Here is a 228849-nt window from a genome sequence, read left to right as displayed (position 1 = left end):
AGATCCCCTTCAGATCGGTGCCGGCATAATAGAGGCGGCTGGCGGCCAGATCTGTGGTAACCCGCGGCGCCTGCTGATTGCCGGTCAGCCGCACCTGCCCCTTGATGTCCCCCTTGAGCCCGGGGTAGAGCCCGGCCAGGTTGGGGGCATCGAGATCCGCATCCAGCTTCCATGTCTGCTGGCTCAGGCTGCCCTTGGCCTGCAGCTGATTGGGGCCGCTTTGCAGCGCCAGCGCCGGGATGGTCCACTCCATCTTGTCGTTGCCGCTCGCACTGCCCTTGATGGCCAGCGGATACTGGTTGAGCTTGCCGTCCACCTTCAGCTCGAGCAGTTGCAGCTGCCAGTGGCCCGCCTCATCGAGCTCGAAGCGGCTGGCAATCTTGCCCGCCAGCGCCCCCTTGAGCTCGGGCACCAGCTCGGCCGGGTTGATCCCCTTGAACTCCGTGGTGCCCTGCCAGCGTACCCCCTTGTCCCAGGCGAGCTTGCCGTCCAGCTTGAGCTCCCCCTTGAGGGCGTTGAGCAGCAGGTTTATCTGGTTCAGCTGCGTCAGGTCCCCCTTGCCGGTCAGCGCCAGCTTGAAGGGGGGCACGTCCGTGCCCTTGCCTGCGGTATTCAAGGCAAACTGGTAGCCGGAGAGCTTGCCCTTGGCGCTCAGCGTGCCCTTCTCCAGCCGGTAGCTGGGCTCATCTTTGGCAGGCTTGTGCAGCGGCCAGCCCAGGCTCTTCCACTCCAGCCCCGCATCAAACGGCAAGTCGGGGTCGAGGGGCGCCAGAGAGCCCTTGAGGCTGGCGGCCACCGGCCCCTTGGCTTGCAACGCCAGCGCCAGCTTGCCCACCGAGCCGCCGAGGGTCAGGCTGGCCTGCTGCCCCTGCAGCTCACCATCCAGCAGCCCCTTGCGGGCCTTGGCATCCAGGGTCAGGGCGAGCGGATAATCCTCTTTGAGCTGGATCTTGCCCTTGAGCGCCAGATCCGCCATGGCGTGGCGCAAGGAGAGCTCGCGCAGCACGATGTCGCTCCCCTCGGCGCTGGCCGACAGCAGCAGCTTGTCGAGCCCTTCAATCAATTCACCTTGCTGATAGCGAAACGCCGTGACCTGCAATCCTTCCAGCTGGATGGGGAACGGCAGCCGGATGGCGGGCAGCGCGATGGGGGCTGCCTTGGTTGCCTGCTGCGCCTTGCTCTCATCCGCCGGCTTCCCCTTGGCGGTGACAGGCGACTTGGCCGCAGACTTGTCTTGGGTGGTTGCCTTGGTGGCGGCCGGTTTGGCAGCCTCGGCCGCGGGCGTCTCGGCCAGGGTCACCTTGAGGCCGTCCAGCACCGGCCCCTGCACGATCAGCCCCTTGCGGCTGAGGGTGGCGCCGATGTCGAGGGACTTGAGGCTCACTCCCACCCCAGGCACTGTCACATCGAGATCCGCCACCGTCAGACTGTCGACCTGGATTTTCAGCGGCAGCGGGTGCCAGACGAAGGGTTCCGACGGCTCTTCCGGGGCCGGCTCCGAGTCGGCCACCTTGACCACCGGGTGGGTAACGTTAAGGGATTTGATCCAGAGCTTGCCCTGCAGCAGCTTGCCCAGATCCCAGTCCAGCACAGCGCGATCCACAGTGACGTCCACCAGCTCGTCCTGCCAGCCGACCCCTTCCAGGGTCCAGCCGTAGCCGAGCTGGCCCGCCACCAGCTCCCCCTTGAGGGAGGGAAGAGCAGCCCTAGCCTGCTGCCACAGCCACTTGTTGCCCTGATGGGTGAAGCCCAGCAGGCTGACGCCGATGAGCAGCAGGAAGATGAGCCCCATCAGCCAGAGATAAATACGTTTTACCCAGATCACAATGCAGACCCCCGCGAAAGATGCAGCCGCAGCGGCCAGAGAAAAATACGTTTTACCCAGATCACAGTGCAGACCCCCGCGAAAGATACAGCCGCAGCGGCCGGTCAGAAGAGCAGAAGAGAAGAGAGGTGGAGCGCGGCCGGATCATAGTTCAGGCCCCAGCGCGAAGTGGAGCCGCAGCGGCTTCTCATCTTCGGAAATGCCCACCGCCAGATCGAGCCTGACCTGACCGATGGGGGTCACCCAGCGCACACCGACCCCGGTGCCTATCTTCCAGGCCTCGCTGTAGTCGACCGTGGCGGTACCGCTGTCGACGAACAGGGCCCCCAGCCACTTGTCGCTGAAACGGTAGTTGTATTCGGCGCTGGCGACGCTCACGTAGCGGCCCCCCAGCAGTTTGCCGTCGCTGCCCCGCGGCGAGATGGTCTCGTAGCCGTAGCCCCGCACCGTCTGATCACCACCGGTAAAGAAGCGCAGCGAGGGCGGCACCAGCGAAAAGCTGTCCCCTATGATGGCCCCCTGTTCGGCCCGCAGCAGGAAGCGGTGATCCTCCCCCAGGGTGCGCAGCCACTTGCTGCGCCCCCACACCCGCACGAAGCTGATGTCGGAGCCCCAGTAGGGGTCGGAGAACTCCAGGGTGAGCTGCTGGCGATCGCCCCAGTCGGGCACCAGACCGCCGCGCACCCGCAGCCGCGACCAGGAGACGCCGGGGATCAACAGCAAGCTGTTGCCCTCGTCGGCGCCCTGGGTATAGACCTCGTTTTCCAGGCGGATGAACACGTCCCGGTCCCAGCTCTCCGGCCGCCGCTTCCAGCGGTGCACGCTGAAGGTAGTCAGATCGGAGCGGGTATCGTTGTTGTCCTTGTACTGATAGCCGGCCTGCAACGAGTAGTAGTCCCGCAGCGGGTTGCCCACCGGGATCTGGTAGTCGAAGCTGAGCTCGGCCTCGGGCTGGGAGACCTTGGCGGTGGCGTTGAGCCGGTGGCCGTAGCGGTTGACCCAGGGCTTCTCCCAGGTGGCACTCATGCGCGGCCCCACGTCGGTGGCATAGCCGATACCCGTTTCAATCTCGTGATCGACCCGGTTGGAGAGGGTCACCTGCACCGGCACCCGGTTATGCTCGGCCTGGCTGATGAGGGGCTTGATGTCCACCTGCTTGAACAGCTTGGTGGAGGAGACATCCTGCGACATCTCCGCCAGCCGGATCGCCAGATAGGGGTCACCGCTCTTGATGTTGATGAGGGGACGGATGAGACGCAGCGCCTCCGGGGTGGCGTCGTAGCGGATCTCGCCGAAGTGGTAACGCGGGCCGGAGCGAAACAGGATGTAGATCTCGGCGGTACCCTGATCCGGGAACACCTTGACCTGGCTCTTGCTGATCTTGGCATCGAAGTAGCCGCGGGCCAGCCCCAAGCTGCCCAGATCCGCCTTGATGGATTCGTACTTGCCGTGGTTGAGAGGATCCCCCTCTTTCAGGGGCAGCTTGTCCAACAGCTCGCTGTAGAGCTCGTCGCTGCCGGCATCCCCTTCCAGCAGGATATCGAGGCGGGAGATGATCACCGGCTTGCCGGGATCCACCTCGATGATCACCTTAGAGGGGGTTTTCTTGTCCCGGCTCAGGGTGATCTTGGGCTGGTAGTAGCCATAGACCTGCAGCGCCTTTTGCACGCTCTCGGTGATCTTGGGGCGGGCCGGGCGGTACTGGCGCTCCTGATAGACCGGCAGGGCATTGAGGTAGGCTTCGACGTTGTCCTTGTTCTCCCCTTTCAACCCCTTGATTTGATAGGTGAGTTTGGCCGCCATGGCGGGCGTGACGAACAGCAGCAGACAGAGGCTCAGTCCCAGCGCGCGAAGCCCACGACGAAAAGCCCGTGCGGGCGGTGAGATCCCTGCAGGCAGGGGCGGATTGCATCCTGTCAAACGTCAATTTCCCCGAAGAACATGATTAAAATAATGCGATATTCAGAACGAATATGAGGCTCACTCGATCGCAAGCGCGCCTCATCCTAGCATATCCCCGGCTCGACATCAGAGCGGGTTGACCGCGAATTTCGCCATATTATTGAAGCCTTTGCCCGCGCGGGCCGTCCATTTTTCAGGCATTCCCCCGCAGACTTATGCCACTATGGGCCCAAAAGGGCAATCCATGACCCTCAGGGCCTGGCCAGATGGCCCCTGCCGGCCACTCCGGCCCGACGGCGCAACCTCCCCGATTTCCCGATGGGCGCGACACCAACTGTCGGCAACGGGTCAAGATCGCAGCAATGCCCCCTCCCCAAGCGGCCAGCCCGGATCCTGGCAGGCACTGGGCCATCTCACTCGCGCCTCCGCGGGACTGCAGATTTTATCTTGCCGGATCAAACAGTTGCCGTCACTCAATCAAAGCCTCGTTCAACCCAATCGATTTATCCCGCTGCCCCCCTGCTCACTTCTCGCCCACACTGGAGCCATTGGATCAGACCCCTGCCCCACCAGAGGAGACACAGCATGCACGCACGCAGCGAACAGATGGCGGACTACATCGCCGACCGGCTCGAATTCATCACCTTTCTCGCCTGTTGCAGCGCTCTGCTGGCCCTGCTGACCGGCATGAATGGCCAGCAGGCGCTGGCCTTCACCGCGCTGAACCTGCCGTTCGGGCTCGCCATCCTGCTGGGCATGGCCATGCTGGCACCGCTGCCGACCCACTGGCGCCTGCCGGGCATCACCCTGTTGCTGGCGGGCAGCGCCCTGGCGACCCTGCAGCTAGGGGGCAACTGGCTCAATCCGCTGGCCATCTGGAGCCTCTATGCCCTGCTCGGGCTGGAGATCCTCTGGCAGGCGCGGCCCAGAACCCGGCTCGGGGCCCGCGCCCGCGGCTGATATGCCGATGACGGCTGACGCGCGGCAGGAATTGGGGTACTCTTTGCGCCCCCGATTTGCCCACCGCCGAGGAGCGTCCCGATGAGAAAAGCCTGTGCCCAGCACATCCTGGTCAAGACCGAGAAAGAGTGTCTGGAGATCAAGGAGAAGATTGCCAAGGGAGCCGACTTCGGCCAGATGGCCAAGCGCTTCTCCACCTGCGCCTCCAGCAAGCGCTTCGGCGATCTGGGGGAGTTTTCGAAGGGCGACATGGTCAAGGCGTTTGACGATGCCGTGTTCAAGGGCGAGCTGCTGACCGTGCTCGGCCCGGTGCGCACCAAGTTCGGCTTCCACCTTATCAAGGTGCTCTACCGCAACTGAGTTCAGGGCCCGGTTCAGGGTTCTGGGGTCAGCTCCACCGGCCAGCCGCCGCAGCGGCGGGCATAGAAGCCGAAACGCCAGGGGTGGCTCGCCGCCCAGTCCTCCATCTCCGGCGCTGGCGTGAACCGGCTCTGCGGCCAGAGTGCAACCCGGCTCGGCCGCCCGTGCAGGGCCTGCCAGCGTGTCAGGCTCACCTGGGCCAAACGCCACTGGTAGTCATCCTTCGGCAGCAGGGCCGGCGCAAATGCCAGACCCCGGTTGCAATACTGGCCGTCGCCATCGTTCCCATCCACCAGCTGCCAGAAGACGTTGAGCAGATCGCCATACCCCACCTTGACCGGGTCATAATCGATGCGCACCGCCTGGCGCCGCGGTGGCACTTCCCGCCAGCTCGCCCCCGTCGCCACCCGCTGACTGACATAGCCCGGCTCCACCCGGCTGACCCCGGGCAGGGTCTCGTAGATGGCCTCGGCGCGCCACATGTCTCCCGCCGCCAGCACGGCGCTGTCCGCCCACAGCGGAACGCTTGGGAAAAGCAGCAGGATTGAGATAAATTTACTAACGTTATCAGTCAATTAAGTTTATCCTTCTGGGCACTTGTTCATCATAACCAGGGGATCCCCGTTATGCCCAGTTATTTGTGGTGGCCACTGCTGGCCTGGTTGCTGCCGCTCGCCGGCGCCCTCGGCAGCCGTGTTCACCTCTGGCCCTGGTGGCTGGGATTCACCCTCTGCCTGCTCGGGGCGCTCGTCTCCCTCGCCTTGCTGGTTCGCCTGCCCTGGTGTCGCAACCGCTGCGCCAACGGTTGGGGCGCCGTCCCCCTGCTGTTGCCCCTGGCCTTCGTGGTGCAGGCGCTGCGCACGCCGCTGGTCAACGACGTGAGCACGGATCCCAACAACCCGCCCCAGTTGCGCTGGGCAGCCGAACTCAGAACGGCGCAGGATCTGCCCATTAATCCGGCCCCCTTGAAAGCATTTGAGGGGAAACCCGGTCCTCTCTTTACCGGCGCCCCCCCGGCCGAGGTGATCACCGAGGCCCACGCCCTGATGGAGCAGCTCGGCTGGCGGGTGCGACCAAGCCCACAAGGGCTCGAGGCGATAGTCACCACCGGCTGGTTCGGTTTTCAGGATGACGTGGCGCTGCGGGTCTTTGCCGGGCCCAGCGAAACCCGCATCGACATGCGCTCCGCCTCCCGCCAGGGACGCAGCGACTTGGGCACCAACCGGGCCCGTATAGAGGAGTTTCTGATCCGCCTCAACGAGCGGCTGGGTCAGGCCTACAAACCCAATTTGAAGCAATAAGAAGGTCATCCATGCGCGTCGAGGTCAAGCCCGATCGGGAATATGCCTGGTTCATCCGCCCCTTTTTCTGGTTGCAAAAGCGCAACTACGGCCAGGTGCTCATTCCGGGCAAGTGCTGGGGCCGCTCGCCACGCCTGTTTGCCGCCGTCGCCACCCTCTATGGCGTCATCAACCGCAAGCGCTCCCCCATCGACCCCGTGCTGCGCTCCCTGGTGACGGTGCGGGTATCCCAGCTCAACTGGTGCCGCTTTTGCGTCGACATCAACGCCATGACCCTGATAAAGAGAGCCGGCTCCAGCGAGAAGGTGGAGGCGCTCGCCAACTGGCGCGAAAGCCCGCTGTTCGATGAGCGGGAGCGGGCCGTGCTCGACTACACAGAGGCGATGACGGGGCTTGATGGGGTCAGCGACGAGCAGGCTGCCCGCCTCAAGCCCTGGTTTGACGATGACGCCATGGTGGAGCTGACCGGCCTCATCGCCTTCCAGAACATGTCGGCCAAGTTCAACGCCGCCCTCGATATCGCCCCACAGGGCTTCTGCCAACTGCCGGTGCAGCCGGTGCGTCCGGCCCAGCCGAACAGCAAGGACGCCTGATGAGAGGCTCCCGCCTGCTGCTGGTGCTGGTGATGGGCTGTCTCATCGGCGCCTTCTTCGCCTTCGACCTTGGTCACTACCTGAGCCTGCCCCAGCTGCAGGCCCGTCAGGCCGAGCTGGCCGCCCTGGTCGAGCGTCATTTCGGCGCCGCCGCCCTGCTGTTCGTCGCCGTCTATGTGGTGAGCACCGCCCTCTCCCTGCCTGGCGCCAGCCTGCTCACCCTGGCTGGCAGCGCCGTGTTTGGCGTTGCCTGGGGGCTCTTGCTGGTCTCCTTTGCCAGCAGCATTGGCGCGACCCTGGCCTTTCTCAGCGCCCGCTTTTTGCTGCGCGACTGGGTCGAGCGGCGCTTTGGCGACAAGCTGGCCAGCTTGCAGGCCGGCATGAAGAAGGAAGGGGCGCTTTATCTGCTGAGCCTGCGCCTCATCCCCATCTTCCCCTTCTTTTTGGTCAACCTGCTGATGGGGCTCACCCCCATCAGAGTCAGCACCTACTACTGGGTGAGCCAGCTTGGCATGCTGCCCGGCACCTTCGTCTACGTGCTGGCGGGCAGCGAGCTCGCCAACCTCACCAGCACCGGCAATATCCTCTCCCCAGGCCTGATGGTAGCGCTGACCCTGCTCGGGCTGATGCCGATGCTGCTCAAGGGTCTGCAGCGGCGCCTCGCCCTGCATCGGCTGCACGCCCCCTACCGCAAGCCGACGCACTATGACTACAACCTGCTGGTGATTGGCGCCGGGGCCGGCGGTCTGGTCACCAGCTATATCGCCGCGGCGGTGAAGGCCAAAGTGGCCCTTATCGAGAAGCACAAGATGGGGGGCGATTGCCTCAACAGCGGTTGCGTCCCCTCCAAGGCGCTGATCCGAAGCGCCCGCTTTGCCGCCGAGCAGCGCCGGGCCGGTGAGCTGGGCTTTGGCCCAAGCCAGACCAGCGCCGATTTCGCCGCCGTGATGGAGCGGGTCGCCCGCATCATCAAGGAGGTCGAACCCCACGACTCCATCGAGCGCTATCAGGGGCTGGGGGTGGAGTGCATCCAGGGGGAGGCAAGGCTGGTCTCTCCCTGGGAGGTGGAGGTGAACGGCCAGCGCCTTGCCAGCCGTCATATCGTGCTCGCCACCGGCGCCCGGCCGCTGGTGCCCGAGCTGCCGGGGCTTGAGCAGGTGCCTTGGCTCACCTCCGACACCCTCTGGCAACTGCGCAGCGCGCCACGCCAGCTGCTGGTGCTGGGCGGCGGCCCCATCGGCTGCGAGCTGGCCCAGAGTTTTGCCCTGCTTGGGGTACCCGTTACTCTGGTGGAGCTCTCGGAGCAGCTGCTGCCCCGCGAAGAGCGGGAGGTGGCCGAGCTGCTTGCGGATCAGCTGGCCCGCGATGGCGTACGGGTGCTCACCGGCTGGCGCGCCGAGCGAGCCGACTATCTGCCAGCGGCCTCGGATCTCCCCATCCGGCTGCAACTGCGGCGGGGCGACGAGACGCAAATAATTGAAGGCGATCAGCTGCTGCTGGCGCTGGGCCGGGTGGCCAACGTCAGCGGTTTCGGGCTCGAAGCGCTGGGGGTGGAGCTGACCCCGCGCGGCACTGTGGCGGTCGATGGCTTCCTCGCCACCAACTACCCCAGCATTCTGGCGGTGGGGGACGTCGCGGGCCCTTACCAGCTCACCCATGCCGCCGCCCATCAGGGCTGGTATGCCGCAGTCAACGCCCTGTTCAGCCCGTTCAAGCGCTTTCGGGCCGACTATCGGGTCATGCCGGTCGCCATCTACACCACCCCCGAAATCGCCCGGGTCGGCCTCAACCAGAAAGAGGCCAGGGCGCAGGGCATCCCCTTCGAGCTGACCCGCTTCGAGCTGGCCGAGCTGGACAGAGCCATCGCCGACGGCGAGCGCCAGGGCTTTATCGAGGTGCTCACCGTGCCCGGCAAGGATCAGATCCTGGGTGCCAGCATAGTGGGCACTCACGCCGGCGAGCGGATCGCCGAGTTCGTGCTCGCCATGCGCCACCGCCTCGGCCTTGTCAAGATCCTCGCCACCATCCACGCCTACCCCACCCTGATGGAGGGTAACAAGTACCTGGCGGGCGAGTGGCGACGGGCCCGTCAGCCCGCCACCCTGCTGGCGCTGCTGACCCGTTATCACCGCTGGCGCCGCGGCGCCAGACCAACCAGGTAACCCAGATGCGACACTCATTGCCCTCGTTCAAACAGCTGCTATGCACCCTGCCCCTGCTGGCAGGCAGCCTCCTCTTCACCCAGGCCAACGCCGCCGACAACCCGCAGTGGCAGCAGACCCTTGAGGAGGCCAAGGGGCAGACCGTCTACTTCAACGCCTGGGGCGGCAGCCCGGAGATCAACGCCTATCTGGTGTGGGCCGGCCAGGAGCTGGCACGCGAATACCAGGTCAAGCTGGTGCAGGTGAAGGTGGATGACATCGCCCAGAGCGTGAGCCAGCTGCTGGCCAACAAGCAGGCTGGCAAGCGCAGTGGCGGCCCCATCGACCTGCTCTGGGTCAACGGCGAGAACTTCAAGGCGCTCAAGGAGCAGGGGCTGCTCGGCGCCCCCTTTACCCGGGAGCTGCCCAACATGGCGCTGGTCGACGGTACCCTGCCGGTGAGCGAGGACTTCACCGTGCCGGTGGAGGGGCTGGAAGCCCCCTGGGGCATAGGCCAGCTCAACCTGATGGTCAACGGCGAAGAGGTCAGCCCGCTGCCCACCTCGGCGGCGGCCCTGCTCACCTGGAGCAAGGCCCACCCCGGCCGCTTCACCTATCCCAAGCCGCCCCAGTTTCACGGCTCCAGCTTCCTCAAGCAGATCTTGCTGGAGCTGATCCCGGATCCCGCCCCCCTCTATCGGGAGGCGACCGAGAGCGATTTTGCCAAGATCACCGCCCCGCTCTGGGCCTGGCTGGATGAGCTGCACCCGGCGCTCTGGCGCAAGGGCAAGCTGTTCCCCACCAGCGCCGCCGAGACCCGCCAGCTGCTCGATGACGGCGAGCTGGCGATGGCCATCAGCTTCAACCCGCAGGAGGCGCAGAGCGCTGTGCAAAATGGCACCCTTCCCCCCAACGTGGTGGCGGTGGCCATGGCGAAAGGGGCGCTGACCAACAGCCACTTCCTCGCCATCCCCTTCAACGCCAACGCCCGTGCCGGTGCCAAGGTGGTGGCCAACTTCCTGCTGAGCCCCGCCGCCCAGGAGCGCAAGGCCGAGCCCGCCTTCTGGGGCGATCCCAGCGTGCTGCGCGCCGATGCCCTGCCCGCCACCCAACAGCAGGCGCCGGCACTGCGCTTCAAATCGGTGGCAGAGCCCCATCCCAGCTGGCAGCTCAGGCTCGAAGCGGCCTGGGCCGAGCGTTACGGCCACTGATGAGCCGGTTTGGCAGCGCTGCATCCGCTTGGCGCCCCCTGTTCACGGCGGGGTGCGCCCTGGTTTTTGGCCTCCCGCTGCTGGCGGGGGGCTGGCAACTGCTGGCCGAGGGGCTCAGTCTGGCCCACCTGCAGCGGCTGCTGGCCCAGCCGGGCCTCTGGCACTCGGCGCTGCTGAGCCTGTGGATTGGCGCCGCCTCGACCCTGGCCAGCCTGCTGCTGACCGCCCTGCTGCTGGCCCACAGCGACAGCCGGGCCGTCGGCTGGCTGCGCCGGCTGCTTTCGCCCTTGCTGGCGCTGCCCCACGTCGCCTTTGCCATCGGCTTTGCCTTTCTGCTCGCCCCCTCCGGCTGGCTGCTACGCCTGCTCTCGCCGACCCTCACCGGGTTCGAGCTGCCCCCCGACTGGCAGACCCTGCGCGATCCCGCTGGGCTCGGGCTCATCCTCGCCTTGACCCTCAAGGAGACCCCCTTCCTGCTGCTGATGGCGCTCGGTGCGCAAGACCCCGCCAGGGTGGCGCGTCAGCAGTGGCTGGGGGCGAGCCTAGGCTTCAGCGCCCCCCAGATCTGGTGGCGCCTGCTGCTGCCGGCGCTGTGGCCCGCCCTGCGTCTGCCCCTCTATGCGGTGGCCGCCTACGGGGTAGCCGTAGTGGATCTGGCTCAGCTGCTCGGGGCCGATGCCCCCGCCCCGCTGGCCGTTCGCCTGTGGCTCTGGTATCAGGACCCGGATCTGGCCTGGCGCGGCGCCACCGCCAGCGGCGCCCTGCTGCTGCTCGCCATCACGGCGCTGCTGCTGGCCCTGTTGCGGCTGCTTGAGCTGGCCCATCGAGCCCTTGGCAAACCCGGCTGGCTCGATGGCAGACGAGCCAGCCCAAGCGCTCTTGGCCGCACCCTTGCCACCGGCAGCGTGGTGACCCTGATCGCCATCAATCTGGCGGTGCTGGGGGCGCTGCTGCTCTGGTCGCTGACCCGGCGCTGGCCCTTTCCCGCCCTCTGGCCGAGCCAGTGGAGCGGCCGCCATTGGCTCGAACTGCTGCCTACCCTCTCGCCGCTGCTGACCACCAGCATGCTGCTGGCATTGGCGAGCGGGGCGATAGCGCTGGTGATGGCGGTACTGAGCCTGGAAGCGCAGGCGGGCCGTCGCCCCTGGCCGCTCTGGCTCATCTGCCTGCCGCTGCTGCTGCCGCAGGCCAGCCTGCTGTTCGGCATTCGGCTCGGGGTGGACTGGTTCAGCCTCGGGTGGGGGGGCGATGGCATCGGCTGGGGCTGGGTGCTCTGGAGCCAGCTGCTGTTCGTCTTTCCCTATGTTTACTTGTGTCTGCAGGGCCCTTATCGCCAGTTCGACCCACGGATCACCCAGAGCGCCCTGCTGTTGGGGGCAACCCCGTGGCGAGCCTGGTGGCAGGTGAAAGGGCCGCTGCTTGCCCGTCCGCTGCTGTTCGCCTTCGGCGTCGGAGCGGCGGTAAGTCTGTCCCAATACCTGCCGACCCTGCTGTTTGGGGCAGGCCGGGTGGTCACCATCACCACCGAGGCGGTGGCCATCGGCAGCGGCCTCAACCGGCGGCTGGCGGGCCTCTACGGCCTGTTGCAACTCTTGTTGCCGCTCGTTATCTATCTGCTGGCGCTCTGGCTGCCGGCCCGACTCAACCCAGCGCTCAAGGGGAACGGCTCACGATGAACTCTCATGATGGAAATCACCATATGCTGAGCACCACGCCCCTTCGCCTCTATCTGGAGGAAAACCTGCTGCTCTCGCTGCCCGCCCTGCAGGTGGCGCCGGGCGAGGTGTTGACCCTGATGGGCCCCAGCGGCTGTGGCAAGAGCTCGCTGCTGGCGGCGCTGGCGGGGGTACTGCCCGCAAGCGGCCCGATCCGGCTGGAGGGGGATGTGACCCTGGGCGCGCGCCGGCTCACCCAGCTGCCGCCCCAGGCGCGGCGCATCGGCATGCTGTTTCAGGATGATCTGCTGTTCGACCACCTGACGGTGGCGGAGAACCTGATGTTCGGCATGCCGGCCAGCCTGAAGGGGCACGGGGCGCGGTGGGAAAAGGCGGTGGCCGCGCTGGCACAGGTGGATCTGACAAATCAGGCGGACAAGCTGCCGGGGGCGCTCTCCGGCGGCCAGAAGGCCCGCGTCAGCCTGCTGCGGGCGCTGCTGGCCGAGCCCGAGGCATTGTTGTTGGACGAGCCCTTCTCCCGCCTCGACAAGCCGCTGCGGGCCGCCTTTCGCGAACTGGTGTTCGCGCAGATCAAGGCACTGGCCATCCCCGCCATGCTGGTGACCCACGACGCAGACGACGCGCCGGGCACCATACTCCAGCTCACCGAATCCCGTTTTTGACCGAGGAGTTCACCTTGTTTGACCGCCACCTGATCCCCGTTATCCGCAGCCCCCTCGCCCGGCTCGCCAGACCGCTCTGTCGCGCCGGGATCAGCGCCAACCAGGTCAGCCTCACCGGCTTTGCCATCGGCATGCTGGCGCTGCCGCTGCTGGCCTTTGATTGCTATCAGTGGGCGCTGGCGGCCATCCTGCTCAACCGGCTGCTGGACGGGCTCGACGGCGCCGTGGCGCGGGAGACCGGCATCACCGACTGCGGCGGCTTTCTCGACATCACGCTCGACTTCATCTTTTACGCCGCCGTGGTGCTGGGCTTTGCCCTCGCCGTCCCCGCCAATGCGCTGCCCGCCGCCACCCTGCTGTTTGCCTTCATGGGCACCGGCTCGAGCTTTCTGGCATTTGCCATCATGGCGGGCAAGCGGGGCATCGACAATCCGGTCTACCACCACAAGTCCCTCTACTATCTGGGTGGCCTCACCGAGGGGAGCGAGACCATAACCCTGTTCGTGCTGATGTGCCTGTGGCCCGCCGCCTTCGCCCCGCTCGCCTACGGCTTTGCCCTGCTCTGCGCCATCACCACCCTGACCCGGCTCTGGAGCGGCTACCACACCCTGCGTTGAGGCAGGACGGCGGGAGGAGCCCGCTACGGAACACTTGCGCATGGACGACAATGTTTTACCATGGCGACACTCTTTTTCAGGCTCATGAGAACCTTATGCGTCGCCTTGTCTCCGTGCTCACCCTCTCCCTGTTTCCCATGCTCTATGGCTGCAGCAGCACGCCGGCTGCCAAGCCCGTGGTCAAGCCCCAGCCCAACAGCGCCTTCATCAACCAGACGCCGCCGAGCAAACCCTTCTACGGGCAGGTGAGCCAGCCGGGAGTTAGCAAGGGGGACTTCGCCAATCGCGCCAATGTGAACAACTTCGTGCAGCGGATGGTGCAAAAGCACGGGTTCGATGGCGCCGAGCTGCACCGGGTGCTGGCCCAGGCCGAGCGCTATGACTGGATCATCCGCCTGATGGATGCCCAGGCCCCCACCACCACGCCGCCCACCGGCCCGACTGGCGCCTGGAATCGCTACCGCGCCAAGTTCATCACTCCGGACAACGTACAGAACGGCGTCAGCTTCTGGCGTGAGTACGAGAACGAGCTCAACCGCGCCCAGCAGATCTATGGGGTGCCGCCGGAGATCATCGTCGGCATCATAGGCGTGGAGACCCGCTGGGGCCGGGTGATGGGCAAGACCCGCATCCTGGACGCGTTGGCGACCCTGGCGTTCGACTACCCGCGCCGGGCCGAGTTCTTCACCAGCGAGCTGGAATCCTTCCTGGTGATGACCCGCGACGAGGGGATGGATCCCACCGAACCCAAGGGCTCCTACGCCGGCGCCATGGGCTACGGCCAGTTCATGCCCTCCAGCTTCCAGCGCTACGCGGTGGACTTCAACGGCAACGGCCACACCAACCTGTGGGATCCGGTGGATGCCATCGGCAGCGTGGCCAACTACTTCAAGGCCCACGGCTGGGAGAAGGGACAACCGGTGGCGGTGCGCGGTCAGGGCCAGCTGCCCGGCTACGAGCACGGCTTCCAGACCCGCTACCCGGTTGCCTCCCTGCGCCGCGCCGGGCTGACCCCCACCAGCACCCTCGGCAACCACAACGAGGCGAGCCTGCTGCGTCTGGACGTGGGCACCGGCTATCAGTACTGGTACGGCTTGCCCAACTTCTACACCATCACCCGCTACAACCACAGCACCCACTACGCCATGGCGGTGTGGCAGCTGGGGCTGGCGGTCAAGGATGCCCGCGGCGGTTTCTGATCCGGCCGGATAAAAAAGGCAGCCCTCGGGGCCGCCTCGCCAACCATCCACACTGCGCCTCCGGGCGCAGTGTGCGTTTACAGCGCCCCAGCCTTCGCCAGACGATCCAGCTCGGCAAGCAGGGCGGCCGGCTCGACCCGACGGGTGTAATCGGCGTTGATGAAGTGGTAGAGCACGGTGCGGTCCTGGCCGATGATGTAGCTGGCCGGCACCGGCAGGGTAAAGCTCTCGTCGCCGTTGCTCGCCGGGATGTCGATGCCAAAGCCGGCATAGATGGGCCTGAGCGCCTCCGGCAGTTCGAACACCAGCCCCAGCGCTGCCGAGACCCGGTTGCCCTCGTCACTCAGCACGGTGATCGCCAGCCCGTTGGCGGTGAGGGTATCCTGCGCCGAACTGGGGGTTTCCGGCGTCATGCCAATGAGGTTCACGCCGCGCTCGAGCAGCGCCGGCAACACGGCGTTGAGCGACTGCATCTCCATGTTGCAGTAGGGACACCAGCCACCGCGATAGACGTTGAGCAGCACAGGCCCCTCCGCCAGATAGTGGGAGAGCGGGCGCACCACCCCGTGCTGATCCGGCAGGGAGAAGTCGGGCATCCGCTCTCCACGTCCTAGGGCGGCCTGCTCCAGCCCGCTTTCCTGCAGGCTGCGAGTCGCCTCCTCCATCAGAGCCAGCACCGGGGCCGGAACCTGACGCTGCTTCTGCTCATCGTACGCTTTGATTTTTTGCTCGAGTGTGTGCATCATGACCATCCTTTTTGTAGTGGTCGCTACAATATCAAGCGGACCAAGCTCCATGGTCAAGTTGTTTTTTAGCGATCACTCCAAAATAACGTTTCACAAGGCAGGAATCGAGATGGCAAGACCCGCATCATTTGACAGAGAACAGGTACTGGAAATCGCCCTCAACGCCTTCTGGGATACCGGCTTCAGCAACACCGGCATTGCCGCGCTGGTCGAACGGATGGGACTCAAGCCCAGCAGCCTGTACGGCGCCTTCAGCTCAAAGGAGGGGTTGTTCATGGAGGTGCTGCAGCGTTATTCGGCGCAGAGCCTGGCGCAGATCGAGCAGATCCTGGGTTCGGCAGCCTCCCCCCTGGCGGGCGTGCAGGCCCTGCTCGATGTAGTGGCCCGGGATGCCATCGCCAGCGAGGCGCACCGTGGCTGCCTGCTGGTCAACACCTTGCTGGAGATCGGCCGCCACCACCCGCTCATTCAGGAGACCGCCAGCAGCCACCTCGCCGAGGTCGAGCTGCGGGTCAGTGCAGCCCTGCGCCAGGCGCAGGCGGCAGGGGAGCTGGCCGCCGGGCGCGACGTCGACGCCACCGCCGCCTTGCTGATGACCATGGTGTGGGGATTGCGCGTGCTGGGCCGCACCCATCCGCCCGCCGCCAAGGTGAACGCCGTGCTGGCCCAGATGCAGGCCATCTTGTCTGCGGACGCGTGACGACCGCTCACCAGGCTCTGGGGGTCACTCGTTTTCCAGCAGCCAGCGCTTGAGCAGGGCGGCCAGCTGCTCCTGCTCGGCCAGGGTCAATGGCGCCAGCAGACGCCGCTCGTTGGCCACGTGCCGCTCCACCGCCCGGTCAACCAACTCCCGACCCGCCTCGGTCAGGCAGACCAGCAGGCTGCGCCGATCGCTCGGGGCGGCCTGACGCTCGACCAAGCCTCGCTCTGCCAGTTTGTCGAGCCGGGCGGTCATGGCCCCCGAGCTCAACATGGCGGATTGATAGAGCACGGTCGGGGTGAGCGGTTCGCCGGCCCGGCGCAGGGTCGCCAGAATGTCGAAGTCGCTGCCGAGCAGGCCGCACTCCTTGAGCTCCTCGCTCACCTCCCGTCCGGCGATCGCCGCCATTCGCGCCACCCGTCCCAGCACGCCCATGGGAGAGCAGTCGAGATCCGGTCGCTGCCGGGCCCACTGGGCCAGCAGCAGGTCAACATGATCTGATTCCATCTTCGGTCACTTATCTTTTTATCGAGATACTTGATGGTAAACCAATTAGAGGCTAATTTATCTTTACTTAAAGATACTTCATAAAGAGACAAATACATGCCCATGCTGATCGCCCTGCTGGCCCCCCTGCTCTGGGGCAGCACCTATGCCGTCGTCAGCCTCTACCTGACCGACTACTCCCCCTACTGGGTGGCGGTATGGCGGGCGTTGCCAGCCGGCCTGCTACTGCTGTTGCTGCACCCGCGCCTGCCCCCCCTGTCCTGGGGCAAACAGAGCCTGCTGGCGTTTTGCAACATCGCCGCCTTCTTCGCCCTGCTGTTCGTGGCCGCCTTCCGGCTGCCCGGGGCCGTGGCGGGCACCCTGGGTGCCACCCTGCCGCTGGTCTTGATGTTGCTGGCCTGGTTGCAGGATGGCGTCAGGCCGTCCCTGAAATGGCTGTTGCTGGGCCTGATGGGACTGGGCGGGGTCTTGCTGCTGCTCAACCCTTCCGCCAATCTGGATCCTGTCGGCGTGACCTGCGCCCTGCTGGCCACCCTGCTCATCGGCCAGTCCAGCCGCTGGATGCGCCACTGGCCGGTCAGCGATCTGCTGGCGCTGACCGCCTGGCAGCTGCTGCTGGGTGGCCTGATGCTGATCCCGCTCGCCTGGTGGCTGGCCGGCCCCATGCCGCTGCCGCAGCCGGCAAGCGCCCCCGGCCTGCTCTGGCTGATCCTGCTCAACACGGCGCTGGCCTACTGGGCCTGGCTGTGGGGGCTCAAGCGCCACGGCCCGGAGGTGATGGGCATGCTGGCCCTCACCAACCCCATGGTGGCGGTCTCTTGTGGCGTGCTGATGGTGGGCGAGACGCTGGATGTTCGCCAATGGCTCGGTATCGGGGTGATCCTGGCCTCACTATTTCTGATGAAGCTGCCGGCCCGCCCCTTCTTCAAGCGCTGGCAGGCGTGCACCGGCCAGTGCGGCAAGCCGTAAGCCGGCTCAAGGACAATACAAAAAGCACAATAAAAAAGAGGAGCCATCAAGGCTCCTCTTTCACATTCCGCGGGGGATGAGTCGAACTCAGACACCGGCCTTGGCCAGAGCGGCGGAGACGATCTGCTGGGCTTCCTGCTGGATGAGGTCCAGGTGCGCCTCGCCCTTGAAGCTCTCCATGTAGATCTTGTAGATGGACTCGGTACCGGAGGGGCGCGCCGCGAACCAGCCGTTCTCGGTCACCACCTTGAGGCCGCCGATGGCGGCATCGTTGCCCGGCGCCTTGGTCAGCTTGGCGACGATGGGCTCGCCGGCCAGGGTGGAGGCTTCCACCAGCGCCGGATCCAGCTTGGAGAGCACCGCCTTCTGGGCGCTGTTGGCCGGGGCGTCGATGCGGCGATAGCTGGAGCGACCGAACTTGGCTTCCAGCGCATCGTAGTGAGCCTGCGGATCCTTGCCGGTCACCGCCAGAATTTCCGCGGCCAGCAGCGCCAGGATGAAGCCATCCTTGTCAGTGGTCCAGACGGTGCCGTCTTTGCGCAGGAAAGAGGCGCCCGCGCTCTCCTCGCCACCAAAACCGAACTCGCCGCTGTAGAGGCCATCCACGAACCACTTGAAGCCGACCGGCACCTCTTTGAGGGTGCGGCCGATCTCGCCGGCCACCCGGTCGATCATGGAAGAGGAGACCAGCGTCTTGCCGACCGCAGACTCTTTGGACCAGCCGGTACGATGGGTAAACAGATACTGGATCGCTACCGCCAGATAGTGGTTCGGGTTCATAAGGCCCGACTTGGTGACGATACCGTGACGGTCGTAGTCAGGGTCATTGCCAAGGGCGATGTCGAACTTGTCCTTGAGGGCAATCAGGCTGGCCATGGCAAACGGGCTGGAGCAGTCCATCCGGATCTTGCCGTCTTTATCCAGGGTCATGAAGGAGAAGGTCGGGTCGACCTTGTAGTTCACCACCTCGATGTTCAGACCATAGGTCTTGGCGATGACGTCCCAGTAGGCGACGCCGGAGCCACCCAGCGGATCGACACCGATCTTGATGCCGGCCTGCTTGATGGCATCCATGTCCAGCACGTTCTTCAGGTCATCCACATAGGGAGTGACATAGTCGTGCTCCACCACGAACGGGCTCTTGAGGGCCTCGGCGAACGGCATCCGCTTCACGCCGGCCAGACCCGCTTCCAGAATCGCGTTGGCACGATCCTCCACCCACTTGGTGATCTCCCCTTCGGCGGGGCCGCCGTGGGGCGGGTTGTACTTGAAGCCACCGTCTTCCGGCGGGTTGTGGGACGGGGTGATCACCACGCCGTCGGCGCGCGCGGCAGGCTTGCCTGCATTGTGGCGCAGAATGGCATGAGAGATGACTGGGGTCGGGGTGAAGCCGAGGCCGGCCTGAATGCGGGTCTCGACGCCGTTGGCCGCCAGCACTTCCACCGCACTGGCAAAGGCGGATTCAGACAGGGCGTGGGTGTCCATGCCGACAAACAGCGGGCCCGTGATGCCGGCCTGCTGGCGATACTCCACCAGCGCCTGGGTCACCGCCAGGATGTGGGATTCGGTGAAGGCATTGTGCAAGGCGCTGCCGCGGTGGCCAGAGGTGCCGAAGGCAACCCGCTGCTCGGGGCGGCTCATGTCCGGCTTGTTGAGGTAGTAGGCGCTGACCAGACGGGGAATGTTGGTCAGGTCGCTCAAACGGGCCGGCTGACCGGCGTGGGAATGCTGTGCCATGGCGTTGTCCTTGCTTGATGGCGGCCTTGCCCAGCAAGGCCTGAGTCTGATGAACCGTTAGATTGCGCCGCACACCCGGGCAATCACCTCGTCGCCATACCCCATGCTGGCCATCAGCTGGGCCACCATGTTCTGTTTGCGACTGGTGTTGGTGTTGGTGATCACCCAGAACGGGGTTTGTGGCACCTGCTTGGGCTTGGTGGTGCTGCCGCTGGCGCGCAGGGCATCGGGATCCCGCGAGAAATAGACGCGCTTGCGCCCCTTGATTTCGGTGGCCTGGGTAAACCCGACCGGATCATCCCGGTAGAGGGTACTGAGCACCTGCATGAAGCGGTTGATGGACTTCTCTTCTTTTTGCAGCTCGCCGGAATCGAGCAGCGTTTCCAGCCCCATGGCGTCGGCCACGGTGGGCGACGGAGCCGCCGTCACCTCTGCTGCGACCGGCGAGGCCTGGCGGGCGGGCTGTTCCAGCAGGCGGCGCAGGATATCGGAGGCACTCTCACCGATGTGCCGGGTCTGGCTGGCGATATAGAAGTAGAGATCGTCATCAAGCTCGATGGTTTTCATAGGGATGCGCTGGACTCGTCGAAATTCGGATGCGGCGATTATACATAGGCAAACCCGGCAGCCCAAGCAAGGGGCGGACAGATGTGCATGAATCTCATCGAGAATACGGCATAATAGCGGGCCAAGTGTGTGATCCGTCGCACTGATAGCCGATCTGGCTGGCTTTTTTTAGGAAAAAAACCACACTTTTTTGCTCCGTGATGAGTGAAATCCTTTTCTTTCCAGTGCGTTAAATCATGGCGAGCAACGTACTCACGACCGACAAGGTGTCATTTTGCAACAAAACCCATTATTGAACTTCAAGGAGCAGGGCCAGGGCCAACCCGTCGTGCTGATCCACGGGCTGTTCGGCAGCCTGGACAACCTGGGCCTGCTGGCACGCCCGCTGAGCGAACAATACCGGGTCATCAGCGTCGATCTGCGCAACCACGGCGCCTCCTTTCACTCCGACGAGATGAGCTACCCGGCCCAGGCCGCCGATCTGCTCGCCCTGCTGGATCGGCTCGGGCTTGAACAGGTGGCGCTCGTGGGCCACTCCATGGGGGGCAAGGTAGCCATGCAGGTTGCTAAGCAGGCGCCAACCCGCGTCGCCAGGCTGGTAGTGGCCGATATCGCGCCGGTCGCCTACCCTCACGCCCGCCACCAGAACGTGTTTGCCGGCCTCAATGCCACGCTCGAACAGGCTCCGCAAAGCCGCGGCGAGGCGGAAGCCATCCTGGCCGAGCATGTCGAGATCGCCGGCGTACGCCAGTTCCTGCTCAAGTCCTTCGCCAAGGGGGAGTCAGGTTGGGGCTGGCGTTTCAACGTGCCGGCCCTTGAGCGCAACTACGCCAACATCATGGGCTGGCCCGATCCACAGAGCCGTTTCGAGGGGCCTGCGCTTTTCATCAAGGGGGGCGATTCCGACTACATGCTGCCCGCGCATACCGAGACGGTGATGGCCCAATTTCCCGCTGCCAAGGCCCGGGTCATCGCCGGCACCGGTCACTGGCTGCACGCGGAAAAGCCGGTTTTGTTCAACAAACTGGTTGTGGATTTCCTGTCGACAGGCGGTTAACAGTTTCAAATCCTTTGTGATATAGTGCGCCCGTCATAAGGAGTGTGCGCAATCCATGCTAAGTGAACATATCGACCTGATCGAGAGTCTGGGCCTGAAGTTATTCTTTGTGGCCATTTTCGTATTGATTGGCCTGGCCATTCAGGACGTGCTCAAACGCGGCAATGTGCCCCGTTTCGGCCGATTCATCGTCTGGTTGGTACTCTTCCTGGGTTGTGCAGGTTTTGTCGCCAAGGGGCTGATCGAACTGGGCTGGGAAGGCTCAGGCATCGGCTAACTTATTTCCATCTGTGATGTATGGCCAAACAGCAAACTGATCGAACAACACTGGATCTGTTCGCAAACGAGAAGCGCCCCGGCAGGCCAAAGACCAACCCACTCCCCCGCGAGACCCAGCTCAAGATCAACAAGCGCAACCAGCTCAAGCGCGATCGAGAGAACGGCCTGAAGCGGGTAGAGTTAAAGGTGGAGGCCGAATTGCTGGAGCGCCTGAACCAACTTGCGTTACAACAGAACGTCAGCCGAGCCGAGCTGATCCAATCTATCCTGAAGCAACAGATTGAGTCTGCACATGCAGCAGGCATCGCAATCTGACCGTTAAGCATTAACACCAGATACGGGTAACTAAACACTATGGCTAGTGTAGGTCTGTTTTTCGGCAGCGATACCGGTAATACCGAAGCTGTCGCCAAGATGATCCAGAAAGAACTGGGCAAACAACTGATTGAAGTCCGTGACATTGCCAAGAGCAGCAAGGCCGACATCGACAGCTTCGATCTGCTGATGTTCGGTATCCCGACTTGGTACTATGGCGAAGCCCAGGCCGACTGGGACGACTTCTTCCCCGAGCTGGAAGAGATCGACTTCACCAACAAGCTGGTCGCCATCTTCGGATGCGGCGATCAGGAAGATTATGCCGAGTACTTCCTCGACGCCATGGGCACCCTGCGTGACATCGTCGAAGCCAAAGGCGCCATCGTCATCGGCCACTGGCCGACCGCCGGTTACGAGTTCGAAGCCTCCAAGGCGCTGGTGGACGACAAGCATTTCGTGGGTCTGGGCATCGACGAAGATCGCCAACCCGAGATGACTGCCGAGCGCGTCAAGGGCTGGTGCAAACAGCTGCATGAAGAGATGTGCCTGGCCGAGCTGGAGTGATCCACGCTTGCCAGCACCTCTGACAACAAGGGCCCCGCGGGGCCCTTGTTGTTTTCTGGTCATACGCTCTCGCCGCCCCTGTGCTCGGGCTTGGCCCGCACATAGAGGGTGCGCTTGACCTGGGCCACCAGCTCGCCCTGGCCATCCTGTACCGTCACCTCGAACTCGGGAAAGTGCTTGTCTCCCCCTTCGGTCGCCGCGACTATGGCGGCCAGCTTGCCGTCAGTCAGGTTGAATTCGGCCACCAGCTTGCCCTTGCCCGGCTTGATGTAGTTGATGCTGCCCGCCTTGTCCCAGACGTAATAGCGGTTCCTGAAATAGCCCATCAGCATCAGCGGATAGATGGGATCCGTCATGGCGAACATGCTGCCGCCGAACTGGGTGCGGTTGGCGTTCTTGTTCCACCAGCGGGACTTGAGGGTGACCCGGCAGAAGCGAAAATCATCGCTCAATGTCTCTATCTTGATGCCCGCGCCCCAGAAAGGGGGCCAGGCGTTGAGGGCGCGGCGCACCCAGGCCGCGTTGTCAAAAAGCCAATCCATGGATCTCATCCGACCAGAGTGAAGAAGGTTACATTTTATCAACATTCGGCGGGTGAGCAAGCCGCCGTCACAATCCGCACAATTCGTGGATAGGCGGTCGATCGCGCTAAAGCCCTTGAATTACTGGGTTTATTTTTAGGTGAGCTACGACCTATAATGACAGGCCAAGCGAGTTCGTGGTTGCCATTACAGCGGCAGTCAATCAGAATAACCACACCTTCGAGAATGCGAATAAATAGAAATGGCAGACAACAACCAAGCGTTAAAAAAGGCCGGGCTCAAGATCACCTTGCCCCGCGTCAAGATCCTGGAAATCCTGCAACAGCCGGACTGCCAGCACACCAGTGCGGAAGATCTGTACAAACGACTGATCGACCAGGGTGAAGAGATTGGTCTCGCTACCGTCTACCGCGTTCTCAACCAGTTTGATGATGCCGGTATCGTCACCCGTCACCACTTCGAAGGGGGCAAGTCGGTGTTCGAGCTGGCTACCCAGGAACACCACGACCACCTGGTCTGCCTCGACTGCGGCAAGGTGATCGAGTTCTCTGACGAGGTGATCGAGCAGCGCCAGACCGAGATCGCCAAGAAGCACAACATCCGTCTGACCAATCACAGCCTCTATCTCTATGGCCACTGCGCCGCCGGCGACTGCAAGCACGACGATTGATTGGCAGAACCCGCGCAATAAAAAAGCCAGCATGATGCTGGCTTTTTTGTGCCCGAATTCCGGACAAGAAAGGGCAGGGTCTCCCCTGCCCTCCTTCATCAGGCCTCGGCCTTGCCCCACACGTCGCGCAGGGCCACGGTGCGGTTGAACACCAGGTGTTCCGGGCTGGAGAGCTTGTTGTCGGCGCAGAAATACCCTTCACGCTCGAACTGGTAAGCCTGCTCCGGCTTGGCATCCTTGAGGGAAGCTTCCACGCGGGCACCCTCGATGATCACCAGGGATTCCGGATTCAGGGCCGCTTCGAAGTCCTCTTCGGCACCCGGGTTCGGCACCTTGAACAGACGATCGTAGAGGCGCACTTCGGCCGGCAGGGAGTGAGTGGCGCTGACCCAGTGGATCACCCCTTTCACCTTGCGGCCATCGGCCGGGTCCTTGCCCAGGGTCTCGGGATCGTAAGAGCAATAGATGCAGGTGACCTTGCCATCGGCATCCTTCTCGACCCGCTCGGCCTTGATGACATAGGCATTGCGCAGGCGCACTTCCTTGCCCAGCACCAGTCGCTTGAACTGCTTGTTGGCTTCTTCTTTGAAGTCCGCTTCATCGATGAGGATCTCGCGGGTGAAGTTCAACTCGCGGGTACCCATCTCGGCATTGCTCGGGTGCGCCGGTGCAGTCAGCACTTCATCGGCGGCCAGGTTCTCGATGACCACCTTCACCGGATGCAGCACGGCCATGGCACGCGGGGCATTCTCGTTGAGATCTTCGCGGATGCAGGCTTCCAGCATGCTCATCTCGACGATGTTGTCCTGCTTGGTGACACCGATGCGCTTGCAGAACTCGCGGATGGAGGCCGGGGTGTAGCCGCGGCGGCGCAGACCGGAGACGGTCAGCATGCGCGGATCGTCCCAACCGTCCACGTGCTTCTCGGTCACCAGCAGGTTCAGCTTGCGCTTGGACATGACGGTGTATTCGAGGTTCAGACGAGAGAACTCGTACTGACGCGGGTGGCAATCGATGGTGATGTTGTCCAGCACCCAGTCGTACAGGCGACGGTTGTCCTGGAACTCCAGCGTACAAATGGAGTGGGTGATCCCTTCCAGGGCGTCCGAGATGCAGTGAGTGAAGTCATACATGGGGTAGATGCACCACTTGTCACCGGTCTGGTGATGGTGGGCAAACTTGATGCGATAGATGACGGGGTCACGCATCACCATGAAAGGGGAAGCCATGTCGATCTTGGCGCGCAGGCAGGCGGTGCCTTCGGCAAACTCGCCGTTCTTCATCTTCTCGAACAGGGCCAGGTTCTCTTCCACGCTGCGATCGCGGAACGGGCTGTTCTTACCCGGCGCGGTCAGGGTACCGCGGTATTCACGCATCAGCTCGGCAGAGAGCTCGTCCACGTAGGCCAGCCCCTTTTCGATGAGCTCGATGGCATAGCCGTGCAGCTTGTCGAAATAGTCGGAGGAGTAGCAGATCTCGCCATTCCACTGGAAGCCGAGCCACTGCACGTCCTGCTTGATGGACTCAACGTACTCGATATCTTCCTTCACCGGGTTGGTGTCGTCGAAGCGCAGGTTGCACTGGCCCTGGTAGTCGCGGGCGATGCCGAAGTTCAGGCAGATGGACTTGGCGTGACCGATATGGAGATAACCATTCGGCTCGGGCGGAAAACGGGTATGCACGCTCTTGTGCTTACCGCTGGCCAGATCTTCATCAATGATCTGACGAATAAAGTTAGTTGGGCTGTTCGCCTGACTCATGGCTCACCTCAAAAATGCGTCACTGGCGGAAGTTGTGCCGGCTGGCACCCTCAACCCCCCGCCGTCAAGCCGGATATGATCCCTCATTACGCGCCCTGTCTCAACCTGAATTTGCCCGTTTCGGGGTACTGGCGCCGCAAAACGCCCCGCACTGGTGGCCGGTTTGACTGACTGGCGAAAAAAAGACCCCGCACGCGGCGGGGTTCAAGGTGATGAAAAACAAAAACAGACAATACACACACAACAAAGGCTCACACGCACAGTCAACCTTTCCCAAGCCCGATGACCATCGTCCTTGGGAAAGGCGGGTCTTGCGACCCACCTTGCGTTATGGACTGAGGGCTATCAGTTCAGCTCGGTGACGCGGCTGGTGCGCTTGCCATCGAAGCTGGTGGTACGCAGGTAGACCTTGCCGTTGACGCTCGGCTTGGCGGCAGCGTCGTAGGCGCTCCAGCTCTTGCCATCCAGGCTGTACTGGATGGGCAGGCCCGGCAGATCCACGTTCGCTTCAAGCACGCCGTTCACCACCTTGGCGCCCGGTACGGAGAGGCGGTATTCCACCCCGGCCTGATCCAGTTTCGGCAGCACGCGCTGACCCAGCACGTTGGCGAACTGGTTCCACTCCTTGTTCAGGGTGGCCTTGTTGACGAACTTGGTGGTGCCGGAGAACTCGCGGTTCTTCACGTAGTCGAGCTCGAAGCCGCCCTTGTGCCAGGCGCGCTCGGCCATGGAGAAGATGCGCGGGTAGACCATGTACTCGTATTGCGCGTCGGTACGCACGGTTTCACTCCACTGCTGACCGGAGATCCCCTTGAACTTGACCGGATCCTGGTCACCCTTGGCCACGAAGGCGTTGCCGTCGCGATCAACCGAGGTCTCGGCGTTCTGCGGCAGGTTTTCCGGGGCGAAGGCGAACACCTTGCGGGTGTCGTTGAAGCGGGTGGCCCAGTAGTAACCGCGCTCGGCCGGGTGTACCTCGTTCGGGAAGTCGAAGTAGAGGTAATCCGGGTTGGAGAGCACCACCTCATAGCCCTTGTGCGCCCACTTCATCGCTTCGTTGAAGCCACCCCAGTAGAGGGTTTCCCAGAAGTTGACCCGGGTCTTGTCGGTGGCAAACACGCTGGCATCCGTGGCGTACTTCAGACCATCTTCCCACGCCTGCAGGGTGGAGAAGCCGTGGCCCTTGACCATCTCGCTCACTTCCTTGGCGAAGTAGACCGGCAGCTCGGCCACGTCCTTGATCTTGCCCTCATCCACCATCTTCTGGCACATGGGGGACTTGCCGAACGGCTTGTCCTGCTTGCTGGAGTCGACGTTGCCCTTCCAGGCCACCAGATCTTCTTTCTTGGTGACGGCCGGGTCCTGGTAACCGCCGCCCTGCATGATGTTCTTCGCCTCGTCACCACCGTAGTGCCAGGCAGTCAGCGGCTGGCCAGCGGCCTGGTGCATCTGGGCCACTTCGTCCATCACCTTGGCCACGAAGGTGGCGGCGCCCGGCTGGCAGGGGTTGATGAAGGACATCTTGTCGTAGAACTGCACCGAGGTGACGTTGGAAGTATCGGCCGGGTCGGTCAGACGGAACTGGTTGGCCTCGGCCTCTTTACCTTCAGCCATCAGACGCTTGTAACGCGCCTCCATGGAGACCACGGCGGCACGGGCGTGGGCCGGCATGTTGATCTCGGGGATCACGGCCACGCCGCGTGCCTTGGCATAGCGCACCAGATCGATGTAGTCGGCCTTGCTGTAGAAACCAGAACCCTGGTTGTCGCTGGTCGGGCCGGAGCCCAGCTGCGGCATCAGGCACTTGGTTTCGGACTCGTCGTGGCAACGCTGGCTGCCGACGTCGGTCAGCTCCGGCAGACCCGGGATCTCCAGACGCCAGCCTTCATCGTTGGTCAGCCCCAGGTGCAGCACGTTGAGCTTCATGGCGGACATCTGATCCACCAGCTTCTTCAGGGTCTCGGGGCTTCTGAAGTGACGGGCCACGTCGGTCTGCATGCCGCGGTATTCAAAGCGCGGGGCATCCTCGACGGTCATCTGGCTCACCAGCTTGTCGTTGACTCCCAAGAGGGAGATCAGGGACTGGGCACCCCAGAAGGCACCTTCGATGTCGTGCCCCTGAATGACGGTACCCTTCTTGCCGATGGTCATGTCGTAGCCTTCAGCCTGCTTGAGCTTGCTGCCGAGCTTGATGGTCACTGGGTAGCCGGTGTCGGAGAGGGTAACACCCAGCTTGGTCAGTTGAGCCTTCAGGGCTTCGGCGCGATCGCTCGGCAGGTCCAGGGCATTGAGCTTGATGGTGGAGAAGTCGACCTGCGGGCCGGCCTTGACCACCTGCTTCATCGGGGTCGGCAGGATCTGGTTGTCGACCTTGCCAGCCGGCAGCAAGGTGCTGGTCTGGTTGGCGGCGAAACGGGTTTCGCTGTTCATCAGGATGTTGTTGTCATCCTTGGTGCGCTTCCAGCCGTCGGCCGGCATCGGCTTCTCGTAGGTGGTGGCATCGTCGATGTTGCTCATACTGGCCAGCACTTTCGGCTCGGCCCCTTCGCTGGCGACATACCAGTTCGGCATGATGTCAGATTCGAACAGTACCCAGTACTCCACCACCAGCGGCACTTCGACCGTGGCATCCTTGGCAAAGCCCTGGAACTTCTCGGTCGGCGTCAAACGATAAAGGTCGCCGGTCAGGTGGGTGATGGTGAACTGGTCGTTGTCCACCCGCTGGATACGACGGATGGAGGAGACATAGATGCTCCAGTCCTTGGAGGTGACGTCAGCACCGGTATTGGTCAGGTGCAGCTTGGCAACGCCGCAGCTCGCCCACTCGGAGCCCAGGGCCTGGCAGTCGAGGCCGGCGCCGGCACCGTCGTTGGTGACAACTTCGTACTTGACGACCAGGTTGCTGGCGAGGGCGTCGACCACGGCTTGCTTGGCGGCATCGGCTGCAAGTGCCGGACCGGCGAAAACGGTAGACATGGCAATGGCTAACAGAGAATGTTTCAAGTTCATAACTGCTGCTCTCATTTGAAGTAAAGGTTGGATTTTCTTGGCTTTTTTTATATGGGGCCCCGAGGCGGGGCCCTTAGTTATGTCAACAATGGACTTAGACTTGAGGCGAGCTTGGCGCCCGATTAACGCAGGGCCTTCATCTCACCGGCGATGATTTCGGCCAATGGGCCCAGAATCACCTGCAGGTTCTGCTCACCGAGCTTGACCACACCGGCCGCGCCCAGGGCTTTGAGCTTGCGCTCGTCAACGATGCTGCGGTCTTTCAGGGTCAGACGCAGACGGGTGATGCAGGCATCGATGGTCACCAGGTTCTCCTGGCCGCCCAGCACTTCCAGGTATTGCTTGGCCAGCTCGGTGCGGTCGGTGGTTTGAGCCTGTACCGGTACCGCTTCGTCATCTTCACGACCCGGGGTTTTCAGACCCAGTTTGGCAATGACGGCGCGGAAGACCACGTAGTAGAGGCCGAAGAACACCAGACCCTGCGGGATCAGCATGTACCAGTTGGTCGCCAGCGGGTTGCGGCTGGAGAGCACCATATCCACCAGGCCGGCACTGAAGCCGAAACCAGCCATCCAGTGCATGGAGGCGGCGATGAACACGGAGATACCGGTCAGGAACGCGTGGATGACGTACAGTACCGGCGCCACGAACATGAAGGAGAACTCGAGCGGCTCGGTCACCCCGGTGAAGAAGGAGGCAAAGGCGGCGGCGATCATGATGGACGCAACCTTGTCCTTGTTCTCTTTCTTGGCAGAGTGGTAGATGGCCAGTGCGGCACCCGGCAGACCGAACATCATGATGGGGAAGAAGCCGGCCTGATACATGCCGGTCACACCCACGACAGCCTTGCCGGCGTCGATGGAGGATTGACCGCCCAGGAAGTTCGGGATGTCGTTGATGCCGGCCACGTCGAACCAGAACACGGAGTTCAGGGCGTGGTGCAGACCAATCGGGATCAGCAGACGGTTGAAGAAGGCGTAGATGCCGGCACCGGTGGAACCCAGGTTGACGATGGATTCACCAAAGCTCACCAGACCACCGTAAATGACCGGCCAGACGGCCATCAGGACGAAGGCGACCACGATCATCACCACGGAGGTCACGATCGGCACCAGACGACGGCCGGAGAAGAAGGCCAGCGCCTTGTGCAGTTCCACACTGCTGAAGCGGTTATAGAGCTCGGCCGCGATCACACCGGTCAAGATACCGATGAACTGGTTCTCAATCTTGCCAAACGCAGCAGGCACCTGGTCCAGCGGGATCTGCTGGATTTGTGATACCGCGCCCGGGCTCAGCAAGGTGGTTACCACCAGATAACCGACCAGACCGGCCAGCGCGGCAGAACCGTCTTTGTCTTTGGACATGCCATAGGCAACACCCACGGCGAACAGGATGGCCATCTTGTCGATGATGGCGGAACCCGCCTTGATCAGGAAGGCGGCCAGCGCGCTGTCACCACCCCAACCATTCGGGTCAATCCAGTAGCCAACCCCCATCAGGATCGCGGCGGCAGGCAATACCGCTACCGGCACCATCAGGGCCCGGCCGATCTTTTGCAAATAACCGAGAATGTTCACGGTTCCTCTCCTTAGTTAATGTTTTTCTAGAAATTAAGTGCTTATCACGTTTGACGCATAAGCCATCAAGGCTTGATTGGCAGTCTAGGGCTTTTATTTCGCTGCGCAAATTAATAAACCTGTAATCGTGATCATTATCACCCAAACGAGATAAAGGTGGCGGATAGATGTGGCTTAGTTCGCAATCTTTATTTACGCTATAAAACAACTTAAATCCGTCCCGCTCTTCTTGCCGCCGACATCCCGGCCGCAACCCGTACAGAGGTATCTACAATGCGCCTGATCCCGTTGAAATCTGCCAGCCAAGTGGGGCTGTGGTCCGCCCGTTACATCGTTGACCGTATCAATGCGTTCAAACCCACTGCCGATCGCCCCTTCGTACTGGGCCTGCCCACTGGCGGCACTCCGCTCAACACCTACAAGCGCCTGATTGAACTGCATAAAGCCGGTGAGGTGAGCTTCCAGAACGTGGTCACCTTCAACATGGACGAGTACGTCGGCCTGCCGGAAGATCACCCGGAGAGCTACCACAGCTTCATGCACAACAACTTCTTCAGCCACATCGACATTCGCCCCGAGAACATCAACATCCTCAACGGCAACGCGCCGGATCTGGTGGCCGAGTGCAAGCGCTACGAAGACAAAATCAAGTCCTACGGCAAGATCCACCTGTTCATGGGCGGCGTCGGCAATGACGGTCACATCGCATTCAACGAGCCGGCCTCTTCCCTGGCCTCCCGCACCCGGGTCAAGACCCTGACCGAAGACACCCGCATCGCCAACTCCCGCTTCTTCGGTGGCGACATGGAGCAGGTGCCCAAGCTGGCGCTGACCGTGGGCGTCGGCACCCTGATGGATGCGGAAGAGATCATGATCCTGGTGACCGGTCACGGCAAGGCGCAGGCCCTGCAGGCCGCGGTGGAAGGCAGCGTCAACCACATGTGGACCATCTCCACCCTGCAGCTGCATCCGAAGGGAATGATGGTGTGTGACGAGCCCTCCACCATGGAGCTCAAGGTCAAGACGGTGCGCTACTTCCAGCAGCTCGAAGCCGCCAACATCGGCCGTCTGTAAGGAGTCACCATGTACGCATTGACCAACTGCACCCTCTACACCGGCAGCTGCGTGCTGACCGGTTACGGGGTGGTGATCGAGGGCGACCAGATTGTCGCCATCTCCCACCAGGCCGAACTGCCGGCCGGCATCGAACAGATTGACCTCAAAGGGGCCAACCTCTGCCCCGGCTTCATCGACGTGCAGCTCAACGGCTGTGGCGGCGTCATGTTCAACGGCCACATCACCACCGAGACCCTGGCGACCATGCAGGCCGCCAATCTGAAATCCGGTACCACCAGCTTCCTGCCGACCCTGATCACCAGCCCGGATGCGGACATGAAGCAGGCCGTCGCCGTCACCCGCGACTACATGGCGGCGCACCCCAACGAAGTCCTTGGCGTGCACCTGGAAGGCCCCTACACCAACCTCAAGCGCAAGGGGATCCACCCGGCCGAGCAGATCCGCCAGCCCGCCGACGAGATGATCGACTTCTTCTGCGCCAACGCGGATACCATCGCCAAGATCACCCTGGCGCCGGAGCGCAACAAGCCGGAACACATCCGCCGTCTGGTGGAGGCTGGCATTCTGGTCTCCGCCGGCCATACCGCCGCCAATTACGATCAGGCCATGGCGGGCTTTGACAGCGGCATTCGCTTCGCCACCCACCTCTACAACGCCATGACCCCGACCCTGAACGGCCGCGAGCCGGGCGTGGTGGGTGCCATCTATGATCGCAAGGATGTCTACGCCGGCGTCATCGTCGACGGCCATCACGTGCATTGGGCCAACGTGCGTCTCGCGCACAAGATGCTGGGGGAGCGACTGGTGCTGGTCACCGACGCGACCGCGCCGGCAGGGGCACCGGAAGGCTTTGAGAAGTTTGATTTTTGTGGCGCAACCGTCTATTTCCGCGATGGTCAGTGCGTCGACGAGAATGGTACACTCGGCGGCTCTGCCCTCACCATGATCGAGGGGGTGGAAAATCTGGTCAAACAGGTCGGATTACCGCTCGATGAAGCACTGAGAATGGCCACCCTTTACCCTGCACGCGCCATTGGATGGGACTCACGTCTCGGTAGTATCCAGGTCGGAAAAATAGCCAACCTGACTGTCTTTGATCAGGCCTTCACGGTCTGCGGGACCGTGGTTAACGGACACTACACAACACAGTGACACTATGACTGGCGGACAAATAGCAAACGTAGATCTTATCAAGCAGGTCAACAGTGCAGCCGTGTATCGGCTCATCGACCTGCAGGGGCCCATCTCGCGGGTCAAAATTGCCGAGTTGAGTCAGCTGGCCCCGGCCAGCGTGACCAAGATCACCCGGCAACTGATCGAGCATGGCCTGATCAAGGAGACCTCGCCGCAAGCCTCCACCGGTGGACGGCGCGCCATCTCCCTGACCACCATCAAGCATCGCTTCCAGTTTGTGTCCGCCAAGCTGGGTCGCGGCTACCTGCAGCTGAGTCTCTATGATCTCGACGGCAAGGAGCTCGACCAGCATGTCACCCAGGTGACCGAGATCGAGCAACAACCGGTGGTCGACATGCTGCTGCGGGAGATCGGTGCCTTCATCGACTCCCAGCAGGATCGCAGCCGCAACCTCATCAGCATCGCGCTGACCATGCCGGGCCTGGTCAATCCGGAATCGGGCATGGTCATCTACACCCCCAAGTACCAGATCCGCAATCTGGCGCTGGCCAAGCTGTTGGAAAACCACTTCAACCTGCCCTGCTACGTGGGCAACGACACCCGCTCGCTGGCGCTGGCCGAACACTTCTTCGGCGAGTCTCGCGACTGCATGGACTCCATTCTGGTGAGCGTCCACCAGGGGGCAGGTTCTGGCATCATCACCAAGGGCAAGGTGTTCCTCGGTCAGAACCGCAACGTCGGCGAGATCGGCCACATCCAGGTCGAGCCGCTCGGCAAGCGCTGCCACTGCGGCAACTTCGGCTGCCTGGAGACCATCGCCTCCAACGAGGCCATCGTCGACAAGGTGAAGGAGCTCATCAGCCGCGGCCACCTGAGCTCGCTGCAGGAGAAGCACATCACCATCCAGGAGGTGTGCAAGGCGGCCATGGCCGGTGACGAGCTGGCCCGCAGCGTGATCGAGAACGTGGGTGAGCATCTGGGACGGGCGGTGGCCATCACGGTCAACCTGTTCAACCCGCAGAAAGTGCTGATCGCCGGCGAAATCACCGCCGCCGAAGAGATCCTGTTCCCGGCCATCCGCCGCTGCGTGGAGCACCAGTCCCTGCCAAGCTTCCACCGTGGCCTGCCCATCGTGAAGGCACGCTTCCAGAACCAGCCCACCGTCGGCGGTTTCGCGCTGGTGAAGCGGGCCCTGCTGGAGGGAGACCTGCTGCAGATCATCATGGAGCAGAAGTAAGGCCCCGGCCTTGCGAAACAACAACGGCAGCCAGTGGCTGCCGTTTTTATTGATAGATTCTTCGAGAGTAGGTTCGATTAGCCGCATAGCGGCGTAATCGGACGCGGTGACTCACCCCGCCCGGCACGGCTTGAACAGATCCAGCGCGCCGTTGTAGACCTGAGTCTGCACATCCATGATCCCCAACATGGAGTGGAACAAATTGTCGTGGGAGAAGCGCTTGCTGGCCGCCTCCTGCTGCAGACAGGTCATATCCAGCTGACGATCGGCTTGCAACTGGGGGGAGAACCAGGTCATCAGCGGCACCCTGGTCTGATCGTCCGGCGCGAACTTGTAGGGGGTGCCGTGCAGGTAGAGCCCCATGGCCCCGAGGGATTCGCCATGATCCGACAGATAGACCAGCCCCACGTTGTAATCCTTCTCCAGCGTCTTGAGCTTGTCGATGAGACGGGCCACCACCTTGTCGGTGTAGCGGATGGTGTTGTCGTAGGTGTTGACCAGCTCTTCATTGGTGCAGTTTTCGATGTCGCTGCGCGGGCAGTCCGGCACGAAGGTCCGTTCACTGGCGGGATAGCGGCGATAGTAGGTCGGGCCGTGGCTGCCCATCAGGTGGAAGGCCACCAGCTTGTTGCCCTTCATCTGTGCGATCTGCCGATCCAGCCCCTCCAGCATCACCTCGTCGTAGCAGGATCCCTTCTGGCAGTACTGGGGAAAATCCTTGGCCTCGATCTCGATGGTGGGCACGTTCTTGCACACCCCCTTGCAGCCGCCGTCGTTCTCCTTCCACAGCACGGAGACGCCGGCGTGCTGCAGCACATCCAGTATGCCGTCGCGGGACTGGGCCAGGGTGTCGTCATAGCCGCGTCGCGTCAGGTTGGAGAACATGCAGGGCACCGAGACCGCGGTGGCGGTGCCGCAGGAGCGCACGTTGCGAAACGAGACCATGCCCGCTTCTCTCGCGGTGAAGCTGTTGGTGGCCTTGTCGTAACCGTTGAGGGAGTAGTTCTGGCTGCGCGCCGTCTCCCCCACCACCAGGAACATCAGGGTCGGCTTACTGCCCTGCCCCACCACCCTGGCGTCCGTGCCCAGCTGCTGATACGGGATCGGGGTGGCGAACAGGATGTCGGTGGCGTAACGATAGAGGCCGTGCACATAGTTGGCGGGCACTATCTCCTTGCCGAGGGACTTGTTGTTGCGCCCGACCGAGGCGTAATCCTGGTAATAGAGGGCGGCCACCCCCACCAGAAGCAGCAAGGACAGGGCGATGGAGCCGAGCCGCAGGCCCAGCCCCTTGTACCAGGGACGGGGATAGTCAATCTTCACCCACAGCAGGGCCAAGGCCGGCAGCAGGCCGGTCAGCGCGAACCAGAGCAACACGGAACCATTGAGGTAGGAGGCAGCCTCCCCGCTGTTGGTCTCGACGATGTTCTGCACCATGCTCACGTCGAAGATGACCCCGTATTTCAGCATGGCGTAGCTGACCACGGATCCCATCAGGATCAGCAGCACGAAGAAGGGCTTGAGCAGATAGCGAAAGGTAAAGGGCAGGAACACCGCATTGAGCGCGGCCAGCAGCACGAAGGGGATCGAGACGACGAAGCCCGCCTTGACGTGTTCCAGCTTGGTAAGAATGGTGTAGAAGTGGAGGAAAATGGGCCAGTTGAAGAGCAGTGCAAACAGCAGCACCAACAACAGATTCACCTTCATCACACCCAAGGTGATACGCATAACGATACTCCGACAAACCAGACAAGACAGGGGGCTTGGCAACAGCCCCTCTTTGGATCTTCCGCGCCGGCGCCCTCTTCCCGAGGTGCAGACCGGCCGTGGGCGCGAGGGCCCCGGGACGCAGGCAGGGTAGAAAACCAAACTTAAGGGAGAATTAAGGCGGGGCCTGTTCTGGCCGAAGGGCGGGTCGATGCGGGTTATACGGATGAAAAAAAACGGCAGCCGAGGCTGCCGTTTCGAGGAATATTGCCGACCTGATTACAGGGTGGCGGCAACTTCGTCGGAGATGGAACCGTTGTGGTACACCTCCTGCACGTCGTCCAGATCTTCCAGCATGTCGATGAGGCGCATCAGCTTGGGCGCGGTCTCGGCATCCAGCTCCGCTTCGGTGGAGGGGATCATGGTCACTTCGGCGCTCTCGGGCTTGAAGCCGGCGGCTTCCAGACCATCCAGCACGGTGCCGAAGTCGTTCGGGGTGGTGTACACCTCGATGGTGCCATCTTCTTCGGTCACCACGTCGTCGGCACCGGCTTCCAGAGCGGCGTCCATCAGGGCATCTTCATCGGCGCCCACGAAGGTCAGTACACCCTTCTTGGTGAACAGGTAGGCCACGGAGCCATCGGTACCCAGGTTGCCGCCGCACTTGCTGAAGGCGTGACGCACTTCGGCCACGGTGCGGTTGCGGTTGTCGGTCAGGCACTCCACCATGACGGCGGAGCCGGCCGGGCCGTAACCTTCGTAGACGATGGTTTCGAGCTGCTCGCCGTCACCACCGCCGGCCCCACGGGCGATGGCACGGTTGATGGTGTCACGGGTCATGTTGCTGGTCAGGGCCGCCGCCACCGCCGCACGCAGGCGCGGGTTGTTGGCCGGGTCGGCATCACCGAGACGCGCGGAGGTGGTGATTTCGCGGATCAGCTTGGTGAAGATCTTGCCGCGCTTGGCGTCTTGCGCCGCCTTGCGGTGTTTGATGTTGGCCCATTTACTGTGACCTGCCATAGGGACTCTCCGTTATAGTTTGAAATTTCAGTAACACAGGTTGCGACTACCCGGGGAAACGGGAAAGGCCGCATTGCTGCGGCCCTGGTTGCCGTTAAAGGCTTATTCGTCACCCTTGACGGTGGTCGCAATCGCCAGCTCGCCCAGCTGGGTCGGGTTGGCAAAACTGGGGGCGTCGGTCATCAGACAGGCGGCCGCCGTGGTTTTCGGGAAGGCAATCACGTCCCGAATGTTCTCGGTACCGGTCAGCAGCATGCTGAGACGGTCCAGGCCGAAGGCCAGGCCGGCGTGCGGCGGGGTACCGTATTTGAGGGCATCCAGCAGGAAGCCGAACTTCAGGCGCTGCTCGGCCGGGGTGATCCCCAGGATGTCGAACACGGTGGACTGCATCTCGCTGTTGTGGATACGCACTGAACCGCCACCCACTTCGTAGCCGTTGATCACCATGTCGTAGGCGTTGGCGTAAGCGCCTACCGGGTTGGCTTTCAGCTGCTCCGGGCTCAGGCCGCTCGGCGCGGTGAACGGGTGGTGCATGGCAGCCAGACCGCCTTCGCCATCTTCCTCGAACATCGGGAAGTCGATGACCCACAGCGGCTTCCAGACGTTCTCCAGCAGGCCCAGATCGCGGCCCACTTTCAGACGCAGGGCGCCCATGGCATCGCACACCACCTTCTTGGAGTCGGCGCCGAAGAAGATGATGTCGCCATCCATCGCACCGGTGCGGGTCAGGATCTCGCGCACGATGGCGTCGGAGAGGAACTTGGCCACCGGGGACTGCACGCCCTCGATGCCGTTGGCGGCCTCGTTGACCTTCATCCAGGCCAGGCCCTTGGCACCGTAGATGCCGACAAACTTGGTGTACTCGTCGATCTGCTTGCGAGAGAGCTCGGCGCCGCCCGGCACTTTCAGGGCAGCCACGCGGCCTTTCGGATCGTTGGCGGGGCCGGCGAACACGGCGAATTCGACCGCGGTCAGCAGATCAGCCACATCCACCAGCTCCATCGGCAGACGCAGGTCCGGCTTGTCGGAGCCGTAGCGACGCATGGCTTCGTCGAAGGTCATGATCGGGAAGTCGCCCAGATCCACGTTCAGGATGTGCAGCCACAGTTTGCGGATCATCTCTTCCATGATTTCACGCACCTGCGGTGCGGTCATGAAGGAGGTCTCCACGTCGATCTGGGTGAATTCCGGCTGGCGGTCGGCACGCAGGTCTTCGTCACGGAAGCACTTGACGATCTGGTAGTAACGGTCGAAGCCGGACATCATCAGCAGCTGCTTGAACAGCTGGGGGGACTGCGGCAGAGCGTAGAACTTGCCCTTGTGCACGCGGCTCGGCACCAGATAGTCACGGGCCCCTTCCGGGGTGGCTTTGGTCAACATCGGGGTCTCGATGTCGAGGAAGCCGTGCTCGTCCATGAAGCGGCGCACGAAGGCACTGGCCTTGGCGCGGGTCTTCAGGTACTTGGCCATCTCGGGGCGACGCAGGTCCAGGTAGCGATACTTGAGGCTCACCTCTTCGCTGTTGACCTGGTTGAAGTCCAGCGGCAGCGGCTCGGCACGGTTGATGATGGTGAGCTCGTGGGCAAACACCTCGATGGCGCCGGTGGCCATGTCGCTGTTGCGCTGGGAGTCTGGACGGGTGCGCACCACACCGGAGACCTGAATGCAGAACTCGCCGCGCAGTTCGGAGGCCAGGGCGAAGGCGTCCGGTTTGTCCGGATCGAAGAACACCTGGACGATGCCCTCGCGGTCACGCATGTCGATAAAGATGAGGCCGCCCAGATCGCGACGACGATGGACCCAACCGCACAATGTAATGGTCTGCCCTGCATGGGCCTCATTGACCTGTCCGCAATAGATAGAGCGCATGGACTTCTTCCTTCGAAATTGTAGAGAGACGGTTAACCTGGGTCGCCGGGCACGACTGGCAAGCACCGTCTGTCTCACAGCTGGCCAGATCCTGCTTCTTGCCCGGTTTGAAATCTGTCTCGTACCGTCCGACCGCCGGGATCGGACACCTGCCGCCGATATCGGCTCGACCAGAGGCGGCTGACAAGCGGCCGGGTTGTCGGGCGGAGGGCATCGGCAAGCGATTGTTGTTTGGCCGCATCATGGCCGCTGCCGTCGTCACAATATGCGTACAGCGGCGTGAGTCACAACAAATTGGCAAACAAAAGGGCTGGCATTATAGAGGAAAACCCCCATTTGGGTAAAATGGCCAGCAGCCTCCTTTGCCCTGTTTTTTACATCCCGGGGCAAAAAAAGGGGAAAATCGAGACAAACCCACAGACAGGATCCCTCATGAGCCTCTTTTTGGGCCTGCCACAATGGTCGCACCCGGCCTGGCCCGGTCACTTGCTGGGGGTGGGTGCCAAGCCCGCCGAGCACCTCACCCACTATGCCCGGGTCTTCAACACGGTGGAAGGCAATACCACCTTCTACGCCTCGCCGACCCCCGACACGGTCCGGCGCTGGGCCGATGCGGTGCCAGCTAGCTTTCGTTTCAGCTTCAAGTTTCCGCAAACCATCAGTCACCAGAGCGATCTGGTGAGCGCCGACAAGCAAGTGAGCGACTTTATCCGCCTGCTGGCCCCTCTGCATGACAAGCTGGGACTGCTCAAGCTGCAGCTGCCCGCCCGCTTCGGCCCACAGGGACTGCCCCGCCTGGCGGCCTTCTTCGAACGGCTGCCGACACAATTTAACTATGCCCTTGAGGTGCGCCACCCCGATTTCTTCGCCAAGGGCGAGGCGGAGCGGCAGTTGAACCGGCTGCTGATGGAGAGAGGTATCAACCGCATCATGCTCGACAGCCGGCCGCTCTTCTCGGTGCCCGCCACCTCGGCGGCCATGATCGATGCCCAGGGCAAGAAGCCGAGGCTGCCGGTGCACCTGCTGGCCACCGCCGATGCCCCCGTGGTGCGGCTTATCGGCCTGCCACATCCCGAGGACAACCACCCCTTCCTGCCAGGCTGGCTCCCTCACTGGCGTCAGTGGTTGGCGGAGGGAAAAGATCTCTACCTCTTTATACATACTGCCGACAACGCCCAGGCCCCCGAACTGGCCCGTCAGGTGGCCCGCCTGCTGGGGCAGGAGATGGCCCCCTGGCCGGGGGAAAACGATCGCGCGCGCCAGGGCGTGCTGCCCTTTTGAGCGGCGCTTTCGCCGCCCCCGCTTCGGCGCGAAAAAAAGCCGTTTTTTTCTGATCTGACGGGGCTTGGCGTCAAGACAAACGGCCGCCTTTCCTCTACACTAGCGCCCCATGCAAGGACCCGGTCTGCCCGCCCATCGCACTTGATTGCAGGCGAGCATCCGGCTCCGGTAACAGGGCCCCGACGCCCCTTGACGACAACCGCTTGTCGCCCAGGGCGCAGCCCATCAAAAGGACCAGGATGATGGTCCATTGCGAACGGAAGCGGCCCGATGGATCTCAAGGCCCGCCACCCCGTTCGTGAACCGGTGACGACACGACCCAGACGGGTGTCACCCAACGATTCAATTGAACAAAACAGTCGGTTCGCGCACCGGCTGTCAGGTTGCGCCAGCATGCACGATCAGATTTTTGCCGCCCCCATCGCCCGATTGGGGGATTTTTGCTTTGACGAACAGGTCGTCGATGTCTTTCCCGACATGATCCAGCGCTCGGTGCCGGGTTACAGCAACATCATCTCCGCCATCGGCATGATGGCCGCCCGCTACGCCCAGCCCGAGAGCCGACTCTACGATCTCGGCTGCTCCCTGGGTGCCGCCACCCAGGCGATGCGTCGCCATGTTGCCCAGCCCGGCTGCCGCATCACGGCGGTGGATCTCTCCCACCCCATGATAGAGCGGGCCCGCGCCCACCTTTCAGGCTTCAAGTCCGAGGTGCCGGTGGAGCTCATCGAGGCGGACATCTGCGACATCGAGATTGAGAACGCCTCCGTGGTGGTGCTCAACTTCACCCTGCAGTTCGTCGCCCCCGAGAAACGGGCCGCCCTGATCCAGCGCATCTTTGACGGCCTGCGCCCGGGCGGGATCCTGATCCTGAGCGAGAAGTTCCGCTTCGAGGACGAGCAGGTCAACGAGCTGCTCATCGACTTGCACCTCGACTTCAAGCGCGCCAACGGTTACAGCGAGCTGGAGATCAGCCAGAAACGCACCGCCCTTGAGAACGTGATGCGCACCGACAGCCTGCCGGTGCATCAGGCCCGCCTGCGGGAGGCCGGCTTCGCCCATCAGGATCTCTGGTTCCAGTGCTTCAACTTCGGCTCCATGATCGCCATCAAATCGAGCGAGCCTGCCCAGCCATGATCGACTTTGCCAATTTCTATCAGCTGATCGCCAAGAACCGGCTGAGCCACTGGCTGCACACCCTGCCCGCCCAGCTGCACGCCTGGCAACACGACAACCAGCACGGCGATCTGCCGCGCTGGAACCGTGCCCTCAACAAGCTGCCGCAGGTGGCTCCCGGCCACGTCGAGCTGAACAGTCGGGTCGAAATCGGCTCGACCGAGAGCCTCGGCGAAGGGGAGCGCAAGAAGGTGGAGAGCCTGCTGCGCCACTTCATGCCCTGGCGCAAGGGCCCGTTCACGGTGCACGGCATCCACATCGACACCGAGTGGCGCTCCGACTGGAAGTGGGACCGGGTGCAGCCCCACATCAGCCCGCTCAAAGGCCGTTACGTGCTGGACGTGGGCTGCGGCAGCGGCTATCACCTCTGGCGCATGGTGGGCGAAGGGGCCAAGCTGGCGGTCGGCATCGATCCGAGTCCGCTGTTCTTGTGCCAGTTCGAGGCCATTCGCCACTTCGCGGGCAACGACCAGCGCGCCCACCTGCTGCCGCTCGGCATACAGGAGCTGCCGGAGCTGCGGGCGTTCGACACCGTCTTCTCCATGGGGGTGCTCTATCACCGCAAGTCCCCCATCGAGCACATCGAGCAGCTGCGCAACCAGCTCAAGGACGACGGCGAGCTGGTGCTGGAGACCCTGGTGATCGACGGCGGCGTCAACGACGTGCTGATGCCCACCGATCGCTACGGCAAGATGCGCAACGTCTGGTTCATCCCCTCCAGCGCGGCGCTCAAGCTGTGGGTCGAGCGCTGCGGGTTCACCGATGTACGGATAGTCGACGAGAATATGACCAGCACGGACGAACAACGTCGTACCGACTGGATGATTAATGAATCCCTGAGTGATTATCTGGATCCAGCCAATCCGGCACTCACGGTAGAAGGACACCCGGCACCCAAACGTGCCGTACTGATTGCCAGAAAGGCCAAAGACTAGCCGATGGCCGCGGTGGAAGTTACACTGACCCAATTCCAGGAAGCACAGTTAAATGAATGACATGAAAAGCAAATTAAAAGGAATGACCCTGCTCTCCCTGCTCAGTCTCGGCGGGTGTGTCACGATGGAAAAAGCGCCCCCGGTACCTACCCTGACGCTGGCCGAGCTTCGCAACGAGATCAATCTGAGCGAGCAGCGCCTGCAAACATCCATGGAACAGCAACAGAAGCAGTATGTGCAGCAACAGCACCTGCTGGTTCAGCTCAACACTGATGTCAACAACATGAAAGAGTCCGTGAACAAAGTCGGCAGCAAGCTGGAACACCTGCCGCCCGAGCCGCCCAAGCCCATGGCGATCCCGACCGAGAAGTGCCAGGCCCCGAGCCAGGGTCACACCGTTGACGGCAAGCTGCTGGTCGGCGAGGCGGAGTGGATCTGGGTTGACGCGGCCAACGACGCCTTCCAGGCGCGGGTCGATACCGGTGCCACCACCTCCTCCATCAGCGCCCAGGACATCACCATCTTCGAGCGCAACGGCAAGAACTGGGTGCGCTTCTTCCTGAGCCATCAGGAGATGGACGACAAGATCCAGATTGAAGCGCCGCTGGTGCGCCACGTGCGGGTGCGTCAGGCCTCCGCCGACGATCTCGACCGCCGCCCTGTGGTACGCCTGGCGGTACGTATCGGCGACATGACCGAGAAGGCCGAATTTACCCTGAAAGATCGCAGCGACATGGCCTTCCCCGTGCTGCTGGGTCGTGAATTCCTGAAAGACATCGCCGTGGTTGATGTGGCCCGCGAATATATCCAACCAAAACCCAAGCTCAAGGATGTGAAATAATCCATGGTTTCCCGTAAGCCGTTCTATTTGCTGGTTGCCCTGCTGTACATTGTCGGCCTGGGAATGACGTTCTATCACCATATCGCGTTGGACGTACCGCTCACGCCGGGTGAAAAACGCCAGATCTGGTCCATCGAAGCCAAGCTGGAGTTCGAGGCCACCGGCGAGCCGGTGATCGCCTCCCTGGCCATTCCGGGCACCCAGCCCGGTTTCACCCTGATGAACGAGAACGCCGCGAGCCCGGGTTACGGCCTCTCCTTCGTCGAGAAGGATGGCGATGCCCGCGCCGAGTGGTCCATCCGTACCGCCTCCGGCCGCCAAGAGCTCTACTACCGCGTCGACATGATGGCCGATGCCCACGCCAAGCCGGCTGCCAACCCGCAGCCGCCGGCCATCGAGAAGCAGATCGAGAGCGAGCCCTACGCCACCGCCATGCAGCAGATCCTGGAGCGTGCCCAGGAGCGTTCCGCCGACGGCTACACCCTGACGCGCGAGATCATCAAGGAGATCGAGAAGCAGGAGCAGAACGCCGAGCTGCTGAAAAAGCACAAGAGCCGCGCCAACCTGATCGCCGAGCTGCTCAACAACGCCGACGTACCGGCCCGTGTCGTCCATGCCCTGAGCCTGGAAGACGGTCGCCGTCGTCAGGAGCTGGTGGATTACCTGCAGGTGTTCAACAGCCCCACCGACTACAAGCTGTTCAACCCGCAAACCGGTGAACAGGGTCGCCCGGCCAACCTGCTGCTGTGGGAGTACAACTCCGGTGCCCTGCTGGACGTGACCGGTGGCCACAACTCCAAGGTGAGCTTCTCGATGATCGCGCAGGAGCAACCGGTGAGTGTGGCGCTGGCCCAGAAGTTCGAAAAATCGGAGATGATGAACTTCTCCATCCACAGCCTGCCGCTGGAAGAGCAGACCCTGTTCAAGGGCTTGCTGCTGATCCCCATCGGCGTGCTGATGGTGGTGTTCCTGCGGGTCATCGTCGGCATCAAGACCTCGGGTACCTTCATGCCGGTGCTGATCGCGGTCGCCTTCATCCAGACCCAGCTGATCACCGGTCTGGTGGGCTTCCTGCTCATCGTCGGCACGGGTCTGGTGATCCGTTCCTACCTGTCGCGGCTCAACCTGCTGCTGGTGGCGCGGATATCGGCCATCATCATCATGGTGATCTCGATGATCGGCATCTTCTCGGCGTTCGCCTTCAAGCTGGGGCTGACCGACGGCATGAAGATCACCTTCTTCCCGATGATCATCCTCTCCTGGACCATCGAGCGGATGTCCATCCTGTGGGAAGAAGAGGGTCCGAAAGAGGTGTTCCGCCAGGGCGGCGGCTCCCTGCTGGTGGCCATCATCGCCTACCTGGCCATGGACAACGAACTGATCCGCCACCTCACCTTCAACTTCCTCGGTCTGCAGCTGGTGCTGATGGCGACCGTACTGTTGATGGGTAACTACACCGGCTACAAGCTGAGCGAGCTCAAGCGCTTCAAGCCGCTGGTGGACGAGATGCGCTCCGGTGCCACCCCGGGTAAGGACAAGTAACAGATGTGGTTCTGGGAAAAGTACACCACCCCGTGGAGCCTGTCTCAGTCAGGCATCCTCGGCATGAACAAGCGCAACCACTCCTACATCAGCCGCTACAATCCGCGCAGCCTCTATCCGCTGGTGGATGACAAGCTGCAGACCAAGCGCATCGCGCTGGATGCGGGGGTGACGGTGCCGGAACTGATCGGCACCATCCGTGCCCAGCACGACGTGAGCCGCATCACCGAGCTGGTGAAGGATTGGCCGGGCTTCTGCATCAAGCCGGCACGCGGCTCCGGCGGCAAGGGGATCCTGGTGATCCTGCGCCAGGAGGATGGCCTCTTCTACAAGCCGAACGGCAGCGCCAGCAACGGCCAGGATCTGGAGCGTCATGTCTCCAACATCCTGGCAGGGCTCTACTCATTGGGTGGCAAGCCTGACGTGGCGCTGGTGGAAGGGCTCATCAACTTCGATGACGTGTTCGACGGCTACTCGTTTGAAGGGGTCCCCGATGCCCGGGTGATCATCTTCAAGGGCTTCCCGGTGATGGCCATGATGCGCCTCTCCACCGCCGCCTCCGACGGCAAGGCGAACCTGCACCAGGGCGCCGTGGGGGTGGGTCTGTGCCTGCGCACCGGCCGCGCGCTGCGAGCAGTGCAGTTTGGCAATCCGCTGCGTCACCATCCGGATACCGGCCTCGATCTGTACGATCTCAAGGTGCCCCACTGGGACACCCTGCTGACCCTGGCGGCCTCCTGCTACGAGATGTCGGGCCTCGGCTACATCGGGACCGACATGGTGCTGGACAAGTTCCGCGGCCCCATGCTGCTGGAACTCAACGCCCGTCCGGGCCTCGCCATCCAGATCGCCAACGGCCGCGGCCTGGTGCCCAACCTCAAGACCATCGAGAAGCTGGGTCAGGTGAAGATGAACGTGGAGCAACGGGTCAACTTCGCCAAGGATCACTTCGGTATCTTTGACGAGTAGTCCGGAGCTGGATGACAAAAGCGCGCCAAAGGGCGCGCTTTTTTATGCCTGCCGTTTATCGGCACGTAGCCGGCAACGGCAATCCTGCTGAGCAAGCGTTGCTGGACAAGGGTTGCTGGCCAACATTGTGAAACGAGAGTGCCGAATTACGGCCATAAAAAAACCGATGCCTGGGCATCGGTTTTTCATTATCCGGTGTACCGACCCGATTACAGGGAAGCGGCATTCTCGGACAGGTACTTGGCAACGCCGTCCGGAGAGGCGGTCATGCCCTTTTTGCCTTTTTCCCACTGAGCCGGGCACACTTCGCCGTGCTCTTCGTGGAACTGCAGGGCATCGACCATGCGCAGCATCTCGTCGATGTTGCGGCCCAGCGGCAGATCGTTGACAACCTGGTGACGAACGACACCGTTCTTGTCGATCAGGAAGGAGCCACGGAATGCCACGCCGGCTTCCGGGTGTTCGACGTCATAGGCTTTGCAGATTTCGTGCTTGATGTCGGCAACCAGCGGGTACTTGACCGGGCCGATGCCGCCGTCTTCGATCTTGGTGTTGCGCCAGGCGTTGTGGGAGAACTCGGAATCGATGGAAACACCGATCACTTCCACGCCACGCTTGTTGAACTCTTCCAGACGGTGATCGAAGGCAATCAGCTCGGACGGGCAGACGAAGGTGAAATCGAGCGGATAGAAGAACAGGACGGCTGCCTTGCCCTTGATGTGGGATGCCAGGTTGAAGGAGTCAACGATCTGGCCATTGCCCAGAACGGCAGCAGCGGTGAAATCGGGTGCGGGACGGCCTACCAATACCATATTCAATTCCTCTTTATGTGAAGTGAACAATCCTGTCAGGATTGGGCTACCTAGAGCCAAGTCCGTCTAATTAAAGCGACAAACTATAACCCCGATGGTAGATTAGTTAAATCAAATTAAATAGATAGCATTAATCGGGTTTTCCTATGCAACGTTGGCCCAGCCTGAAACAGCTGCAATATCTGGTCGCTCTCGACGAGCACAAGAACTTCAACCGCGCCGCCAAGGCCTGTCATGTCAGCCAGTCGACCCTGAGTACCGGGATCCAGACCCTGGAGGACATGATGAACCTGCAACTGGTGGAGCGGGACCACAAGAGCTTCATTATGACCCCGGTCGGCATGGAAATCGTCGAGCGGGCTCGCAATTTGCTCTCCGATGCGCGGGATCTGATGGAACTCGGCCAGCATCAGGGGGGCGTCATGCACGGCACGGTGCGCCTTGGCTGCATTCCCACCATAGCCCCCTTCCTGCTCAGCAAGCTGCTGCAAGAGTGCGGCAAGACCTATCCTGAGCTGGAATTGTTGCTGCGTGAAGACACCACCACCAACCTGCTCAAACAGCTGGAGCAGGGTCAGCTCGACCTGCTGATCCTGGCGCTGCCGGTGGAGATCGGCGGTTTTCACTGCAAGACGGTCGGCCAGGATCCCTTCCACATGGTGATGCCTGCCAGCATGGCGGCCAGCCTGCACACCCCGTTCGACTACAAGGAGTTGCCCAACCAGAGCATCTTCCTGCTGGAGCGGGAACACTGCCTCACCGAACACGCGGTGAGCGCCTGCAGGCTGCGGGACAAGAGCAAGATCAACCCGTTTGCCGCCACCAGCCTGCACACCCTGGTGCAGATGGTTGGCGCCGGGCTCGGCACCACCTTCCTGCCGCAGATGGCCATCGATGCGGGCATCCTCGACAACACGGATCTGGTGGCCATCCCGCTGCCGGGAGAACATCCCTATCGCGAGATCGGGCTGGTGTGGCGCCCCAGCACCACCCGAGTGCAGACCTTCTACAAGCTGGCGGAGCTGCTCGCCCCGCTCATCGACAACAAGGGCTGAAGCTCACCCCCATAAAAAAACGCCGGCACGTGCCGGCGTTGTTGTCTTGGGCGCAAAGCCCTGCTCTGTCAGTGGCTGGCCGGTGGCCCGAAGATGCGGGTGTAGGAGGTCAGGGTCCGTACGCTCACATTCTGCGGATTGCCGTTCTCGTCGTAGAGCCCCAGCGCTCCGCTCTGCTTGTCGTGACCCAGCAGCTGATGGGCACTCAGGTTGCTGAGCGCATCGCTGTCCGCTTTCCACTCCCAGCGCTGGCCCAGGCTCAGGCTGCAGCTCTGCAACTGGCCGAGGTTGTTGCCGTCCAGGCAGCGGCGGGTATCCTGCGCACTGACATAACGGCCGTACTGGTCATAGATGAAGGACTGGGCCGCCGAGGTCTCGTCACAGGTCACCGCGCTCAGACCGTGGTTCGCATCCGCGCTCAGGCAGCGGTTGTCAAAGCCCCCTAGCTGCAGGTTGACCGGGCGACCGCCGGTAAACACCGGGTGGTTCCAGTCCACCTTGAAGCTGGTGGAGGCCGTCACCCGTCTGCGCTTGTCGGTATCTTCGAAGCCCTGGAAGGAGACATGGGCCCCCACCACGTAGTAGTGCTTGTAGATGCCGGTGTAGATGGGGCGGATGTTGACCGAGGAGTCGATCTTGAACTCGGTGCTGCCCGTCTCGTCCGGCGCTGCCTTGTAGATGACGTCCAGATTCGGCACGAATCCCTTGTAGCTGAGCGGCTGGATACGGTTGTGATCCACGTCGTAGCCCATGCCCCAGACGGTGGCCGTCTTGGAGGAGAGCAGGGACTCCGCGGTCGCGTATTGATCGCGCACCCAGCTGAAACTCACCTTCTGGGCGCTCGGCGCCGAGCGTTCGACCCGGTAATCCTGGGTGTTGTAGGCGAGCTGGCGCTGCTGGCTGAACTTGGCCGAGGCCTCCAGCTTGGCCTTGGGCCCATCCTTGTTCACCTCGACCCCGCCGGTGACCCCCACCTCGAAGCCCGAGATCTCGCGATGCTCATACTTGCTGTTGAGGTTGGTCGGCAGGCTCTTGAGCACCGCCGCCTTGGTGTTGGACGCCTCGATGCTGAAGCGATAATCCTGAGCGATGGCATCGGTGGCATAGTCGCGGGCCCAGCCGTCCAGCAGCAGGTAGTCCGCGATGTTCTCGCTCCAGCTGAGATCCTCGTTGAGCTGGATGCCGGCACCGGCCGACTCTTCGTCCAGCGAGATCCGCACTATCTTGGCATCCGGCGTGGCGGAACCGGTGTTGCCAAATTGCAGGGAGCGCTCCAGGTTGACCCGGTAGACCAGCGAGATGTTCGGCGAATCGCAGAACAGCCGATCACCCCGGCTCCAGGTGCGCGAGCGCGGGAAGGTGCACTCGGCATCGCTGATCTTGCGGTTGACGTTGAGGTAGAAGGCCACGTGGGGCAGACCGGCCTCGGCGGCAGGCGGCAGGGTCAGCGAGCGCTTGTGGCGCTTGCCCTGCCCTTCCAGGCTGTCGACCCGCTCCATCACCTGATAGAAGGCCGGGTCATCGACGCCCCCCAGCGGGGTGAACAGCAACTCCCCCTTGTAGCCGGACACCAGTACCCAGTCGGCATCAAAAGAGATGCCAGCCAGCTGCTCCATGGCCTTTCTGGCCTGCTGCCGCTCGGCCTTGTCGGTGACGGCGCTAAAATCGATGAACAGGCGCTCGCCCCGTTCCAGCACCCGCTCGCGCAGCTGATCCCGGGTCATCAGCGACGTCGCCCCCTGCCCCTTCAGCCAGACGTCGGCATTGAGGTAAATCAGCCCCTGTTCGGATTGCAGGCTGGCCAGCATGGCGGTGCCCTGGTCGGTACGCTCGCCAATATCTTCGGCCTGCACGCTGCCAGCCAACAAGGCCAGCGCGAGCAGACTGAGAGCGGGAGCTTGCGTGATGAATTTGCGTGGTTTTTTGTTTTTCATTGTTATCTCCTTGTCGAATCACGCCAAGCTATTTAAACAGCGAACAAATATGGCATAACCATATTATTCACGGTTATATTTCGGGGCGTTATTCTGCTTGCCTGTCATGACATTCATTATTTTCGCCGTGAATTAACAGCGGGTTGGCGAAGGTATTTATGGTTGACAGAACAAGGATCGCGAGGCGATCTAAGGTGGACGATTCGGCATGCGCCGATGCTATTACACGGGAGTCGCGATCTGATGGCGATCTTCCCTCAAGGCCGCCGACTGCGCCTTGAACCTCGCATGGTACCCATTGGCTTTAACGTCGCGCTCATCGGCCTGAACGATGGCACAACAGCCAGATGCCGCAGGCATCCTGGTGCGAGGGAACACTCACTGCTATGGACCGGATATCATGGGGCGGCCCTCCTCTGTCTGGTGATATTGTCAGCCAACGCCAGTCATTGACTGAATATTATTATGTGAACCAGTTGCGGGAATATACCCAGAGATATCTTGTTTTTTGCCGTCATATTGGCGGTGAAAATGGCGGGGTCCCTTGCCATTTATTTCATGGCGTCATCATAACGAATTAGCCCTGAGACAGAACGTGACACAGATCACGGGGTGACGTCAACAAGGTTAATTATCATTTCATTGTCAGGCTGATTGGAATAACTACTTTAATATTGAAATACTCATTCAAGATAATCAGAAAATATTATTCAAATGAATACAAACAATATTATAAGCCTCTCCATTTGCGCCTCTTTTGAGGTAGCAACAGGTGGTTTCTTGCAAGCAAGGCTATGTTCGAGCCCCAAACCCCGTTTATGATGGAGAGGTTGTCGTCTCGAAGGAGCCCCCATGGATTGCAAGTTGCTGCTGCCCCTGCTGGCCCTGTTGATGGCTGCCTGTTCCAGCACGCCCGAGCCTGCCCCACCGCGCCAGCAGAGCAGCGCCTTTGAAGGCTTTTATCAGCAGTGGCGCGGCGTCCCCTATCGCATGGGCGGCTCGGATCGGGCCGGTCTCGACTGCTCCGCCTTCACCCAGCTCGCCTACCAGCAGGTGATGGGTTTCAATCTGCCGAGGACCACCGAATCCCAGGCCAACCTGGGCCGACCGGTCGATCGCTACCGGCTGCAGCACGGCGATCTGGTTTTCTTCAAGACCGGCTGGCAGCAATACCACGTCGGCGTCTACACCGGCGGCGGGGAGTTCATACACGCCTCCACCAGCAAGGGGGTGATCCGCTCGCGCCTCGACAACGTCTACTGGAACAGCCGCTACTGGCAGGCGCGCCGCCTCACCCAGTGACAGCAACAACAGAACAGGGCCCACGACGGGCCCTGTTCTGTTGTTGATTCAACGGATGGCTCAGTGCTTGCGGTGCCAGCGCGGCGAGGTAGCCCGCTCCCCCCAGGGGGTGACGCAAGGCAGCAGCGCCCCTTCTATCACCTTGTCGCTGCCGGCCAACGCTTCCGCAATCTTCTCGTGCAGCACCCGCAGCAGACGCCCCTCCTGTTCGGCCAAGGAGTGACCCGCGGCAAAAAATTCGCGCTGATGCTGCAGCGCCAGCTTCTGGGCAAACTCATAGGTGTTGAAGCAATCCGGCATCCGCTCGACCACATCCTCGAGGCGGGCCAACAAGCTGTTCAGTTCCCTGGTCATCGTGCTCTCTCCTTGTCGATTGATAGCCAAAACTACCCCTTATTGGATAATTCACCAACCCTGGATCCACGAAAATGTGGTAGCCAGCACAGTCGCCGGGTGAGTCACCCGTGCACCATGCCAAACCAGCGCACCGAACTTTACATTTGATTAACATGCAGCTAGATTTAGACCGACCAATCAGTCGGTCCATTTATCAGCGGGGTATGCCATGGAAGCGATGCAGTTGCAGGAGGCCGCCGACAAGTTGTCGCTCCCGGCCAGACTGGCCAAACTCAGAGACGCCTGTCAGCAAAATCCCATGCCGAGCCTGAGCGAGCGCAGAGCCCATCTCAGCCAGCTCAAGCGCACCCTGATCGCCCACAAGCAACCGCTGTGCGACGCCCTGGCCAAAGACTATGGCCAGCGCAGCGACTACGACAGCATGATTGCCGACATCCTCCCCTGCGTCATGCAGATCAACTACACCCAGAAACGGATCAAGCGCTGGATGCGCCCACACCGCCGCCACACCGGCCTGCTGCTGGCACCGGCCCGGGTGGAGGTGTTCTATCAGCCGCTCGGGGTGGTCGGCATCATAGTGCCCTGGAACTTCCCGGTGATGCTGAGCCTCGGCCCCCTCATCAGCGCCATCGCCGCCGGCAACCGCGCCATGCTGAAGCTCTCCGAATTCACCCCCCACACCAACCGGGTGCTGCGCGAGCTGCTGGACGGCGTCTTCGATGAGCGCGAGGTAATGGTGATTGAAGGCGATGCCCAGGTGGCAGCCGCCTTCAGCGCCCTCCCCTTCGATCACCTGCTGTTTACCGGCTCCACCGCCGTGGGCAGGCTGGTGATGGCCGCGGCGGCCCCCCAGCTCACCCCTATCACGCTGGAGCTCGGCGGCAAGAGCCCCTGCCTCATCGCCCCCGACATGCCGCTGGCACTGGCGGTGGAGCGGATGATCTTCGGCAAGAGCCTCAACGCTGGCCAGATCTGCGTCGCCCCCGACTATGTGCTGCTGCCGCGCGGCCAGGAGCAGGCCTTTGTCGAAGCCTATCGCGATCACTTCGCCCGTCTCTATCCCCAGGGGCTGGCCAGTGCGGATTACGGCTCCATCATCAACGCTCGACAATATGAGCGGCTCACCGGCTGGCTGGCCGAGGCGGAGCGAGCTGGCGCCCAGATCCACCCCTGTGGCAGCCCGGCCCGCGACGATGGCGCCCATCGCCTGCTGCCTCATCTGCTGACCGAGGTACCGAACCACTGCCAGCTGATGCAACAGGAGATCTTCGGCCCGCTGCTGCCGATCGTGCCCTATGACTCGCTGGACGAGGCGCTCGCCTACATAGCCGCGCGGCCGCGCCCGCTCGCCTTCTACCTGATGAGCCTGGATCCCGCCCTGCAGCACAAGGTGATCCGGGAGACCCACTCCGGCGGCATGGCCATCAACGACAGCCTGTTCCAGGTGGCGGCCGACGACGTGCCCTTCGGCGGCATCGGCGCCTCCGGCATGGGCCACTACCACGGCCACGAGGGGTTTCTCACCTTCTCCAAGGCCAAGACCGTGCTGAGCCGGGGGCGCTTCAGCACCGGCACCATGGTGCACCCTCCCTATCGGCGCTGGCACCAGCGGCTGATGATGGCCCTGTTCTTACGTTGACGAGATGAATATGAATACGCCCGTGACCGACAAGCGTCGCCAGATCCTGGATGCTGCCCTTGCCCTATGCGCCGAAGATGGTTTGCAGGGGGCCGCTACCGCCCGCATCGCCAAGGCGGCGGGGGTAGCCAACGGTACCCTGTTTCACCACTTTCCCAGCAAGGAGGTGCTGATCCAGAGCCTCTATCAGGACATCAAGCTGCGCCTCGGCGCCGCCATTACTGAGGCTGACGCCACCTTGCCCCTCAAGGAGCAGGCGCACCACTACTGGAGCCAGGCGATGGCCTGGATGCAGGCCCACCCCCACGAGCTCAAGTTCGTGCTGGGTTTCTTCCACTCCCCCCTGCTGGCTCGCCCGCTGCGCAGCCAGATCCTGAGCGACACCCTGCGCTTTTTACCCCGCCTGCTGGCCCAGGGCCAGGCCAGCGGCGACTTGATGCAAGCCCCACCGGCTCTGATGCTGGAGGTGTGCCAGGGCCAGTTCCTGGCCTGCGCCTCCCTGTTTGTCGACCAACCTGAACTGGGACGGGACGCTCACTGGCAAGCCAGTGCCTTCGCCCTGTTCTGGTCCGCCATCTCGGGAGCTCACGCGTATGCACAACCGACACCTTGATACCCTGGCGGCGCTGGGCCGCCGGCTCTGGATAACCAGCCTGCTCTGGATCATCGGCCGCACCCTGTGCCGCGCCTCCCGGGTCGACGAGGCGGTGCGCCGGGAGCTGGCCCCTCTGCCGGACGGGCTCACCATCCGGCTAGAGGTGGGCGGCATGGCCCAGGGCTTGACCATTCACAAGGCTGACGGCCGCTGGCAGAGCGGTCCTGCCCCCGATACCGACGCTCTGCACCCGCTGCGGGTACGTTTCAAGCATCCCGCCATCGCCTTTCGCGCCCTCAGCTTTCGGCTCGGGGTCAATCAGGCGTTCAGCGAGAACCGCCTGCTGGTGGAGGGAGATCTCACCGTCGCCATGCACCTGGTGCGCGCGCTGGAGCAGCTGCAGGCGCTGATCCTGCCCGCCTTCATCGCCCGCCCCTTGCTGCGCCACTATCCGGACCCGAGCCACAAGCTGAGCCGGGCCTGCCATATCTACCTGGGTCTGTTGACCGGCTGAACGAGAGGATGAGCCTATGAGTCGCTATTACGATTTTTTCTGTCCGGTCAAACTGATCGCAGGGGAGCAGGCGCTGGAGCAACTGGCTGGCGAGCTGGCGGGATTGGGGGCGCACCGGCCGCTGCTGCTCACCGACAAAGGGGTCAGCGGCACCGGGCTGGCTACCTTGCTGGCCGGGGTGCTGGCCGAGGGAGAGCTGCCGGTGGCCGCCATCTGGGACGAGATCCCGGCCGACTCCTCCACCGCCGTGGTGGAGCGGATCGCGGCCCGTCACCGGGAGCTTGGCTGTGACAGCCTGGTGGCACTGGGGGGCGGCTCCGTCATCGACACCGCCAAGGCGGTCAACATCCTCGCCTCCATGGGGGGGGATCGGCTGCTCGATTACGCCGGCGCCGGCTGCCTGACCCGGCCACTGCAGCCGCTGGCGGTGGTGCCCACCACGGCGGGCACCGGCTCGGAGGTGACCCTGGTGGCGGTGATCAAGGACGAGGCAAGCGGGCGCAAGGTGCCCTTTACCTCCCCCTTCCTGCTGCCCCAGCTGGCGGTGCTGGATCCGCGCCTCACCCAGGGGCTGCCGCTCAACATCACCGCCGCCACCGCCATGGATGCCATGACCCACGCCATCGAGGCCTTCATCGGCACGGCCAAGAACCCGGTCAGCGACGCCCTGGCCCTGATGGCGGTGGAGAAGATCGCCAACGCCCTGCCCCAGGTGCTGAGCAACCCGCAGGACAAGCAGCTGCGGCTGCAGCTAGCAGAGGGATCCACCCTGGCGGGCATGGCCTTCTCCAACTCCATGGTGGGACTGGTGCACGCCCTCGGTCACAGCCTGGGAGCCCGCTGCCACCTACCCCACGGCCTGTGCATGAACCTCTTCCTGCCCACCGTGCTCGACTACAACCGGCCGGGCATAGACCCCGAGCTGGCCCGCCTGCTGCTGCCGCTGGTAGGGGCCGAACGCTTTGCCGCGACCCCGGCCGCCGTGCGGCCCCAGGCCGCCATCGAGGCGTTGCAGGCGCTGCGCAATACCTTGTGGGAGACGGTGAAGCTGCCGCGCACCCTGCGGGAGGCGGGTCTCACCGACAAGGGCCTGCTGCCCGAGATCCGCGATCTCGCCATCAACGACGGCGCCCTGCTCTACAACCGCAAGGATGCCGACCGGGCTCAGCTGCTGGCCCTGCTGGAGCAGGCCTGGGAGTGATCAGGCAGGCGGCCCCGTCTCGCGGGGCCGCCTGTTACCAGCGGATGGTGGCGCCGGCGCCGTAGTTGCCACCATCTTCGGACGCCTTCTCGCGCCAGATGGACTCCTTGTTGCGGCGCACTGCCTCTTCCCGCTCCTGCTTGCGCTCCCAGACGGGTTTCACCTCGTCCAGCGGCCGATCCTGTTTCTGCCCCTTGTGATCGGTCACCGAGCACTGCTTGTCGCCACACTGATAGGCATAGGGTTCGACGGTGCAGCCTGCCGTGGCCAGACAGAGGCCAAGCAGAGAAACACGAAGAGAGGAAGACAAGATCATGGGACGCTCCTGTTTGCAGCGGTCAACAAAAGAGGCCGAGTGTCAAACAGGAGGCAAATGGAATCAAGCCTGCCGGCAGGATTGATTGTTACAAGCGGTACACAGTGCAATGTATCAGCAAGCTGTTGATACATATCATGTTAATCAGCACGCCGACCTAGGCTCTCACCCCTGATCGTCGCTGAACACCCCGGTGGAGAGGTAGCGATCCCCCCGATCGCAGATGATGGCCACCACCACCCCCTGTCTGATCTCTGCCGCCACCCGCAGGGCGCCAGCCACGGCGCCGCCCGAGCTGACTCCACAGCAGATCCCCTCCTCCCGCGCCAGCCGGCGCATCATGGCGAGGGACTCGTCGAGCGTGACGTCCAGCACCCGGTCGACCCGGGCGGGCTCGAAAATGGCGGGCAGGTAGGCCGCCGGCCAGCGCCGGATGCCGGGGATCTGGCTCCCCTCGGCCGGTTGCAGACCGATCACCTGCACTGCCGGGTTCTGCTCCTTGAGGTAGCGGGAGACCCCCATGATGGTGCCCGTGGTGCCCATGGCCGAGACGAAGTGAGTGACCGCCCCCTCGCTCTGGCGCCAGATCTCGGGGCCGGTGGAGAGGTAATGGGCATCCGGGTTGGCCGGGTTGTTGAACTGATCGAGCACCAGCCCCTCGCCCCGTGCCTGCATCGCCAGGGCGAGGTCGCGTGCGGCCTCCATGCCTCCCTCCACCAGCACCAGCTCGGCGCCGTAGGCCTGCATGGCATCGCGCCGCTCCTGGCTCATGGTATTTGGCATGATGAGCCGCATCCGGTAACCCCGCGCCGCCGCCACCATGGCCAGCGCGATGCCGGTGTTGCCGGAGGTGGCCTCGATGAGGCGGGCCCCAGGCGCTAAGTGACCGCTCGCCTCCGCACACTTGATGAGGTTCAGCGCCGGCCTGTCCTTGACCGAGCCGGCCGGGTTGTTGCCCTCCAGCTTGACCAGCAGGGTGACACCGGGGTGGGGATTGATGCGACGCAGCGCCAGCAGGGGGGTATTGCCGATCAACTCTTCCAGCGTGGCAAAAGCCATAATGGGATCCATCCTTCGTGAACTGTTCTATACCTTGGCTAGCGGGTATGTACCCGGCCGGGCTCGCAGTGTAAGCGACCCCGAACAGTTGGCAAAGGGGCGCCAACATGGTCAGATAACCCCATCCCCCGTACCGAGGAGCAAGCATGAGCGAGATCATTCATCAGGCCAACCAGCAGCAATTCATCTGTGTGGTGGATGGCAAGGAGTCCAGGCTGCGTTACCGGCGGCTCGATGCCAAGACCATCGACGCCTACAGCACCTTCGTTCCGCCCGAGCTCAGGGTACAGGGGATCGCCGATCAGCTGGCGCGCACCTTCTACGACTGGACCCAGGCGGAAGGGCTCACCATAGTACCGAGCTGCAGCTACATCGACGTCTGGTTGCGCCGCAATGCCGGCTGACTCCCAGACGCGCCACCACACGCAAGCGTTCAACCTTCGCCCGGGCGCCCGGGAAGCCGACCTGCAGGCGCAAACCGAAGCCCTGCTGCGGGCCGACGACCAGCGCATGGATTGCCTGCGGGCAGCCCGTGAACTGGCACTGCCCGACTGGGCGCTGGGGGCCGGTTTTATCCGCAACCTCATCTGGGATCATCTGCACCACAAATCGGCGCCGACCGCCCTCAACGACATCGATCTTATCTATCTGGACAGTGCTGATCCGACGGGATTGCAGGAGGCCGATCACGAAGCCTGGCTCGCCGCCAGGGTGCCGGGCCAGCAGTGGGAGGTGCGCAACCAGGCCCGCATGCATCTGCGCCAGCAGGTGGCCCCGTTTACCAGCTCGCTCTCGGCCCTCAGCCACTGGGTGGAGGTGCCCACCTGCATCGGGGTCCGGCTGCTGGCAGACGACTCATTCGAATGGCTGGCCCCCTACGGCTTTGCCCCCAACTGGTCCCTGCAGGTGGATCCCAACCCGCGCTGCCGCCAGGAGAGCCGGGTCTTTACCGAGCGGGTCAAGGCCAAGAAGTGGCAACGGCTCTGGCCTGACCTGGTGGTGAACTGGCCATAACCTGATTGCAATGTTTCGATAACCTTGGGCACACTAAGGAAAAGCTGTTTGTAACTCAATGGGTTAAATAATGCGCGACTTCTTCTCACTCGAGCGCTGGCTACCGGGCCTCGCCGCCCTGCTGCAATACCAGCGGGCCTGGCTGATGCCGGATATGCGCGCTGGATTGTCGGTGGCCGCGGTGGCCCTGCCCGTGGCCATCGCCTATGCGGAGCTGGCCGGGGTGGGGCCGCTGGTCGGCCTCTACTCCTGCATCCTGCCCATGCTGGTGTACGCCCTGTTCGGTACCTCCCGCCAGCTCATCGTCGGCCCGGACGCCGCCACCTGCGCGGTGATCGCCGCCGTGGTGACCCCGCTGGCCGCCGGGGATGCCACCCGCCACTGGCAGTTGGTGATGACCATGACCGCCATGACCGGCTTCTGGTGCCTCATCGCCAGCCGCTTCAAGCTGGGGGTGCTGGCGGACTTTCTCTCCCGCCCGATCCTGATGGGGCTGCTCAACGGGGTGGCCATCACCATCATGGTGGGCCAGCTCTCCAAGATCTTCGGCTTCACCTTCAGCGAACGCTACCTCATCGAGCGGATCGCCGGCGGCGCCAGCTACATCACCCAGACCCATCTGCCCACCCTGGCCATGAGCCTGACCGCCCTGCTCACCCTGCTGCTGGCCAAACGCTTCAAGCCGGCCTGGCCCTCCTCCATGGTGGCCTTGGTGGTGACGGCGGGGCTGGTGTGGGCGCTCGATCTCGGCCAGTTCGGCATCGCCACCCTGGGCGCCATCGGCTCGGGCCTGCCCGCCTTCCAGCTGCCGGAGTTCCCCCCCGGCCTGATGCGGGAGCTGGTGCTGCCGGCGCTCAACCTGGCCATGGTGAGCTTCGTCTCCATGATGCTGACCGCCCGCAGCTTCGCCGCCAAGAACGGCTACGAAATAGATGCGGACAAGGAGTTTCGGGCCCTCGGCATGGCCAACCTGGCGGCGGCAGCCTCCCAGGGCTTTGCCATCAGCGGCGCGGATTCGCGCACCGCGGTCAACGACGCCAACGGCGGCAAGAGCCAGCTGGTCTCCATCATCGCCGCCGCCGTCATCGCCCTGGTCACCTTCTACCTGACGGCGCCGCTGCAATACATCCCCACCGCCGCCCTTGGGGTGGTGCTGGTGATGGCCTCCTTGTCCCTCACCGACTTTCGCGGCCTGTGGGCCCTGCGCCACTCCGATCGTTCCGCCTTCTGGCTGGCGCTCATCACCTTTGTCAGCGTGCTGGCCATGGGGGTCATTCCGGGCATTACCCTCGCGGTGCTGCTGGGGCTGTTCCAGTTCCTGCGCAACGTGATGCGCCCCACCGACCAGCTGCTCGGCATGGACGACGAAGGGGTGGTGCGCACCCTGGGGGACAACGAGCAGGCCAAGGCCATTCCCGGCATCCTGGTCTATCGCTTCAACTCGCCGCTCACCTACTTCAACGCCCCCTACTTCAAGCGGCGGGTGCTGGCGCTGCTGGTGCAGGATCCCCACAGCCCCAAATGCCTAGTGGTGGACGCGGTGGCCTGCTTCACCCACCAGGACATCAGCGTGATGAGCATGCTGGGGGAGCTGCACCGCGACTTGAAACGGCGCGGCATCCATATGGTGATGGCCGGCCGCCACGGCCAGATGAGCCTGTGGCTCAAGCAGGCCGGGATCCGGGTCGGCGACGAGGGGATCATCCTCTGCCCCGACATGTATCAGGCGCTGCGCATGACCCGCTGCTACCGCGAGCCGGTGTTCAAGGATGACGAGGTGGTGGAGAGCACCACCGAGGCCATCCTGTCGCGCTGGCCCCAGGATGAGGCCCTGCCCGATTCGGCGCGCCTCACCCTGCCAAGCGAACAGGAGGCGGGCGCCACCCCTGCCTGACCAAGATCGGCCCTGCCCCTGCGGCAGGGCCGCGTCTCTTGCTCCCCCTGCTTGGCCACCGCCACGATTGCGCCTCGCACCCGCTTGGTGTTAAATGCCCGTCCAGATGGCGCCGACGAGGGCCATCCCCAGTATTTGGACACCCCATGCAAACTCAATCCCACGCAGGTCCGGGCACTCTCTTCTCCCTGACCTGGCCCCTGTTTATCGATCTCGCCCTGCACTTTCTGACCGGGGCCCTCAACACCTTCATGGTGGGTCACGTCTCCTATCAGGGGGTGGCGGCGCTCGCGGTCGGCAACCAGGTGTTCGATCTCGCCATCACCCTGTTCAGCTTCGTCAGCATCGGCACCAGCGTGGTGATCACCCAGTATCTGGGGGCCGGCGACAAGGAGAAGGCCCGCGTCGTCATCCACACCGCCATCGGTTTCAACCTGCTGGTGGGGCTGGTGGCCGCCGTCGGCGTCATCGCCGGCGCCAGCACCATGCTGGCGCTGATGAACCTGCCCGCCAACCTGATGAGCGATGCCACCCTCTACCTGCAGATCATCGGCCTGTGCCTGCTGCCGGAAGCGGCGGCCCTCTGCCTGGCCGCCACCCTGCGCGCCCACGGCCACACCCGTCAGGCCATGTACGTCACCCTGACCGTCAACCTCATCACCTTCGTCGGCAACCTGCTGCTGCTCTACGGCTGGTTCGGCCTGCCCCAGCTCGGGGTGGCCGGGGTCGCCATCAGCACGGTGGCGGGTCGCATCGTCGGGGTGGTGCTGCTGGTGTGGCTGGTGGCGCGCAAGACCGGCATCCACCTGAAACTGCCGGAGATCGTCAAACCCAGCCGGCTGATGCTGGGCAAGGTGCTGCACATCGGCCTGCCGGCCGCCGGCGAGAACCTCTCCTGGATGCTGCAGTTCATGGTGGTGACCGCCTTCGTCGGCCTGCTCGGCGACAAGGCGCTGGCGACCCAGTCCTACTTCTTCCAGATCTGCCTGTTCATCCTGCTGTTCGGCCTCTCCATCGGCCTTGGCAACGAGATCATCATCGGCCATCTGGCGGGGGCCCGCCGCTTCGAGCAGGCCTACACCCAGCTGATGAAGAGCCTGAAACTGGGGCTCGTCGTCACCGCGCTCATCGCCCTCGCCGCCGCCCTCAACGGCCGCACCATCATCAGCCTGTTCACCGATGACGCCGACATCATCACCCAGGTGGCGCAGCTGTTCTTGATAAGCCTCATTCTGGAACCCGGCCGTACCTTCAACCTGGTGGTGATCAACGCCCTGCGCGCCACCGGTGACGCCCGTTTCCCGCTCTACATGGCGCTGCTCTCCATGTGGGGAATTGCCGTTCCACTGGCCTATTTCCTTGGTATCATGCAGGGTTATGGACTGGTCGGTATCTGGTTGGCGCTCGCCTGTGACGAGTGGGTGCGCGGTCTGGCCATGTTCTGGCGCTGGCGCAGTCGTCGCTGGCAAAACAAAATTCTTGTTGAAACATAAGCGGAATCACAATGAAGAAGATAGGACTCTTGTTGGCGGCCATCCTGCTCAGCCCGCTCGCCATGGCGCAAACCGCCCCCGCCGCCCCCAAGGCACAGGCGGCCCAGACCTGGTACGTGGCCCCCATCGCCATCGATGAAACCAGCGAGGCCCAAAAGGCGCTGACCAAAGACTTCATGGCCCAGATGATCAAGACCATCAAGATCAACGAGTACCAGACCGGCAAGGCGGTGGGCAAGACCAAGTCGCCCAAGTGGCTGATCCGCACCAAGCTGATGCCGGCAAGCAGCGAACCCCTGGTCGGCAAGAAGCACCCGCAGGGCCTCACCTACGGCAAGGGCATCCCCACCCAGGAGATCGTCGGCGAGCTCATCATGAACGGCACCCTGGTAGCCCATGTGGGTCAGGGCTGGCGCGAGCCCATCGTCCCGGGCACCCCGGTGGCCGAGAAGATCTCCATCGCCAACTATCAGTACGCCATCGGCAACGAAGCCAAGTCACCGGATCTGGAAGAGCTGGCTGCGCAAATCGGCTTTGAGGTGGGCAAGGTGATCGCCCGCGATGGCAAGCCGCTGCCCGAGAAGAAAAAGAAAAAAGAGTAAACGCGACACCTGTTACCAAGAAGGGGCCCTGCGCCCCTTTTTGCTGCCCGCCCGGCGGCCCCAGGCTGTCATCCAGCCGTCACAATTGTGATCCATCCGGCACTTTTCAGACTCTCCGCTTACCGATAAAAGCCTTATCAGCTTGTGATTCAAATAGTTAAAAATCGCCCGTCGCATGCAGCAAATCATTGGTCCCGAATTGGAGCCGGATCACATTTATCTCGCAGGGGACGCGGTAGTTTGGTCTTGCAGGCACAATCAAACGAAACCAAGGAGGCCGCATTACATGTTCCCAGAGTACAGAGAGCTCATCTCGAAACTGAAGAGCAGTGATGTCCATTTCCAAAAGAAGTTTGACTTGCATAACGACCTGGATGTGGAGATTAGAAAGTTGGAGAAACATCACGCCAGCGACTACAGCGCCGAGGTGAAGGATCTGAAAAAACAGAAACTCAAACTGAAAGAGGAGATCTACGACATCCTCAAACAACATCCACAATAGACGCCTCGACGAATACCTGGATAAGCAACTTATCCTGCCAGCCCGGCCCGACGCCGGGCTTTTTGTTGGCCGCTAACGACAACGCTGAGCAGGCATATCAGGCGGCATTTTCGGCACTGCTGACCGGGACAGCTACCTGCTTACCTGCCGCCAGCTGGGCCCGCGCCAGCGGCAGCCCGAGCCACCCCGTCCCCAGAATGCCGATCGTCCCGGCGAAATGTTGCTCTGTCATCGTCCTTTCTCCTGCTTCACGCTATTTGCCCCGCAGCTTACCTGCCACAGCATAAAAGGAAAGCCTCTCTACTGAACTTAAAAAGCCAATGCCTACTTTTACTTCGTTGTTCAACCTCCTATTAGAAGTTGAATGAAAACACCCATAATTCTTTCAATAAAACACTTGAGGTAGCGTTCGGTAAATTGCGGCCAAACCAACAACACCTAAGATTAAAATAAAAGAACAAATAATATATGTGACAATAAACCCAACCTCACCTCTCTTAACTCTACACCACTCCAATTTCAATATATCTCCAGCAGGGTTAATTATTTTATCATTCATGGCATCATGATTCGGACATCTATTTTCGTTCAACGCTAACACAGCATCATCCAGTGACTTTAACAATTCGCAATTCAACTTTTTCAATCTTTTGTCAGAGTCATTCTTGTTAAGTCTTAAATGAATCATAATTTTATTATGCAACAACAATCCATACGTATCGTAAAACTGCTGATCTAACTCCTTTCTCATGGCTTCCTCATTCTGAGCCCTGCTTCTGTCTCTTTTTTTCTGAAGAAATACACATTTATTAAAGTTGCTAATAAAGTTAGAAACTTCAGAACGTAAATTGTTTATCCAATCCTGTCGAAAATCAGATATTTTTGAATGCTTGGAGTTTAATTGAGAGAAAAAAGCAAACGCAGCAGTAAGCCATGCTGCGGCTAATGCAGCAGTCGCAACATATAGCGTATAAGTGTTTTGCATACCAACCTCTTTTCCAGTTTTGAATTAATTACATAAAACAAAGCCATTAGATTTTATTAAAAGTATCCTGCCCAGCTTCTTCCAACATATCAACACCTTTCTTCACTACACATATTATGATTGTGATCAGATTACAGAAATAGGCATCCATGACCTGCTAATAAAAAGCGGGCCAATGGCCCGCTTTTTCATGCCTGTTTTACCCCATCATCACACCGGCGGATGGAACTGGCTGGCCTCGCGGGTGGCCATCTCCTCGTAGGTGGCCCACTTCTGCCACGCCACTTGTTGCGCCACCTGCATCAGCCGCTCGGCCTCCTCCGGGTGGCTCTGGGCCAGCACCCGATAACGGGTCTCCTCCTGGCGGTATTCGGCGAGCGGAATGGAGGGGCGCAGGCTGTCGAGGCTGAAGGGGTTCTGCCCGGCACTGCGCAATACCGGGTTGTAGCGCATCAGCGGCCAGTGGCCCGAATCCACCGCACGCTTCTGTTGGGCTAATCCCTGCTCCATATCGATGCCGTGAGCGATGCAGTGGCTGTAGGCGATGATGAGCGAGGGGCCCGGATAGGCCTCCGCTTCACGCAAGGCCTGCAGCGCCTGCTGCGGATTGGCCCCGAAGGCGATGCGAGCAACATAGACGTTACCGTAGGCGATGGCCTGCAACGCCACGTCCTTCTTGGCCAGCGTCTTGCCCCCCGCCGCGAACTTGGCGACGGCACCGAGCGGAGTCGATTTCGACATCTGGCCGCCGGTGTTGGAGTAGACCTCGGTATCCATCACCAGCACGTTCACATCGCGCCCGGAGGCGAGCACGTGATCGAGCCCCGCCGAGCCGATGTCATAGGCCCAGCCATCGCCGCCGATGATCCAGACCGAGCGGCGCACCAGCTGATCGATAAGCGAGAGCAGCTCGCGAGCCTTGCCGGATTTCACCTCTTCCAGCCGTTCCCGCACTTGCGCCACCCGGGTGCGCTGGGCGCGGATCTCCGACTCCAGCCGCTGCGGTGCGCTAATCAGGGTATCGACCAGCTCTGCGCCCAGCTCCCCTTTCATCGCTTTGAGGGCCGCCACCGCCTGACCGTGATGCTGATCGGCAGTGAGGCGAAAACCAAAGCCGAACTCGGCATTGTCCTCGAACAATGAGTTGGACCAGGCCGGCCCCTTCCCTTCACCGTTCTTGGCCCACGGCGTGGTCGGCAGGTTGCCGCCGTAGATGGAGGAGCAACCGGTGGCGTTGGCCACCAGCATGCGGTCACCAAACAGCTGGGTCAGCAGTTTGAGGTAAGGGGTCTCGCCACAGCCGGCGCAGGCGCCGGAGAACTCGAACAGGGGTTCGAGGAACTGGGCACCGCGCACCGTGGAGAAATCCACCCGCTCGCGAGCAGGCCACGGCAGGCTCTCGAACCAGCGCAGCGCCTGTTTCTGGCCAGCCAGATGGGGCGCCTTGTCCATCATGGCGATGGCACGCTCGCCCTCATGGCTCTCATCTTCTCCAGCCCGCACCGGACAGGCCTGCACGCACTGGCCGCAGCCGGTGCAATCCTCCGGATAGAGCTGCAGGGTGTAGCGGCTGTCGGGGAAGCCCCTGGCGGTGACGGGCACCGATTGGGCTACCGCGGGGGCACTCGCCAGCCAGTCCTGATGGTAGAACTTGGCCCGCAGCGCCGCGTGGGGGCAGACGAAGACGCAGTTGCCGCACTGGATGCAGATATCGGAGTGCCAGATGGGGATCTCGCGGGCGATATCCCGCTTCTCGAAGCGGCTGGTGGCGGTGGGGTAAGTGCCATCCACCGGCAGCATGGAGACAGGGATCAAATCGCCGCGCCCTGCCAGCATCTCACCTGTGACCCGCTGGACAAACTCGCTGCCGCCGGGAGCCAGTGGCAGCGGATAGTCGCTGATCTGCTCCTCACCAGCCGGGATGACCACCTGATGGAGGTGGGCCAGGGTGTCATCCACCGCCGCGAAGTTGCGCTCGACTACCTCGGGCCCCTTGCGGGCATAGCTCTTCTCGATGCTCTTCTTGATAAGCGCAATCGCCTCGTCCCGCGACAAGATGCCGGCCAGGGCGAAGAAGCAGGTCTGCATGATGGTGTTGATGCGATTGCCCATGCCGTTTTGCTCGGCCACCCGATCGCCGTCGATGCAGTAGAGCCGGATATTGAGGGCCCGGATGCGGGCGCGCAGCCGCTCGGGCAGCTCGGCCCAGACCCGGTCGGGCTCATAGGGGGCGTTGATCAGCAGGGTCGCCCCCTCGGCGGCGTGCTCCAGCAAGTCTACCGATTCGACAAAGCCCCACTGGTGACAGCCGATAAAACTCGCCTGTTCGATAAGCCAGGGGGCGTCGATGGGCTCGGGACCAAAGCGCAGGTGGGAGACGGTGCGCGAGCCCGACTTCTTGGAGTCGTAGACGAAGTAGCCCTGAGCGTGGAACCCCTCCAGCTCGCCGATGATCTTGATGCTGTTCTTGTTGGCACCGACCGTGCCGTCGGCGCCGAGGCCGAAGAAGAGCGCCCGCACCCGGCTAGGGGGCTCCAGATCGCCGATGGGGTGCCAGGCCAGACTGAGGCCCGAGACGTCGTCCACTATGCCCACGGTAAAGCGCGGGCGCGGCGCGTCGGAGGAGAGCTCCTCAAACACGGCCGCGCACATGGCGGGGGTGAACTCCTTGGAAGAGAGGCCATAGCGACCGCCGCTCAGCCAGGGCAGGCGCTTGATAAGGCCGCGCTGCAAACCGTCGATCAGCGCGCTCTGCACATCCAGCAGCAGGGGCTCGCCGCCAGCGCCCGGCTCCTTGGTGCGATCCAGCACCGCCATGCGCCGCACGCTCCTGGGCAGGGCATCGAGCAGCGCCTGTACCGGGAAGGGGCGATAGAGGCGAATGACCAGTACCCCGGTCTTGCGATCCTGCCGGTTGAGCCAATCCACCGTAGTGCGGGCGGTGGCCGCCCCCGAGCCCATCAACACGATGACGTCGGTGGCATCCGGGGCGCCGTGATACTCCACCAGCCGGTAGTGGCGGCCGGTCAGCTCGCCGAGGCTCTCCATGCACTGTTGCACCCGTGCTGGCACCGCCTCGTAGAAGGGGTTGACGCTCTCGCGGGACTGGAAATAGGTGTCCGGGTTCTGGGCGGTGCCGCGCATCATCGGGTGATCCGGGTTGAGCGCCCGGGCGCGGTGGGCGCGCACCCAGTCGTTGTCGATCAGCGCCCGAATTTCATCCTTGTGCAGGGCGACTATCTTGTTCACCTCGTGGGAGGTACGGAACCCGTCGAAGAAGTGGATAAAGGGCACCCGGCACTGCAGGGTGACGCTGTGGGCGACCAAGGCCAGGTCCTGCGCCTCCTGCACCGAGCCGGAGGCGAGCATGGCAAAACCGGTGCTGCGCGCCGCCATCACGTCCTGATGGTCGCCAAAAATCGACAGCCCCTGCGCCGCCAAGGATCGGGCCGCCACATGGAACACCGCCGAGGTCAATTCGCCTGCGATCTTGTACATGTTGGGCAGCATCAGCATCAGCCCCTGGCTCGCGGTGAAGGTGGTGGCGAGCGCCCCCGCCTGCAGGGCGCCGTGTACCGTGCCGGCCGCCCCCCCTTCGCTCTGCATCTCTACCACGGTAGGGATGTTGCCCCACAGATTGGTCTGCCCCTCCGCCGCCCAGGCATCGGCCAGTTCGGCCATGGTCGAGCTCGGGGTGATGGGATAGATGGCACACACTTCGCTCAGCTGATACGCCACCCGGGCCGCGGCCTCGTTGCCGTCAACCATGATCAGTTCGTGTTTCATAGGGACTCCTGTGGTTGGCGCAACTCGATGGCGTGGCAGGGACACTGGTCATGGCAGGCACCGCAGCCGGTACAGCGCCCGGCATCCACCTGATACCCCAGACCCGGCCCCAGCTTGGCGATGGCCTGCTCGGGGCAACTGCCGTAGCAGCCGTCGCACTCGAAGCAGTTGCCGCAGGAGTAGCAGCGCGCCGCCTCGTAGCGGGCCGCCGTCTCGTCCAGTCCGCCGATGATCTCGCCAAAGTCGTCCCGCGCCGAGGGCGGTTTGACCGGCTGGCTGCTGGCGGGGGCATGGGCCTGGAACCAGAGCTGCAACTGCTCGGGCCCCACCAGCGGATAAGAGAGCGGCTTGTGGTAGTGACGACCGCGCAGCCAGGCATCCATATGGCGCGCCGCCTTCTTGCCGTGGCCGGTGGCGATGGTGACGGTGCGCTCGGAGGGCACCATGTCGCCGCCGGCAAAGAGACCCGGTACATCCGTCATCAGGTTTTCGCCAACCTGCACCACCCCCTCCTGGTTGACCCGCACGCCGGGGATGCTCTCCAGCACGCTCAGGTCCACCTCCTGACCCAGCGCCAGAATGAGGGAGTCCGCTTCGAGGGTTTCAAACTGGCCGGTGGGCACCGGCTTGCCCTGTTCATCAAGCGCCATCACCTCCACCTCGATACAGGTGCTGTCGAGCTGACGGATGGTACGCAACCAGTTGATCTTGATCCCCTCCTCCTCGGCCTCATCGGCTTCGAAGGCGTGGGCCGGCATATGATCCCGGTCTCGGCGGTAGATGATCATCGCCTCATCCACCCCGAGACGACGGGCGGTGCGGGCCGCGTCCATGGCGGTGTTGCCGCCGCCGTAGATGGCCACCCGCCGTCCCAGTTTGGGGGGTGGCAAGCCTTTTTCCTCCGCCAGGCTCGCCTGCTCGAGGAAACTCACCGCATCGAGGATCTTGCCCGCCTCCCGGGCCGGAATGTCGACCCGCTTGGCCAGATGGGCGCCGATGGCCATGAAGACGGCGTCAAAGCCCCCCTGGTCGCGCTCGCGCAGCACATCCTCCACCTTGTGGTTGAGGGTAAGGGTGACGCCAGCGGCGACGATGCGGGCCACCTCCCTGTCCAGCATCTCGCGGGGCAGGCGGTAAGCGGGAATGCCAAAGCGCAGCATGCCGCCGGCAAGCGGCCCCGCCTCGCGGATCTCCACCTGATGGCCGAGCCGGTTGAGGTGCCAGGCACAGGAGAGGCCGGAGGGGCCGGCGCCTATGATGAGCACCTTCTTGCCGCTGGCGGGCGCAGGGGCTGCAGGCTGCCAGCCCCGAGCCAGCGCCTCGTCACCGAGAAAACGTTCGATGGCATGAATGGAGACGGCCTCATCCACCTGGGCCCGGTTGCAGGCGCTTTCGCAGGGGTGATAGCAGACCCGCCCGTGGACCGCAGGCAGGGGATTCTCTTCGATGAGGGTCTGCCAGGCCGCCTCGAAGCGGCCCGCTTCGGCCAGGGCAAGCCAGGCCTGGATGTTCTCGCCAGCCGGGCAGGCATGGTTGCAGGGTGGCAGGGCCGGCCGCCAAACGGGTAGCCGAGTACGGACCGGACCTGTTCCCGTCTTCTGGGAGAGATCCGGCGGTGGGGTCATATCCAGTTGTTTGCTCATACATTGCTTTCTTCTTTTTGGGTGACAGGCCCCATCCGAATGCACTTGATACCGTTTAACCGAAGCGGACGGTGGCCGGAGAGGGAAGAAGCGAAAGCGTCAGAAACTGGAAGCTGACTCGATAATGGACTGATTTTTGTACTGAATGACGGATCAGGATCAAAAAATGTTGCACTTTATGAGGTATGGAGTGCACAACGTGACCCGTGTAACATCTTGCCCGTCTGCAGGAACTCCGCTCGGGCTCACGCCCCGCAAGCGACACCGCATCGTCGGCCACCCCGAGTGAGCGCCATCCCTGCAACCATTGCTGCACGGAACGGGGATCGCCCGCTTCTCTCCTGCACTGGAACCGCCATCGCACAAGGACCCGGCCATGCCAACACTCGCCAGCATTCATCTCTACCCCATCAAGTCGACGGCAGGCATGCCACTGACCCGCGCCCTGGTCACCGAAGAGGGACTGCAGGGGGATCGCCGCTACATGGTGGTCAAACCGGACGGCAGCTTCATCACCGCCCGCACCCATCCCCAGCTGCAGCAGGTGGTGGCCACCCCCATTGAGGGGGGCCTGCAGCTGCGCTATCCGGGCTTTGAGCCGCTCACCCTGCGAGAGACCGAGTTCAGCCGCGCGCCCCGGGCCACCGGCGTCTGGAAAGACAGCTTCAACGCCCTGCACACCCACGCCCAGGCCGATGCGTGGCTGAGCAAGGTGGCGGGGGAGCCGGTGCAACTGCTCTGGCTTGGCGAAGAGTCTGCCCGCTTTCGGGAGAAGACCGGCACCCGGGTCAGCTTTGCCGACGGTTACCCCCTGCTGCTGATAAGCCAGGCCTCTTTGGAAGATCTCAACCTGAGATCCGACGCGCTGCACCAGATGAGCCAGTTTCGCACCAACCTGGTGGCAAGCGGCACCCTCCCCTTCGAGGAGGACGGCTGGAAGCGGATCCGCATCGGCGAGGTGGAGTTCTTGGTGGCCAAGCCTTGCAGCCGCTGCATCATGACCACGGTGGAGCCGGGCACGGATCGCTTCAATGCCCTGAAAGAGCCGCTGGCCACCCTCACCCGCTACCGGCGCGGTGAGGATGGGGAGGTCTACTTCGGTCAGAACCTGGTGGCCCTCAACGAGGGGTGGATTGAGGCGGGCAGCGAGATAGAGGTGCTGGAGCGCGCCCGCGCACCTGTCTACCCCAACGCAGCCCCCAAAAAACGGGAGCTGGTGTGCGTGGCCCGCGAGCCGCTGGCGCGGGATCTGGAGACCTTCTGGTTCGAGGCGGCCGATGGCGAGCCCCTGCCCGACTATCTGCCTGGCCAGCACCTGCCCATCAGCCTGGACATTGGCCTGGGTCTGCGGCGCGAGCGCCTGCAGCGCCGCTATACCCTGAGCTCCACCCCGGAGCAGCCGGAGCGTTACAGCATCAGCGTCAAGAAGGTGGGGGGCGGCCGCATCTCCCACTGGCTGCACCAGCAGTTGCAACCGGGTGACCGTCTGCTGGCCGCCAACCCCGCCGGCGAATTTCATCTGGGCCGGGATCGCAATCTCTTGCTGCTCTCGGCAGGCTCGGGGGTCACTCCCATGCTCTCCATTGCCCGCACTCTGGCCTTGCGCGGGGAGCTCGGCGACGTGCACTTCATGCACCTGTGCCGCAGCGAGACGGACATTCCCGCCGCCGCCGAGCTGCACGCCCTGGCGCAGCAAGGTATGACCCTCACCCTGATCCTGAGCCAACCCGATACGCACTGGCAGGGGCTCAAGGGGCGGCTTGACGAGGTTCACCTCAAACAGATCAAAGGGTTGCAACAGCGGGAAGTGTTTATCTGCGGCCCCCACGGCTTTATGGCCGATGCAGCCACCAGACTGGCCGCCCTTGGCGTGCCGGCCGAGCGGATCCGCCAGGAGAGCTTTGGCGGCACCATCCTCTCCCTCTCCCGCCCCCATCAGGCGGTGCAGCTGTGCATCGGCGAGCAGGCGTTTGCCGGCAACAATCAGGGCACCGTGCTGGATCAGGCCCACAAACAGGGGGTGGAGCTGCCCTGGAGCTGCCGCGCCGGCATCTGCGGCAGTTGCAAGCAGACCCTGGTCTCGGGTGAAGTGGATCACCCGGATGCCCCCGCCATCACCGCCGCCGAGCGGGCTGCGGGCAAGATCCTCACCTGCTGCGCCGTCCCCCTCACCGACATCGCCATCAAATAAGGTGATCGAGGCACAATAATACCGCCGGCCGGGAGCATGCTCCCGGCCGCGCTTTTCCCCTCCTTTGCCTTCGCGCCTCCTTTCTCGTACCTTTTCGCCGGCCCGCCGCAGCCTTGGCGAAGAGCGCTCCTATACTCACTGCAACAACAATAAAACCCCACAGAAGTACCGGCCTTCGCCGCGTGACAAAGGGGGTTATCGGTGAGAATAAGGACGCTCAAACCATGGAACAGAACAGACCCGCCTTTCAGCTCAATCTGCTGCTCTCAGTCATCACCCTGATCCTGCTGTCGCTGGTGTTTTTTGCCTACAGCTGGTCGGGAAAACAGATGGAACAGAGCTATCAGCAACGCTACCAATCCTATCTGCTGGCCGATGAACTGCGGCAATCCTCCGACGATCTGACCCGCCTCGGCCGCACCTATGTGATCACCAAGGATCCCGCCTACGAGCAGCAGTACATGCGGATCCTGGCCATTCGCAACGGGGAGCAGAACCGGCCGCAGGGCTACAACCGCATCTATTGGGACTTCGTCGCCGCCAACGGCCAGAACCCGCGCCCGGACAGCCAGGTGCGCCGCGGCCTCATCGATCTGATGAAGGATGCCGGCTTCACCGAGGGCGAGCTGGCCAAGCTCAACGAGGCCAAGAACAACTCGGATGCCCTGGTCAACACCGAGGTGGCCGCCTTCAAGCTGGTGCAGCAGACCGATGGCGATCTGGCCACCAACCAGCAGAAGGCCATCGCCATGATGCATGACAAGGCCTATCACCAGAACAAGGGACGCATCATGTCCCCCATCGACGACTTCTACGTCATGATGGAGACCCGCACCCAGCAGGCGGTGGATGACGCCACCAGCCAGTCCGCCATGTTGCGCTACCTGTTCATCGCGCTCGGCCTGGTGTTGATGTTTTTCCTCTGGCGCACCTACAAGGCGCTGATCGACCTGGTCGGCACCTCGGTCGATCAGCTCAGAAGCGATCTCAACCACCTGGCCGAGGGGGACTTCTCCCAGCCGATCAAGGTGCCGGCCGGTGCCAAGGAGAGCCTGATCGGCCTGCTCGCCACCATGCAAAGCACCCTCAAGGGGATCATCGCCCAGGTCTCCCACTCCAGCGAAGAGCTCTCCGGCTCGGCCGACAGCATCGCCCAGATAGCGGAGCAGACAGCCCAGTTCGCCACCTCCCAGCAGACCAGCACCCAGACCATGGCGGCCGCCATCGAGGAGCTGGTGGTGAGCATCAGCCACCTCTCGGACAACGCCACCCACGCCGACGAGCTGAGCAAGATCTCCGCCAACACCCTGGAAGAGGGCTCCGGTGTCATCAAGCAGACCCTCGACAGCATCCAGAGCATCTCGGACACCGTCTCCAACGCCGCCAGCAGCATCGCGGATCTCAACAGCCATACCCAGCAGATCTCGGAGATCATCGAGGTGATCCGCGGCATCGCCGATCAGACCAACCTGCTGGCCCTCAACGCCGCCATCGAGGCAGCCCGGGCCGGCGAGCAGGGGCGCGGCTTTGCGGTGGTGGCCGACGAGGTGCGCAACCTCGCCAGCCGCTCGGCTGCCTCCACCCAGCAGATCACCGGCATGATCGGCAAAATTCAGAGCGGGGCGGACGCCTCCATCCGCAGCATGGAGAACACGGTCAACAACGTCTCCCGCGGGGTGAGCCTGGCCAGCCAGACCGGCGCGGCCATCGCCAGCATCCAGGATCACGCCTCCAACCTGACCGGCCTGATGGGGGAGATCAGCCACACCCTGCGCGAGCAGTCCACTGCCGCCAACGAGGTGGTCTCCACCGTCGGTAACATCACCTCCCTCTCCGAGCAGTCGGGGGATGCCGCCCGCCATGTCTCGCAGGAGGCGGCCAAGCTCAAGCAGCTGTCACGGCTGCTGCGCCAGGAGATGGCCCACTTCAAGCTGTAGCGCAAAGCGCACAAAGCAAAACGGCTGCCCGAGGGCAGCCGTTTTCATTGGCACTTTCGATTAACCGCGCAGGGCGGCGATGCGCTGCTCGATGGGCGGGTGGCTCATGAACAGCTCGCTCATGGAGCGCTTGCCGTTGATGCCGAACGCCATCATGGAGCCTTCCAGCTGCGGCTCGGCACCGCGGGAGAGGCGTTCGAGGGCGGCGATCATCTTGTCGCGGCCGGCCAGCTTGGCGGCGCCGGCGTCGGCGCGGAATTCACGCTGACGGCTGAACCACATGACGATGATGGAGGCCAGCACGCCGAACAGCATCTCCAGCACGAACACGGTGATCATGTAGGCAAAACCGCCGGTGCTGCTGCTCTCTTCCTCGTTGTTGGAGCTGAAGAAGTTGCTGATGACGCCAGCCACGATGCGGGCGAAGAACATCACGAAGGTGTTCACCACCCCCTGGATCAGGGTCAGGGTAACCATGTCGCCGTTGGCCACGTGGCTCACCTCGTGGGCCAGCACGGCTTCCGCCTCGTCACGGCTCATGCTGTAGAGCAGACCGGAGGAGACGGCGACCAGCGAGTCGTCACGGCGGGCGCCGGTGGCGAAGGCGTTCATCTCGGGGGAGTCGTAGATCCCCACTTCCGGCATCTTGATGCCCGCTTCACGGGCCTGACGGGCCACGGTACTCACCAGCCAGTGCTCGGTCTCGTTGCGGGGTTGCTCGATGACCTGGACGCCATAGCTGCGCTTGGCCATCCACTTGGACATCAGCAAGGAGATAAAGGAACCCCCAAAACCGAACACGGCGCAGAACACCAACAGACCGGAAATGCTGGACTTGTTGATCCCCAGAACCGAGAACAGGATATTGAGTACCACCCCCAGCACCAGCATGACGGCCAGGTTGGTCACCAGGAATAGCATAATTCGCTTCATATTGACTCCTTGTGAGATATGGATGCGTGGCCCGTCACCAGTTCGCTGCCGGTCGGGCCACACCTGTCACGCATAATAGACAGTTTCTATGAATGTTCGCTGAATGTCGGATTCAGAGCAGGGGCGAAATGTCGAGTCGCCCGCGCAGATCAGCCTCGAGCGGATTGTTTACAAAGGGTATTTCACCCAAAAACGGGGCCGGCAGCAAGCCCCGCAGGGTGTCCAGATTTTCCTGATAGTGGCTCATGGAGCCGTGCAGCCGGTTGATGACCCAGCCCGCCACCGGCAGGTTGTTGTTGCGAATGGCGGCGAAGGTGAGCAGGGCATGGTTGAGACAGCCCAGTTTGGCCCCCACCACCATGATGACCGGCATGTTCTCCTGCTTGACCCAGTCCGACAGCAGGTGCTTGCGATCGAGTGGCAGGAACCAGCCCCCCGCCCCCTCCACCACCACCAGCTCGGCCCCCGCCTGTTCAATCTGGCGCAGCCCGTCCGACAACCCCTTCAGGGTGATGGCGTCGCGCGCTTCGCTGGCGGCGATATGGGGCGCGATGGGCGGCTCGTAGGCGTAGGGGTTGACCAGATCGTAGGGCAGCGGCAGGCTCGCCGCTTCCTGCAACAGCACAGCGTCCAGATTGCGCAGTCCCTCCGGGGTGCGGGCACAGCCGGCGGAGACAGGCTTGTAACCGGCGCAGCGGATGCCGTGCGCGGCGAACTCCAGCAGCAGGGTGCGGGCGACCAGCGTCTTGCCCACATCGGTATCGGTGCCGGTGACGAAGAAGGATTTGACCATGATGACTCCTCAATAGGGCGCAGGTGCCCGGGCTCGATATGGCGGGGCACCGCAGCTCAATTCTCTCGGCCAAGACCGCCGGTTAACGGCGGATCAGCTGGCCGAGGCAAACCTGATAACTGGCGGCCAGCAGACCGTCCGGCTGACGATGGGCCTCATAGGCCTGGCTCAGACGCAACAAGCGCTGACGGCTGCCAAGGCCGGTATGACGCTCGTCATTGACCTGGCTGGCGCCGATCCCCTTGAGATCGCGCAGCAAGCCGTTGAGCTCGGAATAGCCGAGCGACCAGGTCAGGCTCTCCAGCGCAGGGGCGACAAAACCGCCGGCGGCGATGGCATGCTGCAATTGTGGCAGGCTGAGGAAGCGATTGACATGATCACACTCGTCAACCGTGCGCCAGGCCTCACGCAGTTGCCAGAGCGACTCGGCCAAGAGAGTCGAGAACAGCAGCCGGCCGCCGGGTTTGAGCACCCGGTGCAGCTCGGCAAAGGCCTGGGCCGGTCGCTCGCACCACTGCAAGGCCAGGCTGGAGAAGACCCAGTCAAACGTCTCGTCGGCAAAGGGCAATTGCTCGGCATCGCCGCACAGCAGGCGGGCGCCGCTGCCGCGAAGGGCCGCCTGGGCCAGCATGCCGGGGGCGAGATCCAGCCCGGTCAACTCACAGCAAAGCCCGGCCAGAGCCGGCAGAAAGAAGCCGGTGCCGCAGCCGAGATCCAGGCCGCAGACGCCCCCCCCCTCATGCATACCCGCCGCGCTCATCCGCACCAGCAGCGCCTGCCCCACCTCCTGCTGGAAGCGGGCGTGGGCATCGTAGTGACGGGCCGCCGCGCCGAAACGGCGGGCAAGCTGGGCCTTGTCCACCGCCTGAAAACGCTCATGGAGCATGGGCGCCTCCTCTCTCGTCGATGGCCTGGCAGGGACCGAGGGCGTCGAGCAGCCGATCCACGTCCTCAGCGCGGTGCGCGGCGCTCAGGGTGATGCGAAGGCGCGCCGTGCCAACCGGTACCGTGGGCGGACGGATGGCACTCACCCAGACGCCGCGCCCCCGCAGCCGCTCGGCCAGTTGCAGGGCAGCACCGCTCTCCCCCACCAGCAGCGGCTGGATGGGGGTATTGCTGTCACCCAGCTGCCAACCCAGCGCCTGTGCCCCTTGTCGGAAACGGGTGATGAGTTCACCAAGATGGGCACGGGCCTCGTCGGCGGCACGCACCAGTGCGATGCTCTGGCGTACGGCGCAGGCCTGGGCCGCCGGCATATGGGTGCTGTAGACGTAGTGGCGGGCGAAGTTGACCAGATACGCCACCAGCTCGCGACTGCCGCCCACAAAGGCGCCAGCCACCCCGAGCGCCTTGCCAAAGGTGCCCATCTGGATGTGCACGCCGGCCGGGTTCACCCCCTGCGCCGCCAGGGTGCCGCACCCTTGTGGCCCCAGCACGCCGAGGCCGTGGGCATCGTCGATCATCAGCCAGTTGCCGCTCTGGGCGGCCAGTTGGCTAAGCTCGCGCCAGGGGCCCTGATCCCCGTCCATGCTGAACACCCCCTCCGAGACGATAAGCCCCCGGTTTGGCTCAAGCTGCCGCTCAAGGGCCGCCATGTCGTTGTGGCCGAAGCGCTTCATCTTGCAGGGCAGCTGACTGCCCATCTCCTGCAGGGAGGCGTGGTTGAGTTTGTCCTGCCACAGCAGATGATCCTTGCCGAGCAGGGCCTTGAGCACCGCCTGATTGGCGGAAAAGCCGCAGTTGAACAACAATACCGCCTCCAGTCCGAGCCACTCGGCCAGCGTCTCTTCCAGCTGCTGGTGGGCACGGCTGTAACCGGTCACCAACGGCGAGGCACCTGCCCCCGCGCCATAGCGCTCGATGCCCTCCTGGAAGGCGACCTTGATGGCGGGGTGATCGGCCAGCCCCAGATAGTCGTTGGCGGAAAAGTTGAGGTAATCGCCCCCCCCAACCTTGAGGCGCCCGCCACTCGCGCCGTCGGTGGCAACGCGACTGCGCAGCAGGCCCGCCTGCTCGCGCTCGGAGAGCGCTGCGCTCAACCCGAAGGGGCCCGTGACTGCAGGGCCCTTCATGACCGCGCGGCCCCTGCACGGGGGCGGGTTGCGTCATAAAACATCTCGGTGGGCTCGCTCTGGCGGCTCACCTCGGCCAGCAGCTCCTCTTCTTGAACCTGATCCGGCTTCTGGGCCCGCTGGGCGGGGCGAATGCCGAGCCGCTTGAAGAGCTGCATGTCGCTGTTTTCGTCCGGGTTAGGGGTGGTCAGCAGCTTGCAGCCGTAGAAGATGGAGTTGGCCCCCGCCATAAAGCACATGGCCTGCATCTGCTCGTTCATCTTCTCCCGCCCGGCGGAGAGGCGCACGTGGGAAGCCGGCATCATGATGCGTGCCACGGCGATGGTGCGGATAAACTCGAACGGATCCAGGTTCTCCTGGTTCTCCAGCGGCGTTCCCTTCACCTTGACCAGCATGTTGATGGGGACGCTCTCCGGGTGGCGCGGCAGATTGGCCAGCGCCATCAAGAGGCCCGCCCGATCCTTCGCCTGCTCGCCCATGCCGACGATGCCGCCGGAGCAGACCTTCATGCCGGCGCCGCGCACATGCTCCAGGGTATCGAGCCGGTCCTGATAGGTGCGGGTGGTGATGATGTCGCCATAAAACTCCGGCGAGGTGTCGAGGTTGTGGTTGTAGTAGTCAAGACCGGCGGCGCCGAGGCGCGCCGCCTGATCGGCGGTGAGCATGCCTAGCGTCATGCAGGTCTCCATGCCGAGTCCGCGCACCTCCTCGATCATCCGCAGGATATAGGGCATGTCCTTCTCTTTGGGGTTGCGCCAGGCGGCTCCCATGCAGAAGCGGGACGAGCCGTTGGCCTTGGCTTCGCGGGCCCGCTCCAGCACCTTCTCCACCTCCATCAGCCGCTCGGCCTCAAGGCCGGTGTGATAACGGGCGCTCTGGGGGCAGTACTTGCAATCCTCCGGGCAGGCACCGGTCTTGATGGAGAGCAGGGTGCTCACCTGCACCTCGTTCGGATCGAAATGGGTACGGTGCACAGTCTGGGCCTGGAACAGCAGATCGTTGAATGGCAGGGCAAACAGGGCCTGAACCTCGGCGAGGGTCCAGTCGTGACGAAGGGCGTGAGCGCCCGCGGTGACAGCATTCATACATGGCTTCCGGTTGTTATTGGTGGGATCCTGCGCCGCCTTGCTTGCAAGACGTCTTTGTAAGAGCTCCTTGCAAGAGAGAAGCGCAAAACCCGCCGCCTGGCCCGGGCAAACAGGGATGCGCGCAGGGCCAAGTGGCTGAAATTGTTGGCTAGTGTAGAGAGCGCGCGTAGACTGTCAACACCGACCAGATCAATTCAATTGACAACAGAACAACAAGTGACCAACCAAGAATTCGATTTGCACCATGTGTGGCACCCCTATACCTCCCTCACCCACCCCCTGCCCTGCTATGAAGTGGCCAGCGCCAAGGGGGTGACCCTCACCCTCAGCGACGGCCGCGAGCTGGTGGATGGCATGAGCTCCTGGTGGGCCTGTGTGCACGGCTATCAGGTGCCGGAACTGGACGCGGCCGCCACCGCCCAGCTCGGCAAGATGTCCCACGTGATGTTTGGCGGCCTGACCCATGCCCCGGCGGTGGAGCTCTGTCGCAAGCTGGTGGAGATCACTCCAAAGGGGCTGGATCGGGTGTTTCTGGCGGATTCAGGCTCGGTGGCGGTGGAGGTGGCGCTCAAGATGGCCCAGCAGTACTGGCACGCCAAGGGGACGCCTCGCGCCAAGTTCGTTGCCCTGCGCGGTGGCTATCACGGCGACACCTTCGGCGCCATGAGCGTGTGCGACCCGGATGGCGGCATGCACGAGCTCTACCAGGGCTTCCTGCCCGAGCACCATTTCGTGGAAGCCCCCAGCTGCCGTTTCCACGCCGAGTGGGACGAGCGTTGCGTGGTGGAGCTGGCCACCCTGATGGCGGACCATCACGAGGAGATCGCCGCCATCGTGCTCGAACCCATAGTCCAGGGCGCCGGTGGCATGCGCTTCTATCACCCCCGCTACCTGCAGTGGGTGCGCGCCCTGTGCGACAAGTTCGGCGTGCTCTTGATTGCCGACGAGATAGCCACCGGCTTTGGCCGCACCGGCCAGCTGTTTGCCTGCGACTGGGCCGGCATCAGCCCCGACATCATGTGTCTGGGCAAGGCCCTCACCGGCGGCTATCTGACGCTGTCGGCCACGCTCACTACCGAGCATGTGGCTCGCACCGTGTGTGATGGGAAGGCTGGCGTCTTCATGCATGGGCCGACCTTTATGGGCAATCCGCTGGCCTGCGCCGTGGCCAACGCCTCCATCGAGCTGCTGCTGGCCTCGCCGTGGCAAGAACGGGTGCGCGCCATCGAGCATCAACTGCGCACCGAGCTGGTGGAGCTGACCCTGCATCCGGCGGTGGCCGACGTGCGGGTGCTCGGCGCCATCGGGGTAGTGGAGATGAAGGAGCGGGTGGACGTGGCGCGCATCCAGCGCAAGTTCGTGGAGCTCGGCGCCTGGATCCGCCCCTTTGGCAAGCTCATCTACCTGATGCCCCCCTTCGTCATCAGCCCGGCACAATTGACCGTGCTGACCGGCGCCATTGCCGCCGCCATCCACAGCGGCGAGTTCTGAGCCAACAGCGCAGACCCTGCTGCTCAGGCAGGGTCTTTTGAATCTTTTTCATCAGAATGTGAGCAAGACACCAGACCCGGGCGGCCAAGACGCGTAGACTGCGCGGGTTTTACCCAACAGATGTACCGTTCCCATGCGCCTCTCCATTGCTGCCAAAATCAACTTCTTCCTGCTGTTCATCTTCTCCATGGTGCTGGTGTTTTCCGCGGCCTATCAGGCGGTGCGCGAGCGCGATCTCATCCTGACCCTCATCAAGGAGCAGAGCCGCGAGCAGACCGAAGCCTATTTCGATGGCCTCAACATGCTGATGCTGACCGGCAAGATGGAAGCCCGCGATACCCTGCGCGACAAGTTCCTCGAGCACGCTCACGTGGAGGATGCCCGCATCGTGCGCAGCGAGGCGGTGAGCAAGCAGTACGGGGCCGGCCGCGAGCACGAGCAGTCCAAAGACAGGTTCGACGAGCTGGCACTGGCGGGTAAAGGGAGCCTGGAGGTGGTACACGACGGCATGCACAGCAAGCTGGTGGTAACCCGTCCGCTGCTGGCCAAGAAGGATTTTCGCGGCACCGATTGCACCAGCTGCCACCAGGTGCCGGAGAACACCGTGCTGGGGGCGGTGCGCTTTGATTACTCCCTCGACACCCTGTTTACCCGGGTCGAGCAGAACATTCTCACCTCGGCCCTGAGCCTCACCGTCATCTTCGGGCTGGGGCTGCTGCTCACCCTCTGGGTCATCCGTACCTGGATCGTCCGCCCTCTCAACCAGCTGACCCGCTCCATGGAGGAGGCCACCGACCTGCACGACTTCGGCCACCGGCTGGAAGGGGATGAGGGGGACGAGATTGGTCGGGTGGCGCTCGCCTACAATCAGATGCTCGACAGCGTGGAGCGCCAGCTCGGCAAGCGCCCCGCTGGCGAGCAGCCGCGGGCGGGGCAAGCGCCCTCCAGCCGCGACCCCTCCGAGCCGGCAGACTAGCCCAGGTAGTAGAACAGCAGGCTGGCGACGAGGATCAGCAGCAAGATAGCCAGGTGCACCCGCCCCGTGTCCTCCCGCCGCCGGCAGCGCCAACGCTCTGCCAGCAGCACCGCCAGGGTCAGCAGGCAGCATCCCCAGAGCCCGTGCAGCAGCCAGGGGGTGAGCTGGGGATCCCAGCTCTGGCGCACCTTGATCCCGCCATAGACCAGAAAACCGTAGGCCACCTCTGGCCGGGCGAAGTGGTAGAGGGAGAGCAGCACGATAAAGCCGCCCCAGCAGAGGATCACCAGCCCCCGCAACACCCGTGTCAGCCCGTCCGGCCCCCGTCGCCGCTCTTTCACGTCCATCCCCCGTTCCGCTGGCCCGCCAATGAAGTGATTGGCGCCGAAATCCCCCCCAGAGTCCGACATTTTTGCTTGTTTATCAAACCTGCGCGGGTAAGATGAACGGCTTAGTCTGCCATGGTGGGCCATCTGTGCCCGGGCCAGACCCCTAGTGTTGCAAATAGCGCTGCAAGAACAAGCTGGAGACAATATTTCGATGACGCACGCATCCGTAGTAGATGTGCTGGCCGGTAAGTATTCGGTCGGCACCACCCTGACAGTGAAAGGGTGGATCCGGACCCGCCGTGATTCCAAGGCGGGGATCTCATTTTTGGCCGTTTCCGATGGCTCCTGTTTCCATCCGGTACAGGCCGTCGTCCCCAATACCCTGGCCAATTACGAGAATGAAGTGCAGCGTCTGACCACAGCTTGCTCCGTCGAAGTGACCGGCACCGTGGTCGAGTCCCAGGGCAGCGGTCAGGCGTTCGAACTGCAGGCCACCGAGGTCAAGGTGGTGGGCTGGGTCGAAGATCCGGACACCTACCCCATGTCCGCCAAGCGCCACAGCATCGAGTACCTGCGCGAGCAGGGCCACCTGCGTGCCCGCACCAACATCGTCGGCGCCGTGACCCGGGTGCGCAACTGCCTCTCCCAGGCCATTCACCGCTTCTTCCACGAACAGGGCTACCTCTGGATCGCGGCTCCGCTCATCACCGCCTCCGACACCGAAGGCGCCGGCGAGATGTTCCGCGTCTCCACCCTGGATCTGGAAAACCTGCCGCGCACCCCGCAAGGCAAGGTGGACTACGACAAGGACTTCTTCGGCAAGGAGACCTTCCTGACCGTATCCGGCCAGCTGAACGTCGAGACCTATGCCTGCGCCCTGTCCAAGGTCTACACCTTCGGCCCGACCTTCCGCGCCGAAAACTCCAACACCAGCCGCCACCTGGCCGAGTTCTGGATGGTGGAGCCGGAAGTGGCCTTCGCCGATCTGGAAGACAACGCCGCGCTGGCTGAAGCCATGCTGAAGTACGTCTTCAACGCCGTGCTAAGCGAGCGCCGCGACGATCTGGAGTTCTTCGCCCAGCACGTGGACAAGGACGCCATCGGCCGTCTGGAGCGCTTCGTCGCCTCCGACTTCGCCCAGATTGACTATACAGATGCCATCGAAGTGCTGAAGAACTGTGGCAAGAGCTTCGAGTTCCCGGTCTCCTGGGGTATCGACCTCTCTTCCGAGCACGAGCGCTACCTGGCCGAAGAGCACTTCAAGTCACCGGTAGTAGTGAAGAACTACCCGAAAGACATCAAGGCCTTCTACATGCGCCTCAACGACGACGGCAAGACCGTTGCCGCCATGGACGTACTGGCCCCGGGCATCGGCGAGATCATCGGCGGCTCCCAGCGTGAAGAGCGTCTCGAGGTGCTGGATGCCCGTCTGGCCGAGATGGGCCTGAACAAGGAAGACTACTGGTGGTACCGCGACCTGCGCCGCTACGGCACTGTGCCGCACTCCGGTTTCGGTCTGGGCTTCGAGCGTCTGGTGGTCTACGTGACCGGCATGGGCAACGTGCGCGACGTGATCCCCTTCCCGCGTACCCCACGCACCGCCGAGTTCTGATTACGGGACTTTGCCGACAAAGCCGACCTCAGGGTCGGCTTTTTGTTGCCCGCTCCGCTGCCACCGGCTTGTCTTGGCCACAATTAATCACTTTTTTTGCAACAAACCGCTCCCCTCGCCTTTTTATCCTGCTACCCTGCCCGCCTTCAAGCTCCATACGATGCCACCTGTTACCCATAAAATAACAAAAGGGTTAATACGTGGTTTTTATGGCGTTAAATCAAAAAGCGATGAGTTATTGAAGTACCTCAAATTTTTGCCCCCTTGTGGCAGGCAAAATAACCACTAACCCTTTAGGGCTAAATAAAAAACAGACAATCCCGGTCCATGCGCCCAACACAGCACTTACATGGATTAAATAACGCGAGGTAATGGAATGATCTTGATGGAATTTTTGGTGGTACTCGGCTGCTTGCTGCTGGGTACCCGGTTTGGCGGCATGGGGCTGGGTCTCATCAGCGGCATCGGTCTGTTCCTGCTGACCTTCGTGTTCGGTCTGGTACCAGGCGAACCGCCGGTGCAGGTGATGCTGACCATACTGGCGGTGATCGGTTGTGCCGCCACCCTGCAGACCGCCGGCGGTCTCAACCTGATGATGCAGGTGGCCGAGCGTCTGCTGCGCCGTCACCCCCAATACATCACCATACTGGCCCCGCTCACCACCTGGACCCTCACCTTCCTGTGCGGCACCGGCCACGTGGTCTACACCATGTTCCCCATCATCGCCGACATCGCGCTGCAGAAGAACATCCGCCCCGAGCGCCCGATGGCAGTGGCCTCCGTCGCCTCCCAGATGGCCATCTGCGCCTCGCCGGTCTCGGTGGCCGTGGTCTCCATGGTCTCCATCCTGGCGGCCGGTCACGGCATCGGTCAGGCCTACGGTCTGCTCGACATCCTGATGATCGCCATCCCCTCCTCCCTGACCGGCGTCATCGTGGCGGCCCTCTGGAGCCTGCGCCGTGGCAAGGATCTGGACAAGGACGAGGAGTTCCAGGCCAAGATCCAGGATCCGGAGCAGCGCGCCTTCATCTACGGCGGCGGTGAAACCCTGCTCAATACCAAGTTCCCGAAAGAGGCCTACTGGTCTACTTGGATCTTCTTCGCCGCCATCGCTGCCGTGGTACTGCTGGGTGCCAACGAAGGTCTGCGTCCGGTCTTCACCATCAAGGAGAAAACAGGCCCGCTCTCCATGAACCTGGTGATCCAGATGATGATGCTGATCGCCGGCGCCATCATACTGATGCGCTGCAAGGTCAAGCCGGGCGAGATCGCCAACGGCGCCGTCTTCAAGGCGGGCATGGTCGCCATCTTCTCCGTGTTCGGGGTCGCCTGGATGAGCGAAACCTTCTTCCAGGCACACATGCCGCTGCTCAAAGAGACCCTGGCCCACGTGGTACAGGCCCAGCCCTGGACCTACGCCCTGGTGCTGTTCCTCATCTCCAAGCTGGTAAACAGCCAGGCCGCGGCGCTGACCGCCATCGCCCCCATGGGGCTGGCGCTGGGGGTCGAACCCAAGCTGCTGATCGCCTTCCTGCCGGCGAGCTACGGCTACTTCGTGCTGCCAACCTACCCAAGCGATCTGGCCTGTATCGGTTTCGACCGCTCCGGCACCACCCGCATCGGCAAGTTCATCATCAACCACAGCTTCATCATTCCGGGGCTGATCGGGGTGGTGACCTCCTGCTCGCTGGGCTTTATCCTGACCAACATCCTGCTCTGACGGAGTCGCACCGCGCAATCCGTTCCACAGGCCCCCGCTCGGGGGCCTGTGCTTTTCGCTCACCTTCCCGCTTTGCCAACCGCCCGCACTCTGGGTAGCATGACCCCTCTTTTTCTTTGCGGAATCTCCCCCATGTCTCGCGTCATCGTGCTCTGGAGCGGCGGCAAGGATGCCATGCAGGCCCTCTGCCATGCCCGTGAAGCGGGTCATCAGGTGGTGGCACTGGCGACCTTTGCACCTCCCTCGCCCCGCTTTCTGGCCCATCCCCTGTCGCAAGTGCGTCGACAGGCGGCGGCCCTCGGGCTGCCCCACCGGCTGGTCACCATAGAGGCGCCGTTCGATCTCGGTTATGAGCGGGCGCTGACCAAGCTCAAGGAGGAGTGGCAACTGGATGGGGTCGTCACCGGCGATATCGACAGCGTGGCCGGCGCACCGAACTGGATCCGCGAGCGTTGCCGCCCGCTTGGCCTCACCGTCCACACCCCGCTCTGGCAGCAACCCCGCGAGGCGCTGCTGGCGGATCTGCTGGCCCGCTGCATCGTCGCCCACCTCTCCTGCGTCGATACCCGCTTCCTGCCCCCCGAGTGGGCGGGACGCACCCTCGATGCCGCCACCCTCGCCGAGCTGCAGCAGCTGGCGGCCACCCGGGGTTTCGATGCCTGCGGCGAGCAGGGGGAGTACCACACCATGGTGACCGACGGCCCGGGTTTTGCGGCGCCGCTGGTGCTGGGGCGCTGGCAGGTCGCCCGTCAGGAGCAGCTTGCCTATCTGCTGGAGAGTGAGGAGTAGCGCGCAGATCCGTTCGAGCGGTCTGCACCGGCACAACAGATAAAAAACGGGAGGCGATGGCCTCCCGTTTTGCTCTTCATGCTGCCTATCTTGCCAGCTTGCCCAACACCCGCTGCAACAGGCGGATGCGCGGCGCTATGCTCTCCAGCAGCAGGAACTCCGCCTCCGAGTGAAAACCGCCCCCCATGGGGCCGAAGCCATCCAGCGACGGCACGCCCGCCGCGGCGGTAAAGTTGGCATCCGAGCCGCCACCGGCCTCCAGCCAGTTGAAGGAGATCCCCTCCTCTTTCGCTGCCGCCTCCACCAGCGCCATCACGGCCTCTGTGTCACCGCTCGGGCGCATCGCCGGCTTGAAGCTCTGGCGATCCACCTCGACCCGGCAACCGGCGAGGAAGGGGTTGTTGGCCATGAAGGTGAGCCGCTCGTGCACGGTGGCCGCTTCGTCATTGCTCCAGAAGCGCAGATCGACGATCGCCTCGGCAAAGTCCGGCACCACGTTGACGCCGGTCCCCCCCTGCACCACCCCCACGTTCATGGTGGTGCCGGTGTCGAGGTTGACCTGCTGGTTGATGGCGAGCACCCAGTGGGCCAGCTCCGTGATGGCGGAGATCCCCTCGCTCAGCGCCGAGCCGGCGTGGGAGGCCTTGCCGTGGAAGGTGATGCGGTACTTGGCATTGCCCTTGCGGGCGCTGATGAGATCCCCGTTCGGGCGGGCCGCCTCGGCCACCAGCACGCAGCCGCTCTGTCTGGCCTTCTCCACCAGCCACTCCTTGGACCAGGGGGAGCCTATCTCCTCATCACAGTTGCAGCAGACCAGCACCTTGAGCCTGGCCAACACGGCCGGGTCCATCCCCTTGAGGGCATACCAGGTGGAGAGCAGGCCGCTCTTCATGTCCGACACGCCGGGGCCAAAGGCCTGATTGCCTTCCACTTTCAGCGGGCGCTTGACCGCCGTTCCCACAGGGAAGACGGTGTCCATGTGGCCCACCAGCATCACGTCGTAATGGCTGGCGCCAGGGGCATTGGTTGCCTCGAGGCAGGGGCCGCACTCGGCGGCGAACTGGTGACGGGTCACCTGCCAGCCGATGGCCTCATATTTCTCGGTCATGATGTCGGCCACTTTGGCCACCCCGGCCGGGGTGCGGGTGCCGCAATCGAGGTTGATGAGGGGAGCCAGATCCGCCAGGTAGGCGTCCAGGGAAAAAGCGTTGCGAGAGTCTGTCATTGTCATCTCCTGGGACGGGAGGGTACGCCTCCCGTCCGACAGCCGAGTGAAAGGGGCGTACGACCCGTGTCGTCCGCCACCCGCTTACATAAACAGCAGATAGTTGAGGGTGAGCGCCGTCACCAGGGCGCCAGCCATGGGCACACAGGTGCGCTTGACCACCACGAAGGGGGAGACCTTGGCGATACCCGCACAGGCGATCAGCACAGCCGCGATGGGGGAGACGGTGCGGCCGATGCTGGAGGCGAGCTGCATCGGCAACAGCATGGTCACCGCCGGCACCCCGAACTTGGCCGCCACCGCGGGGGCCAGGGTAGAGAAGCTCAAGAATGCCGCGTTGCCCGATCCCATGATGACCGCCGCCACCATGATGAGTCCCACCATCACCAGGGTCATCAGGCCGCTGCCGATGCCGGCATTGCTGGCCGAGTGCAGCAGGGTATCGATGGCGCCGATGGCCTTGAGGGATTCGGCAAACAGCTCGGCACAGACGATGAGCGCCACCACGGGGCCGAATACCTTGCCCATGCCGTCGAGGAAGCTGGAGAGCCCGGCAAAGGCGCTGCGCACCGAGCGGGTACGCAGCAGCTCGCACAGCATGCCGATAAAGACCGACAGCAGCATGGCCACCTCCACGCTCATCTTGATGTCGCTCACCAGCAGCTTGGAGAAGGTCATCATCAGCACGAAGGGGATGATGGGCAGCAGGGCATACCAAGTGGGCGCCGCTACCGCCTCGGTGCCTTTCTCGTCCAGCTCGGCGTGCTCGCCGCGATGCTGGGCCGGATCCCAGCCATCCTGGCGGTCACAGTGCCGCTGCCAGAAGAAGTGCAGCACCATGGTCACCAGCAACATGGGGGCCACCAGCCAGATCTGGTAGTCGACGAAATAGCTGGTGGGATCCATGCCGGATTGGCCGGCGGAGAAGATGGCATTGGTCTGGGTCGGGCCGATTTCGAACGCCTGGGAGGTGGCGATGACGCCGCAGGCGGAGGCCGGGCTGATGCCGAGGTTGCGCATCACCGGGTACATGGTGACCATGAGCAGCAGGCCAAGGCCGGTGGCAGAGGTGACGAACAGGGAGACGAAGACCGCCACCAGGTAGCAGATGGCCAGCATCAGGTAGCTGGACTGGATGCCCGCCACCGGCTTGACCGCCACCCGCACCAGCGCCTGGGAGGCGCCGATATGGGACATGTAGGTGGCAAAGCCAGCCACCGCCATGATGGTGAGGCCGAGCCCCGCCGCCCGGTAGGAGAAGATTCCCTTGAACACCTCGAACAGGTCGAACAGGGCGAAGCCGGTGCTCTTGTCGGCGGGCAAAATGGGGTGCAATCCCAGCCAGTAGGCGACAGTGAAGATGGCCATGCCAGCCAGTGCCAGCACCGCCTGCGGGTTGTAATCCTTGACGATGCCGTAGACCACGGCCAGCAGGACGAGCAAGACGAAGACGAGTTCCAAATATTCACTCCTGATAAAGTTATCGAGGAGCGAAATCTAGTGGTCTGACCGCGCTTTCCCATTGATCCCTGTCAAGAAAGATGGCTTGACCGCACTTCGATAAAATAAAATGCTACACACTTAACAAAAAACGGTCTTTTAAACTAAAGGCAAACCTTTAGAATCCCTTTGCCACGCGTTCTGGCGAATAACCTCAGGCTTTTTTGCTTTGGATCAACGTCAGGGGCCAGTGAACTGGCCAAGATGCGCAACGACACACAGAGACCGTTTCGCGCCGGAGAGAGTTATGACAGACCGAGCCACCGCAGGCATGACGACCTGCGACTACAAGCTATGGGACATCCTCGTCGAGTCTGCAAAGGAACGCACCACCATTCGTTACTCCAAGCTGGCCAGGCAGGCCGGGCTGGAGAATTGCCAGGATGAGCTGCGCACCCTGCTGCAACGCATCCGCATGTACTGCACCGAGCATCAGTTGCCGATCCTCTCCGCCATCGTGGTGGACGATGTGGGCAAATATACCGGCCTCTCCTCCAGTTTGCCGGACGCCCCCTGGGAGCGGGCCAAGGTGTTTGACTACCAGTGGCCGGTTGCGCCCTGAGTGCTCAGTCCCTCACCATAACGCGCCCACCGGCGCGTTTTGTACTTCTTCGGGCCCCTTTTTCCTGAACCGCAGGCAAAAAAAACCCGCCGAGACGGCGGGTACTAAGCAAGCAACGCTCTGGATGACCAGAGTAAAGAGTTCAGGCTGTCGAATCTTGCCACCTCCGGCACCACGCGAAAGAGGTAACAGGACAACATGGGTTTGCATAAATCGCTGATTTACCCAAGCTTCATGCTGACCATCGACGGGAAATGAGACTAAAGTGAAGGCCCTGCTTAAGGAAATGATTTATTAGTATTCCATTATGCACAGAATGAATTTACGAGGCGTCGACCTCAACCTGCTGGTGGTGCTCAAGGCACTGCTGGAGGAGCGCAACACCACCAAGGCCGCCGAACGGCTCGCCATGAGCCAGCCGGCCGTCAGCCGGGCACTGGCCCGCTTGCGTCTGCTCTATGACGATCCCCTGCTGATCCGCACTCCCCAGGGCATGGAACCGACCGCTCGGGCGGAGGCCTTGCTGCTGCCGCTGCGGGAGATCCTGCACGACATCGAGCAGACCTTCAGCCCCCCCGAGCAGCTCGACCCCGCCCAGTTCGAGGGGGTGCTGCGCATCGGGGCCCACACCTATGTGGAGTACGTGATGATGCCGAGCCTGCTGGCCCGGCTGCAGCAGCAGGCGCCCAACCTGCGCATCCACATGGTGCCGCTCAATGCGGACTACGAGAGCCAGCTCGACGAAGGGGTCATCAGCATGGTGATCAGCAAACAGGACGAGGTGCCCGGCCGTTTTCGCCGCATCCCGCTGTTCGAGGACAAGCTGATCTGCGCCGCCCACCGCAGCCACCCGCTGCAGGGCCAGGTGCTGTGCATCGAATCCTTCGCCCAGGCTCAGCACCTGCTGGTCGCCCCCCGCGGCAGCGAAGGGGGCATCGTCGATGATCTGCTGGCCGCCCACGGCATGACCCGGCACACCCCCTTGATAGTGCAGAGCTTTCTGGCCGCCCCCTTCATCCTGCCCTGTGCGCCTCTGCTGCTCACCTCCCCCGCCCGGGTGCTGCGTCCGCTGATGCCGCTGCTGGATCTGGTGGAGTACGAGACCCGCTTCGCCCTGCCCACCTTCGAGGTGAGCCTCATTCGTCATCGTCGCGACGACAACAACGCCATGCTCAACTGGTTCGAATCCGAACTGCACCTCTGGTGTCGCACCCAGAGCGAACTCTGATACCCGCCGGCGCGTCCTGCGCCGGGTACTTTTCCCCTCTTCCCAGGCCCGACCAGCGCCTCGCCTAACCTCCCCCATGCGCATCGGCGTTGCCTTGGGATCGCCACAATGCCAGAATCGGGCCTCTTCTTGATTTCCCGTTTCAGGACTCAAGTTTCGGCTTTCCGGGCCCATGCCCGCAGACAAAGGACTCCCCATGGCCACCACCCTCTATGGCATCAAGAACTGCGACACCATCAAGAAAGCCCGCAAGTGGCTGGAGCAGGCCGGCATCGACTACCGATTTCACGACCACAGGGCCGACGGCCTGAACCCGGCCGACCTCGACCGCTGGCTGAACCAGCTCGGCTGGGAGGCGCTGCTCAACAGCCGCGGCACCACCTTTCGCGCCCTGCCGGACGAAGCCAAGCAGGGGCTCGACACCGCCAAGGCCCGTGCCCTCTTGCTGGAGCACCCGGCCATGATCAAGCGCCCGCTGCTGGACCAAGACGGCGAGCTGACTCTGGGCTTCAAGGCCGATCACTACCAATCCCTCTTCTCTCGTTAAGGAAAAACGATGTCGGATGTCATCGCACTGGCCAAGGATCTGATCCGCCGCCCCTCCGTTACCCCGCTGGATGAAGGGTGCCAGACCCTGATGGCGGAGCGCCTCGCCAAGCTCGGCTTCGTCATCGAGCCCATGGTGTTCGAAGACACCACCAACCTCTGGGCCCGCCGCGGCAGCGAAGGGCCACTGTTCTGCTTCGCCGGCCACACCGACGTGGTGCCCGCCGGCCCGCTGGACAAATGGCACACCCCGCCGTTCGAGCCGACCATCCAGGATGGCGTGCTCTACGGGCGCGGCGCCGCCGACATGAAGGGCTCGCTGGCCGCCATGGTGGTGGCGGTCGAGCGCTTCGTGGCCGAGCATCCGGATCACGCAGGGTCGATTGCCTTTCTCATCACCTCCGACGAGGAGGGGCCCTTCATCAACGGTACCACCCGGGTGATCGACACTCTGGAGGCCCGTAACGAGAAGATCCGTTGGTGCATCGTCGGCGAACCCTCCTCCACCAACCTGGTGGGGGACGTGGTGAAGAACGGCCGGCGCGGCTCCATCACCGGCGATCTGCTGGTACGCGGGGTGCAGGGCCACGTCGCCTACCCCCATCTGGCGGACAACCCGATCCACAAGGCGGCCCCGGCGCTGGCCGAGCTCGCCGCCATCGAATGGGATCAGGGCAACGCCTACTTCCCCCCCACCAGCTTCCAGATCGCCAACATCCAGGCGGGCACCGGTGCCTCCAACGTCATTCCCGGCGAACTGCACGTCCAGTTCAACTTCCGCTTCAGCACCGAGCTCACCGATGCCGCGATCCGCGAGCGGGTCGAAGCCCTGCTCGAGCGGCACGGTCTGGATTACCAGATCAAGTGGACCCTCTCCGGCCAGCCCTTCCTCACCGACACCGGCAAGCTGCTGGCGGCGGCGGTCTCTGCCATCGAGGCGGTGAACGGTCAGCAGCCTGCATTGCTCACCACGGGGGGAACGTCCGATGGGCGCTTTATCGCCCCCACCGGGGCGGAAGTCATTGAGCTGGGTCCGGTCAACGCCACCATTCACAAGGTAAACGAGTGCGTGAAGGCGGACGATCTGGATCTGCTGGCAGACATGTACCAAGGGGTGCTCGCGAGGTTGCTGGCATGACCCAGGATCAGCTACTGGGCCAGGATGAGGGTCACCTCATCCTGGTGGGGCAAGGCCCGCACCGGCTGACGGCCGCCACCGCGGCGGCCTTCAACGACATGCAGGTGGCCGCCGCCCACGCCGGCTTCAACCTGCAGCCCGCCTCCAGCTGGCGGGGCTTCGAGCGCCAGCTCGCCATCTGGAACGGCAAGTGGCGCGGCGAGCGCCCCCTGCTCGATGCCCACAGCCAGCCCATCGACGCCCTGCAACTGAGCGACGAGGAGCGTCTGCACGCCATCCTGCACTGGAGCGCCCTGCCCGGCACCAGCCGCCACCACTGGGGCACCGATCTCGACATCTACGATCCGGACTGTCTGCCCGCCGGCACCAGGCTGGCGCTGGAGCCCTGGGAGTATGAAGAGGGGGGCTGGTTTGCCGACTTGAGCGAGTGGCTGGAGGATCGCATGAACGACTTCGGCTTCTTCCTGCCCTATGCCAAGCCGGCCGGTGCCGGCAGCGGCGTCGCCTACGAGCCCTGGCACCTCAGCTTTGCGCCTGAGTCCCGCGAGCAGCGGCTCGACCCGGCCGCGCTGGCACTTTGCCTGCAACAGGCGGATATTGAAGGCAAGGCGACCATACTGGCCAACCTCGACGAGATCCTGGCCCGCTATGTCACCCTGGCCACCGACGAAAGGAGTAGCACATGAACCTCTGGCTCTGGATAGGCTTGCCCCTGCTCTTCCTGCTCGGCCTGTTTCTCAACGCCATCAAGGACATGAAGCGACTGGAGAAAGAGCTGCCCCGCTACAAGGACAAGATCCGGGAAGTGAAGGACGACGAGGACGACTGACGACCTCGGTCAGCAGGGGCCCGGCGTGGGCCCCTGCCGTTTGCTGCCCGCTGCGGCGCCCGCCTCTCCCTCAAGTGTCCGTTTTGTGAACATCATCACGTTGCCGACCTCTCTGATCCCCCCGCTGACCCCCTTTTGATGGCCAGAACCCTTCGCAGCAATCGCACTGAAAATGTAAAAAACTGCAAATAAATGCACAATTAAGCCACACGGAGCCGGTCAAACTGCATATAATGTGCCTGATTTGCATTTTGACAGAAGGAGTTCGCCATTGGATGCCGTCACCATCAACAGTTTCTTCCTCGTCGCGGCCTTGTTGGTGGGTGCCAGTGTCCTGTTGAGCGCGCTCTCCTCCCGTCTCGGTATCCCCATCCTGGTGATCTTCCTCGCTGTCGGCATGCTGGCCGGTGAGGACGGCCCCGGTGGCATCCACTTCGCCGACTACTCCATCGCCTACCTGGTGGGCAACCTGGCGCTCGCCATCATCTTGCTGGACGGCGGCATGCGCACCCGGGTCTCCTCGTTTCGAGTCGCGCTCTGGCCCGCCCTGTCGCTCGCCACGGTCGGGGTGGCCATCACCACCGGCCTCACGGGCCTCGCCGCCGCCTGGCTGTTTGACCTCAACCTGCTGCAGGGGATGCTGATCGGCGCCATCGTCGGCTCCACCGATGCGGCGGCGGTCTTCTCCCTGCTCGGCGGGCGCAGCCTCAACGAGCGGGTCAGCGCCACCCTGGAGATAGAGTCAGGCAGCAACGATCCCATGGCGGTGTTTCTCACCGTCACCCTGATCGAGGTGCTGGCCACCGCCCAGCAGGGGCTGGATGGCGGCTTTCTGCTGCTGCAACTGCTCAGGCAGTTCGGGCTGGGAGCCGGCATCGGCCTTGGCGCCGGCTGGCTGCTGTGGAAGCTCATCAACAGCGCCCGGCTGGCCCCCGGCCTCTACCCGCTGCTCACCGTCAGCGGCGGCCTGCTCATCTTCGCCCTCACCACGGCGGTAGGCGGCAGCGGCATCCTGGCCATTTACCTCACCGGCCTCTTGCTCGGCAACCTCTCCCTGCGCAGCCGCAGTACCACCCTGTCGGTGCTGGACGGCCTCACCTGGCTCAGCCAGATCGGCATGTTCCTGGTGCTGGGGCTGCTCGCCTCCCCCCACAAGTTGCTGCCCATCGCCCTGCCGGCGCTGGCGCTGGCCATGTGGATGATCCTGTTCGCCCGCCCTATCTCGGTCTGGATCGGCCTGCTGCCGTTCAAGAACTTCGCCCCCCGCGAGCGCTGGTTCATCTCCTGGGTCGGCCTGCGCGGCGCCGTGCCGATCATTCTGGCGGTGTTCCCCATGATGGCGGGGTTGCCCAACGCCCAGCTCTACTTCAATGTCGCCTTCTTCGTGGTGCTGGTCTCGCTGATCCTGCAGGGCAGCTCGCTGCCGCTGGCCTCCCGCCTCGCCCGGGTCGAAGTGCCGGCGCCCCCCTCGCCCATCAACCGCTCCGGGCTCGAGATCGATCTCGACAGCCAGTGGGAGACCTTCGTCTATCGCCTGAGCGACGAGAAGTGGTGCATCGGCTCGCCGCTGCGAGATCTGCGCATGCCCAAGGGCACCCGCATCTGTGCCCTGTTCCGGGAGCAGGAGCTGCTGCACCCCTCGGGCAGTACCTGTCTGCAATCCGATGACATCCTCTGCGTCATCGGCCACGAGCGCGATCTGCCTGCCCTCGGCCAGCTGTTCAGCCAGGCGCCGGAGCAGGATCTGGGCCCGCGCTTCTTCGGCGACTTCCTGCTGGAGGCAGCCGCCAAGCTGGTGGATCTGGCACCGCTGTACGGGCTGGATGTGAGCGAAGTGGCGGATCAGACCCTTGGCCATTTTATTGCACAGCAGTTGGGCGATAATCTGGTGGTCGGCGACCACGTCGAATGGCAGGGGCTGATCTGGACCGTTGCCGAAATGGAAGAGGGTGAACCCCGCAAGATAGGGGTGCGTTTTCTGGAAGAAGATCCGGTCTGATCGCCGTCTGCCTCGTCCTCTGCGAGAAGGGAGTTATCTATGCCTTACCAAACCCTGTTGTCCGGCCTGCAACCCCCTTCGCCCAACCTGGGGGTGATCGAGGGCTTCTTTGGCAAGGGCTGGAGCTGGGAAGCCCGCGCCCGCTACGCCCAGTGGCTGCCCCGCCACGGTTACGGCTTCTATCTCTATGCCCCGAAAGAGGATGGCTATCTGCGCAAGCACTGGGCCAAGCCCTGGCCTGCCGCCCAGCTCGAGGCGCTGCGCCAGCTCGCCCGCCAGTGCCGTGACAACGGCCTTGCCTTCGGGGTGGGGCTGAGCCCCATGGGCGCTCACCACGACTATGCCCGCCAGCGACCGGCCCTGCTGGAGAAGGTGCGGCTCATCGAGGAGGAGCTCAAGCCCGACATCCTGGCGATCCTGTTTGACGACATGAAGGGGGATACCCCGGATCTCGCCCACTGGCAGCTCACCATCACCCACGACATAGCGGCCCATACCGGTGCCGGCCGGCTGCTGTTCTGCCCCAGCTACTACAGCACGGACCCTGTACTGGAGAAGGTGTTCGGCGCCATGCCCCCCCACTATCTGCAGGATCTGGGGCAGGGGCTGGATCGGCGCATCGACATCTTCTGGACCGGCCCCAAGGTCTGCTCCAGCGAGTACCCGGCGGCCCACCTGCGCCAGGCGGCCGAGTGGCTGCACCGCAAGCCGTTTCTGTGGGACAACTACCCGGTCAACGACGGCAGCAAGGCCAGCAGCTTCCTGCACCTGCGCGCCTTCGAAAACCGCCCGGCGGAGTTGGCGGATCTCGTGAACGGCCATGCGGTCAACCCCATGAAACAGGCGGCGCTGTCGGCCCTGCCGCTGGCCACCCTGCCCATGAGCTACCGGCTCGGCAAGCAGTACGACCCGGACAAGGCGCTGCACGCCTCCCTCAACGCCACCTGCGGCCCGCAGATCTCCGCCATGATCCAGGCCGATCTGCCGCTGTTTCAGGACATAGGGCTGGCCCAGCTGACCCCTGAGCAGGTGACTCACCTCAAGGCCCGCTATCTGCCGTTTCGCGACCAATCCTGCGTCGACGAGATCCTGCGCTGGCTGGATGGCGAGTACGTGTTCGACCCGGACTGTCTCACCGACTGACCCCACAGCCACAGGAGGCAGCATGGACGCGTCCCTGATTTACCAGAACCTGGCGGTGATCGCCGCCTTCCTGCTCATCTACAGCCTGATCGCCGGGCGCTTTGAATCCCGGCTTATCAACGGCCCCTTGCTGTTCTTGCTGATGGGCTGGCTGCTGGGGCCGGGCGGCATCGAGCTGCTCTCCCTCTCCATCGACAGCGACGGCATCAAGCTTCTGGCGGAGCTGACCCTGGTCATAGTGCTGTTCAGCGATGCGGCCAACACCAACTGGCAGGTGCTGCTGGCCAACCGCAGCCTGCCCATCCGGCTGCTGCTCATCGGCCTGCCGCTCACCCTGCTGGCCGGCACCCTGTTCGGTCGCTGGATCTACCCGGACCTGCCGCTGCTGGAGCTGGCCATCCTCTCCACCATACTCGCCCCCACCGATGCGGCGCTCGGCAAGGCGGTGGTGAGCAACCCGGCGGTGCCCGCCCCCATCCGCGAGGGGCTCAACCAGGAGAGCGGCCTCAACGACGGCATCTGCGTGCCCGTGCTGCTCCTGCTGCTCGCCCTCATCGCCCCCACCGAGCAGCACACCGGCACCGGTCTGCTGGCCATCACCCTGCTGCTGGAGGAGATCGGCATCGGCCTGCTGGTGGCCTGGGGGCTCACCACCTTCACCCTGCGCCTGCTCAAGACCTCCTACCTCAACGGCTGGCAGCTGCCGCTCTGGCGCCAGCTCACCATGCCGGGGCTGGCCCTGCTCTGCTTCGCGCTGGCCCAGACCCTGGGTGGCAGCGGCTTCATCGCCGCCTTCGTCGGCGGCCTGCTGATGGGCCGCAAACTGGGGGAGCACAAGCACGCCTACTTGGACAGCTGCGAGGGTTACGGGGATCTGCTCTCAGTGGTGATCTGGATGGTGTTCGGCGCCACCCTGATGCCCATGCTGGCAGAGCTGCTGCACTGGCAGTACTGGCTCTATGCCGCCGCCAGCCTCACCCTGCTGCGCATGGTGCCGGTCTGGCTGAGCCTGCTCGGCACCGGCCTCAAGCTCGAACTCAAGCTCTTCATCGGCTGGTTCGGGCCGCGGGGGCTGGCCAGCATCGTCTTTGCGGTGATGGTGCTGCAAAACGAGCCGGCCCTCCTCGGCCAGCGCCCCATCATCGCCACCGTGCTCTGCACCATCATACTGAGCGTCATCCTGCACGGTCTCACCGCCAACCCCTGGGTCGCCCGCTTCAAACCCCATTGAGGGGCGCCGCCAACAAAAAGCCCCGGGCACTGCCCGGGGCTTCTCTTTCTGTCAGACGCAAGGCGTGCTCATCTCGGCCAGGGCCCTCCCTAGGAGCTCGCGTCCTCGGCCTGCGGCCGATAGACCAGGATCCCCGGCTTGTTCTGCACATACTCCAGGAAGGGGGAGTCCACCACCTGCATCTTGCTCGAGAGGGAGGAGGCATTGCGCAGCACGGGGCCGTTCTCGCCGCGGATGAAGATGCCGGTATGGGTGACGTCGAGCCCGGCCAGATCGGTGTAGATGCCGATGTAGTCCCCCTCCTCCAGCAGACTCAGGGTGTTCTCGTCGATGCTGGCGGACGGAATGTAGGTGATGTCCCGCGCCGTCACCCCCAGCCCAGGAATGTAGTAGCCGCCGTCCGCCTTCTGGTTGAGCAGCTTGGCCGTGGTCACCGCAGCGCCGCCCACCAGATGGGTCACATCGCTCACCTTGTTGTCACCATGCACCCAGTCGGAGAAGAAGTGCTTTCTGGTCAGATAGTTGACCTCACCATTCACGTAACGAGTGTGCATCAGGTTCTCGATGAAGTGATGCACACTCGTTGCGCGACGCAGCGACTCGACGTAGTCCAGATAGGTGAAGCAGTCGAGCCCGCCAAAATCCACCACCAGCTTCTCTTGCACCTCGTTCGACCCCACCAGCCGGTTGGCCACATAGGGATTGCCCAGAAACAGGCCGGAGAAGGTCTTGATCGTCTGCCCCGGCGCCCCCTGCTGGCGGGCAAACAGCTCGATAAGTTGCGGCTCCTTGATGTTGTAGAAATCGAGGTTCCTCTCTTTGCCGGCTGTCGCCGCGCCGGCAAACAGGAGCAATGCAATACTGGTCAGCCTCATCATCCTTAAATCTCCTTGCTCGGAATGTTAATAAACGGACCCTGTACACCCTCTCGCAGAGGCAAGAGAATGCCATTTGAGACTGACGGCATCCCGGCCGTTTGCAAACCGGATAAATGTAAGCAAATGTGGCCAACCGCCCGCCAGTATACGAAAAAGCCCCGCATGGCGGGGCTTCTCGGCAGTAACAGACCAGCTGGCAAGTGCGGTATCAACCCAACGCCAGCCAGACCCCGACAAACAGCATGAGAGAGCCGGCGATCCGGTTCATCAGGGTGACGTTGCCGCTCTTGGCGAGGAAGTGGCGCAGGGTGCGACCGCCGCTCGCGTAGAGCAGCAGGCAGGAGAACTCGATGAGCAGGATCAGGGCCACCAGGGCGCTGATCTGGGGGGTCATCGGCTTGGCCGCATTGATGAAGGGGGGCAGCAGGGAGACCATGAAGGCCCACCCCTTGGGGTTGGCAATGGCGGTGACGAAGCCCTGCATGGCCAGCGCCAGCGGCCGCGTCTCCTGAGCGGCCGACAGATCCGCCGGGATCGCCAGCTTGCCCTTGGCCTGCCACATCTGGATACCGAGCCAGATGAGATAGGCGCCGCCCACGTACTTGAAGGCGGCAAACAGCGCCGGGTAGTTGAGCATGACGGCCGCCACCCCGATCACCGACAGTACCGAGACCAGGCCGACCCCGATGAGCTCGCCCCACATCATGTGCAGGGTGCGGCGCACCCCCAGACTCATGCCGAGGGTCATCGCCAGGGTCATGCACATGCCGGGGGTCACGGAGACAAAAAAGAACGTGGGAATAAACAGCGCCAAAATGGCAGGATCGATCCAGTCGGACACACTACACCTCCATGCTAACAGACCGACGATCTTGCCTATCACACTCATTTAACACAAGAAAAAACCTTTTCAAATAGCCGGTTTTGCACCTTAAAAACCTGTGACAAGCTTTGTCGCGCCTGTGTAAGATGCCGCCTTGTTTCTCTTTTGGGTCAGGATCTTTCATGTCATTGAATAATCTCTCTATCCGTCTGCAAGTACTCATCCCTCTCCTGCTCGCCAGCCTGTTGATGATCCTGATGATCGGGATCGGCAAACAGGACATCGACCGCGCCATCGACGACATGAACGAGACCACCGCCAGCGTGACCCGTCACAAGGACGACATCGCCACCCTGATCCACGCCACCTACCGGCTGCGTACCAACGCCATCTACGGCCTCTACGATCCCGCCCGCTTTGCCCAGCTGCCCAGCGAGCTCTCCACCGCCGAGCAGGAGATAGGTGCCATCCTGGCCAGACTGGCCATCGCCGGGGCCGAGCAGGACAACAGCCGGGTCGCGGCCGCCCTGCAGGCCTACCTCGGCCACACCCGCAGCAACATGCTGCCGCTGCTGGCCGCCAAGCACCAGGGCGGCGGCGATCCTGCCGCCTATGAGCAGGCCCGCCTGCGCTTTCGCGATCTGGGGGAAGATCTCATCAAGCAGATCGATGCCATGTCCGCCCACGTCAACCAGCTGATCCTGGCTGAAATTGCCGAGGAGCAGGCTCACTACCACGCCACCCTGCTGCGTACCCTGCTGCTGATGGCAGCCAGTCTGGCCGCCGCCCTGTTTGGCGGCTGGTGGCTCTCCGGCCGCATCGTGCGCCCCATCGGTCAGCTGCAGCAGGTGATGCGCGCGGTGGCCCAGGGCCGCTTCAACGTGCGCGCCGCCACCGACGGCAACAACGAGCTGAGCCAGCTGGCCGCCGACATCAACCAGACCCTGACCCAGCTTGGCAGCACCATCAACACCCTGACCGGCATCAGCGGCAACGTGGCTTCTGCCGCCACCGAGCTCGCCGCCGTGATGACCCAGGCAGAGGTCAATGCCCAGCAGCAGCGCGGTGAGACCGAACAGGTGGCCTCCGCCGTCACCGAGCTGGCCAGCACCGCCGACAACGTCAACCACAACGCCGCCCTGGCCGACGAGCTGGCGCGCGATGCCAACCAGCGGGTCGAAGAGGGGCTGGCGCTGTTTGCCGAGAGCATTCAGGCCAACAGCCGCATGGCCAACAGTCTGGAGAGCGCCGCCTCCGTGGTGGCCAGCCTCAAGTCCCAGTCCGAGCAGATCGGCAAGGTGATCGAGGTCATCCAGGGGATTTCCGAGCAGACCAACCTGCTGGCCCTCAACGCCGCCATCGAGGCCGCCCGCGCCGGCGAAACCGGTCGCGGCTTTGCGGTAGTGGCTGACGAGGTGCGCATGCTGGCGGCTCGCACCCAGGACTCCACCAAGGAGATCCAGGCCATCATCGAGCAGTTGCAAAGCCAGTCTCTCTCCGCCAACAGCGGCGTGCAGGATACCCTGGCCATCCTGGCCCACAACCAGCAGCTCTCCAGCCAGGTGCAGGATCTGCTGGGCGGCATCACGGAGGCGGTCAACCAGATCAACGGCGCCAATGCCCAGGTGGCCACCGCCGCCGAGGAGCAATCCTGCGTCACCGCCGACATCAACCGCAACATCACCAACATCCACGAGATCGTGAACCAGAACGCGGCCGGCATCAGCCAGAGTGCCGCCGCCAGTCACGAACTGTCACAGCTCGCCGAGCAACAGCGCAAGCAGCTGTCCCAGTTCCAGCTGTGACACACACCTGCTGACCAGACAGAGAGGCCCCGCATGCGGGGCCTCTCTGTTAATGACGCTGACGACTTGTTATTGTTTTAAACGCTATTTTTTATGATCAGGCTTCATTGGGGGCTGGGCTACCTCACCAAATGTGGGTATGGTAGAGGCACGTCACTCCCCCTCATGCGAGATCATCATGAAGCTGTCCTTCAAGAAACCGGCCTTCATCGGCCTCGGGCTCATCGCCCTCGTCACCGCCATCTGGCTCGACTACTACCTGCCGGAACATACCATCGCCACCATCACCGGGGTGGAGGTGAAGCGCACCGACAAGGATGGGCCCATCAGCCAGAAGAACCCGGCCGACGGCCCCACCACCGACGTCTACTACATCTATACCGAGCGTCCCGGCGAGAAGATCCGCGTGTTCCGCAACGAGGACACCGAGTGGGGCTGGCCCTTCTACTTCAAGTTCAACGCCGCCGACGTGCAGGCCAAAGCCAAGTCGATGGAGTTCGAAAAACGGCTGGCCATCATCACCTCCTACGGCTGGCGCATCAACATGTTCTCCATGTTCCCCAACGTCACCAAGATTGAGAGCACCGAGCCCGACGCTTCCACCTGGAGCTTCTTCCGCTGGTTCTGGTTCGGCATCTGGGCCCTGGTGATGGGCAAGGCTGCCATCGCCACCTGGCGCTACTTCGATCGTCTCGAGGACGAGATATGAGTGAGCCGAGCAAGACGCGCACCAGCTTCTATCGGCGGCTCTACGTGGCATGGCTGATCAGCCAGGGCACGGATACGGTGCCGGCCATCATGGAGGCGACCGGCATGCCGCGCCGCACCGCGCAGGATACGCTCAGCGCCCTGGCCGAGCTGGACATCAGCTGCGGCTTCGAGCAGACCGAGGGGGCTCGCCATCTGCAGGGGCACTATCGCATCAGTGACTGGGGGCCCATCAATCCCGCCTGGATAAAAGCCCAATTACCGGTTATCAAAGAGACGCTGGGTTACCCCTAAAGACATCGGCGTCACCCGTCAGTGACTGGGGGGCAATCCGAGCCTATCCACCAAATAGAAAGAGGGCCAGCCGACAAGGCTGGCCCTCTTTCTATCTCCGCCAAGGCGTCGGCCTTGTTTCTACTCGGGGAAAGGCTCCTCCGGCAGCGACTCCTGGCTCTCGCCCCGGGTGCAGTCGATGATGGAGCGCTTGGGGTTGTTGGGATCGCGCAGCAGCAGGGGGGCCAGCCCCTCGTCGTGCTTCTGCTCGTCGGAAAACTCGCTGCCGTAGGCATTGTGGGTAAGCCGGCGCGCGTTGGCGATGGGGGTATCCACGAACAGGGCGTGCACCTCGAAGGTGGAGGCCGGAATGAGAAAACCGCTGATGGGCAGGCCGTGCAACTCCTGGCGGGTCTTGTACCAGGCGAAGCCGTCCGCCACCTTGTAGGGGGTGTAGTGGTTGAGCTGCGGGTGCGCCGGCTTGCCCGTCTCGCTATCGAGATAGAGATCATCCAGCTCGCAGGTCGCCAGCCCCTGCCACATCGACTCGAACGGCGTGGCACACCCCGTCAGTTGCAACCCGGCCAACAGTGCCAGCCCTGTCTTCCACATCGCTTCGCCCCTTCTTGCAAGAGTGGAACTGCGTTCAGTCAAAGGCCCGCAGCCGCGTGACCAGCAGATCGATAAAGCCCGCCCGATCCAGCCCCAGCAGCACCAGCGCATTGGCCGGCTTACCGGTCAGACCGTAGCGATCCACCACCGTCATGCCGCTAGTATGGGTGCCGCCTGTCTCGATATCGACCCGGCACTCGACCCCGTGGAACAGCGCGGGAGCCAGCAACCAGGCAATGGTACAGGGGTCGTGCAGCGGCGCGCCAGCAAATCCCCACTTGGGATCCCGGTGGTAGATCATGAAAAAGTCGAGCAGATCGGCCACGCACTGGGCCACCGGATTGGTGATGGCGCGTACCCGTTCGATATCCTCGTCCATCACCTGCGCCTCGTGGGTCACGTCCAGCCCGCACATGGTGATGGGGAGCCCCGACTTGAACACCATATCGGCCGCATCCGGGTCCACATAAATATTGAATTCCGCCGCCGGGGTCCAGTTGCCGGCTCCCGCCGCGCCGCCCATCAGCACGATGCGGGCGATCTTGGATTTGAGCTCGGGGTGAGCCGCCAGCAGCAGAGCGATGTTGGTGAGCGGGCCGGTCGGCACCAGGGTCACGGGTTCCGGGCTCTCGCGCAGGCACTTGGCCATCAGCTCCAGGGCGGTCATGGCCACGGGGGCAAAGGCGGGATCCGGCAATTTGGGGCCATCGAGCCCCGACTCGCCATGGACGTTGTCGGCGATGATAAGCTCGCGGGCCAGCGGCTTGGGAGCCCCCGCCGCCACCGAAATGTCGTCACGCCCCAGCAGGGTCAGGATGCGCAGGGCATTGTTGAGGGTCTTGTCCGGCGTCTGGTTGCCGGCGCTGGTGGTGACCGCCAGCACCTTGAGCTCGGGGCTGGCCAGCGCCAGGATAAGGGCGATGGCATCATCGTGGCCGGGATCGCAATCGAGAATAACGGGCAACGCCATGGACGGACTCCTTACAACATGACAGGGAGCCATACCTTAGCAAGCCGCGGCTGCATTAACTCTGGAAGGGGTCACAAAACGGCCCCTTTCCCGCCTTATCAAGCAGTTAGCCACAAAACGAGGGCCGCTTCTGCAGTTATTCGCCGCGCCCCGCCGGTTCGGGTATGATCCCCCTCCCTTTTCAGACCGTGCGCCCCATGTCCGCCATCATCGACACCTTCATCGCCCCGCCCTGTGCGGCCGCCATCGAGATCCTGTTTGAGGATGAACACCTATTGCTCATCAACAAGCCGAGCGGCCTGCTGAGCCTGTCGGGCAAGAACCCGCAGAACCTCGACTCGGTGCACCACCGGCTGGTGCAGGATTATCCCGGTTGCGCCCTGGTCCATCGCCTCGATTTTGGTACCTCGGGGATCATGCTGGTAGCCAGGAACAAGGCCATCAACGCCCTGCTCTGCCGCCAGTTCAGCCAGCGCACGGTGAGCAAGGCCTACAGCGCCCTGCTGTGCGGTCATCTGGCCGAGGACGAGGGGGTGATCGATGCCCCCATCGCCAAGGATCCGGCGCTGTTTCCGCTGATGAGCATCTGCGCCGTCAACGGCAAGCCCGCCCGCTCCCGCTATCAAGTGATTGAGCGGCTGGAGCAGCAGATGCAGGGACAGACAGTGCCGCTGACCTCAGTGCGGCTGGTACCGGAAACCGGTCGCACCCATCAGCTGCGCATCCACAGCCAACAGCTGGGTCATCCCATTCTTGGCTGCGATCTTTATGGCGGCCTGCTGCCGCCCGGCTGCGCCCAGGCACCGCGGCTGATGCTGCACGCCAGTGAGCTCGACTTTGTTCACCCGGTCAGTGGCGAGCCGATGCGGATCCGCAGTGAGGCCCCCTTTGCGCAGGCGCTGGCGGCCATGACGGAGCAACAAGGGTAACGCGAGAAGGAGGGGGAAAAGGAGAAGGGGAAAAGCGGTCAACGGCGGATAAAGATAGGGGCCGTGCTTTCGCAACGGCCCCCACCCCCCACTCGGTACTCTTTGTTACAAAGAGGGCTATCAGATCAGCTTGCGGGCAGCGCCCAGCACGATCTTGATGGCATCAGATTCGGTCTTCGCCATGGTCTCGGCGTTCGGGATCTCTTGCTGGGTACGGTTCACGATGACACCGGCTACCATGCCGGCGCGCAGGCCCTGGCTGGAGCACATGGTCAGCAGCGTCGCGGACTCCATTTCGAAGTTCAGCACGCCCATGGATTGCCACTCTTTCATGGAACCCTGGAAGCGTTGTACCACGCGGCCGGAGAAGGTGTCGTAGCGCTCCTGACCCGGGTAGAAGGTGTCAGAAGAGGCGGTAACGCCCACGTGCAGCTTGGAGCCCAGCTCCTTGGCGGTGTTGACCAGCGCAGTGGTGCAGTCGAAGTCAGCCACGGCCGGGAACTCCATCGGCGCGAAGTGCAGGCTGGCACCGTCGAGGCGCACGGAGCCGGTGGTGACGATCACGTCGCCCACGTTCAGGTGCGGCTGGATGGCGCCGGTGGTGCCGATGCGCAGGAAGGTACGGATGCCCAGCTGAGCCAGCTCTTCCACCGCGATGGAGGTGGACGGGCCGCCGATACCGGTGGAGCAGATGATCACGGCCTTGCCGTCCATCTCGCCGCGCCAGGTAGTGAATTCACGATGGCTGGCCAGGTGCACCGGGTTATCCAACAGCTCTGCGATGCGCTTCACGCGCTCGGGGTCACCGGGAACGATCGCCAAGGTGGCGCCTTGCAGATCCGCTTTTTTCAAACCCAAGTGAAATACATCAGACATAGTGGACTCCTGGTTGCTCCCCACCAGCATGGTCAGGGGCAAGTTAAGGTGATTCTTTATGGTACTTTCAAGCCTTCACTCCCCTCGTCGGGGAGGCGCCAACTATGGTCGAAAGCGCTTTCCAATTCCTTGAAGCATCTCACACTTCCTTGCATTGACAGCCACAAATTCGGCGCAAAACGTTTGCTAACTTGATGAATTAATTGAAAAACGTTTTTCTGTTCGCGAACAGGCTAGCGCGCTTGTCAATCCCTGTCGCGGCCCATGTTTCCGGTACGTGATCGAGTCCATAAAGTTGCAAAGCAGATACCATTGACCCCTTTTCATCCCCCCTGACGGTGCTATGTTGGCGCCCGTATACCACTTAATGGCTAATCATACGGAGTCCATCATGGCGACATTCAAGTTCTACATTCCCGCAATCAACCTGATGGGAGCAGGCTGCCTGCAAGAGGCGGCAGCCGATATCAAGGGTTATGGCCATCGCAAGGCGCTGATCGTCACCGACAAGATCCTCAACCAGATTGGCGTGGTGGCCAAGGTGGCCGGCCTGCTGGCAGAACATGGCATTGAAAGCGCAGTTTTCGACGAGACCAAACCCAACCCGACCATGACCAACGTGGAAGCGGGCCTGGCCATGCTCAAGGCCAATGGCTGCGACTGCGTCATCTCGCTGGGGGGCGGCTCGCCCCACGACTGCGCCAAGGGGATCGCCCTGGTGGCCGCCAACGGTGGCAGCATCAAGGATTACGAAGGGGTGGATCGCTCCGCCAAGCCGCAACTGCCGCTCATCGCCATCAACACCACCGCCGGCACCGCCTCCGAGATGACTCGCTTCTGCATCATCACCGACGAGGCCCGCCACGTGAAGATGGCCATCGTCGACAAGCACGTCACCCCGCTGATGTCGGTCAACGACCCCGAGCTGATGCTGGCCAAGCCGGCCGGCCTCACCGCCGCCACCGGCATGGATGCGCTGACCCACGCCATCGAGGCTTATGTCTCCACCATCGCCACTCCGGTGACCGATGCCAGCGCCATCATGGCCATCCAGCTCATCGCCAAACACCTGCGCACCGCGGTCAACCACGGCGACGATCTGCATGCCCGCGAACAGATGGCCTACGCCCAGTTCCTGGCCGGCATGGCCTTCAACAACGCAAGCCTGGGTTACGTGCACGCCATGGCCCACCAGCTGGGCGGCTTCTACGACCTGCCGCACGGGGTGTGCAACGCCGTGCTGCTGCCCCACGTGCAGGCCTACAACTCCCAGGTGTGCGCCGGCCGCCTGAAGGACGTGGCCCGTCACATGGGGGTGGATGTGAGCGCCATGACCGATGAGCAAGGGGCCGCCGCCGCCATTGCCGCCATCCAGCAACTGGCACGCGACGTCAAGATCCCGGCCGGGCTGGAGCAGCTCGGCGTCAAGGCCGACGATTTCAACGTGCTGGCCGAGAACGCCCTGAAAGACGCCTGCGGCTTCACCAACCCGAAACAGGCGAGCCACGACGAGATCGTCGCCATCTTCCGCGCCGCCATGTAAGGGGGCGCAATGGGCAGAAAGGGTCGCATGGCGGCCCTTTTTATTGGCTGATGGATCAATGGCTTTTTACTTCCGTAGAGGGAGCCGGTATGATTTGCCGAGCTTAAAAAGACTTGAATGGATGATCTGAACTCGATATGCGGATGAAACACCTGATTGCCGCGGCCCTGACCGCCCTCACCCTGTCCGGTTGCAGCCTGGTCTATCGCATCGATATTCCTCAGGGCAACTATGTGGAACAAAAACAGGTCGACAAACTGCGCCAGGGCATGACCCGCGAGCAGGTCGAGTTCGTGCTGGGCTCCGCCATGCTGCGCGATGGCTTTGACCCGAACACCTGGTACTACCTCTATGAATTCCAGCCGGGGCGCGGCGAGAAAGAGCGCAAGGAGCTCACCCTGACCTTCGTCAACGACAGATTGGCCACGGTCACCGGCGACTTCCCGCTGCCAGCGGCCTTCCATACCCCGCTCTGATCCCATCCACAAAACCGGCCTCGCGCCGGTTTTGTTTTAACACCGCCGGCCACCCATTACCCCCTTGCAGAGGGCAGCCCCTCGCCCAATACTGGCCTCGATTCAATCACACAGGGAGAGCAGCATGAGCAGGATCCTGATCGCCGGAGCCACTGGCCTCATCGGCCGCGAGCTGGTGCGACAACTGCCCGCGGAGCATGAACTGACCCTGCTCTGCCGCAAGCCCGGAGAGCCGCAGCCAGCCCGCCACTGGCTGCCGGTCAATTTCGATATGCTGGCCAGCGCAGCCCTGCCCGGGCCGGTGGATCTCGCCTTCTGCTGCCTTGGCACCACCCGCAAGGAGGCCGGCTCCGCCGAGGCCTTTCGCCGGGTCGATCTAGACTATGTGCTGGCCTTTGCCGAGCTGGCCCGCCGCCACGGCAGCCAGAGGCTGGTGGTGGTCTCTAGCCTGGGGGCCAACCCGCACTCCCCCGCCCTCTATCCCCGTACCAAGGGGGAGATGGAGCAGGCCCTGCTGGCCCAGCCCTGGCAGCGGCTCGCCATCGTGCGCCCCGCCATGTTGCTGGGGGATCGCCAGCCGCCGCGCCGCTCTGAACAGTTTTTCCAGATCATCTATCCCTTGCTGAAGCCACTGCTGGTAGGCAGGTTGCGCCGCTGGCGCGCCATCGAGGCCGGCCAGGTGGCCCGCGCCATGATCGCCCTCTCCTGCCAGCCCGCCGGCTGCGAAGTGGTCGAGAACGAGCGACTGCTCCAGCTGTAACGAAGCGTCTTAACTTGGCAGGTGGATAACGGGATCAAAAAAGGCGCCAAGGCGCCTTTTATATGCGGTGCCGTGCCAGTGCTGGCACTTTTTATACGAAGTATCATGCCTGCCAATACAGGCATTTAGTCAGAGTGTTTGCGGTTGGCATTGGGCCGGCCGCCGGTCACCACGTCGGCACGCCCCTCCTCCTTGGCCTTCTCGGCGCGCTTCTTGCGCATCTCCTTGGGATCGGCGATGAGCGGACGGTAGATCTCGATGCGATCGCCATCTTGTAGCAGCTCGGCGCCCTTGACCGGGCGGCTGTAGATGCCGAACTTGTTGACCGCCAGATCGATCTCGGGATGCTTGCTCATGATGCCGGACTGCTCGATGGCGGCCTGCACCGTCGTGGTCGGCGCCACCCGCAGCCGCAGCACGGTCTGCTGCTGAGGCAGGGCATAGACCACTTCGATATTGAGTTGATCAGGCACCGTACACCACCTTGGCGCGGTTGGAGAAGGCCAACACCATGGAGCTCACCAGGTCGCGGAAGATCTGGCCAAACGCCAGCTCGATGAGTTTGGAGGTGAACTCGAAGTCGAGATCGAACTCCACCTTGCAGGCATCCACGTCCAGCGGGGTGAAGGTCCACCAGCCCGCCAGCTTGCTGAAGGGCCCCTCAACCAGCTCCATCTTGATCTGCCGGTTGGCCTCGAGCAGGTTGCGGGTCGTAAAGGTCTTGGCAATCCCGGCCTTGGCCACATCGACCGAGGCCGTCATATAGTCATCGCCGGTTTCGTGGACACGGCTGCCGACACAACCGGGCAGGAACTCCGGATAGGCGTGAACATCATTGACCAGCCTGAACATCTGTTCTGCGCTGAACATCACCAGGGCACTGCGAGTAATACGGGGCATGGCTTTTCCTCATCCAATCGCCGCGATTTTATCACCATGTTTGCGCTTTTGGAGGTAAAACCTCGGTCAAACTGCTCATAAAGCCATCAGTTGACCCGCTGCGCGTTTTACAGCCGCCCTTGCCCACGTATAATGCCCTCCTCCCAGTCATTGCCGGAAATCGCCCGTCATGAGCAAAAAAAACAGTAAAAACAAAGCCGGGTCCAACACCATTGCACTCAACAGAACCGCGCGCCACGAATACTTCATCGAAGAGAAGATCGAAGCGGGTCTGTCCCTGCAAGGGTGGGAAGTCAAATCCCTGCGGGCGGGCAAGGCCAACATCAGCGAAGCCTATGTCATCTTCCGCGATGGCGAGGCCTACCTGTTCGGCTCCAGCTTCCTGCCACTGCAGGCTGCCTCCAGCCATGTGGTGTGCGACCCGACCCGGACCCGAAAACTGCTGCTGAGCCGTCGTGAACTCGACAAGCTCGAAAGCCTGATCGCCCGTCAGGGCTATACAATCGTGCCGCTCGCCCTCTACTGGAAACAGTGCTGGGTCAAGGTCGAAATCGGCCTGGTGAAGGGCAAGAAAGAGCACGACAAGCGCGAAGATACCAAGGCCCGCGAATGGGATCGGGAAAAAGCGCGCATCATGAAGAACAAGAACCGCGGCTAATCCGCGTGATGCTGCAAGGTCCGGGCTCCTGCCCGGACTTTTTCTTTTCCGGCCCGCCGCTTACCCGCTCCCGCCAGGCGTGCGCACAATAAATCGGCAAACGGAGCAGCTCCCTGCGGGAATGACCATCAACGCCTTGCCATGGCAGGATTTTTGCGTACAATCCCTCTTAACAACTTGGGGCTGATTCTGGATTCGACAAGATTCACGAAACCCAAGGTGCATGCCGAGGTGCGGTAGGCCTCGTTAATAAACCGCAAAAAAATAGTCGCAAACGACGAAAACTACGCACTGGCAGCTTAATAACCTGCGCAGAGCCCTTCTCCCCTAGCTTGCCTGTGTCCTAGGGAATCGGAAGGTCATCCTTCACAGGATCGTGTGGAAGTCCTGCTCGGGGCGGAAGCATTAAAACCAATCGAGCTAGTCAATTCGTGGCGTGTCTCTCCGCAGCGGGTTGGCGAATGTAAAGAGTGACTAAGCATGTAGTGCCGAGGATGTAGTAATTTTGGACGGGGGTTCAAATCCCCCCAGCTCCACCAAACGTTTGGAAAGGGCCACCTCGCAAGAGGTGGCCCTTTTTATTTGGGCTTTCTTTGCAGTGGGTCATTCAGCAAGCTTCGCGGCTCAAAGAGCATCTGCACAGTAGGGGGAAGCGAGATCTTTTGAGTCTTGGATCAACCTAATCAAGCGGATTTTGTGAGATTATTCAGCACAATACTGTTTCTGGATTTATCCATCATCCATGACCGACGCCATTCCCAGCTATGAACACATGATGCCTGCCGTGCTTTTTTCATTGAAAGACGGCAACAGCTATACGCTTCGACAAGTGTATGAAGCTGTATGTGCTCATTATGCTTTTACTCCTGAACAACTGGCTCATACCCTGCCAAGCGGGCAGCAAACCACGGTTCGCTCCCGGGTCGGCTGGGCCAAGACCTATCTGGTCAAGGCAGGGCTCATCGAGCAACCCAAGCGGGGCGTCTGCCTTATTACCGAACGGGGTAAGGCTGCTTTGGCATCGGGCCAGACCATCGACAACCACTATCTGGCTCAGTTCAAGGAGTTCGTGACCTTTACTCTGGCGTCCAGTGAAAGCACAGGTAAGCTGCCACAAGGCACAACCTATGCCGCGGACGAGCCACATAACGTGCAAGCCAGCACACCACAAGAACAAATTGAGCAAGCGCTAGCAGCCATCAATCAGTCCCTTGCCGATGACCTGCTGGCCGAGATCCTTGGTCTTTCGCCTCGCTTCTTTGAGCAGCTAGTGGTCGATCTGATGGTTGCCATGGGCTATGGCGGCAGCCAGCAGGATGCCGCCCGCACCACCCGTTACAGCAGTGATGGCGGCATCGACGGCATCATCAAGGAAGACCGGCTGGGGCTCGACTCTATCTACCTGCAGGCCAAGCGCTACACCGATAAAACCGTTGGGCGTCCCGAGATCCAGTCTTTCGCTGGCGCCCTGGATCTGCACAAAGCCCGCAAAGGGGTCTTTATTACCACCTCCAGCTTTAGCCGTGAGGCGCAGGAGTATGTCGGGCTAATTGAGAAACGTATCGTGCTGATCGACGGCGTACATCTGGCCGCCCTGATGATCGAATACGGCGTCGGCGTCACTATTCGCCAGACCCTCACCATCAAGACCCTGGATTCGGATTACTTTCTGGAAGATTGAACATGGACAAGAGCAATTTCGAGTTTCTCAAAGGCACCAACGACTTCCTCTATGCCATCGCCTGTGCCGCCGAGAACAACTATCCGGATGATCCCAATACCACCCTGGTGAAGATGCGGATCTTCGGTGAGGCGACCGCCAAGCATCTTGGTAAATTGTTAGGTCTGCCTGCGACAGAGAGTCAACTCGACCTGCTAAGAGAGCTCGGCAAGATCAGCTTTGTCGATGACTGCATCATGGGGGTATTTCATACCCTGCGTCGAACCGGCAACAAAGCGGTCCATGACTATCACAACGACCTTGATGATGCCGCCATGTCCTTGCGACTCGGTTTCCGCTTGGGGGTCTGGTACTACCGCCTGATCAGCAAACAGTATGATTTTGCCGCTCCCATTTTTGTGCTGCCGCAAGGGGAGCGCCACGACTATCACCAGGAGGTGATGGCGCTGAAGCAAGAGTTGGAGCAGCGCAGCCTGGCCCAGCAACAGACAGCAGCCGAGATCGCAGCCCAACAACAACAGCTGATAGCGCTCAATGGCTATATCGCCATCCTCGAAGGCAAGCAGCAAGAGACCGAGGCGCAAACGGCAGCGCGTATCGCTGCCCTGGAGGCCCAGCTGGCCGCCAGAGAGGCCGAGCTGGCGAAGCTGACTGCTACCGAACGCGCGCTCTACCTCCAACAGGTCAAGGAGTTTGCAGCGGCTCGTTCGCTCGATCTGAGCGAGAGCGAGAGTCGTTATTTGATCGATGCCCAACTGCGCAAGGCTGGCTGGGAGGCCGATACCCAAAACCTCAAATTCGCCAATGGCACCCGCCCGCAAGCGGGCCGCAATATGGCGATTGCCGAGTGGCCTACGGCTGAAGATGAAACGGGTAAACGGGGTTTTGCCGACTACGTGCTGTTCGCGGGGCTTGTTCCTGTCGGCATCATTGAAGCCAAAAAGGGCAACATCGATGTGGCAGGCAAGCTTACGGAGGCTTACCGCTACAGCAAATATTTCGATATGGCTCACCTCAAGGAGGAGCTCTATGCATCAGCCACCGACGCGCAGGCCCATGATCAGGTCACAGAGATGCATGCCAGCTACCTGCGCCAGTGGCATGAGCCCGGCAGCCTGGTAAGCTACAAAGTGCCATTCTGCTTCTCCGCCAATGGTCGCGAATATCGCGCCGCCATGAAGAGCAAGAGCGGCATCTGGTATAGGGATGTGCGTCATCCGGGCAATATGCCCAGAGCCCTGCCCGAGTGGCATCGCCCCGAAGAGCTGCTGGCCATGCTGGCGCGAGATCCCCAGCGCAACAACCTCTGGTTTGCCAGCCACAGCGATATGAGCGAACTGGGGTTGCGCTACTACCAGGAGGAGGCGGTACAAGCCGTTGAGCAGGCCATCATCGCCGGTCAGCAAGATATCCTGCTGGCGATGGCAACCGGTACGGGCAAAACCCGGACCGCCATTGCCCTGATGTTCCGCCTGATCCAGTCACAACGCTTCAACCGAATCCTGTTTCTGGTCGACAGAACCTCTCTCGGCAAACAGGCATTGGGCGCCTTTGAAGATACCCAGATAAGCGGCGATACCTTCAACGCCATCTTCAATATCCAGGGGCTGACGGACCGTTTCCCGGAAGATAACACCAAGATCCACGTCGCCACCGTTCAGTCACTGGTCAAGCGCACCCTGCAGAGCGATGAGGTTATGCCGGTTGGCCGCTACGACTGCATCATCATCGATGAAGCACACCGGGGTTACATTCTCGACAAGGAGCAGACCGAGGGCGAGATGGCCTTTCGCAACCAGCTCGACTACATCTCCGCCTACCGTCGCATCATCGACCATTTCGATGCGGTCAAGGTGGCGCTCACCGCGACCCCGGCGCTGCACACCATCGATATTTTCGGCGGGTCATCGCGCCAGCCGGTCTATCGCTACAGCTATCGCAAAGCGGTACTCGACGGCTATCTGGTGGATCAGGAGCCGCCCATTCGCATCATCACCCGCCGCAGCAAGGAGGGGGTCTACTTCGCCAAAGGGAGTCAGGTACACCGTCTGAGCAATCAGGGCGAGCTGATTGACGATACCCTCGAAGATGATCAGAACTTCGAGGTGGCCAACTTCAACCGCGAGCTGATCGCCTCCAACTTCAACCGGGTCGTCTGCGAGGAGCTGGTCAATCACCTCGACCCCACCGGCAATCAGAAGACCCTGATCTTCTGCGTCAACAACAACCATGCCGACAACGTGGTCGAGGAGCTGCGCACCGCCTTCAAAGCAAAATTTCCGGCGCTGGAACATGACGCCATCATCAAGATCACCGGCGATGCCGACAAGGACGCCAACAAGGTGCAATCGATGATCACCCGCTTCAACAAGGAGCGGCTGCCCAACATAGTGGTCACCGTCGACCTGCTCACCACAGGTATCGACATCCCCAGCATCTGCAATCTGGTCTTTATGCGCAAAGTGCGCAGCCGCATCCTCTATGAGCAGATGAAGGGGCGCGCGACCCGTCTCTGCCCCCAGGTGGGCAAGAGTGCGTTTCGCATCTTCGATGCCGTCGATCTCTACGCCACCCTGGAGCAGGTCGATACCATGCGCCCGGTGGTGGTGCGCCCTGACGTCCCCTTGCAGACTCTGGTCAACGAGATCACCGACTCGGAAACTTATCAGGTGAAAGAGGCCGATGGCCGCAGCTTTGCCGAGCACAGCCACGAGCAGTTGGTGGCCAAGCTGCAGCGCATCAGCAACCAGGCCAGCTACAACCGCGATCGCTCAAAAGAGGTGGCTGAACAGCTGGCACGCCTCGATGAACTCTGCCGCGAGTCGGCTGGCTGTGATTTCAACCAGCTGGGCCGAACCTTGCGCAGCAATGGCCCGCGCTGGTCTGCTGAGGTGTTCAACCAATTGCCGACCCTGATCCCGCGCCTCGAGCACCTCAAACGCACCATCAACGAGCTGCGGGATCTACCCATCTTCAGCGATATCGACGATGAAGTGATTGAAGTGAGCCGTGCCTATGGCGATCACGACAGTGCAGAGGATTTCCTCGATGCCTTCGACCAGCTGGTCAGCCGCTCCCAAAACGAGCAGGCCGCCATCGACGCCATCATCAACCGCCCGCGCGATCTCACCCGCAGCGCGCTGCTGCAACTGCAGGAGTGGTTCGACAAAGAGAACTACAACGATTCAACCCTGCGCGCCGCGTGGAAAGCAGCCAAGAATCAGGATATCGCCGCTCGCCTAGTCGGCCATATTCGCCGCGCCGCCATCGGCGACCCCCTGCAGCCATTCGAAGATCGGGTAGACAAGGCGCTGGCCCGCATCAAGGGTCAACACGACTGGAACAGCGAGCAGCTTATCTGGCTCGATCGGCTGGCCGACTCCATCAAGGAGAAGGTGGTGCTCGATGATGACACCTTCAAGGTGGGTAACTACCGCCGCCGGGGCGGCAAACCCAAGCTGATGCAGCTTTTTGATGACAAGCTCGATGAGCTGCTCGCCGAGTTCAGCCAACTGATCTGGGATAAACCCGCCTGAAACGGGTACAATCCTGCCCACTTTGGTGGTGCCTGAAAAAGGTTCCTCACTCACTCTTTACAAGGCGGCCTGCGGGCCGCCTGCTCAACGAGAAATACCGATGAACAACACCGATCTGGTCGCCAAGCTCTGGAAGCTGTGCGACAACCTGCGCGACGGCGGCGTCTCCTACCAGAACTATGTCAACGAACTCGCCTCCCTGCTGTTTCTCAAAATGTGCGAAGAGACCGGGCAAGAGGCAGATCTGCTGCCGGAGGGGTATCGCTGGCGCGATCTCAAGAGCAAGCTGGGGCAGGAGCAGCACCGCTTCTACCGCAACATGCTGGTTCAGCTCGGGGTTGACGATCACGCCATCGTTCGCGCCATCTTCCAGAACGTCAACACCACCATCACCCAGCCCGCCCAGCTTAGCGAGCTGGTCAGCAACATGGACAAGCTCGAGTGGTTCGACGGGGAAAAGGGCAAGAGCCGCGACGACTTCGGCGACATGTATGAAGGGCTGCTGCAGAAAAACGCCAACGAGACCAAGTCCGGCGCCGGTCAATATTTCACCCCACGCCCGCTCATCAACGCCATCGTGCAGGTGATGCAGCCCGCGCCCCGCGAAGTGATCCAGGATCCCGCCGCCGGGACGGCTGGCTTTCTGATCGAAGCCGACCGCTATATCAAGGCCCACAGCCGGGATCTCGATGATCTCGACGAGGCGGATCAGATTTTCCAGATGAAAAAGGCTTTCGTTGGCCTCGAGCTGGTGCCGGAAACCCGCCGTCTGGCCCTGATGAACTGCCTGCTGCACGATATCGAAGGGGATGACCAGCACGGTGCCATTCGCCTTGGCAACACCCTTGGCAAGGATGGTGAGACCCTGCCCAAGGCTCACCTTATCCTCTCCAACCCGCCCTTTGGCAGCGCTGCGGGCACCAATATCACCCGCACCTTTGTCCACCCCACCAGCAACAAGCAGTTCTGCTTTATTCAGCATATCTACGATGCCCTCGAACCCGGTGGCCGCGCCGCCGTGGTGATCCCCGATAACGTCCTGTTTGAAGGGGGCAAGGGCACCGAGATCCGCCGTGACCTGATGGACAAATGCAACCTGCACACCATACTGCGTCTACCCACCGGCATCTTCTATGCCCAGGGGGTCAAGACCAATGTGCTCTTCTTCCAAAAGGGCACCCCGGACAATCCGGCGCAAGACAAAGGCTGCACCAAGACGGTCTGGGTCTACGATATGCGCGCCAATATGCAGACCTTTGGCAAACGTACCCCCCTCACCCAGGCGCACTTTGCCCCCTTTATCGCCGCCTATGGCCTTGACAAGAACGGTCAGTCACCGCGCGTGGAGGGGGTCTGGCAGCAATTGGGCGAATTGCCGCAGGAATCCGTGCAGGCGCAGAGCCTGGAAACCGCCCGCTGGCGCAGCTTTAGCCGGGAGTGGATCCGCGATACCAAGGGGGATTCGCTGGATATCAGCTGGCTGAAGGATCAAAACAGCGTCGATGCGGCCGACTTGCCCGAGCCGCTGGAGCTGGCCAACGAGGCTAAAGCCGAGTTGGAAACCGCTTTGGCCGAGCTGCAGGATCTGGTTAAAGCCTTGGAGGGGATGGCGTGATGGCTGCCCAAGATTTCCCGATAGAATGGGTTTCTGCCCGCATTAGCGATATATCGGCTAAATGTGAGCAAAGAACCCCAGAAGAAATAGAAGAGTTTGTATATGTTGATATCGGTAGTATCGACAGAGTACTCAAAAAAATCGCAACGCCTCAGATGTTATACGGGCATGAGGCGCCTAGTCGAGCAAGAAAAGTAATAAATTCAGGTGATGTATTGGTGTCTCTAACCAGACCTAATCTTAATGCAGTCTCGCTTGTCCCTGACCAGTTAAATGGGCAGATAGCATCAACCGGTTTTGAAGTAATAAAACCGATTGGGGTAGATAGTCGCTTTATTTTTAACATTACCCGCTCACGTCATTTTATTGATTCTATCAGTGGTGCTGTTCAAGGAGCGCTTTATCCTGCGGCAAAATCATCTGATGTGCAAAACTATAAAATTCCATTGCCGTCAGCAGCAGAGCAAAAAGAGATAGCCGACCGGCTTGATATATTGCTGGCTCAGGTGGAGGCCACCCAAGCCCGTCTGGCCCGTATCCCGGATATTATCAAGCAATTCCGCCAATCCGTGCTTGCCGCTGCGGTGAGTGGCAAGCTGACAGAAGATTGGCGAGGAACATCTTCTATTGATATTTCTCATCCATCCATGTCGATTGGTTCTGAGTCAGAGTCAGCACCAAAAGGTTGGAAATGGGAGAAACTAACTAGACTAGCGATATTAGAGTCTGGTCATACTCCACGCAAATCAGTTCCGGAATATTGGGAAAATGGAGATGTATATTGGTTGAGTCTTCAGGATATTCGTGAAGCTAACGGAACAATAATTAAAAACACTAAATTCAAGCCCACAATGAAAGGCATCGAAAATTCAAGCGCCCGTTTACTTCCTGAAGGGACAGTTTGTTTCTGTCGTGATATCTCTGTCGGTTATGTAACGATCATGGGCAAGGAGATGTCTACGACTCAACACTTTGCAAACTGGATTTGTGGTGATGAGCTAAACAATAAATTTTTAATGTATTCATTTATGGCGGCTAAAGATCATTTATTAAACTCTGGGCAAGGTACAACCGTAAAAACAATTTACATGCCGGCATTAAAAGATCTCCGGATTTTGTTGCCTAAAGTGGAAGAACAAACCGAAATCGTCCGTCGGGTGGAACAGCTATTTGCCTATGCCGATAACCTCGAGCAGCAGGCCAAAGCCGCAAAGGCGCGGGTCGATAACCTGACCCAAGCCATTCTGGCCAAGGCGTTTCGCGGCGAGCTGACCGCCGACTGGCGCGCAGCCAACCCGCACCTGAGCAGTGGCGACAATAGCGCCGCCGCCCTGCTGGCCCGCATTCAAGCCGAGCGGGCCACTGCCAAGCCGCGCAAACGGGCATCCAAACCGGCTATCAGCCCCACATCATCAGGAGTCCCCCAATGACCCCAGCTCGCTCCAATAAGAATCGTTCCCGCCGCCTGCGCAAAAAACTCCATGTCGGCGAGTTTCAGGAATTCGGTTTTCAACTCATGTTTAGCCTGAAGCCTCAGCTGGTGAGTTTTGAAGAGGCGCTCGATCGCTGGCTTGAGTTTATCGAGTCGCAAGGCTGGGGCTTTGGCGGAGGTGGTACTCTCTCTGTACACGAGATCAGTGGCTACCTCTGCCAGTTTGCCAGAGGCTCCCTGACTGAGGCCGATCGGGAACAGGCGGCTTGTTGGTTGGCCAGCCAGCCCTGGGTTGCCACCCACCAGCTCGAGCCTCTGAGCGATGCCTGGTACGGCCCCTGGCCAGAGTGATCGAGCTATCGGTTGAGTCTGCCTCCAGGCTCAACCTTTCCCTCATCCTGCGGATTTTATTAGCTTCGCCTGACGCCGCTCTTTTCAAGAACCATCACGACCTAAAGGGGATAAGTGGCCATGAAATGGATAGTCCTTGCCGGGTTGCTTGGCGCAGCACCGGCTTATAGCAGCGAACAGCTATACAAGGCGTTGTGGCGTGATAGCAAGGGCAAGCATGAGGTCACGCTGTCGGTCGATGAGATCCCGGCTACGGAGAAAGACAGTCGCTCTCTGGCTATTACCGGATTGGGCACCCTGAACGGTGAGCAGGAGTGGGTCCTGTATGACAGCGTCACCAACTGCAACCTCGATATATTCATCCATATCAACCCTGCCGGATTTGAGGTCGTCGAGCTCACCGGCAAGGGGGATTATTATCTGCTGCTCTCTTATTCAATGGCCTGTCGCGGTGGGCTCGATCCCGGTGATGTGAAATATTTTGCTTACCGAGATGGCAAAAAGTTTGCCCTGCGTGGTGTTGAACACTTTGTCGCTGATGGCAAACCTCTTTACCCAGAGGGCAAGCCTGATCCTGTTGCAGGAACAAATCTTAAAAAACACCCAGAACTCTACCGCTACATGATGAAGAAATGGCCTGAGCTTTCCACCGTTGTGATCCAGTGACAGGCGCGATTTCCCAACCATCAGCTTGAACAGAAAAAGGGCCACTTCCCAAGAGGTGGCCCTTTCTATTTGCCAGCCCTTATCTACAAAACCGGCGCCCTCTCCCCCGCCTGCTGGCAGGCCCAGTCGATAAAGGCTTGCGCCTTGGGGTTCTGGCAATTGGGCAGGGTGGCGATGTAGTAGCGCTGGGCGCAGCGCACCGCCATCTCCGGGAAGGGGGCCACCAGCTCGCGCCGTGCCAGCCGCTGGCTCACCAGGTTCTGGCGTCCCATGGCCACCCCGGCGTGGTTCATGGCGGCGATGATGGCGAGATCGGAGCGATCAAACCCCATGCTGCCCCTGCATGCCGAAAGCGACACGCCGGACTGCTCGGCCCAGCTGGACCACTCATCATCGTTGGAATCCTGGCTCCAGGCTTGCCGATCGTGCAGCAGGCGGCAGTGTGCCAGGTTGGCCGGGTTGCCTAGCAGCCCGTGCTGTTCGGCATACTCGGGGCTGCACACCGGCACCATGTACTCGTCCATCAACGGGTGGATGGCGAGCCGCGCAGGCGTCTTGTCGTCGAAGCAGAGGGCGAGATCGATGCCGTAACCATGCAGGTTGATGTTCTCGTTGCCGGTCATGACGTTGAGCTCGATTTGGGGATGCAGACGGGCGAAATCCGCCAGCCGTGGCACCAGCCAGCACTGGGCGATGGAGGGTCGTGAGAAGACGGTCAGGGGGCCCGACAGCTCCTGATGACGGATCTCCAGGATCTCCTGGTTGATGAACTCCAGCGATGACTTGAGCGCCCAGAACACCCGCTGCCCGTCTGCCGTCAGCGCCACCTTGCGGTGAAAGCGCTGGAACAGCTTGAAGCCAAGATCCTCCTCCAGGGCGCTTATCCGGTGGCTCACCGCACTCGGGCTGAGCGCCAGCTCGTCGGCCGCCAGCGCAAAGGAGCCGTGTCTGGCTGCCGCCTCGAAGGTGTGCAGCCTGGCCAGCTGATAGCCGTTGAGCAGCTTGTTGCCCGCGATACGGCTTCTCGCCACCTGATGATCCTGCTTATACATGACGCCCCCATTGCCCCCTTCAACACATGCGCCGATGATACCGAAAAAGCGTCCCCTTGCATCAGCTCACACCACCCAATATCACCATCAGGTCAACAATGTGATGAATGCAGCACCCTTGCATCAATCCAGCTCATCCAAGACGCTCATTTCATCATTTGTCACGGCCACCTCGTTGGCATTGAATAACGCCAGCCTTATTCCCATGCCGGGGTGCGCCATGAGCGCCTCAACAGGGCTCGGCGCCCCCGGCCGACAGCCATCATGGACCCCATGGCTCTGTGCCAGGTTTGCCACGGTGGGCGCAACCCTGCTGGCACCTGCATGCCCGAGTTCAATGACGAAGCCGAGAACACCATGAAAAACATCGCCGTATCACAACTCACCCAGCAGTTTCCGCTGCTGCAATCCCTGATCGCGCTGGAACCGGTCAGCTGGTTCAACCCCAAGGCCACCACCCTAGTGGAAGGTCTTCCCTATGTGGGGCTGGATGGCTGCGATGTGGCGGATGCCTCCGCCCGCCTGGCCCGCTTCGCCCCCTACCTGTGCGAAGCCTTCCCCGAGACCCGCGCCAGCAAGGGCATTCTGGAGTCCGAGATAGCCGCCATTCCCGCGATGCAGGCCACTCTCAACCAGCGTTACGGCGTTGAGGTCAGCGGTCGATTGCTGCTCAAAAAAGACAGCCATCTGCCCATCTCCGGCTCCATCAAGGCGCGCGGCGGCATCTACGAGGTGCTGGCCCATGCCGAGCAGCTGGCGATCAAGGCCGGCCTGCTCTGCGAAGAGGACGACTATCGCAAGCTGTTCACGGACGAGTTCCGCCAGTTCTTCAGCCAATACAGCATCGCGGTAGGCTCCACCGGCAACCTCGGCATGTCCATCGGCATCATGAGCGCCCGCCTCGGCTTTCGCGTCACCGTCCACATGTCGGCCGATGCGCGGGAGTGGAAGAAGCTCAAGTTGCGCGAACATGGCGCCATCGTGGTGGAATACGCCGAGGATTACGGGGTGGCGGTGGAGCAGGGCCGCAAGGAGGCCGAACGCAACCCCAACTGTTTCTTCATCGACGACGAGAACTCCCGCACCCTGTTCCTCGGCTACGCGGTGGCCGGTGAGCGGGTGAAAAAGCAGTTTGATGACATGGGGATTGTGGTGGATGCCGACCATCCGCTGTTTGTCTACCTGCCCTGCGGTGTCGGTGGCGGCCCAGGCGGGGTGGCCTTTGGTCTCAAGCTCGCGTTCGGGGACAACGTCCACTGCCTGTTCGCCGAGCCGACCCACTCCCCCTGCATGCTGCTCGGGGTGCACACCGCCTTGCACGATGCCATTGCGGTGCAAGACCTTGGCATCGACAACCTCACTGCGGCCGACGGCCTCGCCGTAGGGCGCGCCTCCGGTTTTGTCGGCCGCGCCATGGAGCGGCTGCTGGCAGGTTTCTACACCCTGAGCGATCAGGAGATGTACGACCTGCTGGGACTGCTGGCGCGCGATGAGCAGATCAAGCTGGAACCCTCGGCGCTGGCCGGCATGGCAGGCCCGTGGCGCGTCGCGGCCGACCTTGAGTGGCAAACTGGTCAAGGGCTGGATGCCGCCAAGATGGCCAGCGCTACCCACCTGGTGTGGGCCACCGGCGGCGGCATGGTGCCCGCCGAGGAGATGGAAAAGTACCTGGCCAGCGCCCGCCTCTGATCTTTTTTTCAGCCATAAAACCCGCCAGACTGGCGGGTTTTTCTCGTGTGAGATCAGCAAGATGGCGTGCATGCTTAGGTGTATCGAATGTAGACGGCCAGACAGCTGGACACCCTGAATTGCTGACAATCCCCCCAAGCTGGTTATTTTGTGATACGATAGTGACCGTTTTTTGACATCTGCACCCACGTTGGCGCCCTGTTCGGGCGAGATCGCGACCCAATCCGTCGATCACAACCATCACGGGCATGCAGAAAAACCGTGGCCTGATGGCCCCGTCCGGCACGAAGCCTGACGGCGGTCAGCAAGACACACGAGATAAGGAGATCGGGCAATGAAACAATATCAAAGCTGGCTGGGACAATATCTGATGAGTCGCCGCGATGGGGACCACGCCATGGCATCCGAACTCGCCAGCTCCATCTGCGAGTTCTGGCAGACCCAGGGGGACGAGGCCGAGCAGGACAAATGGCAGCAGATCTACCAGCACCATCTGGAACGAACCACCTAATCATCCGAATCCTTGCCTTGCAGCCCCAAACTGCAAGGCTCTCTTTTATCCAGCCCCTTCCTCCCCTAGCCTCCTTTGTGCTCTCGCCATGACAGCGCAGATCTGCCTGCCTGCTTCATATCGTTGCCCGCATCCTTTCAATAGGTTACCGCGCAAGGCCACCTGCCATGCACAATTCGGCGTCACATCGGCCCGTACGCGCCTTGCCCCTGCCCCTCCCCTTTGTTAGAGTCGCGCGCCGCGCGGCCACCGCGCCCATAACGACAACGCGCGCCCAGAGCGCCAGCAACGAGCGAGAACAATCCATGCGTGAGCGCATCAGACAAGAGTGGTTTGGCAACGTCAGGGGGGATCTGCTGTCGGGCACGGTCGTGGCCCTGGCCCTGATCCCGGAGGCCATCGCCTTCTCCATCATCGCCGGCGTCGATCCCAAGGTGGGGCTCTACGCCTCCTTCTGCATCGCCGTCATCATCGCCTTCACCGGCGGTCGCCCGGCCATGATCTCCGCCGCCACCGGCGCCATGGCCCTGCTGATGGTGACCCTGGTACGCGAGCACGGCCTGCAATACCTGATGGCCGCCACCCTGCTCACCGGCCTGCTGCAGATCCTGGCCGGCTACCTGCGCCTCGGCGCCCTGATGCGCTTCGTCTCGCGCTCGGTGGTGACCGGCTTTGTCAACGCTCTGGCCATCCTCATCTTCATGGCCCAGTTGCCGGAGCTGACCAACGTCAGCTGGCAGGTCTACGCCATGACCGCAGCCGGGCTTGGCATCATCTACCTGTTCCCGCGCCTGCCACGCATCGGCACTTTGCTCCCCTCGCCGCTGCTGTGCATCGTGCTGCTCACCGCGGTGAGCGTCGGCCTCGGCCTCGAGGTGCGCACGGTCGGCGACATGGGCGCCCTGCCGGATACCCTGCCGGTCTTCATGTGGCCCGACGTGCCCCTCAATCTCGAGACCCTGGCCATCATCTTCCCCTACTCCGCCGCCCTGGCCGTGGTGGGGCTGCTCGAATCCCTGATGACCGCCGCCATCGTCGACGAGATGACCGGCACCCGCAGCGATCGCCACCGCGAGTGCAAGGGCCAGGGGCTGGCCAACATCGCCGCCGGCCTGATGGGCGGCATGGCGGGCTGCGCCATGATCGGCCAGTCGGTCATCAACGTGAAATCCGGTGGCCGCGGCCGCCTCTCCACCCTGGTGGCGGGGGCCCTGCTCATCGTCATGGTGGTGTTCCTAGACGAGTGGATCCGCCAGATCCCCATGGCCGCCCTGGTGGCGGTGATGATCATGGTATCCATCGGCACCTTCTCCTGGGGCTCAGTGCTGCGCATGCACAAGACGCCGCTGGCCACCAACCTGGTAATGCTGAGCACGGTGGCCGTGGTGGTAGTGACCCACAACCTGGCCCTCGGGGTGCTGACCGGGGTGCTGCTGGCCTGCCTCTTCTTCGCCCACAAGGTGGCGCGTACTCTGCTGGTGCACAGCGACAGCGAGCGCCACGGCGCCACCCGCACCTACCGGGTGCACGGCCAGGTCTTCTTCGCCAGCACCGAGCAGTTCTGCGCCGGCTTTGATACCGGCGAATCCCTTGAGCGGGTGGTGATCGACTTAAGTAACGCCCACTTCTGGGATCTCAGCGCCGCCGAGGCCCTGACCACGGTGCGCCGCCGCTTCGAGGCTGCCGGCACCGAAGTGCAGCTGACAGGCGTGAGCGACGCCAGCGCCGCCCTGCTCGGCCGCTTCGCCCCGGCGACCTGACCGAGCGCCGCTTTGGCGCCAGGCGCCCATAAAAAAGGCCAGCCCCCTGGGGCTGGCCTTTTGCATCTCTACAGACTTACATCTGGTCGACCATGTCCTGGGCGAACTGGGAGCAGGAGCGCAGGGTGGCGCCTTCCATCAGACGCTCGAAGTCATAGGTGACGGTCTTGTTGCGGATCGCCGCTTCCATCCCCTTGATGATGAGGTCGGCCGCCTCAACCCAGCCCATGTGGCGCAGCATCATCTCGGCGGAGAGGATGAGGGAGCCTGGGTTGACCTTGTCCTGACCTGCGTATTTCGGCGCGGTGCCGTGAGTTGCTTCGAACAGGGCGACGCCGTCGCCGATGTTGGCACCCGGCGCGATGCCGATGCCGCCCACCTGAGCCGCCAGCGCGTCGGAGATGTAGTCGCCGTTCAAGTTCATGCAGGCGATGACGTCATACTCGGCCGGACGCAACAGGATCTGTTGCAGGAAGGCGTCGGCGATGACGTCCTTGACGACGATGGTCTTGCCGGTTTTCGGGTTCTTGAAGGAGCACCAGGGGCCGCCGTCGATGAGCTGGGCGTCGTACTCTTTCTGGGCCAGGGCGTAGCCCCAATCCTTGAAGGCACCTTCGGTGAACTTCATGATGTTGCCCTTGTGCACCAGGGTCACGGAGTCGCGATCGTTGTCGATGGCATACTCGATGGCGGCACGGACCAGACGCTCGGTACCGGCCTTGGACATGGGCTTGATGCCGATACCGCAGGTCTCGGGGAAGCGAATTTTCTTCACGCCCATCTCGTTTTGCAGGAAGGAAATCACCTTCTTGGCTTCGTCGCTGTCGGCTTTCCACTCGATGCCAGCGTAGATGTCTTCGGCGTTCTCGCGGAAGATCACCATGTCGGTCAGATCCGGGCGCTTGACCGGGCTCGGGGTGCCCTCGTAGTAACGGACCGGGCGCAGGCAGATGTAGAGATCCAGCTCCTGACGCAGGGCCACGTTGAGGGAGCGAATACCGCCACCGACCGGGGTGGTCAGCGGGCCCTTGATGGCCACGCAGTATTCACGAATGAAATCCAGGGTTTCGGCCGGCAGCCAGGCACCTTCGCCATAGACATGAGTCGATTTCTCGCCGGTGTAGATCTCCATCCAGGCGATCTTGCGCTCGCCTTTGTAGGCTTTCTCGACCGCGGCATTCACCACATTCAACATGGCCGGGGTCACGTCCACGCCGATGCCATCCCCTTCGATAAACGGAATGATCGGATGGTTGGGAACCTGCAGCTTGCCGTTGGCATCGACTGTGATTTTCTGGCCCTGGGTCGGGATAACTACTTTGCTTTCCATCGGCATCTCCTAACTTCCGTTTGTTATCAATCTGTAAGTTGCGCGCGGCCATCTTAAGCCCATCCATTGGCAGAATCAAATGGCGAGCACGCATGTCAGACCATAGTCGCGCACTGGATCACAATGCGTCCATTCAGCCGGCTCCGGATCCGAAGCAGCCCCGCCGGCGCCTGAGCTGGGCAGGCTCCGGCGGCATCCCTGTTTATCCCGCCAGCCCCTCGGCCTGCCCCTGCGGCTGGCTGAGTGCCCGGTACTGGGAGGGGGTCAAGCCGGTCTTCTGCTTGAACACCCGGCAAAAATAGTTCACATCGCTGTAACCACAGCGGCTGGCCACCTCTTCGAGGCGAAAGCGGTATTTCTTGAGCATGAACTTGGCCCGATCGATGCGCACCCAGCTGATGTAATCGGCCAGGCGCATGTGCCCCTGCTCGCGAAACAGGTGCGACAAATGGCTGGCCGAGATGTTGAAGCGATGAGCGATCGAATCCCGGCTGATGGGGCGGTGAAAGTTCTCCTGGATATAGATGCAGATCCCGTGAAACAGCTCGGCCCCCCGCGGCCGCTCGAAGGTGGACTCGGCCAGCAGCTGGCGCACGCTGGTGAGCAGCGCCTGCAGCAGATGATTGTCGGTGGGGGAGCGCGCGGGATCCTCGGTCAGCACGTTCAGTGCCGCCAGTATGTGTTCGTTCACATGGCCGGCCCGGGCCATGATGCTGTGCTTTTGCACGTCAAAGAAATCGGGGTCTTCCCGCCGCTTGCTCACCAGACTGAAACCGAGCTGACGCTTGCCGAACAGCAGGCTCAGCACCGAGCAGTCGGTGGTCCAGAGCGGCTTGTTCCAGCCGTTGGGGGGGATGTAGAGCGCCTGCCCCGGGGCGATGCAGATCTCCTGGCAGCCCTGCTCCCTGTCCCAGATCTGGTTGCGGTACTCGCCGCTGAACACCAGCTCGAGGCGGGGAAAGTTGACCTGATAGCTGAAACCGGGCGGCACCCCCTGATCCTGGGCAAACCAGATCTGGTCGAAGGGGGCCTGCTCGTGGAGGGCGCCATCGAGCAACTGGCTGAAGACAAGAGACATGCTGATCCTGATCAAGAGAGAGGCAAGCGGTTGCGGTGCCCGCGACCGCCCATGTTATAGTCCGGTCCACGGCAGCAATGCCACCCTTTTCTGCACCCGATTTTCTGCACACCAAATGAGGCATCCCTTATGAGCAGTCGCGATCTGCCCTCTTTTTTGTCAATGCAAAATCCGATTCAAGGCTACGACTGGGGCAGCCATGACGCCCTCACCACCCTGTTCGGCATCCCCAATCCGGCGGGCAAACCCCAGGCCGAGCTGTGGATGGGTGCCCACCCCAACGGCTGCTCCGAGGTAGTGCTGGCCGGGCAGACGCAAAAGCTCTCGACCCTGATAGAGCGCGCCCCCGCCGCCGTGCTGGGTGAAGCCACCCAGGCCCGCTTCGGCAGCCTGCCGTTCCTGTTCAAGGTGCTGTGCGCCGAGAAGGCCCTCTCCATTCAGGTGCACCCGAGCAAGGCGCAGGCCGAAGCGGGCTTTGCCAAGGAAGAGGCCGCCGGCATCTCGCCCAAGGCCGCCAATCGCAACTACAAGGATCCCAACCACAAGCCCGAGCTGGTGTTTGCCCTCACCCCCTATCAGGCGATGAACGGCTTTCGCGCCATCCCGGCCATCCTGGCGCTGTTCGAGCGGGTCAAGCTGCCCGCCCTTGCCGAGCTGGTTGCCGCCCTCGCCGCCAGCCAGAATGAAGCGGGCCTGCAGCACTTCTTCCACCAGCTGCTGGTGCTGGAAGGGGCGCGCAAGGAGGAGGCTCTGGCGGGCCTGCTGGCCTTTGCCGCCAAGCATCAGGATGAAGAGACCTTTGCGCTGATCACCAGCCTGGCCGCCCAGTACCCGGGGGATGTGGGGCTGTTCTCGCCGCTCTTGCTCAACGTGGTGACCCTGCAGCCCGGTCAGGCGATGTATCTGGACGCCTGTACCCCGCACGCCTATGTGCGCGGCACTGGCCTCGAGATCATGGCCAACTCCGACAACGTGCTGCGCGCCGGACTCACTCCCAAGTACATAGACGTGGCCGAGCTGTTGGCCTGCACCCGCTGCCTGCCCAAGCCGGACGACCAGATCCTGCTTGCCCCCCGCCTGGAAGGGGCGGTGCAGCACTTCGAGGTGCCGGTGCCGGACTTCACCTTCAGCGTCTACCCGGCGGGCGAGCACCAGCTCAACACCGCCAGCGCCGAGATCCTGTTTGCCATCGATGAGGCCGTGATCCTCAAGCGCGGTGACGACACCCTGCGTCTCGAGAAGGGTCAATCCGCCTTCATCCCGGCCGCCACCGGCCGCTACCAGCTGCTGGCCGAAGGCCGGGTCGCCCGCGCCGGCAACCGCTGCTAAGCCGGTTCAAATCGAGCCATGACAACAAGGGCCATCCAGGATGGCCCTTGTTGTTGGCAGTGACCGCCACTGTCCACTTCCGCCTTTGCCGACTAATTTCTTGATGTGCGGCATAAAATCATCAGATCCTGCTGTCGCCCTCTGCCGGGTTGGCTATCATGCCCGTCTGGCTATCACACGCCTTGATACCCGCCGGAGCAGCACTGTCAGCCGGCCCCAGTTCAGGAAGAACATCATGAAAGGCTACTGTGGACTATCCGTTTTACTGCTGGCGCTGCTGGGCGGCCCGGTGCACGCCGCCTGCGACAGGGGGGTGGCACTCAGGCTGGCCAAGGCGTTCTGGAGCGAGCACAAGGATTTCTATTACGCCGATCCGGCGCCGCTCAAGGCGCTGCTCACCCCCGACTTTTTCGCCGTGCTGAGCAGCGAGGCCGAGTGCAACGCCGACGGCGAGGTGTGCGCCATCGATGCCGACCCCTGGATCAACGCCCAGGATGGCGAAGTGAGCGAGCCCGTCAGCTTCACCCTGGCCAAGGAGCAAGAGCAAGGGGTAACGGTCAGGATGCACTATCTGTTCGCCCTCTCCGATACCCAGAAAGAGCCGCAGACCGTCAGCCTCCACTTTCAGAAGAGCGGTGACAACCGCTGCTATCTGATGGATGACTTCACCCCCCCTGGCGACGGTTCGCTCAAGCAACGCCTGCGCCAGTGGCAGAACCACAACGCCATCGAGTTGCAATAAAAAACCCCCGCCATACAGGCGGGGGTTTTGCATTCAGCAGGGCCACACGCATCAGCGCCGGGCCCGTGGCGAGGTCACTCCTCTACCGCCTCCGACTGAGGCTCTTCAGCACGGATCTGCTGCAGCTCTTCGACCCTGGCCTGCCATTTGTCGTGGGCCTGTTTGCGCTCCTGTTGCTTGAACTCTTCGCGCATGGTGTCGATATTTTGGGCCAAATTTTCCATCAGGATGTCTCCTTACATCTGGGTGAACATGACAAGTAAAACGGGTTGACGGCACACTCCGCATCAAGGGCGTTGGCCTGTCGGTTCATCAAGTTTGACTTCCGGTTTGCCAAAACTGTCCAACTAAATAAACGATTGGATATGCACAAAGCAATCTAAAAAATGATTAAACGTCTCTCGTAAAACCATCTAAAGGCGGTCAATAGGCCCGCTTTACGCTCCTGTGGAAGAGATGCAAGCCATTAAATATCAATTACTTAAAATACGTTCATGGCGAGTGTACACGCCCTTTTCAAGCCGCCAATTATGCACTGATTTTTCACGCCCCGTGTTTGCGTCCCTTGCAATCCCGCCACCATGAGCGCCGCCTAGGGCCAGGCAGCCGCTTTTGCCGACCGGCTCACAGTTTTGCTGACCACGTGAGCACACAAATCTCCATCCTTCAGCCCACAAAAAGCAGGCCCTCCAATCGCCAGCTGGTGATCAACCTCCCTCAAACCAATAATAATCATCTGTTTTTAAAGCTGTTTTTGTTCATCACCCGCGACCCTGACCAACAGAACAAAATGCGAGCAGGGTCACAGGCAGGTACCATCAACACAAAAATCCAGTAAAGGGCACATATGTCCGATTTCGGCCGAGGCACTTGGGAGAAACAATAGGCAGGTCAACCAGTTACACCACCGTTTTCAACAAGACCAGTTCCATTCGGACGGCACCAGCCAGGAGAGAACCATGCTCACCACCCTGATAGATGAAGGATTGATCTGCCTCGATCTTGCAGCCCACGACAAGCAGGCGCTGTTTGTCGAGCTGGCCGAGAGGCTCAAGGCCAGCGGCAAGATAGCCAGTCAGGATCAGTTTGTGCGCGACCTCTGGGCGAGAGAGGCGCTCGACAACACCGGCTTCGAGCAGGGGGTCGCCCTGCCCCACGCCAAGAGCGAGGCGGTGCGAGAGCCTGCCATCGTGGTCGGCATCAGCCGCCAGGGCATCGACTACGGCGCCGAAGATGGCGAGCCCTCCAAGCTGTTCTTCATGATTGCCTCCCCGGCGGGCGGCGCCAACCACCATATCGAGGTGCTGGCCGAGCTCTCCACCAAGCTGCTGGAACCCGGTTTCATCGCCAGCATGCAGGCGGCCACCAGCCGCGCCGAGGTGCTCGCCTTGCTGGCCGCATCAGGGCCGTCCGCAGCCCCTGCCGCCCCCCGGGAGCAACCCGCCCAGCCGGCAGAGCCGCAGGAGCGCGGCATCAAGGCCCAGCTCAATACTCTCAAGCAACACCTGCTGTTCGGCACCTCCCACATGATCCCCTTCATCGTCGCGGGGGGCGTGCTGCTGTCGCTGTCGGTGATGATCAGCGGCAAGGGCGCCGTGCCCGAGGCGGGCGTGCTCAAGGACATGGCCGACATGGGGATTGCCGGGCTCACCCTGTTTACCGCCGTGCTGGGCGGCTACATCGCCTACTCCATGGCGGACAAACCGGGCCTGGCCCCCGGCATGATCGGCTCCTGGATTGCCGTGCAGCAGTTTCATACCGGTTTTCTCGGCGCCATCCTGGTGGGCTTTATCGCCGGCCTCATCGTCAACCAGCTCAAACGCATCAAGCTGCCGGACTCCATGAGTTCGCTCGGCTCCATCTTCATCTATCCGCTCATCGGCACCTTCCTGGTGTGCGGCATCGTCATGTGGGTCATCGGCGCCCCCATCGCCGCCATGATGGAGGGGATGAACCACTGGCTCTCCGGCATGGCGGGCTCGGGCAAGGTGATGCTGGGGGCCATCCTCGGTGGCATGACCGCCTTTGACATGGGCGGCCCCATCAACAAGGTGGCTACCCTGTTTGCCCAGACCCAGGTCAACACCCAGCCCTGGCTGATGGGCGGGGTCGGCATCGCCATCTGCGTGCCGCCGCTCGGCATGGCGCTGGCCACCCTGCTCTCCCCCAAGCGCTACAAGAAAGAGGAGCGTGAAGCGGGCAAGGCGGCAGCCATCATGGGCATGATCGGCATCAGCGAGGGGGCCATTCCGTTTGCCGCCGCCGACCCGGTGCGGGTCATCCCGGCCATCGTCGCAGGCGGCATCGTCGGCAACATCACCGGCTTCATGATGCACAGCATCAACCACGCCCCCTGGGGTGGCTGGATCGTGCTGCCGGTGGTGGAGGGCAAGATGGGCTATATCCTCGGTACCCTGCTCGGCGCCCTCACCACGGCCCTTATCGTCAACCTGCTGAAAAAGCCGGTCAGCGACACCGAAGAGAGCAACGAGCGCCAGGAGGAGTACCAGATCATCGAGGCGGAAGGGGAAGCCGAGGTGCTGGCCATCACCGCCTGCCCCTCCGGCGTGGCCCACACCTTCCTGGCCGCCAAGAGCCTGCAAAAGGCGGCCGCCAAGGCCGGCATCAAGCTGAAAGTGGAAACCCAGGGCGCCAACGGCATCATCAACCGCATCAGCGCCAAGGACGTGGCCAACGCCCGCTGCGTCATCCTGGCCCACGATGTGGCCATCAAGAACAGGGAGCGCTTCGCCCATATCGAGGTCATCGACGTCAAGACCCGGGAGGCCATCCACAACCCGGAGGGGCTGCTGGCCCGCACCCAGCCGGGGCGTCAAGTGGCCTGACAACGGCACTTGAGAGTACCAACGACAGAAGGGGCCAAGGGCCCCTTCTTTTATCCCGGCATCAGGCAGTAAACCCTGTTCGTCAGCCGCCCGAACGGGGATAGCACCCTCCCACTCAGGATCGATAAGATAGGAGCCATATCGTGCCTTCGCCTGCCAGCCGGCCTGGCGACCACATATGGACGGAGCCTTGCACAGATGGACCTGACGGACGTACGGCTCACCCTGCCCGAGTGCCTCGTCCGCCATCCCGAATAAACGCCAGTTGCTGTGCCTGCGGTTCGCACAAGGTTCGGTTTCGAAGCCGCGCTATTCTCTGACAGATTCATATATCAACTAGATGAGTGAAGGGACGCCCAGTGAGTAATCGAACAGCCGCTGCCCGTTGGCGCTGGCTTCGCCAACATATAAAAACATTACGCAATGCTGAGCTGGAACCCGAAGAAAAGGGGACGACTTGGCGCTTTGCGGGATTGGTCGTGGCGGCCATTCCTGCCCTGACAGCAGCAACCTATCTCCTGGGGATGGCCTATCACTATGGCTATACCCTGGCGTTTAACCTCGACTATGCCGAATTTTCTCCACCGGCGGATTATCTGCTGGCCCTTAGCCTTCTCACGACTCTCAATATGCTCAAGCCCTGGATGTGGCCTGTATTGGGTAGCATGCTCACGATTTTTTCAGTGGCGATCACCCTACTCATCTGCGCTCGCTGGCGAATTCATCTCACATGGCTGTGGCAAAGCTCAATGTTCTATCGTTGGCTGATCAAAAGAGCGAAAAAGATTGGGCGCTACCCAGCCCCCTCTCTTTTCAGAGCATTTGTTTGGATGGGGAATAGCTATGACAAATTTGCCTTCTTGTTGTTATCCGTATTGATCCCCGTCATGGGTGCGCTCTGGTTCTTTGTGAAAGGTGTCGAAGAGGCACAAACACAGATCTCCCGCCTCGAACAAGACAAGTGGCCGCAGACAGAGGCCCATAGTCAGTCTCCCCTGCTGGGGGATGAGCCTCATATTCGCATCGCCTGCAACACTTCCCACTGCGCCTATCGCCTCAAGGGGGGAGACACCCTGATCCTGCGCTTCGATCAGATAGAAGAGACCCGCTATCGGCCTGACAAGGCCGCCTCGAAATAGTAACCGCCGCCCGAGGGCGGCGGCGCGCTATCCGGCCAGCAGCTCTTGTAGTGCGCTTATCAGGGCATCGAGGCCTTTATCTACTTTTGAGCGAGGGCAGCCGACATTGAGGCGAAGATAGCCTTTGCCTTCAGGGCCGTAGGTGTCGCCGCGCATGATGGCGACCCGGTATTTCTCCACCAGCAAGGTTTGCAGCGCATCCATCCGCTCGGTGGCGTCGATGCCGAGGCCGCTCAAGTCAATCCAGGCGAGATAGGTCCCCTCGGGCACCCGATAGTCGATGGCGGGAAAAGCAGCGTTGAGCCGCGCCGCAACCTGGACGAGGTTACCGTGCAGATAAGCTTTGAGGGCATCAAGCCAGGCACCACCGTCCCGATAGGCGCTGATATGGGCCAGCACCCCGAGAATGGGCGGCGATGAGAGACCATGGCCCGCCTTGAGCCGCTGCAGATAGGCGGCGCGCGCCGCTGCGTTGGCAATAAAGGCGTAGGCGCCGCCAAGGGCCGGAATATTGAAGGATTTGGAGCCCGAGCTCACCAGCGCCCAGCCATCGTCCGGCGCCACCTCGCTCCACGGCAGGTAGCGGGCAAAGCTCATATCCATATGGATGTCGTCCGAGATGACCTTGACCCCGTGACGCTGGCAAATGTCGGCCATCCGGCCCAGTTCATCCCGCGTCCAGACCCGGCCGGTGGGGTTGTGGGGGCTGCACAGCAGCAGAACGCGGCAATCGGGGCGGGCCGCCTGTTGCTCGAAGCTGGCCCAGTCAATGTGATAGCTCCCTTCCCCCTTTATCAGCGGGCAAGGCAGCAGCACCCTGTCGTTGGCGGCCAGCATATTGCCGAAGGCGTCGTAGGCGGGGGTATGCACCAGCACGCCTTCGCCGGGTGCAGACCAGAGGCTCACCAGCTGGGCGATGATGTAGATGACTGAGGGGCCGTAGACCAGGGTTGCGGGGTCGAGGCGAGCCCCGTAGCGGCTGGCAAACCAGTCGCTCACCGCCCCCTTGAAGTCGTCGTGATTCCAGCGACTGTAGCCAAAGACCCCGTGATCAAGGCGCCTGGCCAGGGTCTGGCGAATGCAGGGGGCAGTCTCGAAGTCCATGTCGGAGATGGTAAAGGGGAGCAAGTCGGCATGGCCAAAGCGGTCGGCCACATAGTCCCACTGGGTGCAGTAGGTGCCGTGGCGATCGACGACGCGATCAAAATCAAAGGATTCGGTAGTGGGCATCTCTTTCTCACCAGTAAAACAGCAATGAACAAGGGGGCATGGCGCCCCCGACGTACGTTAACAGAGAGCCAACTCAGACCCCCATCAGGCTCTGCAGCTGGTTTTTCACCAGATGGACCTGGGGCCCGATCACCACCTGCAGGTTGTGCTCGTCGAGCTTGATCACCCCGATGGCGCCGTTCGCCTTCAATACCTTGTCATCGACCCGGCTCATGTCCTGCACCGACATCCGCAGGCGGGTGATGCAGTTGTCCAGCGCCAGGATATTGCCGGCGCCGCCCAGTGCATTGAGGATCACCTCGCCGTTGTAGCCGCTGTTGCCAGCCTTCTTGCCTGCGGGTTGAGCCGCCTCGCTGGTCTCGATTTCCCGGCCAGGCGTTTTCAGGTTGAAGCGCACGATGGCGAAGCGGAACACGCTGTAGTAGATGGCAAACCAGATGGCGGCCGCGACCGGCACCAGATACCACTTGGTGGCGGTACCCTGCAGCACGCCGAACACCAGAAAATCGATGAGGTTGCCGTCGGTGTTGCCGATGGTGACGCCGAGCAGCCCCATGGTCATAAAGCCCAGACCCGTCAGGATGGCGTGAATGACGTAGAGCACGGGCGCCACGAACAGGAACAGGAACTCCAGCGGCTCGGTGATGCCGCCGATGACGCAGGCCACCACGCCGGAGACCAGCAGCGCCTTGATCTTGCCGCGGTTTTCCGGGCGGGCACAGTGATACATGGCGAGCGCCGCCCCCGGCAGGCCGCCGAGGAAGGCCGGCATCTTGCCCTGAGAGAGGAAGGAGGTGGCCGACACCGAGAACTGGGTAGTGTCGGCGCAGGATAGCTCGGCGTAGAAGATGTTGAGGGCGCCACTCACCTCGTTGCCGCACACCAGTTGGGAGCCGCCCGCCTCGGTGAAGCGAATGAGCGCCACCAGGATGTGGTGCAGACCGAGCGGCAGCAGCAGCCGCTCGCCGGTACCGAACAGGAAGGGGCCGAAGGGACCGGCGTGGGAGATAACCGCCCCTATGCCGTTGATGCCGGCGGCGAACCAGGGCCAGACCAGGGGCACCACCAGACCGACCACCCCCAGCACGATGGCGGTGATGATGGGCACGAAGCGGGCGCCGCCGAAGAAGGCGAGCGCATCGGGCATCTGGTAGGTGTAGAAGCGGGCGTGCAGTTTGGCGACGATCACCCCGACGATGATGGCCCCCAGAATGCCGGTGTCGATGGAGCTGATGCCGAGGATGGCTTTCACCCCGTAGGCCTTCTCCGCCGCGGCGTCACCAATGACGTTGGCCACGGTGAGGTAGAAGTTGATGGATAGGTTGAGGGCCGCATAACCGACGAAACCGGCAAAGGCCGCCACCCCCTTCTCTTCGCGCGCCAGCCCCAGCGGAATGGCCACCGCGAACATCACCGGCAGGTAGATAAAGGCCACCAGCCCCACCTTGGTCATCCAGAGGAACAGCAGTTGCAGCACGGTATTGTCGAGGAAGGGCATGCTCTGCTTGACCGCATCGCTGGTGAGCGAGCTGCCGACACCGAGCAGAATGCCCGAGAAGGCCAGCAGGGCGACCGGCAGCATGAAGGTCTTGCCGAGGCTCTGCAGGAACTCCCAGATCGTAGATTTGGCGGGGGACTTGGCCATGTGTCAGATCCTTGTGAGGTGAGGGTCATTCGATACGACTGCCCGGTGGCCTCCCTGACGGATGACAACGGCGAGTCGCATCTGGTTTTGTTGGATGATAAAACGTTTTATCAGCTCACAAGTGCCGACAGGATCACAGAATATAAGTGCTACCAGGGAAGCGCTTGCAAAACTGTGAGCCGGATCGGCCCGAGGGTGATGTAACGTTTCACTCAGGCATATGAGCAGGTATGCTGGGGCCTCGCTCTCAACTTTCCGTCGCCCGTTCGCCCTATGTCGCCCAAATCCCTCTCTGCCAAAGCCACCAAGATCACCGATGTCGCCCAGTGGGCGGGGGTGTCGGTCACTACCGTCTCCATGGTGCTCAACGGCAAGGGGCGCATCTCACCGGCCACCGCCGAGCGGGTGCAGCAGGCGATCAGGGCGCTCGACTATGTGCCCAACAGCGCCGCCGCCAACCTGCGCAGCCAACAATCCAACCTGGTGGGGCTGATCCTGCGCGACATCACCGACCCCTTCTACACCGAGGTGACCGCCGGGGTGAGCGAGGTGCTGGAGCAGCAGGGCTATCTGCTGTTTCTGACCCAGTGCGGCCACAGCCCCGAGCGGCTGCAACAGAGCATCCAGTCCCTGTCACGCCAGGGGGTGGCGGGCATCATCTTCAACCCGGTGCGCGGCGCGGCCGCCAAGCCGCTGGAGCACCTGCTCGACTCGGCGCTACCGCTGGTGTGCGCCGCCCGCTCCTACTATCGGGACGACGTGGACTTTATCGGCCCGGACAACACCCACGCCGCCCAGCAGGCCACCACCTACCTTATCGAACAGGGTCACCGCCATATCGCCTACGTCGGCGGGCGGGCCGACTCCCTCACCCGCGCCGAGCGGATCGGCGGCTACTGCGCCAGCCTGCTGCAATACGGCCTGCCCTTCAAACCCGAGTGGGTACTGGAGTGTGAACGCACCCAGCGTAGCGCCGCCGACACCATCGCCCAGCTGCTGCACCAGCACCCCAAGGTGACCGCCGTGCTCTGCCACTACCCCGAGGTGGCCCTCGGTGGCATCTACGGCATCGAGGCGAGCGGACGCAGCGTGGGCAAGGACAACTACATCGGCCAGCAGGTGGCCCTGCTCGGCTTTGACGACGTGGCGGAGGCCGAGCTCACCTCCCCCGCCCTCACCTTCGTCAGCTCGCCGGCGCGAGAGATAGGCCGCCAGGCCGCCCTGCGCCTGCTGACCCGGATGCAGCAACCCGAGCTCGCCCCCACTCGCCATATCATCACCCCCAGCTTGCAGAAACGGGCGTCGGCCTGAGTTGGCAAGGCAGGTCCGTCTGCAGCAGCCCGAACTCGCCATATCATCACCGCTCACCAGCAAACCGCAAAAACGGGCATCGGCCTGAGTTGGCAAGGCTGGCAGATTCACGAGCCGCTACCTCTTCACTTTTCCTGCACCTTGATCCAGCGTCGATAGCGGGCGTTGCCAAGCAGGGTCTGCCACTGCTGGCAGGCCAGCGCCAAGGCGGGTGCGATCTTGGGGCGGCTCGGCTGGCTGTGCCCCAGCCGCCGCAGCTGGTATTTCACCATCGCCATATAACCTACCGAGGCCAGCACCTTGTTGCGCCAGGGGATGGGCCTGAGCTCGGCACTTGCCGCCTGCTCACGGTGCCATCTGGCGGGCAGATCCGGGGCAATGGCCAGCGCAGTGGCCATGCCGGCGACCGCCACCCCGCTGCCAAGCACCTGCTCCACCACCGGGTAGCGGCGAATTCCCCCGGTCACCATCACGGGCATATGGGCAACAGAGACGATCTCCCGAGCAAACTCCAGAAAATAGGCCTCCCGCGCCAGAGTCCGACCATCACGGGCCTGGCCGTGCATGGCGGGCGCCTCGTAACTGCCGCCGGAGAGCTCCACCAGATCCACCCCGAGCGGGTTGAGCATCTCCACCACCGCCTTTGCATCCTCGGTGCTGAAGCCGCCACGCTGAAAGTCGGCGGAGTTGAGCTTGACCGACAGTGCGAAGCCGCTGCCCGCCTGCTGGCGGATCCCTTCTACTATCTCCAGCAGCAAGCGGGCTCGATTCTCAAGGCCGCCGCCCCAACGATCACGGCGCTGGTTGGTGAGCGGCGAGAGGAACTGGCTCAGCAGATAGCCGTGCGCGGCGTGGATCTGCACCCCGTCAAAACCGACACGCTGTGCCAACAGCGCCGTATTGATAAAGCGCGCCTTCACCTCGGCAATGTCGGCCTCGCTCATGGCTCTGGGCGGGGCGAACTGCCTCGAGAAACTGCCGAGCGCCATGGGCACGGCGGAAGGGGCCAGGGTGGGCTGCCCCAGCGCCGCCGGCATCTGGCGACCGGGGTGGTTGATCTGCATCCAGATCTGGGCGCCCCCGCTCTTGGCCGCCTCGGCCCAGGCACTGAAACGCTCGGCCAGCTCTGGGGAGAGATCGTGGGAATCTAGTACCACGCCCCCCGGCCCCGTCATGGCGTGGCCGTCCACCATCACATTGCCGGTGATGAGCAGGCCGGCGCCACCCTCTGCCCAGGTACGATAAAGCTGGATCAGCGCCTCTGAGGGGGCATGGTCACGGTCGGCCATGTTCTCTTCCATGGCCGCCTTGGCGAGGCGGTTGATAAGCTGGCTGCCATTGGGCAGAGTCAGGGGAGTAAATGGGTTCATGGCGATCTCCTCGGTAATGAGGACCCCACCATAAGTTTGAAGCTGACTTGAAGGTCAAGCCCCTTTATCGGGATGCCGTCGCGATGGGGGAAATGCTATCCACTCGCACAGTCCCTGCTCAGGGCCGTTGACATTCAAGCTGGCTTTAATCTTAGAATCCCCCTGATCCCGCCCTTCGTCCATGACAGTGGGCAGACCCGCCAACTCGCAGCCCAGGAGGCAAGATGAAGATCGGTGAACTGGCCAGACAGACCGGCATGGCGGCCTCGGCCATCCGCTTCTACGAAGCCAGAGGCCTGCTCAGCAAGGTACGGCGGGGTACCAACGGCTATCGCGACTACCCGCCCGAGACGGTACCCTTGCTGACCATCATTGGCCAGGCGCAACAGGCGGGCTTCTCCCTCGACGAGATCAAGCAGTTGGTGCCCGCAGATATCAGTTCTTGGCAACACGCCCCGCTACTGGCGGCGCTCGAGGCCAAGGTGAGCGACATAGAAGCGCTGGAGGCAAGGCTTGCCCACAGCAAGCAGCAATTGCAGGCCCTGATCCGGCTGGTAGAGTCCAAACCCGACGATATGCCGTGTGAAGAGAACGCCGCCCGGGTATTGGCCAGCATGGGTATTCCCTCCCCCGAGGGCATCGCAAAAAACACCATCGCAGCCAAGCCCGCTACGCGCCCCAAAAAGTGATCCCGCTTGCAACCAGCACACGCCCCCAGCATGGGGGATTGAGAGCCAACTGAAGAAGACTATGATGGGCGCGCCATCCATAACAGGTCATCATCATGACAACAGAGCGCACCGCCCAACCCCAAAGCGAGCCACCAAGCGAAGTCCATCGCTGTGACAAATGCCGGGAGCGCACCCGCCATATCGTGGTGCTGGTGCCACGGGATCACAGCCAGGACATCATGCCCAAGGATCCGCGCAAAGCCTTCTGGCAAGCCTTTACTTCCAGCAGCCTCACCAACTGGGCGTTTGGCGAAACGCTGGCTTACCAGGCCACCCATGTAAAGCACCTGATCTGCGAGCGCTGCGGCGAGAAGTTTCTGGAGTATTGAGGCCCAGAAGACGGCGCACCCCAGACAGTCAGAGCGAGATAAAAGAGAGAAAGATGAAGTTTGTCGAGATGGCCCCTGGTCAACTACCGCTAGCGCTGCTGCTGGAGGCCGATCCCGCAGAGCAGCGCATTGCCACCTATCTGCCCGGCGCCTGGGGCTTTGCCGCCCTGGCGGGCAACGAGGTAGTGGGCGCCTGTGTGGCGGGTCTGGTGGGGGAGAAAACGGCCGAGATCTTCAATATCGCCGTTGCCCCCAACCGCCAGCAGCAAGGCATCGGCTCCGGCCTGCTGCGCTTCATACTGACCAGCCTGGCCGGGAAAGGGGTATGCCGCGTCGAGCTCGGTACCGGCAGCTTCGGCCACCAGCTCACTTATTACCAGCGCCACGGCTTTCGCGTCGATGCCGTCGTCAAGGATCACTTCCTTACCCACTACCCGGAGCCCCTGATGGAGCACGGCATCCAGCACAAGGACATGCTGCGACTCTACCTTGAACTGGGCTAGGCTATCCCCACCCTCAGCAGCCTGTAGCGCCCTGGGGATAAATGGTGGGGGGAGCAATTCAGCGTCGCCACATCTCATCGAAAGCAACGAAAGCCATATCGAGCACCATGACACTGGTAAAGGGATGAATGCAGGATGCAGACAAGAAAAGCCAGCCCAGATGAACTGAATGCCATCTTCTGGATGGGCTTTGATACTTGGGGCAAAGGACTGTCACCGACTGAATATCTGGCGAGCTGCCACGCCAGTCAAAAATACCGCTCCGGTGTGTGGTATGTCCTTATTGTGGGCAATCAGCCTGTCTCTTCCCTTATCGTCTATCGGGACCGATTTGGCCTTGGCCAAGGCTGTTTTGGCATAGGTTCACTGGCAACGACACCTGCGATGAGGGGGCAAGGATTTGGCACCCATCTACTGCGTGGGGTGACAGGCATGCTGCTGGATAGTCCCGATGCCGTCGCCACCTTCCTCCATGCAGATATCGACCATCACTTCTACGAGAGGCTGGGGTATAGGTGCATTCCGGGGGGTGATTGCATGCATTTCTCTCATAGGCTGCCACGCTATGTCGGCGAACCGCCAACCTACTTTTAATCCACTCTCAGCCACCATCCACATGGCAGCCACCCGATGGCTCACGACGTTTCTCCACCTTGCCACCCCTCCCCTTCCCCTGATGACCGCCATTTATGTGCTTTGGCTCACATCCAAGAACCTCTCATTACCTCACAAATTTCTAGCAATGTAGCTCCCTTAGCCAAGATGAAGGCTGGCTCCATGGCAGCTACACATCGGCACACACACATTCAATTGATTGATTTTTAACTATAAAAAAGCAATTGGTGATTCAATCCAGACCCATTTTGTCAGCTGGTCTGCTATGCGATCAGGATCACACTCAAGGCCATATCGCACAAAAATCCAGTATTTCGCAGTTTTGTCCGATAGGTGCGCTGCCCTGCGGGCGGGATAATAGTGGGGTCACTTTTGTCTGCATCTCCTGGGCGGTAGCCCAGGAAAAGATGCCAACAGGCTCCGGCCAGGAGCAGGGAGAACGCCATGATCACCACCCTTATCAACGAGCAGCTGATCGCGCTCGATTTAAAGGCCACGCGCAAGGAGGAGGTCTTCACCGAGATGACCCGTCTGCTCGCGGCGCAAGGCAAGGTCAGCGACGAGCAGCAGTTCATCAAGGACCTGTGGGCCCGGGAAGAGCTGGACAACACCGGCTTTGAAGAGGGCGTTGCCCTGCCCCACGCCAAGAGTGCGGCAGTGAGCACCCCGGCAGTGGCCATCGGTATCAGCCGCGCCGGTATCGACTACGGCGCCGAGGATGGCAAGCCCTCCCGGCTGTTTTTCATGATTGCCTCCCCGGCTGGCGGCGCCAACCACCATATCGAGGTGCTGGCCGAGCTATCCGCCAAGCTGATTGAAGAGGGCTTCATCGATGCCCTGCTGGCAGCCAAGACGCCTACCGATGCGCTGGCACTGCTGCTCGAGAAGAAAGAAGAAACAGTTCCGGCACCCGCCGCCGACAAGGGGCTGATCATCGGTGTCACCGGCTGCCCGGCCGGCATCGCCCACACCTATCTGGCGGCGGAGTCCCTGGAGCGCGCCGCCAAGGAGCTGGGCTTTGAGGTGAAGGTGGAGACCAACGGCTCCATCGGCGTCAAGAACAGCCCGACTGCGGCCGAGATTGCCCGTGCCAGCGCCATCGTGGTGGCCTGCGACAAGCAGGTGGACATGGCCCGCTTCAACGGCAAGCCGCTCATCAAGACCGGCGTGAAGGCCCCCATCAAGGATGGCAAGGGCCTCATCGAGCAGGCGCTGAAGGCCCCCGCCTATGTGGCGGACAAGGATGAGCGCAAGAGCGAAGAGAAGAGCTCAGGCGGCAGCTCGGATCTCTACCGTTACCTGATGAACGGCGTCTCCCACATGATCCCGTTTGTGGTCACCGGGGGTCTGCTGATCGCCCTGGCTCTGGCCATCGGCGGCGATCCGACCCCGAGCGGAATGCAGATCCCGGCAGGGAGCATGTGGAACCAGATCCTCAACGTGGGGGTCGCCGCCTTCACCCTGATGATCCCTATTCTGGCGGGCTACATCGCCTACGCCATCGGTGACAGACCCGCACTGGCGCCGGGCTTTATCGGCGGCTGGATCGCCAACAACGGCAGCTTCTACGGCGCCGATGCCGGTACCGGCTTTATCGGTGCCATCATTGCGGGCCTCCTGGTCGGTTATCTGGTGCGCTGGATTGCCACCCGTCACTACCACAAGATGGTGCAACCGCTGGTGCCGATCCTGATCGCCCCCATCGTCGGGTCGCTCTTTATCGCCGCTGTCTTCATCTTCATCATCGGTGCCCCCATTGCCGACATGATGACGGGTCTGAACGCCATGCTGCTCTCCATGAGCGGCGGCAGCCTGGTACTGCTGGGGATCGTGCTGGGGGGCATGGCCGGCTTTGACATGGGTGGCCCGGTCAACAAGGTGGCCTTCCTCTTCTCGGTGGGCATGATCGCCTCCGGCCAGACCCAGTTCATGGGCGCCATGGCCTGCGCCATCCCGGCCGCGCCGCTCGGCATGTCGCTGGCTACCGTGCTCGGTCGCAAGCTCGGCATCTTCGATGCCACCGAGATTGAAGCGGGCAAGGCTGCCGGCGCCATGGGTCTGGTGGGGATCTCCGAGGGGGCGATTCCGTTTGCCGCCCGTGATCCGCTCGCCGTCATTCCGGCCAACGTGCTGGGCAGCATGACCGCCGCCGTGATGGCCTTCCTGTTTGGCATCACCAACAGCGTTGCCCACGGTGGCCCCATCGTGGCCCTGCTGGGTGCAGTCAACAAGCCGCTGCTGGCCCTGCTCTGCATGATCTGCGGCGCCATCGTCACCGGCGTGGTGGCGGTTGCCCTGAAAAAACTGCGGGTCAAGAAGAGTGATGAGGTGACGCTGGCCAAGGCCGCCTGATCCCCGCCCAACCAAGCCGCCCCCTTGCGGGACGGATGACAAACCGGACGAGGCCACCTGCGGGTGGCCTCCTCTTTTGTCGGGTTCGAGAGAGCCCGCTCACCTCTGCTTTACGACGCAGGCTTGTGATCCTCTTCACGCTTCGCGGCCGGATCTCGCCAAACTAGGAAATTTTCCTACCCCCCCTAGGGATGGCTCTCACGCCATTTGCAGCGCGCCTCATTAAAGTCACGCTACCTGATGTGGTTACCCGACCCGCGCCATGGCGCAAGGGACGGGCATGGGTTCAATCGACAGGGACTCGCCGCGCACCGCGCCCGCTTCCTGTTGTTCTTTCCGTGGCGTGACCTCCAACTCCAATCAAAAAGTGAGGAACGCGGCGGAAACAGCGTCTATCTCGCAGAGGATGAACGAAGATGTTTAAACTGCTCGAACAGGTCCGGGTCCCCACCCTGAACCTGCCGGTCGAAGCCCGGCGCAAGCTCTGGTTCAAACCGTTTATGCAATCCTATCTGGTTGTGTTCATCGGTTACCTGACCATGTATCTGATCCGCAAGAACTTCAACATTGCGCAGAACGACATGATCCAGGAGTACGGTCTCTCCATGACCGAGCTCGGCATGATCGGCCTTGGCTTCTCCATCACCTACGGGGTGGGCAAGACCATCGTCTCCTACTATGCCGATGGCAAGAACACCAAGCAGTTCCTGCCGCTGATGCTGATCCTCTCCTCCCTCTGCATGCTGGGCTTCAGTGCCAGCATGGGCGGTACCGGTTTCAGCCTCTACCTGATGATCTTCTTCTACGCGGCCAGCGGTTTCTTCCAGAGCTGCGGCGGCTCCTGCAGCTACTCCACCATCACCAAGTGGACACCCCGCAACAAGCGTGGCACCTACCTCGGCATGTGGAACCTCTCCCACAACGTGGGCGGCGCCGGTGCGGCCGGTGTGGCGCTGTTCGGTGCCAACTACCTGTTCGATGGCAACGTGCTCGGCATGTTCATCTTCCCCTCCATCATCGCGCTGATCGTCGGCTTTATCGGCCTGCGCTTTGGTAGCGATTCGCCGGAGGCCTATGGCCTTGGCAAGGTGGAAGAGCTGTTTGACGAAGTGGCGAGCGAAGAAGACGTCGCCACCGAAGAGCAGAAGCTGACCAAGTGGCAGATCTTCGTGAAGTACGTGCTGCTCAACAAGGTGATCTGGCTGCTCTGCTTCGCCAACATCTTCCTCTACGTGGTGCGCATCGGTATCGACCAGTGGTCCACCGTCTACGCCCACCAGGAGCTGGGCTTCTCCAAGGACGTTGCCATCCAGGGCTTTACCTTCTTTGAAGTGGGCGCCCTGGTCGGTACCCTGATGTGGGGTTACCTCTCGGATCTGGCCAACGGTCGCCGTGGTCTGGTGGCCTGCGTGGCGCTGGCGCTGATCATCGCCACCCTGGGGCTCTACCAGCACGCCACCACCCAGTTCATGTTCCTGGGCTCTCTGTTCCTGCTGGGCTTCCTGGTGTTCGGTCCGCAACTGCTGATCGGCGTGGCCGCCGTGGGCTTCGTACCCAAGCAGGGGATCAGCGTGGCCGATGGCGTCAAGGGCACCTTCGCCTACCTCATCGGTGACAGCTTCGCCAAACTGGGTCTGGGCATGATCGCCGACGGCACCCCCATCTTCGGCCTGACCGGCTGGACCGGCACCTTCGCGGCGCTGGACATGGCAGCCGCTGCCTGTCTGGTGCTGATGGCCTGCGTCGCGGTTGCCGAAGAGCGCAAGATCCGCCGCATCAAACGTGAGCTGAAAGCTGCCACTTTGGCGACCCAGTCCGTCTGAGCCCCGGCATCCGCCCGATCTTAAGATTTCACTCCGTAGTGTGTATTCGGCCCGCCCTCTGGCGGGCCGTTTTTTATCCCCTCTTTTCCCCACTCGTCCCTTTTGTGGCCGCAAAAACGCTCACCCCTTGCCCATCCCTTCAACAGAGCGCAGTCGGGATCCCATTTTTGCCTCCGTCCCTTTGGCAAGGCCGTCCCTTGGCGCTATCTTGTTGCCCCACCCGAATTTGCCGTGAGAGCCCATGAAGATCCTCGCCGTCACCGCCTGCCCCACCGGCATCGCCCACACCTACATGGCCGCCGAGGCGCTGCAAAAAGCCGCCGACAAGCTGGGGCTCAAGATCAAGGTCGAGACCCAGGGAGCCATGGGGCTGGAGAACATCCTCACCGCCCGCGACATCGCCGGCGCCGATCTGGTGCTGATCGCCTCCGATATCGAGATTGAGCAAAAAGATCGCTTCCTCGGCTGCCCTATCCACCAGGTGGCGCTGGAGGCGGTGCTGCTCGATGCGGTGGCCGTGCTCAAGACCGCCGCCCCCGGCGTCTGAATGCTGATCCGCGAGATCTCCTTTCACTGCCGGCTGGGGCTCACCATCACCCAGGCCAAGCAGTTGAGTCGGCTGGCCGGGCTGTTCAAGTCCCATATCCAGTTCATCAACGTCACCCGCCGCCAGGCGGTAGAGGCGACCAACCAGCTCTCCCTGCTCACCCTGGCCACCCAGCCCGGCGATCTCTGTCTGCTGCTGATCGAGGGGCTGGATGCCGAGCTCGCCCACATGGCCTTCACCTGCTGGTGCGTGGAGCTGGGCCAACCGCTGGGGCGCCCCGGCAGCGCCGCCCTGGCCGAGCAGCGCCTGGGCCAGGCCCTGCCCGACTATTGCTTCACCCTGGCCCAGCTCGGCCATGCCACGGCGCCCCTCGACAAGGCCCAGGCACTGGCGGTGCTGGTGGATCTGCTGCCCGCCGCGCTGATAAGCGACAGACCCATGCTGGAGCAGGCCATCGCAGCGCGCGAGCAGCTGGCCGCCACCATCATCCGGCCCGGCCTCGCCATGCCCCACGTCATCTGCCCAGCCATCCGTCGCCCCGCGCTCTCGCTGCTCAGCAGCAGCGAACCCATCGAATGGGGCTCCGCGCTTGGACCGGTGCAGACCCTGATTTTGCTGGCGGTGCCCACCAGTCTTGCCCCCGAGCAGTTGCGCCCCCTCACCCGGCTGGCCCGCGCATTGATAGACGAGCAGGTGGGCACCGCGCTGCTGCACGCCGGCTCCGCCCCCGCCCGTCAGGCCATCGTCATCGACAGCCTGCTCGGCTGAGCGGCTGGCCTCCCGTCCCCGTCGTTCATGCCCGTGACAGCCCCCTGTGGTACACTCGCCCTTCCTCTGTTTTTGGTATGCATGCGATGAAATCAGCCCGTCCCCGTCTCTCCCTCTCCGCCCGCCCTGACACCGAGCACAATGCCAAAGGGCCCGCCACGGCGCGCCCATCCCAGCGCCGGGAGGCACAGCACACCATGAGAGACAAGGAGGGCGAGCGCAAACCGGCACCGGCGCCTGCCGATCGCAAGCTGCTGCTCTTGAACAAGCCCTACATGGTGCTCTGTCAGTTCACCGACGAGGCGGGCCGCGAGACCCTCAAGGATTACATCACCGAGCCCGGCATCTATGCCGCAGGCCGGCTCGATCGCGACAGCGAGGGGCTGTTGCTGCTCACCAACGATGGCAAGCTGCAGGCGCGCCTCACCCAGCCGGGGGAGAAGACCCCCAAGACCTACTGGGTGCAGGTGGAAGGCATCCCGAGCGAGGAGAAACTGGCCGCCCTGCGCGCCGGGGTGGAGCTCAACGACGGCATGACCCTGCCCGCCGGGGCGCGCATCATGGATGAACCTGCGGTGTGGCCGCGCAATCCGCCCATTCGCGAGCGCAAGGAGATCCCCACCTGCTGGCTGGAGATCAAGATTGTCGAGGGGCGCAACCGCCAGGTGCGGCGGATGACCGCCCATATCGGTCACCCCACCTTGCGCCTTATCCGCTACGCCATCGGGGAGTGGACCCTCGATGGTCTGGCGCCGGGGGAGAGCCGCGCCCTGCCCGCTCCCGAGTTGGCAGCGGCACCGCGGCAATCGGCTGTGCACGGCAAGGCCCGGCCGGCCCGTCACGCCCAACACCAGGAGCGGGACAGCCGCGAAGCGAGCCCCCACCCGGCCAATCGCAGCGGCGGGCGTGGCACCGCGCGCCGCCCGGCCCGCAGCAAGCCATCGGAATAACACGAGCAAGCCATTTGGCCAGCGTGCCGCAACATAGATGGCGCAACCTGATCGAGTGCCACAGCAAGGCACAATACACAAGACAAGGAGTCCCAATGAGCGATCATCCCCCCCTGCCTGCCCGCCTTACCGTGGCCGCCCTGGTGCACTGGCAAGGCCGCTTCCTGCTGGTGGAAGAGGAGATAAAAGGCCAGCGCCGCTTCAACCAGCCCGCCGGCCACGTGGAGCCGGGGGAAGATCTCGTCCAGGCGGCCTGCCGCGAGCTGAAAGAAGAGACCGGGCTCACCGCCGCTCCCACCGCCTGGCTCGGGGTCTATCTCTACAAGCCGGCAGACAGCGAGGCCACCTTTGTGCGCATCGCCGTCATCTTCGACCTTGAAAAGGCGCCGGGCCAGCACCATCCAGAGGATCCCGACGGCGACGTGCTGGCCTGCCACTGGCTCACCCTGGAGGAGATTGCCGAGTGCAAACCGGCCCTGCGCAGCCCTCTGGTGTGGCAGTGCATTCAGGACTATCTGGCCGGCACCCGCTTGCCGCTATCGGCCCTCAAGGCCTTTATCTAAGAGCCGTTGGAGGCTCTTTTTGACGCCGTGAGGCCGAGACAAGAAAAACGATTTCCTGCTGCCGGGTTCCTGATGGGAACGGTGGCATGGATATGTGACCGGGGGCGCGAAATTCTGGTAGAATACGCCCCGTTTAAACGAACTGGTAACTTCGACTAATGACAGACAACAGCCAAATCAAGGTGATCGTCGGCATGTCCGGCGGCGTGGATTCTTCCGTCTCGGCCTACCTGCTCCAGCAGCAGGGCTATCAGGTCGAAGGCTTGTTCATGAAGAACTGGGAAGAAGACGACACGGACGAGTACTGCTCTGCCGCCCAGGATTTGGCTGATGCCAAGGCCGTCTGCGACAAGCTGGGGATGAAACTCCACACCATCAACTTCGCCGCCGAGTACTGGGACAATGTGTTCGAGCACTTCCTCGAAGAATACAAGGCCGGCCGTACGCCGAACCCAGATATCCTGTGCAACAAGGAGATCAAGTTCAAGGCGTTCCTGGAGTTTGCCGCCGAGGAGCTGGGGGCCACCTACATCGCCACCGGCCACTATGTGCGCCGTGACGACAGCACCGGCCGCCCGCGCCTGCTGCGCGGCCTCGATACCAACAAGGATCAGAGCTACTTCCTCTACACCCTGAGCGAAACCCAGGTGGGTCAGAGCCTGTTTCCGGTCGGGGATCTGGAAAAACCCGAGGTGCGCCGCATCGCCGAGCAGCTGGATCTCATCACCGCCAAGAAGAAAGACTCCACCGGCATCTGCTTTATCGGTGAGCGCAAATTCAAGGACTTTCTGGCCAAGTTCCTGCCCGCCCAGCCCGGCCCCATCGAAACCGTGGACGGCAAGGTGATCGGCGAGCATCAGGGGCTGATGTACCACACCTTGGGCCAGCGCAAAGGGCTTGGCATCGGCGGGCGCAAAGATGCCACCGAAGAGGCCTGGTACGTGGTCGACAAAGAGGTCGAGCGCAACACCCTGATAGTGGCGCAGGGCGAGCATCCCCGCCTCTACTCCGATGGCCTCATCGCGAGCCAGCTGCACTGGGTGGATCGCACCCCCATTCGCGAACCGCGCCGCTGCACCGTCAAGACCCGTTATCGGCAGGAAGATATCCCCTGCCTGATCCAGCCCATCGACGATGAGACCATCCGGGTCATCTTCGACGAAAGCCAAGCTGCGGTCACCCCGGGTCAGTCCGCCGTCTTCTACGACGGGGAAGTGTGTCTGGGCGGTGGCATCATAGAGCAGCGTTTTAGCCACCCGGTGTAAGGGCTGGACGCTCACAAGCGTCCGCGCTCTACTCCCTTCTCCCCTCTCGGGGAGAAGGGACAAAGAAAAAACAGCACAAGGCAGCGATACATGATTGGCAACTTCCTGGCCGGATCATGACATCGGCCGGTGAATGAACAGAACAGGGCTGTGAAGATATGAGCGACAAATTCCAAGACAGAACCATGGCCTTTGCCGGCATCTGCCAGGCCGCCTACCTGGTGCAGAAGGTGGCCCGCGACGGCACCTGTGACGAGGCCTCCCTGCGCGAGAGCCTCTCCAGCATCCTGGTCACCGACCCCAAGCAGCCGCTGGACGTGTTCGGCAACCACCTGGCCATTCGCGACGGCTACCGCGCCCTGGTCGAGCAGCTGGGCGCCGACGGCAGCCAGAAGAATGCCGAGCTGACCCGCTACGTGGTGAGCCTGATTGCGCTGGAGCGCAAGCTGGCCAAGCGCAAGGACATTCTCAACATGCTGGGTGAGCGGATCGGCCAGATCGGCCGCCAGCAACAGCATTTCGACCTGCTGGACGAGCAGATCCTGGCCAACATGGCGAGCATCTACAGCGATCTCATCAGCCCGATCGGCCCCAGAATCCAGGTGGCGGGTACACCGCTGTTCCTGCAGCAGCCGCTGGTGCAGCACAAGGTGCGCGCCCTGCTGCTGGCCGGCATCCGGGCCTGCGTGCTGTGGCGCCAGCTCGGCGGAAGCCGTACCCAGATCATCTTCGCCCGCAAGAAGATGGTGGAACTGGCCAAGCGTTACTAATCATTGGCTCGCGCAAAGGCAGAGGGAGAACAAGGTGAACAGCCGCACATCAGCCTTGATGGCCCCCGGCCCGCGCGCGAGTGGATACGAATCCCCCACACCAATCATCAGGAGTTCACCCCATGGAGCTGTCCGCGCTGACTGCTGTTTCCCCGATTGACGGTCGTTATGGCGACAAGGCCGATGCCCTGCGCCCTATCTTCTCCGAATTCGGTCTGCTGCGTTTTCGCGTCGAAGTCGAGGTACGCTGGTTGCAAAAACTGGCCAGCCACGCCGGGATCCCGGAAGTCCCTGCCCTGAGCGCGGCAGCCAGTGCCCTGCTCGACGGTATCGTCAGCAACTTCAACGAGAGCGACGCTGCCCGCATCAAACAGATCGAGCGCACCACCAACCATGATGTGAAAGCGGTGGAGTACTTCCTCAAAGAAAAAGTCGAAGTAAACCCTGAGCTGGCCGCCGTCAGCGAATTTATCCACTTCGCCTGCACCTCCGAAGACATCAACAACAACTCCCACGGCCTGATGCTGAAGACCGCCCGCGAGGAGGTCATCAAGCCTTACTGCGAGAAGCTGATTGCCGAGATCAAGCGTCTGGCCGCCGAGTACCGCGACATGCCGCTGCTGTCGCGCACCCACGGTCAGCCGGCGACCCCGAGCACCATGGGCAAGGAGATGGCCAACGTCGCCTACCGTCTGGAGCGCCAGCTCAAGCAGATCATGGCGGTGGAGATCTTGGGCAAGATCAACGGCGCCGTGGGCAACTACAACGCCCACATCAGCGCCTATCCGGAAGTGGACTGGCACCAGTTCTCCGAGGAGTTCGTCACTTCTCTGGGCCTGACCTGGAACCCCTACACCACCCAGATCGAGCCGCACGACTACATCGCCGAGCTGTTCGACGCCATGGCGCGCTTCAACACCATCCTGATCGACTTCGATCGCGACGTGTGGGGCTACATCTCCCTGGGCCACTTCAAGCAGCGCACCATCGCCGGCGAGATCGGCTCCTCCACCATGCCGCACAAGGTCAACCCCATCGACTTCGAGAACTCCGAAGGCAATCTGGGTCTGGCCAACGCCGTGTTCCAGCACCTGGCGAGCAAACTGCCCATCTCCCGCTGGCAGCGTGACCTGACCGACTCGACCGTACTGCGCAACCTGGGCGTGGCGGTGGGTTACTCCCTGATTGCCTATCAGGCGACCCTGAAGGGTATCTCCAAGCTGGAAGCCAACGCCGATGCCATGGCCGCCGATCTGGATGCCAACTGGGAAGTGCTGGCCGAGCCGATCCAGACCGTGATGCGCCGTTACGGCATCGAGAAGCCCTATGAGAAGCTCAAAGAGCTGACCCGTGGCCGCCGCGTCGACGCCGAAGGGATGCGCACCTTTATCGACACCCTGGAATTGCCGGAAGCCGTGAAAGTCGAGCTGAAGAAGCTGACCCCGGCCAACTATATCGGCGACGCCCAGCGTCTGGTCGACCTGCTGAAATAAGCGGGCGAGAGAGTATCGGGGGCCCTGGGCACTAGCCACAGGGCCCCCTGTTGTTTTCCCTGCCAAGGCAGGGCCATGAGTGGCGTTGCCCAAGCCCGTCTTGGGCAACACCTCTCTCACAGAGACACGAGAAGACCATGTACCAACTCAATCTGGATATCGCTCACTTCCTCGAGCACTACTGGCAGAAGCGCCCGCTCCTCATCAAGGGCGGTTTCACCGACTTTCAGGATCCCATCAGCCCGGACGAGCTGGCGGGTCTGGCCATGGAAGAGGTGATTGAATCGCGCCTGGTAACCCGCTTCAACAACAAGTGGGAGGCGGCCCACGGCCCCTTCGAATCCTACGATCACCTGGGCGAAGAGAACTGGACCGTGCTGGTGCAGGCCTGCAACCATTGGGCCCCCGAGGTCAACGAGCTGGCAGTGCCGTTCCAGTTCATCCCGGGCTGGCGTTTTGACGATGTGATGGTGAGCTTCTCCACCCCTCACGGCGGGGTCGGTCCCCACATCGACAACTACGACGTCTTCATCACCCAGGGCCAGGGCAAGCGCCACTGGCGCGTCGGCGATGCCAAGCCCTTGAACGAGTTTGCCGCCCACGCCGCCCTGCTGCACTGCGAGCCGTTCGAGGCGATCATCGACGTCATCATGGAGCCGGGCGATATCCTCTACATTCCGCCTGGATTCCCCCACGAGGGCTACGCCATCGAGCCCTCCCTGAACTTCTCGGTGGGCTTTCGCGCGCCTGACGCCAAGGCGCTTATCTCCTCCTTTGCCGATCACCTGATCGACAACGAGATCCGCACCGAGCGCTACGGCGATGCCGACCTCAAGCCCCGTGCCCGCCACGGCGAGATCCAGCCCCATGAGCTGCACCGCCTGCGCGAGCTGATGCAACAGGCACTCGATGACGAGACCCTGTTCAAGGAGTGGTTCGGCACCATGATCTCCGAGGCCAAGCACGATCTGGACGTCAATCCGGTGGAGCCTGACTACAGCGCCGAGGAAGTGGCCGACCTGCTGACCCAGGGCGAGCCCGCCATCAAGGTACCGGGCCTGCGCTCTGTCTGGTTCAGCGGCGAAAGCCAGACCTGCTACATCGACGGCGAAGCCTGGACCCTGCCAAGCGAAGATGCGGCAGCCATTTCGCTCTTGTGCGACAAGGACATGGTCACCCAGGCCGACATGGTGGAACTGGCCGATCAGGCCGGCTTCCTCCAGCTGCTGACCCGGCTGGTCAACCGCGGCTACTGGTTCTTCAACTGATCCCCCCGCGGTGACAGAAGGCGCCCTCGGGCGCCTTTTCTATCTCTGTTGCCCGACCTCACCGTCTCTGCTGCCGACCGGGCCACCCCGGCGGCGCTTTCACTTCTTGCCTTGTCCACAACTGGCTTTCGAAGCTGAACCCACTCTTGACGGCACACCTGATGATGCTTTTTTGCGCAAGTGAAAGCTCGTATCATGCGGCCATTGCTCAAGCAGCCAGGTTTAGCAGAGAGGTATCCCATGCAGATCAGCACTCGTCCCATGCCGTTGCCCGGTTATGGCAACGCCTATCCCAAGCTGACCCCGGAGCAGCTCAACCAGGGCCGTGACAAGGCGCTGGACAAGAGAGATGAATACGTGGCGACGCAGGAGGAGAAAGAGACCACCCGCCGCACTCTGGCCGTCTCCTACACAGAGCAGCAGCAGGACAAGGCCGCCGTGGATCGCTATCTGCAAGCCAGTGGGCAGGAGATCGATGAGCAAAACGCCCCGACGGCCGTCGATCTCTACCGGATGGAAGAACGCCACCAGCAGCAACAGCAGCTCGGCGACTACCTGCAATATCGGCAGAGCCCCCTTGGCAAGCAACTGGCGGGCATGACGGGGGCCGAGGATCGCAAGGGCAACCTGCTCGATACCCGCGCCTGAGCAAGCCTTGTACACGCAAGGGGATGACATAAAAAAGCCCTCGCTGAGGGCTTTTTTTATGGGTCAGGATGCCGTCTCTTCCGGCAACTCGTCAAACAGCGGGTGGTAGAGCACCTCCCCCTGCATCCCGACCAGACCGCCCTCCTGCAGCTCCATCGCCATGAAGCAGTCGGCGGGCACTTCGTAAATACAGTGCAGGCCGAACTCGCTGGCGGGACGAAAACCGAAGCGGCTGTAATAGGTCGGGTCACCCAGTACCACCACCGCCTTCCAGTCCATCTCCAGCGCCGTATCCAGCCCCTCGCGCACCAGATCCGAGCCGATCCCCTGCCCCTGCCAATCCGGGTGGACCGCCACGGGCGCGAGACCAAGCCAGGGCCCCTCCACCCCGTTAATTGTGATCGGGCTCAGCATCAGGTGCCCCATGAACTCGTACTCCTCCTCCTCGACCATGGTCACCACGGCGGCGCCGCATTCGCGCAGGCGGTTGACCAGTTCGGCCTCGTCGGTACGGCCAAAGGCGGCACTCACCAGGTCATAGACCGGCAGCATGTCGCCAGGGCGCTCGGTTCTCAGCATACAGCGTTACTCCTCGTACAGCAGAGCGGGCATTATTCCACAAACTGCCCGCCGCCCTGAGCATCTTTGTCCAGAAATGGGAGGGTGGACTCAGGAAAACGATCCGCCACCTGCGCCAGCAACTCATGCAGATCGGCCGGTTGCAGGCGGGTGATGGCGGTTCGATAGGCGTTGAACAGCAGCGGTTCGGCCCGTGCCAGCCAGGCCAGGGTGTCGTCGGCATCCCGATGCCAGCGACCGGCCAGCTCATCGAGCAGAGCGGGCAAGGCCACCAGCAAGTCGAGCAGATGATAGCGATGGGTGAGCGGCTCAGCGGCCAGCAGGGCGAGTCTGGACTCCTCCCTTGCGAGCCAGCGCAGACGCTGGCGCCGCTCCACCCGGGTCAGCAACACAGGTCCCTGGCGCTGCAGGCTGGCCAGCTGCAGCAGGTAGTCCAGCCCCTGCTCCTCGGCGTCTTTCAGCAGCAGGCCGCGCAGCAGATGGAGCTGCTCCGGCTCGGCCTGCGCCAGCGCATCCTGGTCGTAGTATTCCACCGCCAGCGGCCCGTCAGTACCCTGGGAGCGTAGCGGCGCGGCGGCGAGCTCGGTCCCTTCTTCCCCATCCCGATTCGTCATGAACAGCGCCAGCCACTGCGGCGCCCCCTCCCCGACCTGTGTCTGCAGGATGGCTGCCACCACCCGCTCGTCGGCCAGCAGGGGGGCTAGCAGCCGTTCGACCGGCGCCGCCAGCGTCAGGCTTCGTGCCAGCTGCCAGTAGCTCACCTCGCTCTGGTTCTGGCTCAAGCGCTGGCCACTCAATGCCCGTCGGCCGCAATAGCGCATGCCCAGCTTGGCCATCACCCGGCCGGAGGCATGGTTGTCCGGCATGTGGCGGGCGGTGAGCACCGGCAGCTGCAGCCGGTCGAACGCAAAGGCCTTCACCAGCCGGGCGGCCCGGGTCGCCAGCCCGCGGTTTTGCCAGGGCACGCCCACCCACCAGGCCAGCTCGCCGTTCCAGTGCAGCGAGATCACCCCCACCAGCGGAGCATGGCCCTCGCCTGCCGGCAGGGTCAGCGCCCAGCTCCAGCCCAATCCGAGCGCCGCCTTGCGCCAGCAGCCGGCCAGCCAGTCGCGAGCCGCCTCCGGCGGATAGGGATGGGGAATGTTGAGGGTGTAGCGGGCGAGCGCCGCATCGCTGCAATAGCGCACCACCTCGGCCTCATCGCACGCCAGCAGGGGGCGCAGCTGCAGGGCGGGTTCCGACCGGGAGGGAGGTTCGGCCAGCACCGGCACCGTCAGGCGGCGGGCCAGCAGGCGGTTAAGCACGGCGCCCAGATCGTCCTGCGCCGTCAGCGCCAGATCGGCCCCCTGTGGCCCCAGGGTCAGCAGCCCCTCCTCCCGCGCTAGGGTCAACAAGGAGGTCGAGCCGCTGATGAGGATCTGCCGGCTCGGATCAACGGCCTGCTGGCCGGGCAGATCGCCGTCCAGCCAGGCCGCCAGCAGCGCGCTGGCCGAACACACGCCATCGGGCGGACAACAGGACCAGAGTCCGCCGGCATCGCTCGGCAAACACTCATCGACCTTGCTCTGCAGCAACTGCCAGCCATGGCCCTGCCGCTGCCAGGCCTGCAACACCGGCGCCCAGTGGGGCTGCCACAGGGCGCGCTCGATCAGCAGTTCCATCAGCCGGCCTGACAGGCTGCGGGCAGGCTCAGGTGGCGGGGATGCGCCTCGATACGGGCAATCCAGGCCCGAATGGCGGGCCACCCTTGCAGCGAAAAGATCCCCTCCTCCGCCACATGGGTGTATGCATAGAGCGCCAGATCGGCGATGGTCGGCGCCTCACCGCACAGGTAGGGGCTCTGCTTGAGCTGCTGCTCCAGCACCGCCAGCGCCTTCTCGCCGCCGGCTTTGAGCCCGTCGAGGCGCGCCTCCTGGGACTCCGGCCGCCCCAGATAGTGAACGATGAAACGGGCTACCGCGATATAGGGCTCATGGCTGTACTGCTCGAAGAACAGCCACTTGAGCACCTCGGCCTGCTGACGCGGCTCGGCCGGCCACAGGGACGACCCCTGCGCCAGGTAGAAGAGAATGGCATTGGACTCCGCCAGGGTGTCGCCCTGGGCCAGCTCCAGCACCGGGATCTTGCCGTTGGGGTTCAGGGCCAGAAAATCGGGGGTGCGGGTCTCCCCCGCCAGCACATCCACCGGCACCCAGTCGAGGGGCAGCTCAAGCCAGCGGGCCAGCAGCCAGGGCTTGTAGCAGTTGCCGGACTTCAGATCGCCATACAGACGCATACAGACTCCTTGTCAGCAGCAAAAGGCTAGCGGGGCACTCAGGGCGCCAGCCGCTCGATGTGCCACCCTTCCCCTTCGCGGGTGTAGTAGAAGCGGTCGTGCAGGCGATGCTCGCCCCCCTGCCAGAACTCGACCGTGTCGATGCGCACCCGGAAACCGCCCCAGAAGCTCGGCAGCGGCACCTCGCCATTGGCAAACTTTTGCTTGAGCTCAAGGAATTTGGCCTCCAGTACGCCGCGCGCCGAGATGCGGGTCGACTGTTTGGAGACCCAGGCGGCGATCTGGCTGTCTTTGGGGCGGCTGTGGAAATACTTCATCACCTCGAAGGTGCTCATCTTCTCCACCCGGCCGGTCACGTGCACCTGTCTGTCCAGGGTGTGCCAAGGAAACAGCAGGCTGATGCGGGGGTTGCCCTCCAGCTGGTGTGCCTTGCGGCTGCCCATGTTGGTGTAGAACACCATGCCTTCGGCGTCGTAGTGCTTGAGCAGCACGGTACGCTGCCAGGGCTGGCCGTCGGCATCGACGGTGCCCACCACCATGGCGGTGGGGTCGGTCAGCCTGGCTTCGCACGCCTGGGCCAGCCACTTCTCGAACAGGGCGAGGGGCTCGGCTGGCAGATCGGCCCTGTGCAGTCCACCCCGGGTGTATTCACGGCGCAGATCGGCTACATCCATCATCTTGATTTTCCTTCTCTCTTTGCCGCCCATGCGGCCATGCGTGCAGGCATTGTGCGACGAGCACGCCATGGGTACAAGCCTTGTGACCGGCAAATGGCAGCCGTAAAAAAGAGGGAGGCTAGCGCCTCCCCCTGTTGACCTTGACGGCCCTCTGTCACTGCCGATCCGTTGCCGGTAGTGACAGGCAGTGCGCCAGCATGCGCCGGTTGTAGTCGGCCGCGTAGGCCGCCAGCTTGGCCTGGGCCTCCTGCTGGCCTGGCTTGATCACATCCCCCAGCCCCTCCAGATAGCGCACGCCGCAGCGGGCCTTGGCTGATGCCTGCTGCTCCGGCGCTATGCCGGGCGCCACCTCGCCTCGCCCGGCCCGCACGATCAGCCGGTAATCCTGCTTGGCCAGGCTGGCGCTGACCGCCTGCTCCAGGGTATCGGCATCGGCCTGACAGCCGCCGAGCAGGGACGCCAACACCAGCCAGGCCGCCCTCATCCGCGCCTCCGTTGCCAGCCCAGCAGGGCCAGCGCCAGGGTCCAGAGACCGAGGGCGCCACCGCCACCACCGCCCGAGCTGCCGCCGCTTTGGACGACCGGCAGCTTGGCCGGGCTGATGGCGAAGAAAATGTTGTCGCTGCAAGCAACCTTCAGACGGGCGGCGCTGGCCAGATCCGCCGGCAGGGTCACGGTGGCCGAGCCGCTGTTGGGCTGGCTGACCGCCAGGCTGCTCCAGCTGGTTCCCTCGTTCTGGGTCAGGAGCAGGTCCACCTTGCTGCAGCTGATCGGTGCCAGGTTGGTACCGGCCACATCCCAGCTGACCGCCTGACTTGCCCCCGGCGTCAACGACACCCCAAGCGGCGCAGTCAGCCGGAAGGCGCTGCCGGTATTGACCACCTGCACCTTCATGTCATCGCTGGCGACACCGCCCTTGCCGTCACGCACCGTCAGCCGGAAGTTGAGATCCCGGTTGGTGGTGGGCCAGGCCTCGCCCTTGGCGAGCGTGCCCGAGAGCAGGGAGGGCAGGCTCGGCAGGATCCGCTCCGGTGAGCTGGTGGGGGAGACAAAGCGAAACAGCGGCCGGCTGCCGTCATCCACCATGGTGGCCAGGCTGCTCGACTCCGTGCCCAGATCGATCTGCTCCCAGGTGTAGGTCAGGGGATCCCCGTCCAGATCGGCGCCGGCCCCCTTGAGCACGAACGGCGTGTTGGCCGGAATGATGCGGCCGGCCCCGGCCGCCGCCTGGGGCGCGTTGTTGACAAGATCGATGGAGGTGCCACAGGTCGGCACGGTCGCCATGTGTGCCCGCATCTGCTCGATGGACTTGCTGTGGAAATAGGGATCGCTGTGGGGCTGGATATTCTCCTCCCCGCAGATGCCCGCATAGGCCATGATGGAGGTACCGCTGCCCGGCTCCCAGGCCTGCTCTGGCGTCCGGTTGTCGCCGCCACAGCTGTTGGTGGTGCCATTGAAGGTGTGATCGGCGCCGAACTGGTGGCCGATCTCATGGGCCACATAGTCGATAAAGAAGGCATCCCCCACCGGGGTGGCGGAACCTGTCATGCCGGCCGACTTGTCAGCCATACAGAGCACGCCGAGGCCGGCCAGACCGCCGCCTCCGGTATTGACCACATGGCCAATGTCAAACGGTCCCAGCGGCGTACTGGGCAGGGTCTGGGCATTGGCCTGCACCACGCTGTTGATATCGACGTCGGCGTCACTATTGGTGAAGGGATCGCTGGCCGGATCGGTAAAGATAATGTTGTCGTTGCCACTGGCCAACTGGAATTCGGCCCCCACGTCGCGCTGGTACACCTCGTTGACCCGGTTGAGCAGGGTGGCGATGGCCGCGGTAGCCAGCACCTTGGAGCCGCCGTGGAACTGGGTGTACTCCCCCGCCGCCGAGATGGCGATGACGTAGCGCTTGCGCACGTTGCCATCCACCTGCACCTTGTGCGCCAACGCCTTGCTGGCATCGCTGCCGATAACCTTGTCCGCTTCCTCCGCCAACCTGCTGTAGGCGTCTTGCTGGTAATAGACGGCATACCCCTCGGCATTGCTGAGGGGATCGACGAACACCGTCTTGCCCTGATGGGTGAACATGGCGTGGAAACCCAGCGGCCCCAGATCAAAGCGCCCCGTCTCTACCGGCGCCGCCGGATTGTGACCCTTGAAGGTCTTGATTTCGGGGAATTTGGCAGCCTGATCGGCCGGCAGCAGATCATAGGCCTGCAGGGTGAAGGTCACTTCTCCCCCGTCGGGCAGCGGCAGGGTCAGCGAACCCGCCCCGGCTTGTAGTCCGGCAAAATAATCGATGGGTACCTTGGCTACCCGAAACTGGTTGGCCCGCACTTCATAACCGTCGGCGGCGGTGGCGCGCGCCGCGACCGTATCCCACTCTTTGGCGGCAAGGCCGCCCGAACTCATCAAGCTGGCAACCACCAGCGCCAAGGGAGAAAATTTCATCAACTGCATCTTTTTAGTCCTTTTAAAATGCACTCACCTGAACTGCAACCGGCATCATTCGCCTGCTGGTCCGATTAGTCCAGCAGCATCCACCCTATCTTCCCCGAATGGGGAGTGTTGCACCAACCCTGTCTAGCCCCTATCATTGCGCGGATTTATCAGTTTTTGAGCCGCGTCACCATGGCGACGGTTCGTCTTTTTCTGACCAAGGTTAATCTCATGCTCAAATCCCCACTGTTGCCCCGTCTCGGGGACCTGGTCGTTGCCATTGTTGACGATGTGCTGGGCCAGGGTCTCACCCTGGATCGCGCCTATGCCCGTCACTTCTCCGGCATCGAACTCAAACCGCAAGAACAGGCAAGGATTGCCCTGGTCACCGGCGATCTGCTGCGTCGCCTCAGCCTCTACTGCGCCCTGACCGGTATTCAGGTCCGCCAGGCCGAGAAGCACGTCTGGCCGCTGCTGCACAGCTGGCATGCTTTCCACAAGATAGCTCAACCCAACCACCCGACCCTGGATCGCTTCAATGAAGAGGCGTTTCGTCGCCGCCTGACCGAAGCCAAGAAAAACCCGGTGCTGATGGATGGCTGCCCGACCTGGCTGGAAAAGCTCGGCAGCGAACAGCTGGGCGATGCCTGGCCGGCCGAGCGTGCCGCCCTGACCGCCATGCCCAAGCGTTACCTGCGGGTCAACACCCTCAAGTGCACCCGTGACGAGCTGCAGGCGGCGCTGGCCAAAGAGCAGGTCACCACTGTACCGGTGGAAGGGGTCGAGAGCGCCCTGGAAGTGACCTCGGATGCAGCCCTGTTTCGCACCAACGCCTTTGCCGACGGCTGGTTCGAGCAGCAGGATGCCGGCTCCCAGCACATCGCGGCGGCGCTGGACGTGGCCCCCGGCATGCGGGTGATCGACGCCTGTGCCGGTGCCGGCGGCAAGACCCTGCATCTGGCCGCCATGATGAAGGGCAAGGGCCGCCTGCTGGCGATGGACGTGGAAGAGTGGAAGCTGGAGAACCTCAAGCAGCGCGCCCGCCGCGCCGGTGCCCACAACGTGGAGACCCGGGTCATCACCAGCAGCAAGACCGTCAAGCGCCTCAAAGAGAGCGCGGATCGCCTGCTGCTGGACGTGCCCTGCTCCGGCCTTGGCGTGCTCAAGCGCAATCCGGATGCCAAGTGGCGCGATACCGCCGAGCGGCTGCCGGTGCTGGTCGCCCTGCAGGAAGAGATCCTGCAGCGCTACAGCCAGATGGTGAAAGTGGGCGGCATGCTGGTCTACGCCACCTGCTCCATCCTGCCCGAGGAGAACCGCCAGCAGGTGGACAAATTCCTCGCCGCCAACGACAACTTCCGCCTGCTCAGTGATCACACCGTGAGCCCGGCGGCCACCGGTTTCGACGGCTTCTATCTGGCGCGCATCGAGCGCATCGCCTGATACCTGCTTGCAGCATAAGAAAAGGGGAGCCAATGGCTCCCCTTTTTGCATGATGCGATGGCGGCCTTATTCGGCGGCAGCGTCATCCTGCTTGTGCTTGGCGGCAGTTTCCTTGATCAGGGTTTGCAGTTCGCCAGCCTGGAACATCTCGATCATGATGTCGCAGCCGCCGACCAGCTCGCCCTCGACCCACAGCTGCGGGAAGGTGGGCCAGTTGGCAAACTTCGGCAACTCGGCGCGGATGTCCGGGTTTTGCAGGATGTCGACGTAAGCAAACGGCTCGCCACAGGACATCAGGGCCTGGGAGGCCTGGGCAGAGAAACCGCAGCTGGGTAGCTTGGGGGAGCCCTTCATGTACAGGATGATGGGGTTTTCAGCCAGCTGCTGTTTGATCTTTTCAATAGTTTCCATAGGTGCCTCACTAGAGCGATTTCGGCGGCCATTCTACTGCAATCCGGGCAGACCACAAACTGGCAAACCGCGGCAACAGCAAGAAGTGACGAATCAATACGCCGCAGCTTGATCCGGATCATGGCGAGAATCAAGAGTTGTTAGGCCATCTTTGATGCTGGTACAATTGATGGGCTTTGGGCCAACTGGCCCCATCACTTCAAGAACAATTCTTTTCAAAATAGAAAAGAGTACGCAATGTCTTGCAACCGTCGCCTTCGCACGGCCAGCCAATGGAGAGTAGAAAATGGCATTCGAACTTCCCGCTCTGCCCTATGCAATCAATGCTCTGGAACCGCACATCTCCCAGGAAACTCTGGAATACCACCACGGCAAGCACCACAACACCTACGTGGTCAACCTGAACAACCTGGTGCCGGGTACCGAGTTTGAAGGCAAGTCTCTGGAAGAGATCATCAAGACCTCCACTGGTGGCATCTTCAACAACGCCGCCCAGATCTGGAACCACACCTTCTACTGGCACTGCCTCTCCCCGAACGGCGGTGGCGAGCCCACTGGCGCCCTGGCCGATGCCATCACCAAGGCGTTCGGCTCCTTCGCCGAGTTCAAGGATGCGTTCACCAAGTCTGCCATCGGCAACTTCGGTTCCAGCTGGACTTGGCTGGTGAAAAAGGCTGACGGCTCCTTGGCCATCGTCAACACCTCCAACGCCGGTTGCCCGCTGACCGAAGCCGGTACCACCCCGCTGCTGACCGTCGATCTGTGGGAGCACGCCTACTACATCGACTTCCGCAACCTGCGTCCGAAGTACATGGAAACCTTCTGGGCCCTGGTCAACTGGGAATTCGTGGCCAAGAACCTGGCTGCCTGATAGCGCCACACTCTTGCCAAAACGCCTCGCTCTTGCGGGGCGTTTTTTATGGCGCAAGGGGCGGCCAGCGCAGCAAAAAGGCGCCCGCAGGCGCCTTTGTCATTCGAGCCGGGACGCACAGGCATCACTGGTCGATCTCGTCCAGATAGTCATCCAGATTGCTGTCGTCTTGCTTCTCCTGCTGCTCTTGCTTGAGCTCGGTCTGACGACCAGTCACCTTGTTCTGGTTGTACTGCAGATAGAAGTCCTTGGTCAGGGCGTAAGGATCGAGCGCGTTGTCGATGATCCGCTCCTGATCGATCAGCTTGGAGCGGGTACCCAGACCATCTAGCGCCCAGTGCACCACTTTCAACGGGAAAGTCAGCAAGGCATAAGGGAAATACAACGTATCCACGGTATCCCCCACCAGCTTGCGTGTGGTAGTCGGGCCGTAGACAGGGACCATCAAGTAGGCGCCATCGCCGATATCGGCCCGACCCAGCACGGTATCAAGCTCCAGCTTGTTGCGCGCAAGGCCGGCATGCTTGGCCACGTCGAAGATCCCCAGCAGACCCACAGTGGTGTTGAGGGTGAAGCGGCCCAGGTTGGTACCCGCCCCCTTCAAGTCGCCGGTCAGCAGGTGGTTGACCATGCTGCTCGGTTCATTGAAGTTCTCCACCAGATTCTCGATGCCATCCTTCATTCCCTGCGGAACGTAGCGGGCGTAGCCGTGCACCACGGGGCGAGCCACGTAGGGCTCCAGCACATCGTAGTTGACGGCCCACATGGCCCGGTTGGCACCCTGAAACGGGTCACGGCTGTCACTGGCCGTGCTGGTCGCTTCGGGCCGGCTCGGCGTCTCCTTGAGGTCAAGGCTCTCGGGGCCCGGCTTGGGCGGGCCGCCAGCACAGCCACCCAGCAACAAGGCCACCGTCAATGCCCCTACACGCACATGCATATGGAAGTCCTAGCTTTTTATTGTGATTAATCTGAATTATAGGCAGCCCGGCCCCATCGAGGGCCGGGCCAGAGGCGTATTAGAGGGCGTGATCGATGCGGATGTCAATCGGCGCTGAAGGAATTGAGCCGGTGGCGACCGGGACCGAGGCCCCTTCGAACGCCCCTTCCTTGTTCATGACGTTGCCGCCACGGGAGAGGCGCGCCTTGAACTGCAGCTCGGGATAGGCGGCCAGCTTGTTGCCCTCCATCATGGCATCACCGTCACCCAGCGACAGCGTCACCGGGAAGTGCGGGCCCGGGATACGCTTGACCGCGATGGGCATGGGCGGCCCGTTGGGGATCACCGCAAACACGAACAGATGGGCATCTTCCGGCAGCGCAATGCCATCGGCCAACGTCACCTTGAGCGGGAACTCGCCGGCCTTCACTTCCAGCACCTGGGCGGAGGCGGTGCCCTGTCCGCTCGCCTCTGCCGGCACGACCGCACTGGCCATGCCGCGTTTCTTCAACTGCTGCTCGGCATAGTCGATGGAGCGCTCCACCATGGTGTAGCGGGTCGAGCCCTTCTCCATCAGCGGCAGCATCTCGCGCCAGCGTTGCAGGGCAGTCTTGAAGTCCTCTTTTTGCAGGGCCATGAAGGCGTAGACGGAGCGCGCCTCGATATTGGCCGGATCCTGGGCGATGGCTCCCCGCAGCAGCTGATCGGCCTGCGCGTCATCCCCTGTCATCATCAGCGCCTGGGCATAGGGCACTGCCACCATCCCCTTCTGCGGTGTCAACCCGTAGGCCCGCTCCAGCGCCTCGCGGGCCATATCGGGATCATTGCCATCCAGCGACAGTCGACCCAGCAGCAGCCAGCCGCGGTAATCGTTCGGTTCCTCTTTCAAGCGGGTGCGCAGGGCCAGGGTGAAGTCCAGCAGATCCTGCTCGGTGACCTCGGCATTGCGCTCCACCAGGATGCGGTTGCTGAGCTCGCCCAACCGGCTGCTGGCGTCCTGCCAGCGGCTGACCTCCTGCCAGGCGCCCAGCTTGTAGTAGAGCCCCAGGCTCACCACCAGCAGCACCAGCACACCCGGGATCCAGATCAGACTCTTGCCGCCGCGAGCGGTCTGCTCCACGTCGGGGATGTCGTCCAGCAGGCTGCGCTGCAGCTCGATCAGGGTGTCCTGCTCTTCCGCCAGCACCCCCTGTTCGCGCTCTTCGCCGATCTCCAGCAGACGCTGACGATAGAGCTGTTTGTTGAGGGCCGAGCGGCTGATGCTCTGCCGGCCCTCTCCCCGCCACAGGGGCAACACCAGTGCCAGGCTCACCAGCACCAGCAGGGCCGCGATCACTATCCAAAATGCGGTCATTGTTTCTCTTCCTCTTTGAGCAGGGCAGCCAGACGACGCTGCTCCTCCGCGCTCAGGGCGCTATCCGCCGGCGTAGCTGCCGCGGGACGACGGCGACTGCGCACCACCACCAGGACTATGCCCACCACGATCACCAGCAGCGGCCCCAGCCAGAGGATCAGGGTGGAGGCCATCAGCGGCGGGTTGTACAGGATGAAGTTGCCGTAGCGGGCCACCATGTAGTCCACCACCTCCTGCTTCTCCTTGCCCTCGCGCACCATCTGGTAGGTCTTGTCACGCAAGTCCTTGGCAAGGCCCGCATTGGAGTCGGCGATGTCTTGGTTCTGGCACTTGGGGCAGCGCAGCTCCTTGGTCAGTTCACGAAAGGTCTGCTCCTGGGCGTCGTTGTCGAAGGTGTAGACATCGATGGCGGCCAGCGCCTGACCCGCCCCGCCCAGTCCCGCCAGCAGCAGCAGCAGGGATGCAATCAAGATTCTCATCGGGTTCTCCCTCACTTCATGGCGTCATAGATGGGTTTGAGGGTCGATGCCCACACCTCGGGGTTGACGTCACCCACGTGGCGATAGCGGATGATGCCCTGACTGTCGATGAAGAAGGTCTCCGGCGCGCCGTAAACCCCCAGATCCAGCCCCAGCATGCCGTCGGGATCATACAGATTGATCTGATAGGGATTGCCGAGCTCCGCCAGCCAGTTGATGGCCTTGGCCCGCTCATCCTTGTAGTTCATGCCGACGATGTAGATCCCCTGCCCCGCCAGTTGCTTGAGGTAGGTGTGCTCCCCGTAGCAGGTCGGGCACCAGGTGGCCCAGACGTTGAGCAGCATGGGGCGTCCCTTGAGGATGCTCCTGTCATGCTGCTTGCCCAGGTCATAGATATCCTGCAGGGTGAACACGGGCACCTCCTTGCCCACCATCACGGACTCGAGCTTGGTGGGATCGGAGTAGAGCCCCTTGAACAGAAACACGGCCCCCAGCAGAAAGACGATGAAGGGGATCAGAAACAACCAGGTCTTCTTGCTCATGCCTTGGCCTCCTCTTCACGACGACCGAAACGGTAGCGCTTGTCCAGCATCGCCAGCACGCCGCCAATGGCCATGAAGACGCCGCCGAACCAGATCCAGCGCACGAAGGGTTTGTAGTAGATCCGCACCGCCCAGGCGCCGTTGTCGAGCTGCTCGCCAAGGGCCGCATAGAGGTCACGGGTAAAGCCGGCATCGATGGCCGCCTCGGTCATCGGCATCCGGGTCACCTTGTACATCCGCTTCTCCGGCTTGAGCAGAGCCACCTGCTTGCCATCCTTGTGCACTTCCAGCACGCCCTTGAAACCGTCGTAGTTGGGGCCGTTCTTCTCCTTGATACCGGTGAAGACGAACTCATAATCGGCAAAATGAACCCGATCGCCGGCCTGCATGCGCAAGTCCTTCTCGATGCTGTAGTTCTGGGTGCAGGCGATGCCGATGATGCTCACAGCAAGACCCACGTGGCCCAGGATCATGGCCCAATGGCTGTTGCCAAGGCGCCGTACACCGACGGCAAAGCTGTGTTTGTGGGTGGCACGCGCCCAGGTTTCCTGCACGCTGGTCACGATGATCCAGGCGCCAAGCCCGATACCGAGCGCAGCCCAGGGCTTGAACTCCTCGGCCAGCAGCAGCGGCAGCAGGATGGCGGCGGCCAGGCTCAGCAGGAGCGCCAGGACCACTTTGCCCTTGAGCTCGCCCAGCTCCTGACGGCGCCAGCGAAACAGCGGGCCGACCCCCAGCAACAGGGCGAACGGGATGATCAGCCAGCTGTAGATGTGGTTGAAGAAGGGGGTGCCGATGGAGATGCTACCCAGCCCCAGCTCCTTGTGTACCAGCGGCAGCAGGGTGCCAAGCAGCACGGTCAGCAGACCCGCCACCAGCATGATGTTGTTGCACAGCAGCAGGGTCTCGCGGCTCCACAACTCGTGCTTGCCGTGGCTTCTCACCTGGGAGCCCTTGAAGGCGAACAGCAGCAAGGATGAACCGATTACCGCCAACAGGAAGCCCAGAATGAACAGGCCGCGGGTCGGGTCGGAGGCAAACGCATGCACCGACACCAGCACGCCGGAGCGCACCAGGAAGGTACCCAGCAGGCTCAGAGAGAAGGCGGAGAGCGCCAGCAGCACGGTCCAGGCCTTGAAGGTGGCGCGCTTTTCACTGACTGCCAGCGAGTGCAGCAGGGCGGTGCCGGCCAGCCAGGGCATGAAGGAGGCGTTTTCCACCGGATCCCAGAACCACCAGCCGCCCCAGCCGAGCTCGTAATAGGCCCACCAGGAGCCAAGCACTATACCCAGAGTGAGGAAGACCCAGGCGGCCATGGTCCAGGGGCGGGACCAGCGCGCCCAGGTGGCATCGAGCCGGCCGGTCATCAAGGAGGCGATGGCGAAAGCAAACGCCACCGAGAAGCCCACATAACCCATGTAGAGCATGGGCGGGTGGAAGATGAGACCCGGGTCCTGCAGCAGCGGGTTGAGATCGCGCCCATCCACCGGGAAATAGGGCAAGGTGCGGGTGAAGGGGTCGGAGGTAAACAGCACGAAGGCGGTGAAACCGACCGAGATGAGGCCGAGCACGCCGAGCACCCGCGCCACCGCGTCGAGCGGCAGGCGGCGGCTGAACATGGCGACCGCCGCGGTCCAGCCCCCCAGCGTCAGCACCCACAGCAGCAGGGAACCCTCGTGGGCACCCCACACCGCGGAGATGCGATAGGCCAACGGCAGCAGGCTGTTGGAGTTGGTGGCCACGTACTGCACGGTGAAGTCGTTGTCGATGAAGGCCCAGGTCAGGCACAGGAACGACAGCAACAACAGCAGGAACTGGGCATAGGCGAGCGGACGGGCCGCCGACATCATGCCAAGGCGCCCCCATTTGGCCCCGAGCAGCGGATAGCTGCCCAGCAGCAGGGCGGTGGCAAAGGCCAGGATCAGTGAAAACTGTCCTAATTCCGGGATCATTGCTTGCTCCCCTTCAACTGCGCGTCGGTGTATTCCGGCTTGAAGTGCATGCCGTTGGTGGCATCGGCCACTTCCGGCGGCATGTAGTTCTCATCGTGCTTGGCCAGCACCTCGAAGGCGGCGACCGTGGTGGCATCCTTGAGGGTGCCCTGGGCGACGATGCCCTGCCCTTCGCGGAACAGATCCGGCAGGATGCCGTCAAACTCGACGGTCACCAGATGCCCACCGTTGTCCACCAGCTTGAAGGCCACCTTGAGGCTCTGGGGATCGCGCTGCACCGAGCCCGGCACCACCAGACCCCCGATGCGCAGGCGCTGCCCCTCTTCCGGCTTGATCTTGTCCGGTCCCTTGCCTTCCACCAGCTCGCTCGGGGTATAGAAGAGATCGATGTTCTGGCTGAGGGCATAGAGCACCAGGCCAATCACGGCGGCGAGGCCGGCACTGATCGCCAGGATGATGGTGAGGCGTTTTTTGCGTCTCGGGTTCATAGGGTGTTCTCCATCTGCTGGGCCGCCTTGCGACGGGCCTCGCGCGCCTGCTTGCTGCGCAATTCGCCAAGCAGGCTGCGGGTTTTCATACGGGTGGAAATGACGATGCCGACCAGGCAAAGCAGGGTCAGACCGAAGGAGAGCCAGACGTAGAAGGCGTAACCGCCCATCGCCAGAAAGTCACTGAATGAGGCAAAGTGCATGCTTACTTCTCCTGCTCGGCTATCTCTTTGACCCAGGGGCGGTGCCACTCCCGCATCAAGAGCTCGTTTCGAAAACGCATCAGGGAGAGGGCCCCGAGGAAGGCGGCAAAGGCCAGGATCATGATGAGCAGCGGCCACAGCATCTCGGGGGAGATGGAGGGCTTGTCAAACTTGGTGATGGTGGCGCCCTGATGCAGGGTGTTCCACCACTCCACCGAGTAGTGAATGATGGGCAGGTTGATCACCCCCACCAGCGCCAGGATGCCGGCGGCCCGGCCGGCCAGCACCTTGTCGCTGAAGGCGTTGTAGAGGGCGATGACCCCCAGGTAGAGGAACAGCAGGATCAGCTCAGAGGTGAGCCGCGCATCCCACACCCACCAGGTGCCCCACATGGGTTTGCCCCAGGCGGCGCCGGTAAACAGCGCAATGAAGGTAAACACGGCACCGACCGGCGCGATGGCGGCCACCGTCATGTCGGCCATCCTCAGCTGCCACACCAGACCGATGAAGGCCGCGACCGCCATGGTGGAGTAGGCCCCCATGGAGAGAATGGCGGCGGGAACATGGATGTAGATGATCCGGAAGGAGTCACCCTGCTGGTAATCGGCAGGGGCGAACGCCAACCCCCAAAGGGTGCCGATGATGAATGCCAGCAGGCTGGTCACGGCAAACCAGGGCAACAAGGCCCCTGCCAGCTGGTAAGCGCGCTCGGGTTTAGCGTAAGGGTGCAACCATTTCCACATAGCTCACAAAACCTTTCTGTTATTAATATCGTGGCGAGGCCTACCTTACCCACTGCCGGAAAACATCACATCCCCCGAAAGCAATAAGCAGCCATCCTCTTGATCTATCTCAATTATATTTTTTATAACGGCCCTTCCATGGCCACTTTTTCAGACGCTTTCATCAATTCACGCTGACCCGCAGCGCCGCCGAGACCGCCAACGGGGTCAGGGTGAGCGCACCGGCCAGCATGGCCCCCAGAATCGCCAGCTGCCCCGAATAGGGCAGTCCCATCCCCGCCGCATCGATGGCGGAGGTGGCAAAAATCAGTACCGGAATATAGAGCGGCAGGATCAGCAGACTGAGCAGCACTCCCCCTTTGCGCAGACCCACGGTGAGGGCCACCCCGATCGCCCCGAGCAGGCTCAGCACGGGTGTGCCCAGCGCCAGGGTGGCGACCACCGCCAGATAGGTGTTCATGTCCAGCGACAGCAGGATGGCGAGCAGCGGGGAGATGAGCAACAGCGGCAGGCCGGTCAGCAACCAGTGAGCGATCACTTTGGCCAGCGCCAGCAAGCCCAGCGGATGGGGCATCAACATCATCTGCTCCAGCGCGCCATCGCCGAAGTCGTCGCGAAACAGCCGCTCCAGGGAGAGCATGGCCGCCAGCAGGGCCGCCACCCAGATGATGCCGGGGGCAATGCGGGCCAGAAGCTTGGGCTCGGGGCCGATCCCCAGCGGAAACAGGGTGATGACGATGAGAAAGAACCAGAGCGGGTTGAGGATGTCGGAGCGCTGGCGCAGGGCCATCAGCAGCTCACGGTGGATCAGGTGCATTACGGCGCGCAACATCAGAACTACTCCTGCAGCAAGGGCGTGAGAGAGAGGGTCTTCAGCCGTCCCTGCATCAGGGTCATGTCCTGATGGGTGGTGAGGATCACCATGCCCCCCCGCTCGGCATGGGTCAGGAACAGCCGCTCCAGCACCTTCACCCCCTGTTTGTCGATGGCGGTGAACGGCTCGTCCAGGATCCAGAGTGCCGGCTGGTCACTCAGCCACAGACGGGCCAACGCGACGCGGCGCTGCTGACCGGCGGAGAGCTGACCGGTGGGGTTGTCTTCAAAGCCGGCCAGACCGACCTGGGCCAGCACCCGCCACAGGTCCACGCTGGTATCGGCCGCATGGTGCAGTTTCTGGTAGAAGGCGAGGTTTTCAAGCGGTGTTAGGGCAGCCTTGACACCTGGCTGATGACCGAGATAGAGCAGATTGGCGTGATATTCGTCGCGGCAATGGCGAATATTCTCGCCATTCCAGCACACTTCACCGGCAAAAGGCTGAGACAGGCCGGTCAGCAGGCGCAGCAGGCTGGTCTTGCCCACGCCGTTGGGACCTTCAATTTGCACCAGATCACCGGGAGCCACCGCAAAGGAGAGATGTTCAAACAGAGTGCGATCTTCACGCACGCAGCTCAGGTTGTGAATTTGAAGCAGCATGAGGATGTAATCAGTGAAAAGAAGCGGCCTGCATATTAACACAGTATCGGGAAGCGTCTTTTCAAAGATGCCAATTATCAGCAGGATTTGTGGGGGAGATCCCGCCTTGGAGAGCCGCAAAGCGGGGCGGGAAAATCAGGAAGGCAGACGCCTTCCCGATCGATCATGAGCGGCCTTTTCGCAATGAAATCAACAATTCAGCCTCGGCCTTTGGCAATTCACACTCGTTCATGACCTCATCGAGGTCAGCACCGAGCTCCACCATCTTGGCGGCCCGGCTGTACAGGCGGCGTTCCGGATCCTGCAGGGTAAGCTCCTGCTGGCGGTCATTGACCTGCTGCATGGCCCCTTCAACGGATTGCAGACGCTGGCCCATGCCGATGGCTCCGGTATGCAGCTCCATCATCTGCTTGCGCAGACTCTCGAGCTGACCCTGCAGCAGCTCCACCCTGGCCTCGGACTCTCGCTGGCCACGTCGGCTGCCTAACACCCCGTACAGGGCCAGCGCCAACGCCAACAAGGACACCCCCAAGGCGGCAATTTCAATCATCAACACATCATCTTCCTATCAGAGGGAACCGATATCTTCCCACTCTTCATCGGAGAGCAGCTTGTTCAGATCGACCAGGATAAGCAGCTGGCCATCGCGATTGCTGACCCCCTGAATGAACTTGGCGCTCTCTTCGGTACCCACGGCCGGGGCCGCATCGATCTCGGACGAACGCAGATAGACCACCTCGGCCACGCTGTCGACCATGATGCCGATCACCTGCTTCTCTGCCTCGATGATGACGATGCGCGAGTTTTCACTCACATCGCCAGAAGGCAGGCCGAAGCGGGAACGGGTGTCGATGACGGTCACCACGTTGCCGCGCAGGTTGATGATGCCCAGCACGTATTCGGGGGCACCCGGCACAGGGGCGATCTCGGTGTAGCGCAGCACCTCCTGCACCTGCATCACGTTGATGCCGTAGGTTTCATTTTCCAGCTGGAAGGTGACCCATTGCAGCACTTCGTCTTCGGCCAGATTCTGTGCAATATTGCGCTTTTCTGTCATGTTTTTATTCCTTTTATGAAAACGTCTACTGGTAAAACTAGCAATAAAACAGCCCGAGTGCAGAAGTTATCAGCGACCTTCTATGTTGACCCCGCGCTCCAGCAACAGGAGCAATTCCTTCACGTGCAGCAGGGCACACATCTTCTCCTTGACCATGCCGGCCAGCCAGGGACGTTTGCCCTCCTGATGGCGCCATTTGACCTGATCACGGTGCAATAACTCGGTTCCCTTCAGATGATGGCAGGCCAGCCCCCAGGGGGATTCACCCAACATGATAAGATACTTGTAGTCATCTATTTCCAGATGCTGGCCCGGCATGACCCACTGCGCAGTGTCCACCACGTTCATCTTCTGCTCGCGGGACGTCATGATCCCCTTGTACCAGCCGGGCTGGCCAAAAAGAGATGACACCTCCCCCAGCTGATGAATACCGCCAAGCTCGGTCAGCGGCACGGCAAAGGTGACGCCGGCCACTTCAAAGAACAGGGCCTGAAACTCCTTGCCGGTATCGATGTTTTCCCAGGTGGAGGGGGCAACTTCCTCCTGTGGCGCCAGCGCCACCTCGGTCTCCGTCACCACCAGAGTCGCGGGATCCGCCGCCACCGGCTCGGGCATCTCCTCGGGCCAGACCGGCTCAACCGGCAGCAAGGCATCTTCGGCCTCGATCTGCAGCGGTTCAGTGACCACCTCTTCATGGCTCAGGGCGTCGATTTCATATTGTACCTGACCGACCTGGGCCAGCAGTTCACTCAACTGTTCCAGCCGCTGATCCGCCTCCAGATAGGGCTGGGCCACTTTCTCGGCAACCGGCTGGGGCTTGCGTTGCAGCTGGATGACGGGCGCGGAGTCAGGCTCGTCGGCATCCAGCAGCAGGGCATCTTCCAGCAGCAGGGAGTGGAAGTAGTCATCCATGGCCCGAACTTGGGTGGTATCTCTCATGATGTCACCTCATGAGCACGTTGACGCTCTTGCGCATCAAGATAGTTGAGCAGCGTCTCATAGGCGTAGGTGCCACGGCTGCTCGGCGAATAGATGGAGGGGGGAATGTGAAGCAAACTGGCATCCCGGAACTTGGTATCTATGGGTATGACGGCATTCCATACCGCACTGCCGTGCTGCTCCTTGATGGACTGCAGGGTCATCAGCGAGGCGCGGGTTCGCTTGTCAAACATGGTGGGAATGACGGTATAGCGGAACTTCTCCCGCTTGGAGCGCTGCATGATCTCGAAAGTCTTCATCATCCGCTCCAACCCCTTGAGCGCCAGGAACTCGGTCTGCACCGGCACCAGGATCCGGTCACAGGCCGCCAGCGCATTCACCATCATAACCCCCAGCACGGGCGGGCAGTCGATCAGCACGTAGTCGTATTGATCCTGGATGCGCAGCAGTGCCCGCTTGAGCACCAGCCCCATCCCTTCCCGATTGCCCATCACCCGATCCAGCGTGGCCAGGGTAATGGAGGCGGGCAGCAGGTGGATGTTCTCAAACTTGGTACGCAGCGTCAGTTTATTGACGAGCTCCGCCGTGGGCTTGACCGCCTGGAACAGCTCATAGAGGGTGCCATCCAGCCGATCGGAGTCAAAGTCGAGATATGAGGTCAGGGAAGCATGAGGGTCGGTGTCGATCAACAGCACCCGCTGACCACGCTGAGCCAGAATACCGGCCAACGAGACCACCGTGGTGGTTTTACCGACCCCACCTTTTTGGTTGGCAACCGTCCAAACAATCACTGTATCAATCCTGCCTCGTTGTTATGCGTATGCCACCACCTGGCAGCGAGATCACCTTGACCTCTCCTGCCTCGACTGCCTGCTGAACTGCCGGGACCGGCTCCTCCGTCACTGGCTTAACGGGAGGAACCGGGGTCGGAGGTGGTACCCAGGCGAACTTGGAAATAGCGACCACCACCTTGCGATTCTGTAAACGCCCCTGCTCGGTACTGTTGTCCGAGAAGGGAGAGAACTCCCCGTACGCCTCGTAGGCAAGTCGCTGCGGGGCTATCCCCTTGGCGATGAGCGCAGTGAGTACGGCCTCCGCCCTTGCTGCCGACAACGTCCAGTTGGAGCGAAAAATTTCATTATTTATCTGCTGGTTATCCGTGTAACCCCGCACTCTCACATAGTTATCGACCGGTTTCAGGATACTTGAAAGAGTATTGAGCACCGGATCTGCATTGGAGCTCATAAACGCGCTGCCACTGCCAAACAGCAGGCCGGAACTCAGTTCCACCGTCAGCCAGTTGTCATCCTGTGTCAACTTGACGACCCCGGCATCCACCAGAGACCCCATGTTCTCCTGCAGTTGCGAATCTATCTTCGCAAGAGTCATACCATCTTGCAGAATGGGAACACCAGAAATAGGAGCCTGCGAGGGTGAACGGGCCTTGGCACTCTCCAGCACAGAGGTTGCGGCGGACACTTCATTGTTCAGCAACGACTTTCCCTGCCCCTCCAGCAAGCCATCGCTGCGGGGCTGCATCACATTGAATGCCTGGGTCATGCCGTCGATGACGGCGCGATACTTGTCCTTGTTAACCAGTGCCACCGAGTAGAGCACCACGAACAAGGCGAAGATCAGCGTCATGTAGTCGGCGTAGGAAACCAGCCAGCGGTCGAGGTGTTCCCGACCTTGCAGATGCAAACGATAGCGCTTGCGCATGGCTACTCTCCCTTCAGATAAGCCTTCAACCGCCGTTCAACCTGGGGGCCATTCTCGCCATGGGCGATGGCCATCAGGCCTTCCAGCGTCATCTCCTGAAACAGGGCGTAATGATAGTGAAAAGCACGCAGGCGATTGGCGATCGGCAAGTAGAGCAGGTTGGCAAAGCCGACCCCGTAAATGGTGGCAACGAAGGCAACGGCAATACCGGCACCGAGAGCGGCGGGCTCCTCCAGATGAAACATCGCCTGGATCAGCCCGATGACGGCACCTATGATGCCGATGGTCGGACTGTATCCTCCCATGGCCTCGAAGACCCTGGCAGAGTGCTCGTTGCGCTCCTGCTCGATATCGATATCCGCTTCCAGCAACATGCGAATGTCGTCTACCGAAACCCCGTCCACTATCATGGTGAGGCCATGACGGGTAAATTCGTCACTCTCCTGCTCGGCCTGATTCTCCAGCGCCAGCAACCCTTGCTGGCGTGCAAAGATAGCCCAGGATTGCAATCTCTCGGCCTGAGCGACCAGATCCCAGTCCGGCGGCAGCACCATCCAGCGGGTCTGCCTGAGCGCTTCCAGCAGGAACTTGCGCGGCGTCTGCAAAATGACCGCCCCCCAGGTTCCCCCCACCACGATGACAAACGCGGGTCCATCGAGCAGGGTCAACAGGTTGCCGCCATGCCACAATTGGGCAATGGCAATGGCTCCCAGTGCCAGGATCAGGCCAAACATGCCCATCGTTAGCGGCCCAGCTCAACCAGGATACGTTGTGCGACCCGATCCAGCGGCAGCGATTCAGTGGCAATACCGGCTTTGGCAACCGCCTGCGGCATGCCATAAACCACGCAGGACGCTTCATCCTGGGCCCAGATGGTGGAGCCCTGCTCCTTGAGCAGGCGCGCGCCATCCCGACCGTCCGCTCCCATCCCGGTCAACACGATAGCAAGCACCTTATCGGCATAGGTCTTGGCGGCAGAGGCGAAGGTAATGTCGACACACGGCTTGTAGTTGACCTTGTCATTACCATCGACGATGCGGATGCGGGCACCGGCACCACGGCCTTCCAGCAGCATCTGTTTGCCACCGGGGGCCAGGTAGGCGTGACCGGGCTTGAGCACATCGCCATCTTCCGCTTCCTTGACACCTATCTGGCACAAGCCATTGAGACGTGCGGCAAAGGCCGCGGTGAAGGTCGCCGGCATGTGCTGGATAAGCAGGATCGGATGCGGGAAATCGCCGGGCAGCTTGGTCAACACATTCTGCAGGGCGACCGGGCCGCCGGTGGAAGTACCAATGGCCACCAGCTGATAACTCTTGCCGCTGCGCTTGAATGCGGCCACAGGAGCAGCACGCTGCGGCTCTGCCTGACGTTCTGCCGGACGTGGCGCATTCAGAGGTGTCCTGGCCACAGGCTCGGGCGCCTTCGGGCGTGCCGGCGCAGACATCAGGAAGCGCTTGCGTGAAATTTCCTTGACCCGCTGCTGCAGCAAACGGACGGCTTCATCCTTGTCACGGGCAATGTCTTCGAATTTCTTGGGCAGAAAGTCGAGCGCCCCTGCATCGAGCGCATCGAGCGTGGCTTTGGCCCCTTCATGGGTCAAAGAAGAGAACATCAGGATCGGCGTGGGGCACTTGGCCATGATCTCACGCACGGCACTGATGCCATCCATCACCGGCATCTCTATGTCCATGGTGATCACGTCAGGACGCAACTGCTGTGCCTTTTCTACCGCTTCCCGCCCATTTTGGGCCGTGTCGATGACCGTCAGCATGGGATCCTGAGTGATGATCTCGCTGACCCGACGACGGAAGAAGCTTGAATCGTCGACAACTAATACCTTGATTGCCATTGTTATTCTTCTAACTCCTTGAGCCTGGGGTATCAATGTCTACGGGCGTACGCCTTGAGCAGACTCGGCACATCCAGAATGAGCGCAATACCGCCATCACTGGTGATGGTCGCCCCGGCCATGCCGGGAGTCCCCTGCAGCAGGCTGTCCAGCGGCTTGATCACCACCTCTTCCTGGCCAATCAGATTGTCCACGACAAAACCGATCTGCTGGGTACCAATCTGGACAATCACAACGTGGCCCGTATCCTGACGCGATTTTCGGTTTTTGCCTCTGACCAGCCAGTTGTGCAGATAGAACAATGGGATGGCCTTCTCGCGCACTATGATGGTGAGCTGTCCATCCACCATGTTGGCCTTTTTCAGATCCAGATGGAAAATCTCGTTCACGCAGCCCAGCGGCAGCGCGAAGGTCTGTTCGCCCACTTCCACCATCAGGGTCGGCAGGATCGCCAGGGTCAGCGGCACCTTGATCTCGAGACGGGTGCCCTTGCCCCAGGTCGAATCGATATGCACCGAGCCATTCAGGCTGACGATGCTGGTCTTCACCACATCCATCCCGACGCCACGGCCGGAGATATCGGAAATTTCTGACTTGGTCGAGAAGCCGGGAGCAAAGATCAGGTTGTAGGCATCGTTGTCGCTCATGCGTGCCGCAGTATCGGCATCCAGCACACCACGGCTGATGGCAATGGACTTGAGCTTCTCGGGATCCATCCCAGCACCATCATCCTCGATGCAGAGCAGGATATGATCGCCCTGCTGGGACGCGCTCAGGGTAATGGTACCTTGCCGTGGCTTGCCCGCCTTCTCGCGGACATCCGGCATCTCGACGCCGTGGTCGCAAGAGTTGCGCACCAGGTGAACCAGCGGGTCGGCAAGGGCCTCCACCAGGTTCTTGTCGAGATCGGTCTCTTCACCGACCATTACCAGCTCGATCTCTTTCTTGAGGGTACGGGCCAGATCCCGCACCACCCGTGGGAAGCGACCAAATACTTTCTTGATAGGCTGCATGCGGGTCTTCATCACCGCGCCTTGCAGATCCGCCGTCACCACATCAAGGTTGGCAACGGCTTTTGACATGTCTTCATCGTTGCTGGCGATGCCGAGGCTCACCAGACGGTTTCGTACCAGCACCAGCTCACCCACCATGTTCATGATGACGTCCAGCGTCTTGGTATCCACCCGTACCGTAGTATCGCTTTGCACCGCACTGTCGGCGGACGCTGGCGCAGCCTGCTTGGATGGCGCCGGGGCAGGAGCCGGTTTTGCCGCGGCCGGCGCGACGGCTGGCTTGGCCGCAGCAGGTGCAGGAGCCGGTTTGGCTGCCGGCGCTGGAGTAACCGGTGCTGCTGGCGCTGGAGTCTGGGGCGCCGCCGGGGCTGACATGCTGCTCTGCGGACTCTGACCGCGACCGTGCAGTTCATCCAGCAGACGTTCGAACTCATCGTCATCGATCAGCTCGTCCACCTCTTTCTGTACCGATTTCAACGGGTTGACTTCGGGGGCACCACCGTGCTGACCTTGGCCATGGAGCTGGTCAAGCAAGGCTTCAAATTCGTCATCCGTGATGTCGCCGGAACTCGGCGCAGCAGGGCTAACCGCTGCGGTAGGTGCACCACCGACGCCATGCAACTCGTCAAGCAGGCGTTCAAACTCATCGGCCGAGATCTCATCGATGGAACCACCACCGCTGACCACGGAGGCCTCTTGCGCGGGTTCCGGCACGGCCGCAGGCTCCGGCTCGGCAATCACAGCCACCTCTTCAGCCACGGGAGCGGCAGCCTCCACCGGAGCACTGCTGCCTGCAGAGGCAGTCAACAGCTGCTCTTCCCCTTCGGGTTTGCAGAGCTCGTGCAGATCATGAAGGATTTCGGCGGACGCAGGACTAGGCGGTTCCCGATTCTGCACCTGGGCAAACATCACATTGATGGCATCCAGGGCCTGCAGGATCACGTCCATCAACTCGGCGGTCACGGTCCGCTTGCCATTGCGCAAGATGTCGAACACGTTCTCGGCACCGTGGCAGACGTCCACCAGTTCGGTCAGCGAGAGAAAACCGGCGCCGCCCTTGACGGTATGGAAGCCGCGAAATATGGCATTCAACAGATTCTTGTCATCGGGTCGCTTTTCCAAGTCGACCAGTTGTTCAGACAACTGTTCCAATATTTCGGATGCTTCGACCAAAAAGTCTTGCAGTATGTCTTCATCAACTTCGAAGGCCATGCGTCACTCCATTAAAATCCCAGGCTAGACAGCAGATCGTCCACATCATCCTGACCATTGACCACATCGGAACGAGTCTCAGGGTTCATGATGGGGCCTTCGGCTTCAATCCCGCTTACAGGAAGGCTGCGAGAAGAATGCTCGGCAGATGCCTCACCAAACATAGTCAGCATTTCTATTAATTTAGTTTCAACTTCCTGGACCAACTTGATGACCTTGCGGATCATTTGGCCGGTCAAATCCTGAAAATCTTGCGCCATCAGGATTTCTGTCAGCAGTTGCCGTAATTTATCGGCATCAGATTCAGAAGCCTTAATAAAATCATCCAGTTGGTGACACAAAGACTTGAATTGCCCAACACTCATGTCTCTGCTCATCAGGGCATTCCAGTTGGGCAGAACGAGTTGAATGTTGTCATTTAACCGATCGGCAATGGGCAGACTGGCTTCCACCGCATCCATGGTGCGATTGGCAGCCTTGTCCGTCATGTCGATGACATAGCTGAGGCGCTCCCGCGCATCGGGAATTTCATGGGTGGCCAGATCGGGGATCCTGGGATCCAGCCGAAAATCTTGTAGGGAATCATGCAGTTGTCGGGTCAATTGACCCACTTTGTCAAACAGGGCCGCCGCATTGGGCGCACACGCATCGGCGATGAGAGTGTCGGCCTGTTCGAATTCACCTTGCTCAAGATGGGCAACAAGCATCCTTGCCTGATCGAGCGAAATCATTGCACTCGTTTTGGCCTTCATCCCTGCTGCTCCTTAGCCGATTCGTTCAAAGATTTTGTCGAGTTTCTCTTTGAGCGTTGCAGCAGTGAAAGGCTTGACGATATAACCATTGACGCCGGCCTGGGCGGCTTCAATGATCTGCTCGCGCTTGGCTTCGGCAGTCACCATCAGTACCGGCAGGTGTTTGAGCTTGTCATCGACGCGAATAGCCTTGAGCAAGTCGATGCCTTGCATGCCAGGCATGTTCCAGTCGGTCACGACAAATTGAAAATCGCCATTTTTCAACATTGGCAAGGCCGTGTTGCCATCGTCTGCTTCGTGGGTGTTGTTGAATCCCAGGTCACGCAGCAAGTTCTTGATAATCCGGCGCATCGTTGAAAAATCGTCAACAATGAGGATTTTCATGTTCTTGTCCAAAATTCCCTCCTAAATAGCCGCCAGAGCGGCTCACTTACATGATGCAGATCGCAGGTTTTGTTTTGCGGATTATGCCTTAGAGTTTTGTTTCAGTGTAGCCAGTACAAACACTTATACATGCCAATCTCTTAAACGCGCGCGTAATCTGTGCATCGCCTGACTATGTATCTGGCTCACGCGAGACTCGCTGACGTTCAATACCTCGCCTATTTCACGCAAGTTCAGTTCTTCATCGTAGTAAAGGGAGAGCACCAGCGCTTCCCGTTCCGGCAGGCGGGCAATATGTTCGGCCAGCGCCCCCTGGAAACGTTCGGCCGCCAGTTCATCAAAGCCGTTGCTGCCCGGCTCGTCATCGGGGTGACCGATGACATCCTCGCTGACACCAAGATCCTCGATGCCGATGATCTTGCCGCAGGACACATCCTGCAGCATGGTGTGATACTCGGCGAGGCTGACCCCCATCTGGGCGGCCACTTCGGTGTCGCGAGCATCACGACCGTGGGTTTGTTCAACATTTTCGATGGCTTCGGCTATGGTGCGGCTGTTGCGGTGCACCGAGCGCGGCACCCAGTCACCGCGCCGGATCTCGTCCAGCATGGATCCGCGGATGCGGATCCCGGCGTAGGTTTCAAAACTGGCCCCCTTGCTGCCATCAAAATTGCGGGAGGCTTCGAGCAGCCCAATCATACCTGCCTGGATCAGGTCATCCAGCAAGACACTGCTTGGCAGGCGAGCCAATAAATGCTGGGCGATCCGCTTCACCAGCGGAGCATGGCGCTCGACCAGCACGTAGGAATCCTGATGACGCAAGTACGCTTGGGCTTTATTCACGGGAACCTTCCTGTGCTATGACCGGCTTTTGCAGCAAATTTTCCAGGAAAAATTCGAGATGACCGCCGGGTTGGTTAGGAATGGGCCAGCTTGCCGCCTTGTTGGCCAGCGCTCTGAATGCCAGTGCGGCCGGAGACTTGGGGAAGGCTTCGACAATCAGCTTCTGCTTGCGCACGGCAGCCCGCAGATTGGTGTCATAAGGCACGCAGGCAACCAGCTCCAGCGAGGTATCCAGGAAGCGGTCGGTCACCCGGGTCAGCTTGGCGTAGAGCTCCTGCCCTTCACGCAAGGAGCGCACCATGTTGGCCACCACCTTGAAGCGAAACACTCCGTGCTCCTTGGAGAGGATCTTGATGAGCGCGTAGGCATCCGTGATGGAGGTCGGTTCATCGCAGACCACCACCATGATGTCCTGGGCAGCGCGGGTGAAACTCAACACCATGTCGGAGATGCCCGCCGCGGTATCCACCAGCAGGATGTCGACCTGGGTCTTCATCTCGCTGAAGGCGCGGATAAGCTCGGCGTGTTGCACCGGCGAGAGCTCGACCATGGACTGGGTGCCCGAGGTCGCCGGCACTATCATCATGCCGTAAGGGCCTTCGACTATGATGTCGTCGATGGTGCACTCGCCCGCCAATACATGGGAGAGGTTGCGATGCACCCGCAGCCCCAGCATGACGTCCACGTTGGCGAGGCCAAGGTCGGCGTCCAGCACCATCACCCGTTTGCCTTGTGCGGCCATGGCTCCCGCCACGTTCAGGGTTACGTTGGTCTTGCCTACGCCCCCCTTGCCACCAGACACGGCGATCACTTTTACTCGATTGTTTTGACGCATTTTGCGCAGACCACTCGCCTGATCCATATACATGTTACTCATAAAACTCCGAATCTTCGGCCTCGCCAAAGCCTGTGCCCCAGAAATAGGGTTCTTCTGTTTCCCGCTCCAGCGAGCCCATGGCAGCTCCGACGAGCTGCGCCGCATTGGCGACCTGAATATCTTCCGGAACCCTTTGTCCATCAGTGATATAGCTGATGGGCAACGCATTCTGGATACACACGTTAATCACTTCGCCCAGATTCAGACTCTCATCCAATTTGGTAAGTATGCAGCCGCTCAATGGAATACGCCGGAAATGGTCCACCGCTTCCTGCATCACCCGACGCTGGGAAGTGGCCGACATCACCAGGTAGCTGCGGATGCGCACCTTGGCATTCTTGACCAGGGTATCGAGCTGCTCGGTCAGCCGGATATCCCGCTGCCCGACCCCCGCCGTGTCGATCAGCACCAGCCGGCGGTGGCGGAACTGATAGAGGGCATTGGCCAGCTCTTCGGCATCACGCACCTGGCGCACCGGGCAGCCCATGATGCGACCATAGGTCTGCAGCTGTTCATGGGCCCCGATCCGGTAGTTGTCGGTGGTGATGAGGGCCACCTGCTCGGCACCGTACTTCATGGCAAACCGCGCCGCCAGTTTGGCGATGGTGGTGGTCTTGCCCACCCCGGTCGGCCCGAGCAGAGCAACCGCTCCGCCCTGGCGCAGAATCTCGTCTTCGCTGATCTTGAGCTGGGCCGTCAGCACCTCGGCCAGCTGGGCCATGGCCTGATGGATCGGCATATCCTCGGGGATCATGCCGGCCAGCTGATCGGCGAAGGCATCGTCGAAGCCCATCTTCTTGAGCTCCTTGATGAGCAGGGCACGCATCGGCTCGCGGCGCTCCACCTCCTGCCACATCAGGCCGGAGATCTGGTGCTCCAGCAGCTTGCGGATGCTGGCCATCTCCTTGCGCATCCCTTCCATCTCCTGATCCCGCTGAGGGGATTGGGGAGCACGACCGGGCGCGGCAGCCCTCGCCTTCGGCTTGGCCGGTTCGGGAGCATTTCCCCACTGTCCCTGTTCGGCCAGAGTGCGGGGAGCATCGCTGGCGGCGGCAGGCGCAACGCCGTTGAGCCCCTGGCCGGCCGGGTTCAGTTTTTGCTGGCGGGCCAGCAGGGCGGCCAGGGTATCGGCATAGTGTTCATTCTGCTCTTTGGCCGGGCTCGGCGCGGAGCGCGTCATCTGCCGGCCGGCAGACGAGATATTGACGCTCTCATCGTTCAACTGACGGCGAACCGGCGCGTCCTTGGGTCCCGGCACCTGGGACTGATAATCGACAGCGGCGACTATCTCCACCCCACCGGTGACCTTCTTGTTGGACATGATGACGGCATCGGGCCCGAGAGTCTCCTTGACCTCGGCCAGAGCCGTTCGCATGTCCTTGGCAAAAAACCGCTTAATCTTCACCCGTCATCTCCGCTAACTAGTTCTGTCCTACCGCACTGACGATGCGGATTTGCTTGTCATCAGGCACTTCCTGATAAGACAGAACGCGCAATCCAGGAATGGCATTCTTGACAAATTTCGCCAGGGTATTGCGCAGTATCCCTGATGTCAGAAGCACGGCCGGCTGGCCTTCCAGTTCTTGTCGTTGTGTGGCTTCCACCAGCGAGCGCTGCATCCGCTCCGCCAGTCCCGGCTCGATGCCGGCACCATCACCACCCCCTGCCTGCAGGGATTGATGCAATATACGTTCCAATTCAGGTGCCAAGGTGATCACCGGCAGTTCTGGATCCGGTCCGGCAATCTCCTGCACGATCAGGCGCCGCAGGGCGATACGGCAGGCGGCCGTCAGCACTTCCGGATCCTGGCTGCGCGGGGCATATTCCACCAGGGTCTGCAGGATAGTGCGCATATCGCGGATTGGCACGCCTTCATTGAGCAAATTCTGCAATACCTTCACCAGGTTACCCATGGAGATGACCTCAGGAACCAGCCCTTCCACCAGCTTGTTCTGATGCTTCCCTATCATGTCGAGCAGTTGCTGCACTTCATCGTGACCCAGCAGCAGGGCGGCATGGTTGGAGAGGATTTGGCTAAGGTGGGTGGCCACCACGGTCGCGGTATCCACCACGGTATAGCCCAGGGTCTGCGCCTGGGAGACCTGCTCCTTGGCGACCCAGACCGCCTCCAGCCCGAAGGCAGGGTCCCGGGTGGCAATCCCCTGGATCTGGCCGAACACCTGACCCGGATTGATGGCCATTTCCTTATCATGGTAAACATTGGCCTCGCCGGTACTGACCCCCATCAAGGTGATGCGATACTGGTTCGGGGCGAGATCCAGGTTGTCACGGATATGCACCGCAGGCACCAGAAAGCCCAGCTCCTGGGAGAGCTTCTTGCGCACCCCCTTGATCCGGTTGAGCAGCTCGCCGCCCTGATTGCGGTCCACCAGCGGGATGAGCTGATAACCCACCTCCAGTCCGATGATGTCCACCGGCATCACGTCGTCCCAGCTCAAGTCTTTCTGCTCGTGAGGCTGCTCCGCGTTCGCCGGCATCAGCTCGCCCTTGGCGGCCTTGGCGGCCAGCTGTTTCTCGCGGCGCAGCAGCCACCAGGCGCCGGCGGCGGCGACGCCACCCAGGCTAAGAAACGCCAGATGGGGCATGCCGGGCACGCTGCCCATCATCAGCAGGATACCGGCCGAAATGATGAGGGCTCTGGGGTTGTCGAACAGTTGACCCAGCACCGCGGTACCCATGTCCTGATCGGTATTCTGACGGGTGACGATGATGGCGGCGGCGATGGAGAGCAAGAGCGACGGGATCTGGGCGACCAGACCGTCACCTATCGCCAGCAGGGTGTAGATCTGGGCCGCTTCGCCGAAGCTCAGCTGGTGTTGCACCATGCCGATGATGAAGCCGCCCAGGATGTTGATGAAGAGGATCATGATCCCCGCCACCGCATCCCCTTTCACGAATTTCGAGGCACCATCCATGGAGCCGTAGAAGTCGGCTTCCTGGGTCACGTCCTGGCGGCGCTTCTTGGCCTCTTCCTGATTGATGAGGCCGGCGTTCAGATCCGCGTCGATGGCCATCTGTTTGCCGGGCATGGCATCCAGGGTGAAGCGTGCACTCACCTCTGAGATCCGGCCCGCACCCTTGGTGACCACCACGAAGTTGATGATCATCAGGATCATGAAGACGATGATGCCGACCGTGTAGTTGCCGCCGATCACCACGTTGCCGAAGGCCTCGATCACGTGGCCGGCCGCCGCACTGCCGTTGTGGCCTTCCAGCAACACCACCCGGGTGGAGGCGACGTTGAGGGCGAGACGCAGCAGGGTTGCTATCAGCAACACGGTCGGAAAGGCGGCGAATTCCAGCGGCCGGCGGGTGTAGACCGCCACCAGCAGCACCACGATGGAGAGGGCGATGTTGAAGGAGAAGAGGATATCCAGCATCAGCGGCGGGATGGGCAGCACCACCATGCCAAGGGAGGCCAGCACCAGCAGCGGCGTCCCCACGCCCTTGGTCAACAGCCACTTGTACTCTTTGATACGGCCCAATGATGCCTGGAGTTTCATCGTTTTTCTCAATCTCAAACCGCTGATGCCAGATTAAAGCAAACATCAAGCCAATAATGCAACGCATTGAAATGCAATGCTTTTATTTTGACTGTGTCAGAAGTTTGTCATTTGCGAAATTCGGGCGGGATGGGCAGATCCTTGGCCAGCGGGTTGGGGCGACGACCACGGCCACGGCGGAACTTCCTGAGCTGATAGACATAGGCCAGCACCTGGGCCACGGCGGCAAACAGCCCCTCCGGGATCTCGTGGCCTATCTCGGTAGCGTGGTAGATGGCGCGGGTCAGTGCCGGGGACGGCATCACAGGGATCTCGTACTCCCGGGCTATCTCCCTGATCTTCATTGCGATTTCATCGGTACCCTTGGCTACCACCTTGGGCGCGCTACCAGGTTTGGCGGAATCGTACTTGAGCGCCACCGAGTAGTGGGTCGGGTTGGTGATCACCACGTCCGCCTTGGGCACGTCCCCCATCATGCGGCGCATCGCCATCTCCATCTGCAGGCGACGGATCCGCCCTTTCACCTCGGGTTTGCCCTCGCTGTCCTTGAACTCGTCCTTGACCTCCTGCTTGGTCATCTTGAGCTGGCGCATGTGGTTCCACTGCTGGAACGGCACGTCGATGGCGACGATGGGAATGAGGGCGCAGCAGAGGATGATCAGCATCCACAGCAGCAGATCCAGCGCGTCTATGATGCCGCCCGGGTAGCCCTCGAGGGAGAGGTTGAGCAGGTGGTTGAACTGGCTGGAGAGCATCCACCAGGCGAACAGGGTGATGAACACCACCTTGGCGATGGACTTGATCAGCTCGACCAGGGACTGCACCCCGAACATCCGCTTGATGCCGTTGAGGGGGCTCAGCTTGCTCCACTTGGGCAGCATGGCCTCGGAGGAGAAGTTCATCCCCCCCATCAGCACGTTGCCGACGAAGGCCGCGATGGCCACCAGCATGAACAGCAGACCAAGAGGCTGCAGCAGTTCGCGCAGCAGGGCCGGCAGCATGGTCATCATGGCGTTGGGATCGAACGCCTGCTCCCTGTCCAGGGTAAAGCCCATGGTAAGCACTTTGACCATGGCGCCGGCCAGGCTCTCCTTGACCATCAGCAGGCCGAATACGGCCGCCAGCAGGACGCTGGCGGTGCCCAGCTCCTTGGATCGTGCAATCTGCCCTTTTTCCCGGGCTTGTTGCAGTCGTTTGCCCGTGGGTTGTTCGGTACGTTCCTGATCAGTATCAGCCATGCTGACCTCCGCACAGGTTGAGTGGGCGAGCCGGAACGCGCGCCCGCTCGCCGCCGTTCAGCATTGCGAATGCAAGGCCGCGGGCCAGCGCGGCCTGCGGCAGGTAACGGCGCCCCGCAGCCATCTTACTGGCCCCCCAGACACTGGGTGCCGATGAGGGTACAGCTGGTCTCCTGCACCCGCTCCCACATGCTGTCGAAGTGACCGAGGAAGCCACCTATGGTGAGCCAGAGGATCAGCAGGCCCGACATCATGCTGACCGCAAAGCCGATGCTGAAGATGTTGAGCTGGGGGGCGGCGCGGGTCATGACGCCAAAGGCAAAGTTGATGAGCAGCAGGGCGACGATGGCGGAGAGCGCCATCACCAGCGAGGCCTGATACATGACCCCGAGAAAACCGATCAGATCGCGGATGGAGGGCAGGCTGAGGCCGCTGTCAGACACCGGCAGGGTCTCGAAGCTCAACACCACCATGCGCAGCATGATGAGGTGGCCATCCACCGCCAGAAACACCAGGGTCGCCAGCATCAGATAGAACTGACCCACCACAGGGGCCGACTGGCCGTTCATGGGATCCACCAGGGTAGCGAACCCCAGGCTGGTCTGCATGGCGATGATCTGGCCGGCCATCACGAAGCTTTCCATCAGAAACTGGGTCATGAGGCCGAGGGCGATGCCGATGAGCAGCTGCTGCCCCAGCACCAGAAAACTGCCGACGGAGAAGAGCTCTATCCTGGGCATGGCGGGCAAGAGGGGGGCGATCATCAAGGTGAGCGCCAGCGCCAGGCTGATGCGAATGCGGGCCGGGGTCAGCCGGCTGCCGAACACTGCCATCACCATCAGCAGCCCGCTCACCCGCGCCAACGGCCAGACGATGGAAGACAACCACTCCATGATGAGAGCGGTTGTATAGGTCATGCGGGCACCTTGCCGGCCTGCGGCAGCGGCAGGCGCACGGCCTGGCTACTCATCCCACCACCTCGGGTATTTGACTCACCATCAGCATGAAGAAGTCCATCAGACTCTGCAGGCCCCAGTGGGCCCCCGCCCCCAGCGCAAACAGGGTGACGATGAGACGGGGCAGAAAGCTCAGGGTCTGTTCGTTGATGGAGGTGGCGGCCTGGAAGATGGCCACCAGCAAGCCGACGCAGAGGCTCGGCAGGATCACGGCACACACCATGATGGTGACCAGCCAGAGCGCCTCGCGAAACACGTCGATAAAGGTTTCAGGACTCATGCCATTCGCTCCTTGCGTCGTTCGCCCTTAACCACCGGCACCCAGCCCGAAGCTGTTGGCCAGGGATCCCAGAATGAGGTTCCAGCCATCCACCATGACGAACAGCATCAGCTTGAACGGCAGCGACACCAGCATGGGCGACAGCATCATCATCCCCATCGCCATCAGGATACTGGCCACCACCAGGTCTATCACCAGAAAGGGCAAAAACAGCATGAAGCCTATCTGGAAGGCGGTCTTGAGCTCGCTGGTGACGAACGCCGGGATCAGCACCCGCAGCGGCACGTCGGCGGGCTTGTCCACCTGCACGTTCGCTATCTCCATGAAGGTGTTGAGATCCTTGATCCGGGTCTGGGCCAGCATGAACTGGTGGATAGGCAGCTCGGCCCGCTCCAGCGCCTCCTTGGCCTGGATGGTTTCGGCCAGATAGGGTTGCAGCGCCTCGTTGTTGATGCGATCCAGCACCGGCGACATGATGAAGAACGACATGAAGAGGGCGATGCCGATCAACACCTGGTTGGAGGGGCTCTGCTGCAGGCCGATGGCCTGACGCAGGATGCCGAGCACTATGATGATGCGGGTGAAGGAGGTCATCATGATGACCATGGCCGGCAGGAAGGAGAGCGCCGTCATCAGCGCCAGCACCTGCAGGGTCAGGCTGTATTCCTGGCTGCCATCCGCCATGGTCTTGATGGTGACCGCCGACATGCCGTCCTGGGCCAGCGCCAGCGGCGAGCAGAGGAGCAGGAGGGATAACAGGCCGACCAGCAGCCCACCGTGCGGCCGTGAGCCGTTAGCTTTTTTCATGCTTGCCCATCAATTTGCCAAGCTGCTGGGAAAATGCCTGGGGCTGGCTCTCGTCCAGCGGCTCTTCCAGGCGGTAGAGAAAGTTGACCTGCTGCGGCGTCACCCCGAGCAGCAGTTGCTGCTCACCCACCTTGACCACCAGCAGCTTCTCCTTGTAGCCCACCGGCAGGCTGGCGATGACTCGCATCTGGCCGCCGCCCATGGCGGTGGCAATCTTGCTCTTCTTGAGCAGGAAACCGAGCACCAGAATGAGGCCAATCACCATCAGACTGGAGAGCAACCAGGAGGTGAGGCTGGGCGGATTGGCGCCCGCACCGGGTTCAGCCAGTGCGGGAAGGGATAGCAGCCACAGCGACAAGAGACGGATCATTTGAGTTTCTTGATCCTTTCAATTTGGCTGACAACGTCGGCCAACACAGAAGGGATACCGAACTTATTGGTTAGCATCCGGGCCCCCTCAAACGGTGACACTATGAGTCTGGTCATTTGAGCTTCTTGATCCTTTCGATTTGGCTGATGACGTCGGTCAACCGGATACCAAACTTGTCGTTCACCACCACCACCTCGCCGTGGGCGATCAGGGTGCCGTTGACCAGCACGTCCAGCGGCTCGCCCGCCACCCGATCCAGCTCCACCACCGAGCCCTGGTTGAGCTGCAGCAGGTTGCGGATGCTGATCTGGCTGCGGCCCACCTCCATGGCGATGGTGACCGGGATATCCAGAATGGTATCCAGCTTGCGCCGCTCCTCGGCACTGATGGGGGCATCGTCCTTGAGCTCCTCGAGAGGAGCGGGCTTGGCTTCGGCAGTCACCTGCTCTTCCAGCGCGGCAGCCCAGGCGTCCGCCATCAGATCCTCTTCCTCAGTTCCGCTCATCTTGAATTCCTTATGCTGTTTTCGTGACGGCCTGCCCAGGCAGGCCGTCGTTTATTGCTGTTGGTCTCCGATGCTGCGCTCGAGCTCTTCCAGCTCGGCCTCGCCATCGATGCGTACGCCGCCCCGGGTCACCAGATGCATCTCTGTCTTGACCCCTTCCGGGCGTTTGAGTTTGTCGGTGATCTTGAGCGCCACATTGTCCTTGGTGCGGCCCATCTTGGCGTGGAAGGTGGGCAAGTCCTCCACGAACACCAGCAGGTTCTCCGGCATCTCCACCGGGATGATGTCGCCAGGCTGCAGCTCCATCAGCTCGCGCAGGGTGAGCTCGGTCTCCAGCAACTTGGCCCGCAGCTCCACCTTGACGTCCATGATCTCGTCGCGCAGCGCCTTGCTCCAGCGCACGTCGGTGTCGCCCTTGTCGCTCTGCACGCCGGCATCCAGCAGCTCGCGGATGGGCTCCAGCATGGAGTAGGGCATGGCCACGTGGAAGTCGCCACCGCCGCCGTCCAGCTCGATGTGGAACGAACTCACCACGATCACCTCGGTGGGGCTGACGATGTTGGCCATGGCCGGGTTCACCTCGGAGTCGAGGTACTCGAAGCCCACGTCCATCACCGGCGCCCAGGCGTCCTTGTAGTCCTCGAACACCAGCTTGAGCAGCATCTGGATGATGCGTCGCTCGGTGGGGGTGAACTCGCGCCCCTCGATCTTGGCGTGGTAGCGGCCGTCACCACCGAAGAAGTTCTCCACCAGGATGAAGACCAGCCGCGCCTCCATGGTGATGAGCGCCGTCCCCTTGAGGGGGCGGAAACGTACCATGTTGAGACTGGTCGGCACGAACAGGGTGTGGACGTATTCGCCGAATTTCAGCATCTGCACGCCGTTGATGGAGACCTCGGCGGTGCGGCGCATCATGTTGAACAGGCTGATCCGCATGTGGCGGGCGAAACGCTCGTTCACCAGCTCCAGGGTCGGCATGCGACCACGGACGATGCGGTCCTGGGAAGAGAAATCAAACTGGGCGACACCGGGATCCCCCGCCGCGCCTATCTCCTCCTCTTCGACATCATCGACCCCGTGCAAGAGGGCATCAATTTCGTCCTGACTTAACAGATCGCTCACGCTTCACCCTTATTGCATGACAAAGCCGGTAAACAGCACTTGTTCGATAACGGGGGAAGAGACCAGGTCATTGAGCACCCGACGGCACTCTTCCAGTGAATCCTTGCGCAGCTTCTCCTTGCCCTCGAAGGTCATCAGCTGCTCGCTGGTGGCCGCACTGAAGACCCGCAGCAGGGTGCCTTCGATGAGGGGGATATTCTGCTTGGCCAGCGTTTCGTCGGCGGTACCGCGAACCATCAGCTGGATCTTGATCTGCACCAGCCGGTCGCGCTGACCGCCGGAGACGTTGAACACGAAGGGGCGCGGCATGCCCACGTAGAGCGAGGGCTGAGGCGCCGCCTCCTTGGGTTTGGCATCCTTGCCCTCCCCCGCGGCTTCGGCCGCCGGCTTGTCACCGCCGGCCAGCATGAACCAGGCACCGGCGCCACCGCCGCCCAGCACAATCACGGCCAGGGCGATAATCATGATCAGCTTCTTTTTCTTGCCTGCCGCCGGATCTTTCAGCGTCAGTTCGTTATCGTCTGCCATCCCTTGTCCACCCTAGTCTCAAACTTGTTCGATATCATAAACTTACTCGGGCTGGCATCAAGCATAGAAATCAATTCCGCGGTCGTTTGTCGATTCCCTCGACAAACTCATGCCGGCGCCCGTGACCTCTGCCTCAGTTTGGCCTGTTTCGGCAAAAGATCCGCTGCCTTTTTGTCCCTGCTGGCCCTGACCGGAGAAGCCCGACTGCCCCTGTGACTGCTGTTGCGGCTGTTGCTGCACCTGGGTCTGGCCAAGCTGGATGCCCTGCCCTGCCAGCATATCACGCAGCCGGGGCATGGCCTGCTCCAGCATTTCCCGGGTCTGGCCGTGCTGGACCACGAAATGCACGTTGGCCTGGTTGGAGGAGTCTATCTGGATCTGGATCTTCATCTTGCCAAGCCCGAGCGGGTCAAGCTGGATCTCCGCCTGCTGCAGCTTGTCCGCCAGCATCAGGTTCACCTTCTGGTGCAGCTGGGCCGGCGCCTCCGGGTCGGCCAGCTTGAGGTGGGGCAGATTGGCGGGATCCCGCCGCGCGGCCAGTTCGGCGGTGGCAGGCCGGTTGTCATGGCCAACCGCCTGGGGCTGGCTGTTCTGTTGTACCTGCTGGCTGTGGCTGCTATCCGGGGTGGCGGTCGTCTCACTGCTGCCCTGGCTGGTGCCGCGAGCCAGCTCTGCCGCCTTCTGTTTCAGGTCAACCTTGACCTCGCTTCTGCCTCTGGCGCTGTCGCTGCGCTCGGTGGCTTCCATCTGCTTGAGTCCGGCCGACAGGCTGGCCAGGGAGGCTTGCGGGCCCTGGGGTTCACTGCTGGCCAGCACCTGCTGCGGCGCCACCAGCACGGGTTCGCTCGGGGTGGCGGCCGGCGCCGGCGTGCTGCCGGCAGCAGGCGCTGGCTGGCTCTCCGTCTTGGCCGCCGTCGCGGGTCTGGAGTGGTCATCCCCCTCGGCAACGCCCTGCGGCTGCGCCTTTTCAGAGGTCAGGTTCGCCTCGCCATCGGCCCGGCTCATCCCCTCGGCAAACGCCCTGGCGGCGCCCGGCTGAGCGGCCACTGTGCTGTGGGTGGTCTGCAGCGGGGAAGGCCTGGCAGGCTCATCCTTGCCGGCCATGGGCGGCACCACAGGCTTGGCCCCCTTGTCGGCACCCTCCATCTGGATTTGGGCGTTCTCCTTATCCTGTCCGCTTACCGCAGCAGCGGCTGGCAACTTGCTCTGCAAGGCCGCCCGCTCGGCGGCGGAGAGCTCGCTTTTGCTCCCCTTGGCATCCTTGCCATTTTTATCGGCATGCTGGTCGGCATTGGCGCCACCGGCGCCGCTCTCCTTGCCACTGCCCTCTTTCCCGGCTTCCTGCAACTGAGCAGCCAGGGCGGCGTCATCCGTCACGACGGCATCCGGCTGCGTGGCTTTCGCATCAACCGGTGCACTTGTTTCGCCCGTGAGCAAGCTGGCAGCCTGACGGGCCAGCGCGGCGGCAGCGGTCGTCGTTCCCTGCTTGTCACCGCTGCCGGCCAGCGGCTGGGTGAGGGTGGCCGATGTCTCGGCCGACGCAGCCTGCGCGTCATCCGGCGGCAACATCTTGCCGTCCGTCTCGACCACGGGTGCGCTGGCGACCAGAGTGATGGCCGCCGGGGCGACCAGGGAGGTGTCCTGTTTGAGGGCATCCTGCAGACGCTGCAGGAAGTCGTTGGGGGCGAGGGCGGGGTCGGGATCGCTCCCCTTCTGTGGCTTGTCGTCGGCGCCAGCGGCCTCTTCGGCTTCATTCGCCAAAGATTTGGCAGCCTCGCCCTTGGCGTTCTGCAGTGGCTTGTCGCTCTCCACTGCACCGGCACGCTCCGGCCCGGCCTTGCCATCAGCGTTGGCAACATGGCCATCGGCTTTGGCATTGCCCTTGCCGGCCTGCTGCACCCGGTTCATCACCTCGGAAAAGCCGCCCTTGCCGTCGCTCTGCAGGGCTCCTTCGCTACCATCCTGACTCGCCGTCAGCACCGCACTCTTGTCGGCAGCGGCGGCTGTCGGTGCGGCGGAAGAATTGGTTAACAGTGTCTGCATCATGGTGAAGATTCCTGACGGCATTCGGCTTCGGGTTTCTCCTCAGCTCCCCGCAGGGAGTGAGGCGCACACGGGATGGCAAGAAGAAAGCAAGTTACAGGCCAGAATGGTGGAAACGGCGCAGCGTGGCGTACTCATCCAGCATCTTCTGCTCCTGGCGCTGGGCTTTAAGCTGCTCGCGCCCCGCCTGCTTGGCCAGCAGCAGCTCCACCGCCTTGCGCCGCTGCTGGGCGGCCAGCCACTCTTCACGGCGCAGCTCCAGTGCCTGGCGTACCTGCAACACCCCTTCGTACTGCTGGGTCGCCGCCTGCTCGAGCTTGTTGATGAAGGCGTGATACTGGCTGTTCTGCTGGGCACCGATCCCCTGCAGACCGCGGTCGGTCCACTGCTGGTGGTAGATCTGGCGGTACTGGTTGAGTGCATCCTGCTGCTCCAGGAAGATTTTCAGATCCTGCTGGGCCTTGGCCAGCGCCAGCGCGGCCTGCTGCTCGGCCTCCACCAGCCGCTCCGACAACATCATCAAGCCTTTACTCATGGTCACGCCTCCCCTTCATCTTCTCGTCAACGCATCAGCGGCATGGCCACCAGCTGCAGGGCCTGCAGGCCGGCATCATAGTGAATGACCTCGCGCATCCCCTGCTGCAAGAACTGATCCAGATAGGGTTTCTGGATGATGGCACGGTCGATGCGGGGGTCGGAGCCCTGGCTGTAGGCGCCGATGGTGATGAGATCCCGGTTCTGCTGGTAGAGGGAGTAGAACTGCTTGAGGGTGCGCGCCAGCTCCATGTGCTCCGGCGAGGTCACCATGGGCATGACCCGGCTGATGGACTTCTCGATGTCGATGGCCGGGTAGTGGCCGGAGTCGGCCAGCTCGCGCGACAGCACTATGTGGCCGTCGAGGATGGCCCGCGCCGCGTCGGCGATGGGATCCTGCAGATCGTCCCCCTCCGTCAGTACGGTGAAGAATGCCGTGATGGAGCCTTGGCCGTCGCTGCCGTTGCCGGCCCGCTCCACCAGTGCCGGCAATTTGGCGAACACCGAGGGCGGATAGCCCTTGGTGGCCGGCGGCTCGCCCACCGCCAGGGCGATTTCGCGCTGGGCCTGGGCGTAACGGGTGAGCGAGTCCATCAGCAGCAGCACGTTGAGCCCCTGATCGCGGAAGTACTCGGCGATGGCCAGCGCCGTTTCACACCCCTTGAGTCGCATCAGCGGCGAGGCATCGGCCGGCGCCGCCACCACCACGGCGCGCTCGCGCCCCTCCTCCCCCAGGATCTCCTCGATGAACTCCTTCACCTCGCGGCCCCGTTCGCCGATGAGCCCCACCACCACCACGTCGGCCACCGAGCCGCGGGTCATCATGCCGAGCAGCACGGATTTGCCGACGCCGGAGCCGGCGAACAGCCCCATCCGCTGGCCTTGGCCCACAGTCAGCACGGCGTTGATGGCACGCACCCCCACGTCCATCGGTTGATGGATCGGGCGGCGAGAGAGCGGATTGATGCGGTGCTGGGCAAATTGCACCGTCTGGGAAGAGAGGATGGGACCGAGCCCGTCCAGCGGCTGGCCGATGCCGTCGATGACCCGGCCCAGCAAGTTCATGCCGACCGGAATGCCATGCTCCTCGGTGATGGGCACCACCCGGGCGCCGGGAATGACCCCCTTGAGCTGTTCGCTCGGCATCAGAAACAGGCGATCGCCGGAGAAGCCGACCACTTCGGCCTCAAGCGAACCATCCTGGGTGTCGATGCGACAGAGTGCCCCGATGGCGGCGCGACAGCCGATGGCCTCCAGGGTCAAGCCCACCACCCGGGTGAGCTTGCCGGCCACCGGGGGTTTGGGGGCGATATCGCGTACCCGATACCCCTGCAACCGATTGAGTAACGAGCCGCTCATCCGGCCTCCTGAAAGCTGGTGTTGAATGCGTTGAAAAATAGACGGGGCAAGCAGGCCGGGCCGCTAGCCGCGGCCATCCTGACCGGCATTGTCCCGCAGAAAGTTGCGCAGCAGCTGGTCGATGCGCCCGGAGAGGGTCAGATCGATGCTGGAGAGCTCGGTGGCCAGTTGCAGATCGCCGGGGGAGAGGGTGGGATCGCTTTGCAGTCGCCAGTGACGCTTGGCGCACTCCTCGGCGCCAAATGCCTGCTCGACCCGGGCCAGATCGTCCGGATGCAGCATCAGGGTGACCCCCAGCTCGGCGGCGGGCAGCAGCGCCAGCCCCTGCTTGAGCGCTTCGAGCAGCAGCCTGGGCGAGGTCTCGGCTTCGTGACGAATAAGGGCGCGGGCCAGTTGCATCACCAGCGCGATGAGCTGCTGCTCCACCGCGCTGTCCAGCTCCTTGAGCGGGTTGGCGAGGCGATCGATCAGTTCCTGCCAATGGCTCATCTGCTGCTCCACCAGCTCGCGGCCGAGGGCCAGCCCCTCCTCCTTGCCCTGCTCCAGTCCGGCGGCATGGCCCTGCTGCAAACCTTCCAGCTTGCCCTCCTCGAGCCCCTTGGCGTAACCGGCTTCACGCCCCTCGGCCATCCCCTCTTCCCAGGCGGCCTGGCGAATGGCTTCCAGCTCCTCGGCGGTGATGCTGGGGGCCGGCTCCTCGGCCGGCTCTTCGACCGGCACCTCTTCCTCCTGCCGATACCAGTCCGGGGTCAATCCGAGGGCATTGGTCTCGACCTCGGCCTCGACCTCCATCTCAGGCCAGCCCCAGGTCTGAACCTGGCTCTCGTCCCCGTCGGGTCTGACATAGCCGCGCAGTTTGTTGTTGTTCATCTGGCTGCCGCACTCCTCGTCATCACGCTGCCGGGAGTGCTATGCACGTCGAAGCGAGCGTTCATCAGAGGAACTCCTCGCCGCCACCGGCACCCAGCATGATCTCGCCGGCATCCGCCAGACGGCGGGCGATGGAGAGGATCTCCTTCTGGGCGGCTTCCACTTCGGAGACCCGGATCGGCCCCATGGCCTCCAGATCGTCCGCCAGCATCTCGGCGGCCCGCTTGGACATGTTCTTGAAAATCTTCTCGCGCATCTGGTCGTCGGAGCCCTTGAGGGCTCGCTGCAGCAGATCGCCAGGCACTTCCCGCAGCATGGTCTGGATGCCGCGATCGTCCACGTCGATGAGGTTCTCGAACACGAACATCAAATCCTGGATCTGCTGGCTCATCTCCTCGTCCGACTCGCGGATGGAGTCCATCAGCTGACCCTCGATGTTGGTGTCGAGGTAGTTCATGATGTTGGCCGCCGCCTTCAGGCCGCCCATCTTGGCTGCCTGGGCACCCGCCGCACCGGCGAACTGTTTCTCCATGATGTCGTTGAGCTCTTGCAGCGCCGCCGGTTGCACCTCTTCCAGATTGGCGATACGCATCACCAGATCCAGGCGCACCTGTTCCGGGAACTGGCTCAGGATCTCGGCGGACTGCTCCGGCTCCAGATAAGAGAGGACGATGGTCTGGATCTGCGGGTGTTCGTTCTGGATGATGCTGGCCACCTGGCGGGCATCCATCCACTTGAGGGAATCGAGGCCGCGGGCGCCGGAACCCAGGATGATCTGATCCACCAGGTTGCTGGCCTTGTCCTCGCCAAGGGCGGCCACCAAGGCCTTGCGCACGAAGTCTTCGCTGCCGATACCGATGTTGGTGTACTTCTGGATGTCGTCGATGAATTGACGGTGTACCGCCGCCACCCGGTCGTGACTGAAATCCGACATGGAGGCCATCGACATGCCGAGCCGCTGCACCTGCTTGGGCTCGAGATGGCGGAAGATCTGGGCGGCGTCCTCTTCGTTGAGGCTCAGCATCAATACCGCCGCCATCTCCATGCCGCTCATCTGATCCAGGATCTGGCGCTGACTGTCGGTGATGTCATTGCCGGTGACCTGTGTCTTGTTTTCGTCAGCCATCTTTGTTCGCTACCCATTCTTTAATGACCTGTGCGGCCAGATCCGGTTCGTTCGCCACCAGGGCACGTACCGCCTTGAGCAAGTCTTCGTCACGGTGTAGATCCGGCAGTTTCAGATGGCCGTCACGTACCCCGAACACCGGCTCGGCTTCGGCCTGAGCCGCCAGCAGACTGAGCTCGTCATCCCCACCCAGCACGGTGTGGTTGTCGAAATCCAGTTCCCCTTCCGGCTTGGCATCCGGATAGAGCAGGCGCTTGAGCATGGGGCGCACCACGGTGACGATCAGCACTATGATGACCAGCACGGAGGCGGCGATGCGCACCGCGCGCCAGAACCAGGGCTGCTCGTAGAGCGGCGCCTCGGCCACGTTTTCAAGCTCGGGCCGGTTGAACGGGATGGCGACCACCTCCAGAGTATCACCACGGGTCACATCAAAGCCAAGGCCGCCGCTCAGCAGACGACGCAGGGTATCGAGTTCGGCCTGGGTGCGCGGCTCGCGGCTCACCTTGCCATCGGCGGCAGTGGCCGACTTGTAGTCCACCGCTACCGAGACGGTCATGCGGCGAATGCCACCCATCTGGCGCCGGATATGGCTGACGGTGGTATCCAGTTCGAAGTTGCGGGTCGCCTCCTTGCGGGAGCGGCCGGAAGAGGACGCGGTCGTTTCGGCGTTGGGGCCGGTCGCCTGCTGAGGAATGTTGGAGGCGGCGGGCGGCTGGTTGGAGAGGGCGCCGGGCACGCCACCGTTGCTGCCGTTGGCGCTGTTCTCTTCCATGGTCATTTCGGAGCGCACCGCCGGCAGGTCCGGGTTGTAGGTCTTGCGGGTCTGCTCCTGCTGGGAGAAGTCGAGGGAGAGGTCGACCTCCGCCGTATAATTGTCGGCGCCGAGCACCGGGATCAGGATGGCGTCAATTTTTTGTTTGTATTCCAGCTCCTGCTTCTGCTGCATCGCAAACTCCTTGCGAGTCTGGGCAGAGACGGGATCCTGGGAGCCGGAGTTGAGCAGGCGGCCGTTCTGGTCGGTCACGGTGACGCGGGTCGGCTCCAGACCGTGCACGGCGGAGGCGACCATGTCGACGATGGAGTCCACTTCCCCCTGACCGAGGGCATTGCCCTTGAGGCTCAGCACCACGGTGGCGCTGGGCTTGCGTTCGTTGCGGGCAAACACGTTGTCTTTCGGGATGGCCAGCAGCACCTGGGCCTTGGCCACGTTCTGGAACTGCTCGATGGCGCTGGCCAGCTGGCGCTCGCGGCTCAGCTTGAGCCGTTCGCTCTCCATCCGCTGGCTGACCCCGAAGCTGGAGTCCTTGAGCAGGATGTCTTCCCCGTCGGTGCTGGCGTCAGTGGCGTTGGCCAGACCGGCACGGGTCAGCGCCAGCCGGATGTTGGAGAAGTTTTCGGCATTGACCAGCACGCTCTTGCCATCCACCTGATAGGGGATCTTCTGCTGATCGAGGAAGTCGAGGGTCTTGACCAACTCCTGGGTGGTGTAGGTGCCAAGGGGACGCATGTCCGGCTCCTTGCCCCACAACAGGATGAAAACGGCGATGGCCAGACAGATGGCCAGCCCCAGGATCAGGGTGATCTGGCGCAGCACGTCCGTGTTGGAGAGGAAGCCGAGTGCCGAACTCTTCTGCTCATTCTCATCGAGGGCGGCGGTGCCCTCATCGTTCATCAGCAGTTCGCCGTTTTGATCAGTAGCCACGATTTATGTCCTTATTGCTGACATGTTCATGATGCTCAGTCGCCATGGGCCTGAGTTACACCGGCATGTTCATGATGGTCTTGTAGGCATCGACCATCTTGTTGCGCACCTGCACCGTCGCCTCGAAGGCGATGGAGGATTTTTGTCCGGCGATCATCACTTCGGACAGGTCGACCGAGTTGTCGCCCATGTCGAAACGGGTGCGCAGATCGTTGGCGGCCCCTTGCAGCTCGTTGACGTTGCCAAGGGCCTGCTGCAGCAGTTGACCAAAATCGGAGCTGACCTGACGGCCAGGCTGGGTGAGCGGCGTGGCGCCGGCTTCCACCTTGAGGGCCTGCATCTCTTGCATCAGGCTGCTTGCACTGATTTCCATATTTCATCCCCAGACAAATCATTGACACTGACAGGCTCCAAGCAATAAGAGTGCCAATTAGGGAGAAGTGGCATCGAAGCAGGGGTTGGGATGCTCGCCGGGATGATGAGCCGGCCCCTCAGGGGCGCGGCACGGCCCCCTCCCCCAGCAGCAGCCTCAGATAGCTCAGGTGGAGATCGTAGTGCTCCCCGGCGGGCAGCTTGACCAGCACCTCGTCATGCAGGTAGCCCGCGCGGCTCGCTGCCAGCTCGGGGGGAACCAGTCCTACCGCCACCAGCCTGGCGACAATGGCCTGCGCCAGAGCCATGGTCGCCTCGTCGGCACGCCCCCAGCCGAAGTGGCCCTGGTATGCCGACCCCTCGGCGCCGGGCTCGAGGGGGGAGACCAGATCCCCGCTAACCCAGAAGGCCGTGGGGATCCCCTCCTGCAGGCGCAGATAGATGCTCTGCTTGTCCCACTCCCGACGCAGGGCTCCATCCGCCCCGTCCTGTGCTGATGCTTGTGTCATGCCACTCTCCTTGTCTTGCTGACGAACCTGGCTGCGCCCATGAAAAAGAGGGCCGAAGGCCCTCTTTTTACTGTAATTCGCACCAATTAAACAGACGGCAATCCGCGCCGTGTGAAGAAAAACTGGCGGGGGCTCACCCTCTGCTCAATCAGCGGGTCAGATCCTTGTCCACCCAGTACTTGGAGCCCGAGATATTGGCGTCCAGCAGCAGCCCCTTCTCGCCGATCTGGTAGATGGCCATGCCGCCGTTGTATTTGGCGGTCAACTCGGCGCTCTCCTTGCCCGCCACGGCACCCACCTCGGAGGTGGCCTCCCAGCCCTGGCTGACGAAGGCATCGAACCTGGCCTTGTCCTCAAACAGGATCACCTGCTGATAGAACTTGCCGCCCAGCCCGGCCGCCAGCCCGGCGCCGAACATCTTCATGTAGGTGTGCTTGCCGGTGGCACGATTGACGGCCACCCCGGCCCCCTGGTTGGTGTGGAGCATCAGGGAGAACTTGCGCGAATCGAACACCGCATAGCCGTATGCCTTGTCAAACAACAGCTTGGCCGAGGGCTGTTCGTTGAACAGCCGCACCAGGGCGGTGTCGGCCATGGTATTGAGGGCAAGACGCGCCTCGTCCGCCGTCTTGGGCTCCAGCATCTCGTCGAGCTTCTTGTCGGCCACCGCCAGCCACTCCTTGCCGGTGGCCACGCTCTTGTCGGTCCAGGCGCCGGCGGTATTGAACGCCTCCGACCCCCACTGGGAGACCGAGGCCCAAGTCGCCTTGGAGAAATCGGTGACGCTCTGCCACGCCTCCTTGCTGGTGTCGCTCACCGCGTTGCCAAGCTCGGTCGCGGCCGCCTTCACCTTGGCCCAGTCGGCCAGACCAGGGGCCGAGGTCAGCGCCAGTGCCGTGGCTATCACCAGGAATCGAATCTTCATGCTGTTTCCCCCGCTGTGATGAGTCGAGGGTCACAGTAGCAGATCCGGCGCCCACCCGGTAAGTGCATCTGCACCGTCCGGGTCAGCCGGTGACGCTCGGCCCCGCTCCCTGTCAACGCAGCCGCTTGCCGTGCTCGTCCACCACCTGCTCGCCATCTTCCTTGGCGAAGGCCCCTTTTTGCTGATCGGGCAATATATCGAGCACCAACTCCGACGGGCGGCACAGTCGGGTGCCAAGGGGGGTGACCACGATGGGACGGTTGATGAGGATGGGGTGGGCCAGCATGGCGTCGATCAGTGCGTCATCGCTGAAGCGATCTTCTGCCAGAGCGAGCGCCTCATAGGGAGGCACGTTCTTGCGCAGCAGCTCGCGCACCGGCATCCCCATGGCGGCGATCAGCGCCACCAGCTCATCGCGTGAGGGGGGCGTCTCCAGATAGTGGATGACGGTCGGCTCGACGCCGCTGTTGCGAATAAGCTCGAGGGTGTTACGGGAGGTGCCGCACTCTGGATTGTGATAGATGGTGATTGCACTCATTGGCATGTCTCTCATGGCTTAAGTGAATAAAAACATTGGATAAAAAGGGTTAGCGGCCATCTGTTAACGGCTTAGCCCCGCTTCGTACCAGGGTTTGCTGGCGTTGACGATGCGCACCACCAGCAGCATGACCGGCACCTCGATCAGCACCCCGACCACGGTGGCGAGCGCCGCGCCGGAGTGGAAGCCGAACAGGCTGATGGCGGCGGCCACCGCCAGCTCGAAGAAGTTGGAGGCGCCGATAAGGGCGGAAGGGCAGGCCACCGAGTGCTGCTCCCCCACCTTGCGGTTGAGCCAGTAAGCCAATCCCGAGTTGAACAGCACCTGGATCAGGATCGGCACCGCCAACAGGGCGATGACCAGCGGCTGCTCGATAATGGCATTGCCCTGAAAGGCGAACAGCAGCACCAGGGTGAGCAACAGGGCCGCCACCGACCAGGGCTGAATGCGGGTCATGACGCCGTCAAAATGGGCCTCTCCCTTTTTCAGCAAAGCCTTGCGCAGCAGCTGGGCGATGATGACCGGAATGACAATGTAGAGCACCACAGAGGTGAGCAGGGTATCCCAAGGCACCACTATGCTGGAGACCCCGAGCAGCAGCGCCACCAGCGGAGCAAAAGCAAACACCATGATGAGGTCGTTCACCGCCACCTGTGACAGGGTGAAGTAGGGATCGCCGTTGGTGAGGCGACTCCAGACAAACACCATGGCGGTGCAGGGGGCCGCTGCCAGCAGGATCAGCCCCGCCACGTAACTGTCGAGCTGATCCACCGGCAGCCAGTCGGCAAACAGCACCCGGATGAAGAGCCAGCCGAGGAAGGCCATGGAGAAGGGCTTGACCAGCCAGTTGATGAAGAGAGTGACCCCAATCCCCTTGAGGTGCCCCCTCACCTGATGCAGGGCGCCAAAGTCTATCTTGAGCAGCATGGGGATGATCATCACCCAGATAAGCAGCCCCACCGGCAGGTTGACCCTGGCCACCTCCATGGCGCCGATGGCCTTGAAGAGTTCCGGCAGGCCCTGCCCTAGCCCAATCCCCACCAGAATGCAGAGGGCCACCCAGGCGGTGAGGTAACGTTCAAAAAAGCCAATCGCCGGTTGGCTCTTGGCATCACAGGTTGCAGACATGAGGGCTCCCGATGCGGTCATCCCGCATCTCTTTCGTTAACGACAAATATCCATCCGCCCCGACCACGCGGCCGGGGCCCTTGTTCAGTGATGCTGACTGCTCAGTGGTGCTGACAGAGGCGGCGCAGGGCATCCGCCCCCACCGGCTCCTCGGCAAGCAGCGGCACCACGGCGTAGCGGCTGGCATGCTGCCGCTCGACCGCCTCGACATGGGGCTGCTGGCGCTCGGCCCGCAGTTGCAACAGCGGCGAGCTGACCGCGGCTTGCTGCAGACTGTGGTTGATGAGCCAGGCCCAGGGCTCGATGCCGGCACGGCGCAGATCGGCCTGCAGATTGGCCGCCTCCTGCACCGGCGTCGGCTCGGGCAGGGTGACGATCAGCACCTTGGTCTGCTTGGGGTCCTGCAACTGCATCATGGGGGTGGTGAAGTGCAGCCCCTTGTTCCCCATCTGACGGGCGATCTCCCTGTGGTAGGCGCCGGTGGCATCGAGCAGCAGCAGGGTGTGGCCGGTGGGGGCGGTATCCATCACCACGAAGCGCTTGCCCGCCTCGCGGATGATGCGTGAGAAGGCCTGAAACACGGCGATCTCCTCGGTACAGGGGGAGCGCAAGTCCTCCTCCAGCAGCGCCCGCCCCTGCTCGTCCAGTGCCGCCCCCTTGCTGGCCAGCACCTGGGCGCGGTAGCGCTCGGTCTCGGCGCGGGGGTCGATGCGGCTCACCTCGAGATGGGGCAGACTGCCTGCCAGCGTCTCGCCGAGGTGCGCGGCCGGATCCGAGGTGGTGAGGTGAACCGGCAGGCCGCGGCTTGCCAGCTCCACCGCCACGGCCGCCGCCAGGGTGGTTTTACCCACCCCGCCCTTGCCCATCAGCATGATGAGGCCGTGACCGTCGGCAGCCAGCTCGTCCACCAGCGAACTCAACTCGGGCTGGACTGGCAGATGGGCTGACGTTGCCAGTGGTGCCTGCTCACCAGCATCCTGTGGTTGCAGCAGCTGGCGCAAACTGTCGAGCCCCACCAGATTGGTGGCCAGCAGCGGCACCTGATCCCGAGCCAGCCCCTTTATTCCCTGCGGCATGTCGGCGAGGGCCTGCTGCTCACGCCGCCAGATGGCCTGCGCCAGCGTGTCACCGGCGATAGCGTCCTCGGGGAAGAGGCCGTTGATCACCAGCTGCTGGTTCGCCAGGCCGATAGCCGCCAGCTCCTCATGGGTGCGGGCCACTTCCCGCAGGGTGGAGTGCTGGGCGCGCGCCACCAGCACCAGCCGGGTACGAGCGTCGTCGGCCAGCGCTGCGACGGCCTCGGCATACTGGCTGCGCTGTTTCTCCAGCCCCGCCAGCGGGCCGAGGCAGGAGGCATCCCCCTTGCCCTGCGCCAGAAATTCGCTCCAGGCCCCCGGCAGCTGCAACAGGCGAATGGTGTGACCGGTAGGGGCTGTGTCGAAGAGGATATGGTCGTACTCCGAGCGCAGCGCCGGGTCGGTCAGCAGGGCGGTGAACTCGTCAAAGGCGGCGATCTCGGTGGTGCAGGCGCCGGAGAGCTGCTCCTCGATGCTGCGCACCACGCGCTCGGGCAATTTGCCGCGCACCGGCCCGACGATCCGCTCCCGATAGGCTTTGGCCGCCGCGGGGGGATCTATCTCCAGCGCCGACAAACCGGGCACGGCAGCGATGGCGGTGATGCGATTGCCGATGTCGGTGGCAAACACCTGCCCCACGTTGGAGGCGGGATCCGTACTCACCAGCAGCACCCGCTTGCCGGCGTCACAGAGGGCCACCGCACTGGCGCAGGCCAGCGAGGTCTTGCCCACCCCGCCCTTGCCGGTGAAGAAGAGAAACGGCGGCGGATTGGTCAGAAAGTGATACATAGCCTCTCCCTTTACGACATGGTTTGGAATATCAATGTCTTAGCAGCAACCACTGCCAGGACGGCAGGCCGCTTTCGCTATGCCCTTGATGGTGGCCTGCGGCACGGGCAGTCCGGCATAGCGGGCCAGCTCGCCACGGCTCGGATAGCGGCCGGTCAGCACCACCTGACCCTCCACCAGCACCAGCGGCAGCCCCTCCTCCCCGGCGTGGGTCAGAAAGGCGCTGACCGCAGGTGTCTCGGCAAACTGCAGCGGCTGCTGGGCCAGATTGAAACGCTCGATGGCAACGCCCTGCTCCCTGGCCCAGGCCAGATCGGCGGCAAAGGTGACCAGCGCCTGATCGACCTCGGTGCCGCAGACGCCGCTGGCGCAGCAGAGGGCGGGGTCGAAAATCTGAATGACTGACATGGCATTACTCCTTGTGGCAGCAGGGCTGCACAGGCAGCACATGGGGTGAGCAAGTGGACTCGGCGCGCATCATGCCGCACGCCTCCGGATGGCCGGCGCAACACTCCTCGGTGAGATAGCCGATAAGGTCCAGCATCAAGGGGATATTGGCGCGGTAGCGCAGGAAGCGCCCCTCCTGCTCCACCGACAAGAGGCCGGCATTGAGCATCGCCTTGAGATGAAACGACAGGGTGTTGGGGGCGATGTCGAGCTCGCCGGCCAGCTCGCCCGCGACCCGCCCATCCAGTCCCGCCTTGACCAGCAGCCGCCACACATCGAGCCGGATCCCGGATGCCAGCGATTCAAAGACCTTGGTGGCCGTCTCTTTGTTCATGTTTGTCTCTCGTTGGATGCGCCTTTATTTCAACTATACAAGAATCATTGAAATGATCAAGTTGCCGCCAGCTCTGCTCGTAAAGCCGCAACCTCCCTCTCAACAAGATCATGCCTTTCAATTACATTTTTCTTTAATTTGCATATGCCATTTATGCGGCGTATATGTGGCATATGCAAATTAGGAGTCGTTATGCCGAGACCAAAAATAGCCCGTCGTATCTGCGGGCGCCCCGCCAACAGCTGCTTCAAGCCCAATGGTGTCCCCATGCATGAACTGGAGCAGGTGGCCCTCGCCGCCGATGAGTTTGAGGCGCTGCGCCTGGTGGATCTGGAGGGCATGCAGCAACAGGAGGCCGCCCGCCTCATGGGCGTTTCTCGCCAGACCTTGGCCAATACCCTCAAGCGCGCCCGCTACAAGGTGGTGGAGTGCCTGAGCTTAGGTAAGGCCCTGTTGATGCAACCCGACGTCCCGCAACCCGGTGGAGAAACCGCGCAATGAACCAGAACGTGAATACAGCAGCCGTGCCAGGCAACCATGCCATCCTGTTGAGCCGGGGCCAGCCATCCGCCCACGTCAGCCGGGCTGAGCAGCTGCAGATTGTCAGCCCAGCCGGCGAGGTGCTCGCGACCATGTCCAACCCGGCCAACGGCGAGGGTTGCCGTGGCAAACAGGCCCTGCTGGCGACGCTACAGGCCCATGCCGTCACTCAGGTGCTGGTGCGAAACATCGGTGAGCACATGCTGGGCCGACTGCTCGATGCCGGGATATCGGTATGGCAGTACCGCTCGGAGCACCTTGATCTGTCTGCTGCCCACCTTCAGCCGCTGACCGACGCCAGCCAGGCCAGTCCGTCACGCCGCAAGGCCAGCAAGGCCGGGGAGCTTGTCAAGGGGATCCGGCCATCCTGCAACGGCCGCAAGGGGGAACAGATCGGTAGGGAAAATGGTTGTCACCAGGCAGAGCAGTGCGGCTGCAATCATCAACAGGGGGACAAATCATGTCACACCTGCTGCTGAGCATGCTGGCCTCCTTCGCATTGATCCTGGCCATGAGCGCCCTGCTCTGGTGGCGCCAAACCCGGCTAGCGGCAGAGCGCCAGGGCACTAGCGACCGGCCTTGTGGCTGCGCAAGCGCTTGCTCCGAGCATCTCTATCAAATTGCAGAGCCCGCCCCCAGGCATTCACCCCGGTAGGTAAGCCGACCCTAGCACCGAGAGCGTGAACGAGAGGTCAAGTTATGGCCGGATCCCGATACTGCTGATGGATGGCGCGAAACGCCTCCTTGCTGCGCAACGCCGACGCGACACAGACGGGGTCGAACTGACTGCCTGCATGGGTCTTGAGGTACTCGAAGGCCGTCTCGAACGGCCAGGCCTGCTTGTAGGGACGCTCGCTGGTGAGCGCGTCGAACACATCCGCCACCGTGACGATGCGGGCCTCCAGCGGGATCGCCTGCCCCGCCAGCCCCTCCGGGTAGCCCTGGCCGTCGAAACGCTCATGATGGTAGGCAATGATGTTCTTGAGCATGTCGGTGTGATGGATGCCGTCCAGACCAAACTCCTTGATCATCAGGGCGATCATCTCCCGTCCCTTGAGCGGGTGGATCTTCATCACCGCGTACTCCTCCGGGGTCAGCTTGCCCGGTTTGAGCAGGATGGCGTCCGGCACCGCAATCTTGCCGATGTCGTGCAGCTCGGAGAAGAGATGGATGAACTCCACCTCCTCGTCGTTGAGGGGGTAATGGGCTGCCACCTCGCGGGCGATGAGCCGTGAATAGGCTGACATGCGGTGCAGATGGTTGGCGGTCTCCTCGTCCCGGTAGCGGCTGAACTCCCGCGCCGTGGTCAGCGCCCCGTTCAGGGTCTGGATGGAGAAGAACTCAACGGCGATGATGGCTGCCAGGATCTGGGCATAAGCCGCCAGCTCACCGCGAATGGCTGCATCGAAGTAGCCGGGCTCCCTGGCATCGCAAAACAGAAAACCGAACAGCCGGCTGTTGAACAGCAGCGGCTCGGTGTAACTCGACTCATAGCCGGCCGCCAGCAGCTTGCGGCTGTGCTCGGCGGGGGACCCCTGCAGCGAGCCCAGGGTATCGAGCACCCTGGGTTGCTGGCGCTCGGCCAGATAGCGCAGGGAGGGCACCTCGCTCAGCTTCACCTCGTACTGCAACAGCGGCGAGCCCCCCTCCGTGCTGTGGGCAAAGGTCTTGAGCTTGTCCGTCTGCTGGTCATAGATGGCGACCGCAACCCGGCTCAACTTGTCAAACCGCTGTCTGAGCGTGGCGTGCACGTTCTGCACTTTTTCGCCAAATGAACTCTCCATCCCGCACGTCCTTCTGCTATTCCTGCAGGGAGTATAGTGACCCCTGTTTTTACTCTCCTGCCAAATTGACTCAAGCGTCAGCAACAAACATCAGGGCCCAGCTGACCGGCCGGCAAGGCCTGTTGCCACCATGGTTTTCTCCTTTGACGGCCCATTGTGGCCCGGGCAAAGAGATTGTTCGCTTCCGGCGTGCCGGCTGTATAGTTTTTGGTTAGCCATTCCGGTAAAATCCGCGCCCTAAAACTAGAGCCACCTAAGAGTGATTGAGCGATGTCCAACACAAAACAGGCCCCCAAAGTAGGATTCGTCTCCTTGGGTTGCCCCAAAAACCTGGTCGATTCCGAGCGCATCCTGACCCAGCTGCGTACCGAAGGGTACGACGTGGTGCCCAGCTATGACGATGCGGAGCTGGTGGTGGTCAACACCTGCGGCTTCATCGACAGCGCGGTGCAGGAGTCGCTGGAAGCCATCGGCGAAGCCCTGGCCGAAAACGGCAAGGTGATCGTCACCGGCTGCCTGGGCGCCAAAGAGAACCAGATCCGCGAGATCCACCCCAAGGTGCTCGAGATCACCGGCCCCCACGCCTATGAAGAGGTGCTCGGCCACGTCCACAAATACGTGGAGAAGCCGACCCACAACCCCTTCACCAGCCTGGTGCCGGCCCAGGGTGTCAAGCTGACCCCCCGTCACTACGCCTATCTGAAGATTTCCGAAGGCTGCAACCACCGCTGCACCTTCTGCATCATCCCCTCCATGCGCGGGGATCTGGTGAGCCGCCCCATCGGCGAGGTACTGGCCGAGGCCAAGCGCCTGAAAGAGGCCGGCGTGAAGGAGATCCTGGTGATCTCCCAGGACACCTCCGCCTACGGCGTCGACGTCAAGCACCGTACCGGCTTCTACGACGGCATGCCGGTCAAGACCAGCATGGTGGCCCTGTGCGAAGAGCTGGCCAAGCTCGGCATGTGGGTGCGCCTGCACTACGTCTACCCCTACCCGCACGTGGATGACGTCATCCCGCTGATGCGCGATGGCAAGGTACTTCCCTACCTCGACATCCCGCTGCAGCACGCCAGCCCGCGCATCCTGAAACTGATGAAGCGCCCGGGCACCGTCGAGCGCACCCTGGAGCGGATCCAGAAGTGGCGCGAGATCTGCCCCGAGATCACCCTGCGCTCCACCTTCATCGTCGGCTTCCCCGGCGAGACCGAAGAAGAGTTCCAGATGCTGCTGGACTTCATCGACAAGGCGGAGCTGGATCGGGTCGGCTGCTTCAAATACAGCCCGGTCGAGGGCGCCAAGGCCAACGAACTGCCGGATCCGGTGCCGGAAGCAGTGCAGGAAGAGCGTTTCCAGCGCTTCATGGAGCTGCAACAGCAGGTCTCCATCCGCAAGCTGGCCCGCAAGGTTGGCAAGGAGATGCTGGTGCTGATCGACGAGGTGGACGAAGAGGGTGCCACCGGCCGCTCCGCCGCCGATGCCCCCGAGATCGACGGCCTGGTCTACCTGAACGGTGAAACCGGCCTCAAGCCCGGCGACATGGTCAAGGTCCGCATCGACGAAGCGGACGAGTACGACCTGTGGGCCAGTCTCATCGACTGATCCCCGATAAGCGCCAATAAAAAGCCAGTCAGCCCCTGACTGGCTTTTTTGTTGGTGCAATGCAAGGAAAAAAAGTGTTCAACCATGATTGCTCGAAGCGTCTGCGCATGGTCTGGAGGCATATAACCAATGGCGGGCTGATTCAGTCCCGATACAGGCGGGGCTGTTAGGATCCGGATTGACTCTCCCCGTCATAAGCCCTCTAATTGACAGCCTGGATCCCCATGATCGCGCACCTTATGAAAATTTTGTTGGTCGAAGACGACAAGCTGCTCAATCACCACCTCACCACCCTGCTGACCGAAGCCCAGAATCAGGTCCACAGCACCGAGAGCGCCCAGGTGGCGCTCCATTACGCCGCTGACTACCCCATCGACGTGGCCATCATCGATCTGGGCCTGCCGGACATGGACGGTCTGCAGCTCATCCGCCAGTTGCGCGAGCAGCAGATCCCCTTCCCCATCATCGTATTGACCGCCCGTGGCAACTGGCAGGACAAAGTAGAGGGGCTGGAAGCGGGGGCGGATGACTACCTGGTCAAGCCGTTCCAGAAGGACGAGCTGCTGGCCCGCCTCAACGCCCTGGTGCGCCGCAGCGCCGGTTTCATCTCTCCCAGGGTCAAGGCTGGCGACTACGAGCTGGATCTCTCCCGCAAGGAGCTGACCATCGCCGGAACACCGGTGGTGCTCACCAGCTTTGAGTACCTGATCCTCGAATACCTGATGCGCAACGCCCGCCAGGTGGTCTCCAAGCAGCAGCTGCTGGATCAGCTCTACGGCGACGGCGAGGGGGACCCCAACACCATAGAGGTGATGGTGAGCCGGCTGCGCAAGAAGCTGGATCCGGAGGGGCTCATCCAGCCCATCTCCACCATCCGCCGCCAGGGCTACATCTTCAATCTGTCGTGCAGCTGATGGGTTTTCGTCTGCCGCGCCCCATGCGCTTCATCCGCCGCTCGCTGCACATCAAGCTGATGCTGAGCGCCATGCTGGTCATCGCGCTCATCATGTCCTTCTCGGTCTACATCCTCTATCTGGGCCACACCGATGAGCAGGCCCAGAAGGCCAGCACCCGCATGCAGGAGAACCTCTCCAAGCTGTTCTCCTCCAAGATGCCGGACGCCCAGGCCAGCACGGATCTGGGCCGGCTCACTCCGGATGCCATCGACCCCAACCTGGACACCCTGATCTGCCGGGCCGATGGCCAGCTGAGCTGGTCCAGCCTGCACATGCCGGAGGTGATCCAGGTCAAGGACTCCATCTGCGACGATCTGATGAAGTACCTGGGCGGGCTGGATCAGGACTACTTCTTCAAGCGCCTCACCATCAAGAATGGCGAGAGCTACTTCATCTACAGCCTGCGCTTCTTGCGCAACCACGGTGACGGCCCCACCACCTATTACGTGGTGATGGTCGATTCCGCCAAGCGCTACCTGCTGCAGACCCGCGACTACCTCTACCAGTGCATCCGCCAGGCCCTGCTCGCCTACGCCCTGCTCGGCGCTCTGCTGCTGCTCACCAGCTTCTGGAGCCTGGGCTCCCTGCGCACCATGGCGCGCCAGATCGACGAGATCCGGGCCGGTAAGCGGGAGGCGCTCTCCAACGACTATGAGCGGGAGCTGACGCCGCTGACCGAGTCGGTCAACCAGCTGCTGGAGAACGAGCGCCAGCAGACCCAGCGCTACCAGCATGCCCTCAACGACCTGGCCCACAGTCTGAAAACCCGGCTGGCGCTGATCCAGATGACGGCGCAGGAGGTCAAGCTCGGGCGCGACATTCACGACAACATCAATGAGCAGATCCTGACCATGGATCAGATCATCCAGTACCAGCTGCGCCGCGCCGTCACCGGCCGCAAGCGCCTCGCCAGCAAGGGGACCGAGCCGGTGCCGCTCATCGAGAAGCTGCTGGCCAGCCTCGCCAAGGTCTATCGCCACAAGAAGCTGCAGACCCGCTTCAAGTTCGACGACGACGTCTTCTTCGCCGGCGAACAGGGGGACCTGATGGAGCTGATGGGCAACCTGCTCGACAACGCCTTCAAGTTCGCCATCAGCGAGATCAAGGTGACGGTGAGCCGCCGGCTCGACCGGCTGCGGATCGAGATCGAGGACGACGGCCCTGGCATCGACCCGGGCAAGTCACAGCAGATCTTCCAGCGCGGGGGGCGCGCCGACAGCTCCCCCGGTCAGGGGATCGGGCTGGCGGTGGTCACCGAAATCGTGCACAGCTACGGCGGCCAGATCATGGTGGACGAGTCCCCGCTCGGCGGCGCTCGCTTCACCCTCGACCTGCCCTGAGGCCATCTCTGCCCACCCAGTGCGCCTGCCAACCGGCAGGCGCACTGCATTGTGGCCCCGCCACCTCACACAGACCCGGCTGATGCCATCGCCAGCAAAACAGGCCGGCAGTAAATGGCGGGCATAAAAAAACCGGCCGCAAGGGCCGGTGAAACAGTTCAGGCTTGTCAGGTGACAAACGCACCCAGCGGATGAAGAGAAGTCCCAATTCCTTATGGCGCCCTCTCTTCTTGAGTACGTAGGGACACTCTACGCCATGGTCACTGAATCAAGGCTGAACCATGGCCATTGCGTCACCCGCCCTGTCGTTGCTTACAACTTGATGCCCAGCGACTGGCGCAGATAGGCACCGGCACCGAGCAGGCCCGGCCCTTCATGGGTGATGAGGAAGACGGGAATATCCTTGAGATAGGATTTGAAACGCCCCTTGTCTTCGAAGGCCACCCGAAAACCCGAGCCGATGAAAAACTCCTGGAAGCGCGGCACTATGCCACCGGCGATGTAGACGCCGCCGAAGGTGCCCATGTTGAGCGCCAGGTTGCCGGCAAAGCGACCCATCAGCACGCAGAACAGGCTCAAGGTACGGCGGCAGTCCAGGCACTCGCCCGCCAGCGCGCGCTCGGTGATGTCCTTGGGTTCGAACGCCTGCGGCTCGCGGCCGTCGGATTTCACCAGACCACGGTAGATGTTGACCAGGCCGGGGCCGGAGAGCAGCCGCTCGGCCGAGACGTGACCCAGCTCGGCGCGCATCACCTGCAGCACCGCATCCTCCTCTTCGCTGTTGGCGGCAAAGTCCACGTGACCGCCTTCGCCCGGCAGGCTCAGCCACTGCTCACCCGCCTGCACCAGGTGGGCGACGCCAAGACCGGTGCCGGCCCCGTAGATGGCGATGGGCTTGCCGGCCACGGGGGCCGCGCCACCCAGCTGGATGCGATCGCTTTCCCCCAGCACGGGCACCGCCATGGAGACGGCGGTAAAATCGTTGATCACCTGCAGCCGGGTCAGCCCCAGATTGGCCTGCATCTCGCTGATAGAGAACTCCCAGCTGTGGTTGGTCATGGCGACCCAGTCGCCGTTGATGGGGCAGGCGATGGCGATGCAGGCTTCACCCACCTGCACCTTGTGCTCATCCAGATAGAGGCGAACCACGGCTTCGAGAGTGGGATGGGCCAGCCCGGAATAGGTCTTGGCCTGGGAAATGGTGCCGGTTGCCAGCTCGCACAGGGCCAACCGGGCATTGGTGCCGCCTACGTCGCCGACCAGCGCATGGGTATGCTGCATAAAACAACTCCTTCGTTACTGGGGTCGGGGCGGCCGTTACCGTCCCGCACTTATTATTTGGTGCCAATTCTACCCGAGCCCCTCCCCTTGCGGCGCGTTTGATGGGTGCAACTGTGCGCCCGCTCACAGTGTTGTTGCTTTGCAACATTTGTAAGCGCTTTCACGGAATGACTGGAAGTTTGTAACCAAAACAACGAAATAATTAGACATGAGTCATACTTTGCAGGGCCGAGATTAGTTTCGATAAGAGCTTGTCTTGTATAGTCATCAAGTTGATTGGAAACCTGCTTAGCCATGAATTTAGTGCAAAGACACTGAAGCTAAATTACAAAAACGCCTGGTGGTGATGATGAATACCCTTGATAAAATTACTAATAATTTGGAAAGTTTCAGTAAATCAGAGCGTAAAGTCGCCGAGGTCATCCTGGCCTCCCCACAGACGGCCATCCACTCCAGTATCGCCACCCTCGCCAAGATGGCTGACGTCAGTGAACCGACCGTCAACCGTTTCTGTCGCCGGCTCGATACCAAGGGCTTTCCCGATTTCAAACTGCATCTGGCCCAGAGCCTGGCCAACGGCACGCCCTATGTGAACCGCCACGTGGAGGCAGAAGACGGGCCCGATACCTATACCGCCAAGATCTTCGAATCCACCATGGCCTGCCTCGATGCCGCCAAGAATAGCCTGGACATCTCGGCCATCAATCGCTGCGTCGACATCCTGACCCAGTCCAAGAAGATCAGCTTCTTCGGCCTTGGGGCCTCCTCCGCCGTCGCCCGCGATGCCCAGAACAAGTTCTTCCGCTTCAACATCCCGGTGGTGAGCTTCGACGACATCGTCATGATGCGCATGAGCTGCATCAACAGCAGCGAAGGGGACGTGGTGGTGCTCATCTCCCACACCGGCCGCACCAAGGCGCTGGTGGAGATTGCCGCGCTGGCCCGTGAAAACGACGCAACCGTCATCGGCATGACCGCCAAGGACTCCCCGCTGGCGCGCGAGTGCAACCTGGTGCTCTCCATGGACGTGCCGGAAGACACCGATGTCTACATGCCGATGGCTTCGCGCATCGCCCAGCTCGCCCTGGTGGACGTGCTGGCAACCGGTTTCACCCTGCGCCGCGGCATGAAATTTCGCGAAAACCTGAAGAAAGTCAAAGAAGGTTTGCGCGAATCCCGCTTTGATACACCCCACTCTTCGTGAACAACGGGGGCCCCGGCCCCCGGCTGTCTCTGCCACCTTCCTTGGTGTAGTATTGTAATTTAGTAACAAAAGCCACCCAGATGGCTTGCAAGCGGGTGCAATGGGTCATGCGCTTGACGGGGCAGTATCTCAAGTCATATCAACTTCAAAACTGGAGTCTTTCATGCCAAGACGTACAAAGATTGTAACCACACTCGGTCCGGCCACCGATCGCGAAGGGATCCTCGAGGGGATCATCCGTGCCGGTGCCGACATGGTGCGGATGAACTTCTCCCACGGCACTGCTGAAGACCACATCCTGCGCGCCAACCAGGTGCGTGACATCGCCGCCAAGCTGGGCCGTCACGTCGCCATCATGGGCGACCTGCAGGGCCCCAAGATCCGCGTTTCCACCTTCAAGGACGGCAAGATCTATCTGGCCATCGGCGACAAGTTCATCCTCGACGCCGCCCTCGGCAAGGGTGAAGGCTGCCAGGAGCAGGTCGGCATCGACTACAAGAGCCTGCCCAATGACGTGGTGCCCGGCGACATCCTGCTGCTGGACGACGGCCGCGTGCAACTGAAAGTGGAGCAGGTCGAAGGCACCCGCATCCACACCACGGTCACCGTGGCCGGTCCGCTCTCCAACAACAAGGGCATCAACAAGAAGGGTGGCGGCCTCTCCGCCCCGGCCCTGACCGAGAAGGACAAGGAAGACATCAAGACCGCCGCCCGCATGAACGTGGACTACCTGGCCGTCTCCTTCCCCCGTTGCGGCGATGACCTGCGCTACGCCCGCGAGCTGGCCCGCGAAGCCGGCTCCAACGCCAAGATCGTGGCCAAGGTCGAGCGCGCCGAAACCGTCGCCACCGACGAGGCGATGGAAGACATCATCCTCGGCTCCGATGCCGTCATGGTGGCCCGTGGTGACCTTGGCGTCGAAATCGGCGATCCCGAGCTGGTCGGCGTGCAGAAGAAGCTCATTCGCCACTCCCGTCGCCTGAACCGGGTGGTCATCACCGCGACCCAGATGATGGAGTCGATGATCAACGCGCCGCTGCCGACCCGTGCCGAAGTGATGGACGTGGCCAACGCCGTGCTGGACGGGACCGATGCTGTGATGCTCTCCGCCGAGACCGCCGCCGGCCAGTTCCCCATCGAGACCGTTACCTCCATGGCCAGCGTCTGCGTGGGCGCCGAGAAGCACCCGAGCCTGAACGTCTCCAACCACCGCATGAGCTATACCTTCACCTCGGTGGAAGAGGCGGTCGCCATGTCCACCATGTATGCGGCCAACCACCTGGAAGGGGTCAAGGCAATCGTGGCGCTGACCGAGTCGGGCACCACCCCGCTGCTGATGTCCCGCATCAGCTCCGGCCTGCCGATCTTCGCCCTGTCGCCGCACAACAAGACCCTGGCCTGGACCAACCTCTACCGTGGCGTCACTCCGGTGCTGTTTGACGGCGACGAGACCAAGCCGGTCTACGAAGTGTGCCGCGACGCGCTGGACGTGCTCAAGGCCAAGGGGCTGCTGCAAAGCGGCGACATGGTGTTGCTCACCCACGGCGACAAGATGGAAACCGTCGGCAGCACCAACACCTGCAAGGTGATGATGGTCGAGTAATCGCCCCTCCTGTCTGCAACAAAAACGGCTCCCGCGGGAGCCGTTTTTCATGGTGACCAAGCTGGATCAGCCGCGAAACAGCTCCACCTTGTCGCCGTCCTGCAGGCTGCCGGCGCCGCGCACCACCACCCTGTCACCCTGCTTGAGCGCCCCGCTCACCGCCACCTGCCGACTGTCGCCGAACAGCACGGTCACCGGCACCCGGTTCACCTTGAGCTCTTCGCCGTGCTGCTCCACCTGATAGACCACGCTCCCCTCGGTGTTGAGCACCAGGGCATCGCGCGGCAGCAGCATGGTCTGCTGCTCCGCCAGCGGCAGCGCCACCCGCACCGGCGAGCCGATGATGAAGCGACCCCCCTCCGGCTTGAGGCGCAGTTCGATGAGGCGCGACTTGGGATCGGCGCTGGCCGCCCGCTGGTAGTAGACCCCGTGGCCACTGAGCTGATCCCCTTCCACCCGCAGCCGGGTCTGGGGCGCCAGCTGGCCGGCCCAGACGATGGGGGCCTGCAGGCGGATGTCGGGCTGATCGGGGTTGACCAGCTCCAGCGCCTGCTCGCCGGCATCCACATGCTCCCCCGGCTGGATAAAGTGATTGTTCACCACCCCGTCGAACGGCGCGAAGATGTGGCTTCTGCGCAGCTGCTCCTCAATCTGGCGTACCTGCACCCGCGCCAACCGCTCGGCCAGTTCAGCCTGCTCCACGTCGTAGCGCGCCTTGTCGTACTGGCTCTGGGAGGCGCTCTTCTGGCGGTGTAGGGTCGCCAGCCGGCCAAATTCGGCGCGTGCAAAGCGCACGTTGCTCTCCCACTTGGCCTGCTCGGCCTGGGCCTGCTCCAGCGAGAGCCGCAGCGCCGCGCTGTCGAGGCGCAGCAGCTCATCCCCCTTGCTGACCCGGCTGCCGAACTCGGCGATCCACTCCACCCGGCCGCTCACCTCGGCGCTGAGCGCCGCCTGCTGGCGGCTCGCCACCGTGCCGCTGACCCAGATGCTGGCCGCCGCCTCCCCCCGGGTCACGTCCGCCAGGGTCACCATCTTGCCCTGTGCCAGCGCGGGGAACACGCCCCCCGCCAGCAGCGCCGCGCCCACAACCATCCTTGTAAAACCGTGTGTCATCGATGAGCTCCTTGCTCAGGCCCGCTGCCGAATGGCCTGCGGCACGTCGACCCGCTCACCCAGCCGCAGGAAGGCGGGCAGCAGGACCAGGGTAAACAGGGTGCTGCAACTCATGCCGCCAACGATGACGGTGGCCAGTCCCCGGTAGATTTCGCTGCCCTCGCTCGGGCTCAGCATCAGCGGCAGCATGCCGAAGATGCTGGTGAGGCTGGTCATGGCGATGGGCCGCATCCGGCTTTGCAGGGCATCGGCCACCGCCTGCTGGCGGCTCATCCCCTCCCGCTCCGCCGTGCGGGTCTGGTGCACCAGCAGGATGGCGTTGTTGACCACCAGCCCCAGCAGGATGACGAAGCCGATGATGGTCAGCAGATCCATCGGCAGCGGCACCAGCAGGCCGCTCAGGTAGAGCGCCAACACACCGCCGACGGTGGCGAGCGGCAGGGTGAGCAGCACCAGCACCGCATCCTTGAGGGAGGCAAAGACCCCCCACAACAGGATGAGCAGGATCATCACCGCAAACAGGAAGATGGCCCCCAGGTTGCCCAGCGCCTGCTGCAGACTGTCGGCATTGCCGGAGACCCGCAGCTCGCCGCCGGCGGGCAGCAGCGGCCGGATGGCAGCAAAACTCTTGCTCTGCAGGGTGTCCAGCACCTGCTCCATGCTCATCCCCGCCGGGGGCGAGATCTGCAGGCTGATGCTGCGCCGCCCATCAGCCCGAAAGATGCTGGCCGGCCCCATGTCGTGCTCCACCCGCAGCAGCTCGCCGAGCGGTACGATGCGCCCGGACGGGGTCGCCAGCGGCACCGCCTTGAGCTCGTCCGGGTTGGCGGAGGTCTGCCCCATCAGCATGATGTCGAGCCGCTCCTCCCCGTCGAAATACTCGCCGACCCGCAGCCCGTCGCCGAAGGTCTGGATGATGGCGGGCATGGGCGTGCGATCCCAGCCCACCTCGGCGAGACGCCTGTCTTGCGGCACCAGCCGCAGCTCGGGGGCGGTGAAATCGAGATCCGGCTGCGGCCTGACCTGGGCCCCTGGCAGATCCTGTTTGACGATGGCCATGGCGGCCCGCGCCGCCCGGTAGAGCTCGACCAGATCGCCCCCCTGCAGCAACAGGGAGATGCCGTTCTCGCTGTCAAAGCCGCCGAACAGCGACCCCTGACCGCCAAACACCTGGGTATCTGGGATGCCCACCAGCAACTGCTTCATCAGCAGCTGCTCCAGCACCTTGATCTGGTCCTCCTCTTTCGGCCGCACCCCGATCTGGGCGCCACCCGGGTAGCGCAATATGTAGTAGTTCTTGAGGGCCGGCTCCTGTTCCCCCTTCATATAGGGATCCAGTCTGGCGATGAGCGTGTCGATCACCTCCTCGCGCTGGGCCTTGAGGTTGAAGCCCGGAGTGAAGTTCATCCAGACATCCACCGCGTCGCGCTTCACGTCCGGCAGGTAGTCCATCTTCGGCAGCAGGGCCCAGGTCGCCAGCGCCGGCAGGCTCATCATCAGGGTGATGACGGTCCAGCGCCGACGGGGCGTCGCTGTCCAGCGGATCACGTGGCGGGTGGTGCCCTGCCACAGCCTCTCATAGGGATCAGTCAGCCGCTCGCGCCCCATCCAGCGCGCCGCCACCGCCGGCAGCACGGTCACCGCCACCAGCATGGAGACGGTCACCGCGCAGGCGATGGTGAGCGCAAGGTCAGCAAACAGCTGCCCCTCGACGTCGTTGAGCAGCAGCACCGGCAGGAAGATGGCGACCGTGGTCAGGGTGGAGGCCACCAGGGCGGTCCACACCCGACTGGCACCTTCCAGCGCCGCCTCCCCTTTGCTCAGATCCCCTCGCTCGTGGCGCCGGTAGATGCTCTCCAGCACCACGATGGCGGCATCGAGCACCATGCCGACCGCAAAGGCGATGCCCGCCAGCGAGATGACGTTGAGGGTGCGCCCCAGTACCTTGAGCAGACAGAAGGTGAGCATGATGCTGATGGGGATGGCGATCGCGATCATCAGGGTCGCCTTGAGCCGGCGCAGAAAGACCCAGAGGATGGCGCAGGAGAGCAGCACGCCGAGCCCCAGGTTGGCGGTCACCATGCTCACCGCCCGGTTGATGTAGAGAGAGGCGTCGAACGACTGCTCCATGTGCAGGCCGACCGGCTCCAGCACCTCGCGGTTGAGCTCGCCCACCTTGAGCTTGATCGCCTCCAGCGCCGCCAGGGCGTTGGCCCCGCTCTCCTTGAAGATCTGCGCCGCGATGGCGGTGTTGCCGTTCTGGATGCGCAGCACCGGATTCTCCTCCAGGGCCAGCTGGATCTCCGCCACGTCCCGCAGATAGATGGGCAGGCCGTCGCGCCAGTCCACCACCTTGTCTCCCAGGGTCGCCACGTCGTAGCGGCCGGCAAAGCGCAGCTTGTACTCCCAGCGGCCGATGTCGAGGGTGCCGGCGGAGACATCCCAGCCGGTGCTGGCCCGGCTGGCCAGCACCGGGATCTCCACCCCCAGCTCGGCGGCGCGGTAGGGGTCGAAGCGGATCTGGATCTGGCGCTCGTTGATCCCCTGGATGTCGACCGTCGACACCCCGGGGATCCGCTCCAGCTCGGGTTTTATCCGCGCCTCGATCAACGCCTGGTGATCGTCGATCGGCCCCTTGGCGCCGGGCAGCTGCTGGATAAAGAAGAAGGTGAGGGTGTCGTTGCTGCTGTAGTTGTTGACGTAGGGACCGCCAATCTTGTCCGGCAGGCCGGAGACCCGGTTCAGGCGGGAGATGACGTCGAGCTGGGCCCGCTGCATGTCGGTGCCGAGGGCAAACTCCAGATCGATCTCGGTGAAGCCGGGGAAGCTGTTGCTGGTGAGATTCTTGAGCCCCTGCACCCCCTGCATCTCCTGCTCGATGGGGTCGGTTATCTCCGACTCCATCTCCTGGGGTGAGGCCGAGCGCCAGTCCACCGAGATGTTGAGGTGCGGGCGATCGATGTCGGGAAACAGCTGGATCGGCAGCCCCCGGATGCTGAGCAGGCCCAGCAGAAAAATCAGCACGATCGAGACCGCCACCCAGATGGGACGTTCGATCGCCGTTTTGGCGAGGTTCATTCACTCTTCCTGAGTTTGTTGTTGTCGGCCATTCCGCTGGCCTTGCTTCCTGCCCCAAGGGTGGGGGGCCATTGCATTAAACTGGAATTAATCGAGGTTGTAAATGCATGGTTAACAAACAAAAAAACCGGCCATATCGGCCGGTTTCAGATTCAGGAGCGAGTGCACTCTCAGGCGGCGTGCACCACCGGATTTTGCTGGGATAACCCCTCCAGCTCGCCCGGGGCGAAGTTGTCTACCTGAATGGCTTCGTAGCGCAGGGCATCGGCGGCCAGCAGCTTGTCCGCCTCGTCCTTGCTCAGGATGGATTGAGACAGAGCAGCGGCAACCAGCTCCGGCAGGGCCAGTTTGCGGGGCAGCTTGCCCTCTTTCTGGGCCTGCACCAGTTTCTTCTCGTAAGGCTGCACTGCGACCATGGCCTGGAAGGCGCGCTCCATCAGGCCGACCGGGTCCGCCTCGTCCTTGCCCACATAGCAGAGCGCGGTCAGACGGTCGCGGAACTCACCCGGCTTCATCATGGCCAGGCAGATGGCATGGCAGCGATCGTCGGCCGGCATCTTGTAACCCACGCCGAACGGGAACACCACCCGCTTGAGCACGGCGCCCACCACCTTGTTCGGGAAGTTCTGGAAGAAGCCCTCGAACGCCTTGCCAATCAGGTAGAGGTTGCGCTCCACCGCGTACTGCACGAACGGCAGATCGGAGACCATACGGCCCTGATCCTCGTAATGCTTGAGGGTGGCGGAGGCCAGATAGAGGTGGCTCAGCACGTCACCCAGACGGGCGGAGATCATCTCCTTGCGCTTGAGGTCGCCACCCAGCATCAGCATGGAGACGTCGGCGCACAGCGCTAGCCCCTTACTCATGCGAGAGAGCTGCTTGTAGTAGCGGGCGGTTTCACCGGCCACCGGGGCACTGTTGAACTGGCCCAGGGTCAGCCCCTGGAACAGGGAACCGAAGAAGTTGCCGGCGCCGAAGGCGATGTGCTTCATCAGCAGGGCGTCAAACTTCTCGAGACCGCGCTCCACATCGGTATCGGCCGCCGCTTCCAGCTCGGCAAACACGTACGGGTGGCAGCGGGTGGCCCCTTGCCCAAAGATCATCAGGTTGCGGGTCAGGATGTTGGCCCCTTCCACCGTGATCGCCACCGGAATGCCCATGTAGGCGTAGCCGGTGTAGTTTTTCGGGCCCAGCTGGATGGCACGGCCGGCATGGATATCCATGGAGTCATCCATGATCTGGCGCGCCATCTCGGTCATGTGGTACTTGGAAATCGCGGTGACGATGGCCGGAGCCTGACCCAAGTCCAGGGAACCTGCAGTCATGCGACGGGCCCCTTCCAGCTGATAGGTGAGGCCGCCGATGCGGGCCAGCGCTTCCTGCACCCCTTCAAACTTGCCGATGGACATGCCGAACTGTTTGCGCACGTAGGAGTAGGCGCCGACGGTGCGGCTCGCCATGTGACCACAGGCGGTGCCAAGGGCAGGCAGCGAGATGCCGCGCCCGGCGGAGAGGCACTCCACCAGCATGCGCCAGCCGCGACCGGCGTAATCCGGGCCACCGATGATCCAGTCGAGCGGAATGAATACATCCTTGCCGAAGGTCGGGCCGTTCAGGAACGCCAGCCCCATGGGGTAGTGGCGATCGCCGACGCGCACGCCGGGGTGACTGGTGGGGATGAGGGCGCAGGTGATGCCCAGCTCTTCCTTGTCACCCAGCAGTTTTTCCGGGTCATAGAGCTTGAACGCCAGCCCCAGCACGGTGGCGCGCGGCGCCAGGGTGATGTAGCGCTTGTTCCAGTTGAGGCGAATACCCAGCACCTCTTCACCCTTGTGCATCCCCTTGCAGACGATCCCCTTGTCCGGGATGGCGCCAGCGTCGGAGCCCGCTTCCGGCCCGGTCAGGGCGAAACAAGGCACTTCCTTGCCGTTGGCCAGCCCCGGCAGCCAGAAGTCCTTCTGGGCCTGGGTGCCGTAGTGCATCAGCAGCTCGCCCGGGCCGAGGGAGTTCGGCACCATGACGGTAACCGCCACGCTCAGGCTCTTGGTGGCAATGCGGGTAACGATGGTGGAGTTGGCGATCGCGGAGAATTCACGGCCGCCGTAGGATTTCGGGATGATCAGGGAGAAGAAGCCTTCCTTCTTCAGATAGTCCCAGACCAGCTCCGGCAGATCTTTGGTTTCGTTGACGATCTTGAAGTCGTCGACCATGGCGAGCAGGGTCTCGACCTGGTTGTCGATGAAGGCCTGCTCCTCGGCGGTCAGCTCGGCCTTGCCGTAGCCGTGCAGTTTTTTCCAGTCGGGGTTGCCGCGAAACAACTCGCCATCCCACCAGACGGAGCCAGCTTCCATGGCCTCCCGCTCGGTGGCAGACAAGGGCGGCAGTATCTTCTTGAAGATGCCGAACACCGGGCGGGTGACCACCTTTTTACGGATGGAGGGCACGCCGAGCACGACGGCTATCGCCAGCACCAGCAGGATAAGCAATGTGATCATACTCAAGTTCCTTCTATTTCACTGTTTCCGTTGATTTATTGTTGGTTGTTACACGGCCAGGGAGAGCCTGGTCGACTCCACGGGCGCCCCGACACCGGACGCCAGATAAGGAATGACGTTGCGTACCAGCCCCTCCACATCGAGCTGCTGGTCGAAATCGGCCTGGGCGATGTCGCGCAGCGCATCGGCCGAAGCCATGGTGAACACGACGGTGCCCAGGGTGAAGTGCAGCCGCCAGAACAGATCCGCCGGCGACAACTCAGGGTTGGCCTTGGAGATGGCCTGGGTGATCCGCTGCAAAATGGGGCCGTAGTGGGCGGTGATGAAGCGGCGCAGGTGGCCCTGGCTGTCGATGTAGCCGCGTCCCAGCAGCTGCATGAAGATGGCCGGGCCGTTGGTGCGCACCGCCACCAGCTTCATCAGCGGGTCGACGAAACTCTCGAACACCTGCAGCAGGGTCAGCTGCTCCTGCGCCATCAGGGTATGCAGGCGTGCATCCAGCTCAGGCATGAACAGGCTCAGATAGCGATCGAGCACCGCCTGGATCAGCTCCTTCTTGGAACCGAAGTGATAGTTCACCGAGGCCAGATTGACATCGGCCTCGCTGGTGATCAGACGCAAAGAGGTATCGGCGAACCCCCGTTCGGCAAACAACACCTCGGCGGCATCGAGAATGCGGTTTTTGGTATCGATTTTACTCACAGGACACCTCACTTAAACGAATGTTTAAAAAGTACGTTTCACAACCTTTTGTGTCAAGAGAATGTGAACATGTGTTAGTGAAATGTTTTTCGTGAAAATGGGGAACAAGGCGGGAACTTCACGGACGAATCGGACTCTATATCTATGCCACTGCAATTAAACATTAAGTCTCGCCCAACCTGCTCCATGCTAGTTGGGCATTTTTTTACCCTGCTGCTATCCAGAACCTTGGCAAACGGGCAAAAAAAACCGTCGCAGGGCGCGACGGCGGGGAAATGAGGTTGCACCATCCTGATCCAACCCATCGATGCGAGTTCAGGCTTTCATCGATACACCCATCATGGCTGCCAAGCGTGTTCAAACTTTGTCAACCAGCCCTCAATTTGTGACAAAGTATGACAAGCCACCACATGGTCTCGACCCGCCGCCTTTGCTATGCTGGCCCCTCACGCCAGAGGGGGAGATAAGATGAAGTACACGGTCGATACCCACACCCACACCGTCGCCAGCACCCACGCCTACAGCACCATTCACGACTACCTGCCCATCGCCAAGGCAAAGGGGATCAAGCTGTTCGCCACCACGGATCATGGCCCCGACATGGCCGATGCCCCCCACTTCTGGCACTTCGTCAACCTGCACGTGTTGCCACGGGTGGTCGACGGGGTCGGCATCCTGCGCGGCATCGAAGCCAACATCAAGAACATCGATGGCGAGATCGACTTCCCCGAGCGCTACGAGTCGCGGCTCGACATGATCATGGCGGGCTTTCACGAACCGGTGTTCCCCCCCTGCGACCAGGCCACCCACACCCAGGCCATGATCAACGCCATTAAGAGCGGCCGGGTCGACATGATAAGCCACCCCGGCAATCCCGCCTTCCCCATCGATATCCAGGCGGTGGTCAAGGCGGCGGCAGAGTATCGGGTAGCGCTGGAGCTCAACAACTCCTCCTTCAGCCACTCCCGCCCGGGCAGTGAAGGCAACTGCCGCGCCATCGTCGAGGCGGCGCGGGACATGGGGGCCTACCTCACCTTCGGCTCCGACTCCCACGTGGCCTTCAGCCTCGGGGATTTCGAGCACTGCCACCGGCTGGTGACCGAGGCCGGCTTCCCCGAAGAGCGGATCCTGGCGCGCTCCCCCCGCGCCCTGCTCGATTTTCTCGAAAGCCGCGGCCGTGCCCATATTCCGGAGTTCACCGACCTCTGACCTTGACCGTAACTCCATGAGCTCACTCATAAAACCGAGTACAGCTCATTGACTTGCCCCCGGGTTTTCAGGAATCTAGTGGCACGCCGGTATAGCTCAGTTGGTAGAGCAGCGCATTCGTAATGCGAAGGTCGCAGGTTCGACTCCTGTTACCGGCACCAGAGCTGAAAAACAACAACGCCGCATAGCTTATGCGGCGTTGTTGTTTATAGGATGTCCAGGCTCTGCTGCATGGGGCTGGCCGGCTTGAACCGGCTAGCCTGCAAACCTCTCAGCTCATAGCAGCAACAGATTGTCCTGCCGATTGGAGGCTGTCACCAGCACCGGGATGGACTTGGAGGTCGGGGTAAACGAGCCCGCCCCTATGCTGTCAATGGGGACCAGCGGGTTGGTCTCCGGGTAGTAGGCCGCGATGTTGCCGCGCGGGATCTCGTAGATCACCACCACAAAACCGGTCACGCTGCGCTCGCGCCCGTCGTTGCAGATGGCCGCCATGTCGACCCTGTCCCCTTCGGCAAAGCCAAGCTGGCGAGCATCCCCCTCGTTCATGAACACCACGTTGCGCTGGCCCTTGATGCCGCGATAACGGTCATCCATGCCATAGATGGTGGTGTTGTACTGATCGTGGGAGCGCAGGCTCTGCAGCAGCAACACCGGCTGATCGCTCATCTGCTCGGCATGACGGGTACACTCCGGCAACACAGAGTGCGGCAGGGTGCTGGCACGAAACTCGGCCTGGCCGCTGGCGGTGTTCCACACCAGCTTGGCGGCGGAGTTATCCAGATGAAAACCGCACGGCTGCTGGATGCGGGCATTGAAATCGGCAAAACCGGCGATGGTCTGTTCGATAAGATCACGGATACGAGCATAGTCATCGCGCAGGGTCAGCCAGTCGACTCGCTCGCTGCCCACGGTGGCATGAGCCATCCGCGCGACTATGTCGGTTTCGGAGAGGCAGAGCGGCGACACCGGCTCGGCTGCGCCGGTCGAGGCGTGCACCATGCTGAAGGTGTCCTCCACCGTGATCTTCTGGTTGCCGCTGTGTTGGATATCGAGCTCGGTGCGACCGAGACAGGGCAGGATCAACGCCGCCTTGCCCACCTGCAGATGGCTGCGGTTGAGCTTGGTGCTGATCTGCACGTTGAGCTCGGCCTTTTTCATCGCCCCGTAGGTGAAGTCGGTATCGGGCGCCGCTGCCGCCAGGTTGCCACCCAGGCAGATGAGCACCTTGCTCTTGCCCTCATGCAGCGCCTTGAGCGCCTCGTACACGTTGTGACCTGCGGCCCGCGGCAGACTCACCTGCAGGTGACGCTCGAGCCGGTCGATGAAGGCAGCGGTGGGCTTTTCGTTGATCCCCATGGTGCGATTGCCCTGCACGTTGCTGTGGCCCCTTACCGGACAGAGGCCTGCTCCCGGCTTGCCAATCTGGCCGCGCATCAAGTGCAGGTTGACGATTTCGCGGATGGTATCGACCGAGTGCAGGTGCTGGGTCACCCCCATGGCCCAGCAACTGATGATGCGCTGGCTGGCGGCAAAGACCCGGGCGGCCTGCACGATCTCGGCGCGGGTCAGGCCGGACTGCTGCTCGATCGCCGCCCAGTCGGTGGCCCGTACCTGTGCCTCGTACTCGGCAAAGTGGCGGGTGTGGCGGGCGATGAAGTCGCGATCCACCGCCTCTGGCGCCTCTTCCAGGATGTACTTGGCCATGCCACGCATGGCGGCCATGTCGCCCCCCAGTTTCGGCGTCAGGTACTGGTGGCTGATGGTGGTGGCCGCCGGGGTCAGCAGTTCGAGCGGGCTCTGCGGGCTGGCGAAGCGCTCCAGCGCCACCTCTTTCAAGTTGTTGAAGCTGACGATCTTGCAGCCGCCACGCGCCGCCTGGCGCAGGGCATTCATCATGCGCGGATGGTTGGTACCCGGATTCTGGCCATAGACGAACACCGCATCGGCCAGGTCAAAGTCATCCAGCACAACAGTGCCTTTGCCGATGCCGACCGACTGGATCAGCGCCACCCCGCTCGCCTCGTGGCACATGTTGGAGCAGTCGGGGAAGTTGTTGGTGCCAAACAGGCGGCCAAACAGCTGATAAAGATAGGAGGCCTCGTTGCTGGCTCGACCCGAGGTGTAGAACTCCACCTCGTCCGGGCTGGCAAGCCCCTTGAGGGTGTCGGCAATCAGGGCGAAGGCATCGTCCCAGCTTACCGGCTCGTAGTGATCGGTCGCAGGGTTGTAGCGCATCGGCTCGGTCAGCCGCCCCTGATACTCGAGCCAGTAGTCGCTCTGGGTGGCCAGCTGGCGCACCGAGTGGGCCGCGAAAAACTCGGCCCCCACCGTCTTGCCGGTGGATTCCCAGGCCACCGCCTTGGCGCCGTTCTCGCAGAACTGGAAGGTGCCGTGGTCGTTGTCACCCCAGGCGCAGCCCGGGCAGTCGAAGCCGTCGGTCTGGTTGACCCGCAGCAGGTTCTTGATGTTCTGACGGGTCTTCTGGCTGCGCAGCACCTGTTTCATGGTGGATTGCAGGGACGAAAAACCGCCGGCTTTGGCGGGCTTTTCAATATGACTCATGGCACTCTCCGATGGGATCCGCCGGGCGATAGCTGGAGTAGCTGACCGGGGCATCAAACTTGGGAATATGAACGACGTTGAGGTTGTATTTGAGGGCCAGCCTGACCGCCAGCTGGCTGGGCGATGCCAGACAGATGAGGTGACGGGCACCGAAACGGGCGGCTTTTTGCACCAGCTCGCTGCCGCAGCGGCTGGTCACCACCAGGGTGTCGCACGCACTGTGCCGGCGCAGCAGCAGGCCGATCAGCTTGTCGAGGGCATTGTGGCGCCCGATATCTTCCCGGCAGTGCAGGATCCGGCCCTCGGCATCCAGCGCCAGCGCCGCATGCAGGGCGCCGTGTTGCTGTCCCTTGAGCTGCCACTGGGTAATCTGCGCACGCAGCCCCGCCAGCAAGGCCCCATCCAGCGGCGGCGTCAGCGACAACACCGGCAATGCGGGCAACGCCTGCTCCACCGCCGCCACGCCGCAGATGCCGCAACCGGTCGCCCCGGTCAGCCGGCGCTTGTGCTCGGTCAGAGCGGCCAGGGAGCGATTGGCGATGGTGATGTCCAGCACCATCCCCTGCTCGGCCGGCGCAATCTGGATGTCGTGGACCTCGTGGTTGTGCCGGATGATCCCCTCGCCAAACAGAAAGCCGACGGCAAAGTCGTCGAGATCGTCCGGGGTCGCCATCATCACCGCATGGTTGATGCCATTGATGTTGATGGTGACGGCCACCTCTTCCACCAGATGATCCAGTGCGGGCGAGGCAGGCAAATTGACGGGTATCTCGACGGGCGTGTAGGCAGGCATGCAGGTTGGCCTAAAAATGCAAACTGCATTCAAGTTTAGAGAGGCGGCAGACGCAAAACCAATGAAATAAATCTATATGGCAATAGAGTTGTTCTATTGACGATGATTTTTCAATTGATTAATTTTTAAATCCATCCTCCCATCACCTCCCGCATGATCATGAACATCAAGCAGTTGCACTATTTCCACGAGCTGGCCAAACACCAGCATTTTGCCAAGGCGGCCAAGGCCTGCCACATCACCCAGCCGACCCTCTCGGCCAGCATCACGGCGCTGGAGAAGAACCTCGGCACCGATCTGGTGGTGCGTACCAGCCAGTTCGTCGCCCTCACCGAAGCGGGCGAGCTGGTGCGCCAGTATGCCGAGCGGATGCTGCTGGAGCAGGAGGCGCTCAAGCAGGAGCTGGCGCTGTTTCATGGCGAGCTCTCCGGCACCCTGCGCATCGGCATAGTGCCCCAGTCCAATGTCGACATCATGCCGCTCATCGCCCGCTGCAAGCAGCGCTACCCCGACATCGTCATTCGCCTGTCGGTGCTCAGCAACGAAGCCCTGCTGTCACAGCTGGAGCTGCACCAGTGCGACATCGGGCTGGGGTTTGACGAGCCGCTCACCGGCGCCGCCAGACAGACTTTTCACCTCTATCCCCAGGGGCACAACCAGATGGCGGTGCTGATGAACCGCGACGAGGCGGATCAGCGCCTCCCCGGCGACGAGCTGACCCTGACCGCACTGCAGCAGCAGCCGCTGGTACTGCCCAGCCGCACCATGCAGTTTCGCAAGTACCTGGACCGCGCCGCCGAGCGGGCCGGCATCCGGCTTGACGTGGTACTGGAAACCGACTCCCTGTTTCACCTGGTGAGCGCCGTGCGCCACCGGCTGGGCTGGGCCATCGTCAGTGCCGGCCTCGCCCGATCCGCCAGCAAGCTCTCGGATCTGGTCTGCCTGCCGCTGGCACCGCAACGCGACATCGGCCACACCGCCTTCATCACCCGCCAGCACAGCATCACCCCCGCCATGCGCGCCTTCCTCGAGCTGGTGCAAGAAGCGGACGCCCCCCTGGAAAAATAGGGTGACGCCAACAAACACACTGCTTTTTTATATTTCTGCCAGACCAAAGGTGGCAGAAATATATACCTTCCCGCTAAAAAACAACCGCTCACTGGCTAACAAGAAGAGATAAACACTCAGGAAAATGATTGCTGAAATGAGGTAAATAAATGACAACTTAATCCCAATCCAGACTCCTTTAAATAGTTATTCCTCATTGAAAATGACTTTAATCAGGAGATAAACTCGTCGTGATCAACAGACAAGCTGAGTTCTCAAATAAATCCAATTTAAATATTTAAAGCGACTCTCTCATCGTTATTTAAAGGTTATTTGTGAAGCACCACACAATAACGACTTTTCCTTCCGCTCCCCATTTCCTCATATTGATGGCGATCAAGAATGATCATACCGTCTGGTCGGTATGATTGGGCCATGAACATCGACACCCAACATAGAAAAAAAGACCCTGTACGTCTTTATCGACAACTGCTGGAGTCGGCCGCCACCATCGCCGGCCGGGATGGTATCGCCGCCCTGTCGTTGAACGCCGTTGCCTTTGAGGCCGGGGTGAGCAAGGGGGGCTTGCTGCACCACTTCCCCAACAAGCAGGCGCTGATCTTTGCCCTGTTTGCGCGTCTGCTGGCCATCATGGAAGAGGCCATCTCAGCACTGATGTCGGCAGACAAGACCGCCTACGGCCGCTTTACCCGTGCTTACCTGCACTATCTTTCTGCTCCTGAACTGACGGACACCCAGGAGAGCCGCCAGCTGATGGTACTCTCGCTGGCCATGCCGGATGAGCCGGTGCTGCGACAATGCTGGCGTGACTGGATGCTGGCGCATCTGGCGCAAGGGGATGAGCTGGATAATGGCCATACCGGCACCCTGGTGCGTTATGCCGCAGACGGCATCTGGCTATCGGAATTGACCGAAGGGCGCACCATGAGCACCGAGCACCGTCAGGCGCTGGTCAAAACCCTGCATAATATGACGCTCCCCACGTGAAGCTGATGGATTGAGGCCGAGATGCGCTACCACATCAATGCCCGCTTCATTTATGACGCGACCGATGGTTCCCTGACTCAGCGGGAAAGTGTTGAGCCGGACAGCCAATTATCCATCACCGCCAATGCGCTGTTTTATTTTTTCTTGCGAAATACCGGAATTGTCAGCCGCGAAGAGGTGCTTAAAAAAGTCTGGGACGATAACGGATTAACCTCATCGAACAGCAACCTCAACCAATACCTGAGCATATTGCGCAAGGCTTTTCGCCACTACGATATCGACAATATCATCATCACGGTGTCGCGCGGTTATTTGCAGCTCAATCCCGAGGTCATCATCGAGCCTATTGAGCATGTGCCTGCACCATCCATTGAAATAGTGCCTTCGCCCTCTACGGTGGCCGCCGCCGAGACGGCATTCGACCCTGCCGAGTGGCCACGTCCCCTCACCCCCCGTTCACGCGGCATCTGCTGGTACATCGCGGGGGGCTGCATGCTCGCGTTTGCCCTCATGCTGCTGGCATTCGGTCTGCTGAATGGCCGTGAGCCGCGCCCCGTCACCCTGACCGGGATCCCCAACAGCCAGTGCGAATTGCTGGCCAACGACGAGATGCTGCGCTCGGTCAGCGCCACGACCTACGGTGAGCATTTCGAGCAGGTGCGCCAGCGTTTGAACATCAGCTGCAAACCCGGCGAGCGCTTTCTGTTTTTCTACGGGGACAGACTGGAAACCAACGGCCTGGGCCGGGTATTTCTGGCCCACTGCGCCATGCACGAAGACAACCCGTTCAGCTATTGCGACAACTATTTCTACTACTCCTGGAAGCCGTGATGAGACTTGCGCCGCGTCCCTTCTTTCTCTTCTCCTGCACCCTGTTCCTCGCCGCGGCACTCTATGCCTGCTACCAGCTGCCCACCGAAAATGATGGCGTCATGAGCTGCGCCACCAAAGGCATCATGCGCTTTGAGGACATGAACAAAGAGAACGTCAACGGCAATATCCACTTCAATTTCGGCCGCCAGGGGAAAGGCTCCATGGTGGTTGAAGGCTATACCGATTCGGCCGCAGGCTGGCTCTACCTCCAGCGCTACGTCACGTTTACCTACAGCAGCAACCGGGTCTCCGCCACCGAGCGTCAGTACCGCATCAACAAATGGGAAGCGAGCGCCTCCTCCATCGATCAATCGCCGGACGTCATCTTCGACTACTTCATGCGCGAGATGTCCGACAGTCACGATGGGCTGTTTCTGAGTGCCCAGCGACTCAATCAGCAGGCCATACTGCTGAGCTCCATCAACTCGCCGCTCTGGATCTGCACCCTCAAATCCGGCAGCGAACTGAACTAGTCCCGGTAATACGGCGAATGCCCCTAACCCAAGCGCCGATGACGCGCATATATCGCCCTGCCCCCACAAGCTGACCCGCGCAAGCCCCTGATAACTCTGCTCTCATGCGGCCTGTCCGCCTGTTTGCCCTGAAGGCAATACCGTGGTGATTGCCTGCCACCCCTTCTCCCGACTGCACATCCGTGCCGACAAGAAGCCCCTTGCGCATCACCAGGCAGGACCGGCACCCGCTACTTTTTCAACTCACCCCATCCACTCTCGCGCTGGCATCCACATGACTCGCGCCCCACTCTCAATGCAACCTCATCCCGTCTCACCGCCCTTATCTCTCCTTCCCGTCACACCCGGCTCACTTTTTACATTTAGCCTCGCCGGCAAAACATGAGCTCCGCCACAGTTAGCAGCCGGCCAAATTACCTCTCGGCCCCCATTACCCAACAACTCATTAACATCGACCGACGATCTTTTCCCGGGCCTGAATTCGGCCTTATGCAAGGCGAAAACAGCCTCGTTGTCGCAGCATAAATAGATAAATACGACTTATGAAAAACATAAATTCAGAATAACAAACTAAATATCTCAATTTTACAGATTCAAATTCCACAAATACCGCCAGTACCTATAGTGGCGATTGAACGCCGCAACCGTGGCTCAACGCCGTGACACGGACGGGGTTCCTTAACCACACCACACAATCTGTTCTGAGGAGATCACCATGGGTGATGCATTGGGGCTTATCGAAACCAAAGGTCTGGTGGCCTGCATTGAAGCCGCGGATGCCATGTGCAAATCCGCCAACGTGGAGCTGATCAGCTATGAAAACATCGGCTCCGGCCTGGTCACCGTCATGGTGAAGGGGGATGTCGGCGCGGTGAAAGCGGCGGTGGATTCCGGCGTGGAGTCGGCACAGCGCATCGGTGAAGTGGTGACCTCGCTGGTCATCGCCCGTCCGCACAACGACATCAACAAGATCGTCATTAAACACAAGGCTTGAGGCCGGGAGATCGCAAATGGGTGATGCATTGGGTTTGATTGAAACCAAAGGCCTGGTGGCCTGCATTGAAGCGGCGGATGCCATGTGCAAAGCCGCCAACGTCGAGCTGATCGGCTATGAGAACGTCGGCTCTGGCCTGGTCACCGCCATGGTGAAAGGCGACGTAGGGGCCGTGAAAGCCGCGGTGGACTCCGGCGTGGAATCCGCACAGCGCATCGGTGAAGTGGTGACCTCGCTGGTCATCGCCCGTCCGCACAACGACATCAGCAAGATTGTCGCCCACTACAAAATTGCCGAATAACGGGAGAGAACATGATGAAAGAAGCGCTTGGTCTGATTGAGACCAAAGGCCTGGTGGCCTGCATCGAAGCGGCAGATGCCATGTGCAAAGCCGCCAACGTCGAGCTGATCGGCTATGAGAACGTCGGCTCTGGCCTGGTCACCGCCATGGTGAAAGGCGACGTCGGCGCGGTCAATGCGGCGGTGGATTCCGGAGTGGAAGCGGCGAAACGCATTGGCGAAGTGGTTACCTCTCGCGTCATCGCACGCCCGCACAACGACATCGAAAAAATCGCGGCGCAGCACAAGGCATGACCTGAGAGGGCACGCCCCGCCCGCACTTTTTTAGTCTGATGAAGGATAGATTCATGATTGAACTCGATACCGATTTGCTCTCCCGCCAGAACGCGAGAGAACTGGTGCGCAACGCCAAACAGGCGCAGGTGATTATGGCCACCTTTTCGCAGCAGAAAATCGACGCCATCGTGAAGAACGTGGCCGAAGAAGCCGCGCGCCATGCCGAAACGCTGGCGAAAATGGCCGCAGAAGAGACCGGTTTTGGCAACTGGCAAGACAAGGTGCTGAAAAACCGGTTCGCTTCGCTGCACGTTTACGATGCCATCAAAGAGATGAAGACCGTCGGGATCATTCATGACGATCAGGCGAAAAAAGTGATGGACGTGGGCGTGCCGCTGGGCGTGATCTGCGCGCTGGTACCCTCCACCAACCCGACCTCCACCATCTTCTACAAAACCCTGATCGCCCTCAAGGCGGGCAATGCCATCATCTTCTCGCCGCACCCGGGCGCACGCCAGTGCAGCTGGAAAGCCATCGAAATCGTCAAGCGCGCCGCCGAAGCCGCCGGAGCCCCGGCGGGCATAGTGGACGGCGTCACCCAGCTGACCCTGGAGGCGACCTCCGAGCTGATGCACAGCAAGGACGTGTCGCTGATCCTGGCAACCGGTGGCGAAGGCATGGTGCGCGCGGCCTATGCCTCCGGCACCCCGACCATCAGCGGCGGCCCGGGCAACGGCCCGGCCTTTATCGAGCGCAGCGCCGACATTCACCAGGCGGTGAAGGACATCATCACCAGCAAGACCTTCGACAACGGCGTGATCTGCGCCTCCGAACAGTCGATCATCGTCGAACGCTGCATCTACGACGAGGTTCATCGCGAGCTGGCGGCCCAGGGCGCCTACTTCATGAACGAAGAGGAAGCCGCCAAGATGGCCGCCCTGCTGCTGCGCCCGAACGGCACCATCAACCCGAAAGTGGTGGGCAAGACGGCGCTCCATCTCAGCCAGCTGGCCGGTTTCAGCGTCCCCCCCAGCACCCGCGTGCTGGTGGCCGAGCAGACCACCGTCTCCCACAGCAACCCCTACTCCCGCGAAAAGCTCTGCCCGGTGCTCGGCCTCTACGTGGAAGAGGAGTGGCGCGCCGCCTGTCATCGGGTGGTTGAGCTGCTGACCAACGAAGGGCTGGGCCACACCCTGGTGATCCATACCCGCAATCAGGACGTGATCCGCCAGTTCAGCCTGGAAAAACCGGTCAACCGGATCCTGATCAACACCCCCGCCGCCCTCGGCGGCATCGGTGCCACCACCAACCTCACGCCAGCACTTACCCTTGGCTGCGGCGCCGTCGGCGGCGGCTCCAGCTCCGACAACGTCGGCCCGATGAACCTGCTCAACATCCGCAAGGTGGGTTATGGCGTGCGCACCATCGAAGAGCTGCGCGCCCCCATCCAGCCGGTTGCGGTGCAGCCCGCCAGCGCCGCCCCGGCCGCGCCCCAGCCCTGCAGCATCCTCGACGATGCCCGCTTCAGCGCCCCGGCGCCGGCCTGCCACAGCGCCGACGACCGCTTTGCCGGCGCCAGCGCCGAAGTCGGCGGTGAGA

214 protein-coding genes, 1 tRNA gene, 1 other RNA gene and 1 pseudogene (2 of these 217 running past the window's edge) are annotated in these 228849 nt (G+C 62.2%); 111 read left to right on the top strand and 106 right to left on the bottom strand.

The annotated features are described in order from the left end of the window. Both ACB033_RS03210 and ACB033_RS03205 read right to left on the bottom strand, forming a co-directional pair. Positions 1 to 1825, bottom strand: the beginning of a protein-coding gene (locus ACB033_RS03210) for a translocation/assembly module TamB domain-containing protein (RefSeq protein ID WP_371140328.1). The gene continues 1961 nt to the left of window position 1, outside the view; 1825 of the gene's 3786 nt are visible here — the first part of the coding sequence; the start codon lies at positions 1823 to 1825; the stop codon falls past the left edge of the window. A 144-nt stretch (positions 1826 to 1969) separates the two neighbouring features. After that, positions 1970 to 3745, bottom strand: a complete 1776-nt coding sequence (locus ACB033_RS03205) for an autotransporter assembly complex family protein (RefSeq protein WP_017783884.1) — start codon at positions 3743 to 3745, stop codon at positions 1970 to 1972. 567 nt (positions 3746 to 4312) lie between these two features. On the opposite strand from ACB033_RS03205, the gene ACB033_RS03200 reads away from it, so the two are divergent. Both ACB033_RS03200 and ACB033_RS03195 read left to right on the top strand, forming a co-directional pair. Further along, a complete protein-coding gene (locus ACB033_RS03200) occupies positions 4313 to 4687 on the top strand; it encodes a hypothetical protein (RefSeq protein WP_017779265.1) in 375 nt (124 codons plus the stop codon). A gap of 81 nt (positions 4688 to 4768) precedes the next feature. After that, positions 4769 to 5047: a peptidylprolyl isomerase gene (locus tag ACB033_RS03195; protein WP_011705448.1), complete on the top strand. Its 279-nt coding sequence runs from the start codon at positions 4769 to 4771 to the stop codon at positions 5045 to 5047. A gap of 14 nt (positions 5048 to 5061) precedes the next feature. On the opposite strand, the gene ACB033_RS03190 is transcribed toward ACB033_RS03195, so the two are convergent. Continuing rightward, positions 5062 to 5622 (bottom strand): peptide-methionine (S)-S-oxide reductase, encoded by a 561-nt coding sequence (locus ACB033_RS03190; protein WP_371140327.1) that lies wholly within the window; start codon positions 5620 to 5622, stop codon positions 5062 to 5064. A gap of 51 nt (positions 5623 to 5673) precedes the next feature. On the opposite strand from ACB033_RS03190, the gene ACB033_RS03185 reads away from it, so the two are divergent. From ACB033_RS03185 to mltB, 8 genes are all read left to right on the top strand, one after another. Beyond that, the gene (locus ACB033_RS03185) at positions 5674 to 6348 is read left to right on the top strand and encodes a DUF1499 domain-containing protein (RefSeq protein ID WP_371140326.1); all 675 of its coding nucleotides are present in this window, start codon (positions 5674 to 5676) and stop codon (positions 6346 to 6348) included. An 11-nt stretch (positions 6349 to 6359) separates the two neighbouring features. After that, positions 6360 to 6941 (top strand): carboxymuconolactone decarboxylase family protein, encoded by a 582-nt coding sequence (locus ACB033_RS03180; RefSeq protein ID WP_123245876.1) that lies wholly within the window; start codon positions 6360 to 6362, stop codon positions 6939 to 6941. Beyond that, entirely contained in the window at positions 6941 to 9103 is a 2163-nt protein-coding gene (locus ACB033_RS03175) for an FAD-dependent oxidoreductase (RefSeq protein ID WP_371140325.1), read from the top strand. Before ACB033_RS03180 ends, ACB033_RS03175 begins: the two co-directional genes overlap by 1 nt. A gap of 5 nt (positions 9104 to 9108) precedes the next feature. Next, positions 9109 to 10293, top strand: a complete 1185-nt coding sequence (locus tag ACB033_RS03170) for an ABC transporter substrate-binding protein (protein WP_371140324.1) — start codon at positions 9109 to 9111, stop codon at positions 10291 to 10293. Next, complete coding sequence (locus ACB033_RS03165) at positions 10293 to 11969, top strand: ABC transporter permease (protein ID WP_371140323.1); 1677 nt, start codon at positions 10293 to 10295, stop codon at positions 11967 to 11969. Before ACB033_RS03170 ends, ACB033_RS03165 begins: the two co-directional genes overlap by 1 nt. A gap of 23 nt (positions 11970 to 11992) precedes the next feature. Continuing rightward, complete coding sequence (locus ACB033_RS03160) at positions 11993 to 12631, top strand: ATP-binding cassette domain-containing protein (RefSeq protein WP_371140322.1); 639 nt, start codon at positions 11993 to 11995, stop codon at positions 12629 to 12631. A gap of 14 nt (positions 12632 to 12645) precedes the next feature. After that, entirely contained in the window at positions 12646 to 13248 is a 603-nt protein-coding gene (locus tag ACB033_RS03155; RefSeq protein WP_371140321.1) for a CDP-alcohol phosphatidyltransferase family protein, read from the top strand. Between the two features lie 95 nt (positions 13249 to 13343). Continuing rightward, positions 13344 to 14447, top strand: a complete 1104-nt coding sequence (gene mltB, locus ACB033_RS03150) for a lytic murein transglycosylase B (protein WP_201892209.1) — start codon at positions 13344 to 13346, stop codon at positions 14445 to 14447. A gap of 77 nt (positions 14448 to 14524) precedes the next feature. On the opposite strand, the gene ACB033_RS03145 is transcribed toward mltB, so the two are convergent. Next, entirely contained in the window at positions 14525 to 15190 is a 666-nt protein-coding gene (locus tag ACB033_RS03145) for a peroxiredoxin-like family protein (protein ID WP_371140351.1), read from the bottom strand. A gap of 112 nt (positions 15191 to 15302) precedes the next feature. Here ACB033_RS03145 and ACB033_RS03140 point away from each other — a divergent pair, with 112 nt between their 5' ends. Next, positions 15303 to 15893, top strand: a complete 591-nt coding sequence (locus ACB033_RS03140) for a TetR/AcrR family transcriptional regulator (RefSeq protein ID WP_017779277.1) — start codon at positions 15303 to 15305, stop codon at positions 15891 to 15893. A 24-nt stretch (positions 15894 to 15917) separates the two neighbouring features. Here ACB033_RS03140 and ACB033_RS03135 read toward each other — a convergent pair whose 3' ends face one another. Then, on the bottom strand, positions 15918 to 16400 hold the full coding sequence (locus ACB033_RS03135) for a MarR family winged helix-turn-helix transcriptional regulator (RefSeq protein WP_371140320.1): 483 nt from the start codon (positions 16398 to 16400) through the stop codon (positions 15918 to 15920). A 96-nt stretch (positions 16401 to 16496) separates the two neighbouring features. Between ACB033_RS03135 and ACB033_RS03130 the strand changes: the two genes are divergently transcribed. Further along, on the top strand, positions 16497 to 17369 hold the full coding sequence (locus ACB033_RS03130; RefSeq protein ID WP_371140319.1) for a DMT family transporter: 873 nt from the start codon (positions 16497 to 16499) through the stop codon (positions 17367 to 17369). Positions 17370 to 17456: 87 nt separating this feature from the next. On the opposite strand, the gene pgm is transcribed toward ACB033_RS03130, so the two are convergent. Both pgm and seqA read right to left on the bottom strand, forming a co-directional pair. Continuing rightward, complete coding sequence (pgm, locus tag ACB033_RS03125) at positions 17457 to 19106, bottom strand: phosphoglucomutase (alpha-D-glucose-1,6-bisphosphate-dependent) (protein ID WP_219326451.1); 1650 nt, start codon at positions 19104 to 19106, stop codon at positions 17457 to 17459. A gap of 57 nt (positions 19107 to 19163) precedes the next feature. Further along, positions 19164 to 19673 carry a replication initiation negative regulator SeqA gene (gene seqA / locus ACB033_RS03120; protein ID WP_005299178.1) on the bottom strand — a complete coding sequence of 170 codons (510 nt, stop codon included), beginning with the start codon at positions 19671 to 19673 and terminating at the stop codon, positions 19164 to 19166. 292 nt (positions 19674 to 19965) lie between these two features. Here seqA and ACB033_RS03115 point away from each other — a divergent pair, with 292 nt between their 5' ends. The 4 genes from ACB033_RS03115 to fldA are packed head-to-tail and all read left to right on the top strand — an operon-like array spanning position 19966 to position 21888. Further along, entirely contained in the window at positions 19966 to 20730 is a 765-nt protein-coding gene (locus tag ACB033_RS03115; RefSeq protein WP_124250567.1) for an alpha/beta fold hydrolase, read from the top strand. 55 nt (positions 20731 to 20785) lie between these two features. Beyond that, positions 20786 to 21007, top strand: a complete 222-nt coding sequence (locus ACB033_RS03110; protein ID WP_005299172.1) for a DUF2788 domain-containing protein — start codon at positions 20786 to 20788, stop codon at positions 21005 to 21007. A gap of 20 nt (positions 21008 to 21027) precedes the next feature. After that, complete coding sequence (gene ybfE / locus ACB033_RS03105; protein WP_005299169.1) at positions 21028 to 21324, top strand: LexA regulated protein; 297 nt, start codon at positions 21028 to 21030, stop codon at positions 21322 to 21324. Between the two features lie 39 nt (positions 21325 to 21363). Then, positions 21364 to 21888, top strand: a complete 525-nt coding sequence (gene fldA, locus ACB033_RS03100; RefSeq protein WP_005299167.1) for a flavodoxin FldA — start codon at positions 21364 to 21366, stop codon at positions 21886 to 21888. Between the two features lie 59 nt (positions 21889 to 21947). Here fldA and ACB033_RS03095 read toward each other — a convergent pair whose 3' ends face one another. After that, positions 21948 to 22430 (bottom strand): DUF4442 domain-containing protein, encoded by a 483-nt coding sequence (locus tag ACB033_RS03095; RefSeq protein ID WP_162519935.1) that lies wholly within the window; start codon positions 22428 to 22430, stop codon positions 21948 to 21950. Between the two features lie 241 nt (positions 22431 to 22671). Between ACB033_RS03095 and fur the strand changes: the two genes are divergently transcribed. Further along, positions 22672 to 23100: a ferric iron uptake transcriptional regulator gene (gene fur / locus ACB033_RS03090; RefSeq protein ID WP_005299160.1), complete on the top strand. Its 429-nt coding sequence runs from the start codon at positions 22672 to 22674 to the stop codon at positions 23098 to 23100. Between the two features lie 98 nt (positions 23101 to 23198). On the opposite strand, the gene glnS is transcribed toward fur, so the two are convergent. The 3 genes from glnS to nagE all read right to left on the bottom strand — a co-directional run bounded on the left by glnS (position 23199) and on the right by nagE (position 29446). Continuing rightward, positions 23199 to 24860, bottom strand: a complete 1662-nt coding sequence (gene glnS / locus ACB033_RS03085) for a glutamine--tRNA ligase (protein ID WP_371140318.1) — start codon at positions 24858 to 24860, stop codon at positions 23199 to 23201. Positions 24861 to 25205: 345 nt separating this feature from the next. Then, positions 25206 to 27869 carry a beta-N-acetylhexosaminidase gene (locus ACB033_RS03080; protein ID WP_139725999.1) on the bottom strand — a complete coding sequence of 888 codons (2664 nt, stop codon included), beginning with the start codon at positions 27867 to 27869 and terminating at the stop codon, positions 25206 to 25208. 122 nt (positions 27870 to 27991) lie between these two features. Further along, complete coding sequence (nagE, locus tag ACB033_RS03075; RefSeq protein ID WP_139430306.1) at positions 27992 to 29446, bottom strand: N-acetylglucosamine-specific PTS transporter subunit IIBC; 1455 nt, start codon at positions 29444 to 29446, stop codon at positions 27992 to 27994. Between the two features lie 273 nt (positions 29447 to 29719). Here nagE and nagB point away from each other — a divergent pair, with 273 nt between their 5' ends. From nagB to ACB033_RS03060, 3 genes are read left to right on the top strand one after another with little or no spacing between them, the layout of a single operon-like run. Next, positions 29720 to 30520, top strand: a complete 801-nt coding sequence (gene nagB, locus ACB033_RS03070; RefSeq protein WP_017766092.1) for a glucosamine-6-phosphate deaminase — start codon at positions 29720 to 29722, stop codon at positions 30518 to 30520. A 9-nt stretch (positions 30521 to 30529) separates the two neighbouring features. Then, on the top strand, positions 30530 to 31675 hold the full coding sequence (gene nagA, locus ACB033_RS03065; protein ID WP_139726000.1) for an N-acetylglucosamine-6-phosphate deacetylase: 1146 nt from the start codon (positions 30530 to 30532) through the stop codon (positions 31673 to 31675). 4 nt (positions 31676 to 31679) lie between these two features. Continuing rightward, positions 31680 to 32894 (top strand): ROK family protein, encoded by a 1215-nt coding sequence (locus ACB033_RS03060; RefSeq protein ID WP_010634486.1) that lies wholly within the window; start codon positions 31680 to 31682, stop codon positions 32892 to 32894. A gap of 111 nt (positions 32895 to 33005) precedes the next feature. On the opposite strand, the gene ACB033_RS03055 is transcribed toward ACB033_RS03060, so the two are convergent. From ACB033_RS03055 to aspS, 3 genes are all read right to left on the bottom strand, one after another. Further along, the gene (locus ACB033_RS03055) at positions 33006 to 34622 is read right to left on the bottom strand and encodes a phosphoethanolamine transferase (protein WP_042050729.1); all 1617 of its coding nucleotides are present in this window, start codon (positions 34620 to 34622) and stop codon (positions 33006 to 33008) included. Between the two features lie 258 nt (positions 34623 to 34880). Further along, positions 34881 to 35621 carry a YebC/PmpR family DNA-binding transcriptional regulator gene (locus ACB033_RS03050; protein WP_005299136.1) on the bottom strand — a complete coding sequence of 247 codons (741 nt, stop codon included), beginning with the start codon at positions 35619 to 35621 and terminating at the stop codon, positions 34881 to 34883. A gap of 102 nt (positions 35622 to 35723) precedes the next feature. Continuing rightward, positions 35724 to 37490, bottom strand: coding sequence for an aspartate--tRNA ligase (aspS, locus tag ACB033_RS03045; protein ID WP_139726001.1), 1767 nt, complete (start codon positions 37488 to 37490; stop codon positions 35724 to 35726). A 432-nt stretch (positions 37491 to 37922) separates the two neighbouring features. Between aspS and ACB033_RS03040 the strand changes: the two genes are divergently transcribed. The 6 genes from ACB033_RS03040 to ACB033_RS03015 all read left to right on the top strand — a co-directional run bounded on the left by ACB033_RS03040 (position 37923) and on the right by ACB033_RS03015 (position 44234). Continuing rightward, the gene (locus ACB033_RS03040; protein ID WP_139726002.1) at positions 37923 to 38771 is read left to right on the top strand and encodes a DUF72 domain-containing protein; all 849 of its coding nucleotides are present in this window, start codon (positions 37923 to 37925) and stop codon (positions 38769 to 38771) included. 393 nt (positions 38772 to 39164) lie between these two features. After that, complete coding sequence (gene cmoA / locus ACB033_RS03035) at positions 39165 to 39908, top strand: carboxy-S-adenosyl-L-methionine synthase CmoA (RefSeq protein WP_010634490.1); 744 nt, start codon at positions 39165 to 39167, stop codon at positions 39906 to 39908. Continuing rightward, entirely contained in the window at positions 39905 to 40882 is a 978-nt protein-coding gene (gene cmoB, locus ACB033_RS03030; RefSeq protein WP_162519936.1) for a tRNA 5-methoxyuridine(34)/uridine 5-oxyacetic acid(34) synthase CmoB, read from the top strand. The genes cmoA and cmoB overlap by 4 nt, the downstream gene beginning before the upstream one ends. Before the next feature lie 82 nt (positions 40883 to 40964). After that, positions 40965 to 41723: an ATP-dependent zinc protease gene (locus ACB033_RS03025; protein WP_010634492.1), complete on the top strand. Its 759-nt coding sequence runs from the start codon at positions 40965 to 40967 to the stop codon at positions 41721 to 41723. Between the two features lie 3 nt (positions 41724 to 41726). Further along, complete coding sequence (locus tag ACB033_RS03020) at positions 41727 to 43265, top strand: inactive transglutaminase family protein (protein WP_005299120.1); 1539 nt, start codon at positions 41727 to 41729, stop codon at positions 43263 to 43265. A 3-nt stretch (positions 43266 to 43268) separates the two neighbouring features. Then, positions 43269 to 44234 carry an alpha-L-glutamate ligase-like protein gene (locus tag ACB033_RS03015; protein WP_005299117.1) on the top strand — a complete coding sequence of 322 codons (966 nt, stop codon included), beginning with the start codon at positions 43269 to 43271 and terminating at the stop codon, positions 44232 to 44234. Positions 44235 to 44443: 209 nt separating this feature from the next. Here ACB033_RS03015 and ACB033_RS03010 read toward each other — a convergent pair whose 3' ends face one another. Continuing rightward, complete coding sequence (locus ACB033_RS03010; RefSeq protein WP_005299113.1) at positions 44444 to 45046, bottom strand: peroxiredoxin C; 603 nt, start codon at positions 45044 to 45046, stop codon at positions 44444 to 44446. A gap of 146 nt (positions 45047 to 45192) precedes the next feature. Between ACB033_RS03010 and ACB033_RS03005 the strand changes: the two genes are divergently transcribed. Continuing rightward, entirely contained in the window at positions 45193 to 46101 is a 909-nt protein-coding gene (locus ACB033_RS03005) for a hydrogen peroxide-inducible genes activator (RefSeq protein WP_005299110.1), read from the top strand. 68 nt (positions 46102 to 46169) lie between these two features. Here ACB033_RS03005 and ahh1 read toward each other — a convergent pair whose 3' ends face one another. Then, positions 46170 to 48035, bottom strand: a complete 1866-nt coding sequence (gene ahh1, locus ACB033_RS03000; protein WP_117403867.1) for a hemolysin Ahh1 — start codon at positions 48033 to 48035, stop codon at positions 46170 to 46172. An 852-nt stretch (positions 48036 to 48887) separates the two neighbouring features. On the opposite strand from ahh1, the gene ACB033_RS02995 reads away from it, so the two are divergent. Further along, on the top strand, positions 48888 to 49337 hold the full coding sequence (locus tag ACB033_RS02995) for a C40 family peptidase (protein WP_139726004.1): 450 nt from the start codon (positions 48888 to 48890) through the stop codon (positions 49335 to 49337). Positions 49338 to 49397: 60 nt separating this feature from the next. On the opposite strand, the gene ACB033_RS02990 is transcribed toward ACB033_RS02995, so the two are convergent. Next, on the bottom strand, positions 49398 to 49691 hold the full coding sequence (locus ACB033_RS02990) for a hypothetical protein (RefSeq protein ID WP_005299095.1): 294 nt from the start codon (positions 49689 to 49691) through the stop codon (positions 49398 to 49400). Positions 49692 to 49902: 211 nt separating this feature from the next. Between ACB033_RS02990 and ACB033_RS02985 the strand changes: the two genes are divergently transcribed. From ACB033_RS02985 to ACB033_RS02970, 4 genes are read left to right on the top strand one after another with little or no spacing between them, the layout of a single operon-like run. Next, positions 49903 to 51333, top strand: coding sequence for a coniferyl aldehyde dehydrogenase (locus tag ACB033_RS02985; RefSeq protein ID WP_139726005.1), 1431 nt, complete (start codon positions 49903 to 49905; stop codon positions 51331 to 51333). Between the two features lie 10 nt (positions 51334 to 51343). Then, positions 51344 to 51946, top strand: coding sequence for a TetR/AcrR family transcriptional regulator (locus tag ACB033_RS02980; RefSeq protein ID WP_010634496.1), 603 nt, complete (start codon positions 51344 to 51346; stop codon positions 51944 to 51946). Further along, positions 51927 to 52442, top strand: a complete 516-nt coding sequence (locus tag ACB033_RS02975) for an SCP2 sterol-binding domain-containing protein (RefSeq protein WP_139726006.1) — start codon at positions 51927 to 51929, stop codon at positions 52440 to 52442. Before ACB033_RS02980 ends, ACB033_RS02975 begins: the two co-directional genes overlap by 20 nt. Before the next feature lie 16 nt (positions 52443 to 52458). Further along, the gene (locus ACB033_RS02970; protein ID WP_139726007.1) at positions 52459 to 53643 is read left to right on the top strand and encodes an iron-containing alcohol dehydrogenase; all 1185 of its coding nucleotides are present in this window, start codon (positions 52459 to 52461) and stop codon (positions 53641 to 53643) included. 34 nt (positions 53644 to 53677) lie between these two features. On the opposite strand, the gene ACB033_RS02965 is transcribed toward ACB033_RS02970, so the two are convergent. Continuing rightward, the gene (locus tag ACB033_RS02965; protein ID WP_139726008.1) at positions 53678 to 53959 is read right to left on the bottom strand and encodes a hypothetical protein; all 282 of its coding nucleotides are present in this window, start codon (positions 53957 to 53959) and stop codon (positions 53678 to 53680) included. A 165-nt stretch (positions 53960 to 54124) separates the two neighbouring features. Then, positions 54125 to 55030, bottom strand: a complete 906-nt coding sequence (cysM, locus tag ACB033_RS02960) for a cysteine synthase CysM (RefSeq protein WP_139726009.1) — start codon at positions 55028 to 55030, stop codon at positions 54125 to 54127. Between the two features lie 134 nt (positions 55031 to 55164). Here cysM and ACB033_RS02955 point away from each other — a divergent pair, with 134 nt between their 5' ends. The 6 genes from ACB033_RS02955 to ACB033_RS02930 all read left to right on the top strand — a co-directional run bounded on the left by ACB033_RS02955 (position 55165) and on the right by ACB033_RS02930 (position 60523). Beyond that, positions 55165 to 55422, top strand: coding sequence for a GNAT family N-acetyltransferase (locus ACB033_RS02955; protein ID WP_005299077.1), 258 nt, complete (start codon positions 55165 to 55167; stop codon positions 55420 to 55422). Next, complete coding sequence (locus tag ACB033_RS02950) at positions 55412 to 56032, top strand: nucleotidyltransferase family protein (RefSeq protein ID WP_139726010.1); 621 nt, start codon at positions 55412 to 55414, stop codon at positions 56030 to 56032. Before ACB033_RS02955 ends, ACB033_RS02950 begins: the two co-directional genes overlap by 11 nt. Before the next feature lie 70 nt (positions 56033 to 56102). After that, on the top strand, positions 56103 to 57926 hold the full coding sequence (locus ACB033_RS02945; RefSeq protein ID WP_139726011.1) for a SulP family inorganic anion transporter: 1824 nt from the start codon (positions 56103 to 56105) through the stop codon (positions 57924 to 57926). Positions 57927 to 58072: 146 nt separating this feature from the next. Further along, complete coding sequence (locus tag ACB033_RS02940; protein WP_042007156.1) at positions 58073 to 59419, top strand: MATE family efflux transporter; 1347 nt, start codon at positions 58073 to 58075, stop codon at positions 59417 to 59419. Positions 59420 to 59430: 11 nt separating this feature from the next. Next, complete coding sequence (locus tag ACB033_RS02935; RefSeq protein WP_017766109.1) at positions 59431 to 60021, top strand: hypothetical protein; 591 nt, start codon at positions 59431 to 59433, stop codon at positions 60019 to 60021. 286 nt (positions 60022 to 60307) lie between these two features. After that, a complete protein-coding gene (locus tag ACB033_RS02930; protein WP_005299061.1) occupies positions 60308 to 60523 on the top strand; it encodes a YdcH family protein in 216 nt (71 codons plus the stop codon). Between the two features lie 100 nt (positions 60524 to 60623). Here the strand turns inward: ACB033_RS02930 and ACB033_RS02925 are convergent. From ACB033_RS02925 to ACB033_RS02910, 4 genes and pseudogenes are all read right to left on the bottom strand, one after another. Further along, a pseudogene (locus ACB033_RS02925) lies at positions 60624 to 60755 on the bottom strand (SDR family NAD(P)-dependent oxidoreductase); the annotation flags it as partial. Between the two features lie 153 nt (positions 60756 to 60908). Then, complete coding sequence (locus tag ACB033_RS02920) at positions 60909 to 61508, bottom strand: hypothetical protein (protein WP_139430287.1); 600 nt, start codon at positions 61506 to 61508, stop codon at positions 60909 to 60911. 210 nt (positions 61509 to 61718) lie between these two features. Then, complete coding sequence (gene nifJ / locus ACB033_RS02915) at positions 61719 to 65294, bottom strand: pyruvate:ferredoxin (flavodoxin) oxidoreductase (protein WP_139726012.1); 3576 nt, start codon at positions 65292 to 65294, stop codon at positions 61719 to 61721. Continuing rightward, on the bottom strand, positions 65291 to 66937 hold the full coding sequence (locus tag ACB033_RS02910) for an NAD(P)-binding protein (RefSeq protein ID WP_139726013.1): 1647 nt from the start codon (positions 66935 to 66937) through the stop codon (positions 65291 to 65293). Before ACB033_RS02910 ends, nifJ begins: the two co-directional genes overlap by 4 nt. Before the next feature lie 376 nt (positions 66938 to 67313). Here ACB033_RS02910 and ACB033_RS02905 point away from each other — a divergent pair, with 376 nt between their 5' ends. Together ACB033_RS02905 and ACB033_RS02900 are read left to right on the top strand one after the other, a co-directional pair. Further along, positions 67314 to 69128 (top strand): MOSC N-terminal beta barrel domain-containing protein, encoded by a 1815-nt coding sequence (locus tag ACB033_RS02905; RefSeq protein ID WP_371140317.1) that lies wholly within the window; start codon positions 67314 to 67316, stop codon positions 69126 to 69128. 224 nt (positions 69129 to 69352) lie between these two features. Next, on the top strand, positions 69353 to 71065 hold the full coding sequence (locus ACB033_RS02900; RefSeq protein WP_139726015.1) for a methyl-accepting chemotaxis protein: 1713 nt from the start codon (positions 69353 to 69355) through the stop codon (positions 71063 to 71065). A gap of 60 nt (positions 71066 to 71125) precedes the next feature. Here the strand turns inward: ACB033_RS02900 and htpX are convergent, their stop codons facing one another. The 5 genes from htpX to bioB all read right to left on the bottom strand — a co-directional run bounded on the left by htpX (position 71126) and on the right by bioB (position 75948). Then, on the bottom strand, positions 71126 to 71998 hold the full coding sequence (htpX, locus tag ACB033_RS02895; RefSeq protein ID WP_005299039.1) for a protease HtpX: 873 nt from the start codon (positions 71996 to 71998) through the stop codon (positions 71126 to 71128). Between the two features lie 112 nt (positions 71999 to 72110). After that, complete coding sequence (bioD, locus tag ACB033_RS02890; RefSeq protein ID WP_005299037.1) at positions 72111 to 72791, bottom strand: dethiobiotin synthase; 681 nt, start codon at positions 72789 to 72791, stop codon at positions 72111 to 72113. Positions 72792 to 72873: 82 nt separating this feature from the next. After that, on the bottom strand, positions 72874 to 73677 hold the full coding sequence (gene bioC, locus ACB033_RS02885) for a malonyl-ACP O-methyltransferase BioC (RefSeq protein WP_139725428.1): 804 nt from the start codon (positions 73675 to 73677) through the stop codon (positions 72874 to 72876). Then, complete coding sequence (bioF, locus tag ACB033_RS02880) at positions 73667 to 74863, bottom strand: 8-amino-7-oxononanoate synthase (RefSeq protein WP_139725429.1); 1197 nt, start codon at positions 74861 to 74863, stop codon at positions 73667 to 73669. Before bioF ends, bioC begins: the two co-directional genes overlap by 11 nt. Further along, a complete protein-coding gene (gene bioB / locus ACB033_RS02875) occupies positions 74860 to 75948 on the bottom strand; it encodes a biotin synthase BioB (RefSeq protein ID WP_085735272.1) in 1089 nt (362 codons plus the stop codon). Before bioB ends, bioF begins: the two co-directional genes overlap by 4 nt. 219 nt (positions 75949 to 76167) lie before the next feature. Between bioB and bioA the strand changes: the two genes are divergently transcribed. Together bioA and ACB033_RS02865 are read left to right on the top strand one after the other, a co-directional pair. Beyond that, positions 76168 to 77442 (top strand): adenosylmethionine--8-amino-7-oxononanoate transaminase, encoded by a 1275-nt coding sequence (gene bioA / locus ACB033_RS02870; RefSeq protein ID WP_139725430.1) that lies wholly within the window; start codon positions 76168 to 76170, stop codon positions 77440 to 77442. Positions 77443 to 77575: 133 nt separating this feature from the next. Then, entirely contained in the window at positions 77576 to 78418 is an 843-nt protein-coding gene (locus ACB033_RS02865) for a HAMP domain-containing protein (RefSeq protein WP_371139529.1), read from the top strand. Here the strand turns inward: ACB033_RS02865 and ACB033_RS02860 are convergent. Further along, positions 78415 to 78765 carry a hypothetical protein gene (locus tag ACB033_RS02860; RefSeq protein ID WP_010634517.1) on the bottom strand — a complete coding sequence of 117 codons (351 nt, stop codon included), beginning with the start codon at positions 78763 to 78765 and terminating at the stop codon, positions 78415 to 78417. The genes ACB033_RS02865 and ACB033_RS02860 overlap by 4 nt on opposite strands. Positions 78766 to 78958: 193 nt before the next feature. On the opposite strand from ACB033_RS02860, the gene asnS reads away from it, so the two are divergent. The 3 genes from asnS to ACB033_RS02845 all read left to right on the top strand — a co-directional run bounded on the left by asnS (position 78959) and on the right by ACB033_RS02845 (position 82868). Continuing rightward, positions 78959 to 80359 (top strand): asparagine--tRNA ligase, encoded by a 1401-nt coding sequence (gene asnS / locus ACB033_RS02855; protein WP_005299016.1) that lies wholly within the window; start codon positions 78959 to 78961, stop codon positions 80357 to 80359. Between the two features lie 376 nt (positions 80360 to 80735). Then, on the top strand, positions 80736 to 82079 hold the full coding sequence (locus ACB033_RS02850; RefSeq protein WP_371140316.1) for an anaerobic C4-dicarboxylate transporter: 1344 nt from the start codon (positions 80736 to 80738) through the stop codon (positions 82077 to 82079). Positions 82080 to 82211: 132 nt separating this feature from the next. Next, on the top strand, positions 82212 to 82868 hold the full coding sequence (locus ACB033_RS02845) for a hypothetical protein (RefSeq protein WP_371140315.1): 657 nt from the start codon (positions 82212 to 82214) through the stop codon (positions 82866 to 82868). An 85-nt stretch (positions 82869 to 82953) separates the two neighbouring features. On the opposite strand, the gene ACB033_RS02840 is transcribed toward ACB033_RS02845, so the two are convergent. Both ACB033_RS02840 and dcuC read right to left on the bottom strand, forming a co-directional pair. Next, the gene (locus tag ACB033_RS02840; protein ID WP_010634520.1) at positions 82954 to 84093 is read right to left on the bottom strand and encodes a M20 family metallopeptidase; all 1140 of its coding nucleotides are present in this window, start codon (positions 84091 to 84093) and stop codon (positions 82954 to 82956) included. An 84-nt stretch (positions 84094 to 84177) separates the two neighbouring features. Next, the gene (dcuC, locus tag ACB033_RS02835; protein WP_139725433.1) at positions 84178 to 85554 is read right to left on the bottom strand and encodes a C4-dicarboxylate transporter DcuC; all 1377 of its coding nucleotides are present in this window, start codon (positions 85552 to 85554) and stop codon (positions 84178 to 84180) included. 286 nt (positions 85555 to 85840) lie between these two features. On the opposite strand from dcuC, the gene ACB033_RS02830 reads away from it, so the two are divergent. From ACB033_RS02830 to ACB033_RS02790, 9 genes are all read left to right on the top strand, one after another. Then, positions 85841 to 86155, top strand: a complete 315-nt coding sequence (locus ACB033_RS02830) for a hypothetical protein (RefSeq protein WP_005298999.1) — start codon at positions 85841 to 85843, stop codon at positions 86153 to 86155. 316 nt (positions 86156 to 86471) lie between these two features. Further along, positions 86472 to 87383 (top strand): LysR family transcriptional regulator, encoded by a 912-nt coding sequence (locus ACB033_RS02825; RefSeq protein WP_005298997.1) that lies wholly within the window; start codon positions 86472 to 86474, stop codon positions 87381 to 87383. A gap of 196 nt (positions 87384 to 87579) precedes the next feature. Next, the gene (locus ACB033_RS02820; protein WP_017779579.1) at positions 87580 to 87930 is read left to right on the top strand and encodes an ArsC family reductase; all 351 of its coding nucleotides are present in this window, start codon (positions 87580 to 87582) and stop codon (positions 87928 to 87930) included. A 9-nt stretch (positions 87931 to 87939) separates the two neighbouring features. Continuing rightward, positions 87940 to 89067, top strand: coding sequence for a succinyl-diaminopimelate desuccinylase (dapE, locus tag ACB033_RS02815; RefSeq protein ID WP_017783424.1), 1128 nt, complete (start codon positions 87940 to 87942; stop codon positions 89065 to 89067). Beyond that, positions 89064 to 89753 (top strand): M15 family metallopeptidase, encoded by a 690-nt coding sequence (locus tag ACB033_RS02810; RefSeq protein WP_019838586.1) that lies wholly within the window; start codon positions 89064 to 89066, stop codon positions 89751 to 89753. The genes dapE and ACB033_RS02810 overlap by 4 nt, the downstream gene beginning before the upstream one ends. After that, positions 89750 to 89896 (top strand): hypothetical protein, encoded by a 147-nt coding sequence (locus ACB033_RS02805; protein WP_005298986.1) that lies wholly within the window; start codon positions 89750 to 89752, stop codon positions 89894 to 89896. Before ACB033_RS02810 ends, ACB033_RS02805 begins: the two co-directional genes overlap by 4 nt. 271 nt (positions 89897 to 90167) lie before the next feature. Then, on the top strand, positions 90168 to 91895 hold the full coding sequence (locus tag ACB033_RS02800) for a potassium/proton antiporter (RefSeq protein ID WP_139399419.1): 1728 nt from the start codon (positions 90168 to 90170) through the stop codon (positions 91893 to 91895). A gap of 39 nt (positions 91896 to 91934) precedes the next feature. Then, entirely contained in the window at positions 91935 to 93038 is a 1104-nt protein-coding gene (locus ACB033_RS02795; protein WP_095593088.1) for a beta-N-acetylglucosaminidase domain-containing protein, read from the top strand. A gap of 22 nt (positions 93039 to 93060) precedes the next feature. After that, on the top strand, positions 93061 to 94269 hold the full coding sequence (locus ACB033_RS02790; protein ID WP_139725434.1) for a sodium:proton antiporter: 1209 nt from the start codon (positions 93061 to 93063) through the stop codon (positions 94267 to 94269). An 89-nt stretch (positions 94270 to 94358) separates the two neighbouring features. Here ACB033_RS02790 and ACB033_RS02785 read toward each other — a convergent pair whose 3' ends face one another. Beyond that, positions 94359 to 95147 (bottom strand): DUF1460 domain-containing protein, encoded by a 789-nt coding sequence (locus tag ACB033_RS02785; protein WP_139725435.1) that lies wholly within the window; start codon positions 95145 to 95147, stop codon positions 94359 to 94361. A 208-nt stretch (positions 95148 to 95355) separates the two neighbouring features. Further along, positions 95356 to 95988, bottom strand: coding sequence for a LysE family translocator (locus ACB033_RS02780; protein ID WP_010634529.1), 633 nt, complete (start codon positions 95986 to 95988; stop codon positions 95356 to 95358). A 164-nt stretch (positions 95989 to 96152) separates the two neighbouring features. Between ACB033_RS02780 and ACB033_RS02775 the strand changes: the two genes are divergently transcribed. From ACB033_RS02775 to ACB033_RS02765, 3 genes are all read left to right on the top strand, one after another. Further along, positions 96153 to 97775: a methyl-accepting chemotaxis protein gene (locus ACB033_RS02775; RefSeq protein WP_139725436.1), complete on the top strand. Its 1623-nt coding sequence runs from the start codon at positions 96153 to 96155 to the stop codon at positions 97773 to 97775. A 178-nt stretch (positions 97776 to 97953) separates the two neighbouring features. Continuing rightward, on the top strand, positions 97954 to 98484 hold the full coding sequence (locus tag ACB033_RS02770; RefSeq protein ID WP_010634531.1) for a DUF1523 family protein: 531 nt from the start codon (positions 97954 to 97956) through the stop codon (positions 98482 to 98484). Then, a complete protein-coding gene (locus tag ACB033_RS02765; RefSeq protein WP_005298972.1) occupies positions 98481 to 98777 on the top strand; it encodes a helix-turn-helix domain-containing protein in 297 nt (98 codons plus the stop codon). Before ACB033_RS02770 ends, ACB033_RS02765 begins: the two co-directional genes overlap by 4 nt. 120 nt (positions 98778 to 98897) lie before the next feature. On the opposite strand, the gene ACB033_RS02760 is transcribed toward ACB033_RS02765, so the two are convergent. Together ACB033_RS02760 and rihA are read right to left on the bottom strand one after the other, a co-directional pair. Continuing rightward, positions 98898 to 99368 carry a hypothetical protein gene (locus tag ACB033_RS02760; RefSeq protein WP_005298971.1) on the bottom strand — a complete coding sequence of 157 codons (471 nt, stop codon included), beginning with the start codon at positions 99366 to 99368 and terminating at the stop codon, positions 98898 to 98900. Positions 99369 to 99402: 34 nt separating this feature from the next. Then, positions 99403 to 100338, bottom strand: a complete 936-nt coding sequence (gene rihA, locus ACB033_RS02755; protein ID WP_139725437.1) for a pyrimidine-specific ribonucleoside hydrolase RihA — start codon at positions 100336 to 100338, stop codon at positions 99403 to 99405. 164 nt (positions 100339 to 100502) lie between these two features. Between rihA and ACB033_RS02750 the strand changes: the two genes are divergently transcribed. After that, the gene (locus ACB033_RS02750; protein WP_162519874.1) at positions 100503 to 101267 is read left to right on the top strand and encodes an RluA family pseudouridine synthase; all 765 of its coding nucleotides are present in this window, start codon (positions 100503 to 100505) and stop codon (positions 101265 to 101267) included. 120 nt (positions 101268 to 101387) lie between these two features. Here the strand turns inward: ACB033_RS02750 and udp are convergent, their stop codons facing one another. Continuing rightward, positions 101388 to 102143, bottom strand: coding sequence for a uridine phosphorylase (gene udp, locus ACB033_RS02745; RefSeq protein WP_005298967.1), 756 nt, complete (start codon positions 102141 to 102143; stop codon positions 101388 to 101390). Between the two features lie 391 nt (positions 102144 to 102534). On the opposite strand from udp, the gene yiaY reads away from it, so the two are divergent. The 3 genes from yiaY to ACB033_RS02730 all read left to right on the top strand — a co-directional run bounded on the left by yiaY (position 102535) and on the right by ACB033_RS02730 (position 104922). Then, a complete protein-coding gene (yiaY, locus tag ACB033_RS02740; RefSeq protein WP_005298966.1) occupies positions 102535 to 103686 on the top strand; it encodes an L-threonine dehydrogenase in 1152 nt (383 codons plus the stop codon). 137 nt (positions 103687 to 103823) lie between these two features. Then, positions 103824 to 104162: an outer membrane protein assembly factor BamE gene (locus ACB033_RS02735; RefSeq protein ID WP_005298963.1), complete on the top strand. Its 339-nt coding sequence runs from the start codon at positions 103824 to 103826 to the stop codon at positions 104160 to 104162. A 124-nt stretch (positions 104163 to 104286) separates the two neighbouring features. Further along, complete coding sequence (locus ACB033_RS02730; protein WP_139725438.1) at positions 104287 to 104922, top strand: NAD(P)H-binding protein; 636 nt, start codon at positions 104287 to 104289, stop codon at positions 104920 to 104922. A gap of 125 nt (positions 104923 to 105047) precedes the next feature. Here the strand turns inward: ACB033_RS02730 and ACB033_RS02725 are convergent, their stop codons facing one another. Next, entirely contained in the window at positions 105048 to 105395 is a 348-nt protein-coding gene (locus ACB033_RS02725; protein ID WP_065017461.1) for an RnfH family protein, read from the bottom strand. After that, positions 105388 to 105822 carry an SRPBCC family protein gene (locus ACB033_RS02720; protein ID WP_005298951.1) on the bottom strand — a complete coding sequence of 145 codons (435 nt, stop codon included), beginning with the start codon at positions 105820 to 105822 and terminating at the stop codon, positions 105388 to 105390. The genes ACB033_RS02725 and ACB033_RS02720 overlap by 8 nt, the downstream gene beginning before the upstream one ends. A gap of 169 nt (positions 105823 to 105991) precedes the next feature. On the opposite strand from ACB033_RS02720, the gene smpB reads away from it, so the two are divergent. The 8 genes from smpB (at position 105992) to ACB033_RS02680 (ending at position 115761) form a co-directional block, all read left to right on the top strand. Next, on the top strand, positions 105992 to 106480 hold the full coding sequence (gene smpB / locus ACB033_RS02715) for an SsrA-binding protein SmpB (protein ID WP_017766150.1): 489 nt from the start codon (positions 105992 to 105994) through the stop codon (positions 106478 to 106480). 179 nt (positions 106481 to 106659) lie between these two features. Continuing rightward, positions 106660 to 107019: a transfer-messenger RNA gene (gene ssrA / locus ACB033_RS02710) on the top strand. A 203-nt stretch (positions 107020 to 107222) separates the two neighbouring features. Continuing rightward, positions 107223 to 108161: a restriction endonuclease gene (locus tag ACB033_RS02705; protein ID WP_139431807.1), complete on the top strand. Its 939-nt coding sequence runs from the start codon at positions 107223 to 107225 to the stop codon at positions 108159 to 108161. Between the two features lie 2 nt (positions 108162 to 108163). Next, positions 108164 to 111697, top strand: a complete 3534-nt coding sequence (gene hsdR / locus ACB033_RS02700) for a type I restriction-modification system endonuclease (RefSeq protein WP_371140314.1) — start codon at positions 108164 to 108166, stop codon at positions 111695 to 111697. 100 nt (positions 111698 to 111797) lie between these two features. Continuing rightward, the gene (locus ACB033_RS02695) at positions 111798 to 113312 is read left to right on the top strand and encodes an N-6 DNA methylase (protein ID WP_139725440.1); all 1515 of its coding nucleotides are present in this window, start codon (positions 111798 to 111800) and stop codon (positions 113310 to 113312) included. Then, entirely contained in the window at positions 113312 to 114742 is a 1431-nt protein-coding gene (locus ACB033_RS02690; RefSeq protein ID WP_371140313.1) for a restriction endonuclease subunit S, read from the top strand. Before ACB033_RS02695 ends, ACB033_RS02690 begins: the two co-directional genes overlap by 1 nt. Next, positions 114739 to 115095, top strand: a complete 357-nt coding sequence (locus ACB033_RS02685; RefSeq protein ID WP_139725442.1) for a 50S ribosome-binding protein YggL — start codon at positions 114739 to 114741, stop codon at positions 115093 to 115095. The genes ACB033_RS02690 and ACB033_RS02685 overlap by 4 nt, the downstream gene beginning before the upstream one ends. A 120-nt stretch (positions 115096 to 115215) precedes the next feature. Beyond that, a complete protein-coding gene (locus ACB033_RS02680; protein ID WP_139725443.1) occupies positions 115216 to 115761 on the top strand; it encodes a M949_RS01915 family surface polysaccharide biosynthesis protein in 546 nt (181 codons plus the stop codon). Positions 115762 to 115844: 83 nt separating this feature from the next. Here the strand turns inward: ACB033_RS02680 and dsdC are convergent, their stop codons facing one another. Beyond that, on the bottom strand, positions 115845 to 116813 hold the full coding sequence (gene dsdC, locus ACB033_RS02675; protein ID WP_139725444.1) for a DNA-binding transcriptional regulator DsdC: 969 nt from the start codon (positions 116811 to 116813) through the stop codon (positions 115845 to 115847). 357 nt (positions 116814 to 117170) lie between these two features. On the opposite strand from dsdC, the gene ACB033_RS02670 reads away from it, so the two are divergent. From ACB033_RS02670 to ACB033_RS02660, 3 genes are all read left to right on the top strand, one after another. Beyond that, positions 117171 to 118502, top strand: a complete 1332-nt coding sequence (locus ACB033_RS02670) for a D-serine ammonia-lyase (RefSeq protein ID WP_139725486.1) — start codon at positions 117171 to 117173, stop codon at positions 118500 to 118502. Positions 118503 to 118836: 334 nt separating this feature from the next. Further along, positions 118837 to 119013 carry a hypothetical protein gene (locus ACB033_RS02665; protein ID WP_005298942.1) on the top strand — a complete coding sequence of 59 codons (177 nt, stop codon included), beginning with the start codon at positions 118837 to 118839 and terminating at the stop codon, positions 119011 to 119013. A 305-nt stretch (positions 119014 to 119318) separates the two neighbouring features. Then, positions 119319 to 120773: a SulP family inorganic anion transporter gene (locus ACB033_RS02660; RefSeq protein WP_371140312.1), complete on the top strand. Its 1455-nt coding sequence runs from the start codon at positions 119319 to 119321 to the stop codon at positions 120771 to 120773. Positions 120774 to 120849: 76 nt separating this feature from the next. Here ACB033_RS02660 and icd read toward each other — a convergent pair whose 3' ends face one another. Beyond that, positions 120850 to 122103 (bottom strand): NADP-dependent isocitrate dehydrogenase, encoded by a 1254-nt coding sequence (gene icd, locus ACB033_RS02655; protein ID WP_005298939.1) that lies wholly within the window; start codon positions 122101 to 122103, stop codon positions 120850 to 120852. Positions 122104 to 122305: 202 nt separating this feature from the next. Beyond that, positions 122306 to 123181 carry an AraC family transcriptional regulator gene (locus tag ACB033_RS02650; protein ID WP_162519875.1) on the bottom strand — a complete coding sequence of 292 codons (876 nt, stop codon included), beginning with the start codon at positions 123179 to 123181 and terminating at the stop codon, positions 122306 to 122308. Positions 123182 to 123310: 129 nt separating this feature from the next. Here ACB033_RS02650 and manA point away from each other — a divergent pair, with 129 nt between their 5' ends. Then, the gene (gene manA / locus ACB033_RS02645; protein ID WP_139725447.1) at positions 123311 to 124510 is read left to right on the top strand and encodes a mannose-6-phosphate isomerase, class I; all 1200 of its coding nucleotides are present in this window, start codon (positions 123311 to 123313) and stop codon (positions 124508 to 124510) included. Between the two features lie 235 nt (positions 124511 to 124745). Continuing rightward, a complete protein-coding gene (locus ACB033_RS02640) occupies positions 124746 to 125252 on the top strand; it encodes a hypothetical protein (RefSeq protein ID WP_139725448.1) in 507 nt (168 codons plus the stop codon). Between the two features lie 74 nt (positions 125253 to 125326). Here ACB033_RS02640 and ACB033_RS02635 read toward each other — a convergent pair whose 3' ends face one another. Further along, positions 125327 to 125476 carry a hypothetical protein gene (locus ACB033_RS02635; protein ID WP_005298930.1) on the bottom strand — a complete coding sequence of 50 codons (150 nt, stop codon included), beginning with the start codon at positions 125474 to 125476 and terminating at the stop codon, positions 125327 to 125329. Positions 125477 to 126211: 735 nt separating this feature from the next. Here ACB033_RS02635 and ACB033_RS02630 point away from each other — a divergent pair. Further along, the gene (locus tag ACB033_RS02630) at positions 126212 to 128098 is read left to right on the top strand and encodes a PTS fructose transporter subunit EIIC (protein WP_139725449.1); all 1887 of its coding nucleotides are present in this window, start codon (positions 126212 to 126214) and stop codon (positions 128096 to 128098) included. Positions 128099 to 128457: 359 nt separating this feature from the next. Continuing rightward, the gene (locus ACB033_RS02625; protein WP_240041763.1) at positions 128458 to 129237 is read left to right on the top strand and encodes a hypothetical protein; all 780 of its coding nucleotides are present in this window, start codon (positions 128458 to 128460) and stop codon (positions 129235 to 129237) included. Positions 129238 to 129264: 27 nt separating this feature from the next. On the opposite strand, the gene ACB033_RS02620 is transcribed toward ACB033_RS02625, so the two are convergent. Together ACB033_RS02620 and malX are read right to left on the bottom strand one after the other, a co-directional pair. Then, positions 129265 to 130467, bottom strand: a complete 1203-nt coding sequence (locus tag ACB033_RS02620) for a MalY/PatB family protein (RefSeq protein WP_139725450.1) — start codon at positions 130465 to 130467, stop codon at positions 129265 to 129267. A 73-nt stretch (positions 130468 to 130540) separates the two neighbouring features. Then, positions 130541 to 132112 carry a maltose/glucose-specific PTS transporter subunit IIBC gene (gene malX, locus ACB033_RS02615; RefSeq protein WP_139725451.1) on the bottom strand — a complete coding sequence of 524 codons (1572 nt, stop codon included), beginning with the start codon at positions 132110 to 132112 and terminating at the stop codon, positions 130541 to 130543. Positions 132113 to 132385: 273 nt separating this feature from the next. Between malX and ACB033_RS02610 the strand changes: the two genes are divergently transcribed. Further along, positions 132386 to 133423: a Mal regulon transcriptional regulator MalI gene (locus ACB033_RS02610; RefSeq protein WP_024942895.1), complete on the top strand. Its 1038-nt coding sequence runs from the start codon at positions 132386 to 132388 to the stop codon at positions 133421 to 133423. Between the two features lie 125 nt (positions 133424 to 133548). Here the strand turns inward: ACB033_RS02610 and ACB033_RS02605 are convergent, their stop codons facing one another. Next, a complete protein-coding gene (locus tag ACB033_RS02605) occupies positions 133549 to 134793 on the bottom strand; it encodes an NADH:flavin oxidoreductase/NADH oxidase family protein (protein ID WP_139725452.1) in 1245 nt (414 codons plus the stop codon). A gap of 224 nt (positions 134794 to 135017) precedes the next feature. Between ACB033_RS02605 and ACB033_RS02600 the strand changes: the two genes are divergently transcribed. The 15 genes from ACB033_RS02600 (at position 135018) to ACB033_RS02530 (ending at position 149418) form a co-directional block, all read left to right on the top strand. Continuing rightward, positions 135018 to 135482: a MerR family transcriptional regulator gene (locus tag ACB033_RS02600; RefSeq protein ID WP_139725453.1), complete on the top strand. Its 465-nt coding sequence runs from the start codon at positions 135018 to 135020 to the stop codon at positions 135480 to 135482. Positions 135483 to 135577: 95 nt separating this feature from the next. Next, positions 135578 to 135853, top strand: a complete 276-nt coding sequence (locus tag ACB033_RS02595) for a hypothetical protein (protein ID WP_139725454.1) — start codon at positions 135578 to 135580, stop codon at positions 135851 to 135853. A 53-nt stretch (positions 135854 to 135906) separates the two neighbouring features. Beyond that, on the top strand, positions 135907 to 136356 hold the full coding sequence (locus ACB033_RS02590; protein ID WP_139725455.1) for a GNAT family N-acetyltransferase: 450 nt from the start codon (positions 135907 to 135909) through the stop codon (positions 136354 to 136356). Positions 136357 to 136491: 135 nt separating this feature from the next. Continuing rightward, the gene (locus ACB033_RS02585; protein WP_139725456.1) at positions 136492 to 136950 is read left to right on the top strand and encodes a GNAT family N-acetyltransferase; all 459 of its coding nucleotides are present in this window, start codon (positions 136492 to 136494) and stop codon (positions 136948 to 136950) included. A 465-nt stretch (positions 136951 to 137415) separates the two neighbouring features. Next, a complete protein-coding gene (locus tag ACB033_RS02580) occupies positions 137416 to 139323 on the top strand; it encodes a fructose-specific PTS transporter subunit EIIC (protein ID WP_017785161.1) in 1908 nt (635 codons plus the stop codon). A gap of 416 nt (positions 139324 to 139739) precedes the next feature. Further along, positions 139740 to 141146, top strand: coding sequence for a hexose-6-phosphate:phosphate antiporter (gene uhpT, locus ACB033_RS02575; protein ID WP_017780840.1), 1407 nt, complete (start codon positions 139740 to 139742; stop codon positions 141144 to 141146). Positions 141147 to 141387: 241 nt separating this feature from the next. Further along, positions 141388 to 141693 carry a PTS fructose transporter subunit IIB gene (locus ACB033_RS02570; RefSeq protein WP_017409976.1) on the top strand — a complete coding sequence of 102 codons (306 nt, stop codon included), beginning with the start codon at positions 141388 to 141390 and terminating at the stop codon, positions 141691 to 141693. After that, complete coding sequence (locus ACB033_RS02565) at positions 141694 to 142461, top strand: PTS sugar transporter subunit IIA (protein ID WP_139725457.1); 768 nt, start codon at positions 141694 to 141696, stop codon at positions 142459 to 142461. Between the two features lie 77 nt (positions 142462 to 142538). Then, the gene (locus ACB033_RS02560; protein ID WP_371140311.1) at positions 142539 to 143411 is read left to right on the top strand and encodes a pseudouridine synthase; all 873 of its coding nucleotides are present in this window, start codon (positions 142539 to 142541) and stop codon (positions 143409 to 143411) included. Between the two features lie 95 nt (positions 143412 to 143506). Next, entirely contained in the window at positions 143507 to 143974 is a 468-nt protein-coding gene (locus ACB033_RS02555; protein ID WP_017766656.1) for an NUDIX hydrolase, read from the top strand. 158 nt (positions 143975 to 144132) lie between these two features. Further along, a complete protein-coding gene (gene mnmA, locus ACB033_RS02550) occupies positions 144133 to 145239 on the top strand; it encodes a tRNA 2-thiouridine(34) synthase MnmA (RefSeq protein WP_005298894.1) in 1107 nt (368 codons plus the stop codon). A 158-nt stretch (positions 145240 to 145397) separates the two neighbouring features. After that, positions 145398 to 146009, top strand: coding sequence for a high frequency lysogenization protein HflD (gene hflD, locus ACB033_RS02545; protein ID WP_005298892.1), 612 nt, complete (start codon positions 145398 to 145400; stop codon positions 146007 to 146009). A gap of 122 nt (positions 146010 to 146131) precedes the next feature. Beyond that, positions 146132 to 147502 carry an adenylosuccinate lyase gene (gene purB, locus ACB033_RS02540; RefSeq protein ID WP_010634594.1) on the top strand — a complete coding sequence of 457 codons (1371 nt, stop codon included), beginning with the start codon at positions 146132 to 146134 and terminating at the stop codon, positions 147500 to 147502. A 137-nt stretch (positions 147503 to 147639) separates the two neighbouring features. After that, positions 147640 to 148770, top strand: a complete 1131-nt coding sequence (locus ACB033_RS02535) for a cupin domain-containing protein (RefSeq protein ID WP_017766654.1) — start codon at positions 147640 to 147642, stop codon at positions 148768 to 148770. A gap of 240 nt (positions 148771 to 149010) precedes the next feature. Next, a complete protein-coding gene (locus tag ACB033_RS02530) occupies positions 149011 to 149418 on the top strand; it encodes a hypothetical protein (RefSeq protein WP_017781160.1) in 408 nt (135 codons plus the stop codon). Between the two features lie 63 nt (positions 149419 to 149481). Here ACB033_RS02530 and ACB033_RS02525 read toward each other — a convergent pair whose 3' ends face one another. From ACB033_RS02525 to ACB033_RS02500, 6 genes are all read right to left on the bottom strand, one after another. Further along, complete coding sequence (locus tag ACB033_RS02525) at positions 149482 to 149997, bottom strand: GNAT family N-acetyltransferase (protein WP_139725459.1); 516 nt, start codon at positions 149995 to 149997, stop codon at positions 149482 to 149484. Positions 149998 to 150029: 32 nt separating this feature from the next. Then, positions 150030 to 151658, bottom strand: coding sequence for a GNAT family N-acetyltransferase (locus tag ACB033_RS02520; protein WP_139725460.1), 1629 nt, complete (start codon positions 151656 to 151658; stop codon positions 150030 to 150032). Further along, positions 151658 to 152272 (bottom strand): glutathione S-transferase family protein, encoded by a 615-nt coding sequence (locus ACB033_RS02515; protein WP_017766609.1) that lies wholly within the window; start codon positions 152270 to 152272, stop codon positions 151658 to 151660. Before ACB033_RS02515 ends, ACB033_RS02520 begins: the two co-directional genes overlap by 1 nt. 38 nt (positions 152273 to 152310) lie before the next feature. Next, entirely contained in the window at positions 152311 to 152949 is a 639-nt protein-coding gene (pdxH, locus tag ACB033_RS02510; RefSeq protein WP_005298871.1) for a pyridoxamine 5'-phosphate oxidase, read from the bottom strand. Positions 152950 to 153103: 154 nt separating this feature from the next. Then, positions 153104 to 153433, bottom strand: a complete 330-nt coding sequence (locus ACB033_RS02505) for a hypothetical protein (protein ID WP_005298869.1) — start codon at positions 153431 to 153433, stop codon at positions 153104 to 153106. Then, on the bottom strand, positions 153430 to 155409 hold the full coding sequence (locus ACB033_RS02500; protein WP_139725461.1) for a reprolysin-like metallopeptidase: 1980 nt from the start codon (positions 155407 to 155409) through the stop codon (positions 153430 to 153432). The genes ACB033_RS02505 and ACB033_RS02500 overlap by 4 nt, the downstream gene beginning before the upstream one ends. A 210-nt stretch (positions 155410 to 155619) precedes the next feature. On the opposite strand from ACB033_RS02500, the gene ACB033_RS02495 reads away from it, so the two are divergent. Further along, the gene (locus ACB033_RS02495) at positions 155620 to 156831 is read left to right on the top strand and encodes an RsmB/NOP family class I SAM-dependent RNA methyltransferase (protein ID WP_162519876.1); all 1212 of its coding nucleotides are present in this window, start codon (positions 155620 to 155622) and stop codon (positions 156829 to 156831) included. A gap of 66 nt (positions 156832 to 156897) precedes the next feature. On the opposite strand, the gene ACB033_RS02490 is transcribed toward ACB033_RS02495, so the two are convergent. After that, positions 156898 to 157242, bottom strand: coding sequence for a Grx4 family monothiol glutaredoxin (locus ACB033_RS02490; RefSeq protein WP_010673955.1), 345 nt, complete (start codon positions 157240 to 157242; stop codon positions 156898 to 156900). 286 nt (positions 157243 to 157528) lie between these two features. On the opposite strand from ACB033_RS02490, the gene sodB reads away from it, so the two are divergent. Further along, the gene (sodB, locus tag ACB033_RS02485; protein ID WP_005298860.1) at positions 157529 to 158113 is read left to right on the top strand and encodes a superoxide dismutase [Fe]; all 585 of its coding nucleotides are present in this window, start codon (positions 157529 to 157531) and stop codon (positions 158111 to 158113) included. Between the two features lie 124 nt (positions 158114 to 158237). Here sodB and ACB033_RS02480 read toward each other — a convergent pair whose 3' ends face one another. The 46 genes from ACB033_RS02480 to ACB033_RS02255 all read right to left on the bottom strand — a co-directional run bounded on the left by ACB033_RS02480 (position 158238) and on the right by ACB033_RS02255 (position 200017). Then, positions 158238 to 159050, bottom strand: coding sequence for a VacJ family lipoprotein (locus tag ACB033_RS02480; RefSeq protein ID WP_024942911.1), 813 nt, complete (start codon positions 159048 to 159050; stop codon positions 158238 to 158240). 79 nt (positions 159051 to 159129) lie between these two features. After that, positions 159130 to 160404 carry a c-type cytochrome biogenesis protein CcmI gene (ccmI, locus tag ACB033_RS02475; RefSeq protein WP_371140310.1) on the bottom strand — a complete coding sequence of 425 codons (1275 nt, stop codon included), beginning with the start codon at positions 160402 to 160404 and terminating at the stop codon, positions 159130 to 159132. After that, positions 160401 to 160883, bottom strand: a complete 483-nt coding sequence (locus ACB033_RS02470; RefSeq protein ID WP_139725463.1) for a cytochrome c-type biogenesis protein — start codon at positions 160881 to 160883, stop codon at positions 160401 to 160403. Before ACB033_RS02470 ends, ccmI begins: the two co-directional genes overlap by 4 nt. Before the next feature lie 11 nt (positions 160884 to 160894). Continuing rightward, positions 160895 to 161425, bottom strand: a complete 531-nt coding sequence (locus ACB033_RS02465; RefSeq protein WP_029301475.1) for a DsbE family thiol:disulfide interchange protein — start codon at positions 161423 to 161425, stop codon at positions 160895 to 160897. Then, entirely contained in the window at positions 161422 to 163377 is a 1956-nt protein-coding gene (locus tag ACB033_RS02460) for a heme lyase CcmF/NrfE family subunit (RefSeq protein ID WP_099358564.1), read from the bottom strand. Before ACB033_RS02460 ends, ACB033_RS02465 begins: the two co-directional genes overlap by 4 nt. After that, the gene (gene ccmE / locus ACB033_RS02455; protein WP_005298847.1) at positions 163374 to 163865 is read right to left on the bottom strand and encodes a cytochrome c maturation protein CcmE; all 492 of its coding nucleotides are present in this window, start codon (positions 163863 to 163865) and stop codon (positions 163374 to 163376) included. The genes ACB033_RS02460 and ccmE overlap by 4 nt, the downstream gene beginning before the upstream one ends. After that, positions 163862 to 164068, bottom strand: a complete 207-nt coding sequence (gene ccmD, locus ACB033_RS02450; RefSeq protein ID WP_005298845.1) for a heme exporter protein CcmD — start codon at positions 164066 to 164068, stop codon at positions 163862 to 163864. Before ccmD ends, ccmE begins: the two co-directional genes overlap by 4 nt. Before the next feature lie 2 nt (positions 164069 to 164070). Then, positions 164071 to 164811, bottom strand: coding sequence for a heme ABC transporter permease (locus ACB033_RS02445; RefSeq protein ID WP_065018246.1), 741 nt, complete (start codon positions 164809 to 164811; stop codon positions 164071 to 164073). 163 nt (positions 164812 to 164974) lie between these two features. Further along, positions 164975 to 165643, bottom strand: coding sequence for a heme exporter protein CcmB (gene ccmB / locus ACB033_RS02440; RefSeq protein ID WP_017766603.1), 669 nt, complete (start codon positions 165641 to 165643; stop codon positions 164975 to 164977). A 5-nt stretch (positions 165644 to 165648) separates the two neighbouring features. Beyond that, on the bottom strand, positions 165649 to 166284 hold the full coding sequence (gene ccmA / locus ACB033_RS02435) for a cytochrome c biogenesis heme-transporting ATPase CcmA (protein WP_005298840.1): 636 nt from the start codon (positions 166282 to 166284) through the stop codon (positions 165649 to 165651). 163 nt (positions 166285 to 166447) lie between these two features. After that, entirely contained in the window at positions 166448 to 166834 is a 387-nt protein-coding gene (locus ACB033_RS02430; RefSeq protein WP_010634610.1) for a DUF2802 domain-containing protein, read from the bottom strand. A gap of 18 nt (positions 166835 to 166852) precedes the next feature. Beyond that, the gene (locus ACB033_RS02425; protein ID WP_005298836.1) at positions 166853 to 167341 is read right to left on the bottom strand and encodes a chemotaxis protein CheW; all 489 of its coding nucleotides are present in this window, start codon (positions 167339 to 167341) and stop codon (positions 166853 to 166855) included. 69 nt (positions 167342 to 167410) lie between these two features. Then, positions 167411 to 168280: a chemotaxis protein CheW gene (locus ACB033_RS02420; protein ID WP_010634611.1), complete on the bottom strand. Its 870-nt coding sequence runs from the start codon at positions 168278 to 168280 to the stop codon at positions 167411 to 167413. Further along, positions 168277 to 169071 carry a ParA family protein gene (locus ACB033_RS02415; protein ID WP_005298826.1) on the bottom strand — a complete coding sequence of 265 codons (795 nt, stop codon included), beginning with the start codon at positions 169069 to 169071 and terminating at the stop codon, positions 168277 to 168279. The genes ACB033_RS02420 and ACB033_RS02415 overlap by 4 nt, the downstream gene beginning before the upstream one ends. A gap of 4 nt (positions 169072 to 169075) precedes the next feature. Then, positions 169076 to 169999 (bottom strand): flagellar motor protein MotB, encoded by a 924-nt coding sequence (locus ACB033_RS02410; RefSeq protein ID WP_201892267.1) that lies wholly within the window; start codon positions 169997 to 169999, stop codon positions 169076 to 169078. Between the two features lie 2 nt (positions 170000 to 170001). Further along, on the bottom strand, positions 170002 to 170739 hold the full coding sequence (locus ACB033_RS02405) for a flagellar motor protein (RefSeq protein ID WP_026140851.1): 738 nt from the start codon (positions 170737 to 170739) through the stop codon (positions 170002 to 170004). A gap of 2 nt (positions 170740 to 170741) precedes the next feature. Continuing rightward, positions 170742 to 171851 carry a chemotaxis response regulator protein-glutamate methylesterase gene (locus tag ACB033_RS02400; protein WP_017766599.1) on the bottom strand — a complete coding sequence of 370 codons (1110 nt, stop codon included), beginning with the start codon at positions 171849 to 171851 and terminating at the stop codon, positions 170742 to 170744. Between the two features lie 32 nt (positions 171852 to 171883). Further along, complete coding sequence (locus ACB033_RS02395; protein ID WP_139725466.1) at positions 171884 to 174076, bottom strand: chemotaxis protein CheA; 2193 nt, start codon at positions 174074 to 174076, stop codon at positions 171884 to 171886. Positions 174077 to 174087: 11 nt separating this feature from the next. Next, complete coding sequence (locus tag ACB033_RS02390; protein WP_005298816.1) at positions 174088 to 174828, bottom strand: protein phosphatase CheZ; 741 nt, start codon at positions 174826 to 174828, stop codon at positions 174088 to 174090. A gap of 12 nt (positions 174829 to 174840) precedes the next feature. After that, positions 174841 to 175224, bottom strand: coding sequence for a chemotaxis response regulator CheY (cheY, locus tag ACB033_RS02385; protein ID WP_010634617.1), 384 nt, complete (start codon positions 175222 to 175224; stop codon positions 174841 to 174843). 111 nt (positions 175225 to 175335) lie between these two features. After that, the gene (locus ACB033_RS02380; protein WP_005298811.1) at positions 175336 to 176055 is read right to left on the bottom strand and encodes an RNA polymerase sigma factor FliA; all 720 of its coding nucleotides are present in this window, start codon (positions 176053 to 176055) and stop codon (positions 175336 to 175338) included. Continuing rightward, positions 176048 to 176923, bottom strand: coding sequence for a MinD/ParA family protein (locus ACB033_RS02375; protein ID WP_010634619.1), 876 nt, complete (start codon positions 176921 to 176923; stop codon positions 176048 to 176050). Before ACB033_RS02375 ends, ACB033_RS02380 begins: the two co-directional genes overlap by 8 nt. A gap of 1 nt (position 176924) precedes the next feature. Further along, entirely contained in the window at positions 176925 to 178337 is a 1413-nt protein-coding gene (gene flhF, locus ACB033_RS02370; RefSeq protein ID WP_139725467.1) for a flagellar biosynthesis protein FlhF, read from the bottom strand. A gap of 16 nt (positions 178338 to 178353) precedes the next feature. Beyond that, positions 178354 to 180456, bottom strand: coding sequence for a flagellar biosynthesis protein FlhA (gene flhA, locus ACB033_RS02365; RefSeq protein WP_005298806.1), 2103 nt, complete (start codon positions 180454 to 180456; stop codon positions 178354 to 178356). Between the two features lie 107 nt (positions 180457 to 180563). Continuing rightward, entirely contained in the window at positions 180564 to 181694 is a 1131-nt protein-coding gene (gene flhB / locus ACB033_RS02360) for a flagellar biosynthesis protein FlhB (RefSeq protein WP_017766597.1), read from the bottom strand. 125 nt (positions 181695 to 181819) lie between these two features. Next, the gene (gene fliR, locus ACB033_RS02355; protein WP_017766596.1) at positions 181820 to 182611 is read right to left on the bottom strand and encodes a flagellar biosynthetic protein FliR; all 792 of its coding nucleotides are present in this window, start codon (positions 182609 to 182611) and stop codon (positions 181820 to 181822) included. Between the two features lie 49 nt (positions 182612 to 182660). Continuing rightward, entirely contained in the window at positions 182661 to 182930 is a 270-nt protein-coding gene (gene fliQ / locus ACB033_RS02350) for a flagellar biosynthesis protein FliQ (protein ID WP_005298799.1), read from the bottom strand. Between the two features lie 27 nt (positions 182931 to 182957). Further along, positions 182958 to 183737, bottom strand: a complete 780-nt coding sequence (fliP, locus tag ACB033_RS02345; protein WP_099358567.1) for a flagellar type III secretion system pore protein FliP — start codon at positions 183735 to 183737, stop codon at positions 182958 to 182960. Further along, complete coding sequence (gene fliO, locus ACB033_RS02340) at positions 183724 to 184107, bottom strand: flagellar biosynthetic protein FliO (RefSeq protein ID WP_010634624.1); 384 nt, start codon at positions 184105 to 184107, stop codon at positions 183724 to 183726. Before fliO ends, fliP begins: the two co-directional genes overlap by 14 nt. A 112-nt stretch (positions 184108 to 184219) precedes the next feature. Continuing rightward, positions 184220 to 184612, bottom strand: a complete 393-nt coding sequence (gene fliN / locus ACB033_RS02335; RefSeq protein ID WP_005298791.1) for a flagellar motor switch protein FliN — start codon at positions 184610 to 184612, stop codon at positions 184220 to 184222. 51 nt (positions 184613 to 184663) lie between these two features. Next, on the bottom strand, positions 184664 to 185734 hold the full coding sequence (fliM, locus tag ACB033_RS02330) for a flagellar motor switch protein FliM (RefSeq protein ID WP_005298775.1): 1071 nt from the start codon (positions 185732 to 185734) through the stop codon (positions 184664 to 184666). Between the two features lie 9 nt (positions 185735 to 185743). Further along, positions 185744 to 186262 carry a flagellar basal body-associated protein FliL gene (gene fliL, locus ACB033_RS02325; RefSeq protein ID WP_005298773.1) on the bottom strand — a complete coding sequence of 173 codons (519 nt, stop codon included), beginning with the start codon at positions 186260 to 186262 and terminating at the stop codon, positions 185744 to 185746. Positions 186263 to 186319: 57 nt separating this feature from the next. Continuing rightward, positions 186320 to 188308 carry a flagellar hook-length control protein FliK gene (locus ACB033_RS02320; RefSeq protein WP_371140309.1) on the bottom strand — a complete coding sequence of 663 codons (1989 nt, stop codon included), beginning with the start codon at positions 188306 to 188308 and terminating at the stop codon, positions 186320 to 186322. A 91-nt stretch (positions 188309 to 188399) separates the two neighbouring features. Then, the gene (fliJ, locus tag ACB033_RS02315; protein WP_005298769.1) at positions 188400 to 188840 is read right to left on the bottom strand and encodes a flagellar export protein FliJ; all 441 of its coding nucleotides are present in this window, start codon (positions 188838 to 188840) and stop codon (positions 188400 to 188402) included. Positions 188841 to 188866: 26 nt separating this feature from the next. After that, positions 188867 to 190198, bottom strand: coding sequence for a flagellar protein export ATPase FliI (fliI, locus tag ACB033_RS02310; protein ID WP_005298767.1), 1332 nt, complete (start codon positions 190196 to 190198; stop codon positions 188867 to 188869). Positions 190199 to 190261: 63 nt separating this feature from the next. Further along, positions 190262 to 191068: a flagellar assembly protein FliH gene (gene fliH / locus ACB033_RS02305; RefSeq protein WP_010634627.1), complete on the bottom strand. Its 807-nt coding sequence runs from the start codon at positions 191066 to 191068 to the stop codon at positions 190262 to 190264. A 64-nt stretch (positions 191069 to 191132) separates the two neighbouring features. Continuing rightward, positions 191133 to 192194: a flagellar motor switch protein FliG gene (gene fliG, locus ACB033_RS02300; RefSeq protein ID WP_005298762.1), complete on the bottom strand. Its 1062-nt coding sequence runs from the start codon at positions 192192 to 192194 to the stop codon at positions 191133 to 191135. Further along, positions 192187 to 193899, bottom strand: coding sequence for a flagellar basal-body MS-ring/collar protein FliF (fliF, locus tag ACB033_RS02295; protein ID WP_005298761.1), 1713 nt, complete (start codon positions 193897 to 193899; stop codon positions 192187 to 192189). Before fliF ends, fliG begins: the two co-directional genes overlap by 8 nt. A gap of 55 nt (positions 193900 to 193954) precedes the next feature. Further along, positions 193955 to 194272 carry a flagellar hook-basal body complex protein FliE gene (gene fliE / locus ACB033_RS02290; RefSeq protein WP_005298759.1) on the bottom strand — a complete coding sequence of 106 codons (318 nt, stop codon included), beginning with the start codon at positions 194270 to 194272 and terminating at the stop codon, positions 193955 to 193957. Between the two features lie 118 nt (positions 194273 to 194390). Next, positions 194391 to 194780: a hypothetical protein gene (locus ACB033_RS02285; RefSeq protein ID WP_054545275.1), complete on the bottom strand. Its 390-nt coding sequence runs from the start codon at positions 194778 to 194780 to the stop codon at positions 194391 to 194393. Between the two features lie 148 nt (positions 194781 to 194928). Further along, positions 194929 to 195705, bottom strand: coding sequence for a hypothetical protein (locus ACB033_RS02280; RefSeq protein ID WP_010634629.1), 777 nt, complete (start codon positions 195703 to 195705; stop codon positions 194929 to 194931). A 112-nt stretch (positions 195706 to 195817) separates the two neighbouring features. Next, a complete protein-coding gene (arsC, locus tag ACB033_RS02275; RefSeq protein ID WP_324044255.1) occupies positions 195818 to 196243 on the bottom strand; it encodes a glutaredoxin-dependent arsenate reductase in 426 nt (141 codons plus the stop codon). A 63-nt stretch (positions 196244 to 196306) separates the two neighbouring features. Continuing rightward, complete coding sequence (gene arsB, locus ACB033_RS02270; RefSeq protein WP_260750705.1) at positions 196307 to 197371, bottom strand: ACR3 family arsenite efflux transporter; 1065 nt, start codon at positions 197369 to 197371, stop codon at positions 196307 to 196309. Positions 197372 to 197472: 101 nt separating this feature from the next. Further along, positions 197473 to 199236 carry an arsenical pump-driving ATPase gene (arsA, locus tag ACB033_RS02265; protein WP_371140308.1) on the bottom strand — a complete coding sequence of 588 codons (1764 nt, stop codon included), beginning with the start codon at positions 199234 to 199236 and terminating at the stop codon, positions 197473 to 197475. Positions 199237 to 199275: 39 nt separating this feature from the next. Then, positions 199276 to 199644: an arsenite efflux transporter metallochaperone ArsD gene (gene arsD, locus ACB033_RS02260; protein WP_371140307.1), complete on the bottom strand. Its 369-nt coding sequence runs from the start codon at positions 199642 to 199644 to the stop codon at positions 199276 to 199278. A gap of 4 nt (positions 199645 to 199648) precedes the next feature. Further along, on the bottom strand, positions 199649 to 200017 hold the full coding sequence (locus ACB033_RS02255) for a helix-turn-helix transcriptional regulator (protein WP_099358575.1): 369 nt from the start codon (positions 200015 to 200017) through the stop codon (positions 199649 to 199651). A gap of 192 nt (positions 200018 to 200209) precedes the next feature. On the opposite strand from ACB033_RS02255, the gene ACB033_RS02250 reads away from it, so the two are divergent. Both ACB033_RS02250 and ACB033_RS02245 read left to right on the top strand, forming a co-directional pair. Further along, entirely contained in the window at positions 200210 to 200518 is a 309-nt protein-coding gene (locus ACB033_RS02250; protein WP_026139307.1) for a DUF134 domain-containing protein, read from the top strand. Continuing rightward, positions 200515 to 201036: a NifB/NifX family molybdenum-iron cluster-binding protein gene (locus tag ACB033_RS02245; protein WP_371140306.1), complete on the top strand. Its 522-nt coding sequence runs from the start codon at positions 200515 to 200517 to the stop codon at positions 201034 to 201036. Before ACB033_RS02250 ends, ACB033_RS02245 begins: the two co-directional genes overlap by 4 nt. A 213-nt stretch (positions 201037 to 201249) precedes the next feature. Here ACB033_RS02245 and ACB033_RS02240 read toward each other — a convergent pair whose 3' ends face one another. After that, positions 201250 to 202341 carry an HD-GYP domain-containing protein gene (locus ACB033_RS02240; protein WP_139725475.1) on the bottom strand — a complete coding sequence of 364 codons (1092 nt, stop codon included), beginning with the start codon at positions 202339 to 202341 and terminating at the stop codon, positions 201250 to 201252. A gap of 270 nt (positions 202342 to 202611) precedes the next feature. On the opposite strand from ACB033_RS02240, the gene rimO reads away from it, so the two are divergent. From rimO to ACB033_RS02225, 3 genes are all read left to right on the top strand, one after another. Beyond that, positions 202612 to 203940, top strand: a complete 1329-nt coding sequence (gene rimO / locus ACB033_RS02235; protein ID WP_139725476.1) for a 30S ribosomal protein S12 methylthiotransferase RimO — start codon at positions 202612 to 202614, stop codon at positions 203938 to 203940. Positions 203941 to 204179: 239 nt separating this feature from the next. Continuing rightward, on the top strand, positions 204180 to 204854 hold the full coding sequence (locus ACB033_RS02230) for a response regulator transcription factor (protein ID WP_010634645.1): 675 nt from the start codon (positions 204180 to 204182) through the stop codon (positions 204852 to 204854). Beyond that, positions 204854 to 206236 (top strand): ATP-binding protein, encoded by a 1383-nt coding sequence (locus tag ACB033_RS02225; protein WP_371140305.1) that lies wholly within the window; start codon positions 204854 to 204856, stop codon positions 206234 to 206236. The genes ACB033_RS02230 and ACB033_RS02225 overlap by 1 nt, the downstream gene beginning before the upstream one ends. A gap of 312 nt (positions 206237 to 206548) precedes the next feature. Here ACB033_RS02225 and glk read toward each other — a convergent pair whose 3' ends face one another. Then, positions 206549 to 207517 (bottom strand): glucokinase, encoded by a 969-nt coding sequence (glk, locus tag ACB033_RS02220; protein WP_005298734.1) that lies wholly within the window; start codon positions 207515 to 207517, stop codon positions 206549 to 206551. Positions 207518 to 207863: 346 nt separating this feature from the next. On the opposite strand from glk, the gene ACB033_RS02215 reads away from it, so the two are divergent. Continuing rightward, on the top strand, positions 207864 to 208721 hold the full coding sequence (locus ACB033_RS02215; protein WP_039215309.1) for a MurR/RpiR family transcriptional regulator: 858 nt from the start codon (positions 207864 to 207866) through the stop codon (positions 208719 to 208721). Positions 208722 to 208884: 163 nt separating this feature from the next. Beyond that, positions 208885 to 210324, top strand: a complete 1440-nt coding sequence (pyk, locus tag ACB033_RS02210) for a pyruvate kinase (protein WP_005298729.1) — start codon at positions 208885 to 208887, stop codon at positions 210322 to 210324. Between the two features lie 66 nt (positions 210325 to 210390). Here pyk and ACB033_RS02205 read toward each other — a convergent pair whose 3' ends face one another. The 4 genes from ACB033_RS02205 to ACB033_RS02190 form a co-directional block, all read right to left on the bottom strand. Next, positions 210391 to 211437, bottom strand: a complete 1047-nt coding sequence (locus ACB033_RS02205; RefSeq protein WP_017766576.1) for an efflux RND transporter periplasmic adaptor subunit — start codon at positions 211435 to 211437, stop codon at positions 210391 to 210393. A 15-nt stretch (positions 211438 to 211452) separates the two neighbouring features. Continuing rightward, complete coding sequence (locus ACB033_RS02200) at positions 211453 to 214515, bottom strand: efflux RND transporter permease subunit (RefSeq protein WP_139725477.1); 3063 nt, start codon at positions 214513 to 214515, stop codon at positions 211453 to 211455. 170 nt (positions 214516 to 214685) lie between these two features. Then, complete coding sequence (locus tag ACB033_RS02195; RefSeq protein ID WP_139725478.1) at positions 214686 to 217010, bottom strand: acyl-CoA dehydrogenase; 2325 nt, start codon at positions 217008 to 217010, stop codon at positions 214686 to 214688. A gap of 48 nt (positions 217011 to 217058) precedes the next feature. Further along, positions 217059 to 217712, bottom strand: coding sequence for a TetR/AcrR family transcriptional regulator (locus ACB033_RS02190; RefSeq protein WP_139725479.1), 654 nt, complete (start codon positions 217710 to 217712; stop codon positions 217059 to 217061). Positions 217713 to 218180: 468 nt separating this feature from the next. Between ACB033_RS02190 and ACB033_RS02185 the strand changes: the two genes are divergently transcribed. Further along, a complete protein-coding gene (locus tag ACB033_RS02185) occupies positions 218181 to 218921 on the top strand; it encodes a phosphatase (RefSeq protein ID WP_094698106.1) in 741 nt (246 codons plus the stop codon). A gap of 85 nt (positions 218922 to 219006) precedes the next feature. Further along, positions 219007 to 219082, top strand: a tRNA-Thr gene (locus ACB033_RS02180). 115 nt (positions 219083 to 219197) lie between these two features. On the opposite strand, the gene ACB033_RS02175 is transcribed toward ACB033_RS02180, so the two are convergent. Next, positions 219198 to 221486, bottom strand: a complete 2289-nt coding sequence (locus ACB033_RS02175) for an FdhF/YdeP family oxidoreductase (RefSeq protein WP_139725480.1) — start codon at positions 221484 to 221486, stop codon at positions 219198 to 219200. Then, positions 221473 to 222279: a formate dehydrogenase accessory sulfurtransferase FdhD gene (gene fdhD, locus ACB033_RS02170; protein WP_162519879.1), complete on the bottom strand. Its 807-nt coding sequence runs from the start codon at positions 222277 to 222279 to the stop codon at positions 221473 to 221475. Before fdhD ends, ACB033_RS02175 begins: the two co-directional genes overlap by 14 nt. Positions 222280 to 222432: 153 nt before the next feature. On the opposite strand from fdhD, the gene ACB033_RS02165 reads away from it, so the two are divergent. The 8 genes from ACB033_RS02165 to ACB033_RS02130 form a co-directional block, all read left to right on the top strand. Continuing rightward, positions 222433 to 223347 (top strand): LysR family transcriptional regulator, encoded by a 915-nt coding sequence (locus ACB033_RS02165; protein WP_139725482.1) that lies wholly within the window; start codon positions 222433 to 222435, stop codon positions 223345 to 223347. Positions 223348 to 223761: 414 nt separating this feature from the next. Beyond that, entirely contained in the window at positions 223762 to 224334 is a 573-nt protein-coding gene (locus tag ACB033_RS02160) for a TetR/AcrR family transcriptional regulator (protein ID WP_162519880.1), read from the top strand. A 21-nt stretch (positions 224335 to 224355) separates the two neighbouring features. After that, the gene (locus tag ACB033_RS02155) at positions 224356 to 225165 is read left to right on the top strand and encodes a winged helix-turn-helix domain-containing protein (protein WP_139725484.1); all 810 of its coding nucleotides are present in this window, start codon (positions 224356 to 224358) and stop codon (positions 225163 to 225165) included. Continuing rightward, positions 225165 to 225680 carry a FidL-like protein gene (locus tag ACB033_RS02150; RefSeq protein WP_010634658.1) on the top strand — a complete coding sequence of 172 codons (516 nt, stop codon included), beginning with the start codon at positions 225165 to 225167 and terminating at the stop codon, positions 225678 to 225680. Before ACB033_RS02155 ends, ACB033_RS02150 begins: the two co-directional genes overlap by 1 nt. 715 nt (positions 225681 to 226395) lie before the next feature. Next, entirely contained in the window at positions 226396 to 226674 is a 279-nt protein-coding gene (locus ACB033_RS02145; RefSeq protein WP_010634659.1) for a BMC domain-containing protein, read from the top strand. Between the two features lie 16 nt (positions 226675 to 226690). Continuing rightward, on the top strand, positions 226691 to 226975 hold the full coding sequence (locus ACB033_RS02140) for a BMC domain-containing protein (RefSeq protein WP_011705244.1): 285 nt from the start codon (positions 226691 to 226693) through the stop codon (positions 226973 to 226975). A gap of 14 nt (positions 226976 to 226989) precedes the next feature. Beyond that, on the top strand, positions 226990 to 227268 hold the full coding sequence (locus ACB033_RS02135; protein ID WP_002442217.1) for a BMC domain-containing protein: 279 nt from the start codon (positions 226990 to 226992) through the stop codon (positions 227266 to 227268). 53 nt (positions 227269 to 227321) lie between these two features. Next, a protein-coding gene (locus ACB033_RS02130) for an acetaldehyde dehydrogenase (acetylating) (RefSeq protein ID WP_371140304.1) crosses the window boundary here: on the top strand, positions 227322 to 228849 show its 5' portion. Its footprint extends 59 nt past the window's final position; the window shows 1528 of its 1587 coding nt (coding positions 1-1528); its start codon is at positions 227322 to 227324; the stop codon falls past the right edge of the window.

The organism is Aeromonas sp. S15(2024), from assembly GCF_041402265.1.
GTDB classification, from domain to species: domain Bacteria; phylum Pseudomonadota; class Gammaproteobacteria; order Enterobacterales; family Aeromonadaceae; genus Aeromonas; species Aeromonas dhakensis.
This window is presented reverse-complemented; position numbering and strand designations above follow the sequence as displayed.

Bases quoted from the DNA above. Each gene is read 5' to 3' on its own strand.
- ACB033_RS03200 (WP_017779265.1), top strand. From the start codon at position 4,313: ATGCACGCACGCAGCGAACAGATGGCGGACTACATCGCCGACCGGCTC.
- ACB033_RS03195 (WP_011705448.1), top strand. From the start codon at position 4,769: ATGAGAAAAGCCTGTGCCCAGCACATCCTGGTCAAGACCGAGAAAGAG.
- ACB033_RS03185 (WP_371140326.1), top strand. From the start codon at position 5,674: ATGCCCAGTTATTTGTGGTGGCCACTGCTGGCCTGGTTGCTGCCGCTC.
- ACB033_RS03180 (WP_123245876.1), top strand. From the start codon at position 6,360: ATGCGCGTCGAGGTCAAGCCCGATCGGGAATATGCCTGGTTCATCCGC.
- ACB033_RS03175 (WP_371140325.1), top strand. From the start codon at position 6,941: ATGAGAGGCTCCCGCCTGCTGCTGGTGCTGGTGATGGGCTGTCTCATC.
- ACB033_RS03170 (WP_371140324.1), top strand. From the start codon at position 9,109: ATGCGACACTCATTGCCCTCGTTCAAACAGCTGCTATGCACCCTGCCC.
- ACB033_RS03165 (WP_371140323.1), top strand. From the start codon at position 10,293: ATGAGCCGGTTTGGCAGCGCTGCATCCGCTTGGCGCCCCCTGTTCACG.
- ACB033_RS03160 (WP_371140322.1), top strand. From the start codon at position 11,993: ATGCTGAGCACCACGCCCCTTCGCCTCTATCTGGAGGAAAACCTGCTG.
- mltB (WP_201892209.1), top strand. From the start codon at position 13,344: ATGCGTCGCCTTGTCTCCGTGCTCACCCTCTCCCTGTTTCCCATGCTC.
- ACB033_RS03145 (WP_371140351.1), bottom strand. From the start codon at position 15,190: ATGCACACACTCGAGCAAAAAATCAAAGCGTACGATGAGCAGAAGCAG.
- ACB033_RS03140 (WP_017779277.1), top strand. From the start codon at position 15,303: ATGGCAAGACCCGCATCATTTGACAGAGAACAGGTACTGGAAATCGCC.
- ACB033_RS03135 (WP_371140320.1), bottom strand. From the start codon at position 16,400: ATGGAATCAGATCATGTTGACCTGCTGCTGGCCCAGTGGGCCCGGCAG.
- ACB033_RS03130 (WP_371140319.1), top strand. From the start codon at position 16,497: ATGCCCATGCTGATCGCCCTGCTGGCCCCCCTGCTCTGGGGCAGCACC.
- pgm (WP_219326451.1), bottom strand. From the start codon at position 19,106: ATGGCACAGCATTCCCACGCCGGTCAGCCGGCCCGTTTGAGCGACCTG.
- seqA (WP_005299178.1), bottom strand. From the start codon at position 19,673: ATGAAAACCATCGAGCTTGATGACGATCTCTACTTCTATATCGCCAGC.
- ACB033_RS03110 (WP_005299172.1), top strand. From the start codon at position 20,786: ATGCTAAGTGAACATATCGACCTGATCGAGAGTCTGGGCCTGAAGTTA.
- ybfE (WP_005299169.1), top strand. From the start codon at position 21,028: ATGGCCAAACAGCAAACTGATCGAACAACACTGGATCTGTTCGCAAAC.
- fldA (WP_005299167.1), top strand. From the start codon at position 21,364: ATGGCTAGTGTAGGTCTGTTTTTCGGCAGCGATACCGGTAATACCGAA.
- ACB033_RS03095 (WP_162519935.1), bottom strand. From the start codon at position 22,430: ATGGATTGGCTTTTTGACAACGCGGCCTGGGTGCGCCGCGCCCTCAAC.
- fur (WP_005299160.1), top strand. From the start codon at position 22,672: ATGGCAGACAACAACCAAGCGTTAAAAAAGGCCGGGCTCAAGATCACC.
- glnS (WP_371140318.1), bottom strand. From the start codon at position 24,860: ATGAGTCAGGCGAACAGCCCAACTAACTTTATTCGTCAGATCATTGAT.
- ACB033_RS03080 (WP_139725999.1), bottom strand. From the start codon at position 27,869: ATGAACTTGAAACATTCTCTGTTAGCCATTGCCATGTCTACCGTTTTC.
- nagB (WP_017766092.1), top strand. From the start codon at position 29,720: ATGCGCCTGATCCCGTTGAAATCTGCCAGCCAAGTGGGGCTGTGGTCC.
- nagA (WP_139726000.1), top strand. From the start codon at position 30,530: ATGTACGCATTGACCAACTGCACCCTCTACACCGGCAGCTGCGTGCTG.
- ACB033_RS03060 (WP_010634486.1), top strand. From the start codon at position 31,680: ATGACTGGCGGACAAATAGCAAACGTAGATCTTATCAAGCAGGTCAAC.
- ACB033_RS03055 (WP_042050729.1), bottom strand. From the start codon at position 34,622: ATGCGTATCACCTTGGGTGTGATGAAGGTGAATCTGTTGTTGGTGCTG.
- ACB033_RS03050 (WP_005299136.1), bottom strand. From the start codon at position 35,621: ATGGCAGGTCACAGTAAATGGGCCAACATCAAACACCGCAAGGCGGCG.
- aspS (WP_139726001.1), bottom strand. From the start codon at position 37,490: ATGCGCTCTATCTATTGCGGACAGGTCAATGAGGCCCATGCAGGGCAG.
- ACB033_RS03040 (WP_139726002.1), top strand. From the start codon at position 37,923: ATGAGCCTCTTTTTGGGCCTGCCACAATGGTCGCACCCGGCCTGGCCC.
- cmoA (WP_010634490.1), top strand. From the start codon at position 39,165: ATGCACGATCAGATTTTTGCCGCCCCCATCGCCCGATTGGGGGATTTT.
- cmoB (WP_162519936.1), top strand. From the start codon at position 39,905: ATGATCGACTTTGCCAATTTCTATCAGCTGATCGCCAAGAACCGGCTG.
- ACB033_RS03025 (WP_010634492.1), top strand. From the start codon at position 40,965: ATGACCCTGCTCTCCCTGCTCAGTCTCGGCGGGTGTGTCACGATGGAA.
- ACB033_RS03020 (WP_005299120.1), top strand. From the start codon at position 41,727: ATGGTTTCCCGTAAGCCGTTCTATTTGCTGGTTGCCCTGCTGTACATT.
- ACB033_RS03015 (WP_005299117.1), top strand. From the start codon at position 43,269: ATGTGGTTCTGGGAAAAGTACACCACCCCGTGGAGCCTGTCTCAGTCA.
- ACB033_RS03010 (WP_005299113.1), bottom strand. From the start codon at position 45,046: ATGGTATTGGTAGGCCGTCCCGCACCCGATTTCACCGCTGCTGCCGTT.
- ACB033_RS03005 (WP_005299110.1), top strand. From the start codon at position 45,193: ATGCAACGTTGGCCCAGCCTGAAACAGCTGCAATATCTGGTCGCTCTC.
- ahh1 (WP_117403867.1), bottom strand. From the start codon at position 48,035: ATGAAAAACAAAAAACCACGCAAATTCATCACGCAAGCTCCCGCTCTC.
- ACB033_RS02995 (WP_139726004.1), top strand. From the start codon at position 48,888: ATGGATTGCAAGTTGCTGCTGCCCCTGCTGGCCCTGTTGATGGCTGCC.
- ACB033_RS02990 (WP_005299095.1), bottom strand. From the start codon at position 49,691: ATGACCAGGGAACTGAACAGCTTGTTGGCCCGCCTCGAGGATGTGGTC.
- ACB033_RS02985 (WP_139726005.1), top strand. From the start codon at position 49,903: ATGGAAGCGATGCAGTTGCAGGAGGCCGCCGACAAGTTGTCGCTCCCG.
- ACB033_RS02980 (WP_010634496.1), top strand. From the start codon at position 51,344: ATGAATACGCCCGTGACCGACAAGCGTCGCCAGATCCTGGATGCTGCC.
- ACB033_RS02975 (WP_139726006.1), top strand. From the start codon at position 51,927: ATGCACAACCGACACCTTGATACCCTGGCGGCGCTGGGCCGCCGGCTC.
- ACB033_RS02970 (WP_139726007.1), top strand. From the start codon at position 52,459: ATGAGTCGCTATTACGATTTTTTCTGTCCGGTCAAACTGATCGCAGGG.
- ACB033_RS02965 (WP_139726008.1), bottom strand. From the start codon at position 53,959: ATGATCTTGTCTTCCTCTCTTCGTGTTTCTCTGCTTGGCCTCTGTCTG.
- cysM (WP_139726009.1), bottom strand. From the start codon at position 55,030: ATGGATCCCATTATGGCTTTTGCCACGCTGGAAGAGTTGATCGGCAAT.
- ACB033_RS02955 (WP_005299077.1), top strand. From the start codon at position 55,165: ATGAGCGAGATCATTCATCAGGCCAACCAGCAGCAATTCATCTGTGTG.
- ACB033_RS02950 (WP_139726010.1), top strand. From the start codon at position 55,412: ATGCCGGCTGACTCCCAGACGCGCCACCACACGCAAGCGTTCAACCTT.
- ACB033_RS02945 (WP_139726011.1), top strand. From the start codon at position 56,103: ATGCGCGACTTCTTCTCACTCGAGCGCTGGCTACCGGGCCTCGCCGCC.
- ACB033_RS02940 (WP_042007156.1), top strand. From the start codon at position 58,073: ATGCAAACTCAATCCCACGCAGGTCCGGGCACTCTCTTCTCCCTGACC.
- ACB033_RS02935 (WP_017766109.1), top strand. From the start codon at position 59,431: ATGAAGAAGATAGGACTCTTGTTGGCGGCCATCCTGCTCAGCCCGCTC.
- ACB033_RS02930 (WP_005299061.1), top strand. From the start codon at position 60,308: ATGTTCCCAGAGTACAGAGAGCTCATCTCGAAACTGAAGAGCAGTGAT.
- ACB033_RS02920 (WP_139430287.1), bottom strand. From the start codon at position 61,508: ATGCAAAACACTTATACGCTATATGTTGCGACTGCTGCATTAGCCGCA.
- nifJ (WP_139726012.1), bottom strand. From the start codon at position 65,294: ATGAAACACGAACTGATCATGGTTGACGGCAACGAGGCCGCGGCCCGG.
- ACB033_RS02910 (WP_139726013.1), bottom strand. From the start codon at position 66,937: ATGAGCAAACAACTGGATATGACCCCACCGCCGGATCTCTCCCAGAAG.
- ACB033_RS02905 (WP_371140317.1), top strand. From the start codon at position 67,314: ATGCCAACACTCGCCAGCATTCATCTCTACCCCATCAAGTCGACGGCA.
- ACB033_RS02900 (WP_139726015.1), top strand. From the start codon at position 69,353: ATGGAACAGAACAGACCCGCCTTTCAGCTCAATCTGCTGCTCTCAGTC.
- htpX (WP_005299039.1), bottom strand. From the start codon at position 71,998: ATGAAGCGAATTATGCTATTCCTGGTGACCAACCTGGCCGTCATGCTG.
- bioD (WP_005299037.1), bottom strand. From the start codon at position 72,791: ATGGTCAAATCCTTCTTCGTCACCGGCACCGATACCGATGTGGGCAAG.
- bioC (WP_139725428.1), bottom strand. From the start codon at position 73,677: ATGCTCCATGAGCGTTTTCAGGCGGTGGACAAGGCCCAGCTTGCCCGC.
- bioF (WP_139725429.1), bottom strand. From the start codon at position 74,863: ATGAAGGGCCCTGCAGTCACGGGCCCCTTCGGGTTGAGCGCAGCGCTC.
- bioB (WP_085735272.1), bottom strand. From the start codon at position 75,948: ATGAATGCTGTCACCGCGGGCGCTCACGCCCTTCGTCACGACTGGACC.
- ACB033_RS02865 (WP_371139529.1), top strand. From the start codon at position 77,576: ATGCGCCTCTCCATTGCTGCCAAAATCAACTTCTTCCTGCTGTTCATC.
- ACB033_RS02860 (WP_010634517.1), bottom strand. From the start codon at position 78,765: ATGGACGTGAAAGAGCGGCGACGGGGGCCGGACGGGCTGACACGGGTG.
- asnS (WP_005299016.1), top strand. From the start codon at position 78,959: ATGACGCACGCATCCGTAGTAGATGTGCTGGCCGGTAAGTATTCGGTC.
- ACB033_RS02850 (WP_371140316.1), top strand. From the start codon at position 80,736: ATGATCTTGATGGAATTTTTGGTGGTACTCGGCTGCTTGCTGCTGGGT.
- ACB033_RS02845 (WP_371140315.1), top strand. From the start codon at position 82,212: ATGTCTCGCGTCATCGTGCTCTGGAGCGGCGGCAAGGATGCCATGCAG.
- ACB033_RS02840 (WP_010634520.1), bottom strand. From the start codon at position 84,093: ATGACAGACTCTCGCAACGCTTTTTCCCTGGACGCCTACCTGGCGGAT.
- ACB033_RS02830 (WP_005298999.1), top strand. From the start codon at position 85,841: ATGACAGACCGAGCCACCGCAGGCATGACGACCTGCGACTACAAGCTA.
- ACB033_RS02825 (WP_005298997.1), top strand. From the start codon at position 86,472: ATGAATTTACGAGGCGTCGACCTCAACCTGCTGGTGGTGCTCAAGGCA.
- ACB033_RS02820 (WP_017779579.1), top strand. From the start codon at position 87,580: ATGGCCACCACCCTCTATGGCATCAAGAACTGCGACACCATCAAGAAA.
- dapE (WP_017783424.1), top strand. From the start codon at position 87,940: ATGTCGGATGTCATCGCACTGGCCAAGGATCTGATCCGCCGCCCCTCC.
- ACB033_RS02810 (WP_019838586.1), top strand. From the start codon at position 89,064: ATGACCCAGGATCAGCTACTGGGCCAGGATGAGGGTCACCTCATCCTG.
- ACB033_RS02805 (WP_005298986.1), top strand. From the start codon at position 89,750: ATGAACCTCTGGCTCTGGATAGGCTTGCCCCTGCTCTTCCTGCTCGGC.
- ACB033_RS02795 (WP_095593088.1), top strand. From the start codon at position 91,935: ATGCCTTACCAAACCCTGTTGTCCGGCCTGCAACCCCCTTCGCCCAAC.
- ACB033_RS02790 (WP_139725434.1), top strand. From the start codon at position 93,061: ATGGACGCGTCCCTGATTTACCAGAACCTGGCGGTGATCGCCGCCTTC.
- ACB033_RS02785 (WP_139725435.1), bottom strand. From the start codon at position 95,147: ATGATGAGGCTGACCAGTATTGCATTGCTCCTGTTTGCCGGCGCGGCG.
- ACB033_RS02775 (WP_139725436.1), top strand. From the start codon at position 96,153: ATGTCATTGAATAATCTCTCTATCCGTCTGCAAGTACTCATCCCTCTC.
- ACB033_RS02770 (WP_010634531.1), top strand. From the start codon at position 97,954: ATGAAGCTGTCCTTCAAGAAACCGGCCTTCATCGGCCTCGGGCTCATC.
- ACB033_RS02765 (WP_005298972.1), top strand. From the start codon at position 98,481: ATGAGTGAGCCGAGCAAGACGCGCACCAGCTTCTATCGGCGGCTCTAC.
- ACB033_RS02760 (WP_005298971.1), bottom strand. From the start codon at position 99,368: ATGTGGAAGACAGGGCTGGCACTGTTGGCCGGGTTGCAACTGACGGGG.
- rihA (WP_139725437.1), bottom strand. From the start codon at position 100,338: ATGGCGTTGCCCGTTATTCTCGATTGCGATCCCGGCCACGATGATGCC.
- ACB033_RS02750 (WP_162519874.1), top strand. From the start codon at position 100,503: ATGATCCCCCTCCCTTTTCAGACCGTGCGCCCCATGTCCGCCATCATC.
- udp (WP_005298967.1), bottom strand. From the start codon at position 102,143: ATGTCTGATGTATTTCACTTGGGTTTGAAAAAAGCGGATCTGCAAGGC.
- yiaY (WP_005298966.1), top strand. From the start codon at position 102,535: ATGGCGACATTCAAGTTCTACATTCCCGCAATCAACCTGATGGGAGCA.
- ACB033_RS02735 (WP_005298963.1), top strand. From the start codon at position 103,824: ATGCGGATGAAACACCTGATTGCCGCGGCCCTGACCGCCCTCACCCTG.
- ACB033_RS02730 (WP_139725438.1), top strand. From the start codon at position 104,287: ATGAGCAGGATCCTGATCGCCGGAGCCACTGGCCTCATCGGCCGCGAG.
- ACB033_RS02720 (WP_005298951.1), bottom strand. From the start codon at position 105,822: ATGCCCCGTATTACTCGCAGTGCCCTGGTGATGTTCAGCGCAGAACAG.
- smpB (WP_017766150.1), top strand. From the start codon at position 105,992: ATGAGCAAAAAAAACAGTAAAAACAAAGCCGGGTCCAACACCATTGCA.
- ACB033_RS02705 (WP_139431807.1), top strand. From the start codon at position 107,223: ATGACCGACGCCATTCCCAGCTATGAACACATGATGCCTGCCGTGCTT.
- hsdR (WP_371140314.1), top strand. From the start codon at position 108,164: ATGGACAAGAGCAATTTCGAGTTTCTCAAAGGCACCAACGACTTCCTC.
- ACB033_RS02695 (WP_139725440.1), top strand. From the start codon at position 111,798: ATGAACAACACCGATCTGGTCGCCAAGCTCTGGAAGCTGTGCGACAAC.
- ACB033_RS02690 (WP_371140313.1), top strand. From the start codon at position 113,312: ATGGCTGCCCAAGATTTCCCGATAGAATGGGTTTCTGCCCGCATTAGC.
- ACB033_RS02685 (WP_139725442.1), top strand. From the start codon at position 114,739: ATGACCCCAGCTCGCTCCAATAAGAATCGTTCCCGCCGCCTGCGCAAA.
- ACB033_RS02680 (WP_139725443.1), top strand. From the start codon at position 115,216: ATGAAATGGATAGTCCTTGCCGGGTTGCTTGGCGCAGCACCGGCTTAT.
- dsdC (WP_139725444.1), bottom strand. From the start codon at position 116,813: ATGTATAAGCAGGATCATCAGGTGGCGAGAAGCCGTATCGCGGGCAAC.
- ACB033_RS02670 (WP_139725486.1), top strand. From the start codon at position 117,171: ATGAAAAACATCGCCGTATCACAACTCACCCAGCAGTTTCCGCTGCTG.
- ACB033_RS02665 (WP_005298942.1), top strand. From the start codon at position 118,837: ATGAAACAATATCAAAGCTGGCTGGGACAATATCTGATGAGTCGCCGC.
- ACB033_RS02660 (WP_371140312.1), top strand. From the start codon at position 119,319: ATGCGTGAGCGCATCAGACAAGAGTGGTTTGGCAACGTCAGGGGGGAT.
- icd (WP_005298939.1), bottom strand. From the start codon at position 122,103: ATGGAAAGCAAAGTAGTTATCCCGACCCAGGGCCAGAAAATCACAGTC.
- ACB033_RS02650 (WP_162519875.1), bottom strand. From the start codon at position 123,181: ATGTCTCTTGTCTTCAGCCAGTTGCTCGATGGCGCCCTCCACGAGCAG.
- manA (WP_139725447.1), top strand. From the start codon at position 123,311: ATGAGCAGTCGCGATCTGCCCTCTTTTTTGTCAATGCAAAATCCGATT.
- ACB033_RS02640 (WP_139725448.1), top strand. From the start codon at position 124,746: ATGAAAGGCTACTGTGGACTATCCGTTTTACTGCTGGCGCTGCTGGGC.
- ACB033_RS02635 (WP_005298930.1), bottom strand. From the start codon at position 125,476: ATGGAAAATTTGGCCCAAAATATCGACACCATGCGCGAAGAGTTCAAG.
- ACB033_RS02630 (WP_139725449.1), top strand. From the start codon at position 126,212: ATGCTCACCACCCTGATAGATGAAGGATTGATCTGCCTCGATCTTGCA.
- ACB033_RS02620 (WP_139725450.1), bottom strand. From the start codon at position 130,467: ATGCCCACTACCGAATCCTTTGATTTTGATCGCGTCGTCGATCGCCAC.
- malX (WP_139725451.1), bottom strand. From the start codon at position 132,112: ATGGCCAAGTCCCCCGCCAAATCTACGATCTGGGAGTTCCTGCAGAGC.
- ACB033_RS02610 (WP_024942895.1), top strand. From the start codon at position 132,386: ATGTCGCCCAAATCCCTCTCTGCCAAAGCCACCAAGATCACCGATGTC.
- ACB033_RS02605 (WP_139725452.1), bottom strand. From the start codon at position 134,793: ATGAACCCATTTACTCCCCTGACTCTGCCCAATGGCAGCCAGCTTATC.
- ACB033_RS02600 (WP_139725453.1), top strand. From the start codon at position 135,018: ATGAAGATCGGTGAACTGGCCAGACAGACCGGCATGGCGGCCTCGGCC.
- ACB033_RS02595 (WP_139725454.1), top strand. From the start codon at position 135,578: ATGACAACAGAGCGCACCGCCCAACCCCAAAGCGAGCCACCAAGCGAA.
- ACB033_RS02590 (WP_139725455.1), top strand. From the start codon at position 135,907: ATGAAGTTTGTCGAGATGGCCCCTGGTCAACTACCGCTAGCGCTGCTG.
- ACB033_RS02585 (WP_139725456.1), top strand. From the start codon at position 136,492: ATGCAGACAAGAAAAGCCAGCCCAGATGAACTGAATGCCATCTTCTGG.
- ACB033_RS02580 (WP_017785161.1), top strand. From the start codon at position 137,416: ATGATCACCACCCTTATCAACGAGCAGCTGATCGCGCTCGATTTAAAG.
- uhpT (WP_017780840.1), top strand. From the start codon at position 139,740: ATGTTTAAACTGCTCGAACAGGTCCGGGTCCCCACCCTGAACCTGCCG.
- ACB033_RS02570 (WP_017409976.1), top strand. From the start codon at position 141,388: ATGAAGATCCTCGCCGTCACCGCCTGCCCCACCGGCATCGCCCACACC.
- ACB033_RS02565 (WP_139725457.1), top strand. From the start codon at position 141,694: ATGCTGATCCGCGAGATCTCCTTTCACTGCCGGCTGGGGCTCACCATC.
- ACB033_RS02560 (WP_371140311.1), top strand. From the start codon at position 142,539: ATGCATGCGATGAAATCAGCCCGTCCCCGTCTCTCCCTCTCCGCCCGC.
- ACB033_RS02555 (WP_017766656.1), top strand. From the start codon at position 143,507: ATGAGCGATCATCCCCCCCTGCCTGCCCGCCTTACCGTGGCCGCCCTG.
- mnmA (WP_005298894.1), top strand. From the start codon at position 144,133: ATGACAGACAACAGCCAAATCAAGGTGATCGTCGGCATGTCCGGCGGC.
- hflD (WP_005298892.1), top strand. From the start codon at position 145,398: ATGAGCGACAAATTCCAAGACAGAACCATGGCCTTTGCCGGCATCTGC.
- purB (WP_010634594.1), top strand. From the start codon at position 146,132: ATGGAGCTGTCCGCGCTGACTGCTGTTTCCCCGATTGACGGTCGTTAT.
- ACB033_RS02535 (WP_017766654.1), top strand. From the start codon at position 147,640: ATGTACCAACTCAATCTGGATATCGCTCACTTCCTCGAGCACTACTGG.
- ACB033_RS02530 (WP_017781160.1), top strand. From the start codon at position 149,011: ATGCAGATCAGCACTCGTCCCATGCCGTTGCCCGGTTATGGCAACGCC.
- ACB033_RS02525 (WP_139725459.1), bottom strand. From the start codon at position 149,997: ATGCTGAGAACCGAGCGCCCTGGCGACATGCTGCCGGTCTATGACCTG.
- ACB033_RS02520 (WP_139725460.1), bottom strand. From the start codon at position 151,658: ATGGAACTGCTGATCGAGCGCGCCCTGTGGCAGCCCCACTGGGCGCCG.
- ACB033_RS02515 (WP_017766609.1), bottom strand. From the start codon at position 152,272: ATGCGTCTGTATGGCGATCTGAAGTCCGGCAACTGCTACAAGCCCTGG.
- pdxH (WP_005298871.1), bottom strand. From the start codon at position 152,949: ATGATGGATGTAGCCGATCTGCGCCGTGAATACACCCGGGGTGGACTG.
- ACB033_RS02505 (WP_005298869.1), bottom strand. From the start codon at position 153,433: ATGAGGGCGGCCTGGCTGGTGTTGGCGTCCCTGCTCGGCGGCTGTCAG.
- ACB033_RS02500 (WP_139725461.1), bottom strand. From the start codon at position 155,409: ATGCAGTTGATGAAATTTTCTCCCTTGGCGCTGGTGGTTGCCAGCTTG.
- ACB033_RS02495 (WP_162519876.1), top strand. From the start codon at position 155,620: ATGCTCAAATCCCCACTGTTGCCCCGTCTCGGGGACCTGGTCGTTGCC.
- ACB033_RS02490 (WP_010673955.1), bottom strand. From the start codon at position 157,242: ATGGAAACTATTGAAAAGATCAAACAGCAGCTGGCTGAAAACCCCATC.
- sodB (WP_005298860.1), top strand. From the start codon at position 157,529: ATGGCATTCGAACTTCCCGCTCTGCCCTATGCAATCAATGCTCTGGAA.
- ACB033_RS02480 (WP_024942911.1), bottom strand. From the start codon at position 159,050: ATGCATGTGCGTGTAGGGGCATTGACGGTGGCCTTGTTGCTGGGTGGC.
- ccmI (WP_371140310.1), bottom strand. From the start codon at position 160,404: ATGACCGCATTTTGGATAGTGATCGCGGCCCTGCTGGTGCTGGTGAGC.
- ACB033_RS02470 (WP_139725463.1), bottom strand. From the start codon at position 160,883: ATGAGAATCTTGATTGCATCCCTGCTGCTGCTGCTGGCGGGACTGGGC.
- ACB033_RS02465 (WP_029301475.1), bottom strand. From the start codon at position 161,425: ATGAGCAAGAAGACCTGGTTGTTTCTGATCCCCTTCATCGTCTTTCTG.
- ACB033_RS02460 (WP_099358564.1), bottom strand. From the start codon at position 163,377: ATGATCCCGGAATTAGGACAGTTTTCACTGATCCTGGCCTTTGCCACC.
- ccmE (WP_005298847.1), bottom strand. From the start codon at position 163,865: ATGAACCCGAGACGCAAAAAACGCCTCACCATCATCCTGGCGATCAGT.
- ccmD (WP_005298845.1), bottom strand. From the start codon at position 164,068: ATGCACTTTGCCTCATTCAGTGACTTTCTGGCGATGGGCGGTTACGCC.
- ACB033_RS02445 (WP_065018246.1), bottom strand. From the start codon at position 164,811: ATGTGGAAATGGTTGCACCCTTACGCTAAACCCGAGCGCGCTTACCAG.
- ccmB (WP_017766603.1), bottom strand. From the start codon at position 165,643: ATGTTGCGCGCCGTAATGCACCTGATCCACCGTGAGCTGCTGATGGCC.
- ccmA (WP_005298840.1), bottom strand. From the start codon at position 166,284: ATGCTGCTTCAAATTCACAACCTGAGCTGCGTGCGTGAAGATCGCACT.
- ACB033_RS02430 (WP_010634610.1), bottom strand. From the start codon at position 166,834: ATGATTGAAATTGCCGCCTTGGGGGTGTCCTTGTTGGCGTTGGCGCTG.
- ACB033_RS02425 (WP_005298836.1), bottom strand. From the start codon at position 167,341: ATGACAGAAAAGCGCAATATTGCACAGAATCTGGCCGAAGACGAAGTG.
- ACB033_RS02420 (WP_010634611.1), bottom strand. From the start codon at position 168,280: ATGAGAGATACCACCCAAGTTCGGGCCATGGATGACTACTTCCACTCC.
- ACB033_RS02410 (WP_201892267.1), bottom strand. From the start codon at position 169,999: ATGCGCAAGCGCTATCGTTTGCATCTGCAAGGTCGGGAACACCTCGAC.
- ACB033_RS02405 (WP_026140851.1), bottom strand. From the start codon at position 170,739: ATGGGCATGTTTGGCCTGATCCTGGCACTGGGAGCCATTGCCATTGCC.
- ACB033_RS02400 (WP_017766599.1), bottom strand. From the start codon at position 171,851: ATGGCAATCAAGGTATTAGTTGTCGACGATTCAAGCTTCTTCCGTCGT.
- ACB033_RS02395 (WP_139725466.1), bottom strand. From the start codon at position 174,076: ATGGCCTTCGAAGTTGATGAAGACATACTGCAAGACTTTTTGGTCGAA.
- ACB033_RS02390 (WP_005298816.1), bottom strand. From the start codon at position 174,828: ATGAAGGCCAAAACGAGTGCAATGATTTCGCTCGATCAGGCAAGGATG.
- ACB033_RS02375 (WP_010634619.1), bottom strand. From the start codon at position 176,923: ATGTATATGGATCAGGCGAGTGGTCTGCGCAAAATGCGTCAAAACAAT.
- flhA (WP_005298806.1), bottom strand. From the start codon at position 180,456: ATGAAACTCCAGGCATCATTGGGCCGTATCAAAGAGTACAAGTGGCTG.
- flhB (WP_017766597.1), bottom strand. From the start codon at position 181,694: ATGGCTGATACTGATCAGGAACGTACCGAACAACCCACGGGCAAACGA.
- fliR (WP_017766596.1), bottom strand. From the start codon at position 182,611: ATGACCTATACAACCGCTCTCATCATGGAGTGGTTGTCTTCCATCGTC.
- fliQ (WP_005298799.1), bottom strand. From the start codon at position 182,930: ATGAGTCCTGAAACCTTTATCGACGTGTTTCGCGAGGCGCTCTGGCTG.
- fliP (WP_099358567.1), bottom strand. From the start codon at position 183,737: ATGAAAAAAGCTAACGGCTCACGGCCGCACGGTGGGCTGCTGGTCGGC.
- fliO (WP_010634624.1), bottom strand. From the start codon at position 184,107: ATGATCCGTCTCTTGTCGCTGTGGCTGCTATCCCTTCCCGCACTGGCT.
- fliN (WP_005298791.1), bottom strand. From the start codon at position 184,612: ATGAGCGGAACTGAGGAAGAGGATCTGATGGCGGACGCCTGGGCTGCC.
- fliL (WP_005298773.1), bottom strand. From the start codon at position 186,262: ATGGCAGACGATAACGAACTGACGCTGAAAGATCCGGCGGCAGGCAAG.
- ACB033_RS02320 (WP_371140309.1), bottom strand. From the start codon at position 188,308: ATGATGCAGACACTGTTAACCAATTCTTCCGCCGCACCGACAGCCGCC.
- fliJ (WP_005298769.1), bottom strand. From the start codon at position 188,840: ATGAGTAAAGGCTTGATGATGTTGTCGGAGCGGCTGGTGGAGGCCGAG.
- fliI (WP_005298767.1), bottom strand. From the start codon at position 190,198: ATGAGCGGCTCGTTACTCAATCGGTTGCAGGGGTATCGGGTACGCGAT.
- fliH (WP_010634627.1), bottom strand. From the start codon at position 191,068: ATGAACAACAACAAACTGCGCGGCTATGTCAGACCCGACGGGGACGAG.
- fliG (WP_005298762.1), bottom strand. From the start codon at position 192,194: ATGGCTGACGAAAACAAGACACAGGTCACCGGCAATGACATCACCGAC.
- fliE (WP_005298759.1), bottom strand. From the start codon at position 194,272: ATGGAAATCAGTGCAAGCAGCCTGATGCAAGAGATGCAGGCCCTCAAG.
- ACB033_RS02285 (WP_054545275.1), bottom strand. From the start codon at position 194,780: ATGACACAAGCATCAGCACAGGACGGGGCGGATGGAGCCCTGCGTCGG.
- ACB033_RS02280 (WP_010634629.1), bottom strand. From the start codon at position 195,705: ATGAAGATTCGATTCCTGGTGATAGCCACGGCACTGGCGCTGACCTCG.
- arsC (WP_324044255.1), bottom strand. From the start codon at position 196,243: ATGAGTGCAATCACCATCTATCACAATCCAGAGTGCGGCACCTCCCGT.
- arsB (WP_260750705.1), bottom strand. From the start codon at position 197,371: ATGTCTGCAACCTGTGATGCCAAGAGCCAACCGGCGATTGGCTTTTTT.
- arsA (WP_371140308.1), bottom strand. From the start codon at position 199,236: ATGTATCACTTTCTGACCAATCCGCCGCCGTTTCTCTTCTTCACCGGC.
- arsD (WP_371140307.1), bottom strand. From the start codon at position 199,644: ATGTCAGTCATTCAGATTTTCGACCCCGCCCTCTGCTGCGCCAGCGGC.
- ACB033_RS02255 (WP_099358575.1), bottom strand. From the start codon at position 200,017: ATGAACAAAGAGACGGCCACCAAGGTCTTTGAATCGCTGGCATCCGGG.
- ACB033_RS02250 (WP_026139307.1), top strand. From the start codon at position 200,210: ATGCCGAGACCAAAAATAGCCCGTCGTATCTGCGGGCGCCCCGCCAAC.
- ACB033_RS02245 (WP_371140306.1), top strand. From the start codon at position 200,515: ATGAACCAGAACGTGAATACAGCAGCCGTGCCAGGCAACCATGCCATC.
- ACB033_RS02240 (WP_139725475.1), bottom strand. From the start codon at position 202,341: ATGGAGAGTTCATTTGGCGAAAAAGTGCAGAACGTGCACGCCACGCTC.
- rimO (WP_139725476.1), top strand. From the start codon at position 202,612: ATGTCCAACACAAAACAGGCCCCCAAAGTAGGATTCGTCTCCTTGGGT.
- ACB033_RS02230 (WP_010634645.1), top strand. From the start codon at position 204,180: ATGAAAATTTTGTTGGTCGAAGACGACAAGCTGCTCAATCACCACCTC.
- ACB033_RS02225 (WP_371140305.1), top strand. From the start codon at position 204,854: ATGGGTTTTCGTCTGCCGCGCCCCATGCGCTTCATCCGCCGCTCGCTG.
- glk (WP_005298734.1), bottom strand. From the start codon at position 207,517: ATGCAGCATACCCATGCGCTGGTCGGCGACGTAGGCGGCACCAATGCC.
- ACB033_RS02215 (WP_039215309.1), top strand. From the start codon at position 207,864: ATGATGAATACCCTTGATAAAATTACTAATAATTTGGAAAGTTTCAGT.
- pyk (WP_005298729.1), top strand. From the start codon at position 208,885: ATGCCAAGACGTACAAAGATTGTAACCACACTCGGTCCGGCCACCGAT.
- ACB033_RS02205 (WP_017766576.1), bottom strand. From the start codon at position 211,437: ATGACACACGGTTTTACAAGGATGGTTGTGGGCGCGGCGCTGCTGGCG.
- ACB033_RS02200 (WP_139725477.1), bottom strand. From the start codon at position 214,515: ATGAACCTCGCCAAAACGGCGATCGAACGTCCCATCTGGGTGGCGGTC.
- ACB033_RS02195 (WP_139725478.1), bottom strand. From the start codon at position 217,010: ATGATCACATTGCTTATCCTGCTGGTGCTGGCGATAGCCGTCGTGCTC.
- ACB033_RS02185 (WP_094698106.1), top strand. From the start codon at position 218,181: ATGAAGTACACGGTCGATACCCACACCCACACCGTCGCCAGCACCCAC.
- ACB033_RS02175 (WP_139725480.1), bottom strand. From the start codon at position 221,486: ATGAGTCATATTGAAAAGCCCGCCAAAGCCGGCGGTTTTTCGTCCCTG.
- fdhD (WP_162519879.1), bottom strand. From the start codon at position 222,279: ATGCCTGCCTACACGCCCGTCGAGATACCCGTCAATTTGCCTGCCTCG.
- ACB033_RS02165 (WP_139725482.1), top strand. From the start codon at position 222,433: ATGATCATGAACATCAAGCAGTTGCACTATTTCCACGAGCTGGCCAAA.
- ACB033_RS02160 (WP_162519880.1), top strand. From the start codon at position 223,762: ATGAACATCGACACCCAACATAGAAAAAAAGACCCTGTACGTCTTTAT.
- ACB033_RS02155 (WP_139725484.1), top strand. From the start codon at position 224,356: ATGCGCTACCACATCAATGCCCGCTTCATTTATGACGCGACCGATGGT.
- ACB033_RS02150 (WP_010634658.1), top strand. From the start codon at position 225,165: ATGAGACTTGCGCCGCGTCCCTTCTTTCTCTTCTCCTGCACCCTGTTC.
- ACB033_RS02145 (WP_010634659.1), top strand. From the start codon at position 226,396: ATGGGTGATGCATTGGGGCTTATCGAAACCAAAGGTCTGGTGGCCTGC.
- ACB033_RS02140 (WP_011705244.1), top strand. From the start codon at position 226,691: ATGGGTGATGCATTGGGTTTGATTGAAACCAAAGGCCTGGTGGCCTGC.
- ACB033_RS02135 (WP_002442217.1), top strand. From the start codon at position 226,990: ATGAAAGAAGCGCTTGGTCTGATTGAGACCAAAGGCCTGGTGGCCTGC.